227 protein-coding genes, 2 tRNA genes, 1 pseudogene and 2 riboswitches (2 of these 232 only partly in view) are annotated in these 224,892 nt (G+C 64.4%); of the genes and pseudogenes, 121 read left to right on the top strand and 109 right to left on the bottom strand.

The window, feature by feature from the left end; translation table 11 throughout:
- Window positions 1-124, top strand: partial view of a TSUP family transporter gene (locus JI749_RS16390; RefSeq protein WP_201656406.1) — the final stretch only. The gene continues 623 nt to the left of window position 1, outside the view; 124 of the gene's 747 nt are visible here — the last part of the coding sequence; the start codon falls outside the window, past its left edge; its stop codon occupies window positions 122-124.
- Here the strand turns inward: JI749_RS16390 and JI749_RS16385 are convergent.
- The 4 genes from JI749_RS16385 to JI749_RS16370 form a co-directional block, all read right to left on the bottom strand.
- Window positions 121-993 (bottom strand): SEL1-like repeat protein, encoded by an 873-nt coding sequence (locus JI749_RS16385; protein WP_201656403.1) that lies wholly within the window; start codon window positions 991-993, stop codon window positions 121-123. The genes JI749_RS16390 and JI749_RS16385 overlap by 4 nt on opposite strands.
- 88 nt (window positions 994-1,081) lie before the next feature.
- Window positions 1,082-1,309 carry a BrnA antitoxin family protein gene (locus JI749_RS16380; RefSeq protein WP_201656400.1) on the bottom strand — a complete coding sequence of 76 codons (228 nt, stop codon included), beginning with the start codon at window positions 1,307-1,309 and terminating at the stop codon, window positions 1,082-1,084.
- A 238-nt stretch (window positions 1,310-1,547) separates the two neighbouring features.
- The gene (groL, locus tag JI749_RS16375; protein ID WP_201656398.1) at window positions 1,548-3,188 is read right to left on the bottom strand and encodes a chaperonin GroEL; all 1,641 of its coding nucleotides are present in this window, start codon (window positions 3,186-3,188) and stop codon (window positions 1,548-1,550) included.
- 49 nt (window positions 3,189-3,237) lie between these two features.
- A complete protein-coding gene (locus JI749_RS16370) occupies window positions 3,238-3,528 on the bottom strand; it encodes a co-chaperone GroES (RefSeq protein WP_201656395.1) in 291 nt (96 codons plus the stop codon).
- A 180-nt stretch (window positions 3,529-3,708) separates the two neighbouring features.
- On the opposite strand from JI749_RS16370, the gene JI749_RS16365 reads away from it, so the two are divergent.
- The 3 genes from JI749_RS16365 to JI749_RS16355 all read left to right on the top strand — a co-directional run bounded on the left by JI749_RS16365 (window position 3,709) and on the right by JI749_RS16355 (window position 5,444).
- The gene (locus tag JI749_RS16365) at window positions 3,709-4,071 is read left to right on the top strand and encodes a DUF427 domain-containing protein (protein WP_201656392.1); all 363 of its coding nucleotides are present in this window, start codon (window positions 3,709-3,711) and stop codon (window positions 4,069-4,071) included.
- Between the two features lie 188 nt (window positions 4,072-4,259).
- A complete protein-coding gene (locus tag JI749_RS16360; RefSeq protein WP_201656389.1) occupies window positions 4,260-4,454 on the top strand; it encodes a hypothetical protein in 195 nt (64 codons plus the stop codon).
- A gap of 24 nt (window positions 4,455-4,478) precedes the next feature.
- On the top strand, window positions 4,479-5,444 hold the full coding sequence (locus JI749_RS16355; RefSeq protein WP_233280795.1) for a DMT family transporter: 966 nt from the start codon (window positions 4,479-4,481) through the stop codon (window positions 5,442-5,444).
- 7 nt (window positions 5,445-5,451) lie between these two features.
- Here the strand turns inward: JI749_RS16355 and JI749_RS16350 are convergent, their stop codons facing one another.
- The gene (locus JI749_RS16350) at window positions 5,452-6,879 is read right to left on the bottom strand and encodes a sigma-54-dependent transcriptional regulator (protein WP_233280794.1); all 1,428 of its coding nucleotides are present in this window, start codon (window positions 6,877-6,879) and stop codon (window positions 5,452-5,454) included.
- A gap of 189 nt (window positions 6,880-7,068) precedes the next feature.
- Between JI749_RS16350 and JI749_RS16345 the strand changes: the two genes are divergently transcribed.
- From JI749_RS16345 to JI749_RS16300, 10 genes are all read left to right on the top strand, one after another.
- Complete coding sequence (locus tag JI749_RS16345; RefSeq protein WP_201656386.1) at window positions 7,069-8,268, top strand: ROK family transcriptional regulator; 1,200 nt, start codon at window positions 7,069-7,071, stop codon at window positions 8,266-8,268.
- A 108-nt stretch (window positions 8,269-8,376) separates the two neighbouring features.
- Window positions 8,377-9,603: an EAL domain-containing protein gene (locus tag JI749_RS16340; protein ID WP_201656383.1), complete on the top strand. Its 1,227-nt coding sequence runs from the start codon at window positions 8,377-8,379 to the stop codon at window positions 9,601-9,603.
- A gap of 103 nt (window positions 9,604-9,706) precedes the next feature.
- Complete coding sequence (locus JI749_RS16335) at window positions 9,707-10,573, top strand: TIGR01459 family HAD-type hydrolase (RefSeq protein WP_201656380.1); 867 nt, start codon at window positions 9,707-9,709, stop codon at window positions 10,571-10,573.
- Between the two features lie 4 nt (window positions 10,574-10,577).
- Entirely contained in the window at window positions 10,578-11,552 is a 975-nt protein-coding gene (locus JI749_RS16330; RefSeq protein ID WP_201656377.1) for a bifunctional riboflavin kinase/FAD synthetase, read from the top strand.
- A 111-nt stretch (window positions 11,553-11,663) separates the two neighbouring features.
- On the top strand, window positions 11,664-14,636 hold the full coding sequence (gene ileS / locus JI749_RS16325) for an isoleucine--tRNA ligase (RefSeq protein ID WP_201656374.1): 2,973 nt from the start codon (window positions 11,664-11,666) through the stop codon (window positions 14,634-14,636).
- Between the two features lie 76 nt (window positions 14,637-14,712).
- A complete protein-coding gene (gene lspA / locus JI749_RS16320; protein WP_201656371.1) occupies window positions 14,713-15,285 on the top strand; it encodes a signal peptidase II in 573 nt (190 codons plus the stop codon).
- A 155-nt stretch (window positions 15,286-15,440) separates the two neighbouring features.
- Entirely contained in the window at window positions 15,441-16,097 is a 657-nt protein-coding gene (locus JI749_RS16315; RefSeq protein WP_201656368.1) for a hypothetical protein, read from the top strand.
- Window positions 16,098-16,197: 100 nt separating this feature from the next.
- The gene (locus JI749_RS16310; RefSeq protein ID WP_201656364.1) at window positions 16,198-17,976 is read left to right on the top strand and encodes a pseudouridine synthase; all 1,779 of its coding nucleotides are present in this window, start codon (window positions 16,198-16,200) and stop codon (window positions 17,974-17,976) included.
- 112 nt (window positions 17,977-18,088) lie between these two features.
- A complete protein-coding gene (rsmD, locus tag JI749_RS16305; RefSeq protein WP_201656361.1) occupies window positions 18,089-18,655 on the top strand; it encodes a 16S rRNA (guanine(966)-N(2))-methyltransferase RsmD in 567 nt (188 codons plus the stop codon).
- A 50-nt stretch (window positions 18,656-18,705) separates the two neighbouring features.
- Window positions 18,706-19,086 (top strand): GFA family protein, encoded by a 381-nt coding sequence (locus JI749_RS16300; protein ID WP_201656358.1) that lies wholly within the window; start codon window positions 18,706-18,708, stop codon window positions 19,084-19,086.
- Here JI749_RS16300 and JI749_RS16295 read toward each other — a convergent pair.
- The 3 genes from JI749_RS16295 to JI749_RS16285 are packed head-to-tail and all read right to left on the bottom strand — an operon-like array spanning window position 19,083 to window position 21,118.
- Window positions 19,083-19,496 (bottom strand): Fur family transcriptional regulator, encoded by a 414-nt coding sequence (locus JI749_RS16295; protein WP_201656355.1) that lies wholly within the window; start codon window positions 19,494-19,496, stop codon window positions 19,083-19,085. The genes JI749_RS16300 and JI749_RS16295 overlap by 4 nt on opposite strands.
- Window positions 19,486-20,304, bottom strand: coding sequence for a metal ABC transporter permease (locus JI749_RS16290; protein WP_201662949.1), 819 nt, complete (start codon window positions 20,302-20,304; stop codon window positions 19,486-19,488). Before JI749_RS16290 ends, JI749_RS16295 begins: the two co-directional genes overlap by 11 nt.
- Window positions 20,294-21,118 carry an ATP-binding cassette domain-containing protein gene (locus JI749_RS16285; RefSeq protein WP_201656352.1) on the bottom strand — a complete coding sequence of 275 codons (825 nt, stop codon included), beginning with the start codon at window positions 21,116-21,118 and terminating at the stop codon, window positions 20,294-20,296. The genes JI749_RS16290 and JI749_RS16285 overlap by 11 nt, the downstream gene beginning before the upstream one ends.
- A 121-nt stretch (window positions 21,119-21,239) precedes the next feature.
- Between JI749_RS16285 and JI749_RS16280 the strand changes: the two genes are divergently transcribed.
- Window positions 21,240-22,181 carry a zinc ABC transporter substrate-binding protein gene (locus tag JI749_RS16280; RefSeq protein WP_201656349.1) on the top strand — a complete coding sequence of 314 codons (942 nt, stop codon included), beginning with the start codon at window positions 21,240-21,242 and terminating at the stop codon, window positions 22,179-22,181.
- A gap of 22 nt (window positions 22,182-22,203) precedes the next feature.
- On the opposite strand, the gene JI749_RS16275 is transcribed toward JI749_RS16280, so the two are convergent.
- Together JI749_RS16275 and JI749_RS16270 are read right to left on the bottom strand one after the other, a co-directional pair.
- Window positions 22,204-22,560 (bottom strand): DMT family protein, encoded by a 357-nt coding sequence (locus JI749_RS16275; protein WP_267911651.1) that lies wholly within the window; start codon window positions 22,558-22,560, stop codon window positions 22,204-22,206.
- A gap of 9 nt (window positions 22,561-22,569) precedes the next feature.
- Entirely contained in the window at window positions 22,570-22,824 is a 255-nt protein-coding gene (locus tag JI749_RS16270; RefSeq protein ID WP_201656346.1) for a DUF2164 domain-containing protein, read from the bottom strand.
- Window positions 22,825-22,914: 90 nt separating this feature from the next.
- Between JI749_RS16270 and JI749_RS16265 the strand changes: the two genes are divergently transcribed.
- The 9 genes from JI749_RS16265 to cobO all read left to right on the top strand — a co-directional run bounded on the left by JI749_RS16265 (window position 22,915) and on the right by cobO (window position 31,978).
- The gene (locus JI749_RS16265; RefSeq protein WP_201656343.1) at window positions 22,915-23,514 is read left to right on the top strand and encodes a hypothetical protein; all 600 of its coding nucleotides are present in this window, start codon (window positions 22,915-22,917) and stop codon (window positions 23,512-23,514) included.
- 21 nt (window positions 23,515-23,535) lie between these two features.
- Complete coding sequence (locus JI749_RS16260) at window positions 23,536-24,171, top strand: hypothetical protein (protein ID WP_201656340.1); 636 nt, start codon at window positions 23,536-23,538, stop codon at window positions 24,169-24,171.
- A gap of 87 nt (window positions 24,172-24,258) precedes the next feature.
- Window positions 24,259-24,447: riboswitch (cobalamin riboswitch) on the top strand.
- A 35-nt stretch (window positions 24,448-24,482) separates the two neighbouring features.
- On the top strand, window positions 24,483-24,683 hold the full coding sequence (locus JI749_RS16255) for a CbtB domain-containing protein (protein WP_201656338.1): 201 nt from the start codon (window positions 24,483-24,485) through the stop codon (window positions 24,681-24,683).
- Window positions 24,684-24,772: 89 nt separating this feature from the next.
- On the top strand, window positions 24,773-25,525 hold the full coding sequence (locus JI749_RS16250; protein WP_201656335.1) for a CbtA family protein: 753 nt from the start codon (window positions 24,773-24,775) through the stop codon (window positions 25,523-25,525).
- Window positions 25,522-26,577 (top strand): cobalamin biosynthesis protein CobW, encoded by a 1,056-nt coding sequence (gene cobW / locus JI749_RS16245; protein WP_201656332.1) that lies wholly within the window; start codon window positions 25,522-25,524, stop codon window positions 26,575-26,577. The genes JI749_RS16250 and cobW overlap by 4 nt, the downstream gene beginning before the upstream one ends.
- Window position 26,578: 1 nt before the next feature.
- A complete protein-coding gene (locus JI749_RS16240; RefSeq protein ID WP_201656329.1) occupies window positions 26,579-27,025 on the top strand; it encodes a hypothetical protein in 447 nt (148 codons plus the stop codon).
- Window positions 27,025-30,777: a cobaltochelatase subunit CobN gene (cobN, locus tag JI749_RS16235; protein WP_201656326.1), complete on the top strand. Its 3,753-nt coding sequence runs from the start codon at window positions 27,025-27,027 to the stop codon at window positions 30,775-30,777. Before JI749_RS16240 ends, cobN begins: the two co-directional genes overlap by 1 nt.
- Entirely contained in the window at window positions 30,774-31,340 is a 567-nt protein-coding gene (locus JI749_RS16230) for a hypothetical protein (protein ID WP_201656323.1), read from the top strand. Before cobN ends, JI749_RS16230 begins: the two co-directional genes overlap by 4 nt.
- Window positions 31,341-31,369: 29 nt before the next feature.
- On the top strand, window positions 31,370-31,978 hold the full coding sequence (gene cobO / locus JI749_RS16225; protein WP_201662943.1) for a cob(I)yrinic acid a,c-diamide adenosyltransferase: 609 nt from the start codon (window positions 31,370-31,372) through the stop codon (window positions 31,976-31,978).
- A gap of 46 nt (window positions 31,979-32,024) precedes the next feature.
- Here cobO and JI749_RS16220 read toward each other — a convergent pair whose 3' ends face one another.
- Both JI749_RS16220 and JI749_RS16215 read right to left on the bottom strand, forming a co-directional pair.
- Window positions 32,025-32,492: a hypothetical protein gene (locus tag JI749_RS16220; RefSeq protein WP_201656320.1), complete on the bottom strand. Its 468-nt coding sequence runs from the start codon at window positions 32,490-32,492 to the stop codon at window positions 32,025-32,027.
- Between the two features lie 44 nt (window positions 32,493-32,536).
- Window positions 32,537-33,436: a cation diffusion facilitator family transporter gene (locus tag JI749_RS16215; RefSeq protein ID WP_233280792.1), complete on the bottom strand. Its 900-nt coding sequence runs from the start codon at window positions 33,434-33,436 to the stop codon at window positions 32,537-32,539.
- Between the two features lie 278 nt (window positions 33,437-33,714).
- Here JI749_RS16215 and JI749_RS16210 point away from each other — a divergent pair, with 278 nt between their 5' ends.
- Window positions 33,715-34,146 carry a cobalamin biosynthesis protein gene (locus JI749_RS16210; protein ID WP_201656314.1) on the top strand — a complete coding sequence of 144 codons (432 nt, stop codon included), beginning with the start codon at window positions 33,715-33,717 and terminating at the stop codon, window positions 34,144-34,146.
- On the opposite strand, the gene JI749_RS16205 is transcribed toward JI749_RS16210, so the two are convergent.
- Window positions 34,080-34,808 carry a cobalt-precorrin-6A reductase gene (locus JI749_RS16205; RefSeq protein ID WP_201656311.1) on the bottom strand — a complete coding sequence of 243 codons (729 nt, stop codon included), beginning with the start codon at window positions 34,806-34,808 and terminating at the stop codon, window positions 34,080-34,082. The genes JI749_RS16210 and JI749_RS16205 overlap by 67 nt on opposite strands.
- Before the next feature lie 196 nt (window positions 34,809-35,004).
- On the opposite strand from JI749_RS16205, the gene cobA reads away from it, so the two are divergent.
- The 4 genes from cobA (at window position 35,005) to cbiB (ending at window position 39,616) form a co-directional block, all read left to right on the top strand.
- Window positions 35,005-35,841, top strand: coding sequence for a uroporphyrinogen-III C-methyltransferase (cobA, locus tag JI749_RS16200; RefSeq protein ID WP_201656308.1), 837 nt, complete (start codon window positions 35,005-35,007; stop codon window positions 35,839-35,841).
- Window positions 35,834-37,123 carry a cobyrinate a,c-diamide synthase gene (locus JI749_RS16195; RefSeq protein ID WP_233280791.1) on the top strand — a complete coding sequence of 430 codons (1,290 nt, stop codon included), beginning with the start codon at window positions 35,834-35,836 and terminating at the stop codon, window positions 37,121-37,123. Before cobA ends, JI749_RS16195 begins: the two co-directional genes overlap by 8 nt.
- Window positions 37,124-37,131: 8 nt before the next feature.
- The gene (locus JI749_RS16190) at window positions 37,132-38,592 is read left to right on the top strand and encodes a cobyric acid synthase (RefSeq protein WP_233280790.1); all 1,461 of its coding nucleotides are present in this window, start codon (window positions 37,132-37,134) and stop codon (window positions 38,590-38,592) included.
- Between the two features lie 61 nt (window positions 38,593-38,653).
- On the top strand, window positions 38,654-39,616 hold the full coding sequence (gene cbiB, locus JI749_RS16185) for an adenosylcobinamide-phosphate synthase CbiB (RefSeq protein WP_201656301.1): 963 nt from the start codon (window positions 38,654-38,656) through the stop codon (window positions 39,614-39,616).
- A gap of 141 nt (window positions 39,617-39,757) precedes the next feature.
- Here the strand turns inward: cbiB and cobU are convergent, their stop codons facing one another.
- Window positions 39,758-40,312: a bifunctional adenosylcobinamide kinase/adenosylcobinamide-phosphate guanylyltransferase gene (cobU, locus tag JI749_RS16180; protein WP_201656298.1), complete on the bottom strand. Its 555-nt coding sequence runs from the start codon at window positions 40,310-40,312 to the stop codon at window positions 39,758-39,760.
- A gap of 215 nt (window positions 40,313-40,527) precedes the next feature.
- On the opposite strand from cobU, the gene JI749_RS16175 reads away from it, so the two are divergent.
- From JI749_RS16175 to edd, 4 genes are all read left to right on the top strand, one after another.
- Complete coding sequence (locus JI749_RS16175; RefSeq protein ID WP_201656295.1) at window positions 40,528-41,466, top strand: BadF/BadG/BcrA/BcrD ATPase family protein; 939 nt, start codon at window positions 40,528-40,530, stop codon at window positions 41,464-41,466.
- 27 nt (window positions 41,467-41,493) lie between these two features.
- Window positions 41,494-42,975 (top strand): glucose-6-phosphate dehydrogenase, encoded by a 1,482-nt coding sequence (gene zwf / locus JI749_RS16170; RefSeq protein WP_201656291.1) that lies wholly within the window; start codon window positions 41,494-41,496, stop codon window positions 42,973-42,975.
- A gap of 208 nt (window positions 42,976-43,183) precedes the next feature.
- Window positions 43,184-43,879 (top strand): 6-phosphogluconolactonase, encoded by a 696-nt coding sequence (gene pgl / locus JI749_RS16165; RefSeq protein ID WP_201656288.1) that lies wholly within the window; start codon window positions 43,184-43,186, stop codon window positions 43,877-43,879.
- A 123-nt stretch (window positions 43,880-44,002) separates the two neighbouring features.
- Window positions 44,003-45,817, top strand: coding sequence for a phosphogluconate dehydratase (gene edd, locus JI749_RS16160; RefSeq protein WP_201656285.1), 1,815 nt, complete (start codon window positions 44,003-44,005; stop codon window positions 45,815-45,817).
- A 17-nt stretch (window positions 45,818-45,834) separates the two neighbouring features.
- Here edd and mutL read toward each other — a convergent pair whose 3' ends face one another.
- Window positions 45,835-47,634, bottom strand: coding sequence for a DNA mismatch repair endonuclease MutL (gene mutL, locus JI749_RS16155; RefSeq protein WP_201656283.1), 1,800 nt, complete (start codon window positions 47,632-47,634; stop codon window positions 45,835-45,837).
- Between the two features lie 154 nt (window positions 47,635-47,788).
- Between mutL and fabV the strand changes: the two genes are divergently transcribed.
- Window positions 47,789-48,964, top strand: coding sequence for an enoyl-ACP reductase FabV (gene fabV, locus JI749_RS16150; protein WP_201656280.1), 1,176 nt, complete (start codon window positions 47,789-47,791; stop codon window positions 48,962-48,964).
- A 4-nt stretch (window positions 48,965-48,968) separates the two neighbouring features.
- A complete protein-coding gene (locus tag JI749_RS16145) occupies window positions 48,969-49,418 on the top strand; it encodes a nucleoside deaminase (RefSeq protein ID WP_233280789.1) in 450 nt (149 codons plus the stop codon).
- Here JI749_RS16145 and JI749_RS16140 read toward each other — a convergent pair.
- From JI749_RS16140 to JI749_RS16125, 4 genes are all read right to left on the bottom strand, one after another.
- Window positions 49,415-50,296: a patatin-like phospholipase family protein gene (locus JI749_RS16140; RefSeq protein ID WP_201656277.1), complete on the bottom strand. Its 882-nt coding sequence runs from the start codon at window positions 50,294-50,296 to the stop codon at window positions 49,415-49,417. The genes JI749_RS16145 and JI749_RS16140 overlap by 4 nt on opposite strands.
- A 142-nt stretch (window positions 50,297-50,438) precedes the next feature.
- Window positions 50,439-51,713: a phosphoribosylamine--glycine ligase gene (gene purD / locus JI749_RS16135; protein WP_201656274.1), complete on the bottom strand. Its 1,275-nt coding sequence runs from the start codon at window positions 51,711-51,713 to the stop codon at window positions 50,439-50,441.
- 94 nt (window positions 51,714-51,807) lie between these two features.
- On the bottom strand, window positions 51,808-53,178 hold the full coding sequence (locus JI749_RS16130; protein WP_201656271.1) for a glutamate--cysteine ligase: 1,371 nt from the start codon (window positions 53,176-53,178) through the stop codon (window positions 51,808-51,810).
- Window positions 53,179-53,252: 74 nt separating this feature from the next.
- On the bottom strand, window positions 53,253-53,993 hold the full coding sequence (locus JI749_RS16125; RefSeq protein WP_201656268.1) for a 16S rRNA (uracil(1498)-N(3))-methyltransferase: 741 nt from the start codon (window positions 53,991-53,993) through the stop codon (window positions 53,253-53,255).
- 128 nt (window positions 53,994-54,121) lie between these two features.
- Here JI749_RS16125 and ubiA point away from each other — a divergent pair, with 128 nt between their 5' ends.
- Window positions 54,122-55,051 carry a 4-hydroxybenzoate octaprenyltransferase gene (gene ubiA / locus JI749_RS16120; protein WP_201656265.1) on the top strand — a complete coding sequence of 310 codons (930 nt, stop codon included), beginning with the start codon at window positions 54,122-54,124 and terminating at the stop codon, window positions 55,049-55,051.
- 78 nt (window positions 55,052-55,129) lie between these two features.
- Here the strand turns inward: ubiA and JI749_RS16115 are convergent, their stop codons facing one another.
- The gene (locus JI749_RS16115; protein WP_201656262.1) at window positions 55,130-55,645 is read right to left on the bottom strand and encodes a DUF6101 family protein; all 516 of its coding nucleotides are present in this window, start codon (window positions 55,643-55,645) and stop codon (window positions 55,130-55,132) included.
- 267 nt (window positions 55,646-55,912) lie between these two features.
- Between JI749_RS16115 and JI749_RS16110 the strand changes: the two genes are divergently transcribed.
- The gene (locus JI749_RS16110; RefSeq protein WP_201656259.1) at window positions 55,913-56,773 is read left to right on the top strand and encodes a 3'(2'),5'-bisphosphate nucleotidase CysQ; all 861 of its coding nucleotides are present in this window, start codon (window positions 55,913-55,915) and stop codon (window positions 56,771-56,773) included.
- Window positions 56,766-57,008 (top strand): DUF4170 domain-containing protein, encoded by a 243-nt coding sequence (locus JI749_RS16105; protein WP_201656256.1) that lies wholly within the window; start codon window positions 56,766-56,768, stop codon window positions 57,006-57,008. The genes JI749_RS16110 and JI749_RS16105 overlap by 8 nt, the downstream gene beginning before the upstream one ends.
- Window positions 57,009-57,154: 146 nt before the next feature.
- On the opposite strand, the gene JI749_RS16100 is transcribed toward JI749_RS16105, so the two are convergent.
- From JI749_RS16100 to JI749_RS16085, 4 genes are read right to left on the bottom strand one after another with little or no spacing between them, the layout of a single operon-like run.
- Window positions 57,155-58,303 (bottom strand): glycosyltransferase family protein, encoded by a 1,149-nt coding sequence (locus tag JI749_RS16100; protein ID WP_201656253.1) that lies wholly within the window; start codon window positions 58,301-58,303, stop codon window positions 57,155-57,157.
- A 2-nt stretch (window positions 58,304-58,305) separates the two neighbouring features.
- Window positions 58,306-58,527, bottom strand: a complete 222-nt coding sequence (locus tag JI749_RS16095) for a DUF2093 domain-containing protein (RefSeq protein ID WP_201656251.1) — start codon at window positions 58,525-58,527, stop codon at window positions 58,306-58,308.
- 49 nt (window positions 58,528-58,576) lie between these two features.
- Complete coding sequence (gene xseA, locus JI749_RS16090) at window positions 58,577-60,190, bottom strand: exodeoxyribonuclease VII large subunit (RefSeq protein WP_201656249.1); 1,614 nt, start codon at window positions 60,188-60,190, stop codon at window positions 58,577-58,579.
- Window positions 60,191-60,232: 42 nt separating this feature from the next.
- Window positions 60,233-61,120: a LysR family transcriptional regulator gene (locus JI749_RS16085; protein WP_201656247.1), complete on the bottom strand. Its 888-nt coding sequence runs from the start codon at window positions 61,118-61,120 to the stop codon at window positions 60,233-60,235.
- A gap of 152 nt (window positions 61,121-61,272) precedes the next feature.
- Here JI749_RS16085 and JI749_RS16080 point away from each other — a divergent pair, with 152 nt between their 5' ends.
- Window positions 61,273-61,530, top strand: coding sequence for a hypothetical protein (locus tag JI749_RS16080; RefSeq protein ID WP_201656245.1), 258 nt, complete (start codon window positions 61,273-61,275; stop codon window positions 61,528-61,530).
- 207 nt (window positions 61,531-61,737) lie between these two features.
- Here JI749_RS16080 and JI749_RS16075 read toward each other — a convergent pair whose 3' ends face one another.
- Window positions 61,738-61,983, bottom strand: coding sequence for a PilZ domain-containing protein (locus JI749_RS16075; RefSeq protein ID WP_201656243.1), 246 nt, complete (start codon window positions 61,981-61,983; stop codon window positions 61,738-61,740).
- A 14-nt stretch (window positions 61,984-61,997) separates the two neighbouring features.
- Entirely contained in the window at window positions 61,998-62,498 is a 501-nt protein-coding gene (locus tag JI749_RS16070) for an invasion associated locus B family protein (protein ID WP_407644890.1), read from the bottom strand.
- Between the two features lie 387 nt (window positions 62,499-62,885).
- Here JI749_RS16070 and coxB point away from each other — a divergent pair, with 387 nt between their 5' ends.
- From coxB to JI749_RS16010, 12 genes are all read left to right on the top strand, one after another.
- Complete coding sequence (gene coxB, locus JI749_RS16065; protein ID WP_233280950.1) at window positions 62,886-63,761, top strand: cytochrome c oxidase subunit II; 876 nt, start codon at window positions 62,886-62,888, stop codon at window positions 63,759-63,761.
- 25 nt (window positions 63,762-63,786) lie between these two features.
- Complete coding sequence (gene ctaD, locus JI749_RS16060) at window positions 63,787-65,484, top strand: cytochrome c oxidase subunit I (RefSeq protein WP_201656241.1); 1,698 nt, start codon at window positions 63,787-63,789, stop codon at window positions 65,482-65,484.
- Window positions 65,485-65,537: 53 nt separating this feature from the next.
- Window positions 65,538-66,473 (top strand): heme o synthase, encoded by a 936-nt coding sequence (locus JI749_RS16055; protein ID WP_407644889.1) that lies wholly within the window; start codon window positions 65,538-65,540, stop codon window positions 66,471-66,473.
- Window positions 66,470-66,652, top strand: a complete 183-nt coding sequence (locus JI749_RS16050) for a hypothetical protein (protein WP_201656237.1) — start codon at window positions 66,470-66,472, stop codon at window positions 66,650-66,652. Before JI749_RS16055 ends, JI749_RS16050 begins: the two co-directional genes overlap by 4 nt.
- The gene (locus JI749_RS16045; protein WP_201656235.1) at window positions 66,652-67,218 is read left to right on the top strand and encodes a cytochrome c oxidase assembly protein; all 567 of its coding nucleotides are present in this window, start codon (window positions 66,652-66,654) and stop codon (window positions 67,216-67,218) included. Before JI749_RS16050 ends, JI749_RS16045 begins: the two co-directional genes overlap by 1 nt.
- A gap of 2 nt (window positions 67,219-67,220) precedes the next feature.
- The gene (locus tag JI749_RS16040) at window positions 67,221-68,054 is read left to right on the top strand and encodes a cytochrome c oxidase subunit 3 (RefSeq protein WP_201656232.1); all 834 of its coding nucleotides are present in this window, start codon (window positions 67,221-67,223) and stop codon (window positions 68,052-68,054) included.
- Between the two features lie 65 nt (window positions 68,055-68,119).
- Entirely contained in the window at window positions 68,120-68,470 is a 351-nt protein-coding gene (locus tag JI749_RS16035) for a DUF983 domain-containing protein (RefSeq protein ID WP_201656228.1), read from the top strand.
- A complete protein-coding gene (locus tag JI749_RS16030; protein ID WP_201656225.1) occupies window positions 68,467-69,228 on the top strand; it encodes an SURF1 family protein in 762 nt (253 codons plus the stop codon). Before JI749_RS16035 ends, JI749_RS16030 begins: the two co-directional genes overlap by 4 nt.
- 70 nt (window positions 69,229-69,298) lie before the next feature.
- Window positions 69,299-70,690, top strand: a complete 1,392-nt coding sequence (gene thrC, locus JI749_RS16025; RefSeq protein WP_201656222.1) for a threonine synthase — start codon at window positions 69,299-69,301, stop codon at window positions 70,688-70,690.
- A 55-nt stretch (window positions 70,691-70,745) separates the two neighbouring features.
- Window positions 70,746-72,008 carry a M16 family metallopeptidase gene (locus JI749_RS16020; protein ID WP_201656219.1) on the top strand — a complete coding sequence of 421 codons (1,263 nt, stop codon included), beginning with the start codon at window positions 70,746-70,748 and terminating at the stop codon, window positions 72,006-72,008.
- A gap of 11 nt (window positions 72,009-72,019) precedes the next feature.
- Window positions 72,020-72,628, top strand: a complete 609-nt coding sequence (locus JI749_RS16015; protein ID WP_201656216.1) for a GNAT family N-acetyltransferase — start codon at window positions 72,020-72,022, stop codon at window positions 72,626-72,628.
- A gap of 180 nt (window positions 72,629-72,808) precedes the next feature.
- Window positions 72,809-75,688: an EAL domain-containing protein gene (locus JI749_RS16010; protein ID WP_201656213.1), complete on the top strand. Its 2,880-nt coding sequence runs from the start codon at window positions 72,809-72,811 to the stop codon at window positions 75,686-75,688.
- A gap of 6 nt (window positions 75,689-75,694) precedes the next feature.
- Here the strand turns inward: JI749_RS16010 and JI749_RS16005 are convergent, their stop codons facing one another.
- Window positions 75,695-76,270, bottom strand: coding sequence for a YqgE/AlgH family protein (locus tag JI749_RS16005; protein WP_201656210.1), 576 nt, complete (start codon window positions 76,268-76,270; stop codon window positions 75,695-75,697).
- A 120-nt stretch (window positions 76,271-76,390) separates the two neighbouring features.
- Between JI749_RS16005 and JI749_RS16000 the strand changes: the two genes are divergently transcribed.
- The 3 genes from JI749_RS16000 to JI749_RS15990 all read left to right on the top strand — a co-directional run bounded on the left by JI749_RS16000 (window position 76,391) and on the right by JI749_RS15990 (window position 78,435).
- Window positions 76,391-77,206, top strand: coding sequence for a protein-disulfide reductase DsbD domain-containing protein (locus JI749_RS16000; protein WP_201656207.1), 816 nt, complete (start codon window positions 76,391-76,393; stop codon window positions 77,204-77,206).
- A gap of 123 nt (window positions 77,207-77,329) precedes the next feature.
- Window positions 77,330-77,824, top strand: a complete 495-nt coding sequence (locus JI749_RS15995) for a peroxiredoxin (RefSeq protein WP_201656204.1) — start codon at window positions 77,330-77,332, stop codon at window positions 77,822-77,824.
- A gap of 23 nt (window positions 77,825-77,847) precedes the next feature.
- Window positions 77,848-78,435 (top strand): hypothetical protein, encoded by a 588-nt coding sequence (locus tag JI749_RS15990; RefSeq protein ID WP_201656201.1) that lies wholly within the window; start codon window positions 77,848-77,850, stop codon window positions 78,433-78,435.
- A gap of 186 nt (window positions 78,436-78,621) precedes the next feature.
- On the opposite strand, the gene gcvPB is transcribed toward JI749_RS15990, so the two are convergent.
- The 14 genes and pseudogenes from gcvPB to JI749_RS15920 form a co-directional block, all read right to left on the bottom strand.
- The gene (gcvPB, locus tag JI749_RS15985; RefSeq protein WP_201656199.1) at window positions 78,622-80,172 is read right to left on the bottom strand and encodes an aminomethyl-transferring glycine dehydrogenase subunit GcvPB; all 1,551 of its coding nucleotides are present in this window, start codon (window positions 80,170-80,172) and stop codon (window positions 78,622-78,624) included.
- 338 nt (window positions 80,173-80,510) lie between these two features.
- Window positions 80,511-81,836, bottom strand: a pseudogene (gene gcvPA / locus JI749_RS15980) (aminomethyl-transferring glycine dehydrogenase subunit GcvPA); the annotation flags it as partial.
- A gap of 9 nt (window positions 81,837-81,845) precedes the next feature.
- Complete coding sequence (gene gcvH, locus JI749_RS15975) at window positions 81,846-82,211, bottom strand: glycine cleavage system protein GcvH (protein WP_201656193.1); 366 nt, start codon at window positions 82,209-82,211, stop codon at window positions 81,846-81,848.
- A gap of 10 nt (window positions 82,212-82,221) precedes the next feature.
- Window positions 82,222-83,385, bottom strand: coding sequence for a glycine cleavage system aminomethyltransferase GcvT (gene gcvT / locus JI749_RS15970; protein WP_201656190.1), 1,164 nt, complete (start codon window positions 83,383-83,385; stop codon window positions 82,222-82,224).
- A 147-nt stretch (window positions 83,386-83,532) separates the two neighbouring features.
- A riboswitch (glycine riboswitch) is annotated at window positions 83,533-83,620 on the bottom strand.
- Between the two features lie 189 nt (window positions 83,621-83,809).
- Entirely contained in the window at window positions 83,810-84,295 is a 486-nt protein-coding gene (locus tag JI749_RS15965) for a F0F1 ATP synthase subunit B family protein (protein ID WP_201656187.1), read from the bottom strand.
- A 5-nt stretch (window positions 84,296-84,300) separates the two neighbouring features.
- Window positions 84,301-84,939, bottom strand: coding sequence for a F0F1 ATP synthase subunit B (locus JI749_RS15960; protein ID WP_407644911.1), 639 nt, complete (start codon window positions 84,937-84,939; stop codon window positions 84,301-84,303).
- Between the two features lie 97 nt (window positions 84,940-85,036).
- Window positions 85,037-85,264, bottom strand: a complete 228-nt coding sequence (locus JI749_RS15955) for a F0F1 ATP synthase subunit C (protein ID WP_035087599.1) — start codon at window positions 85,262-85,264, stop codon at window positions 85,037-85,039.
- A gap of 65 nt (window positions 85,265-85,329) precedes the next feature.
- The gene (locus JI749_RS15950; RefSeq protein WP_267911650.1) at window positions 85,330-86,106 is read right to left on the bottom strand and encodes a F0F1 ATP synthase subunit A; all 777 of its coding nucleotides are present in this window, start codon (window positions 86,104-86,106) and stop codon (window positions 85,330-85,332) included.
- Window positions 86,107-86,127: 21 nt separating this feature from the next.
- Window positions 86,128-86,523, bottom strand: a complete 396-nt coding sequence (locus tag JI749_RS15945) for an AtpZ/AtpI family protein (RefSeq protein ID WP_201656181.1) — start codon at window positions 86,521-86,523, stop codon at window positions 86,128-86,130.
- A gap of 656 nt (window positions 86,524-87,179) precedes the next feature.
- Complete coding sequence (locus JI749_RS15940) at window positions 87,180-87,872, bottom strand: RES family NAD+ phosphorylase (protein ID WP_201656178.1); 693 nt, start codon at window positions 87,870-87,872, stop codon at window positions 87,180-87,182.
- Between the two features lie 2 nt (window positions 87,873-87,874).
- Entirely contained in the window at window positions 87,875-88,315 is a 441-nt protein-coding gene (locus tag JI749_RS15935) for an antitoxin Xre-like helix-turn-helix domain-containing protein (protein WP_233280788.1), read from the bottom strand.
- A gap of 61 nt (window positions 88,316-88,376) precedes the next feature.
- Complete coding sequence (gene smc / locus JI749_RS15930) at window positions 88,377-91,832, bottom strand: chromosome segregation protein SMC (protein ID WP_201656174.1); 3,456 nt, start codon at window positions 91,830-91,832, stop codon at window positions 88,377-88,379.
- 36 nt (window positions 91,833-91,868) lie between these two features.
- Window positions 91,869-92,651, bottom strand: a complete 783-nt coding sequence (locus JI749_RS15925; protein WP_201656171.1) for a thioredoxin domain-containing protein — start codon at window positions 92,649-92,651, stop codon at window positions 91,869-91,871.
- Window positions 92,652-92,768: 117 nt separating this feature from the next.
- Window positions 92,769-93,278: a DUF721 domain-containing protein gene (locus JI749_RS15920; protein WP_201656168.1), complete on the bottom strand. Its 510-nt coding sequence runs from the start codon at window positions 93,276-93,278 to the stop codon at window positions 92,769-92,771.
- Between the two features lie 162 nt (window positions 93,279-93,440).
- Between JI749_RS15920 and JI749_RS15915 the strand changes: the two genes are divergently transcribed.
- The gene (locus JI749_RS15915) at window positions 93,441-94,493 is read left to right on the top strand and encodes an A/G-specific adenine glycosylase (protein WP_201662923.1); all 1,053 of its coding nucleotides are present in this window, start codon (window positions 93,441-93,443) and stop codon (window positions 94,491-94,493) included.
- A 6-nt stretch (window positions 94,494-94,499) separates the two neighbouring features.
- On the opposite strand, the gene JI749_RS15910 is transcribed toward JI749_RS15915, so the two are convergent.
- The gene (locus JI749_RS15910; protein ID WP_201656165.1) at window positions 94,500-95,663 is read right to left on the bottom strand and encodes a GGDEF domain-containing protein; all 1,164 of its coding nucleotides are present in this window, start codon (window positions 95,661-95,663) and stop codon (window positions 94,500-94,502) included.
- A gap of 309 nt (window positions 95,664-95,972) precedes the next feature.
- Here JI749_RS15910 and dapA point away from each other — a divergent pair, with 309 nt between their 5' ends.
- A complete protein-coding gene (dapA, locus tag JI749_RS15905) occupies window positions 95,973-96,872 on the top strand; it encodes a 4-hydroxy-tetrahydrodipicolinate synthase (protein ID WP_201656162.1) in 900 nt (299 codons plus the stop codon).
- Here the strand turns inward: dapA and JI749_RS15900 are convergent.
- From JI749_RS15900 to JI749_RS15885, 4 genes are all read right to left on the bottom strand, one after another.
- On the bottom strand, window positions 96,863-97,051 hold the full coding sequence (locus JI749_RS15900) for a hypothetical protein (protein ID WP_201656159.1): 189 nt from the start codon (window positions 97,049-97,051) through the stop codon (window positions 96,863-96,865). The genes dapA and JI749_RS15900 overlap by 10 nt on opposite strands.
- A gap of 169 nt (window positions 97,052-97,220) precedes the next feature.
- The gene (locus tag JI749_RS15895) at window positions 97,221-98,354 is read right to left on the bottom strand and encodes a site-specific DNA-methyltransferase (RefSeq protein WP_201656156.1); all 1,134 of its coding nucleotides are present in this window, start codon (window positions 98,352-98,354) and stop codon (window positions 97,221-97,223) included.
- Window positions 98,355-98,618: 264 nt separating this feature from the next.
- Window positions 98,619-99,281 (bottom strand): ribonuclease HII, encoded by a 663-nt coding sequence (locus tag JI749_RS15890; RefSeq protein WP_201656153.1) that lies wholly within the window; start codon window positions 99,279-99,281, stop codon window positions 98,619-98,621.
- A 45-nt stretch (window positions 99,282-99,326) separates the two neighbouring features.
- On the bottom strand, window positions 99,327-99,680 hold the full coding sequence (locus JI749_RS15885) for a DUF4180 domain-containing protein (protein WP_201656150.1): 354 nt from the start codon (window positions 99,678-99,680) through the stop codon (window positions 99,327-99,329).
- A 91-nt stretch (window positions 99,681-99,771) separates the two neighbouring features.
- Between JI749_RS15885 and JI749_RS15880 the strand changes: the two genes are divergently transcribed.
- The gene (locus JI749_RS15880) at window positions 99,772-100,362 is read left to right on the top strand and encodes a hypothetical protein (RefSeq protein ID WP_201656147.1); all 591 of its coding nucleotides are present in this window, start codon (window positions 99,772-99,774) and stop codon (window positions 100,360-100,362) included.
- On the opposite strand, the gene JI749_RS15875 is transcribed toward JI749_RS15880, so the two are convergent.
- Window positions 100,359-100,793 carry an Lrp/AsnC family transcriptional regulator gene (locus JI749_RS15875; protein WP_201656144.1) on the bottom strand — a complete coding sequence of 145 codons (435 nt, stop codon included), beginning with the start codon at window positions 100,791-100,793 and terminating at the stop codon, window positions 100,359-100,361. The genes JI749_RS15880 and JI749_RS15875 overlap by 4 nt on opposite strands.
- A gap of 125 nt (window positions 100,794-100,918) precedes the next feature.
- Here JI749_RS15875 and JI749_RS15870 point away from each other — a divergent pair, with 125 nt between their 5' ends.
- Both JI749_RS15870 and JI749_RS15865 read left to right on the top strand, forming a co-directional pair.
- Window positions 100,919-101,815 carry a DMT family transporter gene (locus JI749_RS15870; protein WP_233280787.1) on the top strand — a complete coding sequence of 299 codons (897 nt, stop codon included), beginning with the start codon at window positions 100,919-100,921 and terminating at the stop codon, window positions 101,813-101,815.
- Between the two features lie 129 nt (window positions 101,816-101,944).
- Complete coding sequence (locus JI749_RS15865; RefSeq protein ID WP_201656141.1) at window positions 101,945-102,655, top strand: HAD family hydrolase; 711 nt, start codon at window positions 101,945-101,947, stop codon at window positions 102,653-102,655.
- Here the strand turns inward: JI749_RS15865 and JI749_RS15860 are convergent.
- Window positions 102,652-103,800: a PA0069 family radical SAM protein gene (locus tag JI749_RS15860; RefSeq protein WP_201656138.1), complete on the bottom strand. Its 1,149-nt coding sequence runs from the start codon at window positions 103,798-103,800 to the stop codon at window positions 102,652-102,654. The genes JI749_RS15865 and JI749_RS15860 overlap by 4 nt on opposite strands.
- A gap of 437 nt (window positions 103,801-104,237) precedes the next feature.
- On the opposite strand from JI749_RS15860, the gene JI749_RS15855 reads away from it, so the two are divergent.
- Window positions 104,238-105,728 carry an MDR family MFS transporter gene (locus tag JI749_RS15855; protein WP_201656135.1) on the top strand — a complete coding sequence of 497 codons (1,491 nt, stop codon included), beginning with the start codon at window positions 104,238-104,240 and terminating at the stop codon, window positions 105,726-105,728.
- Between the two features lie 169 nt (window positions 105,729-105,897).
- Window positions 105,898-107,664 (top strand): sensor domain-containing diguanylate cyclase, encoded by a 1,767-nt coding sequence (locus JI749_RS15850; RefSeq protein ID WP_201656132.1) that lies wholly within the window; start codon window positions 105,898-105,900, stop codon window positions 107,662-107,664.
- A gap of 4 nt (window positions 107,665-107,668) precedes the next feature.
- Here JI749_RS15850 and moaB read toward each other — a convergent pair whose 3' ends face one another.
- The 3 genes from moaB to JI749_RS15835 all read right to left on the bottom strand — a co-directional run bounded on the left by moaB (window position 107,669) and on the right by JI749_RS15835 (window position 110,450).
- On the bottom strand, window positions 107,669-108,205 hold the full coding sequence (moaB, locus tag JI749_RS15845; protein WP_201656129.1) for a molybdenum cofactor biosynthesis protein B: 537 nt from the start codon (window positions 108,203-108,205) through the stop codon (window positions 107,669-107,671).
- Window positions 108,183-109,514, bottom strand: coding sequence for an MFS transporter (locus JI749_RS15840; RefSeq protein WP_201656126.1), 1,332 nt, complete (start codon window positions 109,512-109,514; stop codon window positions 108,183-108,185). The genes moaB and JI749_RS15840 overlap by 23 nt, the downstream gene beginning before the upstream one ends.
- Window positions 109,515-109,640: 126 nt before the next feature.
- Entirely contained in the window at window positions 109,641-110,450 is an 810-nt protein-coding gene (locus JI749_RS15835; RefSeq protein ID WP_201656123.1) for a uracil-DNA glycosylase, read from the bottom strand.
- 287 nt (window positions 110,451-110,737) lie between these two features.
- Between JI749_RS15835 and JI749_RS15830 the strand changes: the two genes are divergently transcribed.
- On the top strand, window positions 110,738-112,480 hold the full coding sequence (locus tag JI749_RS15830; protein ID WP_201656120.1) for a tetratricopeptide repeat protein: 1,743 nt from the start codon (window positions 110,738-110,740) through the stop codon (window positions 112,478-112,480).
- Window positions 112,481-112,484: 4 nt separating this feature from the next.
- On the top strand, window positions 112,485-113,360 hold the full coding sequence (locus JI749_RS15825) for a 4-(cytidine 5'-diphospho)-2-C-methyl-D-erythritol kinase (RefSeq protein ID WP_201656117.1): 876 nt from the start codon (window positions 112,485-112,487) through the stop codon (window positions 113,358-113,360).
- A 23-nt stretch (window positions 113,361-113,383) separates the two neighbouring features.
- Here JI749_RS15825 and JI749_RS15820 read toward each other — a convergent pair whose 3' ends face one another.
- Entirely contained in the window at window positions 113,384-114,397 is a 1,014-nt protein-coding gene (locus JI749_RS15820; RefSeq protein ID WP_325166748.1) for a polyprenyl synthetase family protein, read from the bottom strand.
- Window positions 114,398-114,495: 98 nt separating this feature from the next.
- Between JI749_RS15820 and JI749_RS15815 the strand changes: the two genes are divergently transcribed.
- The 7 genes from JI749_RS15815 to glyS all read left to right on the top strand — a co-directional run bounded on the left by JI749_RS15815 (window position 114,496) and on the right by glyS (window position 122,151).
- Window positions 114,496-115,275 carry a tRNA1(Val) (adenine(37)-N6)-methyltransferase gene (locus tag JI749_RS15815; protein WP_267911649.1) on the top strand — a complete coding sequence of 260 codons (780 nt, stop codon included), beginning with the start codon at window positions 114,496-114,498 and terminating at the stop codon, window positions 115,273-115,275.
- A 48-nt stretch (window positions 115,276-115,323) separates the two neighbouring features.
- Window positions 115,324-116,166, top strand: a complete 843-nt coding sequence (locus JI749_RS15810) for a S49 family peptidase (protein ID WP_201656111.1) — start codon at window positions 115,324-115,326, stop codon at window positions 116,164-116,166.
- Window positions 116,163-116,396 (top strand): hypothetical protein, encoded by a 234-nt coding sequence (locus tag JI749_RS15805; protein WP_201656108.1) that lies wholly within the window; start codon window positions 116,163-116,165, stop codon window positions 116,394-116,396. Before JI749_RS15810 ends, JI749_RS15805 begins: the two co-directional genes overlap by 4 nt.
- A gap of 72 nt (window positions 116,397-116,468) precedes the next feature.
- Complete coding sequence (locus JI749_RS15800; RefSeq protein ID WP_201662914.1) at window positions 116,469-117,371, top strand: glycine--tRNA ligase subunit alpha; 903 nt, start codon at window positions 116,469-116,471, stop codon at window positions 117,369-117,371.
- A gap of 80 nt (window positions 117,372-117,451) precedes the next feature.
- Window positions 117,452-118,012, top strand: coding sequence for a LemA family protein (locus JI749_RS15795; protein WP_201656105.1), 561 nt, complete (start codon window positions 117,452-117,454; stop codon window positions 118,010-118,012).
- Between the two features lie 98 nt (window positions 118,013-118,110).
- Window positions 118,111-120,060, top strand: coding sequence for a DUF2207 domain-containing protein (locus JI749_RS15790; protein WP_201656102.1), 1,950 nt, complete (start codon window positions 118,111-118,113; stop codon window positions 120,058-120,060).
- Window positions 120,061-120,126: 66 nt separating this feature from the next.
- Window positions 120,127-122,151 (top strand): glycine--tRNA ligase subunit beta, encoded by a 2,025-nt coding sequence (gene glyS, locus JI749_RS15785; RefSeq protein ID WP_201656099.1) that lies wholly within the window; start codon window positions 120,127-120,129, stop codon window positions 122,149-122,151.
- Here glyS and JI749_RS15780 read toward each other — a convergent pair.
- The gene (locus JI749_RS15780; protein WP_201656096.1) at window positions 122,148-122,507 is read right to left on the bottom strand and encodes a hypothetical protein; all 360 of its coding nucleotides are present in this window, start codon (window positions 122,505-122,507) and stop codon (window positions 122,148-122,150) included. The genes glyS and JI749_RS15780 overlap by 4 nt on opposite strands.
- Before the next feature lie 46 nt (window positions 122,508-122,553).
- On the opposite strand from JI749_RS15780, the gene JI749_RS15775 reads away from it, so the two are divergent.
- Window positions 122,554-123,540, top strand: a complete 987-nt coding sequence (locus JI749_RS15775) for a DUF808 domain-containing protein (RefSeq protein ID WP_201656093.1) — start codon at window positions 122,554-122,556, stop codon at window positions 123,538-123,540.
- On the opposite strand, the gene rnhA is transcribed toward JI749_RS15775, so the two are convergent.
- The 3 genes from rnhA to ispH are packed head-to-tail and all read right to left on the bottom strand — an operon-like array spanning window position 123,537 to window position 125,502.
- A complete protein-coding gene (gene rnhA, locus JI749_RS15770) occupies window positions 123,537-124,010 on the bottom strand; it encodes a ribonuclease HI (RefSeq protein WP_201656089.1) in 474 nt (157 codons plus the stop codon). The genes JI749_RS15775 and rnhA overlap by 4 nt on opposite strands.
- Window positions 124,007-124,534, bottom strand: coding sequence for a GNAT family N-acetyltransferase (locus JI749_RS15765; RefSeq protein WP_201656086.1), 528 nt, complete (start codon window positions 124,532-124,534; stop codon window positions 124,007-124,009). Before JI749_RS15765 ends, rnhA begins: the two co-directional genes overlap by 4 nt.
- Window positions 124,531-125,502: a 4-hydroxy-3-methylbut-2-enyl diphosphate reductase gene (gene ispH, locus JI749_RS15760; protein WP_201656083.1), complete on the bottom strand. Its 972-nt coding sequence runs from the start codon at window positions 125,500-125,502 to the stop codon at window positions 124,531-124,533. The genes JI749_RS15765 and ispH overlap by 4 nt, the downstream gene beginning before the upstream one ends.
- Before the next feature lie 100 nt (window positions 125,503-125,602).
- Between ispH and JI749_RS15755 the strand changes: the two genes are divergently transcribed.
- The 3 genes from JI749_RS15755 (at window position 125,603) to JI749_RS15745 (ending at window position 129,746) form a co-directional block, all read left to right on the top strand.
- Window positions 125,603-127,885: a putative PEP-binding protein gene (locus JI749_RS15755; protein WP_201656080.1), complete on the top strand. Its 2,283-nt coding sequence runs from the start codon at window positions 125,603-125,605 to the stop codon at window positions 127,883-127,885.
- 72 nt (window positions 127,886-127,957) lie between these two features.
- On the top strand, window positions 127,958-128,506 hold the full coding sequence (locus JI749_RS15750; protein ID WP_201656077.1) for a hypothetical protein: 549 nt from the start codon (window positions 127,958-127,960) through the stop codon (window positions 128,504-128,506).
- A gap of 199 nt (window positions 128,507-128,705) precedes the next feature.
- The gene (locus JI749_RS15745; RefSeq protein ID WP_201656074.1) at window positions 128,706-129,746 is read left to right on the top strand and encodes a cell wall hydrolase; all 1,041 of its coding nucleotides are present in this window, start codon (window positions 128,706-128,708) and stop codon (window positions 129,744-129,746) included.
- On the opposite strand, the gene JI749_RS15740 is transcribed toward JI749_RS15745, so the two are convergent.
- The 3 genes from JI749_RS15740 to ygfZ form a co-directional block, all read right to left on the bottom strand.
- The gene (locus tag JI749_RS15740; RefSeq protein WP_201656070.1) at window positions 129,747-130,256 is read right to left on the bottom strand and encodes a hypothetical protein; all 510 of its coding nucleotides are present in this window, start codon (window positions 130,254-130,256) and stop codon (window positions 129,747-129,749) included.
- Between the two features lie 113 nt (window positions 130,257-130,369).
- Complete coding sequence (locus tag JI749_RS15735; protein ID WP_201656067.1) at window positions 130,370-130,972, bottom strand: HD domain-containing protein; 603 nt, start codon at window positions 130,970-130,972, stop codon at window positions 130,370-130,372.
- Window positions 130,973-131,178: 206 nt separating this feature from the next.
- Window positions 131,179-132,018, bottom strand: a complete 840-nt coding sequence (gene ygfZ / locus JI749_RS15730) for a CAF17-like 4Fe-4S cluster assembly/insertion protein YgfZ (RefSeq protein ID WP_201656064.1) — start codon at window positions 132,016-132,018, stop codon at window positions 131,179-131,181.
- Between the two features lie 66 nt (window positions 132,019-132,084).
- Between ygfZ and JI749_RS15725 the strand changes: the two genes are divergently transcribed.
- On the top strand, window positions 132,085-133,404 hold the full coding sequence (locus JI749_RS15725) for a dihydroorotase (protein ID WP_201656061.1): 1,320 nt from the start codon (window positions 132,085-132,087) through the stop codon (window positions 133,402-133,404).
- Window positions 133,405-133,418: 14 nt separating this feature from the next.
- On the opposite strand, the gene JI749_RS15720 is transcribed toward JI749_RS15725, so the two are convergent.
- The 6 genes from JI749_RS15720 to JI749_RS15695 all read right to left on the bottom strand — a co-directional run bounded on the left by JI749_RS15720 (window position 133,419) and on the right by JI749_RS15695 (window position 135,919).
- Window positions 133,419-133,805 (bottom strand): type II toxin-antitoxin system VapC family toxin, encoded by a 387-nt coding sequence (locus JI749_RS15720; RefSeq protein ID WP_201656058.1) that lies wholly within the window; start codon window positions 133,803-133,805, stop codon window positions 133,419-133,421.
- Window positions 133,802-134,044, bottom strand: a complete 243-nt coding sequence (locus JI749_RS15715) for a type II toxin-antitoxin system Phd/YefM family antitoxin (RefSeq protein ID WP_201656055.1) — start codon at window positions 134,042-134,044, stop codon at window positions 133,802-133,804. Before JI749_RS15715 ends, JI749_RS15720 begins: the two co-directional genes overlap by 4 nt.
- A gap of 95 nt (window positions 134,045-134,139) precedes the next feature.
- Window positions 134,140-134,685 (bottom strand): hypothetical protein, encoded by a 546-nt coding sequence (locus tag JI749_RS15710; protein WP_201656052.1) that lies wholly within the window; start codon window positions 134,683-134,685, stop codon window positions 134,140-134,142.
- Window positions 134,686-134,739: 54 nt separating this feature from the next.
- Entirely contained in the window at window positions 134,740-135,000 is a 261-nt protein-coding gene (locus JI749_RS15705; RefSeq protein WP_201656049.1) for a hypothetical protein, read from the bottom strand.
- A gap of 119 nt (window positions 135,001-135,119) precedes the next feature.
- Window positions 135,120-135,485, bottom strand: a complete 366-nt coding sequence (locus JI749_RS15700) for a TIGR02301 family protein (protein WP_201656047.1) — start codon at window positions 135,483-135,485, stop codon at window positions 135,120-135,122.
- 32 nt (window positions 135,486-135,517) lie between these two features.
- Window positions 135,518-135,919: an NUDIX hydrolase gene (locus JI749_RS15695; RefSeq protein ID WP_201656044.1), complete on the bottom strand. Its 402-nt coding sequence runs from the start codon at window positions 135,917-135,919 to the stop codon at window positions 135,518-135,520.
- A 67-nt stretch (window positions 135,920-135,986) separates the two neighbouring features.
- Here JI749_RS15695 and JI749_RS15690 point away from each other — a divergent pair, with 67 nt between their 5' ends.
- Window positions 135,987-136,715: an SOS response-associated peptidase gene (locus JI749_RS15690; RefSeq protein ID WP_201656041.1), complete on the top strand. Its 729-nt coding sequence runs from the start codon at window positions 135,987-135,989 to the stop codon at window positions 136,713-136,715.
- Between the two features lie 8 nt (window positions 136,716-136,723).
- Here JI749_RS15690 and JI749_RS15685 read toward each other — a convergent pair whose 3' ends face one another.
- Window positions 136,724-137,281, bottom strand: a complete 558-nt coding sequence (locus JI749_RS15685) for a hemerythrin domain-containing protein (protein WP_201656038.1) — start codon at window positions 137,279-137,281, stop codon at window positions 136,724-136,726.
- A 75-nt stretch (window positions 137,282-137,356) separates the two neighbouring features.
- Window positions 137,357-138,775: an FAD-binding oxidoreductase gene (locus JI749_RS15680; protein ID WP_201656035.1), complete on the bottom strand. Its 1,419-nt coding sequence runs from the start codon at window positions 138,773-138,775 to the stop codon at window positions 137,357-137,359.
- A gap of 233 nt (window positions 138,776-139,008) precedes the next feature.
- Here JI749_RS15680 and JI749_RS15675 point away from each other — a divergent pair, with 233 nt between their 5' ends.
- The gene (locus JI749_RS15675; protein WP_201656032.1) at window positions 139,009-139,629 is read left to right on the top strand and encodes a histidine phosphatase family protein; all 621 of its coding nucleotides are present in this window, start codon (window positions 139,009-139,011) and stop codon (window positions 139,627-139,629) included.
- 47 nt (window positions 139,630-139,676) lie between these two features.
- Entirely contained in the window at window positions 139,677-140,792 is a 1,116-nt protein-coding gene (gene aroC / locus JI749_RS15670; RefSeq protein WP_201656029.1) for a chorismate synthase, read from the top strand.
- Between the two features lie 141 nt (window positions 140,793-140,933).
- Here aroC and JI749_RS15665 read toward each other — a convergent pair whose 3' ends face one another.
- From JI749_RS15665 to JI749_RS15650, 4 genes are all read right to left on the bottom strand, one after another.
- Entirely contained in the window at window positions 140,934-141,668 is a 735-nt protein-coding gene (locus JI749_RS15665) for a TlyA family RNA methyltransferase (protein ID WP_201656026.1), read from the bottom strand.
- Window positions 141,665-142,270, bottom strand: coding sequence for an SCO family protein (locus JI749_RS15660; RefSeq protein ID WP_201656023.1), 606 nt, complete (start codon window positions 142,268-142,270; stop codon window positions 141,665-141,667). Before JI749_RS15660 ends, JI749_RS15665 begins: the two co-directional genes overlap by 4 nt.
- Window positions 142,271-142,385: 115 nt before the next feature.
- Window positions 142,386-142,628 carry an exodeoxyribonuclease VII small subunit gene (locus JI749_RS15655; protein WP_201656020.1) on the bottom strand — a complete coding sequence of 81 codons (243 nt, stop codon included), beginning with the start codon at window positions 142,626-142,628 and terminating at the stop codon, window positions 142,386-142,388.
- Between the two features lie 9 nt (window positions 142,629-142,637).
- Window positions 142,638-143,585, bottom strand: a complete 948-nt coding sequence (locus tag JI749_RS15650; protein WP_201656017.1) for a histone deacetylase family protein — start codon at window positions 143,583-143,585, stop codon at window positions 142,638-142,640.
- 92 nt (window positions 143,586-143,677) lie between these two features.
- On the opposite strand from JI749_RS15650, the gene JI749_RS15645 reads away from it, so the two are divergent.
- Window positions 143,678-144,610 (top strand): L-threonylcarbamoyladenylate synthase, encoded by a 933-nt coding sequence (locus tag JI749_RS15645; RefSeq protein ID WP_233280786.1) that lies wholly within the window; start codon window positions 143,678-143,680, stop codon window positions 144,608-144,610.
- Window positions 144,611-144,806: 196 nt separating this feature from the next.
- On the opposite strand, the gene JI749_RS15640 is transcribed toward JI749_RS15645, so the two are convergent.
- Window positions 144,807-145,754: a DnaJ C-terminal domain-containing protein gene (locus JI749_RS15640; RefSeq protein ID WP_201656009.1), complete on the bottom strand. Its 948-nt coding sequence runs from the start codon at window positions 145,752-145,754 to the stop codon at window positions 144,807-144,809.
- Between the two features lie 106 nt (window positions 145,755-145,860).
- On the opposite strand from JI749_RS15640, the gene pdxH reads away from it, so the two are divergent.
- The 4 genes from pdxH (at window position 145,861) to JI749_RS15620 (ending at window position 149,988) form a co-directional block, all read left to right on the top strand.
- Window positions 145,861-146,484, top strand: a complete 624-nt coding sequence (gene pdxH / locus JI749_RS15635) for a pyridoxamine 5'-phosphate oxidase (protein WP_201656006.1) — start codon at window positions 145,861-145,863, stop codon at window positions 146,482-146,484.
- A gap of 244 nt (window positions 146,485-146,728) precedes the next feature.
- Window positions 146,729-147,931: a DUF898 family protein gene (locus JI749_RS15630; RefSeq protein WP_201656003.1), complete on the top strand. Its 1,203-nt coding sequence runs from the start codon at window positions 146,729-146,731 to the stop codon at window positions 147,929-147,931.
- Window positions 147,931-149,106: a M48 family metallopeptidase gene (locus JI749_RS15625; RefSeq protein WP_201656000.1), complete on the top strand. Its 1,176-nt coding sequence runs from the start codon at window positions 147,931-147,933 to the stop codon at window positions 149,104-149,106. The genes JI749_RS15630 and JI749_RS15625 overlap by 1 nt, the downstream gene beginning before the upstream one ends.
- A gap of 48 nt (window positions 149,107-149,154) precedes the next feature.
- Entirely contained in the window at window positions 149,155-149,988 is an 834-nt protein-coding gene (locus tag JI749_RS15620) for a DUF1499 domain-containing protein (RefSeq protein ID WP_201655997.1), read from the top strand.
- Window positions 149,989-150,029: 41 nt separating this feature from the next.
- On the opposite strand, the gene JI749_RS15615 is transcribed toward JI749_RS15620, so the two are convergent.
- On the bottom strand, window positions 150,030-150,938 hold the full coding sequence (locus JI749_RS15615; protein ID WP_201655994.1) for an MBL fold metallo-hydrolase: 909 nt from the start codon (window positions 150,936-150,938) through the stop codon (window positions 150,030-150,032).
- A gap of 96 nt (window positions 150,939-151,034) precedes the next feature.
- Here JI749_RS15615 and JI749_RS15610 point away from each other — a divergent pair, with 96 nt between their 5' ends.
- Window positions 151,035-151,649: a biotin transporter BioY gene (locus JI749_RS15610; protein ID WP_201655991.1), complete on the top strand. Its 615-nt coding sequence runs from the start codon at window positions 151,035-151,037 to the stop codon at window positions 151,647-151,649.
- 78 nt (window positions 151,650-151,727) lie between these two features.
- On the opposite strand, the gene JI749_RS15605 is transcribed toward JI749_RS15610, so the two are convergent.
- Both JI749_RS15605 and JI749_RS15600 read right to left on the bottom strand, forming a co-directional pair.
- Window positions 151,728-152,144, bottom strand: coding sequence for a MarR family winged helix-turn-helix transcriptional regulator (locus tag JI749_RS15605; protein ID WP_201655988.1), 417 nt, complete (start codon window positions 152,142-152,144; stop codon window positions 151,728-151,730).
- A gap of 222 nt (window positions 152,145-152,366) precedes the next feature.
- A tRNA-Pro gene (locus JI749_RS15600) sits at window positions 152,367-152,443 on the bottom strand.
- A gap of 178 nt (window positions 152,444-152,621) precedes the next feature.
- On the opposite strand from JI749_RS15600, the gene JI749_RS15595 reads away from it, so the two are divergent.
- A tRNA-Gln gene (locus JI749_RS15595) sits at window positions 152,622-152,696 on the top strand.
- A 131-nt stretch (window positions 152,697-152,827) separates the two neighbouring features.
- Window positions 152,828-153,574 carry an SDR family NAD(P)-dependent oxidoreductase gene (locus JI749_RS15590; RefSeq protein WP_201655985.1) on the top strand — a complete coding sequence of 249 codons (747 nt, stop codon included), beginning with the start codon at window positions 152,828-152,830 and terminating at the stop codon, window positions 153,572-153,574.
- A 25-nt stretch (window positions 153,575-153,599) separates the two neighbouring features.
- Here JI749_RS15590 and JI749_RS15585 read toward each other — a convergent pair whose 3' ends face one another.
- Window positions 153,600-154,373, bottom strand: coding sequence for an SDR family NAD(P)-dependent oxidoreductase (locus JI749_RS15585; protein WP_201655982.1), 774 nt, complete (start codon window positions 154,371-154,373; stop codon window positions 153,600-153,602).
- Window positions 154,374-154,442: 69 nt separating this feature from the next.
- On the opposite strand from JI749_RS15585, the gene JI749_RS15580 reads away from it, so the two are divergent.
- Window positions 154,443-155,459 (top strand): LacI family DNA-binding transcriptional regulator, encoded by a 1,017-nt coding sequence (locus JI749_RS15580; protein ID WP_201655979.1) that lies wholly within the window; start codon window positions 154,443-154,445, stop codon window positions 155,457-155,459.
- On the opposite strand, the gene cobM is transcribed toward JI749_RS15580, so the two are convergent.
- From cobM to cobF, 7 genes are all read right to left on the bottom strand, one after another.
- Complete coding sequence (gene cobM / locus JI749_RS15575) at window positions 155,456-156,214, bottom strand: precorrin-4 C(11)-methyltransferase (protein WP_201655977.1); 759 nt, start codon at window positions 156,212-156,214, stop codon at window positions 155,456-155,458. The two genes, JI749_RS15580 and cobM, sit on opposite strands and share 4 nt — an antisense overlap.
- 160 nt (window positions 156,215-156,374) lie before the next feature.
- Window positions 156,375-157,580 (bottom strand): precorrin-6y C5,15-methyltransferase (decarboxylating) subunit CbiE, encoded by a 1,206-nt coding sequence (gene cbiE, locus JI749_RS15570; protein WP_233280785.1) that lies wholly within the window; start codon window positions 157,578-157,580, stop codon window positions 156,375-156,377.
- Complete coding sequence (locus JI749_RS15565; protein ID WP_201655974.1) at window positions 157,577-158,338, bottom strand: precorrin-3B C(17)-methyltransferase; 762 nt, start codon at window positions 158,336-158,338, stop codon at window positions 157,577-157,579. The genes cbiE and JI749_RS15565 overlap by 4 nt, the downstream gene beginning before the upstream one ends.
- A complete protein-coding gene (locus JI749_RS15560; RefSeq protein WP_201655971.1) occupies window positions 158,335-159,057 on the bottom strand; it encodes a precorrin-2 C(20)-methyltransferase in 723 nt (240 codons plus the stop codon). The genes JI749_RS15565 and JI749_RS15560 overlap by 4 nt, the downstream gene beginning before the upstream one ends.
- Window positions 159,054-159,686: a precorrin-8X methylmutase gene (locus tag JI749_RS15555; protein WP_201655968.1), complete on the bottom strand. Its 633-nt coding sequence runs from the start codon at window positions 159,684-159,686 to the stop codon at window positions 159,054-159,056. The genes JI749_RS15560 and JI749_RS15555 overlap by 4 nt, the downstream gene beginning before the upstream one ends.
- Before the next feature lie 2 nt (window positions 159,687-159,688).
- Window positions 159,689-160,876, bottom strand: a complete 1,188-nt coding sequence (gene cobG / locus JI749_RS15550) for a precorrin-3B synthase (RefSeq protein ID WP_201655965.1) — start codon at window positions 160,874-160,876, stop codon at window positions 159,689-159,691.
- 46 nt (window positions 160,877-160,922) lie between these two features.
- Window positions 160,923-161,651 (bottom strand): precorrin-6A synthase (deacetylating), encoded by a 729-nt coding sequence (cobF, locus tag JI749_RS15545; RefSeq protein ID WP_201655962.1) that lies wholly within the window; start codon window positions 161,649-161,651, stop codon window positions 160,923-160,925.
- A 91-nt stretch (window positions 161,652-161,742) separates the two neighbouring features.
- On the opposite strand from cobF, the gene JI749_RS15540 reads away from it, so the two are divergent.
- Window positions 161,743-162,084 carry an ArsR/SmtB family transcription factor gene (locus JI749_RS15540; RefSeq protein WP_201655960.1) on the top strand — a complete coding sequence of 114 codons (342 nt, stop codon included), beginning with the start codon at window positions 161,743-161,745 and terminating at the stop codon, window positions 162,082-162,084.
- Window positions 162,085-162,098: 14 nt separating this feature from the next.
- Window positions 162,099-162,602: an SRPBCC domain-containing protein gene (locus tag JI749_RS15535; protein ID WP_201655957.1), complete on the top strand. Its 504-nt coding sequence runs from the start codon at window positions 162,099-162,101 to the stop codon at window positions 162,600-162,602.
- Between the two features lie 144 nt (window positions 162,603-162,746).
- Here the strand turns inward: JI749_RS15535 and JI749_RS15530 are convergent, their stop codons facing one another.
- Together JI749_RS15530 and JI749_RS15525 are read right to left on the bottom strand one after the other, a co-directional pair.
- The gene (locus JI749_RS15530; protein ID WP_233280947.1) at window positions 162,747-163,217 is read right to left on the bottom strand and encodes an SRPBCC family protein; all 471 of its coding nucleotides are present in this window, start codon (window positions 163,215-163,217) and stop codon (window positions 162,747-162,749) included.
- Window positions 163,218-163,219: 2 nt separating this feature from the next.
- On the bottom strand, window positions 163,220-163,561 hold the full coding sequence (locus tag JI749_RS15525) for an ArsR/SmtB family transcription factor (RefSeq protein ID WP_201655951.1): 342 nt from the start codon (window positions 163,559-163,561) through the stop codon (window positions 163,220-163,222).
- A gap of 102 nt (window positions 163,562-163,663) precedes the next feature.
- Between JI749_RS15525 and copM the strand changes: the two genes are divergently transcribed.
- On the top strand, window positions 163,664-164,017 hold the full coding sequence (gene copM / locus JI749_RS15520; RefSeq protein WP_201655948.1) for a CopM family metallochaperone: 354 nt from the start codon (window positions 163,664-163,666) through the stop codon (window positions 164,015-164,017).
- Window positions 164,018-164,070: 53 nt separating this feature from the next.
- Here the strand turns inward: copM and JI749_RS15515 are convergent, their stop codons facing one another.
- Both JI749_RS15515 and JI749_RS15510 read right to left on the bottom strand, forming a co-directional pair.
- Window positions 164,071-164,418 (bottom strand): gamma-glutamylcyclotransferase family protein, encoded by a 348-nt coding sequence (locus JI749_RS15515; protein ID WP_201655945.1) that lies wholly within the window; start codon window positions 164,416-164,418, stop codon window positions 164,071-164,073.
- Entirely contained in the window at window positions 164,402-165,445 is a 1,044-nt protein-coding gene (locus JI749_RS15510; RefSeq protein WP_201655942.1) for a LacI family DNA-binding transcriptional regulator, read from the bottom strand. The genes JI749_RS15515 and JI749_RS15510 overlap by 17 nt, the downstream gene beginning before the upstream one ends.
- Before the next feature lie 204 nt (window positions 165,446-165,649).
- Between JI749_RS15510 and JI749_RS15505 the strand changes: the two genes are divergently transcribed.
- Genes JI749_RS15505 through JI749_RS15495 form a run of 3 tightly spaced genes read left to right on the top strand, consistent with a single transcriptional unit; the run spans window position 165,650 to window position 169,179 of the window.
- Window positions 165,650-167,191 carry a sugar ABC transporter ATP-binding protein gene (locus JI749_RS15505; protein WP_201655939.1) on the top strand — a complete coding sequence of 514 codons (1,542 nt, stop codon included), beginning with the start codon at window positions 165,650-165,652 and terminating at the stop codon, window positions 167,189-167,191.
- Window positions 167,172-168,176, top strand: a complete 1,005-nt coding sequence (locus tag JI749_RS15500) for an ABC transporter permease (RefSeq protein WP_201655936.1) — start codon at window positions 167,172-167,174, stop codon at window positions 168,174-168,176. The genes JI749_RS15505 and JI749_RS15500 overlap by 20 nt, the downstream gene beginning before the upstream one ends.
- A 52-nt stretch (window positions 168,177-168,228) precedes the next feature.
- Entirely contained in the window at window positions 168,229-169,179 is a 951-nt protein-coding gene (locus tag JI749_RS15495; RefSeq protein WP_201655933.1) for a substrate-binding domain-containing protein, read from the top strand.
- Between the two features lie 193 nt (window positions 169,180-169,372).
- Here the strand turns inward: JI749_RS15495 and JI749_RS15490 are convergent, their stop codons facing one another.
- Genes JI749_RS15490 through JI749_RS15480 form a run of 3 tightly spaced genes read right to left on the bottom strand, consistent with a single transcriptional unit; the run spans window position 169,373 to window position 172,232 of the window.
- On the bottom strand, window positions 169,373-169,573 hold the full coding sequence (locus JI749_RS15490; protein WP_201655930.1) for a heavy-metal-associated domain-containing protein: 201 nt from the start codon (window positions 169,571-169,573) through the stop codon (window positions 169,373-169,375).
- 2 nt (window positions 169,574-169,575) lie between these two features.
- The gene (cueR, locus tag JI749_RS15485) at window positions 169,576-169,986 is read right to left on the bottom strand and encodes a Cu(I)-responsive transcriptional regulator (protein WP_201655927.1); all 411 of its coding nucleotides are present in this window, start codon (window positions 169,984-169,986) and stop codon (window positions 169,576-169,578) included.
- Window positions 169,983-172,232: a heavy metal translocating P-type ATPase gene (locus JI749_RS15480; RefSeq protein ID WP_201655924.1), complete on the bottom strand. Its 2,250-nt coding sequence runs from the start codon at window positions 172,230-172,232 to the stop codon at window positions 169,983-169,985. The genes cueR and JI749_RS15480 overlap by 4 nt, the downstream gene beginning before the upstream one ends.
- Before the next feature lie 220 nt (window positions 172,233-172,452).
- Between JI749_RS15480 and JI749_RS15475 the strand changes: the two genes are divergently transcribed.
- Window positions 172,453-173,169, top strand: a complete 717-nt coding sequence (locus tag JI749_RS15475) for a Crp/Fnr family transcriptional regulator (RefSeq protein WP_201655922.1) — start codon at window positions 172,453-172,455, stop codon at window positions 173,167-173,169.
- Between the two features lie 138 nt (window positions 173,170-173,307).
- Here JI749_RS15475 and cydC read toward each other — a convergent pair whose 3' ends face one another.
- Window positions 173,308-174,957 (bottom strand): thiol reductant ABC exporter subunit CydC, encoded by a 1,650-nt coding sequence (cydC, locus tag JI749_RS15470; protein WP_201655920.1) that lies wholly within the window; start codon window positions 174,955-174,957, stop codon window positions 173,308-173,310.
- Window positions 174,954-176,765, bottom strand: coding sequence for a thiol reductant ABC exporter subunit CydD (gene cydD, locus JI749_RS15465; protein ID WP_201655918.1), 1,812 nt, complete (start codon window positions 176,763-176,765; stop codon window positions 174,954-174,956). The genes cydC and cydD overlap by 4 nt, the downstream gene beginning before the upstream one ends.
- 130 nt (window positions 176,766-176,895) lie before the next feature.
- Here cydD and JI749_RS15460 point away from each other — a divergent pair, with 130 nt between their 5' ends.
- From JI749_RS15460 to JI749_RS15445, 4 genes are all read left to right on the top strand, one after another.
- Window positions 176,896-178,497, top strand: a complete 1,602-nt coding sequence (locus tag JI749_RS15460) for a cytochrome ubiquinol oxidase subunit I (RefSeq protein ID WP_201655916.1) — start codon at window positions 176,896-176,898, stop codon at window positions 178,495-178,497.
- The gene (cydB, locus tag JI749_RS15455) at window positions 178,494-179,642 is read left to right on the top strand and encodes a cytochrome d ubiquinol oxidase subunit II (protein WP_201655914.1); all 1,149 of its coding nucleotides are present in this window, start codon (window positions 178,494-178,496) and stop codon (window positions 179,640-179,642) included. Before JI749_RS15460 ends, cydB begins: the two co-directional genes overlap by 4 nt.
- 9 nt (window positions 179,643-179,651) lie before the next feature.
- On the top strand, window positions 179,652-179,795 hold the full coding sequence (cydX, locus tag JI749_RS15450) for a cytochrome bd-I oxidase subunit CydX (RefSeq protein WP_201655912.1): 144 nt from the start codon (window positions 179,652-179,654) through the stop codon (window positions 179,793-179,795).
- Window positions 179,796-180,044: 249 nt separating this feature from the next.
- Complete coding sequence (locus JI749_RS15445) at window positions 180,045-180,191, top strand: DUF1127 domain-containing protein (RefSeq protein WP_201655909.1); 147 nt, start codon at window positions 180,045-180,047, stop codon at window positions 180,189-180,191.
- A 91-nt stretch (window positions 180,192-180,282) separates the two neighbouring features.
- Here JI749_RS15445 and JI749_RS15440 read toward each other — a convergent pair whose 3' ends face one another.
- From JI749_RS15440 to JI749_RS15430, 3 genes are all read right to left on the bottom strand, one after another.
- Complete coding sequence (locus JI749_RS15440; protein ID WP_201655906.1) at window positions 180,283-180,630, bottom strand: hypothetical protein; 348 nt, start codon at window positions 180,628-180,630, stop codon at window positions 180,283-180,285.
- Between the two features lie 69 nt (window positions 180,631-180,699).
- On the bottom strand, window positions 180,700-181,173 hold the full coding sequence (gene ybaK / locus JI749_RS15435; RefSeq protein WP_201655903.1) for a Cys-tRNA(Pro) deacylase: 474 nt from the start codon (window positions 181,171-181,173) through the stop codon (window positions 180,700-180,702).
- 173 nt (window positions 181,174-181,346) lie between these two features.
- On the bottom strand, window positions 181,347-181,523 hold the full coding sequence (locus tag JI749_RS15430; protein ID WP_201655900.1) for a hypothetical protein: 177 nt from the start codon (window positions 181,521-181,523) through the stop codon (window positions 181,347-181,349).
- 118 nt (window positions 181,524-181,641) lie between these two features.
- Between JI749_RS15430 and JI749_RS15425 the strand changes: the two genes are divergently transcribed.
- Window positions 181,642-182,541 (top strand): LysR substrate-binding domain-containing protein, encoded by a 900-nt coding sequence (locus JI749_RS15425; protein WP_201655897.1) that lies wholly within the window; start codon window positions 181,642-181,644, stop codon window positions 182,539-182,541.
- Window positions 182,542-182,602: 61 nt separating this feature from the next.
- Here JI749_RS15425 and rhaI read toward each other — a convergent pair whose 3' ends face one another.
- Window positions 182,603-183,892: an L-rhamnose catabolism isomerase gene (gene rhaI / locus JI749_RS15420; RefSeq protein WP_201655894.1), complete on the bottom strand. Its 1,290-nt coding sequence runs from the start codon at window positions 183,890-183,892 to the stop codon at window positions 182,603-182,605.
- Between the two features lie 10 nt (window positions 183,893-183,902).
- On the bottom strand, window positions 183,903-186,002 hold the full coding sequence (locus tag JI749_RS15415) for a bifunctional rhamnulose-1-phosphate aldolase/short-chain dehydrogenase (RefSeq protein WP_201655891.1): 2,100 nt from the start codon (window positions 186,000-186,002) through the stop codon (window positions 183,903-183,905).
- A gap of 167 nt (window positions 186,003-186,169) precedes the next feature.
- Between JI749_RS15415 and JI749_RS15410 the strand changes: the two genes are divergently transcribed.
- The 16 genes from JI749_RS15410 (at window position 186,170) to JI749_RS15335 (ending at window position 203,670) form a co-directional block, all read left to right on the top strand.
- Window positions 186,170-186,976 carry a DeoR/GlpR family DNA-binding transcription regulator gene (locus JI749_RS15410; protein WP_201655888.1) on the top strand — a complete coding sequence of 269 codons (807 nt, stop codon included), beginning with the start codon at window positions 186,170-186,172 and terminating at the stop codon, window positions 186,974-186,976.
- A 48-nt stretch (window positions 186,977-187,024) separates the two neighbouring features.
- Window positions 187,025-188,011, top strand: coding sequence for a rhamnose ABC transporter substrate-binding protein (gene rhaS / locus JI749_RS15405; RefSeq protein ID WP_201655885.1), 987 nt, complete (start codon window positions 187,025-187,027; stop codon window positions 188,009-188,011).
- 223 nt (window positions 188,012-188,234) lie between these two features.
- Window positions 188,235-189,740 carry a sugar ABC transporter ATP-binding protein gene (locus tag JI749_RS15400; protein ID WP_233280784.1) on the top strand — a complete coding sequence of 502 codons (1,506 nt, stop codon included), beginning with the start codon at window positions 188,235-188,237 and terminating at the stop codon, window positions 189,738-189,740.
- Window positions 189,737-190,714, top strand: a complete 978-nt coding sequence (locus tag JI749_RS15395; RefSeq protein ID WP_201655879.1) for an ABC transporter permease — start codon at window positions 189,737-189,739, stop codon at window positions 190,712-190,714. The genes JI749_RS15400 and JI749_RS15395 overlap by 4 nt, the downstream gene beginning before the upstream one ends.
- Before the next feature lie 160 nt (window positions 190,715-190,874).
- Window positions 190,875-191,870, top strand: a complete 996-nt coding sequence (locus JI749_RS15390; protein ID WP_201655876.1) for an ABC transporter permease — start codon at window positions 190,875-190,877, stop codon at window positions 191,868-191,870.
- A complete protein-coding gene (gene rhaM, locus JI749_RS15385; protein ID WP_201655872.1) occupies window positions 191,867-192,199 on the top strand; it encodes an L-rhamnose mutarotase in 333 nt (110 codons plus the stop codon). The genes JI749_RS15390 and rhaM overlap by 4 nt, the downstream gene beginning before the upstream one ends.
- Before the next feature lie 58 nt (window positions 192,200-192,257).
- On the top strand, window positions 192,258-193,817 hold the full coding sequence (locus JI749_RS15380) for an aromatic amino acid lyase (RefSeq protein WP_233280783.1): 1,560 nt from the start codon (window positions 192,258-192,260) through the stop codon (window positions 193,815-193,817).
- Between the two features lie 131 nt (window positions 193,818-193,948).
- Window positions 193,949-194,860 carry a glycine betaine ABC transporter substrate-binding protein OsmF gene (osmF, locus tag JI749_RS15375; protein WP_201655869.1) on the top strand — a complete coding sequence of 304 codons (912 nt, stop codon included), beginning with the start codon at window positions 193,949-193,951 and terminating at the stop codon, window positions 194,858-194,860.
- Window positions 194,861-195,045: 185 nt separating this feature from the next.
- Entirely contained in the window at window positions 195,046-196,239 is a 1,194-nt protein-coding gene (locus JI749_RS15370) for an ABC transporter permease (protein WP_201655866.1), read from the top strand.
- A complete protein-coding gene (locus JI749_RS15365) occupies window positions 196,236-197,171 on the top strand; it encodes an ABC transporter ATP-binding protein (RefSeq protein WP_201655863.1) in 936 nt (311 codons plus the stop codon). The genes JI749_RS15370 and JI749_RS15365 overlap by 4 nt, the downstream gene beginning before the upstream one ends.
- A complete protein-coding gene (locus JI749_RS15360; protein WP_201655860.1) occupies window positions 197,168-197,920 on the top strand; it encodes an ABC transporter permease in 753 nt (250 codons plus the stop codon). Before JI749_RS15365 ends, JI749_RS15360 begins: the two co-directional genes overlap by 4 nt.
- A 48-nt stretch (window positions 197,921-197,968) precedes the next feature.
- Window positions 197,969-199,327, top strand: a complete 1,359-nt coding sequence (locus JI749_RS15355; RefSeq protein WP_201655857.1) for a dihydroorotase — start codon at window positions 197,969-197,971, stop codon at window positions 199,325-199,327.
- Window positions 199,324-200,577 carry a Zn-dependent hydrolase gene (locus tag JI749_RS15350; protein WP_201655854.1) on the top strand — a complete coding sequence of 418 codons (1,254 nt, stop codon included), beginning with the start codon at window positions 199,324-199,326 and terminating at the stop codon, window positions 200,575-200,577. Before JI749_RS15355 ends, JI749_RS15350 begins: the two co-directional genes overlap by 4 nt.
- The gene (locus JI749_RS15345; RefSeq protein ID WP_201655851.1) at window positions 200,578-201,675 is read left to right on the top strand and encodes a DUF917 domain-containing protein; all 1,098 of its coding nucleotides are present in this window, start codon (window positions 200,578-200,580) and stop codon (window positions 201,673-201,675) included.
- The gene (locus tag JI749_RS15340) at window positions 201,672-202,001 is read left to right on the top strand and encodes a TfoX/Sxy family protein (RefSeq protein ID WP_201662905.1); all 330 of its coding nucleotides are present in this window, start codon (window positions 201,672-201,674) and stop codon (window positions 201,999-202,001) included. The genes JI749_RS15345 and JI749_RS15340 overlap by 4 nt, the downstream gene beginning before the upstream one ends.
- 7 nt (window positions 202,002-202,008) lie before the next feature.
- On the top strand, window positions 202,009-203,670 hold the full coding sequence (locus tag JI749_RS15335; RefSeq protein ID WP_201655848.1) for a urocanate hydratase: 1,662 nt from the start codon (window positions 202,009-202,011) through the stop codon (window positions 203,668-203,670).
- A 127-nt stretch (window positions 203,671-203,797) separates the two neighbouring features.
- Here JI749_RS15335 and cysG read toward each other — a convergent pair whose 3' ends face one another.
- The 8 genes from cysG to JI749_RS15295 form a co-directional block, all read right to left on the bottom strand.
- Window positions 203,798-205,240, bottom strand: a complete 1,443-nt coding sequence (gene cysG / locus JI749_RS15330) for a siroheme synthase CysG (RefSeq protein WP_201655845.1) — start codon at window positions 205,238-205,240, stop codon at window positions 203,798-203,800.
- Entirely contained in the window at window positions 205,212-207,851 is a 2,640-nt protein-coding gene (locus JI749_RS15325; protein ID WP_201655842.1) for a nitrate reductase, read from the bottom strand. The genes cysG and JI749_RS15325 overlap by 29 nt, the downstream gene beginning before the upstream one ends.
- Window positions 207,848-209,599 (bottom strand): ABC transporter ATP-binding protein, encoded by a 1,752-nt coding sequence (locus JI749_RS15320; protein ID WP_201655839.1) that lies wholly within the window; start codon window positions 209,597-209,599, stop codon window positions 207,848-207,850. The genes JI749_RS15325 and JI749_RS15320 overlap by 4 nt, the downstream gene beginning before the upstream one ends.
- Before the next feature lie 9 nt (window positions 209,600-209,608).
- Window positions 209,609-210,688 carry an ABC transporter permease gene (locus tag JI749_RS15315; RefSeq protein WP_201655836.1) on the bottom strand — a complete coding sequence of 360 codons (1,080 nt, stop codon included), beginning with the start codon at window positions 210,686-210,688 and terminating at the stop codon, window positions 209,609-209,611.
- 67 nt (window positions 210,689-210,755) lie between these two features.
- A complete protein-coding gene (locus tag JI749_RS15310; protein WP_233280946.1) occupies window positions 210,756-212,060 on the bottom strand; it encodes a CmpA/NrtA family ABC transporter substrate-binding protein in 1,305 nt (434 codons plus the stop codon).
- 439 nt (window positions 212,061-212,499) lie between these two features.
- Window positions 212,500-213,708 carry a CmpA/NrtA family ABC transporter substrate-binding protein gene (locus JI749_RS15305; RefSeq protein ID WP_201655833.1) on the bottom strand — a complete coding sequence of 403 codons (1,209 nt, stop codon included), beginning with the start codon at window positions 213,706-213,708 and terminating at the stop codon, window positions 212,500-212,502.
- Window positions 213,709-213,717: 9 nt separating this feature from the next.
- Window positions 213,718-214,308, bottom strand: a complete 591-nt coding sequence (locus JI749_RS15300; RefSeq protein ID WP_201655830.1) for an ANTAR domain-containing response regulator — start codon at window positions 214,306-214,308, stop codon at window positions 213,718-213,720.
- 83 nt (window positions 214,309-214,391) lie between these two features.
- On the bottom strand, window positions 214,392-215,261 hold the full coding sequence (locus JI749_RS15295; RefSeq protein WP_201655827.1) for an NAD-dependent epimerase/dehydratase family protein: 870 nt from the start codon (window positions 215,259-215,261) through the stop codon (window positions 214,392-214,394).
- A gap of 220 nt (window positions 215,262-215,481) precedes the next feature.
- Between JI749_RS15295 and JI749_RS15290 the strand changes: the two genes are divergently transcribed.
- The 4 genes from JI749_RS15290 to JI749_RS15275 all read left to right on the top strand — a co-directional run bounded on the left by JI749_RS15290 (window position 215,482) and on the right by JI749_RS15275 (window position 218,185).
- Complete coding sequence (locus tag JI749_RS15290) at window positions 215,482-215,901, top strand: hypothetical protein (RefSeq protein ID WP_201655824.1); 420 nt, start codon at window positions 215,482-215,484, stop codon at window positions 215,899-215,901.
- A 154-nt stretch (window positions 215,902-216,055) separates the two neighbouring features.
- Window positions 216,056-216,460 (top strand): hypothetical protein, encoded by a 405-nt coding sequence (locus tag JI749_RS15285; protein WP_201655821.1) that lies wholly within the window; start codon window positions 216,056-216,058, stop codon window positions 216,458-216,460.
- Between the two features lie 115 nt (window positions 216,461-216,575).
- Window positions 216,576-216,914, top strand: coding sequence for an SH3 domain-containing protein (locus JI749_RS15280; RefSeq protein ID WP_201655818.1), 339 nt, complete (start codon window positions 216,576-216,578; stop codon window positions 216,912-216,914).
- 272 nt (window positions 216,915-217,186) lie between these two features.
- Entirely contained in the window at window positions 217,187-218,185 is a 999-nt protein-coding gene (locus JI749_RS15275) for an asparaginase (protein ID WP_201655815.1), read from the top strand.
- Here the strand turns inward: JI749_RS15275 and JI749_RS15270 are convergent.
- Entirely contained in the window at window positions 218,182-219,453 is a 1,272-nt protein-coding gene (locus JI749_RS15270; protein ID WP_201655813.1) for a TIGR03808 family TAT-translocated repetitive protein, read from the bottom strand. The genes JI749_RS15275 and JI749_RS15270 overlap by 4 nt on opposite strands.
- Before the next feature lie 155 nt (window positions 219,454-219,608).
- Here JI749_RS15270 and JI749_RS15265 point away from each other — a divergent pair, with 155 nt between their 5' ends.
- Together JI749_RS15265 and JI749_RS15260 are read left to right on the top strand one after the other, a co-directional pair.
- On the top strand, window positions 219,609-221,096 hold the full coding sequence (locus tag JI749_RS15265; protein WP_201655811.1) for a helicase HerA-like domain-containing protein: 1,488 nt from the start codon (window positions 219,609-219,611) through the stop codon (window positions 221,094-221,096).
- 2 nt (window positions 221,097-221,098) lie between these two features.
- The gene (locus JI749_RS15260) at window positions 221,099-221,662 is read left to right on the top strand and encodes a hypothetical protein (protein ID WP_201655809.1); all 564 of its coding nucleotides are present in this window, start codon (window positions 221,099-221,101) and stop codon (window positions 221,660-221,662) included.
- Between the two features lie 8 nt (window positions 221,663-221,670).
- Here JI749_RS15260 and JI749_RS15255 read toward each other — a convergent pair whose 3' ends face one another.
- From JI749_RS15255 to JI749_RS15245, 3 genes are all read right to left on the bottom strand, one after another.
- Complete coding sequence (locus JI749_RS15255; protein ID WP_201655807.1) at window positions 221,671-222,216, bottom strand: response regulator; 546 nt, start codon at window positions 222,214-222,216, stop codon at window positions 221,671-221,673.
- Window positions 222,217-222,380: 164 nt separating this feature from the next.
- Window positions 222,381-222,989 (bottom strand): superoxide dismutase, encoded by a 609-nt coding sequence (locus tag JI749_RS15250; protein WP_201655804.1) that lies wholly within the window; start codon window positions 222,987-222,989, stop codon window positions 222,381-222,383.
- 70 nt (window positions 222,990-223,059) lie between these two features.
- Window positions 223,060-224,892, bottom strand: partial view of a S9 family peptidase gene (locus JI749_RS15245; RefSeq protein WP_201655801.1) — the 3' portion only. It continues 264 nt past the right edge of the window; only the last 1,833 of its 2,097 coding nucleotides appear in the window; its start codon lies off the right edge, out of view; it ends in the stop codon at window positions 223,060-223,062.

Raw genomic sequence — 224,892 nt, 5'->3', positions numbered from 1 at the left:
CAGCGGGCAGTTGGCCGGCGGCTATATCGGGGCGCGCACCGGCATCCGCTACGGCGCGCGCATCATCCGACCGTTGGTCGTCGTTGTCTCGATCGCCCTGGCTTTGCGCCTATTGTTCTTCTAGAGCGCCGAGCCGAAGGCCGCAGCGATGGCGCGCTGCGTCGCCGGGCCAAAACTGCCGTCGATCGTGCCGTTGTAGAAACCGTCGCGCTTGAGCATTTCCTGGATGGCGCGCCGATAGTTGGGCGAGGTATCGGCGTTGCGGATGTCCTTGAACTCGTCGAGCGCCACCTGCAGCCCATTGGTCAGCGCCAGATAGGCGAGTTCGGCGGCGCGCTGCGTGTCCTTGCCCACGCCATCGCCATAGAGATAGCGCAGCGATAGCGACCAGTGACCGTTGGCGTCCCCGCCATCGGACGCTTTCTGGTACCAGGCGGTGGCCTCTTCGGCATCCTTGGCTACGCCATTGCCGGCCAGGTACATGTCGCCCAATGCGTACATGGCATAGGCATAGCCATTGTCGGCAGCCATGCGGAACCAGCGCAGCGCCTCTGCATAGTCCTGCCGCACGCCGTCACCGGCATTGTACATGCTGCCCACATTGCTCTGTGCCGCCGGCAGGCCGGCCTCGGCAGCCTTGAGATACCAGTCGAAGGCTTCGTCGAAGTCCTGGGCTACATATTCGCCCCGGTCATACATCAATCCGATGCGGTTCATCGCATAGGCATCGTTTGCCTCGGCGGCCAGTGAATACATTTCGAAGGCATAGGCATAGTCCGGCGTCTTACCCTCTTCGACGAAGTAGGCGGCATCGCCCTGGTCGAGGATCGTTTCGAGATCGTCCGGATCGTTGGGGTCGAGCCTGCTGCTCTGGGGCTGAGTGACCTGGGGTGCGTTACCCTTGGTCTTGGTCTTTTGCGCGAAGGCATCGCCAGTGGCGGCAAAATTCAGCGACACGAGAAAAACCGCGGCCACAACAAAACGCATGGACATCATAAGCCCCCTCACTCCAGTTCCCGGAAAATGAAACGTCGGCACCTTGCTGTCAAATGGGCAAAAGGGCACCCCCGGTAACGGGGGACTAATCGAGCCCGGCGGCGACCCTGAGGGCCGCATTGATCCTGTCCTGCCAGCCTGGACCGTCCTCCTGGAAATGGTCGAGCACGGAGCGGTCGAGCCGCAGGCTGACAATTTCCTTGCCTTCTGGTGGCGTGGCCGATTTGGCCGGCGCCGAAACCGGCTTGGTTGTTGCCGCCTTGAAAGCGGCCTCGGCATTGTCGATTGCGCTGCCGCGTCGGGGTGTCCGCATGGAGTCCTCATTGAACGAATGGTGACAGCGTATTCGTGTGCGGGGACAAGAAAAAGCCCCGGTGTCTCCACCGGGGCTTTCCGCGACGTTCGTGACTGGGAAGAAACGAACCTCGAAGCTCTCTTCAGGCGGCAAGGCCGCCCGGCCGTCGCCCGCCTCGCAGAGGGCCAGCGGTCGGCACTTATGCCGACCGCGATACGGCCTGTGAGCGAAGGAAGACCTAGTTCGCTTTCGCGAACTAGAAGTCCATGCCGCCCATGCCGCCCATGCCGCCGCCGCCCGGCATTGCCGGAGCTGCTTCCTTGGGGGCCTCGACGATGAGGGCTTCGGTGGTGATCAGCAGAGAGGCAACCGAAGCAGCGTCCTGAAGAGCAGTGCGAACCACCTTCACCGGGTCGATGACGCCGAGCGAAACGAGGTCGCCGTACTCACCGGTGGCAGCGTTGTAGCCAAAGGTCTTCGAGGAGTTCTCGAGGATCTTGCCCACGACCACCGAGCCTTCGGCACCGGCATTGTTGGCGATCTGACGCACCGGCTCCTGCAGAGCGCGGCGAACGATGGCGATACCGGCGTCCTGGTCGGCATTGGCACCCTTGACGGTGATGGCATGGGAGGCGCGCAGCAGCGCAACGCCGCCGCCGGGGACGATGCCTTCTTCAACCGCAGCGCGGGTGGCGTTCAGCGCGTCGTCGACGCGGTCCTTGCGCTCCTTGACTTCGACTTCGGTCGAGCCGCCGACCTTGATCACGGCAACGCCACCGGCCAACTTGGCCAGACGTTCCTGCAGCTTTTCCTTGTCGTAGTCCGAGGTAGTTTCCTCGATCTGCGCCTTGATCTGGCCAACGCGGCCCTGGATGTCTTCGGCCGTGCCGGCACCGTCGACGATCGTGGTGTTTTCCTTGGTGATCTCGACGCGCTTGGCAGTGCCGAGCATGTCGATGGTCACGTTCTCGAGCTTGATGCCGAGTTCTTCGGAAATGACCTGGCCACCGGTGAGGATAGCAATGTCTTCCAGCATGGCCTTGCGGCGATCGCCGAAGCCCGGGGCCTTGACTGCAGCGACCTTGAGGCCGGCGCGCAGGCGGTTGACGACGAGGGTCGCAAGAGCCTCGCCTTCGATGTCTTCGGCAATGATCAGCAGCGGGCGCTGCGACTGCACAACCGATTCCAGCAGCGGCAGGATGGTCTGCAGGTTGCTGAGCTTCTTTTCGTGCAGCAGGATAACCGGATCCTCGAGGACGGCAGTCATCTTCTCGGCATTGGTCACGAAGTAGGGGCTGAGGTAGCCACGGTCGAACTGCATGCCTTCAACGACGTCAAGTTCGGTCTCGGCGGTCTTGGCTTCCTCGACGGTGATGACACCCTCGTTGCCGACCTTCTGCATCGCCTCGGCGATCATGTCGCCGATTTCCTTCTCGCCATTGGCCGAGATGGTGCCCACCTGAGCGACTTCAGACGAGTTCTGGATCTTGGACGAAGCGGCCTTCAGCGACTCCACGACTTCGGCAACGGCCAGGTCGATACCGCGCTTGAGATCCATCGGGTTGAATCCGGCGGCGACGGCCTTGACGCCTTCGACGACGATGGCCTGGCCCAGAACGGTCGCGGTGGTGGTGCCGTCACCGGCAATGTCGTTGGTCTTGGAGGCGACCGAACGCAGCAGCTGGGCGCCCAGGTTCTCGAACTTGTCTTCCAGTTCGATTTCCTTGGCGACGGTCACACCGTCCTTGGTGATGCGCGGGGCGCCGAACGACTTTTCGATCACGACGTTGCGGCCCTTGGGACCCAGGGTGACCTTCACTGCATTGGCGAGAATGTTGACGCCGCGCAGCATCTTGTCGCGGGCATCGGTCGAGAACTTTACTTCTTTAGCGGCCATGTGAGGCGCTCCTTAAAGAGTGAGTTGAGACAACGGGGCAGGGGAGGACTTAGCCCTCGACGATGCCCATGATGTCGGATTCCTTCATGATCAGCAGGTCTTCGCCGTTGAGCTTGACCTCGGTGCCGCTCCACTTGCCGAACAGCACGCGATCGCCAGCCTTCACGTCCAGGGCGTTGACCTTGCCCGATTCGTCGCGGGCGCCGGGGCCCACCGAAACGATCACGCCTTCACTCGGCTTTTCCTTGGCGGTGTCCGGGATGATGATCCCGCCCTTGGTCTTTTCTTCGCTGTCGAGGCGACGGACGACCACGCGGTCGTGCAGAGGACGAAAGCCCATGATTTGCTCCTATGGCAGCAATTTCGAATGCAATTTCTGTGCTGTTAGCACTCACCTTTATAGAGTGCCAACAGGTGAGCGGGGATATATGGCTGGCCCAATGGGGAGTCAAGGTCGGGTGAACCGCCTTTCTTCTCGTGCGTTGAAGCTCATAGCGTTTTCCCTACATGGCAGGACAACATGACGCGTCAATGTCTGGACAAGGATATCAAGATCAGGCCCGCCAAGGGCCGGGTGCATGTGCTGTTCGACGATGCCGAGATCGGCTCGTCGCTCAACGCGCTGGAACTGGACGAGCCTGGTGCACCCCTGCGCATCTATCTGCCACGCGCGGACGTACGCGAGGATGTGCTCGAAATGTCCGAGTACCGGACCACCTGCCCGTACAAGGGCGAGGCGCACTATTACAACCTCAAGACCCTTACCGCCGACGGACCCAACCAGGTGTGGTACTACCCCGATCCATGTCCGCTGGTTGAGCCGATCCGGGACTACCTGGCTTTCTGGGGGGACAGGATCGAGTACCTTCATTCGGAGGTTTAGGCGTGCCGAAGCGCCGCCTGGAGGGATATTGCCTGCGGCCGGCTCGAAGCCTGCAGGCCGCCCGCGCGGGATGATGGGGAAAGATACGTTGGTTTCCGACGAGGGGGATAAGCGCTTGGTCCGGGCGCGGACCAACTTTTCCCGCCATCCCCCTTTCCCCACGCGTCAACCTGGGCCATAACGCCCCCATGACCCAGGACAATACCCTTCAGATCAAACTGCGCCTCAAGGGCGGCAGCGGCCCGAACGCCAACTGGCATTGGGAAATCCTCGATACCGCCGGCAAGGTGGTCAAGTCGGGCTCGGCCGTCGGGCCCGAGCACAAGGCATTCGCCACCGCGCGCATCGCCAAGGAAAAGCTGGAGCAAGCCTCCGGCCGCTGATTGCGGCTACACCACGAGACTGCCGTGACCACTCCCGCACCAGAAGCCGGCCCTGGCTCCGAACGACATCGGGGCGGACCGCTGCGTGGCATTACGCTCAAGGTGGTGTCGGTCTGCTTCTTTGTGATCATGGCGACCCTGCTCAAGGCGACCGAAACCATCCCTGCCGGCGAACTGGTGTTTTTCCGCTGCTTCTTTGCCATCCTGCCTGTCGTGGCCTGGCTCTTCTGGCGTCGGCAGCTTGGCAAGGCGCTTCATACCAAGCGCCCCTTCGGACATATCCTGCGTGCATTGGTCGGGGCGACCTCGATGGGTCTTGGCTTTTTCGCCCTGACGCGGCTTCCGCTGCCTGAAGCCACGGCCATCGGTTACGCGGCGCCGCTGCTGATCGTGGTGTTCAGCGCCATCCTGCTCAAGGAACGGGTCCATGTTTTCCGCTGGACCGCCGTCATCGTCGGCCTGGTCGGTGTTCTGATCATCCTGTGGCCGCGCCTGACCCTATTCACCAGCGGCCAGCCGCTCGGCAACAGCGAAGCGATCGGGGCGATCGCCGCTTTCGGCGGCGCCGTGGTGACGGCCTTTGCCCTGATGCAGGTGCGCAACCTAACGCGGACCGAACGCACGGAGTCCATCGTCCTCTATTTCTTCATCAGCGCCAGCCTGATGTCGCTGCTGACCATTCCCTTCGGCTGGGCTGTGCCCACCCCCGAACAGGCGGCGCTGCTGATCGGCGCAGGCTTTGCCGGCGGCCTCGGTCAATTGCTGATGACCTCGTCCTATCGCTATGCCGACATGTCGGTCATTGCGCCCTTTGAATATGTCTCGTTGCTGCTTACCCTGATCATCGGTTTCGCCGTGTTCGGCGATGTGCCCACCATGACGATGATCGTGGGGGCCGTGATCATCGTGCTGTCAGGCATCGCGGTGATCCTGCGCGAGCATTATCTGGGGCTCGATCGGACCAAGGCCCGCGAGGCCAATACGCCGTAGCCTGAGCCTACCCGGCCGCCGCCATTTCCGACCAGCCCTGGCGCTTGCGGTAGATAGTCGAGGGGCTGATCTCCAGCGCCGCGGCGGCCAGCGAGACATTGCCGCCAAAGCTGGCGATAGCGTCTTCGATGATGCGCTGCTCCTGCTGCCACATCGGCAGGATCGCCTGGCGGCGCTCGCCGCGCGCAACCGGCTCCGCCGGGGTCGCCACGCCGCGCGATTCTATATCGGCGGCCAGCAGCATCGGCATGGTGATTTCCCCGCCATCGCACATGACCACGAGTCGACGCACCAGGTTCTGCAGCTGGCGCACATTGCCCGGCCATTCCGCTGATGTCAGGAGGCCTGCAACATCGGGGGCGAAGCCCGAGAAATGCTTGTGCTCCTCGGCTGCGTAGCGCGCCAGGAAGTGTCGGGCCAGCACCATCACATCGGTGGGCCGCTGCCGGAGTGGCGGCAGGTGGATCGGCAGCACATGCAAGCGGTAGAACAGGTCCTCGCGGAAACGCTTCTCCGAAATCAGTTGCATCGGATTGCGGTTGGTGGCGCAGATGACCCGCACATCGACCTGCCGCACCCCTGATTCGCCGACGCGGCTCAGTGTCCCGGTCTGCAGGAACCGCAGCAGCTTGGACTGGAGCGACAGGTCCATCTCGCCGATTTCGTCGAGGAAGAGCGTGCCACCATCGGCCAGTTCTGCCGCGCCCTTGCGATCGTCATGCGCGCCGGTGAAGGCGCCGCGCGCCACCCCGAACAGCTCGCTTTCCATCAGGTCGCGCGGAATGGCGGCGCAATTGATCGCCACCAGGCGCTTGCCGAAACGCGGGCCGGTTGCGTGCAGGGCTTCTGCGCAGACATCCTTGCCGGTGCCGCTTTCGCCGGTGATGAAAACCGGCGCCGAGGACGCCGCGATGCGTCCGATCTGCTCATAGACGAATTGCATGGCGCTGGAGGCGCCGATGAACCCGGCAAAGTCCGACCGGCGTTCGACGCGCGGCGCGATACTGAGCGCACGGCTCTTGCCATGGCGCTGTGCCAGTTCGCCTATGCGGCCGGCCATGGCCGGGCCGTTGACGGGCTTGACCACATAGTCATGGGCGCCGGCGCGCATGGCGCCAACCGCTGCCGAAACCGAGGCGCCATCGGATACGGCAACAAACAGTGCGCCGTCCGACAGGCGTACCAGGCGGGCCACCGCATCGTCGCTGCGCTCGCTGAGGTCGCCCAGGCAGGAGAGATCGGCCAGGATGATGTCGAAGCTCGCGTCGCGCAGCAGCTCGGCTGCCTGCTTTCCGCCGGCCGCGACAGTGATGCGTACGCCCTCGCCCAGGCTCTGGACCAGCGTTTCGGCAACCAGCGGGGCATGCTTGTCGTCGCCATCGATCAGCAGTAGCCGTCCAAGCGGCTCGCCATCGTGTCGGTTGTGCATCGCCATGCCGCCCGGTCCCTCGTGTTCTGATAACGCATTCTGCCGGTTGTCCGGCATTGCCGCCGCGTCGTTCCGGTGTTTCCCGATTGTTTCCCAACAGGGTAAACAAACCGTTCAGCCCGCCTCGCATTTTGCTCTTCCGGCAGTGGACTTGGCGCTTGCCTGACTGCCGCTCTCAAGTTTAAGTCTGCCGCCATGCAGAAGAAATCCGGAGACGAAGCGGTAGCGCGGGGGTTCGCGCAGTCCGGGGTACGCATCGCCAATGAACGGGCGGTGATGACGCTTATCGCGCTCAATCCGGGCTCGTCCAACGCCGACCTGGCCCGCCTGTCCGGCCTGGGACCGCAGACCACCTCGCGGATAGTTTCCGATCTCGAAGCCCGTGAACTGGTGCTGCGGGGCGATGTGCTGCGCGGTCGCCGGGGCCAGCCGGCGACCCCGCTTTTCCTCAACGCGGACGGAGCCTTCGGTATCGGCATCGAAATCGGCTGGCGTCATTTCGAAGTGCTGCTGCTGAGCATGGCGGGAGTGACCCTGGCCAGCATCCGCCGGAGCTATCGCTGGCCGGATTTCCGCACGGTATTTGCTGCGGTTGGTGCGGAAGTCGCCACCATACGCGCCGGCATGACCGTGCAGCAGCGGGAGCGGCTGGTCGGCATCGGCGTGGCCAGTCCCGCCCGTTTCGAGCGGCACCTGCATCGGCTCGGCGCGCCGCCAGAACAGGCCACGCTCTGGCAGGGCGCCGACATCGCTGCCGAACTCGAGCGCGTCCTCGGTACGCCCGTCGCCTGGTTCAACGATGGCAATGCCGCTTGCTGGTCCGAATTCATTGCCCATCCGGAGCCTCGACCCCGCGCACTGGGCTATTTCCAGGTGGGAACGCTGGTGGGCGCCGGCATCGCCATAGATGGGCAGATCTGGGAAGGGCGCACCGGCAATGCCGCCAATCTGGGTGCCATCCTCGTGCCCGATGCCCAAGGCGGGGCCAGCTATGTCCACGCCATCGCCTCCATCCTTGCGCTCGAGCAGCGGCTGGAAGCGCGCGGACACAAACTGCCGCAGGGCGATCCGGCAAACTGGAACTGGGAACGGCTGGAGCCGGTGGCCAGCGATTGGCTGGACGATGCCGGCCGGGCGTTGGCCAATGCCATGGTCAGTACCCGGGCCGTGATGGAACTCGATGCCGTTGTTGTCGGCGGCGTCATGCCCAAGGCCGTGGTCAAACGGTTGGTCGAGCGCGTCGAGCATCACCTGACGGCCTTTCCGCCGCATGGCGATGAGCGTTCACACCTGACCATGGGCCAGAAGGGAGGCTCGGCCGGGGCCACCGGTGCCGCCCAGCTTGTGCTGTTCCACCGCTTCTTCTCGCGCGGCTGGAGCATCTTCGTCACCTGAGCCAGCAAATAGCCTTGGGCAGCCGCCCCTCCGCGCTTTTGCCGCCTCTTGCGCGATGCTAAGAGAAAGGGCCGAATCCCGGCATTGAGAGGGTTCCGAGGTCCGCCCGTGCAGGCATTGGTCTACACGTTCATCGCCCTTGCCGCTGCCGCCATTGGCGCAGCCGCCTATTTCGGCCTGACCTTCACGCCGGCAGAAGCGATCCTGGCCGCAGTGGTGTTCGGCTGCGTCTGCGTCGTGCTGCTGGAGCGCACCTTGCGGCAACGCGCCGAAAACCGGCTGGAACGGGCTATCGAGGATCTGTCCAGGCTGCTGGCTACCGACGCCCAGGCCGGCGCAGTGCTCGGCCAGCGCATCAACGCCATGGCCGACCTCAATGCCGGTTCGCGCCTGGAGGGCGTGGAAGCCGATATTTCCGTGCTCGGCACCGTCATTCGCCAGGTGGCCGAGGCCGTCGCCGAGATCGAAGACCGCGTGGCCAAGCCCGCTGCGGCCGGTCGGGACCGCATGATCGCCGCGCCGCCACCGGTGGTGCGCGAGCCCGAGCCGACGATACCGCTAGAATTGTTGCGCCAGGCTGTCGCCGAAAACCGCCTGATCTACCATATCCAGCCGGTGGTCACCCTGCCGCAGCGCCGCCCGCAGGGTTACGACCTGGTGCCGCGCCTGATGCTGGAGGACGGCGACCTGGCCGATCGCGCCGATTTCATGCCACGGCGCGGGGGCGAGGATGTGGTGCGCCAGATCGAAGGCATCGGTCTGGTCGAGGCCATCACCATCTGCCGCCGCGCCCGCACCGGTGGTCAGCCGATCACCCTCTACATTCCCTTGTCCCGGGCCACGCTGGGCGATTCGGCTGCTTCCGAACAACTGATCGTCTCGCTCGAAGCCAACCGGGCCATCGCGCCGGGCCTCATCTTCGTCATCGGCGAAGCCGACTGGCAGTCGCTCACCACGGGCGAACGGGCGATTGCCGATGCCGTCGCCAAGAAGGGCGCCGGCTTTTCCATCGCCAATGTCAAATCCCTGCGCGTCGACGTGGCGGAACTGGCGGCGCAGGGCGTGCGCTCGCTGCGTATCGATGCAGCCCGCTTCATCGACGAGCCCGAAGCCTTCACCGACTTCCATGCCTCCGACATCGCCAACTATGTGGCCCGCTTCGAGGTCAAGCTGCTGGGCACGGGCATCGCCAACGAAACCCAGATTGTCGAACTGCTCGAAGATGGCATTATCCTGGTGCAGGGGCCATATATCGGCACCGCCGGCCCGGTGCGCCCCGACCTCGTGACCGAACCGCTCCGCCAGCCCCCGCAACTGCGCCGGGTCGAATTCTAGGGCTACGCCCGCGGTGATACCAAAGCACAAATCGGTTTCCGCTTGATCCGGCGGGCAAAGCTGCCACATAGAACGCCTGTCCTGTCCGCATCGGAATAGCGCGATGACCAGCCCCCTGCCTTCCATCTCCGGCCTCTCCGACCTGGCCGGCCGCTATGACGCGGTGCTGAGCGACGTGTGGGGCGTCGTCCACAATGGCGTCGAAGCCTTCCCGAGCGCCGTCGAAGCGCTGGCCGAGTTTCGCCAGGCCGGTGGCAAGGTCGTTTTCATCACCAACGCACCCCGCCCATCCGACCCGATTATCGAGATGCTGGATCGGCTGGGCGTGCATCGCCAGGCCTATGATGCGATTGTTTCGTCGGGCGACGCGACCCGCGTGATGATCGCGAAGTATCGGGGCAGGGCCATCCACCATGTCGGCCCCGCGACCGAGGACGACCTGCTTTATGAGGGTCTCGACGTTCGCCGCACCGGCGCCGACGAGGCCGAGGTCGTTGTCGTCACCGATCTCGACACCGATGATGACACGCCCGAAATGTATCGCGAGCGCGCCAAGCTCTGGCTGAGCCGCAAGCTGCCCATGATCTGCGCCAATCCCGATCGCGTGGTCGAGCATGGCGACAAGATCATCTATTGCGGCGGGGCGCTGGGCGACCTCTATGCCGCCATGGGCGGCATGGTGCTGATGGCCGGCAAGCCCTATCAACCCATCTACGAGGAAGCCTTCCGCCTCGCCGAACAGGCTGCCGGGCACCCGCTCGACAAGTCGCGTGTCCTGGCCATCGGCGACAGCGTCCGCACCGACGCCACCGGCGCCGCCAAGTTCGGCATCGACCTGCTGTTCGTCACCGGCTCTATTCACGCAGCCGAACTCGACGCTTTCGGCAAGCCCGATCCGCAGGCCATTGCCGACCTGGTGGCCCCCAGCCGGGCGCACATGGCCGGCTTCCTGCCGCGCCTGAGCTGGTGACGCAGTGACCGGTTTCGTCCGCCTCAACAGCCTGGACGCGGTTCCGGCCGCGCTGCGGGGTGCCTATGTCGCTATCGGCAATTTCGACGGTATGCATCGCGGCCATCAGTCGGTGCTGACCACCCTCAAGGCGCGCGCCGCCCAGGCTGGCGTGCCGGCCATGGTGCTGACCTTCGAGCCGCATCCGCGTGATGTCTTCGCGCCCGCACCCTTCATGTTCCGCCTTACCGATGGCAACGCCAAGGCTCGCCTTGCCGAGGCCTTTGGCCTCGACGCCATTGCGGTGCTGAACTTCGACCGCGCTTTCTCCCAGATCGAGGCCGAGGACTTCGTGTCCCGCTTCCTCGTCGATGCCCTCGGCGTCACCGGCGTCATCGTCGGCGCCGATTTCCACTTTGGTCGCCAGCGCCGCGGCACGCCGACCTTTCTCAAGGCATCTGGCGAAGCGCGGGGCTTTGCCGTCGAAACGCTCGACTTGATGGACGAGGGCGACGAGGTCATCTCGTCCTCGCGCATTCGCGCCGCCTTGTCGGAGGGCGCCGTCACGGCTGCCAACCGTCTACTGGGCTATCACTGGTTTTTCGATGGCTGCGTGGTCAAGGGCGACCAGCGGGGCAGGGAGCTGGGCTACCCCACAGCCAACACCATGACCCATGCCAATTTCCAGCTCGCGCAGGGCGTCTATGCCGTCCGCGCGCGCCTGGGCAATCGGTTGCTCGACGGCGTGGCGGCCTTCGGCAAGCCCATGTTCAACAACCAGCGCCCGCCGTTTGAAACCCATCTGTTCGATTTCGACGAAGACATCTACGGCCAGACCATTTCGGTGGCGCTGGTGTCCCACATCCGTGGGCAGGAGGTGTTTTCCGGCCTGGACGAACTGATAACGGCAATGGACCGCGACAGCCGGAGGGCCCGGGAAGCGTTGAGCAAGGCCAAGCCGCTGAGCGAGCTGGATGCCAAGCTGGGATTCGTGGGGTAGCGCCTCTTCACCTCTGCCCCAGAGGGAGAGGTGAAGGCCAAATCACCCTTTGCCCCATCCGCCCCGCCTTGCTAAAAGGCGGCCCAAATCCTCCTTACCGATTGCGTTCCCATGACCGATACCGCCACGGGCGCCGCCGAGACCGACTATTCGGCCACGCTGTTCCTGCCCGAAACCGAATTCCCCATGCGTGCCGGCTTGCCCGAGCGCGAGCCGGGCTGGCTCAAGCGCTGGGAGGAGATGGACATCTACGCGCTGCAGCGCGAACAGGCCAAGGATCGGCCGCTGTTCACGATCCATGACGGCCCGCCCTACGCCAATGGCAACATCCATATCGGCCACGCGCTCAACAAGACGCTCAAGGACCTCGTGTCCCGGTCCATGCAGATGCTGGGCTACAATTCCGCCTATGTGCCGGGCTGGGACTGCCACGGCCTGCCCATCGAATGGAAGATCGAGGAGCAGTACCGCGCCAAGGGCAAGGACAAAAACGAGGTTCCGGTCGTCGAATTCCGCCAGGAATGCCGCACCTTTGCCGAGCAGTGGGTCGACATCCAGCGCGAAGAGTTCAAGCGCCTGGGCGTGCTCGGCGAGTGGGACAATCCCTACCTGACCATGAGCTTCGACGCCGAGGCTCAGATCGCCCGCGAACTGATGAAGGTGGCAACCTCGGGCCAGCTCTATCGCGGCAGTAAGCCGGTGATGTGGTCGGTGGTCGAGCGCACGGCCTTGGCCGAAGCCGAGATCGAATATCAGGATTATGAGAGCGACACGATCTGGGTCAAGTTCCCCACCGTCCGCATCGCAACGGTCGATGGCGCCGACACTGACGAGGTAATCGCCCACCGCGAGCACCTGACTGGTGCATCGGTCGTCATCTGGACCACCACGCCCTGGACCATTCCTGCCAACCGGGCGATCAGCTTTTCGTCGAAGGTTGGCTATGGCCTCTACGAGGTCACCAAGGCACCCGAGGGCAATTGGGCCTCGACCGGTGAGAAGTACGTGCTGGCCGATAAGCTGGCCGCCGAGACTTTCGCCAAGGCCAAGGTAGAGGCGTTCGTTCGCCTGCAGGATGTGCCGCCCGCCGTCATGTCCGGACTGCTGTGCCACCATCCCCTGCGCGGTTTCGGCGGCGGCTACGATTTCGACGTGCCCTTGCTCGATGGGGAGCACGTCACGGACGATGCCGGTACCGGCTTCGTCCACACGGCCCCCAGCCATGGTCTGGACGACTTCGAGATCTGGATGAACTCCACGCGCTTCCTGCAGGATCGCGGCATCGACCCCACGATCCCGTTTGCCGTGGGCGATGACGGTTTCTACACCAAGGACGCCCCCGGCTTTGAAGGCGCCCGCGTCATCGACGATAACGGCAAGAAAGGCGATGCCAACCAGCGTGTCATCACCGCCCTGGCCGAACGCAACGCCATGGTCGCCCGCGGCCGCGTCAAGCACCAGTATCCCCATTCCTGGCGCTCCAAGAAGCCGGTGATCTTCCGCAACACGCCGCAGTGGTTCGTCTATATGGACCGCGACATCGACGGCGCTGCCGGCGATACCCTGCGCCACCGCGCTCTCAACGCCATCGACGCCACCAGGTTCTATCCCGCTGCCGGGCAGAACCGCCTGCGTGCCATGATCGCCGATCGCCCCGACTGGGTGCTGAGCCGCCAGCGCGCCTGGGGCGTGCCGATCACCGTATTCGTCCATCGTGAGACAGGCGAGATCCTCAAGGACGATACGGTCAACCACCGCATCGCCCAGAGCTTCGAGGAAGAAGGCGCCGACGCCTGGTACAAGCCGGGCGCCGCCCAGCGCTATCTCGGCGATGCCTACAAGACAGATGACTACGAGATGGTCATGGACGTGCTCGATGTGTGGTTCGACTCCGGCTCGACCCATGCCTTCGTGCTGCGCAACAAGCAGAAGTGGCCGCATCTGAAATTCCCGGCCTCCATGTATCTCGAGGGCTCGGACCAGCATCGCGGCTGGTTCCATTCCTCGCTGCTCGAATCGTGCGCCACCAATGGCCACGCGCCCTATGAAAGCGTGCTGACGCACGGCTTCACAATGGACGGCGAAGGTCGCAAGATGAGCAAGTCGCTGGGCAACACCGTCGCCCCGCAGGACGTCATCAAGCAGTATGGCGCCGACATCCTCAGGCTCTGGGTCGCCTCGTCCGACTATGCGGAAGACCTGCGCCTGGGCAAGGAGATCATCCAGACCACGGTCGACAGCTATCGCAAGCTGCGCAACACGCTGCGCTGGCTGCTGGGCAACCTGGCGCATTACCAAGCCAGCGACGTCGTCGACTTCCGCGACATGCCGGAGCTCGAACAGCTGATCCTGCATCGGCTGGCCCAGCTCGATGAGCAGGTGCGCGGCGCCTATAAGGAATATGACTACCGCAAGATCGTCACCTTGCTGACGAACTTCATGAACATCGAGCTTTCGGCCTTCTACTTCGACATCCGCAAGGACACGCTCTATTGCGACCCGATCAGCTCGATCAAACGCAAGGCTTCGCTCACGGTGCTCAACCACCTGTTCGATTGCCTGACGGCATGGCTCGCGCCGATCCTGGTCTTCACCATGGAAGAGGTCTGGCTGGAGCGTCATCCGGAAGCCGGTTCGTCCGTGCATCTGCGGCTCTTCCCCGAAGTGCCGGCCGAGTGGCTCAACGACGGTCTGGCCAGCAAGTGGACGCTGATCCGCGCGGTGCGGCGCGTGGTCACCGGCGCGCTCGAAATCGAGCGCCGCGAGAAACGCATCGGCTCCTCGCTCGAGGCCGCGCCCAAGGTGTTCATCACCGACGAGCGCTACCTCACCGCCCTGGCCGGCGAGGATCTGGCCGAAATCGCCATCACCTCGGGCATCCAGATCGGCAATGCTGAGGCACCGCCCGAAGCGTTCACCCTGGACGATGTCCCGGGCGTCGCGGTGGTGCCTGCTCTCGCCCAGGGCACGCGCTGCGCCCGCTCGTGGAAGGTGCTGCCCGAGGTGGGCACCGACCCGGACTATCCGGACGTGTCCCTCCGCGACGCCCAGGCCCTGCGCGAACGCGCGGCGGCGGGGCTTTGATGTTACGGGCGACCACCCTCGCCAGCCCTTCGGGCACCTTCTCCCTCAAGGGGAGAAGGGAAGGAGGGCAACCCCTATGAACGTCCGCGACGTCACCAACCCCTCGGTCTACCTCTCCCTGACCATGGCCATCCTCGCCTTCGGCCTCGACCGGGCCCACAAGGCATTCCAGGTCTCGGCCGATTGCATTGCCATCGGGGCTGCGACCTGCGTCGAGGTTTTCGCCAGCTACGTGCCATTTGCCATGACGGGCTGGCGTGGCGGAGAGATCGTGCGAGTCACCGATTTCTTCGACTACGTGCTGGTCTGGAATACCGGCATCTCCTATGGCCTGCTCGACGGCCTGCCGGTATGGACCCTTGGGGTCATTATGCTGGCCGCAATCGTCGCGCTCGGCATCTGGTGGCTACGCGCCACTTCGGCGCTGATCCGCCTCGGCCTTGCTTTCTGCATTGGCGGTGCCCTCTCCAATGCCGTGGATCGGCTGATCTATGGTGCAGTCGCGGACTTCTTCCACCTGCACTGGGGCACCTGGTCGTTCTACATCTTCAACATCGCCGACGTGGCCATCACGATCGGCGTCATCCTGTTGATCGCAGATCTGCTTGGCCTGGGTCGACCGCGCCGGCCGGCCGCTGAAACCGGCTGACGGCAAGCCGGAGAACATGCCAGACACGTTGCCGCCAGAATCTGGTCTTAGCTGGTATTATGCGCTATAAGCGCCGCCGACATCTTGAAGGACGTTTCATGCGTATTGGTTTGACCGGGCAGCATTCTGCTCTCCGAGCGGTAACCCGGACCGGAATGGCGTCGCTCGGCCTGTTGCTGGCCGTGGCGCTCAGTGCCTGCACCACCGTGGAAGGCACCAATGCCTTGACCGATTTCGGGACCTTTGAGCGCGAGGTCATGATGACCACGGCGCGGGGCGTTGGCCTGGTGCCCGGCGAGACGCCCAAGGAAGACCTGACCAATGCGCGTGCCCCACTGGTGCTGCCGGCCAACGGCCAGGCCGCCCCGGCGCCGACGACCGAGGCCGCCGCCACCCAGTTGCCGGTCAACAGTGACAGCGTGCAGATCGACACCACCAACCTGACCGAAGCCGACCTGGCTCGCCTGCGCAACGCCAAGGTCGTGGACCTGCGCTCGGTGGCCGGTCGCCCGCTGACCGAGCAGGAAACCCGTACGCTGGTCGCCCGCATGCAGGCCGCCAACATGGATGTGTCGACCAACGGCGGCAAGCGCCCGCTCTATCTGCCGCCCGAGGAATATTTCACCCGCGTCGGCGACGCCGACTTGGTTTGCTCGGTCAATGGCGAACTGGTGTCGATCAACGATCCGAAATGCCCGGAATCGGTGCGCAAGGCGATCCGCGCTGCCTATACGCCCCAGAACACCTCGACGGGCATCAGCTCGGGTCCTGGCGTCAAGTTGAGCGAAAAAGAGACCACGCTGGGCAACTGACGGTTTAGCCGTCCGAATTTTAAAGCGGCCGGACCATCCGGCCGCTTCGCCTTTTCCGCGCCGCCCGCATTGGGTCCCGCATGACATGAAAGACCGTCCGATGAGCGACACCCCAGCCCAACCCGATACCGGCGATCGCCTCGCCAAGGTCATTGCCCGCTCCGGGCTCTGCTCGCGCCGGGATGCCGAGGTCTGGATCACCGAGGGCCGTGTGGTGGTCAATGGCAAGAAGGTGCTGACGCCGGCCTTCAACGTCACCGACCGCGACAAGATCATGGTTGATGGTGCGCCGCTGGCTGCACGCCAGGGTACGCGGGTATGGCTGTATCACAAGCCGGCGGGGCTCGTTGTCACCGAGAAGGACCCCGAGGGTCGCGACACCATTTTCCAGCATCTGGAAACCCACGGCCTGCCGCGCGTCGTCAGCGTCGGCCGGCTCGACATCAATACCGAAGGCTTGCTGCTGCTGACCAATGATGGTGGCCTCAAGCGCGTGCTCGAACTGCCCGCCACGGGCTGGTTGCGTCGCTATCGCGTACGCGCCCACGGCAAGGTGACACAGGCCGCGCTCGACAAGCTCAAGGACGGCATCGAGATCGACGGCATCAAATACGGTTCGATCGAAGCCACGCTCGAGCGGGAGCAGGGCGCCAATGTTTGGCTGGTGCTGGCCCTGCGCGAAGGCAAGAACCGCGAAGTCAAGAATGTGCTGGGCGCCCTGGGCCTCGAGGTCAATCGCCTGATCCGCATCAGCTATGGTCCGTTCCAGCTTGGCGATATCCCGGTGGGTGGCATCGAGACCGTCAAGGCCAGGATGTTGCGTGACCAGCTCGGCAAGAAGCTGGCCGATGCTGCCGACGTCGATTTCGACAGCGAAATGCCCGAAGCCAATGCCCTTGAGGGCAAGCCGACGCGCGATCGCCTGACCGGCCGCGGCACCAATACCGTGGAAATTGCACGCCAGCGCTTCCGCTTCACCGATGGCGCCGAAAAGACCGAGGAAGAGTGGCGCGCCGAGCGTCCCCGCCAGGATCGTCCCGGCCGCTTCGACAGCCGCAAGCCGATGCCCAGGCGCGAAGAGGCCCGCGACGACGATTATACGCCGCCGCCCCGCAAGGTGCATTTCGACGAGGATGGCCGCGCGCCGGAAGATTTCGTCGCCAAGCGCAACACCCGCATCGTCAAGCGCCCCGATCGCGATGACCAGTCGGCGAAGAATTTCGGCAAGGCTGCGCCCCGTCCGGGCGGCAAGTCGTTTGGTGACAAAAAGCCGTTCGGCGACAAAAAGAGCTTTGGCGACAAGAAGCCATTCGAGAAGAAGCCCTTTGGCGACAAGCCGCGAGGCCCGCGTCGCGAAGAGGGCGATCGCCCCCGTGGCGCGCGCCCCGAGGGTGGCCGCCCGCCGCAGGGCCGCGAATTCACCGGCACGCCGCGCGGGCCGCGTCGCGGTGATGCTGCGGCAGCCGCCCCGCGCGAATATACGCCGCGCCTGCGCCCCGACAGCGAAAAGGGTGAGGGCGCGGCCTTCAAGGGTGAGGCCAAGCGCCCGGGCCGCAATTTTGCCGACAAGCCGGCGCGTTTCCGGGCGGAAGGTGGGCGCACGGGTGCGGAGCGCGCCGAGCGTCCAGCCCGCGGGGTTCGTGCACCGCGTGCGGGACGCGACGAACTGGGTTCGGAGGCCAAGACCTACGGCAAGCCGCGCATGCGTGCTGACGGCAAACCCATGCCCAAGCGCGACGGTGCCGCTCCGGCGCGCGGCCCGCGCCCAGGCGGCAAGCCGGGCGGTCGTCCCGGCGGTGGTGCTGGTCGTCCCGCGGGCGGAGCTGGCCGTACCGGCGGCGGCGGGCGTCCATCAACACCGCGTCGTCCCAAGGCTTAATGGCTCAACAGACCTCATCCTGAGCTTGTCGAAGGACGAGGTCGTGGCACCATCTCGCTACGCCCTCGTGATTCGACAAGCTCACCATGAGGGCTACTGAAAAGGTTCGTCCATGCGCATCGTCGCCGGCAAATTCCGCGGCAAGCAGCTCAACTCTCCGTCGGACGATTCCATCCGCCCGACAGCAGACCGCGTCCGCGAGTCGATGTTCAACATCCTTGCTTCCAGACTCGGCCCCGTCTTTTCCGGCATCCGCGTGCTCGACCTGTTCGCCGGCACCGGCGCGCTCGGCCTCGAAGCGCTGTCTCGCGGCGCCAGCCACGTCACCTTCGTCGATACCGGCGCCGAAGCGCGCGGTTTGATCCGCGATCACATCGAGGCCTTTGGGGCAGGGGGCATCACCAAGTTGCTGCGCCGCGATGCCACCGACCTGGGCAAGCCTGGGACCTTCGGCCAGTTCAACCTGATCTTCCTTGACCCGCCCTATGGCAAGGGCCTGGGCGAACAGGCGCTGGCCCATGTCGCCGCCAATGGCTGGCTGGCGCCGGGCGCGACTATTGTCTTCGAAGAGAGCGTTGAGGCCGAGGTGGAAATCCCCGAGGGCTTCACCTTGGACGATCGGCGGGAATATGGCGCGGCAGCAGTGCATTTCCTGACCTTCGGCCAGGCCGGTGACTGAACTCTTCGAGCGCAGCGGTGTTTCCTTCACCACAGACGGAGGAATCGAACATGTCGGACATGGTACGAACGGGCGGCTGCCTATGCGGTGCGGTGCGCTACGAGGTCGTGGGTGAACCCTTTAAGTCAGGCATCTGCCACTGCCGGGACTGCAAGAAGGTTACTGGTTCCTCGTTCCTCGCCTATGCCGATTGGGCGCCCGACAAGTTCAGCCATACCGGTGACGTCGGGACCTATAACGGACGCTCCTTCTGCCCCGCCTGCGGTTCACGGGTGTTCAGCTTGAGCGAAGATCAGTGCGAGATCTACCTGGGCACTCTGGACGACGCGCCCAGCGAGATTTCGCCGCAGGTCGAAGGCTGGACCATAAGGCGTGAATACTGGCTGCCGGCATTGGCCGCACTGCCGCAATACGAGCGGGATATTCCCTAGGCCGCCTTGAGGCAGGCCTCACATTTGCCGCGGATTTCCATCGTCGTCCGCTCGACCTTGAAGCCCTTCGCTCCTGCCCAGTTGGCCAGCCGCTCCTCGATCACCGGATCGGCGAATTCGTCGACCTTGCCGCAGCCCTCGCAGATGGCAAAGGCGATCAGCCCCTTGCGATGGCAATGCTCGTCGGCGCAGGCGACGAAGGCGTTAAGCGATTCCAGCCGATGGGCAAGGCCACGTTCCACCAGCTTGTCGAGCGCGCGGTAGATCTGCAGCGGCGCCCGCAGCCCGTCGGCGCGTAGCTTGTCCAGGATATCATAGGCGCTGAGCGGCGCTTCGGAATGGTTGAGTGCGCCCAGCACCAGGCCCTGGTTGCGCGTCAGGTCCGCGGGAAGGTCGTGACTATGCGCCATGGGGCACTCTCCTGCCGAACAGCCGCGTGACGGGAACCGCCAGCGACACAAGGAATACTATCAGAGCCATCACCACAATCGAGGGACCGGAAGCCGTGTCCCAGGTTCGCGAGCCGAACAGCCCGCCAACCACCGCGACTGCCCCCAGGACCGCGGCCACGACAGCCATCATTTCAGGCGTGGCGCTCAGGCGCCGCGCCGTCGCTGCCGGGATGATCAGCAGCGAGGTGATCAGCAGCACGCCCACCAGCTTCATGGCGATGGCGATGACCGATGCCATCAGGATCATCAGCACCAGCCGGCTCGCCTCCGGCCGCAGGCCTTCGGCTTCGGCCAGTTCCGGGCTCACCGTCGCCGCCAGCAGCGGCCGCCAGGCCAGGACGAGGATGGCGAGGATCGCCAGCCCGCCGCCATAGATGATGGCGATATCCTCGACCGATACTGCGAGAATATCGCCAAACAGGAATCCCATCAGGTCGATGCGCACCGTGGTGAGGAACCCCACCAGCACCAGCCCCACGGCCAGCGTCGAATGGCTTAAAATGCCCAGCAGCGCGTCGATCGACAGCGTCGCCTGCCGCTGCAATACGATCAACGCGCCGGCCACTAGGGCTGCCACGGCAAACACGCCGAGCGTCATGTTGATCGACAGCAGGATGGAGAGCGCCACGCCCAGCAGCGCCGAATGCGCCATGGTGTCGCCGAAATAGGCCATGCGCCGCCACACGACGAAACAGCCCAGCGGTCCGGTAACGAGGGCAAGGCCAATGCCGGCGACCAGCGCGCGGGAGAAGTAATCAGTGAGCATGGCCGTGCCCCGCATGATCGTGGTGGTCGTGCTCATGATCGCCGTGGTCATGCGCATGCCCGTCGGGCACCACGCAGCCGTCGTCTTGATGCTCGTGGTCGTGATGGTGCTGGTAGATGGCCAGCGTGCTCGCGGCGCGTTCGCCGAAGAGCTTGAGATATTCGGGGCTCCGCTTCACCGCCGAAGGCGTGCCGCGGCAGCAGACATGACCATTGAGACAGATCACCGTGTCTGTCTCGGCCATGACCACATGCAGGTCATGGCTGATCATCAATATGCCGCTACGCGTGGTATCGCGTATCTGTCGGACCAGCTCATAGAGGGCCACCTCGCCAGAGAAGTCGACGCCCTGCACGGGCTCGTCGAGCACCAGCAGGTCGGGCTTGCGGATCATGGCCCGCGCGAACAGCACACGCTGGAATTCGCCGCCTGACAATTCCTGCACTGCCGCCTTGAGCAGGCGCCGCGCGCCGACGGCCTCGAGCGCCTCGTCGATATCGCCAGCGGCGTGCCGGCCAGTCAGCGTCATCAGGCGTTCCACCGTCAGCGGCAGGGTCCAGTCGATGGTCAGCTTCTGCGGCACGTAGCCGATCTTGAGCCCCGGCTTGCGGGTTACGCTGCCCATCGTGGGTCGTAACACGCCCGTCGCCAGCTTGGCGGTGGTTGATTTGCCCGAACCATTGGGCCCGATCAGCGTCACGATCTCGCCGCGCGATATGGTCAGGTCCACGCCACTGACCAGTGTGCGGGCGCCACGTTGCACGCCGGCATTGCTCAGGGTGATCAGTGTTTCCTTGGGTGCCAGCGCATCCATGCTCGTATCGGCTCCGTGCTCCCGCGGCGCGATTTCCCAAAACCGCCCTTGACGTCTTCAAATACGTTATAGCATAACACCGCGGCAAGTGTAATAACATAACATATCACGAGGTTGCCCCATGAAGCTGTTTGCCCACGCCGCCCTTCTCGCCACGGCGCTGCTCACCAGCACCGCCATGGCGGCGCCCAATGTGGTTGCCTCGATCAAGCCGGTGCATTCGCTGGTTTCGGCAGTCATGGCCGGCGTGGGTCAGCCAACCCTGATCGTCAAGGGCGCGGCCTCGCCGCATACCTACGCGCTCAAGCCATCGGACGCAGGTGCTCTGGAATCGGCCGACATCGTCTTCTGGACCGGGCACGGCATGGAACTGTTCCTGGGCAATGCGCTGGAGACCCTGGCCGGCGGCGCTACGGTCGTGGAACTGGCTGACTCGCCGGGAATTGCCCTGTTGCCCGTGCGCGAAGGCGGTGCCTTCGAAGCGCACGAGCACGAGGGTGAAGCGCATGAGCATGAACATGAGCACGACCATGACGATCATGCCCATGGCGAAGGCGACATGCATTTCTGGCTCGACCCCGAAAATGCCAAGCTGATGGTCACGCAGATTGCCACGACCCTGTCAGAAGCCGACCCGGAAAACGCCACCACCTACCAGGCCAATGCCGAAGCCGAACTCGGCAAACTCGACATGCTCGAGGCCGAACTGGCGGAAATGCTTGAACCGGTCGCGGACAAGCCCTTCGTCGTCTTCCACGACGCCCACCAGTATTTCGAGGCTCGTTTCGGCCTGACCCTGGCCGGCTCTGTGACAGTTACCCCCGATGTCATGCCCGGCGCGGCCCGCATCGATGAACTCAAGGCCAGGGTCGCCGAACTGGGCGCCACCTGCATCTTTGCCGAACCCAATTTCGAGCCCACCATCATCACCGCCATCAGCGAAGGCACGGCCGCCAAGGCGGGCGTACTCGACCCCGAAGGCGGCGCGCTTGCCGAGGGACCGGAGCTCTATCCCGAGCTGTTGCGCGGGTTGGCCAAGAGCCTGGTCGACTGCCTGGAATAGGGATGTCCGCTCAGGACATGCCTTACTTTATCGGCCCCTTGAAAATGAAGAACGCGCCAAGTGCGATCATGGCGAAACCCACGCCATGGTTCAGCGTCAGCTTTTCACCGAAATAGAACACCGTGAAGACGGCAAAGACCGAGAGGGAGATGACCTCCTGGATGGTCTTGAGTTCGGACGGCGAATAGACCGCCTCGCCAATCCGGTTGGCGGGTACGGCTAGCCAGTATTCAAAGAAAGCAATGCCCCAGCTGATCAACACCGCGGCCCAGAGCGCCGAGGTGGGCCACTTGAGGTGCCCATACCAGGCAAAGGTCATGAAGATGTTGGAGGCAAGCAGGAGCCCGATCGGGGCAAGGGTAGCAAAATTAAGGCCCAAAGGCGCCTCCTAGCGCAGGTGATTGGTGGGCTGTTCGAGCCCGAATATATCGTCGGTCAGGCTGTCCATCCGCTCGCGGATCAGCGCCTGCGCGTCGTAAAGGCCGCGGTTGTAGAAATAGGCGCCCATCTTGTCCACGAAGAACATCATCAGCATTTCGGCCGGAATGGCGCCGATCTGCTGGTCAAGTTCTTCCCGGAAGTAATCCTGGATCTCCCCGACAATGGCCTTGGTCTCTTCCTTGCTGAACTTGATCGGCTTCATTGAACTCTCCTTCAGCCTACGTTCATAGCGCGAGTCGTTGATTGCGAACGGCAGTCCGTCAGCGCAATCTGCGTCATCCGAGGAGAAACCATGCTTGTTCGCACCACCCTGGTCATAGCCCTTGCCTTGGCTGGCCCAGCGCTGGGCCAGGAGATCGCCTGCGAAGGCGCGTTCGCAATCGACAGCTCGGAGGCGCGCCTGATCGAAATCTACGGTGCCGACAACGTTGTTACCGGCATGGTCTCGGGTCCCGAGGGCAGCGAAATGCTGGCCACCACCGTCTTTCCCGACAATCCCAAGAAGGTCCTGCAATTCGTCTGGTGGGATGAACAGTCGCTGAGCGATCCCAGCTATATCGAGCTGCCGGACAAGGCCGTGGCCCCGGGCGGCCTGCGCACCGGCATGTCGCTGGCGGAAGTCGAAGCCATCAACGGCGAGCCGTTTACGCTGCTGGGCTTCGGGTGGGACTATGGCGGCGCTGCCAGCTTCGAATCCGGCGCCCTGTCGAACCTGCCCGGTGAGTGCATGCTGAGCGTGAATTTCTACGACTACGGCACGGCGCCCGAGGGCGTCGACACGCTTCCGGCCATGGGCGACAAGGAGCTTTCGTCCGACGATCCGCTGCTGGCCCAGATGCAGATCGAGCTCGACGCCATCTCGGTCGGCTATCCCCACCCCGATTTCCGCTAATCACCGTTCCAAGGACACCTCATGCTCATCCGCCTGTCACTGATTGCCCTCTGCACCGCACTGGTGCTGTCCTCCCCCATGGCCAAGGAGAAGCCTGCCGCCGCCACGTCCGCCGATCAGGTCGCCTGCGAAGGCGTCTTCGGGCCGCAGAGTTCCGAGCAACTGCTGATCGACACCTTTGGCGCCGGCAATGTGGTGACCGGCACGGTGCCCGGTCCCGAGGGCTCCGAGCTGTTCGCAACAACTGTGTTTCCGGACGATCCGGAAAAGGCGATGGAGTTCGGCTGGTGGGACGAAGACAAGCGCGAGGGCCTGTCCTATGTCCAGCTGTCACCTTCCCAGGTTGGCCCGCTGGGCATCCATATCGGCATGACGCCCGCCGAAGTAGAGGCCATCAACGGCGAGCGCTTCCTGATCGGCGGCTTCTGGTGGGACTATGGTGGCTACGCGATGATTGAGACGGGCAAACTCACCGATATCCCAGGTGGCTGCTACATGTCCCTGCGCTTCGCGCCGGCCGACGAATATTCGCCCGCAATCGACGTGACCCCGGTATCTGGCGAGGTTCAGGTGCTCAGCGATGAGGGGCTGCTGGAAATTCTCGATACCCGGCTGCAGGTCCTGACCCTAAGCTATGACAGCGCCATGGGCGATTGACCGCCGGCGGCCAGCGGCGTAACAGTCATTCCGTGTTGGTTCCCGAAGGCCGTTGTGCCGGAGGGATACCCAGCCTGAAGCACAAGCCATCACGGTTTGTGCGACAGGCTGCAAAGGGAACACGGTGCGACGTACCCATCAGGGCGCAAAACCGTGGCTGCCCCCGCAACTGTAAGCGGTGCGCTTCCCTCTCATGCCACTGATCGAAAGGTCGGGAAGGCGAGGGGAGCGGCTATCACCGCGAGCCAGGAGACCTGCCAACGCACGAACCGGGCACAGTGCCCAAGTCTATTCCGTGCACGGAGGGTGCCATGAATACCGCGACCAATACCGCGACCAATACCGTCTCGACTGGCCTCCAGTCGCTCTCGATTTCCCAGCGTATCATTGCCGGTTCGCTGGCGCTCATGCTCGGGCTGACCCTGCTGGTCGGCACTGGCTTTGCCGGCGATTTCCGCCTGCATAACGGCGCCCACGACACCCGCCACGCCATGGGCTTCCCCTGCCACTAAGGCAGCGGTTCGGAGCGCTTCCAGCAAAAGTGGGAACCGGTTTTGCGGTTCGGAAGCGCGACCAGAAGAACGAGAGAAAGACAAAAGACATGATCCGCAATCTGTTTGCCGCTGCGCTTCTCGCAGCGCTTGCTGCTGGCCTTTTGACGGCCGCCATCCAGCATTTCCGCGTCACCCCGTTGATCCTTCACGCCGAAACCTTCGAGGGTGAAGGCGGCCACAGCCATGGTACCGAGGCCGTCGCGGCCGAGCACGAGCATGCCGAGGGTACCCCGGCGCACACGCATGACGCGGCTGCAATCGAGGAATGGGCTCCACAGGACGGCTTCGAGCGCACAGCCTATACGACGCTCGCCACAGTGCTCGCCGCCGCCGGCTTCGCGCTGGTGATGGGCGCCATCTCGATGTTCGCCAATATCCCGATCACCTTCGCCAATGGCTTCCTCTGGGGCATTGCGGGCTTCGTCACCTTCTCGCTGGCCCCGGCCTATGGCCTGCCGCCCGAACTGCCTGGCATGCCGGCCGCCGATCTCGTCGCCCGCCAGGTCTGGTGGACCGGCACGGCGCTGGCCACCGGTGCTGCCTGCCTGCTGCTCGCCAAGACCCGTGCCAGCTGGGCCTTCGCGGTGGCCATCGCCCTGGTCGTTGTCCCCCATATCGTCGGTGCGCCGGTGGCGCCGGACGAACCGAGCGCTGTGCCCGCTCACCTTGCCACTGAATTCGCCGCCATAACCCTAGGCACGGCGCTGGTCTTCTGGCTGGTGCTGGGCACAGTCTTCGGCAAGCTCAATGACGTCTTCGCGGCGCGCAGCGCCACCGTCCCCACGGGAGCCATCGCATGACCAAGATCCCGACCACCGTCATCACCGGCTTCCTCGGTGCCGGCAAAACCACGCTCGTCCGCCACCTCCTCGCGCATGCCCCCAAGGGCAAGCGCATCGCGCTCATCATCAATGAGTTCGGCGACCTCGGCGTCGACAAGGATATCCTCGCCGGCTGCGGGGACGAAACCTGCCGCGAAGAGGATATGGTCGAGCTCTCCAACGGCTGCATCTGCTGCACGGTGGCCGATGAGTTCATCCCCACCATGCAGGCGCTGCTCGCCCGTCCGGAAAAATTCGATCACATCGTCATCGAAACCTCGGGTCTCGCGCTGCCACAGCCGCTCATCCGCGCCTTCAACTGGCCGGAAATCAAGGCCCAGGTCACTATCGACGGCGTCGTGACGGTCGCCGACGCCGCCGCGCTGGCTGAAGGTCGCTTCGCCAGCGACGAAGCCGCGGTCGATGCATTGCGCCGCCAAGATGAAATGCTTGACCACGAGACACCGCTGGGCGAACTGTTCGAGGACCAACTGTCCTCGGCCGACCTTGTGGTCATCAACAAGGCCGACCTCGTCGATGCGGCGACCCTCGCCAAGGTCGAAGCCAATATCCGCGCCGAACTTCGCCCCGGCGTCGGCGTGGTGCATGCCCACAATGGCCATGTTGATATCGCCGCTTTGCTTGGCATGGGCATGGGCAGCGAGGACGACATCGCCAACCGCCCCAGCCATCATGAACTCGAGCATGGCGGGGAAACGCACGAGCACGATGACTTCGACAGCTTCTCGCTGCGCATGCCCGCCGTTGGCAGCAAGGACGAGTTGCTCGCTGTCATCGAGCAGACCATCCGCGACCACGACGTGCTGCGCCTCAAGGGTTTCGCCGCCATTCCCGGGGCGGCCGCCCGCCTGGCCATCCAGGCCGTCGGCCCCCGGGTGACCGCCTATTTCGACCGCCCCTGGAAAGAAGGCGAAACCCGCGACACGGCTTTGGTCGTGATTGGCGAATCCCCGCTCGACCGCGCGTCGATCTCGGCAAGCCTGCAGCGCGCGGCGAAGGCCGCTGCGTGAGATGACCCGGCGCAATGTGTGGTTGGGCCTTGTATCGGTAGTGATCGGGCCGCTGGTCGGCAGCCTGACTTTCATTGCCATCACGCTGATCACTGACGTTGTGTTCTTCGGCACGCAACCCTCATCCAACCTGTTGCTGCGAGAGTGGCCGGTCGTGCTAACGGCCGGCTACGTTTTCGGTTTTGCGCCCGGCCTTGGCTTTGCAGCCGCTATGGCCCTGGTGTCACGAAAGTTGCCGACCCTTGCACAGCGGCTCGTCGCAGCGCCCGTTGTCGGCGCCTTGCTGAGCATCGCAATCCTGAGTGTGATCCTGTTTGGCCAGTCTCTCGGCGGCCTCGACCTCGATATGCTGCTCATCCTGGCCATAACCGGTGCCGTGGCAGGCCTGGTTAGCCTGGCCATCGTGGAGCTCTTCCACCCCCTGCCCACGCCTGCGCCGGAACCTTGATGCACCTGCTCTCCGCCCAGGCCGGCGCCATCCAGCAGGAAGGCGAGGCGATCGATCTCAACCAGCGCCCCGGGGCGCTGGTCTTTGCCAGTTCTGCCGACAGCGAATTGGCCATGCTGGCCGGCGCCGCCGACCGGGCTGGGGATAGCGAACTCCGCCTCGCCAGCACGCTGCGCCTCTCCAACAACCTTTCGGTCGATCTCTGGCTGGAAAAGACCGTTGCCCATGCGCGCCTCGTCGTGCTCCGGCTTATCGGCGGTGCTGCCTATTTCCAATACGGCGTGGACGAGCTGACCGCGCTTTGCGCCAACCGCGGGATACCCCTGGTCCTGCTGCCGGGCGATGCCAACCCTGACCCAATCCTGCAGTCACGCTCGACCGTGCACCCCGACGACTGGTCCCGCCTCCATGGGCTGTTCATTGCCGGCGGGCCCGAGAATGCCGACACGATTCTTCAGGCGTTCAACCTTCTCTCGGCCTCAACGCGGCCAGGTGAGGAGGCTTTCCTGTCTTCATTATCGCCCCATCCCTTCGCCCGGTTCGGCCTCTGGCACCCCCGCGCAGGAATGACCGACGAAGCCGGCCTGGGCGCGCTCCACCAAGCCGGCGCGGCCCATGTCCCCATCCTCTTCTATCGCGCCGCCCTCGAGGGCGCGGGCACCGCAACGATCGAGGCGCTGATCGCCGAGCTCGAATGCCAAGGCCTTGCCCCGGTGCCGTTGCTTGTCTCTTCGCTCAAGGAAGGGCCGTGCATCCGCTTCGTCCAGGACGCATTGGCTGTCTTCCCGCCATCAGCCATCTTCAACCTCACCGGCTTTGCCCTAGGCATCGATGGTCTCGAAGACAAGGCCAACCCCTTCTCCGGGACCGACGCACCCGTCATCCAGCTCATCCAGTCGGGCCGCTCGGAAGCCCAATGGCTGGCAGACAACCAGGGCCTATCCTCCAAGGACATGGCGATGTTCCTGGTCATGCCGGAGGTCGACGGACGCCTGGGCGGTCTCATCGTCGGCCACAAGTCTGACGCCGTCTGGCACGAGCGCTGCCAGGTCCCTCTGACCGCCTACGCGCCCGACAATTCCGGCATTCGACGCGCAGTTGCCCTCGCCAAAAACTGGTCCAATCTGCGCGCCACCCCCCGCGCCGACCGCAAGGTTGCAATTGTTCTCGCCAACTACCCTATCCGGGACGGACGCCTGGCCAATGGCGTCGGCTATGACGCGCCGGAATCGACGCTGCGCATGCTACGGGCGCTTGAGAGGGCTGGGTATACACTGAACCAGCCCCCATCGCCTCCCTCCCCCTTGAGGGGAGGGACCGAGGGTGGGGGTGCTGCATTTTCTGCGTATCCGACGTCTTCAAACGACCTCATCCACCTCCTCCTGTCCGGCCCCACTAACGCCCACCCCGCGCGTGGCTCGTCCCCCGCCACGCTCACGCTCGCCCGCTATGCCCAACTCTTCGCCACGCTTCCGACGCGCATCCAGCAGGAAGTCACCACGCGCTGGGGTGATCCGGCGACAGACCCATTCGTGCGCGAGAACGCTTTCCACCTTCCCGCGCTCGTCTTCGGCAACGTCGCGGTCCTGCTCCAGCCATCGCGTGGCTACCAACTCGACGAGACGGCGTCCTACCACGACCCGGCCCTTGTCCCGCCGCATGCCTATCTTGCCGCCTATCTCTGGCTGCGCCACGACTTCGGCGCCCACGCTCTGATCCACAACGGCAAGCATGGCACGCTCGAATGGCTGCCGGGCAAGGCCGCGGCGCTCGATGACGCGAGCTATCCCGACGCGCTCTGGGGCCAACTGCCACATCTCTATCCTTTCATCGTCAATGATCCGGGTGAGGGTACGCAGGCCAAGCGCCGCGCCGGCGCCGTGATCATCGATCACCTCGTGCCACCGCTCACCCGCGCCGAAACCTATGGGCCGCTGAAAGATTTGGAGGCCCTGCTCGACGAATACTACGCCGCCTCCGGCATGGATCGCCGGCGCCTGGCCGACCTGCGCCGCCGCATCCTCGATTTTGTCAGTGACACGAGGCTCGATCGCGATATCGGCCTGCCCGAGGACGAGACGCAGGCGCTGATCAAGATCGACAATTTCCTCTGCGACCTCAAGGAAGCCCAGATCCGCGACGGCCTCCACATCTTCGGCCAGTCGCCACAGGGTAACCTGCAGCGCGACCTGGTCGTGGCACTCGCCCGCGTGCCGCGCGGCGAAGGTCCCGGCGAAGGCTCACTGATCCGCGCCTTGGCCGACGATCTCAAGCTTGGCTTCGATCCGCTGACGGCCAAGCTCGGGACGATGTGGACCGGGCCCCATATCGGACAATCGGGGCCAAGTCTTCGCACCGTCGGCGATGTCGTCGAATGTCTTGAGTCAATTGCCGCCGATCTGGTCGACAGTGCTCGGATGGTCGATCCTACCTGGACCGCCACCCGTGCCGTCCTCGATACCGTACAAACCCTCATCCGCCCGCGCCTCGCCGCCTCGGGCCCGGCTGAAATGCAGGCACTTCTTGACGGTCTCGACGGAAAGTTCATCCGGCCCGGTCCGTCCGGCGCCCCATCGCGCGGGCGGCTCGACGTGTTGCCCACCGGGCGCAACTTCTATTCGGTGGACAGCCGAGCCGTCCCCACGCCCACGGCCTGGGAGTTGGGCCGCAAATCGGCTGAGAGCCTGGTCCTCCGTCACCTGCAGGATCATGGTCACCACCTGCGCTCGGTCGCCCTTTCGGTCTGGGGCACGGCCAATATGCGCACGGGCGGAGACGACATCGCCCAGGCCCTGGCGCTGATTGGAGCCCGGCCCACCTGGGACCCCGGCTCGCTCCGCGTATCCGGCTACGAAATCATTCCGCTGGCAAAACTCGGCCGGCCGCGTGTCGACGTGACCCTGCGCATATCGGGCTTCTTCCGCGATGCCTTCCCCGCCCAGATTGCTCTTTTCGATCGTGCCATCCGAGCCATTGGCGCTCTCGACGAACCGGTCGAGGACAATCCGATCGCGGCTTCCATGCGCGCCGATGCCGCCAGCGCCGACGATCATGCTGCCGGGCACCGCATCTTTGGCAGCAAGCCTGGCACCTATGGTGCGGGGCTCAATGCCCTGGTCGATTCCGGCGCCTGGTCTAGCAAGGTCGACCTCGCCAACCGTGCACTCGACTGGGGCCAGTATGCCTATGGCGCCAAGGATGCCGGCACGCCGCAGCGCAGCCGCTTCGCGGCACGGCTCGGCGACATCGACGCCGTCATCCACAACCAGGACAATCGCGAGCACGACCTGCTCGACAGCGACAACTACTACCAGTTCGAGGGTGGGCTTTCGGCCGCCGCCGAAACGCTGACCGGCCGCAAGCCAGCGGTCTACCACAATGACCATTCCCGCCCCGAACGTCCGCTGATCCGCACGCTGGAGGAGGAAATCTCCCACGTCATGCGCTCGCGCGTGGTCAATCCCAAATGGATATCGGGCATGCAGCGCCACGGCTATCGCGGCGCCTTCGAGATCATTGCCACTGTCGATTTCATGTTCGCCTTCGCCGCCACCACGGGCGCGGTCAAGACGCATCATTTCGACCTGGCCTTCGAGGCCTTTGTCGAGGACGACAGCGTGCGCGACTGGCTGAAATCGGCCAACCGGCACGGCTATGACGAACTGCTCGCCAAGTTCAACGAGGCGCGCCAGCGCGGCCTGTGGACCCCTCGCTCCAACGCCGCCTATGCTCTGCTCGCGGGGGAAGCATGAACAACACTATCGTCTATCTCATTGGCCATTATGGCGTGGGCAAGCTGACGGTCGCCAAGGCCATCTGCGCGGCCACCGGCGCGCGCCTGTTCGACAACCACTTGGCGAACAATGTCATTTTCTCGCTCATCCGCGCTGATAGCCGAACGCCGCTGCCAGAGCGGGTCTGGGACATGATTGGTGTGATTCGCGAACAGGCCTTACAGGCCATGGAGGACCTGGCACCAGCCGATGCCAGCTTCGTTCTTACCAATTGCCTGCTGGAGAGCGACCCGGGTGACCGGGCCGCCTATGACCGGGTGATGGAGACGGCGCGACGCCGGGATGGCACGTTCGTGCCGGTTCTGCTGGCGGCCTCCGACGCTGCCCATGCCGCGCGGGTCGGCTCGCCGGAGCGGGCCGAGCGGCTCAAGCATACCGATGTCGCGAGCGCGGAGCACAAGCGCCGCACGACGGAGTTGCTACGCGTCGATCATCCCAACCGGCTCGACCTCGATACCACACATCTGCCGCCCGAGCAGGCAGCCCGTCTCATCATCGCCCACGCGGAGCGCCTCGCATGACCGACAAGCCAGTCAAGAAGACCGATCTGATGAGCGAGGCCGAGCGCGACGCTTATCACGCCGAGAAGATGAGGAAGAAGCGCGAGGCGCGGAACAAGATCCTCGCCACCAAGACCCAGGAAAAGGGCCTGCTGATCGTTCACACCGGCAAGGGCAAGGGCAAGTCGACCGCCGCCTTCGGCATGGTGTTCCGGGCGCTGGGACATGGCTTCAAGGTTGGCGTGGTGCAGTTCGTCAAGGGTGTGTGGGAGACCGGCGAGCGCGACGTGCTGCTGAAGTTCCCGGACCTTGTTACCATCAACGCCATGGGCGAGGGCTTCACCTGGGATGTTGCCGATCGCCAGCGCGACCTCGCCGCGGCCCGCAAGGCCTGGGACCAGGCCAAGGCGCTGATAGCCGACCCCAGCTACAAACTGGTGCTGCTCGACGAACTCAACATCGTGCTGCGCTATGACTACCTGCCGATCGAGGAAGTGGTCGAATTCCTGCGCAACAAGCCGGAGGATACCCACGTCATCGTCACCGGCCGCAACGCCAAGGACGAACTGATCGAAATCGCCGACCTCGTGACGGAAATGACCGAAATCAAGCATCACTTCCGCTCGGGCGTGAAGGCCCAGAAGGGAATCGAGTTTTAAGCGGCTGGTCCGTTCACCAATCTAGTGCTGTTACTAGGATTGCTCGTCAGCACTGCCCCTTGAGCGACTGCACCAGTCGCTCGATGACCGCGTTCATTTCTCCGACGTCCCGCTTGCCATACTCGACGCGAAACGCTGCCCAGCTCTGGCCGTCGCAGAGAAGCTGCATGCGCTGGTACATTACCTTGCCATTGGCCAAGCCCGAAAAGCTGGTCCATTGCGGCGTTGTCGCCTGATAGGTCAGGTTATAGCCCTGCTCGGTAGCAAAGGCCTGCGCCTGCTCGGCCTCGCTGGCAAAGTCCTCCACCAGGTGGGCGCCCCAGACGTAGAGGTCCATCGCCCCCGCCTCGCTGTAGAACGTGGCGCCATCGCCATTGTCGGCCTCGCTCGCCACCTCGAAACCGGGTGGAATGTCGAGCGAGAAGCCAAAGCGGGCGTTGTCATACCGGCTCCAGTCCTGGGCCAGGGCAGGGGCGGCAAGCAAAACGAAGATGCTGATCAGGAAAGTGCGCATGGCCACGATTCTGCCTGCGCTGCATGCCGGCCGCAAGCCTCTGCCTAAAGAACCACTATGCCGGAATGCTTGGCCTTCTCTTCGGGTTCGACATGGATGGTGATCAGCACGTCCTTGACCACCTCGCGCAGGCGCGCCTCAATCCGGTCGCAGATGGCATGGGCAGCATCCACCGTCATCGCACCGGGAACGACCAGGTGGAAATCGATGAATGTCATCTTCCCCGCCTGGCGGGTGCGGATGTCATGGGCCTCGATCGCCCCTTCAGCTTTGCTGGCAATGATCTCGCGGATGAGCTTCTGCGTCTGCGGAGGCACCGCAACATCCATCAGTCCACCGACACTCTGGCGGATCACACCCCAGCCGGACCACAGGATGTTGAGCGCAACCAGGCCTGCGAGGATGGCGTCGAGGGGGGCCCAGCCGGTGAGAAAGACAAGTCCGAGGCCAATCAGTACGCCAAGGGTGGAGATCACATCGGTCAGCAGGTGCTGCCCATCCGCCTCCAGGGCTGGCGACCGCACTGCGCGTCCATGCCGGATCAGGACCAAGGCCCAAAGGACGTTGATGACCGTTGCGACGCCACTGATCGCCAGCCCCTGAATCGGTGCATCGGGCAGGCGCGGCGACATGAAGCCGAACGCCGCCTCGCGGGCAATCAGGATGGCAGCGACAATGATCATCACGCCCACCAGCACCGCCGAGAAGTACTCGGCCTTGTGGTAGCCATAGGGCAGGGCGGCATCGGCCGGCTTCTGCGCCAGCCGCACTGCGATCAGGGCGACGATCGCCGTTACCACGTTGACGATCGATTCCAGCGCATCCGAATAGAGCGCGATCGAGCCCGTCAGGTACCAGGCGAGGAATTTAAGCCCGAGCACGATCAGCCCGACGAGCAGGCTGGCGGCAGCAATGGCCAGTGTCCTGTTGGCGGTGATGCTCACGGTGGCTCTTTCAAGGGGGATGCTCAGCAGGCCATAGCGCCTCGTTCTGTCCCCGACAAGTCCTTGAATTTGCAAATCATTTTCAGAAGCATTCCGATCTGCGGCCCATCCTTGGCAAGCCATTGATTGACCACGCGCTTCCGCGCGCCTAGAACAAAAATGCGCAGCGTTCCCACGACGGAACTGAAACAGATTTCGGTGCGGTCGACCCAAACAGGGGACCAATTCCGGACTGCAACGGTCTAGGCGAACCTGCCTCTTGTTCGAAAGAGGCGACAATGACGACTATCGAGGGCCGGGCCCCGCTGATCATCGGATTGGGCTGCTCGACAGCGGCCAATGCCGGCGAAATCATTTCACTTATCGCCGCCTGCCTTGCCGAAATTCAACGTGAGCCGTGCGATGTTGTTGCGCTGGCCACCCATGTCCGCAAGCACGGCGATCCCGCGCTGGCCGACGCTGCGGCGCACTACGAGCTGCCACTGCATTTCCTCGATGACGACGATTTAGCGTCCGATGCGCCTGGCACCTGCGAGGCCGTCGCCGCAGCCGCCGGCCCGCTGCTGCTCGGCAAGCGCAAATCGCGCTACGCGACATGCGCCATCGCTTCATGCCGTCCCGGCTTCAGCCTGGCTGCGTTTGGTCAGTGCGGAAGGTCGAGCGCGGCAATGGCCTCCTCGACGCCGGCTACCTCATTGGCTGGGCCATAGACCGGTCGCGCGATCATGATGACCTTGACCCCCAGCCGCTGGGCCGCCTCAAGCTTGGCCGCGGTCTGTTCCCCGCCCGAATTCTTGGTGACCAGATGAGTGATTTCCTCGCGCTCCATCAGCGCTATCTCGTCGCTGACACTGTAGGGCGGCCTGGTACGCAGCAGGGTGGCATGGCGCGGCAGGCTATCGAGCGGCGCTTCAATGGTACGCACGACGAACTGGCAATCGTCGCGTTCCATGAACTGTTCGATACCCGTATGCCCCGTGGTCAGCAGCACATCGGCATTGGGCGGCAAGGCCGCGGCCGCCTCGGCGGCAGTCTCCACCGTCAACCACTGCTCGCCGACCTTCTGCTCCCAGGCCGGCCGCATGTAACGCACCAGCGGGATACCCGTCTGCTGCGCGGCCGCGACGGCGTTGACGGAAATCAGCCCGGCATAGGGGTGGGTGGCGTCGACCAATCGCTCGATGCCGGCGGCCCGCAGATAGGCGGCGAGGCCCGGTATGCCGCCAAACTTGCCCATGCGCAGCTTGCCCTCCGGCAGCTTGGGGTCTTGCGTGCGACCCGCCAGCGAGGTGGTGACGTCATGCCCCATCGTGACCAGCCGGTTCGCCAGCTCGCGCGCCTCCGCCGTGCCGCCCAGGATCAGAATCTTCATCTTGGTCACAAGTCTCCTCACGGCCACTGTGCCTATTCCTCCGCTCTCTCTCAAGCCTGCCGTGAACATGTGGCGATCGCCCCGTCCCCCTTGAGGGGAGGGCCGGGGAGGGGGTCGCTCAGTGGACCACCGGCCGACCCCCACGCCCAGCCCCTCCCCTCAAGGGGGAGGGGAGTCGTGCATCGAGTTCGTCGTCATGTTTGACTGGATCCGCCGCCCTGCGCGCCGGGGTCACTTCGCTGCGCTCGATCACGCCGATTTTCCGGCCTTCGAGCCTGGCAGTGTGTGGCTGGTAGGCGCCGGTCCGGGTGGGCCGGGTCTTGTTTCGCTGCTCGCCTACCATGCCCTGGGCCAGGCCGATGTCATCGTGCACGACGCCCTCGTCGCCCCCGACCTCCTGGCCATGGCACCACGGCGTGCCCAAAAGCTTTTCGCCGGTAAGCGCGGTGGCAAGCCGTCGCCCAAACAGGCGGACATCTCTTTGCAACTGATCGACCTCGCCCGGTCGGGCAAGCGGGTCCTCCGCCTCAAGGGGGGCGACCCCTTCATGTTCGGCCGCGGCGGTGAGGAAGCCGGCGCCCTGGCTCGATTGGGTATTCCCTTCCGCATCGTGCCCGGCATCTCCTCGGGCCTGGGTGGCCTGGCCTATGCCGGCATCCCCATCACCCATCGGGACACCAACCAGGCGGTCATCTTCCTGACCGGGCATGACGAGAGCGGCGCCGTTCCTGGTGGCGTCGACTGGAACGCCGTTGCCCATGCAGCACCCGTGATCGTCATGTTCATGGCGGTCAAGCATCTGGGCTCGATCACCCAGAAGCTGCTTGCCGCCGGGCGGGACGGCGCCGATCGGCTGGCCATCGTTTCCCATGCCGCGACGCCGGATCAGTCGATCATCGAGACCACGCTGGCCCAGGCGCATGTGCTAAGCGAAGTACCCACTCCAGCCATCGTGGTGCTAGGGCCAGTCAGCGCCTACCGGCAATCTCTCGACTGGTATGTCGGCGAGGCCAGGAGGCATGTTTTTGGCTAGAGGCCTCGTCATCGCTGCGCCGCGCTCCGGCTCGGGCAAAACGGTCATCACGCTGGGCCTGCTGGCAGCCCTGCGGCGCCGAGGCGTCGTGGTGGCCCCCGCCAAGACCGGGCCTGATTATATCGATCCGGCCTTCCTCAGCCGCGCCGCCCTCCGTGACGCCGTCAATCTCGACCCCTGGTCGATGTCCGCTCCCCGCCTCAAGTCTATCGCGGCCATCCAGTCCACCGGTGCCGACCTGCTGCTGGTCGAAGGCGTCATGGGCCTGTTTGACGGCGCCGCCGACAATACCGGCTCTACCGCCGACCTCGCCGAACTGCTCGAATTACCAGTGGTTCTGGTGGTCGATGCCGACCGGCAGAGCCAGTCGGTGGCGCCGCTGGTCGCCGGTTTCGCCAATTGGCGGCCCGGCGTACGGATTGCCGGCACGATCCTCAACCGCGTCGCCTCCATGAAGCACGAGCGCATGCTGACCGAGGCCGTGGCCGCCACCGGTATACCCTGTCTCGGCGCCATCCCGCGCGATACGGCCCTCGTCGTGCCCGAACGCCATCTCGGCCTCGTGCTGCCCGGCGAAGTGGCCGCCTTCGAGACCTTCCTCGATGCCGCAGCGCAGACCATCGCCAACTACATCGATCTGGCCCGCCTGCAGACTTTGGCTGCTCCAATCGCCAATGGCCAAACGCCACCCACGCCCTTGCCTCCACTGGGCCAGCGCATCGCCATCGCTCGCGACGACGCCTTTGCCTTCCTCTATCCGCATTTGATCGATGGCTGGCGCGCCCAGGGCGCCGAACTGAGCTTCTTCTCGCCCCTGGCCGACGAAGCACCGTCGCCAGATGCCGACGCGGTCTACCTGCCCGGTGGTTATCCCGAACTGCACGGCGCTGCCCTCGCCACTGCCGCGACCTTCAAGGCCGGGCTCACCGCCGCCCGAGACCGTGGTGCGCTGCTCTATGGTGAGTGCGGCGGCTTCATGGTGCTGGGCGAAACCCTGGTCGACAAGGCAGGGCACGGGTATCAGATGACCGGCCTGCTGCCGGTCACTACGCGGATCGATCGACCCAAGCGCATCCTGGGCTACCGTCGGCTGATCCAGTCGGGCGGCCTTCCATGGCCGGGCCATCTCAACGGCCACGAATTCCACTATTCCTCGGCCAAACAGTCCCGGCTGACGCCCCTCTTCGCCGCCACCGACGCCCGCGGCGACGCGCTGCCGCCCATGGGCGCCGTCATCGGTCGCGTCATGGGCTCTTACGCCCATGTCGTGGATGCGGCATAAGTCGCGCCATGGCCAAGTCACTGATGTTCATGGGCACCGGCTCCGATGTCGGCAAATCGCTGCTGGTCGCCGGCCTCTGTCGCGCCCTGGCCAATCGTGGCCTGCGCGTGGCCCCGTTCAAGCCGCAGAACATGAGCAACAATGCCGCCGTCACGACTGATGGCGGTGAAATCGGCCGGGCCCAGGCGCTGCAGGCGCGGGCGGCGCGGCGTGATCCCATCACGGCGATGAACCCGGTCCTGCTCAAGCCCGAGGTGGAAACCGGCTCGCAAGTGGTCGTACGGGGCCAGCGGCGAGCGTCGATGTCGGCTCGCGCCTATTGGCAAGAACGCAGCAAGCTTCTTCCCGAAGTGCTGCAAGCATTCTTCGAGCTTGCTGGTACTGTCGACGTAGTCATCGTCGAAGGCGCCGGCAGCGCTTCCGAGGTCAATCTGCGCGCTAACGACATCGCCAATTTCGGCTTTGCCCAAGCCGCTCAAGTGCCGGTCGTGCTGGTCGGCGATATCCAGCGCGGCGGTGTCATCGCCTCCATCATCGGCACTTTTGGTGTGATCGACCCTGCCGATGCGGCATTGATCCGAGCGACCCTTGTCAACAAATTCCAGGGCGATCCGACCCTTTTTGCCGATGGCGTCAGCTTCATCGCCGAACGCACCGGCGTCCCTTGCCTTGGACCCGTGCCTTGGTTTGCTGATGCGGGAAAACTACCCGCAGAAGATGTGTTGGCGCTCGAGGGCTACACGGCCAGCAGGGCAGGTGGATTTACGATTGCCGTGCCACGCCTGCCGCGCATCGCCAACTTCGACGATCTCGATCCGCTCCGCGCCGAGCCCGGCGTCATGGTCATGCTGGTCGAGCCCGGACAGCCACTGCCGCGCGAGGCTGATCTGGTGATTCTGGCCGGATCGAAAGCGACGCGGGGCGATCTGGCCGCTTTAAGGGCCAATGGCTGGGACATCGACATCGCGGCGCATCACCGCGCCGGCGGCAAAGTGCTGGGCATTTGTGGCGGCTACCAGATGCTGGGCCGCAGCATTGCCGATCCCGATGGCATCGAAGGCGCCCCCGGCACCAGCCCGGGCCTGGGCCTGCTCGATGTCGAAACCGTGCTGACGCCGGTCAAGCAATTGCGGGTCGAACAGGCGACGCACACCGCCTCGGGCGCCGCCATCAGCGGGTATCACATGCATATGGGCGTGACCGAGGGTAGCGATCGTAGCCGTCCCTTCGCCCAGGTTTCCGGCACGCCGGAAGGAGCCATCAGCGCCGATGGCCGCGTCGCCGGCACCTACCTCCACGGCCTGTTCGCGGCAGACCCGTTCCGCCGTGCCTTTCTCGGCAATGCCGCCAGCCCCGACCTTGCCTACGAAGCGGGCATCGAACTGAGCCTTGACGATCTTGCTGCCCATCTCGAAAAGCACCTCAATATCGATGCGCTGTTGCGGCTGGCCAAGCCGGTCGTCACTTGAGAATGGACCCTGGCTTCGGGCGCATGGCATCGCGGGTTAGGACGAGCAAAAGGAACAGTCCATGTATGCCTTCCTTCCCCCACTCGCGCTCCTCGTCGAGCGATGGGTCGGATACCCAGCGCGCCTGACCGCTGCCATTGGCCATCCGGTCATGTGGTTCGGTTTCGTCATCAACTATCTCGAGGCACGCCTGAACACCGAAAAACGCAATGCCGAGCAGCGCCGGCTCGCGGGCCTGGTGGCGCTGGCGGTTCTGCTGGTGCTGGTGCTGGTCGTGGCGGTTGCTGCCCAGCAGGCGGTGCGGGCCATTCCCGGCGGATTCGTCTTTGAAATCCTGGTCGCCACGCCCTTTCTCGCGCAAAAGGAGCTAGGTCGCGCCGTCGAGGCCGTGGCGACCGCCTTGGGCGTTTCGCTCGAAGCCGGCCGCGAGGCAGTCAGCCACATTGTCGGCCGCGATCCTCAAGCCCTCGACGAGGCCGGCGTGTCTCGCGCTGCCATCGAAACGCTTGCCGAAAGCACCTCGGACGGCGTCGTAGCGCCCTGGTTCTGGCTGGTCCTTCTCGGGCTGCCGGGGATCGCGCTCTACAAGGCGATCAACACGGCCGATTCCATGATCGGTCACCTGAACGAGCGCTATCGGGACTATGGCTGGGCCGCAGCCAAGCTGGACGACCTCGTCAACTTGCTGCCCGCGCGCCTGACCGCGGTGCTGATCACCGCCGCTTGCTTCCTCACCCAACATGCCAGACCAGGCGGCGCCTGGGCCATCGCCACAAGAGATGCGCGCAAGCATGCCTCGCCCAATTCGGGCTGGCCCGAGGCCGCCTTTGCCGGTGCCCTGGGCTTCCGGCTCGGCGGCCCGCGCAGCTATGCGGGCGAATTGGTCGACTTGCCCAGTTTCGGCGATGGAAAATCAGAGCTGGTGGGCAGCGATATATTGCGGGCGCTGGTGCTTTATCGAGCGACGCTCAACGTGCTGCTGGGTGTCAGTGTTGTAGCTGGGCTCCTGATCTGGGCGGCGTGAGAGCTGGCGCGGCGGCTCCTTCGCCTCCCTCCCCCTTGATGGGAGGGAGGCGAAGGTGGGGGTCACTGTGTGGTCCACCGATGGACCCCCACCCCCGCCCCTCCCCTCAAGGGGGAGGGGAGTCCGACATCGGGGCTCCCCTCAAGCCTCGTGTATGCGCACTTCCGATTGTACCGGTGCTTCGCCCTTGAGCGTCATGGGCAGACCGGCGACGATGAAATGCACGTCGTCGCAGATTTCGGCCAGCCGCTGATGCGCCGCGCCAGCCAGGTCGCGGAATGTGCGGGCCATGGCGTTGTCCGGCACGATCCCGAGGCCGACCTCGTTGCTGACCAGGATCACCTTGCTGGTCTTGAGCTGCACCAGGGTCGCGCCCAGTTCGCTGACGGCGAGCGCGACATCTTCATTGGCCACCAGCAGGTTGGTGATCCACAGGGTCAGGCAATCGACCAGGATCACGTCGTGGTCAGCCGCTGCCCGCAGCAGTGTTTCGGGCAGCGCCAGGGGTTCTTCGATCGTGGTGAAACGTGCCGCCCGGCCGGCCTTGTGGCTCTCGACGCGGTCGCGCATTTCGGCGTCGAGTGCTTCGGCGGTTGCCAGGTAGGCAGGTCGAGTGCCACTGCGGATTGCCAGTTGTTCGGCAAAAGCCGTCTTGCCCGACCGGGCTCCGCCCAGAACCAGCACATGTCGCGTCATTGTCTGCCTCCCTAACCGTCCGCCGCTGCGGTCAATGTTGCAAAAGGCGCGAAGCCGCAACCGGGTTGCGCCACGCACACAGCCAGGCCATGCAGAACATGCGCTTTGCCGGTGCTTTTTGTGGCTTATTCTACTTTCGTCTTAGCAGCTTTCGCATTATGGTCCGCGCCGAAACGACACCCTAGAATCCCTCCAGACTGATGGAGAATCCCCGCGTGCCCAGGTACTATCTTGGCGTTGATGGCGGCGGCACCAATTGCCGCGTTCGCCTGGCCGACGAGAATCTCGTGACCCTCGCCGAAGTCAAGAACGGCCGCTCCAACCTGCAGATCGATTCTGGCGAACCCGCCTACAAGGCGATCAGCGACGGGACGCGCGATGTGTTCCAGGCTGCCGGCCTCGACTATTCCGAAACCGCCAATACCTATGCCTGCTTTGGCATGGCCGGCGGCCGCATGGATTCCGCTCGGGCCGAATTTGCCGCGCGCCCATGGCCGTTTGCCGGCGTCAAAGTCTATGACGATATCGACATTGCCCATGCTGGTGCCCTGGGCGGCGGGGAGGGCGGCGTTATCATCGTCGGCACCGGCTCGGCCGCCATGTCCATCGTCGATGGCAAGCGCCACCAGGCTGGTGGCTGGGGCTTCCAGATCGGCGACCAGATGAGCGGCGCCATTTTAGGCCGCGAACTGGCCCGCTATGCCGTTGAAGCCGAAGACGGCCTGGTCGAGAGGTCGCCACTGACCAAGGCCGTGATATCGGCACTGGGCGGCGACAATCAGGCGGCCATGACCTGGTCGTTTGCCACCGCCATGGACCTCACCATCATCAGCCGCGACGGTTCGGAGGGCTGCGACGACGCCCTGATCGGTCGCGCGCCCGCCGAATACGGCAAGTTGATGCCGCTGTTTTTCGACCACTACGACAAGGGCGACCCCGTTGCTCACAAGATGATGGAAATCGAGCTGGGTTACATCGACACCTACGTGCGCTGGTTCCAGGCCCACAATGCCCATGTGATGGCCATCGTCGGCGGCTTCGGCGCGCGCCTGTTCCCCATCCTGCAAAAGCGCTATGGCAACTTCGTTGCGCTGCCACAATTCGAGCCCCTGCATGGCGCCGTCATCCTCGCCAAGCAGAACTTTTCCGCCTGAACCTCGCCTCAACCAGGGACTAGCCCAGTGTCCAGCCGTATCATCCCCGTCCAGCCTTTCGACTATGTGGTGTTCGGCGCCACGGGCGATCTGACCAAGCGCAAGCTGATCCCGGCGCTGTACCATCGCTTCAAGGACGGCCAGTTCGACGACAATAGCCGTATCATCGGTGCCTCGCGTTCCAAGCTCAGCGATGACGATTTCCGCAAGGCGGCGCGCGACGCTATCAGCCAGTTCGTCGAAAAGCAGTACCAGGATGAAAAGGTCATCGATCGCTTCATCAAGATCTGCTCCTACGTGCCGGTCGACGCCAGCAACCCGGACGGTTCGGGCGACCTCGGCAAGGCCTTGCGTGACGACCCCAAGATTGTCCGCGCCTTCTACCTTGCCGTGGCGCCCGATCTGTTCGAGCCCATTGCCGAATATCTGCAGAAGAAGAAGCTCTATCGCCGTGACGCGCGCGTCGTGATCGAAAAGCCGCTGGGCCACGACCTCGTCTCCTCCATGGAGATCAACGATGGCGTCGCCAAGATCTTCAAGGAAGATCAGGTCTATCGCATCGACCATTACCTCGGCAAAGAGACGGTGCAGAACCTGCTGGCTTTGCGCTTCGCCAATACGCTGTTCGAGCCGATCTGGAACTCGGCTCATATCGATCACGTCCAGCTCACCGTAGCCGAGTCGGTCGGTGCCGGTACGCGCGGCTACTATGACGAGAGCGGCGCCCTGCGCGACATGATCCAGAACCACATGCTGCAGCTGCTCTGCCTCGTGGCCATGGAGCCGCCCGCCTCCGACGACGCCAATGCGCTGCGCGACGAGAAGCTCAAGGTCCTTCGTGCCCTCAAGCCCATCGTCAATGGCGACGTGGCCAAGAACACCGTGCGTGGCCAATACAAGGGCGTCAAATCCGAGACGACCTCGGTTGCCGGCTACCAGGATGAGCTGCCGGATGAAAAGAAGGGCAGCCGCACAGAGACCTTCGTGGCGCTTAAGGCTGAGGTCGAGAACTGGCGCTGGGCCGGCGTGCCCTTCTACTTCCGCACCGGCAAGCGCATGGCCAGCCGCGCGTCGGAAATCTGCATCCAATTCAAGCCGATACCGCACTCGATCTTCGACCACGCCGAAGGCGCGCCCAAGGCCAACAAGCTCATCATCCGTCTACAGCCCGACGAGGGCGTCAAGCTCATGATGATGATCAAGGATCCGGGTCCGGGCGGTATGCGCCTGCGTGAGGTGCCCCTCAATCTGAGCTTTGCCGCGACTTTCACCGAGCGCACCCCCGAGGCCTACGAGCGCCTGCTGATGGACGTGATCCGCGGCAACCAGACCCTCTTCATGCGGCGCGACGAACTCGAAGCGGCCTGGAAGTGGGTCGATCCGATCCGCGAAGCCTGGGACCGCTCCACCGAGCCGCCGCAATCCTATGTCGCGGGCACCTGGGGTCCCTCAGGCTCCATCGCGCTGATCGAGCGCGACGGCCGCACCTGGCATGAGGACGAGGTCTGATGGGTATAGCCTTGCACCTTCTCACCTCGCCCCTCCGGGGAGAGGTCGGCGCGTCAGCGCCGGGTGAGGGGTGCGATGCCGGGGCGGTGCGCCACGCAGTAGAAGCTCACCCCTCACCCCAGCTTTGCCATGTCGCTGCGCTCCTGGCGTCGCTACCCTCTCCCCAGAGGGGCGAGGGGGTGCTGGGCTCGTCCACCGGAGTTTCCCAATGACCATCGACCGCCGCAGCTTTGCCGATAAGCCCACCCTCGCCAAGGAACTGGCCGAGGCCGTGGCCGATCGCATTCGCACGGCCATTGCCGAGCGCGGCACGGCGGCGATCGCGGTCAGCGGTGGCTCGACGCCGGCACGCTTCTTCCAGGCTTTGGGCAAGACCAAGGATATCGACTGGGACAAGGTCATCGTCACTCTGGTGGACGAACGTTGGGTCGACGAAACCAATGACCGCTCCAATGCGCTGCTGGTGAATGAACGCATGCTGCAAGGCCCAGCAGCCACGGCGCGCTTTTTTCCGCTTTATTCGGGCGGCGATGCACCCGATGCCGCCGCTGTGGCCAAGACCAATGCCTTGCTCGCCCAGCTTCCCGGGCCTTTCGCTGCGGTCGTGCTGGGCATGGGCAGCGATGGACATACGGCCAGCTTCTTTCCGGGCGGTGACACGCTCGCCGAGGCACTGACTGCCGAGGGGCCAGCCATAGCCATCCGCGCTCCGGGTGCCGGCGAGCCCCGCATCACTTTTACCCTTCCGCGACTCCTCCGCACGGATGGGCTGTACCTTCACATCGAAGGGGAGGAAAAGGCCGACGTTCTCGACACGGCTCTGGGTGATGGTCCCATCGAGGACATGCCCATTCGTGCCGTCTTGCGGTCCGGCCACGCCGTCACTGTCTACTGGTGCCCCTAAGTCCCCTTCGCGGTCCCCAATCGACCACCTAGGCCACTTTTGGCGCCAGACGGCACGTTGTCAGGAAAAGTGCGTCCACTTTTCCGAAGCGAGAACGTGCCCACCAAGGAGTAGGAGCTCGCCATGTCTGTCCGCCAGGCCATCCAGGATGTCACCGATCGCATCGCCGCGCGCAGTCGCGACACCCGTCGCGACTATCTCGGCCGTCTCGATGCCGCGCGCGAAGCCGGCGTCCACCGCGCCGTCCTCAGCTGCGGCAATCTTGCCCATGCATTCGCGGCCTGCACCCCCGCGGAAAAGGCGGCTCTGGCCGGCAACAAGACGCTGAACCTGGGCATCGTCACCAGCTATAACGACATGCTGAGCGCCCATCAGCCCTATCAATTCTACCCCGACATCATCAAGGAGGCCGCCCGCGCCATCGGCGCCACGGCTCAGGTCGCCGGGGGCGTGCCGGCCATGTGCGACGGCGTGACCCAGGGCCAGCCTGGCATGGACCTGTCGCTGTTCTCGCGCGACGTCATCGCCATGTCGACGGCCATCGCCCTCAGCCACAACATGTTCGACGCGGCGGTCTATCTGGGCATCTGCGACAAGATCGTGCCCGGACTGTTGATCGGTGCACTGACATTTGGGCACCTTCCCGCTGTTTTCGTGCCGGCGGGGCCAATGCCATCGGGCATTCCCAACGACGAGAAGAGCAAAGTCCGCCAGCTCTACATGGAGGGCAAGGTCGGCCGCGCCGAACTGCTCGAGGCCGAGAGCAAGTCCTACCATTCGGCCGGCACCTGCACCTTCTACGGCACCGCCAATTCCAACCAGATGCTGATGGAGATCATGGGCCTGCACCTGCCGGGCGCCAGCTTCGTCAATCCGGGCACGCCGCTGCGCGACGCGCTCACCCGCGAAGCCACCGTCCGCGCCCTGTCGCTGACGGCGCTCGGCAACAACTATACTCCCGTCGGTCACATCATCGACGAAAAGGCCATCGTCAACGGCCTGGTGGGTCTGCATGCCACCGGTGGATCGACCAACCACACCATGCACCTGATTGCCATCGCTGCCGCAGCGGGCCTGCAGGTGACCTGGGACGACATGAGCGACCTCAGCGACGCGACGCCGCTTTTGGCCCGCGTCTACCCCAATGGCGTCGCCGACGTGAATCACTTCCACGCCGCGGGCGGCATGGGCTTCCTGATCCAGGAATTGCTCGAATCCGGCCACCTGCACGAAGACGTCAAGACCGTCTGGGGCGATGGTCTCTCCGGCTACAAGGTCGAGGCCAAGCTGATCGAGGACAAGCTGACCTTCGAAGCCGCTCCCAAGGAATCGGCTTTGCCCAAGGTCCTCACCAAGGTGGAAACGGCCTTCCAGCAGACCGGCGGTCTGAAGCTGCTTACCGGCAACCTCGGTCGCTCTGTCATCAAGGTCTCGGCCGTCAAGCCCGAGCACCGCGTCGTCGAAGCCCCGGCCCGCGTCTTCCACGGGCAGGAGGGGCTTCAGGCTGCCTTCAAGGCGGGGGAACTCAATGGCGACATGATCGCCGTGGTGCGCTTCTCCGGCCCCAGGGCGCTCGGCATGCCCGAGCTGCACAAGCTCACGCCCTCGCTCGGCATCCTGCAGGACCGCGGCTTCAAGGTCGCCCTGCTGACTGACGGCCGCATGTCGGGCGCCTCGGGCAAGGTGCCCGCCGCAATCCACATGACGCCTGAAGCCGTGGATGGTGGCCCAATCAGCAAGATCCGCGACGGGGACATGATCCGGCTCGACGCCAATGAGGGCACGCTGACCTTCCTGGGCGACGAGAAGGAGTTCTTCTCCCGCACCCCCGCCACCGAAGACCTGCGCAGCCAGCATTACGGCATGGGCCGCGAGCTGTTTGCCGGGTTCCGGAGCCTGGTCGGCGTCGCCGATCGCGGGGCAAGCGTATTCCAGTAGCCGTCAGGCGGCGGGCTCTACCTGCTTCGTCCAAATAGCCGCTCGATGTCTTTCTGCTTGAGCTCGACATAGGTGGGCCGGCCGTGGATGCATTGGCCGGAATGGGGCGTCGCTTCCATGTCGCGCAGCAGCGCGTTCATTTCGTCGACGCGCAGGCGCCGTCCCGAGCGGACTGAGCCGTGGCAGGCCATGCGGGCGATGATGGCTTCCATGCGATCTGAAACGGCGGCGATGGAATCCCATTCCGCCAGCCCATCGGCAACGTCTCGGACCAGGCCCTCGATGTCGGAATTGCCGAGCAAAGCAGGCGTTTCGCGCACTGCAATGGCACGGGCGCCGAAGCGCTCGAGATAGAGCCCGAAGCGCTCAAGCTCCGACGCGGCGTCTTCGAGCCGGGCGCAATCCTCTTCGGGTAGCTCAACGACCAGGGGGATGAGCTGCGCCTGGCTTGGCACCGGCCCGGCAGCGAGTTGCGCCTTGAACCGCTCATAGACCAGTCGCTCATGCGCCGCATGCTGGTCCACCAACAACAGGCCCTCCCCGTTCTGGGCGATGATGAAATTGTCGAACATCTGTGCCCGGGCCGTGCCCAGCGGGAATTCCACAAAGGCGGGCGACGGCTCCACCTCTACCCGCGCACTGGGCTCGGTAAAGCCATCGAGCCGCGGCGATGACCAGGCCGGCGCAGAGGCCGGCCGCGCGGGCGTCGGGCCCCAGACCCGCGGCGGTTCCGGCGCGTTGAAGGATGGCGCCTCTGCCGCTTGATAGGCCGGCGCCGTGAACGCCCCGAGCACGTCCTCCGCGACGCTCGTCGATGCTTTGAATCCGGCCGCCGCGAGGGCCTCGCCTATGGCGCGGATCACCGCACTGCGGACGGCGCCGGCATCGCGGAAGCGCAGTTCGGCCTTGGCCGGGTGGACGTTGACGTCCACCTCGCCCGGGTCGATGGCGATATAGAGCGCGACCACGGGGAAGCGGTCACGGAACGTGTAGTCGGCATAAGCTGCGCGCACTGCCCCCACCAGCACCTTGTCGCGCACCGAGCGGCCATTGACGAAGTAGAATTGGCTGAGCGAGTTCGCCCGCGTATAGGTGGGCAGGCCCGCCAGGCCTGCCACCACGACGCCATGGCGGCTGGTGGCCAGCGTCGCAGCATTCAGTGCGAAATCGTCGCCGATCACCTGCGCCAGCCGCGCCTGCAACGCTCCCGATCCCGTGATGGCGGGCCAGTTGCTGGGCGAGCGGTCGGTACCATTGAGTACGAAATGCACTGATGGGTTGGCCATGGCGAGGCGCTTGACCACATCTGATATCGCAGCCGCCTCGGCTCGGTCAGTCTTGAGGAACTTAAGACGGGCCGGGACATTGGCGAAGAGATTCCTCACCTCGACAATAGTCCCCCGGTTCATGGCTTGCGGCAGCGGGCCGGAGCGTATGCCATTCCGCACGTCGATCCGCAGCCCGCTCTCGGCCTTGGCGGTGCGCGACGACACCGATAGCTCCGCCACCGAGCCGATCGAGGCCAGCGCCTCGCCGCGAAAGCCCAGCGTACGGATATCGTCCAGGTCGTCGACACTCAGCTTGGAAGTGGCATGCCGCTCCACCGAGAGAACCAGGTCCGCCCGGTCCATGCCGTGACCGTCATCCTCGATGCGGATCAGCGCCTTGCCGCCACCGGCCGTGGTGATGACGATCCGGCTGGAGCCGGCGTCGATGGCATTTTCCACCAGTTCCTTGACCACGCTGGCAGGCCGCTCCACCACTTCGCCGGCAGCGATGCGATTGATGAGGTCTGCGGGCAACTGGCGGATGGGCAAGGGCGATTCTCCTGGCGAAGAATATAGGGCAGGGCGGCCAGCTTTCCGACCCGCTTTGCGTTGAGCGCACAGGCGAACGCGGTTGTTGCCCCTGTGACAGCCCCGCATCCGTCTGCTATTGCGGTGCGCAAGAACTCTTCAGAGGAGCGCAGCCTTGATCATCGAACCCAAAATCCGCGGCTTCATCTGCACCACGGCCCACCCGGTCGGTTGCGCCACCAACGTCCAGCGCCAGATCGACCATGTCGTGATCAAGGGCGCCATTCCCTCGCCCCGCAACCGCGTCCTGGTCCTGGGCTGCTCGACGGGCTACGGCCTTGCTTCGCGCATCGTTACCACCTTCGGCAGCGATGCCGATACGGTGGGCGTGTCATTCGAGCGCGCGCCGACCCCGGACAAGACGGCCAGCGCCGGCTGGTACAATAACCGGGCCTTCGAATATCGCGCCAAAGCCGCAGGCCGCGTTGCCGTGACCATCGAGGGCGACGCTTTCTCGGACGCCATAAAGGCCGAGGCGATCGAAGCTATCCGCTCCCATCTCGGCCAGGTTGACCTGGTCGTTTATTCGGTGGCCTCGCCTGTCCGTACCGATCCCAAGGACGGCGTCAGCTATCGCTCGGCCATCAAACCCTACGGTGCGCCGGTCACCTCCAAGACGCTCAATACCGGCACCGGCGAAGTGTCTGAAATCTCGGTCGAGCCCGCTTCCGAAGAAGAAGCCGCCGCCACCGTCAAGGTCATGGGTGGTGAGGATTGGGAGCTCTGGATTGCCGCCCTGTCGGATGCCGGCGTACTGGCCGATGGCTTCCAGTCTCTGAACTATACCTATCTGGGCAGCGAACTGACCTGGCCGATCTATCACAAGGGAACTCTGGGCAAGGCAAAGGCCGATCTCGACCGCGCCGCGGCGGCCATCCGCGCCAAGCATGGCGAGCATGCCGCCCATGTGGTGGCGCTCAAGGCGGTGGTCACCCAGGCCAGTTCGGCCATTCCGGTCGTGCCGCTCTATGGTACGCTGCTGATCAAGGTCGAGGACGAAATGGGACTGGGCGAAGGTCCGATCCAGCAGATCGACCGGCTGTTCCGCGACAAGCTGCAGGGCGAACTTCATCTCGATGATGCCGGCCGCATTCGCGTCGACGACTGGGAACTGTCCGACACCATGCAGAAGGAACTGGCCAGGCGCTGGGCCATGCTCGACACCGATAACCTGGCCGAGCTGGCCGACCTGCCCAAGTACCGCCAGGAGTTCCTCAAGCTTTTCGGCTTCGGGCTCGGCGGCGTCGATTATGGCGCCGATGTCGACCCGCAGGTAGTCCCGGCAAAGTAAAGCCGTGGCAGCCGCTTCGCCCATGGACCTCGCCCTGACGCTGGCCGAAGAGGCCGGCGCCAATGGCGAGGCCCCAGTCGGCGCCGTGGTGATGGAGGGCGAAATCGTCCTTGCCGCCGAGCGCAACCGCATGAAGGCGCTGGGCGACCCAACGGCCCATGCCGAAATGCTGGCCATCCGCACGGCGCTCGCCAAACGCGGCACCGGGCGGCTCGATGGTTGCGACCTCTATGTAACGCTCGAACCCTGCGCCATGTGCGCGGGAGCGATTGCCCATGCCCGGCTGCGCCGTGTCTATTTTGCCGCCGAGGACATCAAGGCGGGGGCGGTCGAAAACGGCGTCCGCTTGTTCGAGCAGCCGACCTGCCACCACAGCCCCGAAGTCATTGGCGGCGTCGGCGCGTCCCGCTCGGAAGCGTTGCTGCGCGAATTCTTCCGGGCGTTGCGTGCCTAGCTGCCCGGATTGCTGTCGATCACAGGCACCTTGCCGGCGATATAGGCCTCGACCTTATCCGCCAGGATGCGCTTGAAGCGCTCCTTCTCCATCTCGGCATGGGCCACGATTTCACGCACCCGCCAGAATTCGAGCGCACCGAAGTGGGTGACATGTGGGCGGATATAGATGTCCGGCGGATAGGCGGCCATCATGTGCGCCGTCAGCGAGTGCATCATGATCTGCGCCGAGCCGAACCAGATGTCGAGCGCCTTGTGGTCGGTCTTGGCGATACCTTCGGACGGATCTCCATTGACGTCGATACCAACAAGGAAATCGGTATCGATATCGGCCTGGTCCAGCGGCAAAGGATTGACCACCCCGCCATCGACCAGGATGTGGTTGGCATAGACCACGGGCTTGAACAGGCTCGGAATGGCGATGGAGCCGGCGATTGCCGGCCGCAACAGGCCCGAATTGAAGACCACCTGGTGCCAGGACTGGAAATCGGTCGCCACGACGTAGAGCGGGATTTTCAGGTCCTTGAATTCAAGCGGAAAGTTCGATGGGGTAAAGGCATCCACGATGCTGGTGGCGTCCAGCTGCATCGAGATGCCGTTCTTGAGGATGCCCCCGATGCCACGGATCTGCGTCGCCCAGAGCTTGGTGGCGATGGTGCGCATCGTGCCCAGCACCTGATAGGAATGCTCGCGGAGCTCCTTGCCGGTCATGCCAGCGGCCCAACCGGCGCCGATCAGCGCGCCGATGGAAGTGCCCGATATGACCGAAGGCTTCAGCCCCAGCTCGTCCATCGCTTCGATATAGGGGATATGCGTCAGGCCGCGCGCCGAGCCGCCGCCCAGCGCAATGCCGATCCGAGGTCCAGAGATCGTCTGCATGCTACCCCGCTCCTCGCCCCTGTGGCGCAGCCGCTGTGCCAATGCGAGGCCGCGCTGTTGCAGCGGCGTGAGCGGGCGTTGCGGCGGCGTCTCGTCAAAGACGGTCTTGAGGTAGGCTACGCCCCCGAAGTTTAGGAAGGGTTCAAGGCGCGGAGCGGGCGAGTTCCCGCCAGCCGATGTCTCGGCGGCAAAAGCCCTCTGGCCAAACAATCTGGTCCACGCCTGCGTAAGCACGGCTTTGCGCCTCTTTCAGGTCCTTGCCCAAGGCAGTGACGTTGAGAACGCGGCCGCCGGCAGCAAATAAACGTTCACCATCACGGTGCGTTCCGGCGTGAAAGACGTGAAGATTCTCGCTGTCGAGGACATCGGCGCCAACGATCTCCGAGCCCTTGCCGTAGCCGCCCGGATAGCCCTTGGTGGCCATGCAGACCGTCATGGCGAACTGGTCCTTCCACTGCACCTCGTGGCCTGCCAAAGTGCCGGTTGCGGTGGCGTGGAGCAGCGGCAGCAGGTCGCTTTCCATGCGCATCATCATGACCTGCGTTTCGGGGTCGCCGAAGCGGGCATTGTATTCCACCAGCTTGGGGCCAGCCTCGGTCAGCATCAGGCCGGCAAAAAACACGCCTTGATACGGCATACCGCGCGCGGCGAGGCCACGCACCGTCGGCCAGATCATCCGCTCGATGACCTCGTCGAAGACCTCACGGGTCATCACCGGGGCCGGGGAATAGGCACCCATGCCGCCGGTATTGGGACCGGTATCGCCGTCGAAGGCGCGCTTGTGGTCCTGCGCGGTGGTGAGGGGGAGGATGTCCTTGCCATCACAGAGCACGAAGAGGCTGACTTCCTCGCCTTCCATGAATTCCTCGATCACCACCTCGGCGCCCGAAGCCCCGAATGCTCCGGCGAAGCAGTCGATGATGGCCTCCTCGGCCTCCTCGACGCTCATGGCCACCGTCACGCCCTTGCCGGCAGCGAGGCCATCGGCCTTGATCACGATCGGGGCGCCCTGGGTGTAGAGATAGGCCAGGGCAGCGGCCTCGTTGTCGAAGCGACCATAGGCGGCGGTGGGAATGCCCATCTCGTCGCACAGCGCCTTGGTAAAGCCCTTGGAGCCTTCGAGCTGGCCGGCCGCCTTGCTCGGGCAGAAACAGGTGAACCCGGCGGCGCGAACGTCATCGCCCAGGCCGGCGACCACAGCCGCATCGGGTCCAACGACAACGAAATCGATCTCGTGCTCATGGCACAGAGCGATCACGGCCGCATGGTCGGAGATGTCGACGGGCAGGTTCTCGGCCACGGCGCCGGTGCCACCATTGCCCGGGGCGATGAACAGCTTGGTAAGAAGCGGCGACTGGGCAATCTTCCACGCCAGCGCATGCTCGCGCCCACCCGATCCGATCACCAGAACCCGCATGCAAGCCTCCGTGGTTGTTGGCGGCGTGATGCACGAAGGTATGCGGAGAGGCAAGGGCTTCTTCACCTCTCCCACTTGAGGGAGAGGTGAAGAATTAGAGCTCGGCTTCCTTGAAGATGCGGGTCAGATCGCCGGCCCATTCGCCGCGGAATTTCTCAAGCCAGCGTTCGGCCGGCGACTTGGCCAGGCGGATCGTTTCCTCGAGCGGCGCCAGGTGGATGCTCTCATCCTTGCCCTGTTCATTGCGGCGGTTGCGACGGACCAGGCCTGCTTCGGCAATGCCGACGGCCTGGGCCGCGACGTCATAGAGGTTGGACCGATCATGCGGGGTCATCAGGCCCAGCCGCGGCACCTCGCGCCGCATCCGCTCGCGCTCCTCGCGGCTCCATGGCTCGATCAGCTCATAGGCCGCTTCCAGCGACACCGCGTCATAGAGGAGGCCCGTCCAGAAGGCGGACAGCGCCGTGACCGACTTTTCGTCGCCCATATCGGCGCCGCGCATCTCCAGATACTGCTTGAGGCGGACTTCGGGGAAAATCGTACCGAGATGATAGTTCCAGTCGCGCCGGGTCGGCTTTTCCCCCGGCAGTTGCGGCAGCTTGCCCTCGAGAAAATCGCGGAAGCTCTCACCGGCCACGTTGATGTATTTGCCGTCGCGGATGACGAAATACATCGGCACATCCAGCGCATAGTCGGCATATTGCTCGAAGCCGAACCCCTCTTCGAACACGAAGGGCAGCATGCCGGTGCGGCTGTCGTCGGTATTGAGCCAGATATGGCTGCGGAAGCTGAGATAACCGCTGTCCCGCCCTTCGGAGAATGGCGAATTGGCAAAGAGCGCGGTGGCAACCGGCTGTAGGGCCAGGCCGACCCGCAGCTTCTTGACCATGTCGGCTTCGCTGGAAAAATCGAGATTGGTCTGCACGGTCGCCGAACGGAACATCATCGACGTGCCCAGCGTGCCGACCGTGTCCATATAGGGGGCCATGATCCCATAGCGCGACTTGGGCATGCGCTCGATTTCGGCAACGCTCCAAAGCGGCGTTACGCCCAATCCCAGGAAGTGGATGTCGAGCGGCGCCGCGACTTCCTTGGCCACCCGCATATGCTCTTCCGTTTCGGCGGCCGCCGCATGGAGGTCCGGCTGCGGCGCACCCGACAGTTCAAACTGGCCGCCGGGTTCCAGCGAGATGCCGCCATGCTTGTCCATGTCCCACAGGCCGATCGGATTGCCCGCGTCGAAAAACGGCTCCCAGCCGGTGCGCTTGCCCATGCCATCGAGCAGGGCGCGAATGCCGTCCGGGCCCTCATAGGCCACCGGGCGCAGCGGGTTGGTGTGGAACACATGCTTTTCATGCTCGGTGCCGATGCGCCATTCGCTTTCGGGCTTGCAACCGCGCGACATGGCCTCGATCAGGTCCGCCCGCGATTCAATCGGGGGCGAGATGGATTCGGCACCAGCCATAAGTTGTCCTCGGACGGTGAAGGTTCAATGCTGGCCGGGAACATAGCGTTGCACGGGCCGAAAGCAATCGCCTTTTATCGCCAATCACCGATGATAGCTTGAATCACGGCTAGTGCGGCCACCGCGGCCGTATCGGCGCGCAGGATGCGGGGCCCCAGGCTGATGGGCACCACATAGGGCAGGGTGCGCAGCCTGGCGCGTTCCTCGTCGGAAAATCCGCCTTCGGGGCCAATAAGCAGGCCGATTTTCTTGCCCCTGAGCTCCGTCAATGCCTCGACCGGCGACGAGGAAGCTTCGCCCTCGTCGGCAAAGACCAGCAAGCGGTCCGCCGGCCAGCCATCCAGTAGCCGCTCCAGCGTCACCTCGGCTTCAACCTTGGGAACGCTCAGCACCTCGCATTGCTCGGCCGCTTCGACGGCATTGGCGACCAGCCGCTCATGCTTGAGCCTGCTGACCTGGGTAAACCGGGACAGCACCGGCTGGATCGTGCCGGCGCCCATCTCCACCGCCTTCTGGATCACATAATCCAGCCGTTCGGTCTTGAGCGGAGCAAAGCCGTACCAGAGATCGGATTTCGGGGTCTGCGGCGCGATCTGTTCGACAAGATCGAGTGCCACGGACTTCTTTGAGTCGCTGGCCAGCCGGGCGAGCCAGGCGCCGTCGCGACCGTTGAACAGCACCACTTCGTCGCCCACGACCTTGCGCAACACCGCAGCAAGGTAGAGCGACTGCTCCTTGCCGAGGATCAGTTGGGCTCCGGCCGTGAGGTCTGGTTCGACGAAGAGGCGGGGCAGGGCGGCGTGGGTGCGGGGCATGGCAGTTCCTTGACGTGGCATTGTGCCACGACCTCGTCCTTCGACAAGCTCAGGATGAGGTCTACTGGAACGAGCAGAGTTGGAGTAGACCTCATGGTGAGCTTGTCGAACCACGAGGTCGTGGCACCATGTCCGAGTCCCATCAGCAGTCCGTCGCCGATGCCCAATCCGGCAACTGGGTCGATCGCTATGCGCCGGACTGGCTCAAGCCCTATGCGCGCCTGGCGCGATGGGATCGTCCGATCGGCTTCTGGCTGCTGTTCTGGCCGTGTGCCTGGGGTCTTGCGCTTGCAGCGGTCAATGAACCCCTGTTCGGGTTCGACTGGTGGGGCGCAGTGCTCATGCTGGTGGGCGCCATCCTCATGCGCGGCGCCGGCTGCACCTTCAACGATATCGTCGACCGCGACATCGACATGCAGGTCGCTCGCACCCGTTCGCGGCCGATTCCGTCTGGGCAGGTCACCGCGCGCGACGCGCTGGCCTTCCTTGTCGCCCAGGCATTGCTCGGGTCGGTCGTGCTGTTCCAGTTCAACCGCTTCACCGTCTGGGCCGGCGTCGCCTCGCTGGTACTGGTGGCCATCTATCCGTTCATGAAGCGCATCACCTGGTGGCCGCAGGCTTTCCTGGGCCTCGCCTTCTCTTACGGCGCGCTGGTCGGCTGGAGCTCGCAAACCGGCGGCCTGGGCTGGGCGCCGGTGCTGCTCTATGCCGGAACGATCCTCTGGGTCATCGGCTATGATACGATCTATGCGCTGCAGGATATCGAGGACGATGCTCTTGTAGGGGTCAAATCCACGGCGCGGCTCTTCGGCGAACATGTGAAGCCCGCCGTCGCTACGCTTTACGCCGGAGCCTTCGTACTGTGGAATGCGGCGGCTTTGCTGGCCGGCAGCAGCATCGTCTTTGCCGCACTGTCGCTCCTGGCGGCCGCGCTCATGGCCTGGCAGGTCTGGACGGTCGATGCGAGCGCGCCAGACAACCCGCGATCCCGCTTCTATTCCAACCACTATGTCGGGATCATCCTGGCTCTGGCGCTGCTGGCGGAGTGGGTCTGGTAGCCACCGCTTGCCAGAACGCCAAAAGGGCCGCCCGCACCACCGGGTCGACCCTTCCGACGTGCTTTGGAGGGCAGGAACTTATACGTCGGGCTGCATGCCCGGCTTACGGCGGTTGAGGAAGTTCGGGCGGCGTCCGGCCTCGGCGGCCAGCTTGCGGCGCGCCTGGTTATTACCCACCATCACGCCATCGACCTGCTGGCTATAGGGCATGTAGGCGCCATCGCCAGCCTTGATGAACAGCGGCAAACGGAGCTTCTTGCCCCAGTTCTGCCACTCGGCGACGACGTTGTGATTGCCCTCTTCCTCGAACACGCGATAGTTCAGCGCGTCGTCTGAATGAACGAGCTCGATCGAGCTGGTCAGCACGCCTTCTTCGGAGATCCGCGTCGCCACGGCGACGCCGATGAACTCGGTGACCGGCACCTTGATCTTGATGGCCACGCCGCTCTGTTCGAGCATGCGGCGTACGGTTACGGTCTTGACGGGGTCCCGCGGGCCATTGTCGTTCGCCGCCACGAAGCGGCGCTCAACCAGCGAGGGGCGGCCGAATGCGAGAACGACCGAAGTCCCTTCCAACGCAACACCATGAACCATTTGAATTCGCCTTCCTGTCAACTTCGAGAGCTGTTTTTTGGCGCTCCCTTTTGTAGCCCCAACATACCCCGCCCCCTTACCCGCCCCCTTAATCGGTTCGGTTAAGTTTATCTTGTTTTCCGAGAGGGTTAGCGGGGTCTTGCACCGAGTAGGGAGCAGTTAACCGCGCCGCGTGGTGGGGTGTTAACCGTGCCATATTCGACCCCGCGATCACGGCCGGCGGCGCGGCCCTTGCTCCGGGCCTGCAGCCAGCCTAAAAGGCCGGCAATGCCTGCTCCTACCACCACTTACAATGATGATCTGGAACTGCTCCGCTCTTCCGCGGTTGCAGCGGGCATCATCGCCAGCGGCTTTTTCCGCCGCGACGTCAAAAGCTGGACCAAGGAAAATTCCTCCCCCGTCAGCGAGGCCGACATCCTGGTCGATCGCTACCTGGCCGCCTCGCTGCTGCAGGCGCGACCGGACTACGGCTGGTTGAGCGAAGAGACGGTGGACAATCCCAGCCGGCTCAATTGCGAGCGGGTGTTTGTGGTCGATCCCATAGACGGCACCAGCGGTTTTCTCCGCGGCGAGGATAGCTGGACGGTATCGCTGGCAGTTGTCGAGAACGGCGTACCGGTTGCCGGCGTCGTCTATGCGCCGGTGCGCGATGAAATGTATTATGCGGCAAGGGGCGAGGGCGCGCGCCTCAACGGCCAACCCATCCGGCGCAACCGCCGTGCCGGCGCCGCCCCCATCATCCCGGCGGCCGGCGCCGTGCATCAGGAGATGCAGGCGGGTGGGCTCCTCTATACGCGAGGGCCGTATTACCCTTCGCTGGCCTACCGGCTGGTCCAGGTAGCAACCGGCAAGCTCGATGCAGTGGCGACCCGGCGGGGCAGCCAGGATTGGGATATCGCCGCTGCGGCGCTGATCCTCGATGAATGCGGCGCCCATTTTGCCGATGTTTGCACGGGCTACCCCCAATTCAACAAACGAGATGTGCGCCATGGGGCGCTTGCGGCGCTCAGCGACATGAGCCTAAAACCGCACGTTCACGCAGCGCTGATCAAGGTCTATGGCTGCCCAGCCGAGACAGGCGCAGCGGAGCAGTCCATTCCTTCACATACGGACCTCACCGATGGCTAACCAAGACCCCCCCAAGCAGCTGCTGCACCTCGTGATCGGCGGTGAGCTTTCGAGCCTCGAAGGCGTTACCTTTGCCGACCTCGACAAGGTCGACATCGTCGGGCTCTACCCCAACTATGCCGCCGCCTATGCCGTTTGGAAGCAGAAGGCCCAGTTGACGGTCGACAGCGCCCAGACGCGCTACTTCATCGTGCACCTGCACCGGCTGCTGGAGCCCGAGACGCACAAGGGGTAGGCGGACTTCGCCCTTACCCCGGAGGGGCGAGGTCGGCGGCGAAGCCGCCGGGTGAGGGGCTTTTTCTTGGTGCGGCGCTTGCGGAAGCACCCCTCACCCGATCCTGACGGACCGACCTCTCCCCGGAGGGGCGAGGTGAGAAAGTCCTACCCCATCAATGCATCGATGATCGCATGCATGGCGCCGGGGCCGCCGATACGTTGGCGGCCGATATTGGCGAGGCGCCGGCGCTCTTCTTCATTGGTCAACAAGGCCCGCAGGGCGGCACCGATGGCCGGTGCGTCTGCCGTCACCACCGTGCGGGCTTCGCCGAACAGCATCTGCTCATCGGTGAAGCGGGAGCGCCGGTCGCGCGCGTTGACAAAGGTGATGGCCGGCTTGCCCAAGCCCAAGGCCTGCACCGTGGCCGTGCCGGCCTGCGACAAGACCATGTCGGATGCGGCGAGCAGGTTGCCCATGGCGCTGCCGCGGGCCATGTGGATGGTCAGCTCCCCATCGGACAACTCCCCCAGGTCGGCGGGTTCCACGCTGAGCATGGGCGTGCGCTTGAGGCCCGCCTCTCGTGCCAGCTCGTCCACGTTGACGCTGCCGGCAACGGCCAGGAACACGTCGGGGCGCAGTTCCGCCGGCAGGCTGCGCAGGGCATCGACCTGCAGCGCAAAGCTCTCCGAGGTCAGCGCGCGGCTCCCGGGCAACAGCGTTACCGCGAGGGGGCGGCTGCGGCGGGCCCGTGCATCATAGTCGCCATAGGGAATGGCATCCATCATCACGTTGCCGGCCGACCGCGCGTCCACGCCGATGCGCTCGAGCGACTGCGCCAGGTTGTCGGCGCGACAGAAGACGGTCTTGCAGGCCTGTTTGATCGTCCAGCGCTCCGGTCCGGAATAGAGCCGCGCCGAGCCGGTCTTGTAGACATCGAGATAGGTGAGGCCGCGATGGCCGGTGAAATAGCAGGCCAGTACGCCCACCATGTCGCCAACCACGACCACGCGATCATATTTGCCGTTGACCTTGCGCAGGAAATTGAGCGCGGGTGGCACGGTGCCCAACCCGCCCGTGGCAATGTCGCGCCGCAGTGAGCCTTTTACATTGCGCCAGCCTTCCGAAGCCAGGGTGGCGCGCGGACCCACGATGGGGCAGATGCCGGCATAGGCATTGCCCGACCCGATCATCGGATAGGCTTCCACCGAAACGGTCTTGGGCAGCCGTGCCACGATGGCGGCGGCGATGGCATCCTCGCCATGGCCGTTGGAAATGAAGAGAAACCGGTTTCGGCCCGACGCTTCGGCCTCCACCGTCAGGCTCCGCGGCCGAAGCGCTCGAAGGCGGTATTGGCGGCCACGGCGTCGGCATAGGGCTCCTGCCGATCGACGCTCCAGTAGAACAGCTCGTCGAGCGGAATGGGCTTCTGCGTGATGGCGCAACGTACGAAGCTGCCGGGCTTGAGCACGACATAGTCGCCATCGATATAGCGAATGACCGCTTCCGTGGGCGCAAAGCCCTTGTCGAAGATGTTCATGCTGGCAATCCTTCAACGCTCGCCCCGATATAGCGAGCTATGTCGTCGATCAAAAGAGGCTTTCCTGACGATCAGGGTCAGATTGAGGGCGTGATTTCTTCTTTATGACCGGACTGCCCGCAATCGTGGCGCCGATGGCGCCGTCAGCAAATTCGATAGCCACAGCGTCACCGGGCTTGAGGCCATCGCGCTGATGCACGAGGTTACCCTCTTCGTCCTTGATGACGGCATAGCCACGCGCCAGCACACTCTTGTAGCTGAGCGAAGTCAGGAGCTTGCCGGCCTGGGCCAGAGCCGCGCCGCGCTGGGTCAGCCCCTGCAGCATGCCGGCGTAAAGCCGGGTTGCCAGCGGGCTTAGCTGCGCCTGGCCGTGGCGAATTTCGGCCCGCAGGGCGGTGGGCGACAGCTTGGGCCCGACAGCGGCCAGTTGTGCCCGCTTGCGTTCGAGGAGCCGCGCCGTGGCGGCGGCCAGCCGTTGCGCCTGCGGATCATAGGTGAACCGAGCGCGGTCGGCAGTCTTGCGCAACCCAGCCTCGGTTCGCAGCGCCAGGTTACCCAGCCGCTCGCCCAGTTCGATCTGGCGCCGGTGCAAAAGCTGTGGCGTCAGGCGCGGTTCGACGCGCGCTAGGTGGACACGCCGATCCTGCACCGAATGCCGCAGGCAGGCGAGCAGATTGCTCGCAGCGTGGTCGAGGCGCTGGCGCTGGCCCGCGACAAGGTCGCCTGGCCGAGGCAGGCCGGCCGCGGCGGCGCGCAGGCGGTCGCGGGCGCTGCCGGCGATCCGCCGCGTGGCCTGGCGCTGCCGGGCGCCAAGGTCATCGACATAGCCGACCAGTTCCGCCCGCACCGGCACCGCGGCTTCCGCCGCAGCGGTCGGGGTCGGCGCGCGCATGTCGGCGGCATAGTCGACCAGTGTGGTATCGGTCTCATGGCCCACGGCCGAGATGACGGGGATGCCGCTGGCGGCGACGGCCCGCACCACGGCTTCCTCGTTGAACCCCCAAAGGTCCTCGATCGAGCCGCCACCGCGGGCGACGATCAGCAGGTCCGGTCGCGGAATCGTGCCGCCGGGCTGCAGCGCGTTGAAGCCCTCGATGGCATTGACGACTTCCGGGGCGCAGGTCTCGCCTTGCACGCGCACCGGCCACACCAGCACGTGGCTGGGGAAGCGGTCGTCCAGGCGGTGAAGAATATCGCGGATGACGGCGCCGGTGGGCGAGGTGATGACGCCGATGACCCGCGGCAGGTAGGGCAGGGGCCGCTTGCGCTCGCGGGCGAACAGCCCTTCGGCTTGCAGCTTGCGCCGCCGCTCTTCCAGCAGTGCCATCAGCGCCCCGGCACCCGCCGGCTCGATATTGTCGATGACGATCTGGTATTTGCTGGAACGCGGGAATGTCGTCAGCCGGCCCGTGGCGATCACCTCCAGCCCCTCCTGGGGCTTGAAGGTCAGGCGGGCATAGCTGGTTTTCCAGATCACGGCGTCGATTGCCGCATTCTCGTCCTTGAGCGTGAAATAGGCATGGCCCGAGGCATGCTGGCCGCGGAAACCGGAAATTTCCCCGCGCACGCGCACATGGCCGAACTCGTCCTCGACGGCACGCTTGACCGCCTGGGACAGTTCCGAAACCGAGAACTCGGCAGCATTGGTCAGGACTTGAGCCATGTCCTCTGGTGCGACATCGGGTGAGTCAGGTCAAGCCCGCCCCTATTCCGCGGCTTCGGCCGTGCGCGGTGTTGGCAGGTTGCCCATCGACTGTACGATATGGTTGGCCAATGCATCATAGATGCCGCCATAGGCGTGGCTGGCCCGCATCAGGGCAATCTGGGCGTCGCCCAGGCGAGGCAGGCCGTGTTCGTCATTGATGACACGCATGCCAGGCTGCAGCGCACTTTCCGGTAGGAAGCCCACCGCCAGGTCGGAGAGGACAGCGCTGGAGATGGCCGTGGCGTTCGATGAGGTATAGGCAATGCGGAAGTCCTTGCCGCTGCGTTCCAGCGCCTGCTGTGCATCCTTGCGCCAGATGCAGCATTGCGGGCCGCAGGCAATGGCAAGCGGTTCGCTCGCCAGCGCGCGTCCTCCATGCGAGGCCACCCAGAACATCCGCTCGGTACGGAACAGCTCGCCGAAATTCTGGTCGGTGCCCTGGGTGAAAACGATCAGGTCATAGCGCCCGCCGCGCATGCCGCTGAGTAGCTCTTCCGATGCCATGCAGGCGACATCGACGGCGATCTTGGGGTGGGTGCGCTGGAAGCTGGAGAGGATCACCGGCAGAAGGCGCACCGCATAATCGTCCGGCACGCCGAAGCGGATCGACCCGGCCAGATCTCCATCGGAGAAATGATCGAGGATTTCAGCATTGGTGCGCAGCATCTTGCGAGCCCGGGCATAGAGCGCCTCGCCATGCAGCGTCAGCGTGACGCTGCGGCCGTCCCTTGTCAGCAGGCTTTGCCCCAGCCGCTCTTCAAGCCGCTTGATCTGCATGGAGACGGCGGATTGCGTCTTGTTCACCCGTCGCGCCGCCTCCGTAAAGCTGCCGCAATCGGCAATGGCGCAGAAGCTTTGCAGTTGGTCGAGATCGAGGGGAGCGGTCATCGCGATATTCCATCACCCGAATTGATAGAGCGAATGAAATCTATTTGTTGGACGAATGGAAGTCCAGCGCGCTATTTCAGTACTATCGCCGCAACGGACCTCGCGTCGAATTCGCCGGCTCCCTCGGCAAAACCACATGTTTGGAGACTACCATGGCTCTCTCGCTTCCCGGCGAGCGGTCACTTGCGGCCGCCACGCCAGCCAATCCGTTCGTCGCATTCGCGCGCTGGATCGCCAAGGCGCAGGCCGCTCGTACCCGCCGGGTGGCGCTGTCGGCCCTGCTGGAACTGGATCACAACCGGCTGAGCGACCTGGGCATTTCGCGCAGTGACATCACTGCCGCCCTCGCCGCCAAGAGCCAATCCGGCCCGATCCTCAACGCCGCCCGCGCGCGCAATTCGCGCGCCTGATGGATCACTGAATTCGGACTTGCGCCGGCACGACCTCCAGCCGGCGCCTTTCTGTTGGTACGGACATTCGTTTTACGAGCGATCGTGCCATCTCCAGGGCTGGTCCTCTGGACCAGCCCACCCGGGCCGGTTTTGCCTCCGGTCCCGTTTCCTGATGACTTGCCGGACCGGCGCCCTGGCGCTTGTCCGGCTTTTTTATAATGGCGATCAGGCGAAATGCACGCCGATTTCGAATTCGGTTTTCCACGCGACGGTACAGGCGAATTTTCGCCCGTCATCCATGACAAGATCGAAGCTGTCGGGAATGCCTATGATACCGGCGACTTTCAAGCGCGCACCAGTCGCAGACAGGTTGCGCACCGTGCATTGGAAGGTCGAGAAACCGTCGTTGATCACGATGCGGCCGCCCTTGAGGACACGCTGGCGCGGTGCGCTACGGTGATCGTCGGTCATCGCGAACCCTCCAACTAGGGGAGCTGGGCAAAGCCATCCTTGAAACCATTCAGCGATACCGGGATGCCGATGCCTTCTTCGGGCGTCTTAAACACGACAAAGATGGCATCCTTGCCGTTCGACAGGGTGTCGATCAGGCTGTCGTCCAGAACCACCTCGGCGACGCAACCATTGGGCAGGCAGCGCACGAAGGCCACGCGGCCCATGTCCTTGCCGTCGACATTGAGCCCGAGCCCATTGGGCAGCAGCACGCCGAGCGGTGCCAGGACGCGCAGCAGGCGGGCTTCGCGGTCGGCGGTGCGCAGCACGATGACCGACAGGCCGACATTGGGCTGGTCCTCGGCCATGACGTTCTGGATGATGGCGCATTGCTCGAAGCTGGCACCCGGTGGCGTGTCGCAGCTCATCTGCCAATCGCCGTATTGTGCGCGCACCACGCCCTGGCCGAACCCGGCGCCGGTGACAGCCACCAGGGCGGCCACGGCAAGACCCAGCCCGGCCAAACGACGCTTCACAATCCGCTTCACTCTGTCAATTCTCCCGACCGAATCGTGCGTTGGCACGAGGCTTTTCCTGTTTCCGACAGGCAGAGGGCCAAGTCAACCAAGGCCCGGAAATGCTGGGGATATGGGGTGGAACTGCGGCGGTGTTGAGGCGCCCCCACGCCGACCCGGCGCACAATATGACGCAGTTGCGGCGCCGCTTGCCGCAATGGACTTGGCCTTTGCGATGTGATTTAGGTCAAGGCAGAGTTTTGCGCTCCGAGGTTGAGTCGGGGCGGCGTTTGCTATGCCGCTGTTTTCGCCCCTCAATCCCGGTGTGGACACACCAATTGAAGTCGACAGGGGGTTTAGGTGACCGGGCAGTTCTTGAAAAAGATGGGGGCGCTTTCGGCAGCTGCAATGGCGCTGATCCCGACCCTGGCCACCGCGCAGGAAGAAGCCGGTTATACGGCCGGTCATCCGCTGCCGGGGCAGTTCCACCTCCAGCGTTCCGTGACCCCGATCATGGACTCCATCACCACGTTCCATGACGGCATCCTGATGTGGACCATCAGCCTGATCGTGGCTTTCGTGCTGGCGCTGCTGCTGTGGATCGTCTTCCGCTACAATGCCAGGCGCAACCCGGTGCCCGCCGGCTTCACCCACAATACGCTGGTCGAGATTGTCTGGACGGTCCTGCCGGTCGTCATTCTCATCATCATCGCCATTCCCTCGTTCGGCGTGCTGAGCGACCAGCTGACCACCCCCGACGGCGAACGCAAGTATCTGGGTGCCAATATCTTCTCGTTCGGCGAGGTCGAGGTTCCGGCGCCCGAACTCACCATCAAGGCGACAGGCGTGCAATGGTCGTGGTCCTACGAATATGTGGATCAGGAGCTGTTCGTCGATTCCGTCATGCTGACGGAAGAAGAGCGTACCGCGCAAAAGCCGAACCAGCCGCGCCTGCTGGCCGTCGACAACGAACTGGTCGTTCCGGTCGATACCACGGTTCGCGTCCAGGTCACGGCCGATCCGACGGGCGTCATTCACGCCTTCGCAGTGCCGTCCTTCGGCATCAAGATCGACGCGGTCCCGGGGCGCCTCAACGAGACCTGGTTCAATGCGCGCGAGACCGGCATCTACTACGGCCAGTGCTCCGAACTGTGCGGCAAGGACCACGCCTTCATGCCCATCGCAGTTCGCGTGGTCACCAAGGAAGAATTCGCGGCCTTCATCGAAGCGTTCAAGGGTGGCGACTACGCTGCCGGTGTCGCTACGCTTGCGGCCTTACAGTAAGAACACGGGTCAGGGGACACGATAAATGGCTGATACAACCGCCCACCTCGAAGCCCACGCGACCGGCCATGATGCCGCCTCGCATCACGAGCCGACCGGCTGGCGCCGGTGGGTCTATTCGACCAACCACAAGGACATCGGCATCATGTACCTGGTCTTCGCGATCTTCGCGGGGATCATCGGTGGCCTGTTGTCCGGTGTGATGCGCATGGAGCTCCAGGAGCCCGGCATCCAGATTTTCCATGGCCTGGCCTCCATGGTCTATGGCCTGAACGGATCCGAGGCACTCGACGCCGGCAAGAACATGTACAACGTGTTCACCACCGCCCACGCGCTCATCATGGTGTTCTTCGTGGTCATGCCAGCCACTATGGGCGGCTTTGCCAACTACTTCGCCCCGCTGATGATCGGCGCGCCCGACACGGCATTCCCGCGCATCAACAACATCGCCTTCTGGCTCCTGCCGCCGGCCTTCATCCTGCTGCTGATGAGCCTGTTCTTCGAAGGTGCCGGTGGTCCTGGTGGCCTCGGCTTCGGCGGTGGCTGGACCATCTATCCGCCGCTCTCGACCGTTGGCCACCCTGGCCCGGCCATGGACTTCGCCATCCTGTCGCTGCACGTCGCCGGCGTCAGCTCGATCCTGGGCGCGATCAACCTGATCACCACGATCTTCAACATGCGCGCCCCGGGCATGACGCTCCACAAGATGCCGCTCTTTGCCTGGTCCGTGCTGGTGACCGCTTTCCTCCTGCTCCTGGCCCTGCCGGTGCTTGCTGGCGCCATCACCATGCTGCTGACCGATCGCAACTTCGACACCGCCTTCTTCGCCCCGGCCAAGGGCGGCGATCCGATCCTGTTCCAGCATCTGTTCTGGTTCTTCGGCCACCCCGAAGTGTACATCATGATCCTGCCGGGCTTCGGCATCATCAGCCATATCGTCTCGACCTTCAGTCGCAAGCCGGTCTTCGGCTACATGGCGATGGCCTATGCCATGGTCGCCATCGGCTTTGTCGGTTTCGTCGTGTGGGCCCACCACATGTACACCACCGGCATGAGCCTGGACGTGCAGCGCTACTTCGTCGCCGCCACCATGGTCATCGCGGTGCCGACCGGCGTGAAGATCTTCAGCTGGATCGCCACCATGTGGGGCGGCTCGATCACCTTCAAGTCGCCCATGCTCTGGGCCATCGGCTTCATCTTCCTGTTCACCGTTGGCGGTGTGACGGGCGTGGTGCTGGCCAATGCCGGCGCTGACCGTGCCCTGCATGACACCTACTATGTGGTTGCCCACTTCCACTACGTGCTGTCGCTGGGTGCCGTGTTCTCGATCTTCGCGGCCTGGTACTACTGGTACCCCAAGATGTTCGGCTACATGTACAACGAGTTCCTGGCTCAGCTGCACTTCTGGGTCATGTTCGTCGGCGTGAACCTGATCTTCTTCCCGCAGCATTTCCTCGGCCTCGCCGGCATGCCGCGCCGCTACATCGACTATCCGGATGCGTTCGGTTTCTTCAACCGCATCTCCTCGTTCGGCTACTACGTCACCTTCGTTGCCATGCTGATTTTCTTCTATGCGACCTGGGAAGCCAGCCGTAAGAAGCGCCCAGCCGGTGACAATCCGTGGGGTGTTGGTGCAACCACGCTGGAATGGACACTGTCCTCCCCGCCGCCGTTCCACCAGTTCACCACGCTGCCGAAGATCGACTCGACCAACGCACACTAAGAACATCCGGGCCGCGTCCACGCGGCCCGAACTCCACTGATAAGGCTAGGCCCTTGGCTCTGATCGACGACAGCAGGAACTTGCCCGGCATGACCGGCGAAGCGCGCGTGGAGGATTACCTCGCGCTGCTGAAGCCGTCCGTCATGCAACTGGTCGTGTTCACCGCCATCGTCGGGCTGATCGTTGCGCCCGGCGGCATCAATCCGGTCATCGCCGTCATCGCGATTGCCTGCATTGCCATCGGGGCGGGGGCCTCGGGCGCTTTGAACATGTGGTATGATAGCGATATCGACGCCATCATGAGCCGTACGCAGAACCGGCCGATCCCCGCCGGTCGCATGCCACGCGAGCACGCGCTGGTTTTCGGCCTGGTCTTGTCAGGTTTTTCGGTGGCGCTGCTGGGGCTCGCGACGAACTGGGTCGCGGCGGGCCTGCTGGCCTTCACCATCTTCTTTTACGCCGTCATTTACACGATGTGGCTCAAGCGCTCGACGCCGCAGAACATCGTCATCGGCGGCGCTGCTGGCGCCTTCCCGCCCATCGTCGGCTGGGCCGCCGTCACCGGCACGGTGTCGTTTGAAAGCGTCGTGCTGTTCCTGATCATCTTCCTGTGGACCCCGCCGCATTTCTGGGCGCTGGCGCTCTACAAGCAGTCCGACTACGGCGCCGCCGGGGTGCCGATGATGCCCAACGTGGTGGGTAATGATTCCACCAAGTTCCAGATCTTCGTTTACACGCTGATCCTGGCTGCATCCGCCATGCTGCCGACCTGGTTTGGCTTTGCCGGCTGGGTCTATAGCTCGGTGGCCGTCATCACTGGCGTGTCGTTCATTCTGCTGGCATGGCGCCTGCTGCGGACGCGTGAAGACGTCACCATGCGCAAGGCTGCCCGCACGCTGTTCAATTATTCACTGAGCTATCTGTTCATCGTGTTCTTCGCCTTCATGACCGACAATCTCCTGACCCGCTTCGGAGGCCTAGGCGCATGAGTGCTCCCGATGAGATCCGCAACGTCGAGGTCGAACCGCCCGAGGTTGCAGCCGCACGTGCCCGGGTCCGGCGCCGCCGGTCCATCGCCCTTGGCCTTGCCCTGGCGTTGTTCGCCGTCACCTTCTACGTGCTGACCATCGCCAAGATGGGTCCGGCCCTGTTCGATCGGTCGCTGTGATGGCCGAGATCAATCTCCCTGGCATCGATCCCAGCCTCGCCCGCCGCAACAAGCGCGTGGCCATGGCCGGCCTGTTCTTTGCAGCAGGCATGGTCGGCCTGGCCTACGCTTCCGTGCCGCTCTACCAGCTCTTCTGCCAGATCACCGGCTTTGGTGGCACGACCCAGGTGGCCGGCGACGCGCCCAAGGGCGCCATCGCGCGTGAGATGACCGTGCGCTTCGATTCCAATGTTGCCGGCGACCTGAACTGGACGGTCAGCCCGGCGGCCTCGATCACCGACAGGATCGGCATGGTCGACACCGTCAACTACGTGGCGACCAACCACTCCGACCAGCCTATTACGGGCATGGCCGTGTTCAACGTGTCGCCCGAAAAGGCCGGCGTCTATTTCAACAAGATCGAGTGCTTCTGCTTCACCGAGCAGACGCTGCAGCCCGGCGAGACCGTGGACATGCCGATCGTGTTCTTCGTCGATCCAGATCTCGCCGACAATCCCGAGCTCGACACCATCAAAGAGATCACGCTCTCTTACACTTTCTACGCTTCAGACAACGAGGGAAGCTGACCATGTCCGCCATAGCCAAGAACCACGACTACCACATGGTCGAGCCCAGCCCGTGGCCGTTCGTTATGTCCGCCGCCGTGCTGATCATGGCCATGGGCGCCATCTTCTGGATGCATGAATGGACGCCGTTCGTCTTCTTCATCGGTCTGGCTGGCGTGCTTTACACCATGTATGCGTGGTGGAGCGACGTGATCAAGGAAGCCAATACCGGCTTCCATACCCCCGTCGTCCAGATGCACCATCGCTACGGCATGATGCTGTTCATCGCCTCCGAGGTGATGGTGTTCTTCGGCTTCTTCTGGGCCTATTTCGACGGTTTCTTCCGCTGGGACGACGTCGAGCAGTATGCCCGCCTGGCCGCGAGCGGCGGCGCCTGGCCGCCGGTTGGTGTCGAACTGTTCGACCCGTTCCACCTGCCCCTGTTCAACACCCTGTTGCTGCTGACCTCGGGCACCACCGTCACCTGGGCTCACCATGCGCTGCTGGAAGGCGATCGTGAGGGCCTCAAGTGGGGTCTGGTTCTGACGGTGCTGCTCGGCGCTGTGTTCACCATGGTGCAGGCGATCGAATACAGCGAAGCCGGCTTCGCCTTTAGCGGCCACATGTATGGCGCCACCTTCTTCATGGCCACGGGCCTGCATGGCTTCCACGTGCTTGTGGGCACCATCTTCCTGCTGGTCTGCCTGGTCCGCGCCCTGCGTGGCGACTTCACCCCCGAGCGTCACCTCGGCTTCGAATTCGCTGCCTGGTACTGGCACTTCGTGGACGTGGTCTGGCTGTTCCTGTTCGCCTCGATCTATGTGTGGGGCAGCTGGGGCGTGGCGATCCATCACTAGTTTGTCCGACGAGAATTCACGGGGCGCAGCCGGAAGCTGCGCCCCGATTTGTTTGGGAGCCAAGCTTGGCCCAATCCCCGATCCTGACCGGCCTGCTCTGCCGCTGTCCGCGCTGCGGTGAAGGCAAGCTCTTCGCCGGTTATCTCAAGGTGGCGCCGGCCTGCGCGGTGTGCGGTCTCGATCTCAAGTTTGCCGATAGCGGCGATGGTCCGGCAATTTTCGTGATCTTCCTTGTCGCCCCCATCGTCATTTGCCTGGCCCTGCTTGTCGGCGCGCTATTCAACCCGCCACCCTATGTGCATCTGATCCTCTGGATTCCGACCACGCTCCTCCTGTCGCTGCTTCTGTTGCCGCCGTTCAAAGGCGTATTGGTGGCCCAGCAGTATCGCCACGATGCCCACGAGGGCCACCAATGAGCCAGCGCCGAGCCTCCAACCCAGTCATGACCTGGACCTTCGTGGTCTTGATGCTGGCGCTTGCCGCCGTCTGCGCCTGGCTGGGCACCTGGCAGCTGCAACGGCTCGCCGAAAAGGAGGCGCTCATCGCTACGGTCGACGCCAGGCTGGGTGCCGACCCGATCCCGGTGCCACCGTCCGACCAGTGGACCGATCTCGATGTCGATGCGCTCAACTACCAGCCCGTCTCGTTGACCGGCGCCTTCCGCTACAATCAGACCGTGACGGTCTTCACGAGCCTCGCCAATGCCCGTGGTCCTGCTTCGGGGCCGGGCTATTGGGTTGTGACCCCATTCGTGCTGGCGGGGGGCGGCACGGTCTTTGTCAACCGCGGATTTGTGCCCCAGGACTTCCAGGAAGCGGCCGTTACCGATGGGGAAGGCGAGGACCTGCCGGTAACGATAACCGGCCTGCTTCGGCCCGCTGAGGCGCCGGGTATGATGACGCCGGGGCCAGATACCTCCAACCGCATCGAGTGGGTTCGCGATCCCGCCCGACTGGCCGCCATGGTCGATCCGGCCCTGGCGCCTTTCGCGCCGTTCTATGTCGACATGCCGGCCGGCACGCCCGGGCAGCTACCCCAGGGCGGCGAGACAGTGGTCGAGTTTCCCAACAACCACCTGGGCTATGCCTATACCTGGTACGGCTTCGCCATCGTCGCCGTGGTCATGCTCGGCTTCTGGTTCTGGCGCGAACGGCGGGCGCCGGACGAGGGCTGAGCCAGCAAACTTGCGGTTCACCCCCTGTTTGACTAGGTTGCAACAATTCTAAAGGGGCGCTTCCTCCCAAATGCAGTTTGTCTCTACGCGTGGCCAGGCGCCCGTGCTCGGCTTCTCTGACGCGGTCCTGGCCGGCCTGGCTTCCGATGGCGGGCTCTACGTGCCCCAGACCTGGCCCCAGGTTGGTGCCGCTGAAATCGCCGCCTTCGCCGGCAAGCCCTATGCCGAGGTGGCCTATGCCATCATCAGCCGCTTCACTGGCGATGAAGTCGCGCCGCAGAAGCTCAAGGCGATCCTGGACGAGGCCTACGCTTCGTTTCGCCACCCGTCGGTGACACCGCTGCTCGAACTCGAGCCGAACCATTTCGTGCTGGAGCTTTTCCACGGCCCCACGCTGGCGTTCAAGGACGTCGCCATGCAGTTCCTGAGCCGGATGATGGATCACATCCTCGCCGAGCGCGGACTCAAGGCGACGATCGTGGGCGCGACATCCGGCGATACCGGCTCGGCAGCCATCGAAGCCTTCCGTGGCCGGGACACGACCGACATTTTCATCCTCCATCCCCAGGGCCGCACCTCGCCGGTGCAGCGCCTGCAGATGACGACGGTGCTCGATCACAATGTGCACAATATCGCGCTCGAAGGAACGTTCGACGACTGCCAGAACATCGTCAAGGCGATGTTCAACAACCATCGCTTCCGCGATCGGGTGCGCCTTAGCGGCGTCAACTCCATCAACTGGGGCCGCATCGTCGCGCAGATCGTCTATTACTTCACCGCAGCGGTTTCGATGGGTTCTCCCCACCGCAAGGTGAGCTTCACCGTGCCAACCGGGAATTTTGGCGACATCTTTGCGGGCTATTGCGCCAAGGCGATGGGGCTGCCGATCGATCGGCTGGTTATCGCCACCAATGCCAATGACATCCTGCGACGGACGATGGACACCGGCCGCTACGAGATGGACGGTGTCGCTCCGACCATCAGCCCGTCGATGGACATCCAGATTTCATCCAATTTCGAGCGGCTGCTGTTTGAGGGGGCGGGTCGCGATGCGGGGGCCGTTGTCCGCATGATGGACGGTCTCAAGCAGTCTGGCGGCTTCGCCCTGCCGGAAAACGCACTGGCCACCATCCGCCGCGATTTCGCCGCCGGCACCACGGGCGAGGCCGAGACCAAAGCCACGATAGCCACCACGCTGAAGGCATCGGGCTATCTTCTCGACCCCCATACGGCTGTCGGCGTTCACGTGGCACGGGCGCATCTGGGGGCGACCCCGATGGTCACGCTGGGTACCGCCCATCCGGCCAAGTTCCCGGCCGCCGTCAAGGAGGCTTCGGGCGTCGATGCGGCGCTGCCGGCCTGGTTGGCTGACCTGCATAGCCGGGAAGAACGGCTTGCCGTCCTTGCCAACGACCAGCATGCGGTCGAAGAGTTCATTTCGGCGCGTACGCGCGCTGCCTGACGATACGGGAGGCCACGCGGTCGCTCGACCGCCAGGCCTCGTGAAGGAGCCCTGCGTGAGCGTACAATCGACGACCCTCGATAATGGCATGGTTGTGCTGTCCGACGACATGCCGCATCTCGAGAGCGCCTCCCTGGGAGTCTGGGTGAAGGCAGGCGCGCGCAGTGAGCGCAAGGCCGAGCACGGCATCTCCCATCTGCTTGAGCATATGGCTTTCAAGGGTACCACCTCGCGCTCCGCCTTGCAGATCGCCGAAGCCATCGAGAATGTCGGTGGCGACCTCAATGCCGCCACCTCCATCGAACATACCGGCTACTTCGCCCGCGTGCTCAAGGAAGACGTGGTGCTCGCCGCTGACATCCTCAGCGACATTCTGCAGAATTCGCTCTTCGAGGAAGAAGAGCTGACGCGCGAAAAGCAGGTCATCGTCCAGGAGATCGGTGCCGCCCGCGACAATCCGGACGATCACGTCTTCGACCTGTTCCAGCAGGCGGCCTTTCCTTCCCAGCCAATCGGCCGCACCATCCTGGGTACGGTAGATTCGGTGCGGGAGTTCACGCCCGACACCGTCCGCAAATATATGAGCCGCAACTATGTCGGCGACCACATGGTGATGGCGGCCGCCGGCAATGTCGACCATGACCAGTTGGTCGACGTCGCCCGCCAGCGCTTCGCCGACCTCAAGCCCAATGGCGCACCGGCACCGCAACGCGCAGAATATCACGGTGGGGAGGAACGGCTGATCTCCGACCACGAGCAGGCCCATATCGTGATCGGCTTCGAGGGGCGGGCCTACAATGCCGACGGCTTCTACGCCGCACAGGTCTTGGCCTCAATCTTGGGCGGTGGCATGAGCTCCCGCCTGTTCCAGGAAGTGCGCGAGAAGCGCGGCCTTTGCTATTCGGTATATTCGTTTCACTGGGCTTTCGCCGATAGTGGCGTGTTTGGCGTTGCCGCGGCGACCGGCGAGGCCGAGGTTGCCGAACTGGTTCCGGTCGTGCTCGACGAGCTCAAGCGCGCTACCGAGAGCATCACCGATGACGAAGTGATCCGCGTCCGCAACCAGATACGCGCCGGGCTGTTGATGTCGCTCGAGAGCCCGTCTGCCCGCGCGGGACAGCTGGCACGCCAGCAAATCCTATGGGGCAGGCCCATTCCGATGCAGGAAACGGTGGATCGCATCAATGCCATCACGGCCAAGCGCGTGCAGGATGTCGCCGCCCAGATATTTTCCGGCAGCGCCCCAACGCTGGCGGGCATCGGTCCCATCGGCAATCTTGCCAATGTCGGCGCGATTGGTGACCACCTCAAGCGCTGAACCGTGACACCATGCTGTGGCCCTGGTCATCTCCCGTTCCACTGATCACCCTGCATGGCCCGCGCGTGTCGCTTCGCCTGCCGCAGATGGACGATTACGACGCCTGGTATGCTCTGCGCCACGCCAGCCGCGACTTCCTCAGGCCATTCGAGCCGCGCTGGACCGAAGCTGACCTGGGCCGCAGGGTTTTCACCAGCCGGGTCAAGCGCGCCCGTGAGGAAGCCGAGCAGGGGACCGACTTCTCCTTCTTCATCATTCTGACTGGCGGCCGTGAGGACACCCTGGTCGGCGGCATCACGCTCTCCAATGTGCGGCGCCGCGCCGCGCAATTCGTGAATCTGGGCTACTGGATGGGCCAGCAGTTTGCCGGAAAGGGCCTGATGAGCGAAGCAGTGGGCCTGAGCCTGCCCTTTGTCTTCGATACGCTCGACCTGCACCGCATCCACGCCGCCTTCCTGCCGGGCAACATGCCGTCGCGGCGCGTGCTGGAAAAGAACGGCTTTGTCGAAGAAGGCTTTGCCGAGAAGTACCTGCAGATCAATGGCCGTTGGGAAGACCATGTGTTGATGGGCCTGACCAAGGAACGCTACGAAATGGCGCGATACACGCGCCGGACCTAGGCCGTCTCCGGCACAAGCGTTGCTAATTGGCAACAGGCCGCTAACCTTGTCGTAAGCGTCAATCCCCGCTACCAAAGGGCGCTCCCGCCAAGAGGATGCCGTTCCTGCACTCGGTACGCTGATGCGCGCTGGCCGGGACGCTGCCACAATGAAGCCTACCGCAGGATATAATCGGCCCCGATGCGTCACCTCTTTGCACTCGCGATGTGTCTTGCGTTCGCGCTGGCCGCCCTTGCCCCCGTGGCTGCGTTCGAAGTCATTTCGGTTCCCGAAGACGTCAACGCCGTCAATCTCAGCGATGTGGTCGAAGTCCAGCCCGGCACTGAGGGGCGCGTGCAGCTTTCGACCGCGCCGGGTGAGGACGGCATCATCCGCCGCATCGAGGTTCTGGCCACCGAGCAGGGGACGAACCCGAATTTCGCGCTGTTCGCGCTGCGCAACGAGAGTGACCAGCAGATCGAGCGCCTGCTTGTCGCGCCCTTTTTCCGCCTGCCGGGCTCGGGCATTTTCCAGCCCGATCTGGGCGACGACCGCCTCACCGCCCTGACACCAAGCGCCGGCATCCGCCCGGTTCGGCTGGCCGACAGCGAAGCCGATGTGTTCGAGGTGACGCTCGACCCCGGCGCCACGGTTACCTTCGTGGCCGAGCTGTCGGGCGGACAACTGCCCGAGCTCTATCTATGGCAACCGAACGCCTACCGCGACTATGTGAACTCCTTCACCCTGTTCCGTGGCGTGGTGCTCGGCGTTGCGTCGCTGGCGGCGGTGTTCCTCACTATCATGTTCGTAGTCAAGGGCCGGGGCATCTTCCCCGCCACCGCCGCCTTTGCCTGGGCGGTGCTGATCTACCTGCTGATCGATTTTGGCGTGCTCGGTCGTGTGCTGGGTGTGCCCGCTGGGGGCATGCAACCGCTGCGCGCCGCGGCCGAGGCCGGCATAGCCACCACTCTGGCCGGTTTCCTCTTCATCTACCTAAACCTTCATCGCTGGCATCTGCGCTTCATTCACCTGGCGCTTGGTCTGGCCGCGCTGTTCCTGGCCCTGTTCGCCTTCGCCTTCTTCCAGCCGGCCATTGCCGCAACTATCGCGCGCCTGGTGCTGGCCCTGCTGGGCGGATCGGGCTTCTTCCTCATCCTGTTGCTGGCGCTTCGCGGCTATGACCGTGCCGTGCTGCTGGTGCCGACCTGGATCATCCTGATTTCCTGGCTGTTCTATTCGTGGCTCGTGGTGACAGGGCAGGTGTCCAACGACGTGGCGCAACCCGCCGTGGGCGGCGGGCTGGTGCTGATCGTCATGCTGCTCGGTTTCACCGCAGTGCAGCACGCCTTTTCCGAGGGGCAGGTGTCGATCGGTACCCTTTCCGAGGTCGAGCGTCGGGCCCTGGCCCTGACGGGCTCTGGCGACTTCGTCTTCGACTGGAATATCGAGCGCGACCGCGTCGCTGTCAGCGACGAACTCGCCACGCGCCTGGGCGAGAAGCGCGGTGCGCTGCGCGGCGCTATCAAGCGTTGGCTCGATCGTGTCCACCCCGATGATCGCGATCGCTTCCGCACCGCCTTCGACACGCTGGTGGAACTGCGCCGCGGTAAGGTTTCGGCCGATATGCGCATCGCCGGCCACGACGGCAGCTATCGCAGCTTCCGCATGCGCGTTAAGCCCGTGCTCGGAGGCGACGGACAGGTCAACCGTATCGTCGGCACGCTGCAGGATGTGACGGAAGACCGGGCCGCCCGCGAGCGCCTGCTGCATGATGCGGTCCACGATAGTCTCACCGGCCTGCCCAATCGGCAGCTCTTCCTTGATCGCCTCGAGCGCGCTTTGGTCCGCGCCCGCACCCCGGGCGGCACCAAGCCGGCGGTGTTCCTCATCGATATCGACCGCTTCATGGAGCTCGAGGAGCGCATCGGCCATTCGGCCGCCGACTCCGTGCTACTCGCCATCTCCCGCCGCATCGCGCGCATCATGCGGCCGCTCGACACCGTGGCCCGAGTGACCGGCGACCAGTTTGCGGTGATCCTGGCGTCCGAACAGGCCGCCGGCAAGATTGCCGAGACGGCCGAGCAGATCCGCAAGGCGCTCAAGGCGCCGTTCAATTTCGGCGACCGGGACCTGTCACTCTCGGCCTCGATCGGCGTCACCATTTACGACAGCAACCCCGCTTCGGCTGCCGACGTGCTGCGCGATGCCGAACTGGCCATGTACTACGCCAAGCGCCTGGGCGGCGACCGCATCGAGGCTTACCGCGCCTCGGCCCGCTCCATCGCCGCCTATAATCGCGCCAGCGAGGAGGATCTCGAGCGCGGCATGAAGCAGGGCGAACTGCATGTGCAGTTCCAGCCCGTCACCGATATCCAGACCGGCCAGATCGCCGGCGCCGAAGCACTGATGCGCTGGATCCACCCGACCCGCGGCGTCGTCAGTCCCGATGAGTTCGTGCCCCTGGCTGAGCGCTCGGGTCAGATCGAGAAGCTGGGCCGGCTCGCCTTCGAGCAATCCGCCGCCCAGGCCAAGGATTGGATGACGGCATTCGGCCTGCCCGAAGAGTTCTTCATTTCGGTCAACCTCTCCCCCACGCAGCTGGCCACCGAGACGCTGCTCAACGACATGCGCAGCCTTGTCAGCCAGGACAAGGAATTGGCCAGCCACCTCAAGCTCGAGATTACCGAGGGTCAGGTGATGACCAATCCCGAGCATTCGGCCTACATGCTGCAGGCCCTGCGCAGCCTGGGCCTTGGCTTGGCCCTGGACGATTTTGGCACCGGTCACTCATCGTTGAGTTACCTGCATCGCTTTCCATTCGACACGATCAAGATACCGGCTGCCTTCGTAAAGATGGGCGAGGCCAATGGCATGGCGCACACCCAAAGCCCGATCATCCGTGCGGTGGTATCGCTCGCAGTCGATCTGGACTTGATGGTAATTGCCGAAGGCGTCGAAACGCTCGATGAGATCGAGCGCCTGCGCCAGCTCAATTGCCGCTATGCCCAGGGCTTCGCCTTTGGCGCGGCGATGACCGGCGCCGAGCTGGGCAAGAAACTGGCCGCCCAGATGGGCCGCTAGCAGCCGTCAGGCATGCCCGGCATCGGGGCTCAACGTGGCCCTGGTGATATGCAGGCTAGCCAGCGCGGCCTCGTATCGATCTTGCACGGGCGTTTCGAACACCAGCTCCCGGCTGAACGGCGCGGTGAGCCAGCCATTGTTCCCGATCTCGTTTTCCAACTGGCCGGCGCTCCAACCGCAGCAGCCCAGCGCGAACAGCGATGAGCGCGGCGCCGGTCCGAAGGCCATCGCCTTGAGCACGTCCACGGTGGCCGTCAGCGACACGCCCGATGTCACCGGATAGGTATTGCCGCTGTGATAGTCCGAAGAATGCAGCACGAAGCCGCGCCCCTTCTCCACCGGACCGCCGCGCATGACGGCGCGCTGCCGGATCGAATCGGGCAGGCGGATCACCGCATCCGGGTCGCCCAGATCGAGTTCATCCAGGACATCGGCAAAGCGCAGATTGGCCAGTTCATGATTGACCACCAGCCCCATGGCACCCTCCTGGCCGTGGCCGACGAGCAGGATGACGCTTTCAGCAAATCGCTCGTCGCCCATATCGGGCATCGCGACCAGGAATTGTCCTTCAAGTGAGTTCATGCCGGCGATTGTAGGCGTCGCTGGGTGGTATGCCAAGTTACGGTGCCCGACCATGCTTCACGAAGGCATGATGGGTCATCAGCTATTTCTAAACCCGATCCTGCGCTAATGCCTTTCCTCATGCGTCCCCTCGTTGTCACCGCCCTCAGCCTTGCTCTGATTGCCGCCCCCGTCCAGGCGGGCGAAACGGCCTGGCAAGAGGTTGCGCCCGGCGTGAAGCTGCGGTTGATCAGCACCGGTCAGGTCAAGGCCAACGGCACTACGCTTGTTGGTATCGAGATCGACATGCCCGAGACCAGCAAGACCTACTGGCGTGTTCCCGGCGACACCGGCTTCGTGACCGAACTGGATTTCACCGGTTCGACCGGCGTACTCGGCCACCAGATCCTGTGGCCCTATCCCAGCAGACACGAGACGGCGGACTATCTCGACTATGCCTATTTCGGGCCCACCGTGCTGCCCGTGGAACTGACCGTCGAGCCGGGCTCGCCGCAGGCGGAGCTCAGCGCCGTCCTCGGTATCTGCTCCGATATCTGCATCCCCGCCCAGGCCCATTTCTCCCTGCCGCTTGCCGACACGCAGCCCGATCGGCCCAATGGCCTACGTATTCGTCAGGCCCTCGCCACCACCCCGATGGAATGGCAGGGCGACCCCCAGCCGATCGGCGATGTGGACCTGTTGCCCGAAAGCGGCGTGCTGGCCGTTCATGTGGGCGATCCCGAACTCGATCCGGCCTCGCTCATCGCCGCGACCGATAGCGGCGAGCCACTCTTTGGCACGCCGCAAAAAAGCCCGGAACCGAACCTAGTGCTCATCCCGATCCTGGGCAAAGCCGATGAATTGGCCTTGGAAAATCAGCCTGTTCGGCTCACATTCCTCACGGGCATGGGGGCCTTCGAGGTCGAGCGCACCGTCAAGGTGCCGCAGACCGATTGAGCGGTGCGAGGGGGAAACGGCCTTTAGGCCTTGTCGGCGGCGCCAAAGCCGCTTATCCCGATTGCACCTGAGACCGAAGACTGGCCTCCCCCGGGGGACCGAATGCATGGGGCATATCCGTCTATGATCGATCGCGGCAGTCCGGTCCCGTCCGTGCGGGTCAAGCTCATCGGCGCCGACGGCGCCACGGACACAACCAGCGACGCGGTCCTTGGCAGCGGCCTTGTGGTGCTGTTCGCCGTACCTGGCGCTTTCACGCCCACCTGCCACGTCAATCACCTGCCGGGTTTTCTGGCCAATGAGGCCAAGCTCAAGGCCGCCGGTGTCAGCCGCATTGTCTGCGTCTCGGTCAACGACCATCACGTGATGAAGGCCTGGGCGGAGACGTCGGGCGCCCTTGGCCACATCGACTTTATCGCCGACGGCAATGCCGAGCTCGCTGAAGCGCTTGGGCTTGCCAAGGACATGTCCGGGTTCGGCATGGGTAAGCGGTTCGCCCGCTCGGCGGTGCTGATCCGCGACGGCATCGTCGATGCTGTGTTCGTCGAGGATGGACCTGGGGTCAATGCCAGCGGTGCTCCCGCCATCCTCATGGCGCTCGAAGCCGCCAGAAGCTAGTGTTTGCGTCAGGAGATCGCCCAATGAACCAGCCCCTTTCCCTGATGCTGCGCCTGTCGGCCGCCTGCGCCACCGCGACGCTGCTCGGGGCCTGCTCGATGGGCAGCATGTTCGGCGGAGGCAATGCCGCGCAGAACCAGCAGTTGCAGAATGCCACCGCGACGCCCGCTGCAGTCGCCCAGGCCCAGACCAGTGCCTTGCCGGCGATCGCCACTGAATGCCCGCCGATCCGCGTGCGCCCGGGCAGCGAGGCAATGTTCTACTACGGCAATGGCCGCACCGGCGACGCCAAGGCCCTGCAATACCAGGGCGTCATCGACGAAACGTCGCGCAATTGCGTGGTGTCCAATGGCCTGATCACGGTCAATATGGGCGTGGTCGGCCGCGTCCTGCTTGGGCCCGCCGGCAACCAGACCAGCGTCAACGCGCCGATCCGCTTCGCCGTGGAGCGTGATGGCCAGGCGGTTTTCTCCGAGAAATACACGTTGCCGGTCGCGATTGCAGCTCCGGCCCGCTCGGCCGAATTCGTCAAGGTCATCGAAAACGTCGCCATTCCCTATCTGGGTGGCGAGGAAATCACCATCTGGGTGGGCTTCGACACCCGCGGCTGACATGGCGTCAGTATCGGTGAGGAATACGGCCCGCGGACAAGTCCGCGGGCTTGTTTAAGCGGATACCCCCACCCAACCTCCCCCCGATAGGGGGAGGAGCTCAGCTGTGGGCTGGGCAAAATCGTGGAAAGCCACGATGGGGTTCCTCCCCATTTTCAGGGGGAGGCTAGGAGGGGGTACTCTTCCTTACTCCGCCGCCTTCAGCGTCTCGGCGGGGCGTTCCCATTTGAGGATCGGCTGGCGGGCGGCGCGAGTCTCGTCGAGACGGCGGCGCGGCGCCTTGAGGGGAGCGGAGGTGAAGCGTTCCCTGTTGCCCGCCTTGGCGTCGGCGGCCAGCTCTTCCATCACGTCACAGAAATGGTCGAGCGTCTGCTTGCTCTCGCTTTCGGTCGGCTCGATCAGCATGGCGCCATGCACCACCAGGGGGAAATACATGGTCATGGGGTGGAAGCCCTCGTCGATAAGCGCCTTGGCGAAATCGAGCGTGGTAATGCCCGTACCGGCGAGGAAGCTGTCGTCGAACAACGCCTCATGCATGGTGGGATAATCGCCGAACGGCACGGAGAAGGCGTGGGTGAGGCGTGCCTTGATATAGTTGGCGTTGAGCACCGCATCCTGCGCTGCCTGCGCCAGACCGTCGCCGCCATGGCTGAGCATGTAGGTCAGGGCACGCACATACATGCCCATCTGGCCCTGGAAGGCGGTGACGCGACCAAGCGCCTCGCCCTCCATATGCTCGACCAACTCCAGCCCGTTGTCGCCTTTGCGCACGAATGGCACCGGCGCGAACGGCGCCAGCGCTTCCGACAGCACCACCGGACCGGCACCGGGACCACCGCCGCCATGCGGCGTCGAGAATGTCTTGTGCAGGTTGATATGCATGGCGTCGATGCCGAGGTCGCCCGGCCGCACCACGCCCATGATGGCGTTGAAATTTGCGCCATCGCAGTAGAAGAACGCTCCGGCCGCATGCACGGCCTCGGCAATCTCGATGACCTGGGGCTCGAAGAGACCGCAGGTATTGGGATTGGTCAGCATGATCGCCGCCACGTCAGGCGACAGCGCATCCTTCACGGCTTGCACGTCGACCGTGCCGTCCGCGCGCGCCGGGATCGGCTTGACGGTATAGCCCAGGAAGGCCGCGGTGGCCGGATTGGTGCCATGGGCGCTTTCGGGCACCAGCACCACCTTGCGGTGGCTCTGGCCGGCTGCGTCCTGCGCCGCCTTGATGGCCATCATGCCCAGCAGCTCGCCATGGGCGCCGGCCTTGGGCGTCAGCGCCACGGCGGCGGTATTGGTCAGCGTCATCAGCCAGTGCGACAGCTGCTCCATCAGCTCCAGCGCGCCCTGCACCGTCGACACCGGCTGCAGGGGATGGATGTCGGCGAAGCCGGGCAGGCGGGCCATCTTCTCGTTGAGGCGCGGATTGTGCTTCATCGTGCACGAGCCCAGCGGATACATGCCGCTGTCGATCGAGTGGTTGAGCCGGCTGAGGCGCACATAGTGGCGCATCGCTTCGGGCTCGGTGAGCCCTGCCAGGTCGAGCGGCAGCTTTCGCTCGAAGCCGCCGAGGCGGCTGGTCGAAATCTCGACATCGGGCAGGTCGACGCCCGAATGTTCGGTATCGCCGATTTCGAATAGCAGCGGTTCGTTCGGCAGCAATGCCGAGCCGGAGGTGAAGGCAAAGCCCGACGACGTGCCCACGCCGGTGGGGCGGCCCTGGTTGTTCAGCGCCATCAGCGGTCTCCCTCATCATTGTAATTCGTGAAGAGCCAGACCGAGGTGTAGTCGGGGTTTTCCACCACCTCGCCTGTCGTCGTTAGGGAATGAGCGCCTGGCCCGGCCGCAACGAACGCGCCCGGATCGGGCGGAAGAAGGAAGCTGTCTCCGGCTCGCTGGCCCTCAAGGGCCAATTCTATGCCCCGATTTGGGCGGACGGCTACGACGCGTCCGTGGATTTCCCGGCGCGCTACAACCGCACCGTCTCGATCCTGCTCCGTGATCCTTGCAATCACCAGCTTGCCGTGCGCTGCACGTGCAAAAGCGATCCACTTCTCATCACCAATTTCTGCAGCGAGGGCAGCGCAGAGCGCGGCGATATCGGTATCGGTGGTGAGTTCAGTGGCGGCCAGCACGATCAGGTTGGCGACATCTGGATTATCAGGCTCCAGCCGGCTGACCGGCACGCCACCCAGAATGCCGCGCTTGGCCAGCCGCTCGATGAGATCTGCGGCCGGTTGCGACGTGCGGATCGTCATTTCGTTGAAGAACGTCTTGTTGAGCACCTCAACGCCCGGCACCGCGGCCAGCGCATCGGCCAGCTTGCAGGCATTGGCGTGGTTCAGCCGCGCCAGGCGGGTGAACCCGGCTTCGCCCAACAGGCCCATATGGATCGAGAAGGCCAGGGCGCAGAGTCCCGAATTGGTGCAAATGTTGCTGGTCGCCTTCTCGCGGCGGATATGCTGTTCGCGGGTCGACAGCGTCAGCACGAACCCGCGCTGGCCCTCGGCATCGACGGTTTCCCCGCAGATGCGACCCGGCATCTGCCGGATGAATTCCTTGCGCGTCGCCAGGAGGCCCAGATAGGGCCCGCCGAAATTGAGCGCATTGCCGATCGACTGGCCCTCGGCCACCACGATATCGGCGCCCAGTGCGCCCGGTGCTTCAAGCAGGCCGAGGGACACGACTTCAGTAATGAGGACGATCAGCAGCGCGCCCTTGGCATGGGCGGCATCGGCCGCAGCCTTCATGTTGCGCAAGTGGCCATAGAAATCCGGCGTCTGGATAACGATGGCTGCGGTGGTTTCGTCGATATGGTCGAGAATATCGCCCTGGCCTTCGGGCGAGGCCGAGAGGCATTCAAGATCGGCGTCGTCCTTGAGATAGGCTTTCACCACATCGCGATAATGCGGGTGAAGGCCGCCCGACAGCACCACCTTGTTGCGGCGAGTCAGGCGCCGCGCCATCAGCACGGCTTCGGCAGTGCCGGTCGAGCCATCGTAAAGCGACGCGTTGGCCACATCCATGCCGGTGAGCTTGGCCACCTGCGTCTGAAATTCGAACAGCATCTGCAGGGTGCCCTGCGAGATTTCCGGCTGGTAGGGCGTATAGGCGGTGAGCCATTCCGAACGCTGGATCAGGTGATCGACCGTCGCGGGCACATGATGGCGATAGGCGCCCGCGCCGACGAAGAACGGGCCATCGGCGCCCGCACGGTTCTTGCCAGCCAGGGCTCGCATGTGGGCTTCGACCAGGAATTCGGGGCTATGGGCGGGCAGGCCGAGATCGAAGTTCTTGAGGGCCTTGGCGGGCACGGCACTGAACAGGGCATCGATGTTAGCGGCGCCGATAGTGCCGAGCATCTCGGCGCGTTCGTGTTCGGAATGGGGAAGATAGCGCATGTTTGTCCGTTACTTGGTCAGGTCGGAATAGGCCGCGTCATCGAGGAGGCCATCGATCTCGCCGGCATCGGATATGGCGATCTTGTAGATCCAGCCGCCCGCCGTCGGGTCGGAATTGATCAGGCCTGGCTCGCCCGAAAGCGCATCGTTGACTTCGGTCACGGTGCCCGAGACCGGGGCGTAGATTTCCGAGGCGGCCTTGACGGATTCGACCACGGCGGCCTCGTCGCCTTTCTTCAGCACTTTGCCGACGGCGGGCAGTTCGACGAAGACGATGTCGCCCAAAGCTTCCTGGGCATAGGGCGTGATGCCGACAATGCCGGTCGAGCCCTCGACGCGGATATATTCGTGGTCAGGGGTGAACTTGGTGGTCATGGCTGGCCTCTCAACTGGCTTTGGCTTTGCGGAAATAACGATGCGGCACGAAGGGTGTGCTGGTGACTTCGGCGGGTTGCAGGCGCCCGCGCACCGACACCTGCAATTTCGTGCCTGGGTTGGCATAGGCCGGCGGCACGAAGCCCAGGGCGATGGCACGGGCCAGGCTCGGCGCAAAGCCGCCGCTCGTCACCCGGCCGATCACGGCGCCGCTGCCATCTAGGATTTCGGCGCCCTCGCGCGCCGGAGCGCCTTCGACGAAGAGGCCCACGCGAATGCGCTTAAGGTCACCAGCAAATTCCTTGATGATGCGCGCCGCGCCGGGAAAGTTGGCGGCCTCGCGGCGCCGCTTGGAGAGGGCGAAGTTGAGCCCGGCTTCGATGGGCGAAACGGTTTCGTCGAGGTCATGGCCATAGAGCGGCAATCCGGCCTCGAGACGCAGCGAGTCGCGGGCGCCAAGGCCGATTGGCTTGACGCGCTCGTCGGCAAGCAGGGCGTCCCAGAGCTGCACGGCCTTTTCGACCGAGCAGAGAATTTCGCAGCCATCTTCGCCGGTATAGCCCGAGCGGGCGATGATGAGCTTGCTGCCGTTCCAGTCGAACGGCCCATAGTGCATGAAGCTTAGCTCGCTGACGCCCGGGACGATGGTTTCGAGCACCGCGACTGCTTCCGGGCCCTGCAGGGCCAGCAGCGCGCCGTCATCGGCGCGGGTCAGCTTGGCCTTGTCACCGGCGGCCTTGGCGATGATGGCGAAATCATTGTCCTTGGTTCCGGCATTGACCACGATGTAGAGCGAGCCGGGAAACAACGGCGAACGGCCGATCATCAGGTCATCGATGGCCCCGCCGTTTTCGTTCAGCAGCAGCGTGTAGCGCACCTGGCCGGGCTTGAGCCCCTTGATGTCGCCGCAGACCAGCGGTTCGATCAGCGCCGCGACGGCTGCGTGATCGGCCTCGGCATCGCCGGTGGGATTGGTGAGCGTCAGGAAGCTTGGGCCCATGTGGGAGACGTCGAACAGGCCGGCATGCTCGCGCGTCCATTTGTGCTCGGCGATGATGCCGGCGGGGTACTGCACCGGCAGCGAATAGCCGCCGAACGGCACCATGCGCCCGCCGAGTGCGACGTGACCCGCATCGAGCGGAACGGTCTTGAGGGATGTTTCAGGCTCTGACACGCGGACTCTCCGACAAAAGGGCACGATGAGCGTCCATCGGGACGCCGTCCATGCCCCCTCTGTCCCGCGAACCTGAGAGATTCCCGACCGCCTATGGATCGGTTGCTCCTTCGGTGAGGCGTTCTAAGCCTGCTTTCCAGAGTTGTCGGCTGACACGCGGTCCTTTTGCCTGAGAGTTTCCGGGGCGGTTGCTCCTTCGGCGCTGGAGGGAACCAGTCTCTCCCGCAGTCGAGGTCACCATGGTGGAGATTCCGGGGGGCGTCAATCGCGAGAAATGCGCCCGTACAGGAATTACGCGACGATCTCGCAGTAAGTTTGGCACTTCGGCGGATCATGAGGACAAGTTTTGGTCGGGGCGGCGATGGCCCGCAAAAGATAAGGGCAGGCCTTGCGACCCGCCCTCAAAATCCCGATGCCGTAGCGCTTAGTTCAGGCGGTTGCCGACGTCGGCGATCGCCTTGTTGACGACGTCGCCGCCCTTGCGGTTCATCTCGTCGGTCAGCACCAGGCGAGCCGCCTCGATGGCGACGTCGGCCGAGCGGGCACGCACTTCGGCGACGGCCTGGGCCTCGGCCTGGGCGATCTTGTCTTCCACGGCCTTGGTGCGGCGGGTGACGAGGTCGTTGAGCGACACCTGGGCCTCGGCGGTGAGGCGGGTGGCTTCTTCCTTGGCCGCAGCAATGATGCCTTCGGCCTCCGCTTCGGCGGCAACGCGCTTCTGCTCATATTCGACGAGCAGGGCAGCAGCCTCTTCGCGGAGCTTCTTGGCTTCTGCGAGGTCGGAAGCGATCTTGGCGATCTGCTTGTCGAGCATGTTGCCGATGATGGCAGGGATGCCGAAATAGAGCGCGATCGCGACAAAGATGACCAGCGCGACGGTGGCGTAGAAAGTGTTATCGAGCCATTCCATCGGGCTTACTCCTTGGCCTTGGCGACCGCGGCGCGGACGCTGTCGGCGGACACGTCACCCACGAGCTGGGTCACGACGGTCTGGGCCGTTTCCGTGGCGATCTCGTCGACATGGGTTAGGGCTTCCGCCTTGGTCGCCTGGATGCGGGTCTCGGCGGCTGTCACCTTGGCGGTGAGGTCGGCCTCCACGGCGCTGCGCTTGGCAGCCAGGTCAGCCTGAATAGCCTCGCGGGTCTCATTGGCAATGCCCTGAGCCTTGGACTTGGCCGCGGCGAGCGCCGCTTCGTAGGCAGCAATGGCAGCGTCGGTCTTCTGGCGCGAGGCATCGGCCGCCGCGAGGTCGGCATCGATGATGCCCTTGCGGTTGGCCAGGATGCCGCCGATGCGAGGCAGGGCCACGCGGCTCATCAGCAGGTAAAGCGCGCCAAAGGTGATGGCGAGCCACAATAGCTGCGAGGGGAATGTCGCCGGATCGAAGGGCGGGAACACGCCTGAGCCATGTTCCTCACCGCCATGGGCTTCGGTCGTGGCATGGGTATCGGCGGTCGGATCGGCATGAGTGGCGTCGGTGGCGTGTTCGGCGCCTTCGACGTGCTCTTCGGCCGGTGCAGCCGCTTCTTGGGCGTAGGCTTGCGTTACCATCAGGTGAGGTCCCGTTAAATCCGGTCAGCCGGCCAGGGGCCGGTGAAGTGCGCGCAGCCGGAACTGGTCCCGGCTGCGGAAGATCGTCATCGAGCCTGAATTAGGCGACGAACAGCAGGATCAGGGCAACCAGGAACGAGAAGATGCCCAGAGCTTCGGTCACGGCGAAGCCGAAGATCAGGTTCGAGAACTGGCTGGGGGCGGCCGACGGGTTGCGCAGGGCGCCCGACAGGAAGTTGCCGAAGATGTTGGCCACGCCGATGGCGGCGCCAGCCATACCGAAACAAGCAATACCGGCACCGATGAACTTTGCGGCTTCAGCTTCCATTTTTTAGTCCTTTCAAGCGACTTTTAGCGGGGGTTCTGGCGGAACAGCCCGCCGTGACTGGTAGATTAGTGAGACGGGTGGATCGCGTCGTTGAGATACATGCAGGTCAGGACGGCGAAGACATAGGCCTGAACGGCACCGACGAGAAATTCCAGGCCAGTGAGCGCAATGGCCATGATCAGCGGCAGCGCCGAACCAAGAATGCCGAGGAAACCCAGGCTGCTCATGGTGACGATGAAACCGGTGAAGACTTTCAGTGTGATGTGGCCGGCCAGGATATTGCCGAACAGACGCACGGAGAGCGAGATCGGGCGGCTCATGAACGAGATGAACTCGATCGGCGCCACGATGGGAAGGATATAGCCGGGCACGCCGGACGGCACGAACAGCTTGAGGAACTTCGGGCCGTTCTTGACGAAGCCGTAGATCACCACGGTCAGGAAGACCAGCATCGACAGCGCGAAGGTGACGATGATGTGACTGGTGACGGTGAAGAAGTAGGGCACCATGCCCAGCATGTTGGCCACGAAGATGAAGGTGAACAGGCAGAAGACCAGCGGGAAGAACTTCATGCCGGCGGTGCCGGCAGCACTTCTGACCATATTAGCCACGAACTCGTACATGAGTTCCGACAGCAGCTGGGCGCGGCCCGGAACCAGGCTCTTCGAACCGGTGCTGAGGATCAGGTAAAGCGAGATGATCGCCACGGTGGCGACCATGAACAGCGAGGAGTTGGTGAAGGCGAAGGTGACGCCCGAACCTTCGGTGCCGTCACCACCCAGGGTGAACAGCTTGAAGATGTCCTGGATGACGAATTGGTGGATCGGATCAGTACCGGCCAAGTTGGAACCCTCTAAACGTCATCATTTGTCTTCTTCTTCGTCTTCCACGTCCGGACCCATATCGGATCCCGGCGGCGGGGGAGGCGAAGCGGCATTCATCTGCGCCACCACACGGGTGACATTGAGTATTCCAGCGGCGAAGCCCACCAGGAACATGATGAGCAAGCCCCAGGGGCTGGTTCCCAGACCAAGATCGATGAGATAGCCGAGTACGCTACCCACCAGAATCGCGGCGATGAACTCGGTGCCGATGCGCAAACCGCGCGCCAGTCCCGTCATCTCCGGGGAGGCGTCTCTCGAGGCTCTATTGTCCTCGATCTCGCGTTCCCGCTTGGCCGAGGCGATGCGTGATGCAAGATCGCGCGTCACCCCTTTGGCGCTGTCCGGCTGACCTTCGGTATCTTGCGGTTTTGCCATCCGCTCGCTCCCCTTGGCCGGCTGTTTTCCCGGAATTCCGGGTACGCCCTTTTAGTCGCGCGCAACATAGTGGTGGGGTTTCCGAGTGTCAAGACAACCTCACCGGCCATAAGCCATTGATCTATAATAGGAAATCGGCTTGTCGCAGGGGTGCGGCATGCTGTCCACAGGCGATCGTGGCGAAGTCGGGGCAGGGATCGGGGGATTCTGCCGGCCCTCACGCATGACTTGGCGCCGCCACGGCGTGGACCGGGCGGTTGTTGCGACTGGGCCGTATGCCCAAGAGGGCAACGGGCGAACCCCGAGACGGCTTTCGCCTCTTAGGAATAAAAAAGTGAGACGCAAGCCGTCTCGGGGTGCCGGTTTTTGGAGCACCACCGGGCCGGTCGCGCACACGCTCCCGTCCGAGCTAGAAGCTGTGGGACAGGCAAAACCCCCACCCGGCCCACCCCGCCACTGTTCCCGCCGTCCGGGCGTAGCCCGAATGGCCTTCTCACCTAAAATCGCTCTACTGGAGCGATTTTGCCTGCGGCCGGCTCGAAGCCTGCAGGCCGCCGTGTGGGGTGATGGGGAGAGAATACGGGAGGAGTTCGGGGCGGGAATAAGTTATCTTCCCATCCAGGAAGGACCCAGCGTGTGTTCCGCCCGCGGGGCGTTCAAAGCGGTCCGTGGACGGACGGGTCGGGCTTGCCCTGCCACACCAGGCGGTAAACGGCGCCTTGCCGCACCGACTGCACCGCGGCCGGTCGCAGGGCGGCAATACAGGTGCCGCTGACATGGCGCACCGAGGGATAAATGATGCCATTGAGGCCTTGTGCCCGTGCGCCATCGGCCAGCGCATTGCCCACGGGGTAGGCCGTTGCTGCCTCGCCGCCCAGAGCGGGATGATGCGGTCGCTGGCGCAGGTCGAGGAATTCACCCGCCAGGCTGCAGAACATTTCCGCATATTCGACGACGGCGTTGAAGTCGCCGGCATCGGCCAGCGCATTGGTGAGGTGATAGCTCACTTCGCGCAGGCAGGTTTCCACGCTCAGCGCAGCATACCAGGCGCCACGGTTGGCCCCGTTGAAGCGATTGGGTTGGCGCGGCTTGGCGTATGCGAACGAGGCATTGATGAAGCGGGCGTGGGGAACGTCATAGACCAGTTCATTGGCCGCGAGGCCGGAAATGCCCCGGTCCTCGGCCATCAGCCGCGCGCTGGTTGCTCCCTCGATCTCGCCGAGCAGTGCCAGTTCATCGTCGTTGTCGACCAGTGGCCGCAAGACGGCTTCGCGCAGGCGGGCCGTGGTCACGAGCCGGACAGTACGCGGGAACGCCTCGGTGACGACGGGAACGTCGTCGACCGCCAAAGTCACATTCCCCCACGCACGGCATCGACGTGGCGGCGCACATCGAGCATCTGCGGGATGCCACCTCGGATCATGGAGTCCACCGGGGTCAATTGGCCAAACAGCGGTCCCTTGTTGGCAAGGCTAGGCCAGCGATCTGCCATACCGTCTGCGAACAGCAGGTGCAGCCCCTTATAGACCCCGACCAGCGCCGAAATGCGCGTCATCTGGTCTTGGCTGAGCGTCTTGTCCTTGCCGTCCTGCTTGAGCCGCTCCCAAGTGCTTGTCGACACATCCAGCAAGGCCGCCGCCTGCTGACCGGTCAGGCCCCACTGTTCAACGAGGCGGCGATAGGCCTTGAGCGCCACTTTCGACAGTCGGGCCCGATCCGCATCACGCGAAAAGTCTTGTCGCTCGGCAAGTTCGGGGAGGGTTTGGGCAAGGGCGGGCATGTCGGCGTCCATCAAATGATAATGGTTATATATATCAAATGATGGGGGATGTCGAGTGTTCAAGCGCCGGGGCTCAGCTCGCTTCCCGGAAGCTCTCGGCGGTGGTGAGGTCTACCGATACCAGCTGGCTCACCCCACGCTCGGCCATGGTCACGCCGAAGAGGCGATCGACCCGGCTCATGGTGATGGGATTGTGGGTAATGACCATAAAGCGCGTATTGGTGCGCTGGCGCATGCTGTCGAGCAGGTTGCAGAAGCGCTCGACATTGGCGTCGTCGAGCGGGGCATCGACTTCGTCCAAGACGCAGATCGGCGCCGGATTGGTGAGGAACACCGCAAAGATCAGGCTCATGGCCGTCAGCGCCTGTTCGCCGCCCGACAGCAGGGTCATAGTCTGCGGCTTCTTACCGGGCGGGCGGGCTATGATCTCCAGGCCCGCTTCGAGCGGGTCGTCGCTTTCGACAAAGCTCAGTTCCGCGGTCCCGCCGCCGAAAAGGCTGGTGAACAGCTCCTGGAAATGCGCATTGACCTTTACGAACGCGTCGTTGAGCCGGGCCCGGCCTTCGCGGTTGAGCGACTGAATGCCGGTGCGCAGCTTGGCGATGGCCTCGATCAGGTCGTTCTTGTCCTTGACCATCACGTCCAGCTTTTCCTGGACCTCGACGGCTTCCTTCTCGGCAGACAGGTTCACCCCGCCCAGCCGCTCACGCTCAGCCTTGAGCCGCTCGACCTTTTGCTCGGTCGCCGATTCCGAGGGAAGGGCCTCCTCGGCCCGGATACCGGACGCTTCAAGGGTCTTGCTGGCCGGGATATCGAGCGTTTCCTCGATCTGCCGTTCGATCTGCTGGCGCTGCGCGGCAAATCCCTTCATGCGCTCCTCGATGCGGGTGAGCTCGATCCGCGCATTGCCCAACAGGTCACTGGCGGCCTTGAGCGCCTTGTCGGCTTCGCGATAACCCGATTGCGCGACATTGAGATTGTCGCCAGCGGTGCGGTGCTCAGCCTTGGCGACCTCGATCTGGTCTTCAAGCTGGGCGCGCCGGGCGGCAAAGCCATCGGGCGTTTCGGTGACGCTGGCAAGCTGCGCGCTGACTTCGGCGCTACGTTGATCGAGCGTGGAAAGCTGGGCGAGAGCGCCGTCGCGGCGGCGCTGCCAACTTTGCGCATCGCGATCGAGCTGGGCGAGGCGGCTTTCGCGCATGCGAGCGGCAGTCTCGAAGCTGCCGAGCCTGAGCCGGGCCTGGTCGGACCGGTCGCGCGCGGATGACAGCACCGACTGAAGCGCGTCCGCGGCGCGCGCGGACTCGTCCTCGCTGCCCGCGTCGACCAGCGCCTGCTCGGCATCGGCGCGGATGGCTTCGGCTTCCTGAAGGCTGGACGCCAGGCGTATCCGGGCTTCCTCGAGCGCCGACTGGCGAGTGGTGAGGTCGCCGATGGCGCGCTGCGCCTTGTCGACGTCCGACTGCGCGGCGCCAATGGCATGCTGGGCCGCGCGCCAGGCTTCACGCTTGCTGCGTTCGTCCTGCCGAGCCGCGTCGAGGTCGGCGGCTAGGGCATCGACATCGCGCTTCCAGGCATTGCGCTCGCCCTTGCTGCGCGCAATCTCCTCATCAAGATCGGCCAGACGATTGCGCTGGGCCAGACGCTGCGCAGCTGGGCTCGGCGCATCGGCGGCGGAAACAAAACCATCCCAGCGCCACAGTGCGCCGTCCAGCGTCACCAGGCGCTGGCCGGGCTTGAGCGCATGCATCAGGCTGGGGCCGTCGGCGGCGTCGATGAGCCCGATCTGGTCCAGCCGGCGCTTGAGCAGTGGGCTGCCGGTGACGTAGCGCGACAGCGGCTCGGCAGCCTGGGGCAGGGCCGCGTCATCGGTGTGATCCACCGGCACCGACCAATGCATCGGCGCGCCAGCATCGGAACTGGCTTCCAGGTCGTCCCCCAGCGCGGCGCCAAGCGCAGTTTCGTAGCCTGGGGCAACCTTGAGCTGATCGACAATGGCCGGCCAAAGGCTCGTTCCGACATTGAGCATCTTGCCCAAGGTGGCCGCTTCGGCCTCCAGGCGATTGAGCGCCGCCTCGATTTCCGCCAGGCGCGGCCGCGCGGCATCGAGCTTGCTTTGTGCGGCGGCGGTCGCTTCCTCGGCTGTCGTGGCCAGCTGCTCGGCTTCGACAGTGCGCGCCTGCGCCGCGACCAGCGCCGCGCGCTTGAGCGTGAGCGTCCCGTCGGCATCGAGGCTGGCCGCGACGGTTTGCGCCTCGCGCTCCACCTCGGCGACCTGGCTCGTCAGCCGCTGAATGCGGGTGGCGGCGTCCTGCGCGGACCGCTGGGCCTGCGCCCGACGGGCCCGCACCTGCGCCAGTGTGTCCGATGCGGCACGCGCCTCGGTTTCGGCAGCGGTTACGGCCATGCGTGCCGTGTCGGCCTCGGCACGGGCGAGGTCGAAGTCGGCCTGCGCCGCTTCACCTTCCGCTGCAAGGCGAGCCTGCTCCTCGGCATAGGCGGCAAGCGTGCTTTCGGCTTCCGCTACCAGTTCGCGTTCGCGCACGCCGTCGGCGGCCAGTTGGCGGATGCGGTCTTCCAGCTCGGCCCGGCGCTGGTCGGCACGGCGCGCCTCTTCGGCAAGTTGCTCGGCAAGTATCGTGTAGCGCTGCAAAACGGCCCCGGTCACCGCTTCCCGTTCCCGCAGCGGCTGCAAGGCCGCCTCGGCGGCGGCCAGCTTGTTCTGTGCCTGCAGTTCGAGATGGGTCGCATCCGCGAGTTCGCGGATCAGCACGGCATGCTGGGCCTCGGTTTCCTTCTCGGCGAAGCGGGCCGCGACCCAGCGGATATGAAACAGCGTCGCCTCGGCGCGGCGGATGTCGCCCGACAGCGAGCGGTAGCGGGTGGCCAGCCGCGCCTGGCGCTTGAGGGTTTCGAGCTGGGTCTCGACCTGTGCGATGATGTCGTCGACCCGCTCGAGATTGGCTTCGGCGGCGCGCAGGCGCAGTTCGGCCTCGTGGCGGCGTGAATGGAGACCCGAAATGCCCGCGGCTTCTTCGAGCAGGGCCCGGCGTGCGGTGGGCTTGGCAGCGATCAGTTCGCCGATCTGGCCCTGCCGCACCATGGCGGGGGAGTGCGCCCCGGTCGAAGCATCGGCAAACAGCAGTTGCACGTCTCGCGCACGCACTTCCTTGCCGTTGACACGATAGACCGAGCCGGCCTCGCGTTCGATGCGGCGCGTGACTTCGAGCACGTCGGCCGTATTGAGGGCGGCGGGCGCCGTGCGGTCGGAATTGTCGAGGATCAGCGTGACTTCGGCGGAATTGCGGGCCGGGCGGTTGCCGGAGCCCGAAAAGATCACGTCATCCATGCCCGAGGCGCGCATGGCCTTGTACGAGCTCTCGCCCATCACCCAGCGCATGGCTTCGACGAGGTTGGACTTGCCGCAGCCATTGGGGCCGACGATGCCGGTCAGCCCCGGCTCCATCACGAGCGTGGTTTCGTCCGAGAAGGACTTGAACCCATGCAGCTTGAGGCGGGAAAATTTCATGGCAGCGCCACCGGGGCGGCGCTGCCGAAAGGCAGGTTACTGCGCAGGGGTAACGGGCGTTGCAGTCGGCTCGGCCGGCGCCATTGCATCGGCTGCCGGTGCCATGGCGTCGGTAGCGGCCGGAGCAGGCGCTGCCGCAGCAGGGGCGGCAGGCGTCGTGGCCACGAAGTCGGCAGGAACCAGCGGGTCGATCTCGGCAGCGAGCTGCTCGAGCGTCTTGTCACCAGTAAGCGTCTTGCCGTTGACATAGAATGTCGGGGTGCCTGAAAGACCGAATTCACTGAGCGCCTGTTCGCGCAAGGCTTCCATCCCCGTGAATAGGGCCTGATTCGTCAATGCGGCGTCGAAAGTTTCTTGGGTAAAGCCGAGCTGCTTGGCGATTTCGAGAATGGCGTCGCGTGGCGTCTGCGAGGTGGCCCAGGTGTTCTGGGTCTTGAAATAGGTCGCCAGCACGTTGTGGTAGTTGGTGGGGCCGCCGGCCTCGGCCAGCATGAACACGGCGGCGTCGAGCACGTTGCGGACGAACGGGCGGGTGATGAACCTGACCTTGCCGGTATTCACATAGGCTTCGATGAAGGACGGCAGCACATCATTGGAGAAGGCCGCGCAGTGGGGGCAGGTCGGCGAAGCATATTCGATGACGGTGACGGGCGCGGTTTCGCTGCCCTGTACATGGTCCGCGACGTCGCCGGCCGGCGCCATCAGCTTGGCCATATCGATCATGTCGCCTTCTTCAGCGTTGGCGGTGGCGACCCCGCAAAGGCTCAGAGCCGATGCGGCAGCGGCCAGGATGAGGGTGTCACGGCGGGTAAAGTTCACAGCTAACGCTCCTGGTTTGATGTGCGCGACACTACACGGGGCAAATGTGTGGGCAAGTGGGCACATTCATCAACCCGCCGTGAACAGTGCGGTTGCATTGTCGCATGTAATGGCAGGCTACTTCCGCCCCGATCTGCTGGATAGCGCGTGACCCAGTGTCCGCAACGCTTCCCTCAGATCATCATCTGCAACTTCGGCCACCTGGGCCCCGACCTTTGCGATAACGCTCTGGCTCGGTTGAGTGGGGTTTTGCGCCTTCTGCCCTGAACCGGGGGTGAACGGCTCTGCCGACAACTTGACGGCGCTGACCAGCAGAAACCCGAAGTAGCGGTTGATAGCCGCGGCAATCTTTGGACCCTCATGGGCAATGGCCAGGGCATGCCCCGGAACGCAGCGCAGCAACAGGGTCGCGCCCTCGGCGCTGCGCTCGCCCCGCGGCCAGGTTAGCTTGTCGGGAATGGCGACCTGGTCATAGGGCTTTGGCGCCATCACCGCCCAGTGGGTGATGATGTCCCTGCTGGCAAAGCCGCGCTTTTTCAGCACCGGGTCGAGCGCGCCGCTGAGCACGTCGGCGATGTTCAACGTCCGATTGCGACGTTTGGGTTCGGGCAGGTCGTCCTTGGCCATATCGGTGAAGTACGCCCTCGCTATAGATCAGGCAAGGTGCCACGCCCTCGTGGTTCGACAGGCTCACCATGAGGGCTACTACGAGTTTTCAATAGACCTCCTCCGGCGCTGGTCGTGCCTGCGACCTTGTTTGGTGGCCTGGGCGAAGCTATTTGCTTGCCCATGCATCTCCCCAACCCCGCTCCCATCGATGCCCAGGCCGTGCTCGCCTGGTACGACCGCCATGCGCGCGACCTGCCCTGGCGGGTGTCGCCGGCCGACCGGGCGCGCGGCATCCGTCCCGATCCCTACCGGGTGTGGCTGAGCGAGGTGATGCTGCAGCAGACTACCGTGGCGGCGGTGAAGAACTACTTCCTGCGCTTCACCAGCCTCTGGCCGAGCGTCTTCGATCTCGCGGCTGCGCCGCTCGATAGCGTGCTCAAGCAATGGGCCGGGCTGGGCTACTACGCCCGCGCTCGCAACCTGCATGCCTGCGCCCAGGCCGTTGTCCGCGATCATGGCGGAGTGTTTCCCATGACCTCAGCCGGCCTGCAGACCCTGCCCGGCGTCGGCGCTTATACCAGCGCGGCGATAGCCGCGATCTGCTTTGAGGAGCCAATTGCCGTACTCGACGGCAATCTCGACCGCGTGCTGGCGCGCTACTACGCGCTGCCGGTGCCGGTGCGCGTGGCCAAGGACGAGTTGCGCGCGGCATTGCAGGCCGCAGTGCCGCGGAGGGCAGGGGACTTCGCCCAGGCTATGATGGATCTGGGCGCCACCATCTGCGCACCGCGTACCGCCGCCTGTATGCTCTGTCCCATCCAGCCCGGATGCCTGGCCACGAGAACCCTCGATCCGACGATTTATCCGCTCAAGCCGGCCAAGGCCGATCGCCCGGTACGCAAGGGCCACGCCTATGTGATGGTCGATGCGGATGGCGATGTGTATCTGCAGAGCCGCCCGGCCAACGGCCTGCTTGGCGGGATGACCGAAGTGCCGGGCTCGGCCTGGTCGCCTGAATTGGGCGAAGTCGCCTATCCGGTCGCCGGCGATTGGAAACATCGCGGCCAGGTCGTGCACGTCTTCACCCATTTCCGCCTCGAGCTTGAAGTGTGGTCCGCCTTGGTCGACCCCGACGGCCTCGAAGACGGCTGGTGGGCAGGGCGCAGCGCGCTGGCGGATGAGGCCCTGCCAACGCTGTTTCGCAAGGTCCTGGCAATTGCGGGCGTCGACTGACGACGCTCAGGCAGCCTGTTCACGCGCGCCGGATGGTTCCGGCTGCTCGGCGGAGGGGTCCGCCTCGACCCGGTTTCGTCCCGCGGCCTTGGCGCGATAGAGCGCGTTGTCGGCCCGAATGAAGGCGCTGGCGGGTGGCTGGCTCGGCTGGTACGCGCCGATGCCGAAGCTGGCGCTGAGCCGCTCGGTGGCCCCAAGCACCGGATGGGCCAGTTCGTTGAAGCGCCGACGGATCATTTCCGCCACATCCCGGGCATCCGCAGCGCTGGCGCCTGGCAGAAGCAGTGCGAATTCCTCGCCGCCAATCCGTCCCGCCTGATGTCCGGTGCGCTCGATCAGTGCGGCGAAAGCCTTGATCACGGCGTCGCCGATCTGATGGCCGTATCGATCATTGACCAGCTTGAAGTGGTCGAGGTCGCAGAAGATCACCGCGCCACCGGCCGGACCGGCCTGACCCGCCATCGCGTCGATCGCACGGCGGTTCAACAAGCCCGTAAGCCCATCGCGTTCCGACTGCTGCTGGTAGGTGGCGATGGTGTCGGCGATGATCGAGGAAATCACCAATGCAATGATGCCCAGTGTTACCAGGCTCTCGACGGCAAGAAGGGTCAACTCCACTACCGAGCCGTTGTAGTCCGAAAACCCAACGTCCGGCCCGAAGTAAAAGGCAATCAGCGGCAACCGCGCCGCCCGCAGCAGGGTCAGTGCCCCCACGACCAGCAGCAGCGAAACGTCAAGCATGCGCCACTTGATGCCGCTCAGGATGCGAAGGGCCGCATCGGTCATCGCCAAGGTGCAGGCAAGCTGGACGACGATGACCTGGAAGAAGAAGGGGGCGCCCGCCACAAAAAGCCCCACGGCAACCGCACACAGAGCGGAGAATGCCGCAAGATATGCCTGCCGCAGCCGTTTGTCGGGCATCAAGCAGTAGATCGTGTTGTTCGCCAGCCAGAAGCCGAATGGCGCCAGCACCATGGCGGAGACGAATTCGAGCGGTGTTCCGGCGGCGAAGGTGAGCAGCAGCGTTTGCGTGGTCCCGACAGCCAGTGCTGCGGCCACCCAGGCCAAAGGCACGTTTCGCTGCAGTGCCAGGCTGGCAACGGCGCAAAGCAGGGCCAGCAGGCCCAGCACGCCGGCAATGACAATATTGAGGCCCACGGTGGCAGTCACGGCAGCGTCCCTTGCGCACGACGCGCGCATGGTGGGGCCAGGCGGTTAACAACGCACTTCGAGCCGGCACAATTCCGAAATGCGGCCAGCTGAATTGTCTCGACGCAGGCGTTGACAAGCAGGGGGCTATGCCTGACCCTAGCGCCATGACCTGCCGCACCGCCAAGCTCAACGCATCGAAAAAAGCCCCCTTCCGGGGCTGATGGTCGTCGCGCGCAGGTTTTAGCAAGCACCGAGATCAGATTGACCCCGCCGGTTTCGACGGGGCTTATTCGTGCGCGCTCCGTCTCCGGCCCTGAGGAGACACATATGGAACGCCAGCATTCCCTTTCCGGCCTTTGGCTGCCGCTCATCACCCCGTTTCGCGATGGGCAACTCGACACGCCTTCGCTGCGCCGGCTGGTTGCCCACTATGCCGCACAGCCGATCGACGGTTTCATCCTGGGTGCGACGACCGGGGAAGGCATGTCGCTCGACGATGACGAAATCCGCGCCTTGCTGGCTATTACCCGCGCGGTCCTCGCCGATGCAGGTCGGCCAATCCCGATCTATCTGGGACTTTCGGGAAGCGATACGCGCAAGCTGATCAAGACGTTGCAGCATGTCCAGGACTGGGGGGCGGATGGCTACCTGGTCGCCTGCCCCTACTACACGCGACCGTCCCAGCGGGGCCTGTTGGAGCACTTCTCGGCGCTGGCAGATAGTGCAGATCGGCCGATCCTGATCTACAACATCCCCTACCGCACAGGCGTCAACCTGGGGAACGAGACCATGTTGCGCCTGGCGGAGCGCACCAACATCGTCGGGGTCAAGGATTGCTGCGCCGACCCGGCCCAGACCTTCGACCTCATCCGCCACAAGCCATCGGGTTTTGCCGTGCTGACCGGCGAGGACCCGCATTTCTATAGCGCCCTGAGCAGCGGCGCCGACGGCGCCATTCTGGCCTCGGCCCATGTTTATACTTCAGGCTTTGCCGGCATTGGCGACAAGCTCTCCGCAGGCGATCAACCCGGCGCGCTGGCCGACTGGCGGCGGCTTGCCGACATCCCCCGCCTGCTGTTTTCCGAACCCAGCCCCGGTGCGATCAAGCACTGGCTCTGGCGCACCGGCCTGATCGACAGCCCGGAAATGCGGTTGCCGATGGTGCCTGTCAGTGCGGAACTGGCGCGGAAGATCGAAGCCGCAATGGCCGTCGCCGATCAGCCTTGAGCGAGGTGCCAATGGGGCAGCGTAGCGATGATGAGCAATAGACCGAGCGCGGCGGCGAGCGGAATGACGACGCTGGCCTGGTTCCAGGGTTCGGGCAGAAAGCGCTTGCCCAGGAGGAAGACCGCCCATCCCACCACGACGGACACAAACATATGCACGGCAAAGGCGATCCAGATCATGCGCCCAATCTACCTGCATCGGTTTGATACGGCCAATCCCGGGCCCCGATGGCGTTAAGAAATCCGCAAGCGGCGGCCCAGCGGGCGCCCGGCGTTATTTGGCAAACAAAAAGGCCGCTGGGGCAAACCAGCGGCCGTTAGTAGAGCCTGAGACGATTGGAGGTCAGGATCAGGCAGAAAGCAAATCAAGTTTTGCACGGACGCCCGTGCGGAGCTCGTCGATCGGGCTGATCTGCCCGTTTTGTTCGTGGTGCCAGAAGGTCCAGCCGTTGCATGCTTCGGCGCCTTGTACCAACGCGCCAACCTTGTGGATGGAGCCTTGATGGGAGCCGGAGACGAGCGAGCCGTCTGCACGAACCATGGCAGAGTAACGTTTCGTTAAGTCGAAGAGTTGCGTGCCAGGATCAATAAGCCCCTGCTCGACCAGCGAACCGAAGGGGATGCGCGCTTCCTTGCGCTTGGGCGTGACTGACTGCAGCGCCTCGAACACGCCCGGCCGGATGCCGGCAATGCGCTTGAGGGCGGCGTTGATATAGTTCTGCTCGCGCTCGATGCCGATGAAGTGGCGACCCAGTTTGCGGGCAACGGCTCCGGTCGTGCCGGTGCCGAAGAAGGGGTCGAGCACGACGTCGCCCGGCTTGGTGGTGGCATTGAGAATGCGGAACAGCAGGGCTTCCGGCTTCTGGGTCGGATGGACCTTCTCGTCGTCCTCGCTCTTGAGCCGCTCTGCGCCGGTGCAGATGGGGAACAGCCAGTCGCTGCGCATCTGCGTGTCGTCATTGGCCAGCTTCATGGCTTCGTAGTTGAAGGTGACGCGGCTCTTCTGGCTCCGGGCGGCCCAGATCAGCGTTTCATGCGCATTGGTGAACCGCGTGCCGCGGAAGTTCGGCATGGGGTTGGCCTTGCGCCAGATCACGTCGTTGAGCATCCAGAAATCGAGATCCTGGAGCGCGGTGCCGACGCGGAAGATGTTGTGGTAGCTGCCGATGACCCAGAGGGCGCCATCAGGCTTGAGCACGCGGCGCGCCGCCTTGAGCCAGGCGCGCGTGAAGGCGTCGTAATGGGCAAAGCTGTCGAACTTGTCCCAGTCGTCGTCCACCGCATCGACCTTGCTCTGGTCGGGGCGGGTGAGGCCCTGGTCCAGCTGCAGGTTATACGGAGGGTCAGCAAAGATCAGATCGACTGAGCCGGCCGGCAAAGCATTCATGTGGTCGATGCAATCGCCCACAAGGATGGTATCGATCGGGAGGCGCGATGCCTCCTCCGCAGCGGCCTTTTCGGCCGTACGCGCGGTACGCAACATACACTTAACCCTAACGCAGTACTAACGAGACGGTTATAGCCTGCCAGAGTTAATGGAGCGTTCGTAAGGGGTTAGCGGGAGGTTAAGGGAGGTCGCTTGCACGGTCGATGGAACGGCTTTCGTGGCCCCACCCCCTCCCGGCCTCCCCCATCAAGGGGAGGTGCCGCTCTGTGGGTTGGTCTCGATTGTGCAACGAGAGCGGAGAGAAACCTCCCCCCTTTATGGGGGAGGTAGGAGGGGGTGGAGTCATACGCTCCATGCGCCTCAAGCTACCGCGGCCACGCCCCGCAGGCGCTCCCATGCCTCCGCCACCGGGGCGAATTCCTCGCGATGGTGGCGACAGGGGCCATGCTGCACCAGTGCGCGCATATGCTGGGGTGTCGAGTAGCCCTTGTGGCCGGCAAAGCCGAAATGGGGCGCGTCGCAATCCATGATCTTGCACATCCGGTCGCGCGTCACCTTAGCGACGACCGAGGCGGCGGCAATGGAAACGCTGCGCCCGTCCCCGCCGATCAGCGCCAGGCCCTCGCAGGGCAAGCCCATCGGCACGTCGCGGCCGTCGATCAGCACGCGGTCGGGCCGCAGGCTGAGGCTCGAGGCGGCCTGCGCCATGCCCCAGAGGGTCGCGCCGCGAATATTGTGGCTGAGGATGATCGAGGGCGGCGCCACCACGACCGAGACTGCCAGCGCCGTGGCCATTACCTGTTCGAACAGCAATTCGCGCTGCTCTTCGGTCAGCTTCTTGGAATCGTTGAGCCCGGGCGGAATGGCGCGCGCATCCAAGACCACGGCAGAAACCACGACCGGGCCGGCCAGCGGACCGCGACCGGCTTCGTCGACGCCGGCGATGATGCGGGCGCCACGCGCCATGAGCTGGCGCTCATGGATGTAGTCAGGCTCGGTCTGAACAGGCGAATCGAACAGCATGCCGCCAGCATCGTCCTCGCGCCGGCCAAGTCAACGCCACGGCGATCACAGCCGCGCCAGCATGGTCTCGCGATCGGGCGCGAACAGGTGGTGGCCCACGCGGTTCGTTTCATAGACGAAGTCGTGCAGCGACTTGCTCGCCGCCACCTCGGCGGCGATATCGCCGAGCACCACCAGCCGCTTCTGGTAGTTCTGCAATTTCTGGATGAATCCACCGGCGAGGCCGTTGCGCAATTCGAAGAACTGCGGATCGAGCCGGGCCACCGGCACCACGATGATGTCGGCGTCGGTGCCATAGGTGGCTCCGACGAGGTCGAGCGCGTCCTGTTCGGTGGCCAGCAGCGCACCCGTGGCGGCGACTTCGAACAGTGCCTTCCCGTTTTCCGTCGTGATGGTCATCTTGTTGTCCTTTCGACACGCTCTGCACTGTAATGTCCGAGACGGACTGCTATATACGAGGCTGCTGGGGGCAGCACACGAAAGCATCTCGATGATCGCCAAAATCGGCAGCGCCTTAATTGCTTTGGTCGCCGCGTCCCTGCCAGTCGCCGCAGCGCCCTTCCACCATCCCTTTGGTGAATGGCGGGAATATCACCGGGACTGGCTGGCCGCCTGCCCCGACGTCATCGACGAAGATGCCAGCGACTACTATGGCTTTTCCTGCTTTGCCAGCACCGGCAGCCAGGAGCTGAACAGCGCCGGCCTGCCGGCTTACAAGCTCACCATCTTCCGCAATCGCCTCAACGGCGAGCTCGACCTAGCCATCACCGTGGCAGCCGATGGCGTGGAGGCCGATACGAGCGGGGTGCTGAAGCTCTCCTTTGGCGGCGGAGTCGCCGAGAGCTTCGATTTCGGCCGTGATCTCGAAACGCGCTACAATACGGTCAACCAGTTCTTCATCGTCGATCCAGCGCGCAAGGCGGCTTTGCTGGACCAGTTGAAGGAGCGTGCCTCCCTGGTCCTGACCGTGCCGCTCAAGGGCGGTGCCCAGCCCAGCAAGGATGTGTGGCTATCGCTGCGGGGCGTGACCGCCTCGATCGACTTCATGGCCGCCTATGCGCGCCGGGTCGCGCAGTACTAGAGCGGCGGCAGGCGCCGCTTGACCGGCTGCGTCTTGATGATGGCCGTGCTCGTCTCGGCCTTGTCGGCGATGCGGTCGAGGATCTCGTCGAGCTGCTCGATCGACCGCATATGCAGGCGTGCGACGAAGCAGTCGTCGCCGGTCACCTTGTCGCATTCGGTGATCTGCGGAATGTCCTCGATCAGCCGCTGCACGATGTGCAGCTTGCCGGGCAGCGGCCGTATCCGCACGATGGCCTGTAGCGGATAGCCTATGGCTCTGAGGTCGAGATCGACCGTGAAGCGCGCGACCACGCCTCGCTCCTCGAGTCGCCGCAGGCGCTCCGAGGCGCTGGGCGACGACAGGCCCACCTGTTGCGCCAACTCCTTGATCGACAGCCGGGCATTGTCGGCCAGGGCTTCGATGATTTTCTGGTCGATCTCATCAATCATGGAGATTCCTTAGGCGGTTATCCGAATTTTTGGCAAATTGTAAGGTGAAGCGCCCGATTTGCCTATGCCTTATCATAGAAGTCGACCGCTATAGGGGCGTAATCTGGCCCAATATGGAGGCGGCCATGAGCACCACGCGCGGAACGATCGAGATGACTGTGGCCATGGCCATATCCGGCACCATCGGCGTCTTCGTGGTGTTCTCCGGCCAGCCCATCGTCGATATCGTGCTGTGGCGCTGCGTGTTCGGCGCTGTGCCGCTGCTTGTTGCCTGCGCGGCGCTCGGCCTGTTCCGGCCTGGCATCATCACGTGGCGCCAGTTCACCCTTGCCGTGCTTGGAGGCGTCGCTATTGTGGCCAATTGGCTGCTGCTGTTTGCTGCCTATCCGCTCGCATCCATTTCCATGGCCACCGCCGTCTACAACACCCAGCCTTTCATGCTGGTCGGGTTCGGCGCGCTGTTCCTGGGCGAGCGGCTCACCGGCCACAAGCTGGCCTGGCTCGCCATCGCCTTTGCTGGCGTGGTCCTGATCGCCAATGCCAAGGCGGGGCCGGGCGGAACCGACTATCTTGCCGGGATCGCCCTGTCGCTGGGCGCAGCCTTTTGCTACGCGGTGGCCGCCTTTATCACCAAGCGGCTGAAGGGCGTCCCGCCGCATCTGATCGCGCTGATCCAGGTCGGTGTCGGCATGCTGATGGCGGCGCCTTTCGCCAACCTAACGCAACTGCCCACGGCGCACGATACCTGGCTCAGTCTGGCCGCGATCGGCGCCGTGCATACCGGCCTGGTCTATATCCTGCTCTACGGCGCCATCCAGAAGCTGCCAACGCACCTTACCGGCGCGCTGTCGTTCATCTATCCGGTCGTGGCGATCGTGGCCGATTTCGTCGTCTTCGGACATTGGCTGGGCCTGTCGCAACTGGTGGGCGCGGCCGCAATTCTGGTGGCGGCAGCCGGCATGACGCTGGGCTGGCGGCCCTTCAGGGGTCCATGGCGGAGAACGCGACTTGCGGGCGATTAGCCGGTTACCCGAACATTTTCCCCCGTCAGGTGCCGCGCAGCTCACCTGCGCATTGACCTCTCTCCACATTTGTTGTTCCACACGGACCGGTCGCTGATCCAGCGGCCCCTGTCTTGACTGGACGTCCCCATGAAGCCTGTTCCCGGCGCCGCGCTGCTGTTCGACATCGACGGCACCCTGGCCGACACCGACCCGATCCACCTGGAGGCTTTCAACCGCGCCTTCGCGCCCTATGGTCATGTCTTCGACAAGCCGCGTTTCTCGCGGGAGCTGCAGGGGCTTGCCAATTCGGCCATTGCTGCGCGTTTCGTGCCGCATCTGTCGCCGGCAGAAGGCATGGCGGTGCTTGACGGCAAGGAAGCGGTATTCCGCGAACTGGCGCGTTCGGCGATCCACCCGGTACCAGGTCTCTTCGATTTGCTGAATCTGGCCGGTGCAGTTGGCCTGCCGATGGCGGCGGTGACCAACGCGCCGCGCGCCAATGCCGACCTGATACTGGATGGCCTGGGCATCCGCCATCGCTTCCGCGCCGTGGTAATCGGCGCCGAGCTTGAGCATGGCAAGCCCCACCCGCTGCCCTATCTGGAGGGGCTGCGACTGCTTGGGGCGCGCGCCGAACTGTCGGTGGCCTTCGAGGATTCCCGCACGGGCATCGCTTCGGCGACGGCGGCTGGACTGGCGACCGTGGGTATCAGGACATCACTGCTGCACGACGACCTGACGGCGGCTGGGGCGGTCCTATCGGCAGACGGCTACGATGATCCCGATGTCCTGGCCTTCATTGCCGAGCGGGTCGGGAGCGCATATCCCCAGCCCGGCCATCAGGGGTCGCGTTCCTAAAACAGGCTCATCTGCCTTTCCTCGAGCCGCGGCGCCACGAACAGGTCGGTGCGCAGGCCGGGCAGCTTTGTCTCGAGGCCATAGCGTTCGCGCGCCTTGTCGAAGCGCTGGCGCAGCAGGATGGCATAGGGGCCTTCGCCGGTCATCCGCGTGCCCCAGCGGGAGTCGTAGTCCTTGCCGCCACGTGTATCGCGCACCAGCGCCAGCACATGCCGCACGCGATCCGGGAAATGCCGCAGCAACCATTCGCGGAACACCTCGCGCACTTCGCCGGGCAGGCGCAGCAGGATCATCGAGGCGCTCACCGCTCCCTGGGCCGCCGCGGCGTCGAGGATGCGCTCCAGCTCCATGTCGTTGATCGCCGGGATCATCGGCGACGCGAACACCGCAGTGGGTACGCCCGCCTCGCTGAGCAGGCGAATTGCCTCGAGCCGGCGGGCAGGGGACGAAGCGCGCGGCTCCATCTTGCGGCTGAGCTTGTGGTCCATCGAAGTCATCGACACAGCGACCTTGACCAGTCCCAGCTTGGACAGTTCGGTCAGGATGTCGAGGTCGCGAATGATCAGCGCCGATTTGGTGGTGATCATGACCGGGTGGCGCGTCTCGAGCATGACTTCGAGGATGCCGCGCGTCAGCTTGTGCTTGCGCTCGGCAGGCTGGTAGGGGTCGGTATTGGTGCCCATGGCGATGGGCTTGACCTTGTAGCCCTTGGCTCCGAGCTCGGTACGCAGCGCCTCGACGGCGTTCACCTTCACATAGATGTCGCGTTCGAATTCGATGCCGGCCGAATGGCCGAGAAATGCATGGGTTGGCCGGGCAAAGCAGTAGGAGCAGCCATGCTCGCAGCCGCGATAGGCGTTGATCGAACGCTCGAAGCCGATATCGGGGCTGTCATTGCTGGTGATGATTGTCTTGGCGCGTTCGACATGCTCGACCGTCTGGAAGATGGACAGCGGCTCTACATTGTCCCAGCCGTCATCGAATCCCTCGCGCTTCTGCTTCTCGAAGCGACCGGTATGGTTGGACTGCGCGCCGCGCCCGCGGATGCGGTCGGGATCCAGCAGCTCACGCCGGGCCAGGTCGGCATCGCGGCTGCGGCTGAGTTTTTCCAACGCTTCGAATGACGGGGCCTGATAGAGGGCCATGAGACATCTCCTGTCGGCGCGTCGCAGTCGAATCTGCAGCGCGGATCAAGATGTAACACCTGGACCGGAACAAAACAAGAACGTTACCCAGATTGCGGGACGGGGTGCCGCCTTGCCGTGTCACATATGGGAAGCGCCTGCGGGAAATTGAAGGGCCGAAAACCGCCATTTGCAGGGCAGAATTGCATTTCTGCGGATGGACGGCGCGCGGGCAGAAGCCTAAACAGGCCGACCGCTCGGGCGGCTGCATATCGGCCGATATTGCTTAAGCGAAAAATTCACTATTGACCTGTGACCAGGCGCTAATTACTGAAGCGGACACTTAACAAAGTGCTGCTGACACAGCCTGTCGCAGAATCTTTCCAGAGTGGCGTCGAAATCATCGGACGCCGCTCGTCGTCTCGGTGACACGCAAATTCAAAGGTTGAGGGACCATCATGAGTACCGACGCAACGACATTTGACGCCGATCTGGCCGGCACACCGCAAGTGAGCCAGACCGACGCAGCTCGCAACAAGCTGGTCATCGCCCTGCTGCTGGTTTCCACCTTCGTGGTGTTTCTGAACGAAACCATCATGAGCGTGGCCATTCCACATCTGATGAAGGATCTGGGCGTCGCCGCAAGTGCCGCGCAGTGGCTGACCACCGCATTTCTTCTGACCATGGCAGTCGTCATTCCGGTGACGGGCTTCCTGCTGCAGCGCTTGAACACGCGCCCGATCTTCATCCTCTCGATGTCGATCTTCTCGGTCGGCACCCTGCTATGCGCGGTGTCGCCAGGCCTTGAACTGCTGGTCCTGGGTCGCGTGGTGCAGGCGGTCGGCACGGCCATCATGATGCCGCTGCTGATGACCACCGTCATGACCCTGGTGCCACCCGAGGCCCGTGGCAAGACCATGGGCAACATCTCTATCGTCATGTCGGTGGCCCCGGCCATCGGCCCGACCATTGGCGGCTTCATCCTCGCAAACTTTCACTGGCGCTGGATGTTCATCCTGGTTCTGCCGATCGCCATTGCGGCGCTCGCACTCGGCTTCCGCAAGATTCAGAATGTCTCGACGCCCCGCTATGCCCCGCTTGACGTGGTGTCGGTGATCGTGTCCGCCATTGCCTTTGGCGGCCTGATCTATGGCCTGTCCAGCTTCGGCGAAAGCTTTGCCCATCCCGATGAAGCAACGCTCGTGCCGCTCTGGCTTCCCATCGTCGTCGGTGTCGTCGCCATGGCGGCCTTCGTCTGGCGTCAGCTCGGTCTCCAGCGTGACAACAAGGCGCTGCTCGACCTGCGGGTCTTCCAATCGCGCAACTACACCGTTTCGGTCAGCATGATGCTCATCGCCATGATGACGCTGTTCGGCACGGTCATCCTGCTGCCCATCTACACCCAGAACGTTGTGGGCCTGAATACGCTCGAAACCGGCCTGCTGTTGCTGCCCGGCGGCCTCATCATGGGCCTGATGGGTCCTGTTGTCGGCCGTCTCTATGACAAGGTGGGTCCCACGGTCCTGGCCGTGCCCGGCGCCATCCTCGTCTCGGCCGTGATGTGGGCGCTCACCCTGGTGGGGCAGGACACCCCGGTCTGGAACCTGCTGGCCGGTCACATCGTGATCAGCATCGGCCTGGCGCTGATCTTCACGCCGGTCTTCACCTCGTCGATGGCCTCGGTGCGCATGGAGCTCTACTCCCACGCTTCGGCAGTCCTCGGCTCGGTGCAGCAACTGGCCGGTGCGGCAGGCATTGCGCTGTTCATCGCGCTGATGACCATCCGCACGGCCAGCCTGACGGCCGAGGGCCTGCCTCCGGTCGATGCCCTGGCGGGCGGTATCCGCCTGGCGTTCCTCACGGGCGCGATCATCTCGCTGTTCGCGGTGGTTGCCGCCTTCTTCATCCGCAAGCCGGAAGGCGGCGCGGGCATGAGCCACGGCCACTGACATCCCGGCTAAACTGCAAAGCGGCGCCCACACGGGCGCCGTTTCTGTTTCAGTTTACCGATCGGACCAACCAGCCGTTAAGGCTCACCGCAATCTGTCCTGTTCGCTAAACAATCCAGACACTTGGCCTTGCCACTATGCGCGCAATTCGCAACCAGCGGGCCTGCCGATGCCAAGAACAATCGTCACCAAGTTCCTCAAACTGCGCGATCGCACCACGCTTGGCCAACAGGTGGCCGTCGTTACAGCGATCCTCTGTCTGGCACTGGCGCTCACCGTCGCCGCCACCGCCGCCTTCGTCGCCCGCCAGCAGGCGACGGCTCGCGCCGAGGCGGAGATCATCGGCATTGCGTCTAATATGGCTGAAAGGCTCGACGCCCGCATGTTCGAGCGCTTCCGCGAGGTCCGCAACCTGGCCGAACTCGAACCCCTGCGTGCAGTCTGGGATGGCGACGAGGCGACCATCCGCAGCATCCTGGAACAGTTGCAGGCCAGCCTGCCCGAATATGCCTGGATCGGCTTTGCCCTGCCCGATGGCACCGTCAAGGCGGCCACCGGTAGCATGCTCGAAGGAGTGTCCGTTGCCGAACGCCCCTGGTTCATGGACGGCATCAACGGCCTGACCGTGAAGGACGTGCACGACGCCAAGCTGCTGGCGGAACTCCTGGGCTCGCAGGCCAATGGCGAGCCCTTCCGCTTTGTCGACGTCGCCGTCCCGGTCAAGAACGCTGCCGGCGCCACCATCGGTGTCCTGGGCGCGCATATGAGCTGGACCTGGGCCAGCGTCGTCCGGGACACCGTGCTGCAGACGACGGACCGCGCGCTCGATACCCAAATCTGGGTGCTCAGGAGCGACGGAACGGCCTTGCTGGGCCCCGAATACGGTTCGGCGCCATTCGGGCAATCGACCATCGAAGCCATTGCGGCTACCGGACGCCTGTCATTCAGCGACATGGCGGGTGCCGTCGATCATCTCAACGCCGCTGTGACCACCAAGGGCTATCTCGATTATCCCGGCCTTGGCTGGACGGTCGTCGCGCGCCGGCCACTCGACCTGGCCCTGGCGCAGGCCAACCAGTTGGCCCTGGCGATCGTCATGATCGGCATCGCCTTCGCCCTCGCCGGTGCGGTTATTGCCAGCCTGCTGGCGCGGGGCCTCACGCGACCCCTGTCCGAGCTGGCGGACGGCATTGACAGCATCGGTCGCGACCCCGGCGCGACCATGATTGCTCGCGACCATTCTTCGCGCGACGTATCGCAACTGACCGTTGCCATCCGCTCCCTGCTGCGACGCCTGGGCGTGGCCGAGACCGCTCAGGAGGCGGCGCAGCGCGAGGCGGCGGCCAGCCGGCAGCAGCTTGTCGAACGGACCGAGCGCCTCGGCGAGGATATCAATGCGTTGCAAATTCTGGCCGATACCGACCCGCTGACCGGCCTGCTGAACCGCCGCGCCTTCCACGTTTTCGGCGTCGACGCCATGAACTACTTCAAGCGCCACAAGCGCGATGTGGGTGTCCTGGTGATCGACATCGACTTCTTCAAACGCATCAACGACACCTATGGCCATAGCGTCGGCGATGACGTGATCCGGGCCGTCGGTGGGGTCGTGCAGGCCGAGGCGCGAACCATCGACAAGGTGGCGCGCTTTGGCGGCGAGGAATTTGTCGTCCTGATGCGCGAGACCGAAAAGGAAGGGCCGGCCGTTCTTGCCGAGCGCATCCGTCAGACCATTGCCGGCAAGCTCGTCGACCACCCCGAACATGGCACCATCCACGTCACCGTATCGATCGGGGCCGCCATGGCGGTTGCGAGCGACCGCGACATCGAGGACGTCATCGAGCGGGCCGATCGCGCGCTCTACGAGGCCAAGGCTACCGGCCGCAACCGGGTCGTATCGGGCGAAGCCGAACCATCGCAGAACCGCAGCGCCGCCTGACGCCTCAGCGCTCGTCCAGCCGCGGCATTAGTTCGACGAAGTTGCAGGGCTTGTGGCGGTAGTCGAGCTGGTGGGTGAGAATACCCTCCCAGGCATCCCGGCACGCGCCGCGCGAGCCGGGCAGGCAGAAGACGAAGGTGGTGCCGATCAGGCCCGCCGTGGCGCGTGACTGCAGCGAACTGGTGCCCACGGTGGTGGCCGAATATTGGTGGAAAAGCACCGAAAAGCCCTCCATCCGCTTGTCGAACAGCGGCTCGACGGCCTCGGGGGTTACGTCGCGACCGGAAAAACCAGTGCCCCCTGTCGTCAAGACCACGTCGACACCGGGGTCCGCGACAAAGCCCTGCACGGCCTGCCGGATGAGTTGGATATCGTCGCGCACCACCACCCGGTCGGCGCAGCGATGCCCATCGGTCTCCAGCAGCGACTTGAGCAGCGCGCCGCCGGTATCGGTTTCGAGCGTGCGCGTGTCCGATACGGCGATGACGGCGATGGATAGGGGCTTGAATGCCCGGTCTTCAAACCGTGCCGTCTTGAACATCGCGCTTCTCCTCTGGCGACTCGATCAGTTCCTCGGGCACGGGAGGCTCGTGTGCCACCGGACCTTCAGCGGCGCTATCACTATCAGCCCGTGGATCGAGCACAATGGTTTCCGGCGTCACCTGGCGATCGCCGCCCATGGGTTGGAACGGCGCGCGCTCGGACGCATCCTTGCCCCGGCGGACGCGCATGCGCAGGAATGCCGTGATCGCCAGAGCGCCATGAAACGAGGCCGTGACGATGAACAGGCCGACCGGCGACCACGCGCCCATGATCAGCGAGGCTACCGCCGGCCCGATGGCCAAGCCCACTCCCAGGATCAGCAGCATGCCACCGGCAATCTTGGCGAAATCACCATCCTTGGCAAAGTCATTCGCATGCGCCACCGCCACCGCATAGATCGGGTTGGCGGCAAAGCCATAGGCGGCAAAGAGCACGAACATCATCCAGTTCGGCCCCGGATTGATGATCGCCGTCAGCGCGCCGACAATGGCGGCAAAGCCGGAAAGCCCGATCAGCACCAGCCGGCGGTCGATGCGATCCGAGAGCCGGCCAAACGGGATCTGTGCCGCCGCACCAAGAATGGCGGCCACGGCAAAAAGGAGGGCAATCCCGCCCGGATCGAGGCCCTGCTCATAGCCGTAGACGGGCGCCAGCGTACCGAAGGCGCCATTGGCCATGCCGACCGAGAAGGCGGCGATCGCCGCCACTGGCGAGGTCCGATACAGCAGGCCTACATCGATCTTGGCCGAAGACAGCGGCCGCGGCTGCGGGCTCGAGGTGAGGGCAGTGGGCAGCACGGCGCAGATGAAGCTGATGGCACCCAGAACGAACGGCACATAGCCCGCCGTGCCGGTGAGCGACATGGCCATCTGGCCCAGCGTCGAGGCGGCCATGTTGATGGTGACATAAACCGAGAAGATCGTGCCGCGGCTCTTGTTCTCGGCCACCTCGTTGAGCCAGCTCTCCACGATCATCGCGGCGCCGGCAAAGCAGAAGCCGGAAAGCGCCCGCAGCAGGATCCAGCTGATGTCGTTGATCAGCAGCAGGTTGAGCAGGATGGTGACGGTGCCGATTGCCGCCATCACCGAAAAGGCACGGATATGGCCGACATTGCGCACGACCAGCGGCACGGTGATCGAACCCGCCACGAACCCCACCGACCACCCGGTGCCGATCAGGCCCAGAGCCAGCAGCGAGAAATTCTCCTCGGCGCCGCGCACCGACAGCAGAAGTCCCTGCAGCCCGCCACCGAACATGAGAAGAGCGGAGCCCAGGAACAGGGCATAGATCTTGATTACGGAGGCCATGACGCTTTCGGCTCGGCTGGATCAGGTGAAGATGGCAAATCACGCAATGGCGACGATAGCGCGGCAGGGCGGAATTGGCAGTGCGTAAATCGGGCGGCGCGCAAGAATGTCCGCGCATCGGCGCGCCTAGCCCAGCCCCAGCGCCGCCATCTTCATCTTGAGGCTCAGCATGTCGCGCCAGGCTTGTTGCTTGGCTGCAGGGTTGCGCAGCAGATAGGCCGGATGCAGCGTGGGGATGGCATCGGTCTGGTGATTGCCGATCGTGACTTCCGACCACTTGCCGCGCATCTTGATGATGCCGTTGGTGGTCGAGAACACCGTCTGCATGGCCGGGCCGCCCAGCGTCATCACCAGCCTGGGGGCCACCAGTTCGACCTGCCGATGCAGGAATGGCAGGCACAGCGCCATTTCCTCGGGCGTCGGCGTGCGATTGCCCGGCGGCCGCCACGGCACGGTGTTGGCGATATAGACCTTGCTGCGGTTCAGCCCGATGGCACCAAGCATGCGGTCCAGCAACTGACCTGACTTGCCGACGAATGGCTTGCCCTGGCGGTCTTCCTCCGCTCCTGGGGCTTCCCCGATCAGCATGATGTCCGCCTCGGGATTGCCGTCGGCAAAGACCAGCTGGGTGGCGCGCAGCTTGAGCCCGCAACCATCATACGCATCCAGGATTGCCTGCAGCTCTTCGAGCGACTTTGCCGAAGCAGCCAGGCTGCGCGCTTCCGATGGATCGCCGCCAAGCAGCGGCGTTTCAGCCGCGGGCCGCTCGGGCGTAGCTTGCCCGGTTACTGGCGGCGGCGGTGTGACCCGCTGCGGCGGGCGCTGGGCGAAGCGGTCGACTGGCTCTTCGCCCACGGCAATATCCACGCCCGCTGCCCGATACCAATCGAGCACGGCGAGCATTTCGTCGTGATTTAGCGGTCGATCTTGAGCCATGTTCTCTGTTATGTCACAGCCCGTTTGGCGCGGCCAGCCGCGCGGGGCCAAGGTTGAGGCATTCCTATATGGCAGAGGCCGGCTCACGCGAAACGCTTTCGACGGACCTGCCTGGTCGGCGTGGATTCGTCCGATTTCGCCGCGGCAATCCACCTTCCCCAACAACCCTATCTTACCGGACCGGCGGCCATTATCACGCTATGGCGCGCGCCCTTGCGGCGCAGTCCCAAAACGGACAATCTTCGCCGCCAGAACCGGCACCGACCGGCCAAGGAGTAACCAGCCTCGTGACATCGCTTCTGACCCGCATCGCGCGCCCGGCCCTTCTGGCCATGTTGCTTTCGGCAACGGCCGTTCCGGCGACGCATTCGGCCCAATCGGCGCAGACGGCCCAGGCCGATCCGCTGGCTGCCTTCGACCTGCTGCCCATATTCCGCTCCAGCGTCACCGGGTCCTACATGGCTGGCCAGCAGGCGCTGCACGATCTGCGCACCGACGAGGCCGCGCGTTATTTTGCCCAGGCCGCGCAATCCGACTGGGACAATGCGGTGCTGGTCGAGCGCTCCTTCATCGCCTATGCCGCCGATGGCCAGATCGGCCAGGCGGCATCGACCGCCAAGCATCTGCTGGAACTCGACCGCGCCAACGAGCTGGCCGAGCTGGTCGTAGCCACCGAGGCGCTCAAGGAGCGTCGTTATGGCGCCGCCGAACAGATGCTGAGCCAGATCGGCCAGGACAGCTTTACCGGCATCACCGCCGGCATCCTGCGCGCCTGGGCCCTGGTGGGCGACAACAGAATGGACGAAGCCGAGGCCGTGCTCGACGAACTCGGCCAGTCCGGTCTCGAGGATTTCCTGGTGTTCCATCGCGCCCTGATGGCCGAGGCCTCGGGCGACAACGAAAAAGCCATTGAATTGGCAGGCCGCGCTTTCGAAGCCGAGCCCTATGTAGCGCGCATCGTCGAGGTCTATGCCCGCGCCCTCGCCAATGCCGGCCGCTTCGACGAGGCCAAGGACGTCATCGCCCAGTTCGAGGAGCAGGGCCTCAGCCATCCCATCGTCACCATCGTCAAGGAGCAGATCGAGGGCGGCCAGCGTCCGGGCATCTTCGCCGCCAACGTGCAGGTTGGCGCGGCCGAGATGTTCCATGGCATTGGCGTTGCCCTCTCGCGCGATGGCAGCCTGGACCTGTCGCTGGTCTTCCTGCGGATGGGGCTCTATCTCGACCCGTCGGCCGACGTCATTTCGGTGGCACTGGGCCAGTTGCTCGACGCCGCCGGCCAGCATGACGCGGCCAATGTGATCTACGAGGCCGTCCCCACCACCTCGCCGATGAAGCCCACCGCCGTCGTGCGCGTGGCACAAAATCTCGATGTCGCCGGCGATCGCGAGGAAGCCCTGCGTCGCCTCACCAATATCGTCGCCAGCCGCCCCGACGACCTCGACGCTATCTCGGTATTGGGTGACCTCCAGCGCTACGACGAGCAATATGTCGAGGCGGCGGCGACATACACCAAGGCGCTCGGGCTGACCGGCGGCGAAAGCCCCTCCGACTGGCGCTTCTATTACGTGCGCGGCATTGCCTATGAGCGTGCCAAGGAGTGGCCCAAGGCCGAAGCAGATTTCCTCAAGGCACTAGAACTCAACCCCGAGCAACCGGCCGTGCTGAACTATCTGGGCTATAGCTGGATCGACCAGGACATGAACCTAGAACCGGCCCTGGAGATGATCGAGAAGGCCGTCGCGGCGCAGCCTCAGGATGGCTACATCGTCGACTCGCTGGGCTGGGCCTTCTACAAGCTCGGCCGCATCGACGAGGCCGTGACCACGCTCGAGCAGGCCGTGCTACTGCGTCCCAACGATGCCGAGATCAACGACCACCTGGGTGACGCCTACTGGCGCGCCGGGCGCAAGCTCGAGGCCAAGTTCCAGTGGAATGTTGCCGCCTCGGTCGATGAAGTCGGCAATGTAAAGGAACGGGTGGCGCCCAAGCTGGCCGACGGATTGACCGAAGCCAACGCGACCCAGTAGCGACATGGTTGAGCCGACCGTTCAGCTCGCCCCGGCAAAGGTCAACCTGGCGCTGCATGTCACGCGCCGGCGCGAGGACGGCTACCACGATCTCGAAAGCCTGGTCGTCTTCGCCGATGTCGCCGACGAACTGGCAGCGAGCCCGGCCGAAATCGATTCGCTGACCATAAGCGGACCCTTCGCGCGGGCCCTGGGTGCTGGGGAAACCAACCTGGTGTCGCGCGCGATCACGGCCTTTCGCGCCCGCTGGCCCGAGGCGGTGCAAACAGGGTTGGCGCTTCACCTGACGAAAAACCTGCCGGTAGCGGCTGGTATCGGCGGCGGCTCAGCCGATGCGGCAGCTGCCTTGCGGCTGATGGCGGGTTACGCGGACCGCACCATCGCTGTCTCGGACCTCGCCGACATGGCCGCCGGGCTCGGTGCGGACGTTCCGGCCTGCCTTGTGTCGATGCCATTGGTGGCGCGCGGGGTGGGAGAGGTGCTGGCGCCGTTGCCCGAGTTCCCCGCGCTTCACATCGTGCTGGTCAATCCCATGATTCCGCTGGTTACGGCAGACGTGTTCCGCCGCCTGCGCGCCCACGACAACTACCCGCTGCCCGAGCTGCCATCGCCGTTGACCCGACCGGCGCAACTGGGCCTGTGGCTGGCCGAAACCCGCAACGACCTGCAGCCGCCGGCGGTCAAGCTCGTGCCTGTGATTGGCGATATCGTCGCGCAATTGGCCGAAACCCAGGGCTGCATATTGGCCCGCATGTCGGGCTCGGGCGCAACGGTATTCGGCCTTTTCGGATCGGGCGGCCAGGCGCACCAGGCCGCCCAGGTCATGCGCGCGGCGAACCCCGATCACTGGGTGGCCGCGGCGCCGCTGATTGTGCCCTAGGGTGTCTGGGCCTCGGTAGAAGCCTAATAGGCCCGCAGCACGCTGAATTCGACCACGTCGGCCAGCAGCGACCGCATGTCCGACGGGGGCAGGGCGTCGAGCGCCTGCCGGGCAGCGCTTGCATGGGCGTGCGCCTGCTGCAGAGTGCGCTGCAGGGCCTGGTGGCGCTCCAGGATGGCGACCACTTCGGCGACCTGTTCGGCCGTCGCCTTTGCGTCGCCGAGGGCGGTCGTGATCGTGGTGCGCTCGGCCTCGTCGCCGTCGGCAAGCGCCAGGATGATGGGGAGGGTCATCTTGCCCTCGCGCAGGTCATCGCCGGTATTCTTGCCCAGCGTACCGGCCTGTCCGCCATAGTCGAGCGCATCGTCGACCAGCTGGAAGGCATTGCCCAGTTCCAGCCCGTATCGGGCGAGGGCAACCCGGCCAGCGGCATCGGCCCCGCCAGACATGGCACCCACCTCGCAGGCCGCCTGGAAAAGCACGGCCGTCTTGGCGCGGATGACTTCGGCATAGTCGGCCGGCGTCGTTGTCAGGTCGCCCGTCTTTGCCAGTTGGAACACCTCGCCCTCGGCCATCACGGCCGAAGCCGCGGACAGCACGCCCAAGGCGGCGATGTCGCCGGTTTCCACCATCATCATGAACGCCTGGCCGAGCAGGAAATCGCCGACCAGAATGGAGGCCTTGTTTCCCCACACCATGCGGGCGGCAGGCTTGCCGCGGCGCATGTCGCTCTCGTCGACGACGTCGTCGTGGAGCAGGGTCGCGTTGTGCATGAATTCGACGGCGGCAGCGAAATTGATCGCGCTGCCCTTGCCGCGACCGAACAGTTGGGCAGCGGCGACCGTAAGCATGGGCCGCAGCCGCTTGCCGCCGCTCTCGATCAGATAGCGGGCAAGCTCGGGCACCATTTCGACATGAGAATCGGCGCGACTCAGAATCAGCGCGTTGACCTTGGCCATGTCAGCCGCGGTCGCCTCAAGCAGCCGCTCGATCGGGTTGGCCGCGGGCGCTTCTTTCATCTGCGTCAAAACTGACACTGCTGTTTCCGTCCTCGTTTGCCGTCCGTGGGCAAATCTGGTTGAGCCTGCGGCACGACGCCATGTAAGGTCGTGCCGAACCGGCCTTTCGGGGTGCGATGTCCCTAGACCAGCCAAAAGCCTTTGTAAAACACCAATCGGTTACGCGCGATGCCTTTTTAGGCGGGCGGCTCACTCTGTCGCAGCCGGCCAGAGGATTTCGCGCCGGGCTCGATAGCGTACTGCTTGGTGCCGCGGTGGGCGAGGCCCGGAAATCCCTGCTGGATATGGGTTCTGGTGTGGGAACGGCGGCACTCGTCGCCCTGATCCACAATCCCGGCCTCGTCGCCACCCTGGCCGAGCAGAATGCAGACATTGTGGCGCTGGCGCAGGCCAACATCGTCGATAACGGCCTGGTCGACCGGGCGGAGGTCGTCACGGCCGATGTCATTGGCCCAGCGGCCAACAGGCGTGCAGCCGGCATTCTCGATAACGGCTATGAGAGTGTCATCGCCAACCCGCCCTATTTTGCCGATGGCACCCTGGCCGCGGATGCGGGCCGGGCCGGCGCACGACATATGGATGCCGCGGCGCTCGACTTGTGGATCAAGTCGGCCGCGGCGGCGGCCGCCGCGGGCGGCGAGGTCGTCTTCGTCTATCCGACGCCCAGCCTCGCGGTGCTTTTGGCGGGTTTCACGCGGCGTTTCGGCGCTGTCACCGTCCTGCCGCTGACGCCACGGGCGGGGGAGCCGGCCGGCCGCGTTCTGGTGCGGGGGATCAAGGGTTCGCGCGCGCCGCTGACGCTGCTGGCCAGCCGTGCCCTGCACGAGCCCGAGGGGCGCGCCTTCGCGCCCGAGTTCGAGGCAATCTTTCGTGGTACCGCCCGGCTTGTCTGGTAATCGGCGACGGCACGCCCTAAATCTGGCGGCGAACAACAAGGATCTGGTATGGCCGACCTGACCACGCCGAAGCGAACCTGGCTGCAGCGCCTGACCGGCCGGGGCAGGGTGACCATTCCCGTCGTGCGCCTCCATGGCGTCATCGCCGCCGAGCAGCGCCAGGGCCGGCTCAACATCGCGACCGTCGCTCCGCTCCTGCAGCGGGCCTTCGCCATCAAGTCCGCGCCCGCAGTCGCCATCATCGTCAATTCGCCCGGTGGCTCTCCCGTGCAGAGCCGGCTGATCGCCAAGCGCATCCGCGACCTGGCCGAAGAGCACGACAAGCCGGTGGTGGTCTTCGTCGAGGATGCGGCAGCCTCGGGCGGCTACTTCATCGCCGTGGCTGGCGATGAGATCATCGTCGACCCCAGTTCCATCGTCGGCTCCATCGGCGTCATCATGGCCGGCTTCGGTTTCGTCGGCGCGCTCGAAAAGCTCGGCATCGAGCGCCGGGTTCATACCGCGGGCAACAACAAATCGACCCTCGACCCCTTCCTTCCCGAAAAGCAGAGCGACATCGAGCGCATCAAGCAGTTCGAAATCGACATCCATAACGTATTCATCGACGTGGTGAAAAAGCGCCGCGGCGCGCGCCTCAAGGCGGCTGACGAGGTGTTGTTCACCGGCGAATGGTGGACCGGACTCCGGGGCGTCGAACTCGGCCTGGTCGACGCGATCGGCGATATTCACGAGACGCTGCGAACCCGCTACGGCCCGCATCTAAACCTCAAGGTGATCGAGCCCAAGCGCCCGTGGTTCGGGATTCCACGCATCGGCTTTGCCGCCGGACTTAGCGGCGATCTGGCCGCAACGATCGAGGATCGCGCGCTCTGGGCGAGGTTGGGGCTGTGACCGGCATGCTACTGCGCGTCATCATTTTCGTCATCATCGCCCTCGCCATCTGGCTGGGCCTGCGCAAGATCTGGCGGGACTGGAGCGGCCAGTTCAAAGCCGAGGACGAAGAGGCCCGACGCCTCCGCCGCGAGCGCGACCTGCGTGAACGCGCCCAGCCCGGGGTTATCGACCTCAAGCGCGACAAGGACGGCACCTACCGGCCCGGCGACGACGACAAACGCCGTTGACCCCACGGGGCGGTCAAACTAGAGGTTTGTCCCGAAATCAGGGACCGCCAGATGACCAACCGCCCCGCCTATATGGACCCGAAGAACTCCTTCCAGGGTCTGATCCTGACGCTGCAGCATTTCTGGGCGGAGCAAGGTTGTGTCGTCCTGCAGCCCTATGACATGCAGATGGGTGCCGGCACCTTTCACACGGCCACGACCCTGCGGGCGCTCGGGCCGAGGCCGTGGAAGGCCGCCTATGTGCAACCCAGCCGCCGGCCCAAGGACGGCCGCTACGGGGAGAACCCCAACCGCCTTCAGCACTATTACCAGTTCCAGGTGATCCTCAAGCCCTCGCCCGACAACATCCAGGAGCTCTACCTGCAGTCGTTGGCCGCGATCGGCCTCGATGCCAGCCTGCACGATATCCGCTTCGTCGAGGACGATTGGGAAAGCCCGACACTGGGCGCCTGGGGCCTGGGCTGGGAATGCTGGTGCGACGGCATGGAGGTGAGCCAGTTCACCTACTTCCAGCAGGTGGCCGGCTTTGAATGCTCGCCCGTGCCCGGCGAAATCACCTATGGCCTGGAGCGCCTCGCCATGTATGTGCAGGGCGTGGAGAACGTCTACGATCTCAACTTCAATGGCGGCATCGGCGACGACAAGGTCACCTATGGCGATGTGTTCCTGCAGAACGAGCAGGAGCAGTCTAAGTACAATTTCGAAGTCGCCGACACCGAAATCCTGTTCCGGCACTTTGCCGACGCGGAAAAGGAATGCCGGGCCATCCTGGCCAAGGGCGCCGAGGCCAACCGCCAGACCATGGCCATTCCGGCCTATGAACAGGTCGTCAAGGCCAGCCATAACTTCAACCTGCTCGACGCCCGCGGCGTCATCTCGGTGACCGAGCGGCAGAGCTACATCCTGCGCATTCGCGAGCTGGCCAAAAGCTGCGGCGAAGCCTGGCTGCAAACGGCAGGCGGCGGCGCCGAGTAAACCGCCAATGCCCATTGCGCCGGTGCGGTCACAGTGCCAATGTCCGCCCCATTCTTCGTGCGCTTGAGGGAGCTACGCACATGATCGGTTGGATCATCCTTGGCATCGTCGTCCTGGCCGCTTTTTACGCCATCACCATCTACAACGGGCTGGTCAAGAACCGGCAGATGGTGGAGGAGGGCTGGTCTGGCATCGACGTCCAGCTCAAGCGCCGCACCGACCTCATCCCCAACCTCATGGAAACCGTGAAGGGCTATATGAGCCACGAGCGGGAGACGCTCGAAGCGGTGACCAATGCGCGTGCCGCAGCCACTGCCGCCGCCAATGGTACGCCCGAACAGCGCGCCGCGGCCGAAGGCCAGCTCACGACGGCCCTGGGCCGGCTGATCGCCACCGCCGAGGCCTATCCCGATCTCAAGGCCAACACCACTTTCCTTGAATTCCAGGACGCCCTGCGGACGGTGGAAGACGAAATCCAGATGTCGCGCCGCTACTACAACGGCGCTGTGCGCAATCTCAACGTGATGGTCGAATCCGTTCCGTCCAACTTCATCGCCGGCCCGTTCGGCTTCAAGAAGGCCGAGTATTTCGAGCTGGAAAACGAAGCCGACCGCGCCGTGCCGAGCGTCAAGTTCAACTAGTCAGGAAACACAGGGTCATTCCCGCGAAAGCGGGAACCCCTGTTTGCTTGCCGACAGAGTGAAACGGAGGTTCCCGCTTTCGCGGGAATGACCCTGTGATGAGAACGCACACCGCAAATCGCCCACAGGTCGTCGCGCTGCTTGCTGCCGCGCTTCTGGGCCTTATCCTCGCTCTCCCCGCCTTGGCGCGCGAGGAAATCCGCTCCTTCACCTCGGACGTCATCCTCAACACCGACGGTTCTGTCGACGTGACCGAAACCATCGAGGTCAACGCCGAGGGTAGCGAAATCCGTCGTGGCATCTATCGCGATATACCGGTGGTCATGCTGGGCAGCGATGGCGGAAAGGTGCGGCCGGGGATCGAAGTCATGGGCGTCACGCGGGACGGCGACCAGGAAATGTACCGCATCGAGCGCATGGGCAATTTCCAGCGCATATGGATCGGCAACCCGGATTATTTCCTCGACTACGGCGTCCATAGCTACGTCATCCGCTACACCATGACGCGCATGGCCCGGCAGTTCGAAGATCATGACGAAATCTATTGGAATGCGACGGGCAATTACTGGGTCTTCCCGATCCTCGCTGCTCGGGCCACCGTCAGGCTGCCTGACGGAGCGGTGATCTCAAACCTGGCGTGCTATACCGGTGAGGTTGGCTCCACCGAGCAGGCGGTATCGACCAAGCGGACGTCGGACACGACCGCCGTGTTCCGCGCCAGCCGCGCCCTGGGGGCAGGGGAGGGCATGACCATTGCCGTTGCCTTCAACAAGGGCGTCATTGCCTTTCCGACCGGCTTTGCCGCGTTTCAGCAGCGCCTCACCGATCTGCGCGAAGTTATCCTGCCGCTCCTCGCCGCGCTTATCGCCATTGCCTACAACGCGCTGGCCTGGTTCCGCGTCGGTCGCGATCCGGCCAAGGGTACGATCATCCCGCTTTTCCATCCTCCCAAAGGGTTTTCGCCGCCGCTTGTCCACTACGTCCACAAGTGGGGCTTCGACAATTCCGGCTGGCCGGCGCTGACCTCCGCGATTTTCGACCTGGGCGTGAAGGGGCTGGTGACCATCGATAATACGGTGGGCAAGCTCAAGATCACCGTGACGGGCAAGCAGCCGGAGGAGGCTTTGCCGAGTGGCGAGAAACTGCTGTTCGACTATCTGGCCGGTAACAGCCCGCTGGTCATCAACAAGACCTCGGGCCCCGAGATCGCCAAGAAGCTTGGAGAATTCACCAGGGCCATAACCATCGAAAACCGGTCCCGTTGGTTCCGCAACAATACCGGCTACATCGTGCTCGGCCTTTTGCTTGGCGTGGCTCTGCTGGCGGGCATGGTGATGTTCGAGGTGCTCGAGCCCGAATGGCTTATCGGCTCGGTCGTGCTCGGCATAGTTGGCGGCATCGGCATCGGGGTCATCGGCAACCTGCGGCATGGGGTGCAGATTTTCCGTTTCGTCGGCTTCATCTGGGTGGCGATCGTCGTCTTCAACTTCGGCGGCATGCTGCTGGACAGCCTGAGCAGCCTGACCGTCAATACCGGCGCCATCTCCGCTATTTCCATCGTGGTGGTCACCATCGTCTTCGCGGTGCTCATGCGCGCCCCCACTATCCAGGGGCGCAAGGTCATGGACGAGATCGACGGGCTCAAGCTCTACATCGAGACCGCCGAAAAGGAGCGGATGAACATCCAGGGCGAGCCGCCGATGACGGTGAGCCGCTTCGAGCGCATCCTGCCCTATGCCATCGCGCTGGGCGTGGAGAAGCCGTGGAGCAGCCATTTCGAGGCCGAACTGGCCCGCAATGCCGTTGCCGATGCGACCGGTGGCTATACTCCGCATTGGTATAGCAGCCGCAATGGTTTCGGCTCCGCCGGCAGCCTGACCGGCAACATGTCCAACGCGGTCAGCGCTGCGGCCGCCAGCATGACCGCGGCGATGGTAGCCGCCCAGCCGGTGCAGGCCAGTTCGTCCGGCTTTTCGTCCGGAGGCGGCGGCGGTGGCGGTGGTTCGTCGGGCGGCGGTGGTGGCGGCGGTGGCGGCGGCGGCTGGTAATCGCCAATAGACATCGCTGCCTGCCCAAGCTAAGCAACCCCGCGCTTTCCAACACCGGTATCCGCCATGCCCGAACTGCTGCTCGAACTCTTTTCCGAGGAAATCCCGGCTCGCTTCCAGCGACGCGCCGCCGATGACCTCAAGAAGGCCGTGACCAACGCACTTGTCGATGCCGGTCTGGTCTATGAGGGCGCCAAGGCATTCGTGACCCCGCGCCGCCTGGCGCTGACCGTAACCGGCCTGCCGGCCCGTTCGCCCGACACACGCGAGGAAAAGAAGGGCCCCAAGGTCGGCGCTCCGCAGCCGGCGATCGATGGCTTCCTGCGATCAGCAGGACTGAGCTCGCTTGACCAGGCCAAGGTCGAGAGCGATCCCAAGAAGGGCGACTTCTATGTCGCCCATATCAACAAGCCCGGCGCCGAGGCGATAGCGCTGCTGTCCGGGATCCTGCCCAAGATCCTTTCCGAATTTCCCTGGGCCAAGTCGATGCGCTGGGGTACTGGGAGCTTCAACTGGGTGCGCCCGCTGCGCGCCATCACTGCGACCTTCGGCGCCGAAAACGAAGAGCCGGTGGTCATCCCCTTCGCCTCCAACGCCATAGCATCGGGCCAGACGACCTTTGGTCACCGTTTCCTGGCACCGGAAGCCATCAAGGTTCGCCGCTTCGACGACTATGTCGAAGCGCTGGAGCGCGCCAAGGTCGTGCTCGATATCGACCGCCGCAAGGACATCATTCGCAATGACGCCGAGCAACTCGCCTTCGCCCAGGGCCTGACCGTCATTGCCGATGAGGGCCTGCTCGAAGAGGTAGCCGGACTGGTCGAATGGCCCGTGGTGATGATGGGGTCGTTCGACCCCGAATTCCTCAAGCTGCCCGAGGAAGTCATCATCGCCACCATCCGCGCCAATCAGAAGTGCTTCTGCCTGCGCGACGCCTCGGGCAAGCTGGCGCCCAATTTCATCATCACCGCCAATACCACTGCGACCGATGGCGGCGCGGTGATCACGGCGGGCAATGAGCGCGTCATTCGCGCCCGTCTCAGCGATGCGGCCTTCTTCTACCAGGGCGACCTGGCGATGCCGCTGGAGCATGGCCTGCCCAAGCTGGAAGAAACTGTCTTCCACGCCAAGCTGGGGTCGCAGTTCGCTCGCGTCGAACGCCTGGTAAAGCTGGCCGGCGAAATCGCCCCGCAAGTTGGTGCCGATCCGGAGCGCGCCAAGCGCGCCGCCATGCTGGCCAAGGCCGATCTCACCACGGGCATGGTCGGGGAGTTCCCGGAATTGCAGGGCCTGATGGGCCGATACTACGCGACCGCGCAGGGCGAGCCAGCGGACATCGCGACCGCGGTCGAAATGCATTACAAGCCGCTCGGCCCGACCGACAAGGTGCCGACTGAGCCGGTTTCGATTGCCGTCGCCCTGGCCGACAAGCTGGACCTCCTCACCGGTTTCTGGGCCATCGACGAAAAGCCCACCGGTTCGCGCGATCCGTTTGCGCTGCGCCGCGCGGCGCTGGGCGTCATTCGCATCATCTCGGAAAACGGCCTGCGCTTCCCGCTCAAGGTCGAGGCCGATCTGCTGGCCTTCTTCCACGACCGCCTCAAGGTGTCGCTACGCGATTCAGGCGCCCGCCACGACTTGGTCGATGCCGTGATCTCCGCCGACAGCAACGACATTCTGCAGATCACCCAGCGCGCCGAAGCGCTCTCGGCCCTGCTGTCATCCGCCGACGGGCAGAACCTGCTGGCCGGCTACAAGCGCGGCGCCAACATCCTGGCCGCCGAAGAGAAAAAGGACGGCAAGTCCTATGCCGGCGTCGTGTCCCAGGACGCTCTGAAGCTGCCAGAGGAAACCGCCCTGGCCTTTGCTGTCGACGCCGTCCACTCGGCCGTAAGCAACCATGTCGCCAGGGATGACTACCGTGGCGCGATGGCCGAACTGGCGACGTTGCGGGCTCCGGTCGACGCCTTCTTCACGGCGGTGCTGGTGAACGACGCCGATCCTGCCGTGCGCGCCAACCGCCTGAATCTGCTGGCCAGGCTGCGCGACACCATGCACCTGGTGGCGGATTTCGGCAAAGTTGCCGGCTAGCGTGCCGGCAACGCGCACAACACGCTGCCCAGCGTGGTGGAAAACATGAACGAGGCTTCGCCCTGATCGTCGGTGGTGAAGCTGCCGTTGAGGTCTATGTCGGCCAGCGGCCCGGTCAGTGCGTGGACGCTGTTGCCAGACGAGGCGACCTGGCCGCTGCCGCCGACCGTGGCGCTGGAGGTGAAGTCGTAGTCACCCGCGACCATCAGCGTCAGTGTACCGAAGGCGGCGCCGTTCATGTCGACGCACTGATAGACGCCGGGCGGTGGGAACTGTGCAAAAGCTGGTGCCGTTGTGAGCACGAGCATGGCGGCGGTGATTGCAATCGGGCGAAACATCACCAGATGATGCGCCATGCCGTCGCCGATGCCAATTCAAACCGGCGCTACTGGGGATAGTTCAATGAGTGTTGGTTTGCTGGCCCTGCTGGACGACGTTGCGGGCCTCGTCAAGGTCGCCGCGGCATCGCTCGACGACGTTGCGGGTCAGGCGGCAAAGGCCGGCGCCAAGGCAGCCGGCGCGGTCATCGATGATGCGGCCGTGACACCCAACTATTTGCATGGCTTCACTGCCGACCGCGAACTGCCCATTGTCGGCCGCATCGCCTGGGGCTCGATCAAGAACAAGCTGCTGTTCCTGTTGCCCGCTGCGTTGCTCCTGAGCCTCTTCGCGCCCTGGCTGATAACGCCCCTCCTGATGATCGGGGGCGCCTATCTGTGCTACGAAGGTGCCGAGAAAGTCTTCCACGCCCTGGCGCCGCACAATGCCGAAGCCCATGAAGCCTCGCTCGAGCCAATCGCCGCTGATGCCGACACGCTGGAGGAGCAGAAGGTCGCCGGGGCAATCCAGACCGATTTCATCCTCTCCGCCGAAATCATGACCATCATCCTGGCAGCCATCGAGGTCCCCGATTTCTGGACCCGAGCCGCCATCCTGGCCGTGGCCGGCATAGGCATCACCGTGGCGGTCTATGGCGTTGTGGCGCTCATCGTAAAAGGCGACGACTTCGGCGTCTGGACGGCCCGCAACGCGCGTACCGGAGTGGCCCGCGCCTTTGGCCGCGGCCTCGTGGTCGCCATGCCCGTCTTCATGCAGATCCTGAGCGTCATCGGCACGGCTGCCATGACCTGGGTCGGCGGCAGCATCATCGTGCACGGACTCTACGAGTTCGGCTTTGCCGGCCCCGAGCATATCGTGGAGGGTGCGGCGCACTGGGCCGAACACACTCTGCCAGCCATTGCCGGCGTCGCCGGGTGGTTCGCCACGGCCGTCGTGGACTTCTTCTTCGGGCTGGCGCTCGGGGCCGTCATGATCCCGCTTGTCGGCTACGTCATCACGCCAGCCTGGAAGGCCATCAAGCGCCTGCTGCCAAGACGGGCCAGGGCCTAGACGGGCGGCATCGGCCGCTCGTCCCGCCGCTTGGGTTTGAACGGCGCCATGCCTTCATTGGCAAGCTGATCCGCCCGTTCGTTCAGTTCATGCCCGGCATGCCCCTTCACCCATTTCCAGGTGATAGTGTGGCGCTTCTGCGCCTCGTCGAGCGCCTGCCAGAGTTCGGCATTCTTGACCGGCTTCTTGTCGGCCGTGCGCCACCCGTTGCGCTTCCAGCCGTGGATCCAGCTCTGAACGCCGTTCTTCACATACTGGCTGTCGGTGTGGATTTCGACCGTACAGGGGCGCTTGAGGGCATTGAGCGCCTCGATAGCGGCGGTCAGCTCCATCTTGTTATTGGTGGTCAGCGCCTCTCCACCCTTCAATTCCTTGGTATGGCCGCCATATTCAAGGATCGCGCCCCAGCCGCCCGGCCCCGGATTGCCTGAACAGGCGCCATCGGTGTGAATGACAACCGTGTCGCTCATGCTTCAAGCTGTCCCTTGTGCATGATGTGAAACTGCGCCGCCTGGCCGTCGAGCAGGCCGACATGGGTCGGCACCATGCCGATCCTGGCTAGCACGGCCAGTGACGGCGCGTTGCGCACGTCGGCAAAGCCAAGGAAGTACATCCAGTCGGTTTCGCGGAACAGCCAGTCGCGCAGGGCCGTCGCCGCCTCGGTGGCATAGCCATTGCCGTGGAATTCCGGGTACATGGCATAGCCGATTTCCGGCTCCCCGCGCGCGCCATGGAGGCCAAAGCCGGCCCGACCCACCAGCACACCATCGCTCTTACGCCGCACGCGCAGCTTGCCCATGCGATGGTTGGCGAAATTATCGCGCCATAGCGCTACGCGCGCCTCGCATTTGGCCCGGTCCCAGGGCTTGCCATCCGCATCGAGATAGCGGGCAACGCGCTCGTCGCCATGCAGGCGGACCAGGTCATCCACCTGGTCCATATGCCAGCCAGACAGCACCAGCCGTTCGGTTTCAAGCAGATCGAGTCCGCTCATCGTGCAACGGCAGCTTCGATTGCCCGCAGTTCGCGCGGGATGTTGAAGGCGATGTTTTCCTTGGCGGTGACGCGCGCCTCGACCTTGATGTCGTAGCGCTGTGCGAAGGCCTCGATCACCTCGTCCACCAGCTTTTCGGGAGCAGATGCGCCAGCTGAAACCCCCAGGCTCCGGATGCCTTCGAGGCGTGCCCAGTCGATCTCCGATGCCCGGTCGACCAGCATCGAGACCTTGCAGCCGGCTCGCTCCGCCACCTCTACCAGGCGCAGCGAGTTGGACGAATTGGGCGAACCCACCACGATCATCGCATCCACTTCGGGGGCGACCGCCTTGATGGCTTCCTGCCGGTTGGTGGTGGCGTAGCAGATGTCTTCCTTGTGCGGTCCATTGATCGCGGGGAAGCGGGCCTTGAGCGCAGCCACGATCTCCCTCGTGTCGTCCACCGACAGCGTCGTTTGCGTAACGAAAGCCAGCGTCTGTGGATCGCGCGGCTCAAAAACCATGGCGTCGGCCACAGTCTCGACCAGTGTAATGGCGCCATCGGGCAACTGGCCCATCGTGCCCACCACTTCGGGGTGCCCCTTGTGGCCGATCAGCACGATCTCGTGGCCCTCGGCAAAGTGCCGCTGCGCCTCGACATGCACCTTGCTGACCAGCGGGCAGGTGGCATCGAGGAAGAACATGTTGCGGCTTTTGGCGTCTGCGGGCACCGACTTGGGCACGCCATGCGCCGAGAACACCACTGGGGCGTCCGTTTCCGGGATCTCGCTCAGTTCCTCAACGAAGACCGCGCCTTTGTCGCGCAATCCATCGACCACGTATTTGTTGTGCACGATGGCGTGGCGCACATAGACCGGCGCACCGTATTTCTCGAGCGCGAGCTCGACGATCTGGATTGCCCGATCGACCCCGGCGCAAAAACCGCGGGGGGCGCAGAGCAAAATGTCTAGTTGTGGCCGCTTTTCCATAAGAGATCAGATGCTTTCGTGGTCCGCCCAAGTCAAGTCTTGTTGCGGTCGCAGGGGCGCAAGGGCATTATGCGCCCCTAATTAGGACAAGGACTTACCAGTGAGTTTGGCGCAGGAAATGTTCGCGATCGCCCCGGCCATGGGGAAGGCGAACCTGTCTGCCAGCCAGCTCAAGCTTCTCAGCGGCAAGGCCCGCTGGATTTTCCGCGTCGGCGAAGCCGGCTTTCCCACCGTGCCGACCATTGCGCTCACCCGTGCCGCCTGGGAGGCACTTCAAAGCGAGCGCACCCGCCGAGAGTCCAAGCTGCGCACCCATTGGGTGGCCTGTCTGTTCAAGCTGGTGGGCAAGGACGCCTTGCCGCCGACGCTGGTCGTGCGCACCTCGGCAGCGAGCCACAATGGCGGTCTGATGCCCGCCAAGATAGGTATCGCCGCCCCGGAGAATCCCGAGGATTCCGTCGATCCGATGCGGCCGCTGGCCAAGGCCGTCAAGGCGGCATTCGACAGCTATGGCTTCGGTCCGGGTTGGACCGGGCGCGCCGATGAAGACCGCGGCAGGCAGATCGTGCTGGTGCAGGCGGCTGCGCAAGGCGAGGTCGAGCAATTCCTGACGCGCAACGCCACGACGGGGGCCATGGGTCCGGCACCGGTACAAGGCGCCCCGCTACCGCGCCTGCCCGAATCGGTGGATGCGCTGGTGGCGCTGGTGGACGCCAAGGCGGGGCGGCATATGTGCTGCACCGTGGCGATCACCCGAGGGCAGGTGGTGTTTCTCTCGGCGCGCCCCAGCCAGGTCTCCGCCGCTGCCGAACTGGAAGCCGCCGTTGACCGGGTCAATCGCAAGATCTGGTCGGCCCAGAACGCGGTCAGCCGTGTCGACCCCAACCGGCTTGCCCAATTGTTGCATCCTCGGCTGCGCTCGACCGAGGGCGCTGCGCCCATCGCCGTCGGCTTGGGCGTTTCACCAGGTGCCGCAAGCGGCATTGTCGTGTTCAACCCCGATGACGCCGCGCGCATGCGAGCCCGCGGCAAGCACTGCATTCTTGTGGTCACCGAGACCGGGCCCGCCGACATCGAGGGCATGAAGGCCGCAACCGGCATCCTGACGGCGCGCGGCGGCATGTCGAGCCATGCCGGCGTGATCGCCCGCATAACCGGCAAGCCCTGTGTCGCTGGTGTGCGGACCTTGTCGGTCGATGCGGTTGAAATGGTGTGCCGTATTGGCGACCGCGAATTCCGCACCGGGGATCGCCTGACCATCGATGGCAGCGACGGGCACGTCTATGCCGGCCAGCTGTCATTGGCCCAGCCCCATATCGGCGGCGCTATCGGCACCCTGCTCGACTGGTCGGACGCCAGTCGCTCCATTGCCGTTCGCACCAATGTCGAGACGGTGGAGTCGGCCAAGACGGCCCTCAGCTTCGGCGCCGAGGGCATTGGCCTGGCCCGGTCCGAGCACATGTTCTTCTCACCCGAGCGCATGGTTGCGCTGCGCCGTGTCATCCTGAGCGAAGACGAAAACGACCGCAGCCGCGCCATCAACGGCCTGGTGGATTACCAGACGGGCGACTATTCGGCGCTGTTTTCGACCATGCAGGGGCTGCCGGTCACGGTTCGCCTGTTCGATCCGCCGCTGCATGAATTCCTGCCGCGCAGCGAGGAGGAAATCGAGGAAACCGCCGCGTCCCTGGGGCTCGCCGTGCGCGCGCTGCGCATCAATCTGGAGCGGATCGCCGAGGTGAATCCCATGCTGGGTCACCGCGGCGTGCGCCTCGCCATCACCTATCCCGAAATGCTGCAGATGCAGATGCAGGCGCTGATGGCCGGTGCCCGTGCTGCCAGCGAAACCCAGAGCGATCCTGTGGCGGTCGAGGTCATGGTGCCTTTCGTTTCCACCGCCAGCGAGGTGGCTTGGGTGCGGGACCGGGTCAACGCCATAGCCGCCAATTCCGGACTACTGCGGAATGACCGGGTTCGTTTTGCCTTCGGCACCATGATCGAACTGCCGCGCACCTGCCTTCGCGCCGGGGATATCGCGCAAATGGTCGATTTTTTCTCGTTCGGCACCAACGACTTGACCCAGACCACTTTCGGCATTTCCCGCGACGATGCGCCGACTTTCCTCGCGGCCTATCAGCGCAAGGGCATCTACGAGCGCGATCCCTTCGTCACCATCGACGAAAAGGGCGTGGGCGAGATGATTGCCATCGCGATCCAGCGGGGCAAGGCCGCCAATCCCAAGCTCAAGATTGGCATTTGCGGCGAGCATGCTGGCGATCCTGCCTCGCTCAAGTTCTTTGCCGGCCTGGGCGTCGACTATGTCAGTTGCTCACCCTATCGTGTGCCGGTAGCCCGGCTGACGCTGGCGCAGGCTTCTGCTTAAATAGCCGGAGATAATCCCCATATGAAGGGGACAGGTCCAGCTTGTCGGCCTGGGGATGGGGACGATACTGCCGTGAAAGTGTTGCCGGTTCTGGCGCTTCTACCCTTGCTGAACGTGTCCGTGCCAATCGTCCTGGCCCAGCCGATCGGGTCGCAATGCACGACGATTGCCGCTGATTCCGAGCGCCTGGCCTGCTTTGATGCTGCCTTTGCCGCGCCGGTCTCCGCCGCTGACAGTATCGTCTTCGAGTCCGAACAACTGGTGCCCGCCCGCCCCAGCGGCCGCCGCCCCGCTACAATCACTGTCGCCTGTGACGCAGGCAACCTGACGATCGCCTTCGCCTTTGCCGGCAATACCATGTCGGCTTTGGGCAATGACGCCGGCATCACCATGCAGTTCGACCTGCAGGCGGCGCGCAGCCGCACGTTGCCGGTGGACGCCGACAATACCGCCATCTTGCTCGACAACAGTCGCGATGCCTTGGCCTTCATCAACAGCACCGAAGGCGCCACCAACCTTACGGTGCGGGTTACGCCGGTCAGTTCCCGTTCGCTGACCGTGCGCTACCGGGTCGAGGAGTTCGTGGAACAGGTGGCGCCGGTGGTGGCGGCCTGCAGCTAAGGCCGCCAAGCGGCCCGCACGAGCATCACAAGTCCGCTATCCACATTTCTGCCGGGCGCTCGCCATGGTTAACCCATTGCTGCGCCTCAAAGCCCGTTTACCGAGCGCTAACCCTAATCAGACATCATTACGGACGTCGGCATTTTAGCGTCACTTTCGCCGATCAGTAGTTTTGTTGCGTAGCGTTGAGTAGCGTTTGATGGCTTCTTCCCACCGGCCGGTGCAATCGCGCCCGGTCAGAGCGGTTCGCCGACATCCCTTCACCAGGCTTCTGGTTGTCGGGATTTTTTGTGGCCTCGGCTATGTCGGGTTGACCAATGGCGCTTTTGGTCCCGGCAGCGATCTGGCCGAAGCCCTGCCGCCCGACGTTGACCTGGTCACGGCCAGCATTTCCTACGCAGGCGTCGACCCGGTGATCACCGGATCGGTCGATCACCTGTTCGAAACATCAAGCTTTACCGGGCCCAATCGAGCCGAAAAGACCGATCGCGTTCGTCCCCCGGTCGACGTGCTCGCCATTTCGCGCAGCTTCGCCGAAGTCCGCATCCAGCTGGCCGCTTTGCGCGGCACGCCGATCGACCCCGCAGAACTCGGTCAGTCGCGCCTCGCCGCCATCAATGCGCCGGCCACCGGCGACGACGAAATCGGCCCGCGCATGTCCGTGGCGGCGATCGATCCGGCAACGGCCTCGGCGCTCCAGGCCATTGCGGGCATCGCCCCGGCATCGGCCACGCCCATGCCCGCCATGGCTTCCGAGCAGTTGGCCTATGCCCGCGCCAATGCGCCAGTCATGGGCGGCTTTTCGGCCGGCACTGCAGTTGCGGTAAATGACAAGGAACTCTGGTGCCTGGCGACGGCCATTTATTTCGAAGCCCGCGGCGAAAGCTATCGCGGCCAGGTTGCCGTGGCGCAGGTCGTGCTCAATCGCGTCAAGGACTACCGCTATCCCGATACTATCTGCGGCGTGGTTTACCAGAACCAGAGCCGCCGCAATTCCTGCCAGTTCTCGTTCGCCTGCGACGGAATCCCGGAATCGATCAACGACGAGCGGGCATGGGCGCAGGCCCAGGACATCGCCAAGCGCTTCACCAATGGCGAGCTGTACCTGACCGAGGTCGCGAACGCGACGCACTACCACGCGACCTATGTGCGCCCAGCCTGGGCACCACGCATGACCAAGCTTACCCAGATCGGGCTTCATGTGTTCTATAAGTTCAGGAGCGGCTGGCTGTTCGGCTGATCAGCAGACGCGGAAGCCCTTGCCTGAAACACAGCTTGTGTCCCCGTGGCGGGACACCCCGACATTGCGGTCGTGGTAGTAGAAGAACGAGTCGCCATGGGCGGTGCCGAAGCTGAACCACTTGCCCCGGCTCCAGTAGGAAAAGCGATTGTAGATATCGCTGGGATCGGGCTCGACGCTGATCCCCGGATACTGCACGTGGTTGGAAAACATGGCGTCGGTCGAATAGGTGCCGGTCGCGGTGGTGGTGATGGTCACGTAGCTGACCTTGCCCGCCTCGACCTTCGTTACACGCGCAGTCGTGAGCGGGTCGGTGGCGACCCAATCCTCATAATCCACGACGTAGTCGCGGTCCTCGAACTTCACCAGGCTGGCAGCATCGATGCCGGTGGGCGCGAACTCGTCGGCCAAGGCCTCGAAAACCATGCCCGGACCGATAGCGGCGATGGCCGTAGCGCAGACAGCGCCAAGGCCCATGCCCAGCAACACGCGGCGATCTGGCAGATACATGGCTTTCCGTCCTGAAATGAAGCGATTGGGTATATCGCCTTAACACTTCAGAAACCATACGGCCCCTTCAAGGGCAAAGTTCATTCTTTGTTAGGGTTAATGTCCACAGCCGGCTAGACTTCTATGGCCTCGAAAGCGGCGATGAAGCGGTCATGCGCCTCGCGCGTCGGCCAGGGACGGATGAGCCGGTCGAAAGCGTCCACATCGAATGCCGGCATGTTCGGTTCGCCGAAGAACTTGCGGGCCTCGGCTTCATCGAAGCCGGCCAGGTGGATGGCTTCGAAAAAGGCGGCCTCGCGATCGGCTTTCTTGACCTGCTTGGCAAGAGCGGCGGGCATGGCGGCCGGCAGCGAGAAGCGCAGGTAAACCGCCGAGAGCAGGCGGTTTTCCACGTCCTTGTAATTGCCGCCCATCGCCGCCTTGAAGGGGGAGATGATGTCACCCATCACGTATTCGGGGGCGTCGTGCAGCAGCGCCTGCGCCTGGGAAACGGCGTCGCAATCGGGATTGTGGGCGCGAAACAGTTCGAGCACCAGGACCGAATGCTGGGCCACCGAGAAGGGATAGTCGCCATGGGTCTGCCCGTTCCAGCGGGCCACCCGGGCGAGGCCATGGGCAATGTCTGATAGTTCGACATCCATCGGCGAGGGGTCGAGAATATCGAGCCGGCGCCCGGACAACATGCGTTGCCAGGCGCGAGTGCTAGCGCGTGCCATGTTGCCCCAAAAGCTAAGACGGTCGCCGCGAACCGTAGCAGTCGGGCTCGATTCGGAGAACGCGCGGGCAGCTCTTACCTCTCCCTTTGGGGGAGAGGTCGGCGCGCAGCGCCGGGTGGGGGGCCTTTACTGGGTGGGGTGTTGGGGAAGGCCCCCTCACCCGACCTTCGGTCGACCTCTCCCCCAAGGGAGAGGTGCAGAGGCTCCTACTCTTCAGCCACAACGTCCCCAAACTGATACGTCGCCCAAACGGGGAGCTGTACCGTCACTGGCTTGCCATCCACTGTGACCGCAGCGGGGTCGGTGATCCGGTCGAGGCGGAGGATGGCGACAGCGTTGCCATCGACTACCTGGCCGATCACCCCGGCCTCGCGGCCCCCAGCGACAACGGCAGTACCCGCTGGCGCATCGATACCCGACACGATGACCGGGCGACGGCGCGCGGTGCCGCGATGCTTCATGCGGCTGACAACCTCCTGGCCGACATAGCAGCCTTTGGCAAAGTCGATGCCATCGAGGATGTCGAGGCCGATATCGTGGGCGAAGGCATCGCTGGTGGGAAAGTCATTGCCCTGGTGGGCGATGCCCGCGCCAATGCGCTCGGTGTGATAAAAGGCGTCGTCCTGGACCCAGTCGGCAGTGTGCTCGACAGGGGCGATGGTGCGCCAGCCCATATCGATCGGACCGAGCCGGTCCGTGTGGCGAAGCCCGGAGGGCTCGCTGTCCTGGGCGAAGCCGACACGGTGGGTTTCACGCAGGTCGTCAATCACCACCTGAGCGCGCAGTCGGTACATTTTCATGCGTTTGAAGAAGTCGTCGGCGACGGACTGGTGAACATCGACCCAGATCCCATCGTCGGCATGTCCCGCCAGACCCTCGGCCAAAATCTTGCCTTGCGGCGACAGCAGCGCCCAAGCGGCGGCAACTTCGCCAACGCCGCTGCCGCTGGCCGGTATCTCGCCGGTAATGACATCGTTGAGCAGCTTGTGTGCATCGGGACCGGAAAAGCGGAACACGGCGCGGTCGGCGCGCAGATAGATCGTCATGCTGACTTGCCTCTCGGACGGGGCGTCCGTTACACCGGCCCTGTGCAGGCAGGGTGGGATCAAGACATGGCGCAGTACGATACGATTTTCAAGAACGCGACCGTGGTGAACCAGGATGGCGAGGGGCTGGCCGATATCGCGGTCCGCGCGGGGCGCATCGTGGCGCTGGGCAGCGTCGGCGACGATGCCGCCGAGGTCGTCGACTGCAAGGGGTTGCACATCCTGCCCGGCGTCATCGACACCCAGGTGCATTTCCGCGAGCCGGGCCTGACCCACAAGGAAGACCTTGAATCGGGTTCGCTGTCGGCTGTGATGGGCGGCGTTACGGGCGTGTTCGAAATGCCCAATACCAACCCGCTGACCACCACGCGCGAAACGTTCGAGGCCAAGATCGCCGCTGGCACCAATCGCATGCATTGCGACTTCGCTTTTTACATCGGCGGCACCCACGAGAATGTCGGCCAGCTGGCCGAGCTGGAGCGGCTGCCGGGCTGCGCCGGCGTGAAGGTTTTCATGGGTTCGTCCACCGGCTCGCTCCTGGTGCAGGACGATGCGGGTGTGGAAGCCATCCTGCGCGCCATCTCCCGCCGCGCCGCCTTCCATTCCGAAGACGAATACATGCTCGAAGAGCGCAAGCATCTGCGCGTGCCGGGCGAACCGTCGAGCCACCCGGTCTGGCGCTCGCCCGAGGTGGCAATGAGCTGCACGACGCGTCTGGTCAACCTGGCCCGCAAGACCGGCAAGCGCATCCATGTGCTGCACATCTCGACTAGGGAAGAGATCGTCTATCTCGCCGACCACAAGGATGTGGCGAGCGTCGAGGTAACGCCCCACCACCTCACGCTCGACGAGACGGCCTATACCCGTCTCGGCACCTATGCGCAGATGAACCCGCCCGTGCGCGACAAGGCGCATCGCGAGGGCATCTGGAAGGGGGTCGAGAACGGCGTTGCCGATATCCTGGGCTCCGATCATGCGCCCCATACGCGCGAGGAAAAGGACCATGCCTATCCCGCCAGCCATTCCGGCATGACGGGCGTGCAGACGCTGGTTCCCATCATGCTGGACAATGTGAATGCGGGCAAACTGAGCCTACAGCGCTTTATCGACATGACCAGCCACGGCCCCAACCGCCTGTTCGGTATCGCCAACAAGGGCCGCATCGCGGTTGGCTACGACGCTGATTTTACCGTGGTGGACCTGAAGCGCCGCGAGACCATCACCAATGGCTGGGTGAAGTCACGGGTCGGCTGGACGCCCTATGACGGCGTGACTGTCACCGGCTGGCCGGTCGGCACCATCGTGCGCGGCAATACGGTAATGTGGCAGGGTGAACTGGTGACGCCGAGCGTGGGCCAGCCGATGCGGTTCCTTGAGGCGCTGTAGGCTTCTCGCCAGCGCTATACATGCCGGATTGGTCCGGCATATTGCGCCACGGCGCCGTCTGCCGTGAGCAGCTCGATGCCTGATGCGATCGCTTGCGCGATCAGCATGCGATCGAACGGGTCCTTGTGGATCGGTGGCAATTCGAACACCGCGATGGCATGCTCGCCGGTGATGGCCAGCTCGATATAGCCGTTGTCGATCAGGCCACGACGCAAGAGCCGGGGATCAACCTGGAAATCAGAACGATCGAGCGCGCGCTTGATAGTAATTTCCCAAATACTGGCCGCACTGAAGACCGGCTCGACATCCGATCGCTCCAATAGCTCCCGGGCTGCCCGCGGGAGCCGATCCGGCTCCGCCGCAGCCCAAAGCAGCAGGTGCGTGTCGAGAAGGACTTTCACGGATCGAGGCCAAACATGGCTTCGATCTCGGCCTGTCCCATTCTGTCGAAGTCATTGGGCACCGTGAAAGCGCCGCTCATGAAACCCAGGCGCTTGACTGCCGCCGGCTGGTCGATCGGGACTACTTTCACCAGCGGTTTCCCGGCCTTGGCAATGATGAAGGGTTCGCCCTTCACAGCCTGGTCGACCAGGCGCGACAGGTTGGTCTTGGCATCGTGGATATTGACCATGCGAACCATGCAAGCACCTTAGCTTAGTCAACAGAACTTAGTTCACTTGCCACTATGTTGCAAGACGCATAAGGCGGAACGGAGTGCTGTGTATGGACTGGCCGCTAGTCTCCCGCGACAAACGCCTGCCACTCGCCGTCCTTGCCGATATAGATGCGCCAGTAGTACCAGGCTTCGAGGTCCACCAGTTCCTGGAACTGCTCGGCCGTCAGGATACGGTAGGCGTCGAGCTTTTGCTTGGGTGTCAGCGCGGACAGGTCTTCAACGACGGCCAGGTAGGGCCAGACATAGCTTGGGTCGTCGCTGGCGCTGTCGAACACCGCATAAGGTGCATTGAGCAGTTCGAGCATGATGGCGAGGTTCTCGATGCCCTGCCCGTCGGCCGAATAGGTCTTGAGATAGTCCACCGCATCATCGGGGCCGCCATAGCTTACCGTGGGAGGATGCTGCTGTGCCTTGACGATCGGCCGCAGGGCTTCGATGTCGCCTGATAGTGCAGCGGCGATCAGTGCGTCACGCGTCTTGCGCACCGGCTCGGGCAAGGCCGATAGATCATTGCTGACGGTGTATTCGGGCCAGGCCGGTTCGTCCTGGGCCGTCACCGGCAGCGTCAATGACAGGGCAAGCGTGACGGCGGCAAGCAGACGCATGATGATCCTCCCAAGGCTGGAAGCGATCATGCCGATTGGGCAGCGTCTGGCAAGCTACTGCAGGATGCGTTCGAGATTGTATTCGCCCGAGCGGATACGGTCGGGGAGCAGGGCGATGAGATCGGCGGTCGCTTCGTCGCCATGCATCTTGACGAAGGTGGCAAGGGCCGCGAACAGCGAGGCATGCGCCAGGGCGGCACTCTGCACCCCATCATCCTCGGCGACATTCCATGCCTCGGCGAGATATTCGAGCGCCAGCTGGCGCTCGCCATTGTCGCGGTCGAAAACGCCATGCCCGGAGGCCGGCGCAAACATGGATTTGCTCGTGGTCATGGCATCGGGGTACCACGATGGCGCGGCGCAGGCCCGCAGGAAGTAACCCGAAGGTTAACGGCCGGTAGTCGATTGTATCGAGCAGAGACCGAGCCGGCTGTCTATTCGGCAAAACGCGTATGAATATCACGCGCCGTTTTTTCGGCCTCGGTCAGCAACCGTGTCATTGCCGCACGCGCAGCCGGCGTGCAGGCGCGATGGAACCGCGAATAGGCCGTGTAGCCGACATTGAACGCACCGGCGAGGCGTTGGCGCCGGTCCTCGTCGGGTTCGTCCAGCGCGATCAGCTCGGCCATTTGCGCCCGCCAGTCCTCGGGCGCCGGGCTGCACAAAGGCTGCAGGAAATAGAGGCTGCCCATGATTTCCGCCAGCCGCTCCATCTGCCGCTGGTAGGGCGGGTCGATAGCAAGGGCGGGCGAAATGCCGATAGTGAAAAGCACGGCGATGGCGATGAGGCGAAGTTTCAAAGTGGCGATCCGCAGCGGCATGCCCTTCTTTATCAGCTTTGGCCGAGGACTGCGAAGGCCCTCGCAAGCACGTCATCCAGGCGGCTGGTGGTGCGCAGGGCGGGGAGGGCGGCCGGGTCCATCCACTTGTGGTCGGCAACTTCGTCGGAGGGACGAATCTGCCCCGAGAAATCGCGGGTGACGAAGACTGCCAACAAGAAGGTGCCATCCCGCCCCAGCGGCTGTACGAGCACCGGACGGGGGTTGCGGATGGCGAGCCCAACCTCCTCGGCAATCTCTCGCGTGGCGCATTGTTCGATGGTTTCGCCAGGCTCGATCCGGCCGCCGGGCAGCGTCCACAGATGCTGGTAGGGGGCGTAGGCACGCTTGATCAGCAACACCTTGCCGTCTCGCACGATGGCGACGCTGGCGGCGTTCGGAGCTTCGTCGGTCACATCAGGCTCATTTGCGATTCGTGCTCATCCACCTTACCTGTTGATTGCTGATTCAGGAGTAACCCAGATGTGCGGACGCTACGCTTCCACGCTTCCGCCCGAGATGATGGTCGAGCTGTTCAAGCTGATCAAAGGGCTCGACATCATCCCGCGCTACAACATCGCGCCGACCCAACCCGTGGCAGCGATCTGGGAGGCGCATGGCCGGCGCGAGGCGCATTTTGCGCGCTGGGGCCTGGTGCCGGGATGGGTCAAGGACCCCCGTGATTTCCCGCTGCTGGTCAATGCGCGGGTGGAGACAATGGCCGAGAAGCCCGCATTTCGCGATGCGCTCAAGCATGGCCGCTGCATCATCCCGGCCAGCGGCTATTACGAGTGGCACACCAATCCCGACAAGACCAAGCAGCCCTATTACATCACCATGGAAGACGGACGGCCCATGGCCCTGGCCGGGCTCTATGCCAGCTGGATGGGCCCCAATGGCGAGGAGATCGACAGCGTCGCTACCATCACGGTGGCGGCCAATGCGCAATTGTCGGAAATCCACGACCGCATGCCGGCGATCCTGGAAGGGCAGGCCATCGACGACTGGCTCAACGTGCGCGAAGTCCGGGCCCATCAAGCCGGCCAGCTCGCACTGCCGCTGGCCGACGGCGCGCTGAAGTTCCACCCGGTCTCGACGCGGGTCAATTCCGCGCGGGACGACGATCCGGGGCTGATCGAGCCCGCTGAGATCGTGCGTCCGGAGCCGAAGCTGAAGAAGATGGCAGGCGGCGGGCAGATGAGTTTATTCTAGGGATATCCCTAGAACATCCCGAAATAACCCAGTGCGTCGCCCATCGCATCCTCTTCCCAGCCGAGGTGACTGAGCAGCACGCGTTCAAGGGCATGGTAGACTGTCTTGGCATCCTCGAACCGTGCCGGGCTGGGCTCGGCGGCAAGCGCGTTCAGGGCGTCTACAAGGCGTTCGAGCAATTCGTGTACAACGACATGCTCGGCAGTCAGCCGGTCGGCGATGGCCTTGAAGCCGGGGCTCTGCATGGCGAGCACGGGGAAGATATGCGCATCCTCGATGGAGTGGTGCGCATTGACGATCTGGCAGTGCTGCCCGCAGAGGTTGCCGAAGCGGCGATAGTTGGCGACCATGGCCAGATCGCTGGTTTCGGTGGCGATCTCCGTGCTGGTGACCGAGCCGGAATTGGCCCGCTCGATAAGCTTGCCGAGCGTCTTCATGTTGTCGCGCAGATGGTCATGCACCATCCGCAGGTGCTGGCCGGCGCCGCGCTGTTCCTCGGTCAGGCCTTCGAGCGGTGGGATGGGTGGACGCGTAGCGTCGTCCAGAAAACTGATATTGAGAAGCATTGGCCATAGATGGCCTCAAGCAGGGCCCGCCGCAAGACGGCACCGGAAAGTGACGCGGTGTCGTCGAGGTAACTGCTAGCGCGGCAACATCTTGCCGGGATTGAGGATGCCGTTTGGGTCCAGCGCGGACTTGATGGCCCGCATCATGTCCAGTGCCACCGGATCCTTGACCTGCTCGAGCAGGTCGATCTTGAGCTGGCCGATCCCGTGTTCGGCCGAAACCGACCCGCCCAGTCGCAGCACGATCTCGTAGATCGCTTCGTGCAGCTTTTCGTCGAATTCTGCCATGAATGCCTTGGGTTCGGCGCCCACTGGCTGGCTGAAATTGAAGTGGATGTTGCCGTCGCCCATGTGGCCGAAGGGCACCGGGCGAATGCCGGGAGCCAGTCGCTCGGCCGCGGCGATGCCTTCGGCAATCAGTTGCGGCACGGCGGCGATGGGCACCGAAACATCGTGCTTGATCGAGGCGCCTTCCTTGGACTGGACCTCGCTCATCTGCTCGCGGAAGGCCCACATGCGCGTGCGGTCGGCCAGCGACTCGGCAAAGACCGCGTTGTCGATCAGGCTGTCCGTGAAGGCGGCCTCGATGGCGGCCATCAGGGCACCCGGCGTCCCGCCTCGCATGCGGGAAACCTCGATCAGTGCATACCAGGGCGAAGTCCCGGCACTGGGGTCGCGATCGAGCATGCCCTGTCGCAGTTGCATGTCCAGCCCGATGCGCGGCACGATCTCGAAGGCGTTGAGCCGGCTGCCGATGCGCTCGCGCAGCAGCTGGAACAGGGTAAGGGCCGCCTCCGGCCCGGCAATGCTGACCAGCGCCGTTTCATGATCCTCGGGCTTGGGGAAGATCTTGAGCGTGGCGGCGGTGATGATGCCCAGCGTGCCCTCGGCCCCGACCAGCAGATCCTTGAGGTCGTAGCCGGTATTGTCCTTCTTGAGCGAATTGAGCCCCCGGTAGAGCCGGCCATCGGCCATCACGGCCTCGACGCCCATGGTGAGCTCGCGGGCATTGCCATAGGCGAGCACGTTGACCCCGCCGGCATTGGAGGACAGCAGTCCACCGACACGGGCCGAGCCCTGCGAGCCCAGCCAGAGCGGGAAGATGGTGTCCTCGGCTTCGGCGGCCTTGTGGGCATTTTCGAGAATGACGCCGGCTTCGGCCGTCATCGTGCCTGCCGCCACGTCGATGCTCCGGATGCGGTCCAGCCTGGCAAGGCTGACGATGACCTCGTCGCCGCGCAACGGCACCTGGGCACCCACCAGGCCCGTGTTGCCGCCTTGGGGGATGATGCCGACACGGTTTTCGGACGCCCAGCGGACGATCGCCTGCACCTGCTCCACCGAAGCGGGCAGGGTGACTGCCGACGCCGGCTGGTGGAAGCGCTTGCGCGGCTCGGTGAGATAGCCCGCCATTTGCCCGGCCTCGCCAATGACCCCATTGGCGCCGAGGAGCGCGGTGAGCTGGGCAATGATATCGGCGGCGGAAAGAGGCATGGCAAACCAGGCTTTGGCAGTGGGACGCCCGGCATGCCACAGCCGGCGGACGCCTACAATGGCCGGACCGGCGCAGACTGACAAGCGGCGGAGCCGGGTGGCTGCCGCGCAATCTCGGCTGTGGCGTGACCGAGGGAATCCACTATGGTGCGTTCAGGGGCGAAGCCGTGCTTGCCCCGCAGTCAAACTCTAGCCTTGTAGGACGCGGCCGGCGAGAGCGGCGCGGGATTAGCATGACAGCCCTGGTCTGGCCGGAAATCTACTTCATCCGGCATGGTGAAACGCCCTGGAACGCCGAGCGCCGCTATCAGGGGCGCAAGGACATACCGCTCAATGACAAGGGACGCGGCCAGGCCAGCCAGAACGGCAAGACACTGGCTGCCCTGTTCGCCGCGCGCGGGCTCGATCCGATGTCGTTCGAATGGCATGCAAGCCCGCTGGGCCGCACGCGCGAAACCATGGACCGGGTGCGCGCCGGCTTCGACCGGCACTTGCCCGAAGTGAAGTATGACGTGCGCCTGATGGAGATTTCGTTCGGCGTGCTCGAGGGAGAGCTGTTCGAGCAGCTGCCGGCCAACATGGCCATTGCGCCGGGCGATCGCACCGAGGACTACTGGGACTTTCGACCCGAAAATGGCGAGAATTACCGCGACGTCGAAGCTCGCCTCAGCGAGTTCTCGACGGTGCTCAAGGGGCCATCGGTGGTCGTGGCCCATGGCGGCATCGCGCGCACCTTGCGCGTGCTGATCGAGCATGCGCCGATCGTGGAAGTCATCAACTGGGCGCCGCCCCAGGACGCGGTCATGCATTTCACGCCGGGCCGGATGGAACTGCTGCGGGCAGGCGCTGATTGACCTGACGCGCCCCGCTGCCTAGAAAGCGGCCAACACGGGGCTGCGCCATGTCTTTCAATACGTTCGGACATCTCTTCCGCTTCACGACCTGGGGCGAGAGCCATGGGCCGGCGCTCGGCGTGGTCGTGGACGGCTGCCCGCCGGGCCTGACCCTGACGTCCGAAATGATCCAGCGCGACCTGGACCGCCGCAAACCCGGGCAGAGCAAGTATACGACCCAGCGCCGCGAGGCCGATGAGGTCAAGATTCTGTCCGGCGTGTTCGAGGACGAGCGCACCGACGGCCCGCGCACGACGGGTACGCCGATTTCGCTGCTGATCGAGAATACCGACCAGCGTTCCAAGGACTATGCCGATATTCGCGACAAATACCGGCCGGGGCACGCCGACTACACCTATGACCAGAAATACGGCATCCGCGACTATCGCGGCGGGGGCCGCACCTCGGCGCGCGAGACAGCCGCGCGTGTCGCGGCGGGCGCCGTGGCCCGACAGGTGCTCGATGGCGTGACGGTCCGCGCCAGCCTCGTGCAGGTTGGGCCGCACAAGATCGATTACGGCAATTTCGACTGGAGCCAGGTCGACCAGAACCCATTCTTCTGCGCCGATGCCAAGGCGGCCGAACTCTGGGCCGACTATCTCGACGGTATCCGCAAGGAGGGCAACTCGGTCGGCGCGGTTATCGAGGTCGTCGCCGAGGGCGTACCGGCGGGGTGGGGCGCCCCGATTTACGGCAAGCTGAGTGCGGACCTGGCCTCGGCCATGATGAGCATCAATGCCGTCAAGGGCGTCGAGATCGGCGCTGGTTTCGAGGCGGCGAGCCTCACCGGCGTCGAGAATGCCGACCAGATGCGGGCCGGCCCGGACAGGCCGTATTTCCTCGACAACCATGCTGGCGGCATACTCGGCGGCATCTCCAATGGCGATCCCATTGTCTGCCGCTTCGCCGTCAAGCCGACATCGTCCATCATCACCCCGCGCCAGACGGTGACGACCAGGAACGAGGATACCGACATCATCACCAAGGGCCGCCACGACCCTTGCGTCGGCATCCGCGCCGTGCCGGTGGGCGAGGCGATGATGGCGCTCGTGCTGGCCGATCATGCCCTGCGCCATCGCGGCCAGACCGGACGCGAAGGCGCGGTAGGATTCGAGCGGAACTGAGCCTTTTCTTACCTCGCCCCTCCGGGGAGAGGTCGGCGCGCAGCGCCGGGTGAGGGGTCTTTACTGGGTGAGGTGCTTGCGGGGCCACCCCTCACCCGCCCCTTCGGGTCGACCTCTCCCCAGAGGGGCGAGGTAAGAGGCTCAGCGCCCAAACACCAGGACCGTCTCCACATTCCCATCGCCGCCGGCAATGGGCGACGTCACCGAGGTGCGGTGCGTGAAGCCCTGCTCAGCCATGAAGGCGATCACCTCGGCGCGGGCGGCTTCGATGGCGGTTTGGTCGGTCACAATGCCACCCTTGCCGACATTCTGCCGGCCGACTTCGAATTGCGGCTTGAACAGCACCACCGCCTGGGCTGATGGCGTGCAGAGCGCCAGCGGCGCGGCGAGTACCTTGGTGACCGACACGAAGCTGATATCGGAAACCAGGAGATCGATGGGCTCAGGGATCATCTCGCGGTCCAGCTCCCGGGCATTGACGCCTTCCATGCTGACCACCCGGTCGCTCCCCCTGAGTCGCTCGTGCAACTGGTCGTGGCCCACATCAACGGCATAGATGCGCCGGGCGCCGCGCTCCATCAGCACCTGGGTGAAGCCGCCGGTCGAGGCGCCGACATCAAGGCAGGTCAGGCCGCTGGGATCGATCCCGCCTGCCTCAAGACCAGCTACGAGCTTGAGCGCGGCGCGTGACACGTAGTTCGCTGCCGGATCGCTCAATGCGAGTTTGTCATCATGCCCGACCATCCTGTTAGGCTTGTCGGCGGTGACCCCATTGATGGTCACGGTGCCACGCAGGATGGCGTCACGGGCGCGAGCCCTGGACGGCACGAGCCCACGTTGTTCCAGCGCCAGGTCGAGCCGGATGCGCTCGCTCATCCCTCGACCAGGCGCTTGACCTTTGCCACCGCAGTATCGGTGGCTTCTTCATAGGCCACCGTACCCTCGAAGGCGCCGTCGGCTCCGATCAGGAAGGTCAGCGCGGTGTGGTCGACCAGGTAATAGGGATCGTCCGCGGCGAAGCCATCGGCCCGCTCGCCTACCACGCCGAAGGCCCTCTTGACGGCTTCGGTCTGGGCCTCGTCACCGACAAGACCGATGATGGATGGATCGAAGCCTTCGACATAGCCTTTGACGGTGTCCAGCGTATCGCGAGCCGGATCGACAGTGACGAAGATGATGCGGAGCTGCTCGGGCGTGAGCCCGAGCTGCGCGCGCCAGGCCGTAGTCTCGGCCAGGGTGGTCGGGCATACATCGGGGCAGAAGGTGTAGCCGAAGAAGATGAGGCTTGGCGTACCCTTGAGACTATCCTGCGTGAAGGTGCCGCCCTGGGTCGAAGCCAGCTCGAACGATTGCCCGGTAACGCCGAGCGGCCGTGCCGGCGGGCGAAAAATTAACAGCGCCGTCGCGCCAATCGCGACGATGGCGACGAGCGCCCAGAGCACGATGCGGAAATTGCGGAGGGATCTTGGAGTGGTCATGCCGGCCTTCGTGCCACGACCTTGTGGTTCGACAAGCTCACCATGAGGTCTACTTAAGGCTCGGTATTCCCGAAGACCTCATCCTGAGCCTGTCGAAGGAGGAGGTCGGGCGCACTTACGCGTCCAGCGGCTCTGTGCCGGTGGCGCGACCATCGCGCGACAGGGTAATCTTCTCGATGCGGGCTTCTGCCGCGCGCAGCAGTGTTTCGCAATGAGCCTTGAGCGCCTCGCCGCGCTCGTAAATGGCAATGGATTCCGCCAAGGGCGCGCGACCTGATTCGAGCTTGCCGACGATTTCCTCGAGTTGGGACAGCGCGGCTTCGAAGCTCAATGTCTTGACGTCGTCATTGTCGGCCATGGGCTAATCCTAGTCTTCCAGGCGCCCGGTGGCGCCATCCATCAGCATGGCCACGTGATGCGAAACACCGCCGGCCAGGCCCTTGAGGTCATAGCCACCTTCGAGGAGGGACACAATGCGATTGCCGCAGCTGCGCTCGGCGGCATCCATCAACTTTCCCGTGACCCAGCCAAAGTCCCCGGATTGCCAGTTGAGCTGCGCCAGCGGATCGCGTTCATGCGCGTCGAAGCCGGCTGAAATCAGCAGGAGATCAGGCGAGAAATCGAGCAGCGCCGGGATGATGCGGCTGACGTAGGCGTCGCGCATGCTCTCGCCATCGCTATTGGGATCGAGCGGCACATTGGCGATGTTGCCGACCCCGGTTTCGCTGGCCTTGCCGGTGCCCGGATAGAGCGGCATCTGGTGACTCGATGCGTAGAAGACGCTCGGATCGGCCTTGAAGATATCCTGCGTGCCGTTGCCGTGATGCACATCGAAATCGACGATGGCGATGCGCTCGGCCCCGTATTTGCGCTGCGCTTCGCGGGCGACAATGGCGACCGTGTTGATGAGACAAAAGCCCATCGGCGTAGCGATTTCGGCGTGATGCCCGGGCGGCCGGATGGCGCAGAAAGCGTTGTCGACTTCACCCAGCAGCACCGCATCGAGAGCGGCGAGCGCCCCGCCCAGGCCGGTGGCGGCGGCTGACAGCGAGTCGGCGGAAATGAAAGTGTCGGCGTCGAGCTGACCGATGCCTTCGGCCGGTCGCCCCTGGCGCAGATGCGCCAGATACCTGGAATCGTGCACCAATTCGGCCAGCATCAGGTCGCCCGTAGGCGCGTTGCGACGAACCAATTTATCGAACCGCGGGCGGCTCAGTGCATCTTCCACCGCCCGGATGCGATCGGCGCGCTCGGGGTGGCCCTGCGGCGTGACATGATCGGCAAAATTCGGCTGGCTGACGAGCAGCGTGGTCACGGGCGGTCACGGCTCCAGATGATTGCTCACTTCGTCTTGACGCGCGGGAGCCGTGTTGTCAAACAACCGCCACCAGGATGAGCGAACCCTCAATGTCATATGAACCGAAATCGGTGGCGGCAGCCGCGGCATTGCTGCGCGAGGGCAAGCTCTGCGCCTTTCCTACCGAGACGGTCTATGGTTTGGGCGCCGATGCGACCGATGCCGATGCGGTGCTGTCGATCTATGAAACCAAGGGGCGGCCGCGCTTCAACCCGCTGATCATCCATTGCGCCGACCTGGCCATGGCCGAAACGCTGGCGGAATTCTCCCCTCTGGCGCGGCGCGTGGCCGCGCTGTGGCCGGGCTCGCTGACGCTGGTGCTGCCGGCCCGACCGGACAATGGGCTGGCCGATGTGGCGACCGCCGGGCTTGATACTGTGGCGATCCGTATCCCCGATCACAAGTTGGCATTGGAGCTGATCGCGGCGGTGGGCCACCCCCTGGCAGCGCCTTCGGCGAACCCTTCGGGGCGGCTGTCGCCAACCACGGCAGAGCAGGTGCGGCGCGGCTTCGGCGGCAAGGTGCCGGTGCTCGATGGCGGACCGTGCCGGGCGGGCGTGGAATCGATGATCATCCGCGTCGAAGGCGAGCGACTGGTGCAGTTGCGGGCCGGAGCGGTGGCGCGCGAGGAGATCGAGCGGAAGCTGGGCGTGGTGGTTGCGGTCGCCGCCAAGGATGCGGCGGTGGCTGCGCCGGGCATGCTGGCGAGCCATTATGCCCCTAACGCATTGATGCGGCTCAATGCCGAGCCGCAAGCCGGCGAGGCTTTCCTGGCGTTTGGGAACGCGCCGGAATTTGCCGGACCGATGCGCAATTTGTCAGCGGCGGGCGACCTGCATGAGGCGGCGCGCAACCTGTTTTCGATGCTGCATGAGCTCGATGCTGCTGGGGCTGAGGTGATCGCGGTGGCGCCGATCCCGGAGGCCGGGCTGGGCGAGGCGATCAATGACCGGCTGGTGAGGGCGGCGGCGCCGCGGGGGTAGGCAAGCGGGTGCCATACACACCGCACGTCACCCTCGGGCTTGACCCGAGGGCTCTCCACTTGCTGAGCGTAGGTAAGTACAGCGCCCTCGGGTCAAGCCCGAGGGTGACGGTCAGTGTTTGGGGTGCCATTCGGGCATAGCCTTATGGCCTTCTTCGCTCAGACCGCGCGGCTGGGCGATCTGCCCTGCGGGACACTCAGAAGTCCCTGACCTTGTACGGCTTCTGATCGCGCATGAACCGCGCCAGCGCTTCGAGGTCCGGGTCGCCGCCGGGTGGCAGGACCACGCGCAGGTTCACATACAAGTCACCGTCGCCGTAAAGGCCCTTGCCCTTGAGGCGGAGGGCCTTGCCGGTGTCGACGCCGGGCGGCAGGTTGAGTTCGACCGAACCATCGAGCGTGGGCACGCGCACCTTGGCGCCGAGCACGGCCTCGTAGAGGGTCAGCGAAACATCGGTCCGCAGGTCCGCGCCATCGCGGCGGAATTGCTTGGACTTCTCGAACCGCACCGTGACGAGGGCATCGCCAGGCTCCCCAAGTCCAGGCGAACCCTGGCCCTTGAGACGGATCTGCTGGCCTTCCTCGACCTTGGCCGGGATCTTGACCGACAGCACCTTGCCCGAAGGCATGCGCACATCAATCGGCTTAGCCTGATGGGCATCCTCGAGCGAAACGGTGGCGTTGACCACGATGTCCTCGCCCTTGAGGCTGCGAGGGCCGCCGCCTGTGGCCGTACCGGCAAAGGGGTCCCATTGCGGACCACCGGCGGGGCCGCGACCGCCGCCCATGCCGCCACGAGGCTGCCCGCCAAAGCCACTCATGAATTCCTTGAGGATGTCCTCTGCCGAAAAGCCACCCGCTGCGCCTGGTCGGGCGCCGCGTGTCCCGCCAAAGCCGCCGGGATTGAAGCCGGCGAATTTGGGGTTGCCGTCCGCGTCGATTTCGCCGCGGTCGAACTGCCCGCGCTTTTCGGCGTCCGTGAGCAGATCATAGGCGTTGGTCGCCTCGGCAAACTTGCCGTGCGCCGTTGGATCATCCGGATTCTGGTCGGGGTGATACTTCTTGGCCAGCTTGCGATAGGCGGACTTGATGTCCTTCTCGCTGGCCGATCGTGGCACCCCAAGCACGGTATAGGGATCGCGCATTTGGTCCATTCAATGAGTCGGGCGTTGCTTCGCCCACAGTTGGAGTCCTATATGGCGACGGCTCCCCGCCTTGTCCAGTTTCCCGCGACGAAGGGATGATATCCAAATGCTGCAGACCCTCACCGAGCGCCTGTTCGAGGACAGCGACCGTACCGATCTCGATCCATTCGCCGTGTTCGAGGAGTGGTTCGCCCTCGCTAGGGAAGCCGAGCCCAACGATCCGCATGCAATGGCCCTGGCGACGGTGGATGGCGATGGCTTGCCCGATGTCCGCATGGTGCTGCTCAACGCACGGGACGATCGTGGGTTCTGTTTTTTCACCAATTTCGAGAGCGACAAGGGCCGGCAGCTGCATGCCCATCCCAAGGCGGCAATGGTGATGCACTGGAAATCGCTGCGGCGGCAGGTGCGCATGCGCGGCCCGGTGGAGGTTGTGACGCCCGAGGAAGCCGACGCCTACTTTGCCAGCCGGCCCAAAGGCAGTCAGATCGCGTCTTCGGCATCCGATCAATCCCGCGTCCTCGACAGCAAGACGACTCTGCTCGACCGCGTCAGCCGGCTTGCGAGCAGCGTCGACGACGGTCCGGTGCCGCGACCGCCGCACTGGTCGGGCTTCCGGATCGTGCCGACAAGCATCGAATTCTGGAAGGATGGCGAATTCCGCCTGCATGACCGGGTGCGGTTCGAGCGGGCGGGCGACGGCTGGGTGAGCAACAGGCTCTATCCATAACAGGTACCTCTTCCGAACCTCCCCTGATATGCCGGGAGCAGATCGAGGGTGGGGCGAAAATCCAACCAGACTCACCGCACGTCACCCTCGGGCTTGACCCGAGGGCTCTGTACTGACCGGACGCTCAGCAAGTGAAGAGCCCTCGGGTCAAGCCCGAGGGTGACGATCGTGGTTGCGGTGGGTCCCCGCCTTCCAAATCTCCTCTACCTCGCCTAAAACCAATGCGGTTTGGGGATTTTTGGTCATGGTGCAGGAGCAGCCGGTGCCGGTGGTTTTCACCGGGACGCGCAGGGAACTGGGCGGCATGCTGCTGCGCGGCTATGCGCTGCTCGTTCCCACGATCGGGCTCTACCGCTTCTGGCTGACGACGTGGAAGCGGCGCTTCTACTGGGCCAACACCGAGATCGGCGGCGATCCGCTCGAATATACCGGCAGTGCCTTCCAGCTGCTGCTCGGTTTCCTCATGGCGCTGGCCGTGTTCATTCCCCTCTATGGGCTGTTTTTCTATTTGTCGACGCAATCGTCGGAGGCGGCGGTCGCCGGCTATGGCTTTGTCGGCATCTTGCTTTGGTTCCTGATGGGCTATGCCAGCTATCGGGCGCGCGATTTCCGGCTGTCGCGGACCCTGTGGCGCGGGATTCGCTGCGACCAGGGCGGCAGTGCCTGGGGCTATGCGCTCAGGCGCTTCTTTTGGTCGCTGCTGGTCATGGTCACGGCGGGCCTTGCCTACCCGTTCATGGCAGCCAGTCTCTGGAGCTACAGGTATCGCCACAGCTGGTATGGCGACCGCCAGTTTGCATTTGTCGGCAACTGGAAGCAGCTGGCGCGGCCATTTTACCTCGCCTATGTCGGCGTCGCGGTCGTTGGGGGTGTTGGGCTGGGCATGGGAACGGCCATGGGTGGCCTTCCCACCGGTGGTACGCCGACCGTCGAAGGTGTCCTGGTTTTGCTGGCGGCGGCCGCCCTTATCGGGGTGCTGTGGCTCTACTACCGATCGCGCGAGTTGACCCGCATGTTTTCAGCCGTGCGGCTGGGCACTGCGGCGCTGACCGTAACTATCCGGACGAGGAGCCTGCTGGGCCAATATCTGTTGTTCGGCCTGGCGCTGACGGCCAGCTATCTGGTGCTGGCGATTGGGGGCATTATCGTCCTGGGCGCGGCCGCCAGCGACGCCTTTGCCGGCGGCGAGTTCGATCCACAGATCTTCATGCAGTCCCTGCAGGGCAGCATGACGGTGCTGTTGGCCATCGTGTTCGGCTACCTGCTGCTGCTGGGCGCCTTCAGCCTGATGGTGGAATTGTTTCTCGGCCTGGGCTTCTGGAAAATGGTCGCAAATGGCGCCGCGATCACCGGTATAGACAGCTTGCGGAGCGTGCGGGCGCGGGGCGAGGACACGTCCCTGGCCGGCGAAGGTCTGGCCGATGCGCTCAACGTGGGAGCCTATTGATGGCGATTGCCGGGCGCTTCCATGATGGCCTCGTGGCCGATGTGCACAAAGTGGGGCTCGAATACGAGCATGCCGGCTCGGCGGGCACGCTGGTGATCCGCGCCGAGGATCGCAGCGAGCTGGCGCGCTGGCCGGCCGCCGATCTTTACGCTGTGCCCAGCCGCAAGGATGAGTTGCGGCTCGGTGCCAATGGCCAGCGCACCGGCGCGCGCGTGGCGGTGCGGGGCCGCGAAGACGTGGCGCGCGTGCTGGCGACGCTTCCCGTGCTCACCGAAAAGCGCCGGCAGCAGACCGGCCGGGAAGTGCGCCTTGCCGTGACCGCCACCCTGGCGCTGGCCGCGGTGATCGGCGCCTATCTCTACGGCGTGCCGCTGCTGGCAGGCCGCATCGTGGGTCTTGTACCCCCAGCCTGGGAGCGCAGCCTGGGCGAGACGGTGGCGACGCAGATGGAATCCAGCCTCAACGAGAGCGGCGGGTTTGAGGTCTGCGACCCTGATCCCGATAGCGTCGCGAACCACGCCATCGCGCGCTTCGGCGCCGCGGCGCTGGAGGGGACCGGCTCGCCATTCGCGATCGACATCAAGGTCGTCAAGTCCGACATCCCCAACGCCTTCGCGCTGCCGGGTGGCCAGGTGTTCTTCTTTTCAGCGTTGCTGGAGCAGGCTGAGACGCAGGATGAATTCGCCGGCGTGCTGGCGCATGAAGTCGGCCACGTCGCGCATCGGCATGGCATGGAGCAGTTGATTTCGACCGCCGGTACTGGCGCGTTGATCGGTTTCATCCTGGGCGACATGACAGGCATTTCGGTGGCGGCAGGCCTAGGGTCGATGATCATCGATGCGCGCTTTTCGCGCGATGCCGAACGACAGGCCGATGCCTTCGCGGCCCACACCGCCGAGCGCATGGACTTCAACCCGGCGGGCCTCGCCGACCTGATCAACCGCGTCGGCGCCGATGACGAGTTCGCCCGGGCGCTTGCGCTCCTCAGCACCCACCCGCTCACCGACGACCGCAAGGCGGCGCTGGAAATCCTGAGCCAGCAGCGGCCGACCGGGCTGGAACCGCCTTTCACCGCCGCAGAATGGACTGCCATCCGATCGATGTGCGAGCAGCCCGGGGCGCTGCCTCAGGCAAAGACCAACGCAAATGACCGGACCGGGAAATCTTCAAATTAACTCAACACCTTGCTTATATCGTGCAGTCGGTGAATTGACGGCGGTACGGTGCGCATACTGATCCGGACATCGCGATGGGCCACCTGGGCGCGCCGACTTGGCAGCGTCGCGGTCCCGCTCGTCATTACCTCGGTGGGTCTGCATTGGCTGCGGCTCATCACCAGCGACCTTTTCGTGGTCGTCGCATTGGTGGCCGGCGCAGTGGCATTGCTTGCCGTGCTGGCCGCGCTGATCGCGCTGGCGCGCCTGTGGCAAACGGGAGACCAGGGGTGGGGCAGGGCTCTGGCCGGTCTCTCACTGGGCGCCCTCAGCCTCTTCCCCTTTGCCTGGTATGGCAACCTGCTGCTGCGCTACCCCGCCGTAACCGACATCGCCACGACCGATCGCGGGCTGATGCCGCTGATCTTCGAGCCGGGCACCCAGGCCATGCCACCGCCCAAAATGCTGTCGGCATTGGAGATGGCGGCGACGTTTCCCAACGTCGAAACGCGCAATTACCCGTTGGGCCTGGTGCCTACCTTCGGCCTGATCCGGGCTATGGTGGACGATCGCGGTTGGGATGTAAAACTGGTAAGGGAGCCCGCGCCCGAGGCGGAATTCGGGCAGCTCAACGCGCAGATCGTGACCATTCCTGGCTGGCGCGAAGAGGCCGTGATCCGGGTGACGGGCAACCTGACCACCTCGGTGGTCGACATGCGCTCGGCCTCGCTCAATGCGCAGCATGATTTTGGATCCAATGGCACGCGCATCGAGGAATTTCTGACCGCACTCGACGAGGCGGTGACCACCTTGCTGCGCGACAATCCCAACGCCAACCAGCCCATCGAAGCAGAGCCGGAAGCAGCGCCGGTGGCGACCGGGGATGAGGCGGATACCGAATAGGGCATAGACGCGCGTCCGCCGAAGCGGCGGGGGAAGAGCCGCTACGGCGACAGACGCATCCCGAACAGTCCGCGCGAGACGTGGATTTCCCCCAGACCTTCCAGATTTTCGACATGCGCTGTGATCGTCATCCGCGCCGCCATGCGGACGGACAGCGACTGGGCGGGATAAATGGCGGCCACGACGGCTGCCACGGTGCGGGCGCCGGCGCGGACAGCCTCCACGACCTGCGCGTTGCGCATTTGGCGATGCGCGCGCAGCGCCGTCGCATAGGCTGGACCCTCGGCAATGGGGCCGCCATGCGCAGGGAGGTATTGCCGGCAGGGCAGGGCGATGACCTTGTCCAGCGAGGCCAGATACTCGGCCATTGAACCATCCGGGACCGATACCAACGTCGAGTTCCAACCCATTACATGGTCGCCACTGAGCAGGATATTGCCGCTGCTGAAGGCGAGGTGGTTGGCACAGTGCCCGGGTGTCGCATGGACGGTCAGCGCGAGGTCACCGGCCAGTATGATTTCGCCGTCGGTCAGTGTGCGGTCCGGCACCAGGTCCCAGTCGCATGACCCGCGGATCGGGTTGCGTTCGAATCGGCGCAGCGGCCGCGACAGCCGATGCGGCCCGCCGAACCACAGGGGCGCGCCCAGGTCTCGCGCCAGCCGGCCGGCCGATGCGCTGTGGTCGCGGTGGGTATGCGTGAGGATGATGGCGTCGACCTCGCGCCCGCCGATCGCATCCATCAATGCGGCCAGGTGCCTCACATCGTCGGGACCCGGGTCGAGCACGGCAAGTCGCTCGCGGCCAAGCAGAAAGCTGTTGGTGCCGGTAAAGGTATAGGCGCTGGCATTGGGGGCGGTGACCCGGGTGATCCCATCGGCGACGACGATGGCCCGGCCGGCCTGGGGATCGAACTCCCGATCGAAGGACAAAGCGGGGGCAGGTGACGCCATTGCACTCACTTTACCGAGAGATTAAACAGTCATCACTTGAACGACAGTGCGGCCCGGGACGGGGCGCCGGTTCAGCTTAAGCATGGAAGGTATGAAATGGCCGTGACTTTGACCACGCCCAATACGCTGCTCGGTGTATTCCAGCCCAAGGGCGATGCCGCCCGTCTCGCCTCGAATCTTGTGACGGTCGTGCTTGGGACGCTGCTCATCACCATCTGCGCCAAGATCAACGTTCCGGTCTGGCCGGTGCCGGTGACGCTCCAGGGCTTTGCCATCGCAGCGCTGGCCGCCGCCTTTGGCCTGCGCATCGGCGTTGCCACCGTCGCCCTCTACCTCATCGAAGGCGCGGCTGGCCTGCCCGTCTTTGCCGGTGCCACCGCTGGCATCCCCTACCTGATGGGCCCGACCGGCGGCTTCCTCATCGGCTTCCTGCTGATGGCCGCCATCATCGGCTACGCAGCCGATCGTGGCGCCTCGGGCAAGCCGCTCGCCCTGTTCGCCGCCATGCTCGCCGGCGACGCCGTGCTTTTCGTGCTCGGCTTTGCCTGGCTGCTGTTCATGGCCGGCCAGGCGCAGTGGATCGACCAGACCAATGTCGTCGCTTCGGCCTTCGCCAAGGCCGTGCAGCCCTTCATCGTCTGGGACATCCTCAAGATGGCCCTGGCGGCGCTGACCGTGACTGGCGCCTGGAACCTGCTGTCCAGGCGCTAAGCCCGCGGCATGATTTCTCGGGAGGCCGGCCTGGTGCCGGCCTCTTGTTTGCTGGGATATTGCTCATTGAGCAGAACGTCACCTTGCGGAAAGCCGGCGCATGATGAGCTCGAGCGAGCGGGCGAAGCACTCTCGATCGCTCGCCGCGAGCTCGTTGATCGCCGTCTCCACCGCCTGCGTGGGATCCTGCTCGAGCATGCTGCGGCCGCGCTCGGTCAATTCGAGCAGTTCGGCGCGCCCCCTTGGCTGCTCCGCGGCCTTGGCCAGCAAGCCCTTCTGCACCAGCGTTCGCACCGTGCGGCTGACCGGCCCATTGGCCAGGCCCTGGAAGCGCGCCAGCTCGCTGGCGGTGCACTGGGCGCGGGGCGCGCGCGAGAAATAACGAAGCGCCGCCCATTGCGCCGGAAACAGGTCCGCCGCATAGCCGCGCGAATGCAACATGCGTGCCGTAAGCTCGAGCAGTTCGGCGAGCGACGATGTCGATTGGGACCGCAAAGCCAACTCCGCAGGCGCGCGGCGGTCTCGGCGCTCAGGCGTCAAGAGCCGACCGTGGTCACTCTTCCCCTCCCATATCGACCCAATCATACCACGAACAACGCCGCGCCACAGCCATCGTTAAAAGGTCGCTTTGCCCGGCGAGCAAATTGCGATCTCTTGGTGGTGCCTGGTTCGGATGGATCATGAAAAAGCCCGGCCTCGCGAGAGGCCGGGCTTGATTGGTCGGAGTAGAGTGATTCGAACACTCGACCCCCTGCTCCCGAAGCAGGTGCGCTACCAGGCTGCGCTATACTCCGTCAGAAAGCGACACGGGATTTGTGCGGTGGGGCAGCCATTTCGGGCTGCCACCGGCTGTCGCGATGGGCCGGGTTATAGCTGCGCTTGCCCTGCCGTTCAAGCGCCTAACACAGGCTTTTTATGGTGGCGTCGCCGTGTTGCGAAGCCCTGCCAAACCGTGTAGGAACCGCGCCACGTTGGGGTGTCGCCAAGTGGTAAGGCATCGGTTTTTGGTACCGACATTCCTAGGTTCGAATCCTAGCACCCCAGCCAATTCCCCCTCGAATGGCACCCTTGTTTCAGGCGCTGCCGGCAGTATTGTCTGAGCAGCAGGTTAGCTGAATCGGGGAGTTCCGCGTGCCACGCCCTGGCGCCAGGATGAGCTCCATGACTGTGAGCGCATCATGAACGCTATCGACCTTCACAACCAGATTGCCGTCGTCACCGGCGGCGCGCAGGGGATCGGCTTTGCCATCGCCCAGCGGCTGATCGCCTCGGGGGCGCGCGTGAGCCTGTGGGACATGAATGCCGAAGTGCTGGCATTGGCCGTCGCCAACCTCGGACCGGAGGCCTCCAGCAAGCTGGTCGACATCACCGACCTGGCCGGCCTCGAGCGTGTCCACGCCGAGGTCGAGGCCGAGCTTGGTCCCGTTTCCATCCTGGTCAATTCGGCCGGCATAGCTGGGCAGAATGCGACGCTTGAGGACTATGACCCCGAAGAATGGCGGCGCGTCGTCGAGATCAATCTCAACGGCACCTTCTATGTCAACAAGGTGGTGATCCCCTCGATGAAGGCGCGCAACTATGGGCGCATCGTCAACATCTCCTCGGTGGCCGGCAAGGAGGGGAACCCGAACCTCTCGGCCTATTCCGCGGCCAAGGCGGGCGTCATCGGGCTGACCAAGTCGCTGGGCAAGGAACTGGCCAAGCACGACATCGCCGTCAACGCCATCACGCCGGCAACCGCCAAGACGCGCATTCTCGATACGCTGACCAAGGAATTCATCGACTACATGCTGGTGCGTATCCCCCGCGGGCGCTTTCTCGAGGTCGACGAGGCGGCAGCCATGGTCGCCTGGCTGGTCAGCAAGGAAAACAGCTTCACCACCGCGAGCGTGTTCGACCTCTCGGGCGGGCGCACCACCTATTGAACCATGAGGCTTCCAGCCGATGCGATCAGGGCATCAGCTGGCCGCCATTGACCTCAATGACCTGGCCGATGATGTAGCCGGAGAGGCTTTCGGAGGCGAGGAAGAGGTAGGCGCCGACGCATTCCTCGGGCGTGCCCATGCGGCCCTGCGGCACGGTGGCGATGTTGGCCTTGAGCTGGGCTTCGGTCGAGTAGCGCTCGTGAAACGGCGTATCGATCACCCCGGGCGCCACCGCATTGACGCGGATGCCGAAGCCGATCAACTCCTTGGCCATCCCGCGGGTGATGTTGCTGACCAACGCTTTGGACGAGCCATAGAGCCCGGCGCCATTGCTGGCGCCATTGCGCGCGGCGATGGAGCTGGTGTTGATGATAAAGCCCCCCTGGCGCTTGAGGTGGGGGATGGCGGCGCGTGATGCCGCGATCACCGAGCGGCCGTTGAGGTCCATGACCTTGTCGTAATAGGCATCGTCCATATCGGCATAGGCCATTCGACCGACCATGCCGCCGGCATTGTTGACCAGGCCATCGAGCCGGCCGAAGGCCGTGGCGGTATCCTCGACGGCGCGGGCGATCTCGGTGGAGCGCGAGGCATCGGCGCGCACGAGGAAGGCGCTGCCGCCGGCATCCTTGACCGCATTGGCGACCGCCTCGGCAGCATCCTTGCTTGAATTATAGTGCACGCCGACCAGCGCGCCCTGGGCGCCGAGCGCCTTGGCGAGGGCGGCGCCGATGCCGGTCGAGGCACCGGTGACGAGCACGGCCTTGCCGGCAAGATCGGGGATTGTGAGCTGCGTCATGCTGGCCTCGGCTTGGTGATGGGATGCCGAAGTGATAGGAGGCTGTTAGCGCTAATACAAGGGACAGGCATGGGCAGACCGATCGTTCGGCTGAAGGACATTGCGGACAGGACCGGCTTTTCGGTGAATACCGTGTCGCTCGCCTTGCGCGACAGTCCGCGCATTCCCGCCGATACGCGGCAGCTGATCCGCGACGCGGCCGAGGCGCTGAACTACCTGCCCAACCATATTGCCAAGTCACTCGTGAGCCGGGAGACCAGGACGATCGGCCTGGTGCTGACCTCGATCACCAATCCCATCCTGACGCGGGTGGCGCAGGCCATCGAACTGCGATTGGCGGAGAAGGGTTACCTGACGCTGTTCGCCACCTCGAACGGCGATGCCCAGGAGGAAAAGAAAGTTATCGAGATGTTCCGCTCGCGCCAGGTGGACGGCATGCTGATCTATCCGCGCAGCCATCGCGAGCTCGACCATATCCGGCGCGTGCGGCTGGCGGGTCATCGGGTTGTGCTGCTGGCCGGCGACCCCGACGCCGATGTGGATGTGGTGAGCATGGACACGCGGCAGGGCAGCTACAAGGCGGCGCGCCACCTGATCGAGCGCGGTCACCGTCGCATTGGACTGATCGATGGCGGCCAGCAGCGCGGCAATCTCGAGAAGCGAGAAGGCTATCTGAGGGCGCTGGCCGAGGCCGGCATTGCCGATGACGCGGTTCTCCATGCGGAGCCCGGAACGCATTCGGTGATGGCGGGCCACGCGGCGATGGCCGAGCTGATGGCGCGTGGCAACCGCATGACGGCCGTGTTGGCGGCGACCGATTCCATGGCGCTGGGAGCGCTGCGCTGGGCAAAGGAAAATGGCCTGCAGGTGCCTGGCGACATGGCTATCGTGGGCTTCGACAACATCGAATTTGCCGAACATGCCGCGACGCCGATCACCAGTGTGGACTACGCGGTGGACACGGTGACCGAGCTGGCGGTTGACCGGCTGATCGAATTGATCCAGGCGGGCGATGGCCTGCCCGGGGCCCGGGTTACGCTGATCGAGCCGGATCTGGTCGTGCGCGAGAGTTCCAGCGGCAGCTAGGAGCGATCGCGAAAGCGCCGCTGGTATTCCGGATCGTAGAGCGAACTCTCGCGGAAATCCTCGGTGCCCAGGCCCTTGCCGACGAAGATAATGGCGGTGCGCTCGACCGGGTCGGCGGCAAAGCGCGCTTCGATATCGCCGAGGGCTCCGCGGATGATCTTTTCGTCGGGCCAGCTGGCGTGGAACACCACTGCCACCGGGCAATCGGCGCCATAGAGCGGTGTGAGTTCGGCCACCACGCGGTCGAGCGCATGGATGGCCAGGTGAATGGCCAGCGTCGCGCCCGTCGCGCCGAAGGCGGCCAGGTTTTCGCCCTCTGGCATGGGCGAGGCGCGGCCGGAGACGCGGGTGAGTACGAGGCTCTGTGCGGCGGCAGGGATGGTTAGCTCGCGGCCCATGGCGGCAGCCGCGGCAGCGAAAGCCGGAACGCCGGGGGTGAGCGAATAGGGGATGCCGAGGCGGTCCAGCCGCCGCATCTGCTCGGCAACGGCGCTCCAGACGGAGAGATCGCCCGAATGGAGGCGCGCCACATCTTGTCCAGCTTCGTGGGCGCGGAGGTACTCGGCCTCGATCTCGTTGAGCGACATGGGTGCCGTGTCGACGATGCGCGTACCGGGGCCGCACCAGGCGAGCATTTCAGGGGGCACGATGGAGCCGGCATAGAGGCAAACCGGACAGCGGGCGAGCAGGTCGCGCCCGCGCACCGTGATGAGATCTGCCGCGCCGGGCCCGGCACCGATGAAATGGATGGTCATGGGTGGTGCCCTTTCTCACCTCTCCCTTCGGGGGAGAGGTCGACCCTCTTGGGTCGGGTGAGGGGGCCTTTCCCGCGCTCGGTACGAGGAGAAGGCCCCCTCACCCGGCGCTGCGCGCCGACCTCTCCTCCGGGGGGAGAGGTGAAAAAAGAATGCGCGGTCATGACTTGCTCCATGCCCATTGCACGATCGGCATGGCGGGGCGCCAGGCGGTCATGCTGCCGATGGTGTCGGCGCGGTCGACCGCGAGGCGGGTTAGGCTACCACCCAGGTCTGCATGGCGGGCCAGCAGCATGGCCTCCAGTTCCAACGTCACCGCATTGGCGACGAGGCGTCCGCCGGGCCGCAGGGCCGCGATGGCAGCATCAAGCACGCCGGGATCGGAGCCACCGCCCCCGATGAAGATGGCGTGGGGCGGTTCGAGCCCGGCCAGGGCCCCCGGTGCAGTGCCGGCGATGACGGCAAGGTCAGGCACACCGAAGCTGGTGGCATTGCGGGCAATGCGGGCGGCGCGCTCGGCATCGGCCTCGATAGCAATCGCTTTAAGGCTGGGATCGGCGAGCATCCATTCGATGGCTATCGAGCCCGAACCAGCGCCAATGTCCCAGAGTGTTTCGCCACGCCGCGGTGCGAGGGTCGCCAGGGTCAGCGCGCGGATTTCGCGCTTAGTGATCTGCCCGTCATGCTCGAAGAGGGCGTCGTCGAGGCCCGGTGTCAGCGGTAGTACGCGGGCGCCGGGCAGGGCGACGACGCTGATGGCGCAGATGTTGAGCGGGTTAATGCCATCGAGCGCAAAGCGCATGGCGACATGCGAGCGCACGGTTTCCTCGGGGCCGCCAAGGGCTTCGAGGACGGTAATGATGGAAATGCCGAAGCCGGCTTCGGTAAGAAGGGCCGCCAATTGCGCCGGGCCATGCTCGTCCGAGGTCAGGGCCAGGATGCGGGCACCGGGATGGAGGTGCGGCCGGACGAGGTCGAGGGGACGGCCGTGCAGGGAAAGCGAGACAACCTCCTGCAGCGGCCAGCCAAGCCTGGCGGCTGCCAGGCTGAACGAGGACGGATGCGGATAGACCTGCAACTGGCTGGCATCGACGTGGCGCGCCAGGGTGGCGCCGACGCCGTAGTGGAACGGATCGCCCGAAGCGAGTACGCAGACCGCATGGCCGCGCAAGGCAAGGACGGCATCAATCGAAGCAGAGAATGGCGACTGCCACGGGTGCGGCTCACCCTTGATGGCCGACGCAGCGAGTTCGAGGTGGCGCGCGCCGCCGAAGACGTGTGTGGCACCGGAAATGGCGGCCTTGGCGGCGTCGCCCAGGCCGGCAAGACCGTCCTCGCCGATCCCAACGATGCTCAGCCAGCTCACGTGCCACCGCCCGTTGAGCGTGGCGACAGCACCAGCGGGGACATGCCGTCGCGCTCGATGATGCGGGTTTCGGGGGAGCCAATGATGACGCACGTGGCCATGTCAGCTCGACCAGGGTCTGCTTCGGCCAGCGTCATGATCGTGATGGCTTCGTCGGGCCGGCCGGCGGCCCGGCCGAAGATGACCGGGGTCGACCAGGGCAGCGCTTCGCGCAGGATGGCGAAAGCGGTGCCCAGCTGCCACGGGCGGGCCTTGCTGATGGGGTTGTAGAGCGCAATCACGAGGCCTGCGGTGGCCACGGCACGCAAGCGGGCCTCGATGACCGTCCACGGCTTGAGATTGTCCGAGAGCGAAATGGCGCAGAAATCATGGCCGAGCGGCGCGCCGGCGCGGGCGGCGACCGCCAGCATGGCGGTGACGCCGGGAACGATCTGCAGATCCACGGCGCGCCAGGCCGGCGGCCCGGCTTCGATGGATTCGAGCACGGCGGCGGCCATGGCGAAGACGCCGGGGTCGCCGCCCGAGACGACGCAGACCCTTTCACCGGAGGCGGCGGTGTGCAGCGCATCCTTGGCGCGGGCCAGTTCCTCGCGGTTGTCGGAGGCGACGCGGCGCTGATCCGGGCGAAGGGTCAGGCGATCAAGATAGGGGCCGTAGCCGAAGAAAACATGGGAGGCCTCGATGGCCGCCAGCGCTTCCGGCGTGGTCTGGTCGGGATTGCCGGGGCCGGTGCCGACCACGAACAGCTTGCCACTCATGGCCTTGTGCTCCAACCGGGCACGAGCACGAGGGCGAAATAGGGCGCAACATCGTCAGCCTTGTCGATCAGGCGCATATGCAGGCCATTGGCCATGGTGCCGCGTTCGACATAGACGGCGGTGTCAAGCCGGCCGGCCAGTTCCAGGGCGCGGCGGATCTTTGGCAGGTTGCGCCCCACTTTCATAATCACGGCGCCATCGGTGCCCTCGAGCCGGGTGCGGAGATCGACCTCGTCCAGCGTGCCGGGAAGCACCGACAGAATGTCGTCGCCCTGCACCAGCGGCAGGCCGGAGGCCGACCAGCAGCCCGACATGGCGGTGATACCGGGGATGACCTCGGTGGTGTAGAGCGGGGCCAGACGCACATGGATATGCATGTAGCTGCCATAGAACAGCGGGTCGCCCTCGCTGAGGACGGCCACGCTACGACCGGCATCGAGATGAGCGGCGATGCGCGCGGCGGCCTCGGTGTAGAAGGCCGAAGTGGCGGCCTTGTAGTCGTCGTGGCGACGATCGATCTCGGTGGTGACCGGGTAGCCGAGCTGCTCTTCGACCTTGCCGTCGAGCAGATCGGCGACGATAGCGCGGGCATTGCTGGCATTGCCCTGCTTGGCGAAATAGGCCACCACGTCGGCGCCCTCGATGGCCCGCACGGCCTTGAGGGTGAGCAGGTCCGGATCGCCAGGACCGGTGCCAACGCCAATCAGCTTGCCGGTCATATGCCTGATCTCGCCAGGCCATTGAGCGCGGCTGCCGTCATGGCCGAACCACCCAGGCGGCCGCGCACGATGGCATAGGGCACGCCATAGGAATTCTCGGCCAGGGCGGCCTTGGATTCGGCGGCGCCGACGAAACCGACCGGCATGCCGATGATGGCGGCGGGCTTTGGTGCGCCGTCGCGCAGCAGTTCGAGGAGGAAAAACAGGGCGGTGGGGGCGTTGCCGATGGCGACGATCGAACCGGCAAGCCGCGGCAGCCACAGGCGCAAGGCCGCGGCGGAGCGGGTATTGCCGATTTCGGCGGCTATAGTGGGCGTCTGCGGATCTCGCAGGGTGCAGATCACGTCGTTACCGGCCGGCAGGCGCGCAGCGGTAACGCCGCGGGCCACCATTTCGGCATCGCAGAAGATCGGCGCGCCGGCAGCCAGCGCAGTGCGCGCATCGCTGACGAAACCCGGGCCGAATTCGAAATACTGCGCGGCCTCGACCGAGCCGGCGGCATGGATCATGCGGACGGCGATATCGGCCTCATCGGCGGAAAAACGCGCAAGGTCGGCCTCGCCACGGATGATCGCGAAGGAATGGCGGTAAATCTCGTCGCCATCCTTGATGTAGTCGTATTTGGGCATCGTCATCCTTGCGCAGCGGGACCGAGCGCGGTCGCGAGCTGGTCGGCGCGGAGCACCGTCACGGGCGTATCGCCCGCCACTCCGTCGATGACAAGGCCGTATCCGTCCGGCCGGCCCACCAGCGTCAATGCGGCGCGGCGTGGATGGGCACAGCCCTTGGCGCAGCCGGCCACATGCAGGTCAGCGTGGTGCTCCATGATGCCGGCCAGGCGGTCGGCAACCTGGCGGGCCGGGATATGCCCGGAGGCACAGCCATCGGTGCCGATGCAGGCGCTGATGCGCCGGCGCGGATCGGCCGGATCGACGATGAAATCGGTTTCGTCCAGCTCGTCGACGAATCCGTCCTCGGCGCCGATGGCCAGCAGCGCATGGTGCGGCGCCAGTCGAAATTCGGTGACGCCATGGGTCTCCGCCAGGGCCGCAAGGTCGACCAGCGCCTGCCACGGACTGGCCCCGAAGGGAAGGCCCAGGCCGATGACTGTCACCGCCCGGAGGCTGCGCGGCCCGATCGGCGTAGTGCCTGGCTGCAGCGGCATGGCTGCATCGATGCAGAGATGCCCAAGGGCGGCCAGCAACTGGATATGTGCCAGGTCGCTGGCGCGCGTGTCTGGTCCATGGCTTGCCAGCAGCGACAGCACCGCGAGCGCCGCCTGTGCCGGCTGCGCCGTGGCGCCGAAATATTGCTTGCCGGCAGTGATGGTCCAGCTTCCGTCCGGCGTAGCGACCAGGCGAATATCGGCCTTGAGGTTGGCCAGGTTGAGCTGGCCATTGCCATCGACGATGACAGTCACCTTGGGGCCAAGGCGCGATGCCAGCGCTGTGGAACCATCACGGATTTGCCGAGCCACCGGGCGCGGGTCAAGGATCTCATAGGGGTCGTTGCCGGCCAATGGTGGTGTTTCGACGACCAGACCACGCTCGATGCCCACCACCGCCTCTACCGCGCGGGCAAAGGGGCCAGCGCCGGCAGCGCGCAGCCCTCGAACCTGGAGGTTGCCGCGCGCCGTGATCTCGACCGCGCCATTGCCGAAGCTGCCGGCGATATTGGCCAGCTTGCCCAGCGCTGCGGGCGTCAACCGGCCACCGGCGATACGCAGGCGGGCCAGGAGGCCGTCTCCAGTCTGCATGGGCGCATCGAGCGACGGACAGGCGCCGCGGCGTGCGCCGGCAATAGGCAGGGCAATAGACATGGCAAGGGTGTAGCGGATTGGTGGCGCGGGGCCAAGCGAACGATGACTAATCTCGCTTGCGCAGCAGATAGGTGTCCATGATCCAGCCGTGACGTTCCCGTGCAGCCTTGCGGGTGGCAACGATCTCATCGCGGACATCGCCCAGCCGGCCGGCAATGGTGATCTGGTCCGGCGTGCCCAGATAAGCACCCCAGAAGATGTCGAGATCGGGGTCGGCGTTCAGGAAGGCAGTCTGGCCGTCCAGCATGACCACGGTGTCATCGTGTACGGGGCCAAGGCGGCGGCCGGTGGTGATGTGCACGGGCTCGCCGATGCGGTTGAGCGCGATGCCGTGGGCGGCGGTCAGCGCCTGGATGGCGGTAATGCCGGGAATTATCTCGACCGCGAAGCGGGTCCCCAGCCGCTCGATGATACGGATGGTGGAGTCGTAGAGGCCCGGATCGCCCCAGACCAGGAAGGCGCAGGCGCCACCGTCCGGCACGTCGGCCAGTAGCGCCTCGAAGCGGCCCGCCAGCGCTGCGTGCCAGTCATCGACGCCGGCGCCATAATCGGGATTGGCGGCGTCGCGTTTGGGGACGCCGTACTCGACCGTCCGGCCGGCCGGGTTGGTGACATAACGGGCGACGATTTCGCGGCGCAGCTCGGCGAGGTCACCCTTGCCGGCGCCCTTGTCGGGAATGAACAGCACATCGGCGCGGTTGAGCGCGTTGATGGCCTGCACCGTCAGATGCTCGGGATTTCCGGTGCCGATGCCCACGATGAGAATGGTCTTCATGGCTTCTCCTTGCCCCAGGGCAGGAGTGTTGACAAGGCAACTCAGCCGCAGTATTCAACCAATCAGTATTATACAAAACGGTTGAATTTAGATGGCCGACCCCCTGAGCACCACGCTCGCTGCCCTCGCCGACCCCACCCGCCGCGCCATCCTGGCCCGGCTGGCTTTGGGCGAGGCCAGCGTCAACGAGCTGGCCAAACCCTTCGACATGACGCTGGCCGCCGTCTCCAAGCACATCAAGGTGCTCGAAGGCGCGGGCCTCGTCAGTCGCGGCAGGCAGGCGCAATGGCGCCCCTGCAAGCTGGAGGCCGCGCCGATGCGCGACGTGGCCGCCCTGGTCGAGTTCTACCGCAAGTTCTGGGAGCAGAACCTCGACCAACTCGATGCCTACCTCACCAAACTGCAGACCCCCGAAACGAAAACGAAGAACTGACAAGGAGACACGACATGAACGCCCAGACCTTCCCCAATCCCTTCAAGACCGAATTGCCCGCCGACGAACCCCTGATCATCATGTCGCGCACCTTCGACGCGCCGCTCGACCTGGTGTGGACGGTGTGGACCCAGAAGGAGCACGTCGCCTACTGGTTCGGCCCGCGCGAGGACAATGAAGTCGTCGAATATGACGTCCGCGCCGGCGGCAAGTGGCGCATCGTCTCGACCATGAGCGATGGCTCGGAAGTGGTCTTCTTCGGCACCTATCTCGCCGTCGAGCCCAAGACCATGATCCGCAACACTTTCGTCGTCGAGGGCCAGTTCGAGGAAGACAGCCGGTTCTATGAAGAGCACCGCTTCGAGGAGCGCGACGGCAAGACCTATTACCGCTCGGTCAGCAAGGTCGATTCCATCGAAGCGCGCGACGCCATCGTCGCCACCGGCATGGAATGGGGCGCCAATGCCAGCATGGTCAAGGTCGACGAGATTTTGCAGCGGCTGAAGACGGGGGCCTGAGCCCGGAAGCTTCCGCACCCGCCGGACAGCACCTCCCCCTCGATGGGCTGGGAGGGGGTGTCGGTTGGCCCGAATATTCGGGCCAAACACCCCCCACCCTTGATCCCCCCGCAAGGGGGAGGGTGTCGACTGAAAAATCGAGGCTCAATTCGCCCCTTCGCGCGCCAGAAACGCCCCCAGCTGATCGAGCAGCTGCGAGGTGCCTTGGCGGCGAATGTCATTGCCGTCGCCGGCAAAGCCGTCAAGGAACGCGCCGTGTTCGGTCATGACCAGGGTGGTGTGGTCACCATCGTGCCTGATCTCGAAACTCGTCAGCGACACCGAGATGCGCACATCGTCCAGGTGCATGTCATAGCTGTAGATGATACGCTCGTTGGGCACGATATCCTGGTAGATCGCCCGAAACTTGTGCACCGCGCCACCGGGCGGACCGCCGACGCTGGTCTCGATGCCGCCCACGCGGAAATCCATGTGGTGCTCGTCCTTGCCCCAAGCCTCAGGCGGGTTGAACCACTTCTGCTTGGTCGCCTCGTCGCTCAACGCCTTGAACAGGCGCGCCGGCGTAGTCTTCCAGCGGCGCTCCAGGGTGAAGCTGCCATGGGTGATGGTGCGCATGGTCACGTCTTGCTGTCCTCGTCTTCGGCAGCAAGCAGGTCGCCCAGCCGGTCGAGCCGCTTGACCCACATGGTGCGGCGATCGTTGAGCCATTGTTCTGCCAGGCTCAGCGCCTCGGGCTGGATCTGCACGGTGCGCACACGCCCAACTTTCTGCGAGCTGACCAGCCCCGAATGTTCCAGCGCCTGCAGATGCTGCACGACCGCGGGCAGGGACATGGCAAAGGGCTTGGCCAATTCGCTGACCGATGCCGGGCCGCGGCTCAGCCGGTCGATCATCGCCCGGCGCGTCGGGTCGGCCAGCGCCTGGAACATCAGGTCGAGATTGGATTGTTGGTTAAGCATAATATTAAGTAACAAATGAGAGGTAGCGATGTCAACGCGCTTGACCTTCCCATTGGGGAAAGCTGCACAAGCCTGCATCAGCCTCGATACTGGAGTTCCGACATGAAGACCTTGCTGCTCACATCTGCCCTTGCACTCGCTCTGGTCGCCCCGGCCTGGTCACAGGATCATGCCGGACACGGCATGGCCGCTGGGACAGGGAGCGCGGCCACGGAGGGCTACAAGGCTGCCAATGCCAAGATGCACACCGATATGGATATCGAATATTCCGGCGATGCCGATGTGGACTTTATCCGCGGCATGATCCCCCATCACCAGGGTGCGGTAGACATGGCGCGGGTCGTGCTGGAACACGGCACCGACCCCGAGGTCAAGGCGCTGGCCGAAGGTGTGATCAAGGCGCAGGAAGAAGAAATCGCCTGGATGCAGGCCTGGTTGGCCAAGCATGGGATGTGAGGGCTACCACCTCTCGCCCAAAACGGAGAGATGAAGACCGGCCACGCTCGTTCCTAAGCCTTCACATACACCCACGCAGCCCGGCCGGAGGCGAGCGTCACCAGTTCGCGCTTGTAGTCGGAAACTTCGTATTCATCCGCCGCATCAAGTTCGGCCGGAGTAACGGCGAAGACCTTGCCGGCGACGCTGTCGGCGGGGTCGCCGGTCCTGATGACGATGGGGTGGAAGCGCTGGCCGCTCTTGCGCAACACTTCGGGGTCGGTGATCTCGACCATTGATTGGCCAAAGCCGGGCATGGCGTCGTCCTCGCCCTCAAGTAGGCGTTTGAACTGCGCCAGTTGCACCTCGGGCAGTTGCAGCGTGCCATAAGAGAACAGTAACTCGCTACGATCGTCTGGCATGGTCGCTCCCTTCCGGCCGGCTGACCGAATTCCGCACGATGAGTTCGGCGCGCAGCAACACTTCGGACCGGCGTGGCTTCTTGCCTTCCAGCAAAGCCAGCAGCAGGTCCATCGCTTCCTCGCCGATCTTGAGGCGTGGCTGCTTCATGGTGGTCAGCGACGGCGTGACGAAGCTGGCAAAGGAAATGTCGTCAAAGCCCATCACCGAAAACTGGCGCGGCAGGTCGTATTTGCGGGCATTGAGCGAGATGATGACGCCCAGCGCGGTCGCATCGTTGACGCATAGAAATGCGGTGGGCAGCAGGTCGCGCACGAACATCTGCTCGGCGGCGGCGCGCCCAGACTCGGTGGTGCCGTCGCCATCCAGGATCAGCCGCGTATCGACGGTGATGCCTGCGCCCAGCAAGGCGGCGCGATAGCCCTGCTCGCGTAACTGGTTGACGGCCTTGCTGGTGGAGTGGCCGATAAAGGCGATGCGACGGTGCCCCTGCGAGATCAGGTGCTCGGCTGCCACGCGGGCGCCCTCGAAATTGTCGACGCCTACAAACGGCACGTCGCTATTGGGCACCGGCTCGTTGACCGCGACGATAGGCGGCAGGCGCGTTTCCCCGCCCTCGCTGCCGAAGCCATAGGGCAGGTGGCCGGTAAACAGGATCAGGCCATCGGCCTGGTTGGAACTGATGAAGCGCAGATAATCGGTTTCGCGGGTGGCATCGTTCTGCGTGTTGCCGATCAGGACGCCATAGCCGCGCTTGCTGGCCTCCGTCTCGAGCCCGACCAGGATGTTGGAAAAGTTCGGGTCGCCCACATCGGGCGCCAGGATCAGAATCATGTTGGAGCGCCGCATGCGCAGCGAGCGCGCCATGGCATTGGTGGTGTAGCCGGTGCGGGCGATGGCTTCGTTGACGCGCCGTCGCGTTTCGTCGGCCACCTTGGTCGGCTCGTTGATGGCGCGGCTGACCGTGGCGATGGATACGCCGGCGATCGCCGCAACGTCCTCGATGGTGGCCAGCTTCTGATGCTGCAATTGGCGCTCCGCCCCGCGCGAACCGGCTCGGCGTCCCGCTTTTGTTGCCTTAGCAGAAGGCGCGGGTTGCGCCAGACCTACGGCACACGGTTATACAGATTTCGAATTGTGTAAACCTTTACATCATTCATGAAAACCTTTACATCACTCGCTCAAGGACGAAGAAGCGGGTCAGCCGCCAGCGTCCGGGGGAGGGGTTCAGCTATGTCCAGCGCCGAAGGCACGCCCGCGCCGATCATCCTGTCAGCCAACAGGATATCGAAGTCGTTCGGCGAGATTCCGGTGCTGTTCAGCGTCGACTTCGACATCCGCCCCGGCGAAGTCCACGCCATCATCGGCGAGAACGGCGCGGGCAAATCGACCCTCATCAAGATTCTCAGCGGCATCGAGCAGCCAACCTCAGGCTCCATCAGCTTCGATGGTCAGACGGTTGTCCTGCCGCCCAACGGCGCCGCAGAGTCCCTGGGCATCGTGCTCATCCACCAGGAGCAGAACCTGGCCGAGCACCTGACGGTTGCCGAGTCGATTTTCCTGGGCCGCGAGCTCAAGCGCTTCGGCTTCCTGGACATCGGCGAGATGCGCAGGCGCGCCCATGCCGTAATGGAAATGCTGCATGTGCATGTCGATCCCGATGCACGCATCAACACGCTCTCGGTCGCCGACAAGCAGATGGTCGAGATCGCCAAGGCGATCAGCCGCGACGCCCGTGTGCTGATCATGGACGAGCCGACCGCCGTTTTGTCGGTAGGAGAAACCGAGACCCTGTTCGAGCAGATCCGCCGCCTAACGGCGCGCGGCGTGGCGGTGATCTTCATTTCCCACAAGCTCGACGAGATCATGGCGCTGGCAAACCGCGTCACCGTACTGCGCGACGGCCAGCTGATCGCCACTGTCGGCACCGAGGCGCTGACGCCCGATTCCATCGCCCAGATGATGGTGGGCCGCGAACTTTCCAACCTCTACCCACCCAAGCACGAGCCCGACGTCGACGCGCCGGTGGTACTGGGCGTGCGCAATCTGGTCGCCAAGGGCGTCAAGGATATCTCGTTCGACCTGCGCAAGGGCGAAATCCTGGGCTTTGCCGGGCTCATCGGCTCAGGCCGCACCGCCGTTGCCGAGGCCGTGGTTGGCCTCACCCATCGCAGCGGCGGCGACATCACCCTCAACGGCAAGCCGGCCAACTTCTCGCGCGTCGCGCAGTCGGTCGATGCCGGCCTCGCCTATATGACCAAGGACCGCAAGGGCAAGGGTCTGCTGCTCAACATGGGACTGCGGCCGAACCTCACCCTGCTGACGCTGAAAAAGCATATCAAGGCCGGGTTCCTTGATGGTTCCAGTGAGACCCGGGCGCTCGAGCGCGCGGTGCGCCGCTTCGACATCCGGGCGCGCGACGCTGCGGTCGCCGTGGGCCGCCTGTCAGGCGGCAACCAGCAGAAGCTGATGCTCGGCAAGACCATGGAAAGCGAGCCGGACATCATCATCATGGATGAACCGACGCGCGGCATCGACGTGGGCACCAAGCAGCAGATCTATCACATCATCGCCGCCCTGGCCGCCGAGGGCAAATCGATCATCCTCATCTCCTCGGAAATGCAGGAGGTGATCGGCCTCAGCCATCGCGTGGTGGTGATGCGCGAGGGGCGCCTGGCCGGCGTGCTCGAAGGCGCCGAAATCACGGAATCGGAAATCATGCGGTACGCCGCAGGCATCAAACAGAGTGAGCATCATGACCGCATCAGCGCCTGATACGGCCGCAAAACCCTCGCGCGGCTTCCGCGTCGACCTCAAGACCGTCGGCCCGCTGCTGGCGCTGGCCATGCTCATCCTGCTGGGCATCACGCTCAACGAGAACTTCCTGACCTACAACAACCTGACCAACGTCCTGGCGCGCTCGAGCTTCATCGGCATCATCGCCATCGGCGCGACATTCGTCATCACCTCTGGCGGGCTCGACCTGTCGGTGGGTTCGATGGCCGCGGTCATTGCCGGCGTCATGATCATGGTGATGAACTGGCTCATCCCCAGCATGGGCATCGGCTGGAGCGTCGTGCTGGCGGGCATGGCGGCGGGCATCCTGCTCGGTGGCGTGGCCGGCGTGTTCAACGGCGTGATGATCACCCGCGGCCGCATCGAAGCGTTCATCGTGACCTTGGGCACCATGGGCATCTTCCGCTCGCTGGTGACGTTCCTCGCCAATGGCGGCACGCTGTCGCTGAACTTCGAAGTCGCCGACGTCTATCGCCCGGTCTACTACGATGGCCTGCTCGGCGTGCCATGGCCGATCATCGTCTTCGCGCTGGTCGCGATCGGCGGCGAGCTGGTCATGCGCTACACCGCCTTCGGCCGCTACTGCGCCGCCATCGGCTCCAACGAGCAGGTCGCCCGCTACTCCTCGATCAATGTCGATAATGTGCGGCTGATGACCTACATCCTCCAGGGCATCCTGGTGGGCGTCGCCGTGCTGCTCTATGTCCCGCGCCTCGGCTCGGCCTCCAGCACCACGGGCGTGCTCTGGGAACTCGAAGCCATTGCCGGCGTGATCATCGGCGGCACGACCCTCAAGGGTGGCTATGGCCGCATCTGGGGCACCGTGGTCGGCGTCGTGATCCTCGGGCTCATCGGCAACATCCTCAACCTGCAAAGCCTCATCAGCCCCTATCTCAACGGGGCCTTCCAGGGCGTCATCATCATTCTGGCAGTGCTGCTGCAACGCGGCCGTCGCACGGCCTGACCAGACAACCATTTACATCGCCCAACCAAGGGCACTTTCGGGAGGACTACGAATGAAACTAGCTAAATCCCTCATGGCAGCGACGGTTCTCGTCGGCGGCCTGACCGGGGCGGCTGTCGCCCAGGACAAGGTGACCATCGGCGTTTCCGTGCCGGCGGCCGACCATGGCTGGACCGGTGGCGTCAACTACTTCGCCCAGCAGGCTATCGAACGCCTAGGCACCACCTATCCGGACGTCGAGTTCGTCTTTGCCTCGGCGCCCGACGCTCCCAAGCAGATCGCCGATATCGAAGACATGGTCGCCACCCGCGGCATCGATGCCCTGGTGATCCTGCCCGGCGACCCGGACGCGATGACCTCGGCCATCAAGCAGGTCAAGGATGCCGGCAAGTTCGTCACCGTGGTGGACCGCCAGCTGTCGATCGACGGCGTGGAGAACCTCTACGTGGCCGGCGACAATCCGGGCCTGGGCGCCAACTCGGCTGAATACTTCAAGGAAGTCATGCCCGACGGCGGCAACATCGTCATCCTGCGCGGCCTGCCGATCCCGATCGACGCGCAGCGCTTCGACGCCTTCATGGCCGGCATCGAAGGCACCAACATCAAGGTGCTCGACGACGAATTCGCCAACTGGAACCGCGATGACGGCTTCAAGGTGATGCAGGACTTCCTGACCCGCTTCCCCGACATCAAGGGTGTCTGGGCACAGGACGACGACATCGCCCTGGGCGCCATCGAAGCCATCAAGCAGGCTGGCCGTGAAGACGAGATGTTCATCGTCGGCGGCGCCGGCATGCAGCAGATCCTGCAGGCCGTTGCCGATGGCAGCGCCCTGACCCCGATCGACGTCAGCTACAGCCCGGCCATGATCGCCACGGCCATCGAGCTGACCACCTCGCACTTCACCGGCGGCATCCAGGTTGCCGGTCGCTATATCCTGGACTCGACCGTCATCACCAAGGACAACGCTGCCGAGTTCCTCGATCCGGAAAGCCCGTTCTGATCTCCCAACGCGGAACGGAAATGCGAAGGGCGCCCACTGGGCGCCCTTTGTTTTTGGGGATCACCGGTGACCCAGGTTCGGTGTTGCGGTGGGACACCTGCACAACTTGTCGCAGGAACCCGGTGGCCCTCCGAGCATTGGGGGACGGGCCTCGGGCGACGCCGGACGATTTGGTGCCGCTGAGGCCCACCAATCACACAGCTTCGGGCGTATACCCCGCCTCGCGAATGGCTTCCTCGCCCTTGGCGCGGTCGCCGGTGAAGCTCACCTTGTGGGTGTCCAGGTCCACCGAGATCTCGGCACCCGGCAGCGCTTCCTCCAGCGCCTTGCGTACCGTGCCGACACAGTGGCCGCAGGTCATGTCGTTGACAGTGAAAATGGTCTTGTCGGTCATATCTAGTGTCCTTTCGAGATCGGGTGTTCGCCCGCCAGGTCGTCGAGAATGGGGCAATCGGGGCGATTGTCGCCGGTGCAGCAATGGGCCAGGTGCTTGAGGGTTTTGACCATGCCCTGCAGCTCGGCAATCTTGTTTTCAAGCGCCACGATGTGGCCGGTCGCCACCTCCTTGACCTCGGCGCTGGCCCGGGTCTTGTCCCGCCACAGCCCGAGCAGCGTGGCGGTTTCCTCGACCGAAAAGCCGAGCGTCCGGGCGCGCTTGACGAAACGCAGCACATGTACCTCGTCCTCGCCATAGACCCGGTAGTTGCTGTCGGTCCGCAGCGGCGCGCGGATCAGGCCGATGGATTCGTAGTAGCGGATCATCTTGGCCGAAACGCCCGTGGCGCTGGAGGCTTCGCCGATATTCATGGGGTTACTCCTTTCACTGCCCGCAGGCGCTGCGCATTGCCGACAACGAAGACCGAGCTGAGCGCCATGGCACCGGCGCCGATCATCGGGTTGAGCAGGATGCCGAAGGCGGGGAACAGCGCGCCCGCTGCGACCGGGATCAGCAACACGTTGTAGCCGAAGGCCCAGAACAGGTTCTGCCATATGTTGCCCATCGTGGCGCGGCTGACCGTGAGTGCGTTGAGCACCCCCTTGAGGTCACCGCCCAGCATCACCACGTCGGCGCTCTCGATGGCGGCATCGGTGCCGGTACCGACAGCGATGCCGATGTCGGCCTCTGCCAAGGCCGGCGCATCATTGATACCGTCGCCGACATAGGCGACCGGGCCGAGTTGGCGCAGGCCCTTGAGCGTCGCCACCTTGTCAGCCGGCAGCACTTCGGCGCGGACTTCGTCGATGCCGAGCTGCCTCGCGATGGCCTGGGCAGTGCGCCGGTTGTCGCCCGAGATCATTGCCGTCTTGAGGCCCATGGCATGGAGAGCCGCAATCACCGCCTTGCTCGAGGGCTTGACCGTGTCTGCCACCACGATGGCGGCGGCCAGCTTGTCGTCGATGGCGGCAAAAACCGGCGTCTTGCCTTCATCGGCCAGCCTGTCGATGGCTTCCGCGAAGTCGGAGAAATCGAGATGGCCCAGATGGCGCTGCGAACCGATGCTGACCAGCCGGCTATCGACGCGGGCGGTGACGCCATGGCCCGAAACCGCCTGGAAGTCGGTAACGGCACCGAGGGTCAGCCCGGCCTTCTCGGCGGCAGCCACAATGGCGTCGCCGATCGGATGCTCCGATTTCGCCTCGACCGCGGCCACCAGCGCCAGCACCTCGTCATGCTCGAAATCATCATCGAGGATGAGGTCGGTCAGCGTGGGCTTGCCCTGGGTCAGCGTCCCGGTCTTGTCGAAGGCCACCACCTTGACGTCGCGCAGCTGCTGCAGTGCTTCGCTCTTGCGGAACAGAACGCCCAGTTCGGCGGCGCGGCCGGTACCGACCATGATCGAGGTCGGCGTGGCCAGGCCCATCGCACAGGGGCAGGCGATGATCAAAACCGCCACCGCGTTCACCAACCCGAACGTATAGGCAGGGTCGGGGCCCCAGATGGCCCACACCGCGAAAGTGGCGACGGCCAGCGCAATCACCGCAGGCACGAACCAGGCGGTGATCTGGTCGACGACGCCCTGGATCGGCAGCTTGCCGCCCTGGGCTTCCTCGACCATGCGGATGATCTGCGCCAGCATCGTGTCGCCGCCCACCTTGGTGGCACGGAAGCTGAAGCTGCCCGAGGTGTTGAGCGTGCCGCCAATGACATCGGCGCCAACTGATTTGGAGACGGGCAGGGGCTCGCCTGAAATCATCGACTCGTCGATATGGCTGGCCCCGTCGACAATCTCGCCATCGACAGCGATCTTCTCGCCGGGGCGGACCAGGATGATATCGCCGGCCACCACCTGCTCGATCGCCACTTCCACCGCCTTGCCGTCGCGCTGCACACGGGCCGTCTTGGCCTGTTCGCGCACCAGCCGCTGGATGGCTTCGCCGGTACGGCCCTTGGCCAGGGCCTCGAGCCAGCGACCGACGAGGATCAGCGTCACGATGACCGCGGCGGCCTCGTAGTAGATGTAGCGCGTGCCTTCGGGCAACAGCTGCGGCGCGAAGGTGGCGACCACCGAATAGAGGTAAGCGGCGCCCGAACCGAGTGCGACCAGCGAGTTCATCTCCGGCGCGCCGCGGATCAGGGCGGGAATGCCGATCTTGAAGAAGCGCCAGCCGGGCACGAACAGTACGATGCTGGCGGCGATGAAATAGGCCGTCCACAGCACGTCCATCGAAACGACGGACATCAGCCACATGTGGAACGGCATATAGAGATGGCCGAGCATTTCGAGCACGAAAAGCGGCAGGGTCAGTACGCCGGCGATCAGGGTATCGCGCCGCAGGATGGCCGCATCCTCGTCGTGATGCTGATGCCCGCCATGGGCGTGATGGTGCATCTCGGGCGTCTTGCTGCCCTTGTAGCCGGCCTTGGCAATGGCCGCGAGCAGCGCGGCGTCGTCGCCGCCGCTGACCGTGGCGCGCTCGGTCGCCAGGTTGACCGACGCCGATGTGACGCCAGGTACCTTGAGCAGCGACTTCTCAACCCGCGCTACGCAGGAGGCGCAGGTCATGCCTTCGATATCGATGGAAACGGGCTTGGTATGGACGTGTTCATTCATGGTGTTTCACCTCGTCCTCAGGCATATAGACCTTCCAATCATGGGAAGGTCAAGAGGGTGCCTGCGGCAGGTTGGCGCTGCGACAGTTGCGCGGCTTAAACGCTTGACGGGGGAGGCCTATATCGAGGCTGTCAGGAGACGAGATGCCCGCGGCGAGAACAGCCCGCCGCACTCATCCGCACACGGCGGGCCTGTCTCCGACAGTTCAGGAGACGACGCCATGCAGCACGTCCGCAGTGACATCCACAACTCGGCTACCCCCGTGCTATGCCAGAGCTGCCAGTCCCGTCACCAGGGCATTTGCAGCGCGCTGTCTCCCGAGCAGCTGCTGGCACTGTCGCGCCATACCCGACGCGTCCACCACGACGCTGGCGACGAACTATTGGCCGATGCCGAGCCGATTACCAGCTACGGCAATGTGCTGCGCGGCGTGGTCAAACTTTCCAAGGTACTGGAGGACGGCCGTCATCAGGTCGTCGGACTGCAGTTTGCCCCCGATCTGGTCGGCCGACTTTTCGCGCAGGAAAGCCGCGTCACGGCTGAGGCTGCCTCCGATGTCGACCTCTGCCTGGTGTCCAAGGAGGCCATGGAAGCGCTGGTGCGGGAAAATCCGGCGCTGGAACATCGGCTCATGCTGCAGACCCTGCGCGAGCTCGACGAAGCGCGCGATTGGATGGTGACGCTGGGCCGCAAGACCGCCGCCGAGAAAGTGGCCAGCTTCCTCTATCTCATCGCCAGCCATATCGACCCCACCGGCGAGGTGACGACCTTCGACCTGCCGCTGAGCCGCGCCGATATCGGCGATTTCCTCGGATTGACCATCGAGACGGTGAGCCGCCAGATGAGCAGGCTCAAGGCAGATGGGGTAATCGAGATCGAGAATTACCGGCACGTATCCGTGCCCGATCTGGCGCGGCTGCGGCTGCGCTGCGGGTAGGGGACTACGCCCCCACCCCCACCGGACGTCACCCTCGGGCTTGACCCGAGGGCTCTTCACTGGCGGCGCTTTGGCTAAGTACAGTGCCCTCGGGTCAAGCCCGAGGGTGACGATCGAGAGTGGGAAAGGTGACGGGGCTCACTCCAGCCTGCCACCCCGCATTACCAGTTCCCGATCCACGCTCCCCTCCGGGATCGCCGCATGGGTGACCACGATCACCGTGCGGCCTCGCGCTGCCACATGCAACGTCTCGAAGAAGGCCACTTCCGCAGCGCGGTCGAGGCCGGTGGTCGGCTCATCGAGCAGCAGGATTTTCGCCGTCGACAGCAGCGTGCGGGCCAGGCATAGCCGCCGCGCCTGGCCGACCGAGACCGTGCGCCCACCCTCACCGACGAGCGTGTCGAGGCCGAGGGGCAGGGCGCGGACGAAGCTCTCGATGCCGGCCGCAGCGAGTGCCGACCATAAGGCGGCATCGTCGCCATCCGGACGAGCGATGAGCAGGTTGGCGCGGATCGTGTCGTGGAACAGCGGGCTGTCCTGGCTGAGCAGGGCCGTGCTGGCATGGATATCGGCCTGGGCAAGCGATGGCAGGCCCGTGCCGCCAAGCGTGACCGTGCCGGCTTGCGGATCGGCGAGGCGGAGCAGTAGTGCCAGAAGGCTCGATTTGCCGCTGCCGCTCGGTCCCGTGATGGCGACATGCTCGCCCGGCGCCACGGATAGATCGAGCCCGGCCAGAACCGGCGGGCCGCCATAGCCGAAGGTGACATCGGTCAGGGCCAGGCTGGTTTCGACCGGCAAGGCGGCCGGTGCCGGTGGGTCCAGCACGGTAGGCGGCGCTTCGGCGATGGCTGTCAGGCGTTCGGCGGCGGCCATGGCGGTGGTCAGCTTGCTCACGCTGCGGACAATGACGGCGGTAGCCTCGAAGCTGCCTGCCACGGCCAGCAGCAGACCGGCCAGCACCGGGCCGTCGATCGCGCCCGTCGTAAAGGCGCGGAGGCCCAGCCAGAGCGTGCCGACCAGCGCCAGGGCCGCGAGGACCTGCACGGCCAGGCTTGCGACGGCGGCGAGACGTGCCAGGTGACGCTTTGCTTTCGCGAGGCGGCGGGCGGTGTCGGTGAACCCGGCCTCTGCCGTATCCCGAATGCCGAAGACGGTAAGGTCCGTATGCCCGTCGATGCCGTCGAGCACCGCGGCGCGTGCCTCGGCTGCGCGCGTCACCACGTCACGACCGGCCCTTCGGCTGACGAAAACGAGACCGGCGGGTAACGCCACGACGGCCAGGGCAAAACAGATGCCATGGAGCAGGGCGGCCGGCGGCAGCAGCCAGATGAGTATGCCAGTCAATGTGCCGCCAATCACCAGCGCCGCGATGACCGGACCGATAGCGACGAGGAACGCCGTATCCAGCGCGTCGACATCCGATGTCAGGCGGCTGACGAGATCGCCATGGCGCAGGCTGCGATCGGTTAGCGGCAGGCGCGGAAACAGGCGGGCAAACAGCCAGCCGCGCAACTCGGCGAGCAGGCGCAGCGTCGCATCGTGGCCGCTGAGACGCTCGCCATAGCGGGCAAGAATGCGGATGAACGAGAAGCCGCGCACCAGTGCCGATGGCGCAAAGAGATTGAAGGCGAGCCCGGCGCTGGTGAGCGCCGCGGCGGTGATGAACCAGCCAGAAGTGCCGAGCAGGGCAACGCCTGCCGCTAATGCCACCAGTGACAGCAGCAGCGCCAGGCCGAACCCCTTGGCCTGGCTCAGAAACAAGCTGCGGAAGGCGAGAAGCGACTTCATGCGACGCTCCTGCCGCTGTGCTTGGGGAGCGGCGTCGGCAGCAGGCGCTCCCCGGCCATGCGCCAGGCCTTGTCCATGCGTGCCGCCACCGCGAGGGAATGGGTGGCAATCACCAGTGTGCGGCCGCGGGCATAGTGCTTGAGCGCGTCCAGCACCGCCTGTTCGAGCTCGGAATCGAGATGGGCCGTGGGTTCGTCGAGCAGGATCAGCCCGGCATCGCGCAGGTAGATGCGCGCCAGGGCGACGCGCTGCGCCTGGCCGCCGGAGAGCCCCAGCCCACCTTCGCCGAGCCTTGTATCAAGACCCTCGGGCAGCGCATCGGCGAAGCCTGCGACCTGGGCGAGTTCCGCTGCGCGCGTGATATCGGCGATCGATGCACCGGGCCGCGCCAGGCCAATATTATGCGCCATCGAACCGGCAAAGATGCGCGGCTTCTGCCCCAGCATGGTGACGCGGCGGCGCAAATCAACCTCCGGCCAGTCGGCCAGCGGGCGCTGGTCGAGCACGATCGAGCCTTCATAAGTGCGCAGCCGGGCGATGGCCTCCAACAGCGTCGACTTACCGATTCCGCTTGGGCCGAGGATGGCGACATGCTCCCCGGGGGTGATGGTGAGGTCGGTGTCGACGAGGATGACGCGCGCACTGTCGGGTGTGCGTAGCGTGAGATTGGCAAGGGTGAGGCCAAGTGGCCCGCTTCCTTCACCTCTCCCTTTGGGGGAGAGGTCGGCCCGCAGGGCCGGGTGAGGGGGCCTGTCCTGCTCATTGAACGAAGCGAAGGCCCCCTCACCCGCCGGCTTCGCCGTCGACCTCTCCCCCAGAGGGAGAGGTGAAGAAAGCTGCGTCTCGATCTCGCCTATTGCAGCCTTGGCAGCGGCGCGGTCGTGATAATGCGCGGCAAGCAGGCGTAGCGGGTTGTAGACCTCGGGCGCCATCAGGAGCAGGAAGAGGCCCAGTTCGAGGCTCATCGGCGTCGACCGCAGGTGGAGATAGTCGATGAAGGTCAGCCCGACATAGAGCGCCACCCCGGCAACACCCAGCGCGGCAAAGAATTCGAGCACCGCCGATGAGAGGAAGGCGATGCGCAGCACGCGCAGGGTGCGGCGGCGCAACTCGTCGCTGGCCGCGACGATGCCTGATGTTTCCGCCGCCGCCCGGCCGAACAGCTTGAGCGTTAGCAGGCCGCGCAGCCGATCGGCAAAGCGGCCGCTGAGTAGGCTGAGCGCGCGGGCCTGCTTGTTGGTGGCATGCTGCGCGCCCCAGCCGGCTAGCGCCATGAAGACCGGGATCAGCGGCGCCGTCACCAGAAACAGCAATCCGGCCAGCCAATCGAGCGGCAGGATGATAGCGCCGAAGGCGATCGGCAAGACGCTGGCCTGGATCATGGCCGGCAGGTAGCGAGCGAAGAACCCATCGAGCGCCTCGACCTGGTCGACAATGGCCGCCGAGGCTGCGCCTGACTGCGGCTGGTCGGCACTGCGCGGCGAGCGGGCCAGCAACTGCGCGAACAATGTCGTGCGGAGCTGGAGCTTGATCGCTTCCGCCGCGCTGGTCCCCGCTTGCTCGCCAATGGCGCCCAATACTGCGCGCATCACCAGCAGGCCCAGGATCAGTGCTGCGCCGGGGGCCAAGGTGTCGAGCTTCGCCCCGCCCTCGATGGCGCCCCCCAGCACATCGGCCAGGCTCCAGGCCTGCCACACCAGCAATGCACCACCGACCAACGGGGCAAGGACGGCCACCCACAGCGCGACGCCCCCGTAGCGACGGAGGCTGGTGAGGGTCTTGCCGTTCTGGCGATCCTGATCGGTCATGGCTCAACACTATAGCGAATGCCGGAACAGCCCTTGATCTGAATCAAGGCATCGGCAAGTCTGGTGGCGCATAGAGTGCGCAGTGACGGCGCCGACTCGGGGCGCTGCCAGCCAAAAGGGCAGTATCGCCATGATCGACATGACTGTTGTCGAACTCTCGCGGTGGCAATTCGCGGCCACCGCCATGTACCATTTCATCTTCGTGCCGCTGACCATTGGCCTCTCCGTGATGATGGCCATCATGGAAAGCACCTATGTGATGACGGGGCGCGAGGTGTGGCGCAAGGCCACCCTGTTCTGGGGCACGCTGTTCGGCGTCAATTTCGCCATGGGTGTCGCCACCGGCATCGTCATGGAATTCCAGTTCGGCATGAACTGGAGCTATTACAGCCATTATGTCGGCGACGTGTTCGGCGCGCCGCTCGCCATCGAAGGGCTGATGGCATTCTTCCTCGAGGCGACGTTCATTGGCCTGTTTTTCTTCGGCTGGGACCGGCTGAGCAAGGTCGGGCACCTGGTCGTGACCTGGCTGGTGGCGCTTGGCGCCAATTTTTCGGCGCTGTGGATCCTGATCGCCAATGGCTGGATGCAGAACCCGGTCGGCGCCAAGTTCAACCCCGACACCATGCGCATGGAAGTCACCGACTTCGTGGCGGTGATCTTCAACCAGGTGGCCCAGGCCAAGTTCGTCCACACCGTGAGCGCCGGCTACCTGTGCGGCGCGGTATTCATCTTCGCCATTTCGAGCCTCTTCCTGCTGCAGCAGCGCCACGTCGAACTGGCCAAGCGCTCCATGGTGGTCGCCGCCAGCTTTGGCCTTGCCTCCGCGCTCTCGGTCGTCGTGCTGGGCGACGAGAGCGGCTATGTCGCCACCGAACATCAGAAGATGAAGATCGCCGCCATCGAGGCGAGCTACCACACCGAACCCGCGCCGGCCCCCTGGACGGTTATTGCCATTCCCGGGCCCGATGGGGGTGCACCCAGCTTCTCCATCCAGGTCCCCTGGATGGGCGGCTTGATCACCACGCGCTCGCTGACCCAGGAGCTACCGGGCATCGAGGAACTGGTGGGCCGCGCCGAGGACCGCATCCGCGAGGGCATGGTCGCTTATGACACCCTGCAGGAGATCCGCACCAATCCAGACAATGCCGCGGCGCGTGCCCGGTTCGAGGAGGTCTGGCCCGACCTCGGCTACGGCCTGCTGCTCAAGAAGTATCGCGACGATGTCGGCAACGCCACGGACGAGGAAATCCGGATGGCCGCCGAAGACACGGTGCCCGACGTCTGGCCGCTGTTCTGGACCTTCCGCATCATGATGGGGCTGGGCTTCTTCTTCATCGCCTTCTTCGCGCTGTGGTTCTACCGGGCCTCGCGGGGCTGGCTCACCACCAACAGGCCGTTGCTGTGGCTTGGTTTTGCCGTGCTGCCGCTGCCCTGGGTCGCCATTGAGAGCGGCTGGTTTATCGCCGAGTTCGGCCGTCAGCCCTGGGTGGTGGAAGGCGTGCTGCCCACCTTCTATGCCGCCTCCGGTCTCCACTTCTGGGATCTCGTCATTTCACTGAGCTTCTTCGTCACGCTCTATTCGATCCTCTTCGTCATCATGATCATGCTGATGGTCAAGATCATCAAGGCGGGGCCGCAGGACAAGCTGTTTGCCGCCGAGGCCGATGACCAGGATTTCGTCATCGCAGCCCTCCCGGTCACACCAGCCACCAAGGAGCTCGGATCATGAGCACTATCCCGCTCGACTATGAAACCTTGCGTCTGATCTGGTGGGTCCTGCTCGGCGTCCTGTTGATCGGCTTCGCCATCATGGGCGGACGCGATCTCGGCGTCGGCGCGTTGCTGCCCTTTGCCGCCCGTACCGATGAGGAACGCCGCGTGCTGCTCAACCTGGTCGGCCCGACCTGGGAGGGCAATCAGGTCTGGCTGATCCTTGGGGGCGGCGCCATTTTCGCAGCCTTCCCCCCGCTCTATGCGGTGAGCTTTTCCGGCTTCTACCTGGCCATGATCGTGATTCTCCTGGCCTTCATCCTGCGGCCGGTCGGCTTCAAGTTTCGCGGCAAGATCAAGGATGTCAGGTGGCGGGCGGCCTGGGATTGGGCCCTGTTCATCGGCGGCGTCGTGCCGTCGCTGATCCTGGGTGTCGCGGTGGGCAATGTGTTACTCGGCGCGCCGTTCCACCTCGATGACACCATGCGTGCCTTCTATACCGGCAACTTCTTCATGCTGCTGATGCCCTTTGCACTGCTCAGCGGGCTTGTCAGCCTGGGCATGATCGTGACCCAGGGCGCGGCGGTCATTGCCGGCCGTACCACCGGGCCGCTGGCAGAGCGGGCGCGGACCTACGGCACGCTGGCCGGCATCCTGACCATTGCCCTGTTTGCGCTGGGCGGTCTGTGGGTGGCCCTTGGAGTTGACGGCTACGCCATCACGAGCGCCGTGGACGGCAATGCCGCGATCAACCCGCTGGCAAAGGCGGTGGCACTGACCCGCGGCGGCTGGCTGGCCAACTACAGTCACTATCCATGGATGGTGGCGGCGCCGGTGTTGGGTTTTGTTGGCCTGATCGGCGCCGTGCTTGGTCTCCTGGCTCGCCTGCGATTGCCCACCCTGCTTGCGTCGAGCCTGGGCATCTTCGGCATCGTCTCGACGGCGGGGCTATCGCTGTTCCCCTTCCTGCTGCCGTCCTCGACCGTGCCGGAATCTAGCCTCACCCTGTGGGATGCCTCCTCGAGCCACCTCACGCTCTTCATCATGCTTCTGGTGACCTGCTTCTTCCTGCCCATCATCCTGGCCTATACGGCCTGGGTGTTCCGGGTAATGCGCGGCACGGTCAGCACCCAGTCGCTCGAAAAGAACCCCAACGCCTATTAGGAGCCCGCCATGTGGTATTTTTCCTGGATTCTCGGCGTGGGCCTGGCCTGCAGCTTCGCCATTCTCAACGCCATGTGGTTCGAGCTGCGTGAGGATCGGCGGGTCTCGGAACAAAACGTGGATTCGTCCAGGCGCCCGCCGCATGGCTCGTGACCAAATGGTCAAAAATCCCTTAACGCGGGCGCCAGCTTAGCTAGCGCTCGTTTTCTTTTTTATGTCAAGAACTTAGCAGCAAGAAGTCGCGGCAGCCTGCTGGTGTGGGGCCGGATTTGTCTGAAGCCAGTATGAACGTTTTGCCTCTTTTGCTTGCACCAGCTGCATAACGGATGTGCAGAGAGTCCATCTTCTAATCACGACTGGCTGGCTATAGATATTGGCCATCGAAAACGAAGGGGAACCAAAATGAACATCCGCCAGAAAATCGCACAGTTTGCCCAATACCAGCGCACGATGCGCGAGCTCAACGCTCTCGACGCCCGTCAGCTGAACGATCTGGGCATCACCAAGGGCGACATCAAGAACATCGCTCGCGGCGGCGCCGTTCGCTAATCGCGAATAGCCGACCAATCAGACTTGAGATGAAGGCGTCCATCCGGGCGCCTTTTGTCTTTTCTGCACCTCGACGTTGGCGAGGTGGAGCTCAGTAGAGCGTGTAGCGCATCACATCGCCGGCGCTGAGCGTCATGCGCTCGTAGGCTTCTCCTGCCACGAACGAGCCGCCACCCACATCCCAGCATCCGGCCGAAAGCGTGAAGCTCCGTGCTTCCCCGGGTGCGATATAGTCTCCGGACGCGAGGCGATTAAAACCGTAGGTGAAGTTGTCGCAGTCGGAAATGACAATCGCATTGAGGTTGTTGGCGCTGCCATTGATGATGATCAACGTTGCCGTCGGCTCGCCCGGTCGGATGAGATCGCCACCCGTCACGCTGCACCCCGCCATGACAGCAGCAAGAGCTGTGACACCCGCCATCTTGTAAAACTGATTCATGCTGTTCTCCCCAAATTGGAACCAGCATGCTGGCGGCAGTCGGCTCCGCCTATCCCTGAACAGGGGGTATCAGCGGATAAGGTCGGCTGCCTTGGCGCCAAGGGCGGTAATCAGATCATCGGGCTTCATGCGGATCTGCAGGCCGCGCTGCCCGCCATTGAGGAAGATTTCGTCTTCCAGCGTCGCCAGTTCCTCCACCGCTGTGGGCACTTGTTTCCTTTGGCCGAACGGGCTGATGCCTCCCACCTTATAGCCCGTCAGGCGCTCCGCATCGGCGGGCTTCATCATGTGCGCCGACTTGCCGCCAAAGGCCGCGGCGAGCTTCTTCATGTTCACTTCCTCGTCCGAGGGCACGACCACGCAAACCGGCTTGCCATCGACCTCGGCCATCAGGGTCTTGAGGACGATGGAGGGCGACACCCCCATGGCTTCGGCAGCCTGCAGCCCCACGCGGTCGGCGTCGGGATCGTAGTCATAAGTCGCAGTGGCGAAGGGGATGCCGGCCTTGGTGAGGGCCAGCGTGGCGGGCGTGGTCTTGGACATTGGGCGAGTTTTAGCGCGGCAATGACGCTATGCAAGGGGCGAGGCACCCTCGCGACCGCACCCACCGCGTCACCCTCGGGCTTGACCCGAGGGGCCTGTACTTACCGGATGTTCCCCAAGTGAAGTGCCCTCGGGTCAAGCCCGAGGGTGACGGCTGGTGGGATCTGCGTTGTCTACCGATGCCCGTCGAAATGGTCCGCCGTGGCGCCGATGTCGCGCAGCAGGTGCGGCGAAGAATGGATCAGGTCCACGGTCGTCTGCCGACGCTGGCGTTCGACATTGACCAGGCGGGGCATGACCCAGCGGGTCAGGTGAAACAGGGCAGAAACGGGCTTGGCGATGGCAATCATGGCTATGACCGTCCTTATGGGGCGGCTCCTTGCTGTGTTCTCCATTGTTTGAGAATGACTGGCGCTTGGCCTCATTTCCAACTAAAGCTCGATAGGCATGCATAAGGAGATTTGATCCATGTCTGCGTTGCCGCCCTTGACCGCGGTGCGCGCCTTCGAAGCGGTGGCGCGCCACCTCAGCTTCACCAAGGCCGCAGACGAGCTGGGCATGACCCAGGCCGCCGTGAGCTACCAGATCAGGATCCTGGAAGAGCGGGTCGGCGCGCCCCTGTTCCTGCGCCGCCCCCGTCAGATCGCGCTGAGTGAGACCGGGGCACGGCTGGCGCCGGATGTCAGCGAGGCGTTCGACAAGTTGCGCCATGCCTTTGCCGAGACTCGCGAGCGCACCGAGGGCACCCTGGCCGTCACGGTCGTGCCCACCTTTGCCAGCCGTTGGCTGGCCGCCAATATCGGTCTGTTTCAGCTCGCGCATCAGGATATCGCGGTCCGGGTCGACAGCAGCCCCGACATTGTCGATTTTGCCCAGCAGGATTTTGACGTCGCCATTCGCGCGACCAATCGCATTGGTCCGGGACTGATCGGGCACGAACTGCTCAAGGTCGAGTTCGCGCCCATGGTCCATCCGGCGTTGCTCGATCAATATCAGGTTCGCGAGCCCGTCGACCTGCTGCGCCTGCCACAGATCACCCCCGATGACCCCTGGCTGCCGGCTTGGCTGCAATTGTTCGGCGTTCCCAATACGGTCCTCGAGCCGCGGCCCTTTGCCCGGCTGGGCACGCAGATGATGGAAGCCGCGGCCGTGCTTGCCGGCCGGGGCGTGGCCATGCTCACCCCGCCATTCTATGCCGACGAAATCGCCGTCGGCCGCATCGCGCAGCCGTTCAAGCCATCGGGCTGGGATGGCCACTACTACTACCTCGTCTATCCCGAGGCGCGGCGAAACTGGCCCAAGATCAAGGCATTTCGCGACTGGATCATTCCGGCCACCGCCCCGTTGCGCGCGCTCGAGCAGACCTGAACGACAAGAGCCCCGCGCAGCGCTGCATGGGGCCCTTGTCTATATGCGATGGCGTGGGGGCTCAGACGATGCCGCTCGACCCGGCGGCCACTTCGGGGCGGATTTCGGCCACCTTGGCCCTATAGCCCGCCGCGCGGTAGGTCGCCAGCAGGTCGATGGCGCCGCCCTGTTCGTGCCGGGACATGGCCAGGATCGGCTCGACATCGGTGCGATAGGCCAGGCGCAGCGCCTGCGTGGCGGCAAGCGCGTCATTGGCCTCCTGGGCCGCCTTCAGCGCGTTGCGATCCACCAGCAGAGCCTGCGCATAAGCCCGTTGCACATCGGCAGCCGAGAGCATCAGCGACTCGATCGGGTCGGTGACATTATGCGACTGGTCAAGCATATGGGCCGGGTGGAAATCCTTGTCGCGGCTTTCCGCATCCACCAGCTCGTTGAATACCAGGAACAGGCGGTAGGGGTCGATCGAGCCGGCATCGAGGTCGTCGTCGCCATACTTGCTGTCGTTGAAGTGGAAGCCGCCGAGCTTGCCGAACTGGGCCAGGCGGGCGACGATCATCTCGATATTGACGTTGGGCGCGTGGTGGCCGAGATCGACCAGGCAATAGGCCTTGTCGCCCAGTTCCTTGGCGATCAGGTAGTTGGTGCCCCAATCCTGCACGACCGTGGAATAGAAGGCCGGCTCATACATCTTGTGTTCGGTATAGAGGCGCCAGTCGTCGGGCAGGGCGGCGTAGATGCCCTTCATGGAGTCCAGGTAATGCTCGAACTGGCGGGTGAAGTTCACCTGCCCCGGGAAGTTCGAGCCATCTCCGATCCACACCGTCAGCGCCTTGGAGCCGATAGTCTTGCCGATCTCGATGCACTCCAGATTATGCTCGATGGCCTGGTCCCGCGTCGCCTTGTCTGCGGCTGACAACGAGCCGAACTTGTAGCTCTGCAACTGCCCCTTGGCATCGGCAAAGGTGTTCGAATTCATCGCGTCGAAGCCGAGATTGAAGCGGCTCGCCGCTTGCTTGAGCCGGTTCGGATCGGCCTTGTCCCAGGGAATATGCAGTGAAACCGTCTTGGTCGCCTGCGTCAGCTGGGCGATGACGGCACAGTCCTCGATCTTGTCGAAGATATCGCGCGGCTCGCCCTTGCCAGGAAAGCGGGCAAAGCGGGTGCCGCCGGTGCCAACACCCCATGACGGCACAGCCACGGAGAAGCCCGCGACCTTGTCCTTGATCGCGTCGATGCTGATCCCGCGGCGGTCGAGGCGTTCGCCCAGCGTGTCGTAGTCGACCTTGAGGTCGGCAATCCGCTTGGCGTTCTCGGCTTCGACGACGGATGGGTCGATGATGTGTTCGGTCATCTCTCGATCCTCAGCGCGTGAACGACTGGGCATTGCCCGCATCGACATTGATGATGTTGCCGGTCGATTTGGCCGAGGCTTCCGAGGCGAAGAAGTAGATCGCTTCGGCGATGTCCTCGGGGAACACGCTCCGCTTGAGCATGGAGCGCTCCCGATACATTTCCTCGAGGCCGTCCTTGTCGGTCTTGTAGGTCGAGGCGCGCTGTTCCAGCCATTCGCCCGCCCAGATCTTCGAGCCGCGCAGCACCGCATCGGGATTGACCACGTTGACGCGGATCTGCTCGGCCGCGCCCTCAAGGGCGAGGCACCGGGCCAGGTGGATTTCCGCCGCCTTGGCGGTGCAATAGGCCGAGGCGTTGGGCGAGGCCGCGAGGCCGTTCTTGGAGGCCACGAACACCACATTGCCGCCGATCTTCTGTTGGCGGAACAGGCGGAATGCCTCGCGCGACACGAGGAAATAGCCGGTCGAGAGGATATCCATGTTCTTGTTCCACAGCTCGAGCGAGGTCTCCTCGATCGGGGCGGAAGAGGCGATGCCGGCATTGGACACCAGAATATCGAGGCCGCCAAATTCGACCACCGCCTCGGCAAAGCCCGCGATGACCACCGCTTCCTGCGTCACGTTGAGCTTCACCGGCCGCACGAAATCGGCGCCGAACACCTTGCCCAACTCGGCCGTGGCCTCACCCAGCGCACTCTCGTCGATATCGGCCAGCACCACGCAGGCACCCTCGCGCAGCAGGCGGACGGCCGTTGCCTTGCCGATGCCACCGGCGCCACCGGTCACCAGCGCGATCTTGCCAGCCAGCGACTTGGGCTTGGGCATGCGCTGCAGCTTGGCTTCCTCGAGCAACCAGTATTCGATATCGAAGGCCTCCTGCTCGGGCAGGCCCTGATATTCCGACACCGTCGACGAACCGCGCATCACGTTGATGGCGTTGACATAAAACTCGCCGGAAATGCGCGCGGTCGCCTTGTCCTTGGCGAAGGTCAACATACCGACGCCCGGCATCAGGTAGACCACCGCGTTGGGGTCGCGCACTGCAGGCGAATTGGGGTGTTTGCAGCGGTCGTAATAGGCCTGGTAGTCGACGCGGTAGGCTGCGATCTGGTCACCCAGGCCCGCAATCACCTTGTCCACATCCGGGTTGGCCGGATCGAAATCGATCACCAGCGGGCGGATCTTGGTGCGGAGGAAGTGATCGGGGCAGGAAGTCCCCAGCGCTGCCAGCGGGCGCAGATCGTTGGAATTCACGAATTCCAGCACGGCCGCCGAGTCATCGAAGTGCCCCAGCTTGTGGCTGTCTTCGGAGATGAAGCCACGGATTTTCGGCATCAGCCGCGCGGCAATGGCCCGACGCTGGTCCGCCGGCAGGGACTGCACGGCGGCGCCACCGAAAATCGTCTTGCCCTCGGTCTGCTGCTCGAACCACTCGATGGCCTGGTTGATAATGCCGATGGTGGTTTCGTAACACTCCTTGGGGGTATCTCCCCAGGTGAAGAGGCCGTGGGACTCGAGGATCAGGCCCTTGGCATTGGGATTTTCCTCGCAGAACTTGCCCAGCCACAGGCCGAGTTCGAAGCCTGGCTTCTTCCACGGCAGCCAGCCGATGGTATCGCCGAAAATCTGCCTGGTCAGTTCCTTGGAGTTCTTCGAAGCGGCGATGGCGATGATGGCATCAGGATGCATGTGGTCGACGAATGGCCGGTTTACATACGCATGGAGCGGCGTATCGATCGAGGCGGCGCGTGGATTGAGGTTGAAGGTGGCGTGCGGCAGGTAGCCCACCATCTCGTCCTCGAATTCGACGCCGCGATAGAGGCCCTTCAGCGCCCGCAGCTTGTCCATGTAGAGCGTCGAAAAGCCATCGAGCTTGATCGATGCATTGTCGCCGCCCGAACCCTTGACCCACAGAACCTCGACATCCTCACCGGTCAGCGGATCCTTTTGCCAGATCTTGGAGGAGGTGTTGCCGCCGCCATAATTGGTGACGCGTTTGTCCGATCCGAGGAGGTTGGAGCGATAGACGAGGCGCTCGGGCTCGCTCATCGCCGCCGCCCTGGCGTCGTCCCAGAGGTTCGCGAGGCGCTTGGGCGCGGTTGTGGACATTGGACTCCTCCCAGAGGGTAGTTCGCGGATTGGCCGGACATGGCCATGATCGACAACACCTGTCAATCAGAAACAATCAACAACGCTCACTTCGCTCAAATAATGACGGAGGATGATTGACACTGATCGAAATGGGTGGGAAGGAATGCCCCAGGGAGATAGCAGCCTTGCACGAAACAGAGCGTCAGAGAGTGATCATTGCCGCCGTCCAGACCCGGCCGGTCGTGACGGTGGCCGAGCTTTGTGAGATCACCGGCTCGTCGGAAGCCACTATTCGTCGGGACATTTCGGCGCTGCACGTCCAGGGGAAGCTGCGCCGGGTGCGCGGTGGCGCCGAGGCGCTCACGCCGCCGGAGCAGGGCGGGCTGATGGGGCGCCCGTTTTCCGTCAACGAAACGATCAACATCGCGCAGAAACGGGCAATCGCCCGCGCCGCAGCCGAACTGTGCAAGGACGGCGAGCCCATCATCATCAATGGCGGCACCACCACCTACCAGATGGTGCATTACCTGACCGGCCGCCGGCTCTCGGTCTTCACCAACAGCTTCGGCATCGCCGAATTCCTGATCCACAACTCGCGCAACTCGGTCGTCATCCCCGGCGGCACGGTCTATCGCGAGCAGAATGTCATCCTCTCGCCCTTTGGCGGCGTGGTGGCATCGCATTTCTACGCCAAGCGCATGTTCATCGGCTGCCAGGGGATCGGCGCGCACGGGCTGATGGAGGCCGACCCCATGGTCGTCCAGTCCGAGATGGGCCTGATCGGCCAGGCCGACGAACTGATCGTCTTGGCTGACTCATCGAAGTTTTCGGGGAGATCGAGCCTCATCCTGTGTGGGCTCGACCGGATATCCGCCGTCATAACTGACAGCGGCATTCGCGACGAAGACCGCCAGATGCTGGAAACGGCAGGTGTGCGGCTCATCGTGGCGGAAACAAGTGCTCTGGGCGACCGTCAAGCGACGGTTGCCTGAGATCAAGACGACCACAAGACCAGAACGTCCCAGGGAGGGATCCAACAAATGAAATTCTTGAAGCTCCTGGCGGCCACCACCGCCGTCGCAGCCCTGCTGGCCAGCCCGGCCTTTGCCCAGACCCGCATCGCGCTGGTCGTCAAGTCGCTCGGCAACGGCTTCTTTGATGCCGCCAACAAGGGCGCCCAGGAAGCCGCCGCCGAACTGGGTGACGTTGAAGTCATCTATACCGGCCCGACCGCTGCCACCGCAGAGGCCCAGATCGAAGTCATCAACTCGCTGATCGCCCAGCAGGTCGACGCCATCGCCATCTCGGCCAACGATCCGGACGCTCTCGTCCCGGCCCTGCAGAAGGCCATGGAACGCGGCATCAAAGTGATCAGCTGGGATTCGGGCGTTGCCCCTGAAGGCCGCCAGCTCCACCTGAACCCGTCGGAAACTGCCCTGATCGGCGAAACCATCATCAAGCTTGCTGCCGACTACCTGCCCGATGGTGGCGACGTCGCCATCCTTTCGGCCTCCTCGACCGCGACCAACCAGAATGCCTGGATCGAAGCCGCCAAGGCCGTGCTGCCCGAGAAGTTCCCCAATATCAACCTCGTCTCGGTCGTCTATGGCGACGACGACTCGGTGAAGTCGACCGACGAAGCCAAGGGCCTGATCGCCTCTTATCCCGACCTCAAGGCCATCATTGCGCCGACCACCGTCGGCGTCGTGGCTGCTGCCCAGGTCGTCACCGACCAGAACCTGATCGGCAAGATCAACGTGACCGGTCTGGCCCTGCCGTCCGAGTTCAAGCAGTTCATCGACAATGGCGCTTCGCAGGCCGTGGCTTTGTGGAACCCGATCGACCTGGGTTACGCCGCCGTCATGCTGGCCAATGACCTGGTCAAGGGCGGCGAAGCCAAGCCGGGTGCCGTGCTGTCGATGGGCCGCATGGGTGAACTGACCCTCGACGACACCAACTCGGGCGCCATGGCCGCCCCCTTCACCTTCGACAAGTCCAACATCGAAGAATTCTCGAAGATCTACTGATCTGTCTTCGGCTCGGCGCTTCGGCGCCGAGCCAGCTGAATGAGCTACGATCTAACCCGACCACCGGACGGCACCTCCCCCTTGACGGGGGAGGTTGGGAGGGGGTGTTGAGAGCCCCGATCTACATCGTGGCCAAACATCCCCCACCCTTGATCCCTCCCCGCAAGGGGGAGGGTGTCGACTGCACTATCGCGCCCGGCGGTGAAGGATGAAACCGAAGACTATGACCGACCCCATCCTCACGCTGTCAGGCATATCCAAGAGCTTTCCCGGCGTGCGGGCGCTGCATGATGTGTCGCTGGAGCTTTATGCCGGTGAGGTCACCGCGCTGATCGGCGAAAATGGGGCCGGTAAGTCGACCTTGGTCAAGACCCTGACCGGCATCTACCAGCCTGACGCCGGCGAAATCCGCGTCGGTGGACAACGCGTCACCCTGCCAACTGCCCATTCTGCTTCGGCCCTGGGCATCACGGCCATCCATCAGGAAACCGTGCTGTTCGACGAGATGACGGTCGCCGAAAACATCTATCTGGGCCACGCGCCGCGCGGCCGTTTCGGATTGATCGATTGGCGCACCATGCGCGCCGAAGCGCAGGAAACGCTGGATTCCATGGCCGCAGGTATCGATGCCGGCATCAAGCTTAGGGAACTCGGCATTGCCAAGAAGCACCTGGTGGCCGTGGCGCGGGCGCTCAGTATCGACGCGCAGGTCGTCATCATGGATGAGCCCACTGCCGCGCTGAGCCAGAAGGAGATTGAGGACCTCTATGTCCTGATCGAACTGCTCAAGCAGGACGGCAAGGCGATCCTGTTCATCTCGCACAAATTCGACGAAATCTACCGCATCGCCGACCGCTTCACCGTGTTCCGCGATGGCGAGCAGGTGGGCAAGGGCTTCATCAGGGACACCAGCCAGGGCCAGATCGTCCAGATGATGGTCGGACGCGCCGTCGACCAGATCTTCCCCGAACGCACTGCTGTCATCGGGCAGACGGTGCTGGAGGCCAAGGGCCTCAGCCACCCCACCGAGTTCGAGGACATTTCCTTCTTCGTCCGCGAGGGCGAAATCCTTGGCTTCTACGGGTTGGTCGGGGCGGGGCGCTCCGAAGTGATGCAGGCCGTCTTCGGCCTGACCCGGACTTCAGCGGGCACGTTGAGCCTCGACGGCGCCGCCATTGCACCCAGGTCCCCGGCCGATGCCGTCGATGCCGGCATCGTCTATGTGCCTGAGGAGCGCGGCAAGCAGGGCGTCATTACCGGCGAGCCCATCTTCAAGAATGTCTCGTTGCCCTCGCTGGGCAAGACCAGCAAGAGCGGCTTCCTGCGCATGGCAGAGGAGTTTGCACTGGCGCGCACCTACACCGAGCGGCTGGACCTGCGCGCCTCCTCGCTCAGCCAGAACGTCTCGACTCTCTCGGGCGGCAACCAGCAGAAGGTGGTGATCGCCAAGTGGCTGGCCACGCTGCCCAAGGTCATCATTCTGGACGAACCCACCAAAGGCATCGACATCGGCTCGAAAGCCGCAGTGCATGGCTTCATGGCCGAGCTGGTGGCGCAGGGCCTCAGCGTCATCATGGTGTCGTCCGAACTGCCCGAAGTGCTGGGCATGAGCGACCGCATCGTCGTCATGCGCGAGGGCAGGGTCATCGACACGCTCGACAACAAGGGCCTAAAGCCGGAAACGCTGGTGCGGCTGGCTGCCGGCATTGCCGAGGAGCAGGCAGCATGAGCCGTCTCCTCAAGCATCGCGAAGTCTTCCTCTTTCTGGCGATCCTGCTCGTTCTCGTGCTGGTGACGGCGCGCTTCCCGCGCTTCGCCCAGCCGGGCAACCTGCTGACCATCTTCAACGACACCTCCATCCTGATGATGCTGGCGCTGGGCCAGATGGCCGTCATTCTGACGCGCTCCATCGATCTCTCCATGGCCGCCAACCTGGCCCTGACGGGCATGATCGTCGCCATGACCAATGCGGCCTTTCCTGGCGTGCCGGTGCCCTTGCTGATGGCCATGTGCGTTGTGGTTGGGGCAGGCCTCGGCGCCTTCAACGGCGTCCTGGTGTGGAAGCTCAATATTCCGCCCATCGTGGTGACCCTGGGCACGCTCACTATCTACCGCGGTCTCGTCTTCGTCATTTCCGGCGGCGCTTGGGTCAACGCGGCGCAGATGAGCCCCGATTTCATCAACCTGCAGCGCGCCGTGTTCCTCGGTCTGCCGCTGCTGAGCTGGTTCGCGATCGTAACCGCGCTGCTGTTCTGGGTGGTGATGACGCGCACCCCACTGGGACGCTCGCTCTACGCCATCGGCGTCAACCCGACGGCCTCGGTCTATACCGGCATCAATGTGGGCCGCACCAAGTTCTACGCCTTCGTCATTTCGGGCGCGGTCGCGGGCCTTTGCGGCTACCTCTGGATTTCCCGCTACGTCATCGCCTCGGTGGAAGTCGCCGGTGGCTATGAGCTCACCATCATCGCCGCCTGCGTCATCGGCGGCGTCTCGATCGCCGGCGGCATCGGCAGCGTCGCCGGCGTCTTGCTCGGCGCCATCTTCCTGGGCGTCATCAACAACGCCCTGCCGGTCATCAACATCTCGCCCTTCTGGCAGATGGCCATCTCCGGTACGGCCATCCTGCTGGCTGTCGTCCTCAACGCGCGCGGCGAACGCCGTCAGGGCCGGGTTATTTTAAAGAAGGCGGAGGCGGTGTGATGTCAAATACGCTGAGCGCAAGGCTCCCCTCCCCCTTGAGGGGAGGGGTTGGGGGTGGGGGTCCATCAGTGGATCACCGAACGACCCCCACCCTCATTCCCTCCCCTCAAGGGGGAGGGAGGCCCGCACCGTGGCTCTCGATCATCGGGCACGTGTACAAATGACCGACACATCCCTCCACCGCTCGCTCCCCAACCGCCTCGACAACCCGCTCAAGTCCGCCGTGCTGAGCTGGGAATCGCTGCTCGTCGTCGTGGTCGTAGCGATCTTCATCCTCAATTCCTTCGCCTCGCCCTATTTCCTCAACGCCTGGAGCCTTTCCGACCTCACCTTCAACTTCACCGAGAAGGCGCTGATCGCGCTGGCCATGGCGCTGCTCATCATCGCAGGCGAGATCGATCTGTCGGTGGCTGCGATCATCGCGCTGGCCTCGACCATGATGGGCCTGGCGCTGCAATACGGCGCCGACACGCCAACACTGGTTGCCGTCGGCGTCGGTATCGGCATCCTCTGCGGCGCCTTCAATGGCTTCCTGGTGACCGGTCTCAAGCTGCCATCCATCGTGGTCACCATCGGTACCATGAGCCTCTTCCGCGGCATCGCCTTCATCATCCTTGGCGACCAGAGCTTCAAGGGTTATCCGGCGACCTTCTCCTGGTTCGGACAGGGCTATGTCTGGTGGGTGATCTCGTTCGAGCTGGTGCTGTTCCTCGTCTGTGCGCTCATCTACTGGGTGCTGCTGCATCGCACCAATTTCGGCCGCCGTATCTTCGCCATCGGCAATAACGACGTCGCTGCGAAATTCTCCGGCGTCCGCGTCGACCGCATCAAGTTCATCCTGTTCTGCCTCACGGGCCTGATGAGCGGCATTGCCGCCGTGCTGCTAACGGCCCGGCTCGGCTCGACCCGCCCGTCGATCGCCGAAGGCTTCGAGCTCGAGGCCATCACCATGGTAGTATTGGGCGGCGTATCCATCCTGGGCGGCGCCGGCTCCATCCTGGGCGTGGTGCTGGCGGCGCTGATCGTCGGCCTCGTCACCTTCGGCCTGGGCTTGCTCAACGTGCCCGGCATCGTCATGACCATTTTCACCGGCACGCTGCTGATCGTCGTGATCGCGCTGCCGATCCTGTTCCGCATGTGGAGGCAGCGCGCATGATCGAGGATGGCGGCTACGAGAAACACGCCTTCAAGATGCAGCTCAATCCGGGCATGGCCGCCGAATACCGGAAGCGCCATGACGAGATTTTCCCCGAGCTGGTCGACCTGCTGCATGAGGCCGGCGTGAAGGACTATTCGATCCACCTCGATGAAGAGACCAACATCCTCTTTGGCGTATTGTGGCGCCGCAAGGACCACGGCATGGCCGACCTGCCGAATACCGCCGTCATGCAGCGCTGGTGGGCCCATATGGCAGACGTGATGGCGACCAACGACAAGAACGAGCCGATCGCCGTCGACCTCGTGCCCATGTTCTGGATGAAGTGACGGGCGCCCGGCACCGACTCCAATTGCTTGCGGACAACAGGGCCGCTAGCTTGGCGTCATGAACGATCTGACCATGACCATGCGTGGCGCGCCCATCACCCTCAGCGGCAAGCCGCTGAGCTTCGCCGACATCGCCCGCATCGGCGCGCGCAAGGCGCGTCTGGTCGCCGATGCCGATGCATTGGTGCGCGTGGCCCAGGCGCGCGGTGTGGTCGAGGACGCCATCGCCCATCACCAGCCGGTCTACGGCTCGACCACCGGCGTTGGCGCCATGAAGGACATCGAATGGACCGATGACCAGCTCGATGCCTTCAATATGGGCCTGGTGCGGGCGCATCATTTCGGTACGGGCGACGCTTTTTCCAGCGAGATCGTGCGCATTGCCATGGCCATCCGGGTCAACATGGCGCTGACCGGTCGCGTCGGCTGCACCACCGATCTGGTGGATGCCTACCTTGCGCTGCTCTCGGCCGACGTCGTGCCCGTCGTGCGCCGCACGGGCTCCATCGGCTGCGCCGATATCGGCCTGATGGGGCAGATCGGCGCCGTATTGACCGGGGCAGGGGAGGCCATGTTCGATGGCCGACGCCAACCGGCCGGCGATGCCCTGGCCGCCGCCGGGCTCAAGGCATTCCGCCTGGCTCCGCGCGACAGCCTGGCCTCGATTTCGACCAATGCGGTGGGTTACGCCGCCGCCGCCAATGCAATCCGCGACGCCGCTGGCGCGGTCAGGGTCATGCTGGCGACCGGCCTCACCACGGCAGGCGCCCTGGGCGCGTCGCGCGATCCGTGGAAGGCCGTAGCCCATGTCGGCACCGAACGCGAAGCAGGGATCGGCGCCTGGCTCTATTTCAACGCCAAGGGTTGGGACTGGCCCAACGCCACCCATATCCAGGATCCGCTCAGCCTGCGCATGATGAGCCAGGTCTTTGCCACCGGTTTCGAAACCCTGGTCGCGGCGGGAAAAATCCTGCTGGCCGCCACCGGGCGGACCGATGACAATCCCGTCGTTGCCGGCGGGCAGGTGCTGACCTCGGGCGGTTCGCTGCCGCTCGATGTCACGGTGTTCTTGCAGACCGCGCAACTGGGGCTGGCCCACATCGCGCGAAATTCGTTCAACCGTTGCGTCCTTCTGGGCAACGGGGGCCGCCGCGACCTGCCGGTCAACCTGGTCAAGCCCGGCGCCATCGCCACCGGCTTCGGGCCGATCATCAAGCTGGCCGGCGAGCTTTTCGCCCGCGTATTGACCATGACCAATCCCATCTCGGCCAATTCCATGGTCGTGGCGGATGGCCTCGAGGACGAGGCCGCCTTCCTGCCCCTGGTCGTGGAGCGGCTGGAGCGCCAGGTGCTTGCCCTGCGGCGCCTGGCGGCCCTCGAAGCCATGCTGGCCGCGCAGGCCATGGATATATCGGGCGATACGCCGGGCAATGTCCCGGCCATCATCTACCGGCTGGTACGCCAGCATGCTGACACATACTGGCAGGACCGCCCGCTATCGGCCGAGGTGGAAGCCGTCGAACAGGCACTGGCCGCCGATGCACTTATGAACGAACTAATTTCTCACTCGACGATTATGGAGTTGGACGAGTTTTTCGCGCTGGGCCCGGTCGCCTAGCAACCAGAGCCTCGCCCAATTCTGCCAAAGGGTTACGCTAGGGCATGATCGGAAAAGCGGGTTCCGGGTTTCACGATCATGCGCCCAACAGGGACAGCCGGGCTTGGAGCCCGGAGAAAACGGAGAAATCAATGCGCCTCACTTCCACGCTGCTGACTGCCGTTGCGGCACTCGCCATCACCATGACCGCGGCGAGCGCCCAGGTCGTCGTCTCCTCCAAGATCGACACCGAAGGCGGTGTGCTGGGCAACATCATCAAGCAGGTGCTCGAAGCCAACGACATCCCGGTCGAAGACCGCATCCAGCTCGGTGGCACGCCCATCGTGCGCGAGGCCATCACCGCTGGCGAAATCGACATCTACCCCGAATATACCGGCAATGCGGCCTTCTTCTTCGAAAAGGCGGACGACCCGCTGTGGAACAATGCTGAATCGGCCTACGCCGAAGCCGCCAAGCTCGACTTCGATGCCAACAAGATCGTCTGGCTGACCCCGTCCCCGGCCAACAACACCTGGGCCGTCGCCATCCGCAACGATGTGGCCGAGGCCAACAAGCTCAATACCTTCACCGAATTCGGTGCCTGGGTTGCCGGCGGGGGCGAGGTGAAGCTGGCGGCTTCCGCCGAGTTCGTGAACTCGCCGGCGGCCTTGCCCAAGTTCCAGGAAGTCTATGGCTTCACCCTCAAGCCAGACCAGCTCGTGACTCTGAGCGGCGGTGACACGGCCGCGACGATCGCTGCTGCTGCCCAGCAGACCAACGGCGTTAACGCCGCCATGGTCTATGGCACCGATGGCGGCATCGCGCCTTCGGGCCTCAAGGTGCTCGAAGACGACAAGGGCGTGCAGCCGGTCTATCAGCCCGCCCCGATCATCCGCGAGGAAGTGCTGGCCGAATACCCGCAGATCGAAGAGCTGCTCAAGCCGGTGTTTGAAGGCCTGACCCTCGAAGTGCTGCAGGACCTCAATGGCCGCGTCCAGGTCGGCGGCGAAGCTGCAGCCGCCGTGGCAACCGACTACCTGACCAAGGGCGGCTTTTTGAAGTAAGCTGACGGGGTGGGGGTAGACCCCTCACCCCAACCCTCTCCCCGGAGGGGCGAGGGAGCCTGCGCAGCGCTTGTGGCGAAATATTGCCACAAGCACGGATCTGAAACCCTCGCCCCTCCGGGGAGAGGGTAGGGTGAGGGGTCCATCCTCCTCCAGCGATGCCAGTGACCAAACCCGGAGCCAGCATGAGCATCGCCGATACGACGACCTCGGCAGACCGTCCCGGCTGGCTCGCCCTCGACAAGCTCGGCGTGTTGATCGCACTTATCGCTGCCGCGGGGGCCGCGCTGCCCTTTGCCTTGTTCCGCGCCAATCGCATCGTGCTGGGAGAGCCTCGCTCGCTGCTCGACGCACTCCCCGGCTTCGCCTCCGGCCTCATGATCGGCGTGCTAGTGGTAGGCTTCGTCACCGCGCTGCTGCGCTTCCCGGTCGTGGCAAAGCTCGTTTCCGGCTTCCTGGTGCTGGCAGTGCTCTTCGTTTCCGTCGGCTGGGCCGGCTTCTATCTCACCCCCGAGGGCGATACCTTTGCCCGCGTCTCCCCCGGAGCTGGGTTTTGGCTGCTGGTCTTCGCCTTTGCCCTCCTGGTGACCGATGCCCTGACCCGCCTGCATCTGGCGCCGCTGATCCGCATCGGTATCCTGCTCGCCGTCGGCATTGCCGCCGGTATCCTGCTGTGGAGCGGCAACTGGAACGACCTTTCGATCCTCAAGGAATATGCCACCCGCGCGCCCGCCTTCTGGGCCGAAGCGCGCACCCATCTGGCATTGGCCTTCGGCTCGGTGGCGATCGCCACCGTCGTCGGCGTGCCCCTGGGCATCGTGTGCTACAAGGTAAGGCCATTGCGCGCCGCCGTCCTGAACGTGCTCAATATCGTCCAGACCATCCCCTCCATCGCGCTGTTCGGCCTCCTCATAGCTCCTCTCGCCTGGGTCGCGGCCAACGTGCCGGGCGCTTCGGCCATCGGTATTTCGGGGATCGGCGCGGCACCGGCCATGGTCGCCCTCTTTGCCTATTCGCTGCTGCCGATCGTGTCCAACACGGTCGTGGGTCTCCAAAGCGTTTCGCCCGCGGCAGTGGACGCCGCCAGGGGCATGGGCATGACCGGCACGCAGCGGCTGGCTCAGGTTGAACTGCCGCTGGCCTTTCCCGTCATCCTCACCGGCATCCGCATCGTCCTGGTGCAGAATATCGGCCTCGCCACCATTGCCGCGCTGATCGGCGGCGGTGGCTTTGGTGTCTTCGTGTTCCAGGGCATCGGCCAGACGGCCATGGACCTGGTGCTGCTGGGCGCGGTCCCGACCGTGGCCCTGGCCTTTGCTGCCGCCGTGGTGCTCGATGCCTTGGTGGAGATGACTTCGCGCGGGGGGCGCAGCCCATGATCGAGATCGACGACATCACCAAGACTTACAACGGCACGGCCGTAGTCGATCGCGTGACCCTGACCATCGAACCCCGCACGATCTGCGTGATTGTCGGCACGTCGGGCTCGGGCAAGACCACGCTGATGCGCATGATCAACAAGCTGGTGGAGCCGACTTCGGGCCATATCCGCATCGACGGCGAGGACATTGCGGGCATCCCTGCCTATGAGCTGCGCCGCCGCATCGGCTATGCCATTCAGGGCCACGGCCTGTTTCCCCATCGCAGCGTCGGGCAGAATATCGCAACGGTGCCCAAGCTGCTCGGCTGGGACAAGGCCAAAATCGCCGCCCGCGTCGACGAACTGCTGAGCCTGTTCCAGCTCGATCCGGGCCAGTTCCGTGATCGACTGCCACATGAGCTCTCGGGCGGCCAGCAGCAGCGCGTCGGTGTGGCGCGCGCCCTGGCGGCATCGCCAAATATCCTGCTGATGGACGAGCCCTATGGCGCGCTCGATCCGGTGATCCGCGCCAAGGCGCAGGAGGACCTGCTGGCCATCCAGTGCAAGATGGGCACGACGATCGTGCTGGTGACCCACGACATGGAAGAGGCCATTCACCTGGGCGACAAGATCGCCGTGATGGACAAGGGCAAGCTGCTGCAATTTGCCAAGCCGGCCGAGATCATCGCCAATCCGGCGACGCCCTTCGTGGCTGAACTGATCGGCAGCAGCGAGCGCCCGTTCCGGCTCTTGTCGCTGGCCAAGGTCGCTGATCACATTGAAGCTGGTGAGGTGTCCGGCGAGCCTATCGAAGCCAGCGCCTCGCTGCGCGATGCCTACGCCGAACTGCTCTGGTCGGGCCGGCCGGCGCTTCCGGTGCGGCGCGATGGCCAGATCATCGGCCAGGTGACGCTCGACGCCCTCAGCCGGCTGGCGGCGCGACCGCAATGACCGCGGGCAATCTCATCAGGCTGGCGGCACTCGTCATCCTCATGCTGTTCCTGGTCAACCCGGAGCTGTTTGCCGGGTTCTTCGGTATCTTCACCAAGAACGGGCAGCCTGCAATCTACAACCAGGGCAGCCTGCTCGACATCACGCTCAACCATCTGGCCATCGTCCTGGCCGCGACCTTGGCTTCGACGGTGATTGCCGTCGGCCTGGCCATTATCGTCACCCGACCGTTCGGCGCCGAGTTCCTGCTGCTCTCGCGCTCGCTGGCCAATGTGGGCCAGACTTTTCCACCCGTGGCGGTCCTGGCTCTAGCTGTGCCAATGCTTGGCTTCGGTACGGCGCCAACGCTGGTCGCGCTGTTCCTCTATGGCCTCCTGCCCATTTTCGAAAACACGCTGACCGGCCTCGGCAATCTGCCGCCGGCGGTCACCGATGCGGCCAAGGGCGTCGGCATGACCGGCTGGCAGCGGCTGGTCAAGGTGGAGCTGCCGCTGGCGCTGCCGGTCATCCTGGCCGGCATCAGGCTGTCGGTAGTCATCTCGCTGGCCACCGCCACCATTGGCTCGACGGTAGCGGCCCGCACGCTGGGCGAGGTCATCATTGCCGGCCTGCTCTCAAGCAATACCGCCTTCGTTCTCCAGGGCGGCCTTATTGTCGGCGTTCTGGCCGTGCTGATCTATGATGCCCTCTCGGCCCTGGAGCGCTGGCTGATGGCTCGCACCGGGCAATTGGGGAGAGCAGCGGGGTGAGGAGCCGGCCTTCGCCGGAATGACACTGCGTATGTTGAGAGTCTTATGATGTCCGATTTCGATCTCGTTCTCTCCGGCACCGTCGTGCTGCCAGACCGCATCGTCGAAAACGGCTACCTTGCCGTTCGCGAGGGCAAGATAGATCACGTCGGCGAAGGCACCGCCCCATCTGCCCGCGGCCGCCACGCCCTCGGCAATGCCCTGATCCTCCCCGGCGCCATCGATGCCCAGACCCATTCGCTCAGCCAGAAGAATCAGGAAGATTTCATCTGGTCGACCCGCTCGGCCGCGGCAGGTGGCGTCACCACCATCGTCGACATGCCCTATGACGAGGGCAACCTCGTCTGCTCGGCCGAGGCTGTTCGCATCAAGGTCGCCCATGCGGAGCCACAAGCCCGCGTCGATTTCGCCCTTTATGGCACCATCAACCCCCAGGAAGGCGCCGCCCGCATTGCCGAGCAGGCCGAGGCCGGTGTCGCCGCCTTCAAGTTCTCGACGTTCGGTACCGACCCGATCCGCTTTCCGCGCATCCCGCCCGCTTTGCTGGAAGAGTGCTTCGCCGCGGTCGCCAGGACCGGGCTGACCGCCGGCGTCCACAACGAGGACGACGAGATGGTTCGCGCCGCCATGGCCAAGGTCGAGGCCGCTGGCATCACCGACTACCGCGCCCATGCCCTGAGCCGCCCCCCGCTGACCGAACTGCTGGCCTCGCTGCAAATCTACGAAACCGGCGCCCAGACCGGCTGCCCCGCCCATGTCGTCCATTGCTCGCTCGGCCGCGGCTACGAAATCGCCCGCACCTATCGTGACCAGGGCTACGCCGCCACCATCGAGTGCTGCATCCACTACCTGACGCTGGACGAGGAAAACGACGTCGCCCGGCTCGGCGGCAAGGCCAAGATCAACCCGCCGATCCGCCCGCGTGCCGAAGTCGAAAAGCTCTGGGAGCATGTCCGGGCCGGCAATGTGACGATGGTCAGCACCGATCACGTCAGCTGGTCAGAAAACCGCAAGAATTCTCCAAGCATGCTTGCCAATGCTTCCGGCGTTCCCGGCCTCGAAGTCATGGTGCCGCTCTTCGTGATGGGTGCGCTTCAGCGCGATATTCCGCTCACCTGGGCCGCCAGGCTGATGGCGGAAAATCCGGCCCGCCATTTCCGCCTCGATCACAGCAAGGGCGCGCTTACCGCAGGCAAAGATGCTGATATCACAGTGCTTTTCTCCCGCCCTGTCCGGTACGACGCGGCCGCCAGCGGCCATAACGTCGTGGACTGGTCGCCCTACAATGGCATCGAACTGCCCTGGACCGTGGGCCTGACCTACCTCCGCGGCCAGCAGGTGTTCGACGGCACCAATGTCGCCGAACCCGGCACCGGAAGGTTCATCAGGCCGGAGCTAAGGCCTTGATTCCCAACACGCCTATCCGCCCCGATCGCATTGCCGCCGATATCGACGCCCTGGCGGCCATCACCGAGCCGGGGCGGCCATGGACGCGTCGTGCCTTCACCCCGATGTTCCTTGAGGGTCGCCAATGGCTTGAAAAGGCTATGCAAAATGCCGGGGCCGTCACCCGCATCGACGCTGCCGGCAACCTGATCGGCACTATTCCCGGCACGCGCCCTGAACTGGGCACCATCATGCTGGGCAGCCATTCTGATACCGTCCCTGATGGCGGACGGTTCGATGGCATTGCCGGAGTCGTGGCCGCGCTGGAGGTCGCCAGGGCCATGCGCGACCGCGGCATGGTGCTGGAGCATACACTGGAAGTGGTTGATTTCCTTGCCGAAGAAGTCTCGATCTTCGGCGTCTCCTGTATCGGCAGCCGGGGGATGACCGGCACGCGGCCGGCGGAGTGGCTGGACCGGACCAGCGACGGGCTGACACTGGAAACCGGCATCACCCAGGTCGGCGGTGACCCCCGGCTATCGGCCCGCCGCGACGATATCAAGGCGTTCCTCGAACTGCATATCGAGCAGGGCCCCGTGCTGCAGAACGACAAGCTCGACATCGGCGTCGTGACCGCCATAGCCGGTATCACGCGCATCGAAGTGATCGTCGAGGGCAGGGCGGACCATGCCGGGACGACGCCCATGGGCTCGCGCAAGGATGCCCTGACCACCGCCGCCTGGATCGCCCTTGGGGTGGAGGAACTGGCCCGGGCCCTGGCCAGCGGCGACGCCCATTTCGCTGCCACCGTGGGCGAGTTCGAGATGACGCCCAATGCTGCCAACGTCGTCCCCGCCCGGGTGCGTATGCTGATCGACGCTCGCGCCGAGCAACGTGAGGACATGGACCGTTTCATCGATGAGCTCGACCGCGGCGCAGCTGCCATTGCCGAAAAGACCGGTGTGACCGTCTCGGTGCCGCGCATCGTCTCGGACAACCCGCCGACCCCCTGCAACGCCGACCTTCTCGAGGTGCTGGACGCGGCCTGCGAAACGGCGGGCGCCAGCCATCGGCGCATGGCATCGGGTGCCGGGCATGACACGGCCTGGATGGCCCGGATCACCCGCGCTGCGATGATTTTCGTGCCCTGCGTCGATGGCCGCAGCCACGCGCCGGACGAGTTCGCGGCGACAGACGACATTGCGCTGGGCGCGGCCGTTCTGCTGGACGCTGTGCTGGCGCTCGACAGCAAATTGCAAGGAAACACCTGAATGGGCCGCATCCTCACTGAAAAGGACGTCGAAGCCGCCGTGCGTGGCGGCTCGGTCTATGCGGCGGGCGGTGGCGGTTGGGCCGACCACGGCCGCATGCTCGGCACGGCTGCCGTCCGGGCCGGGCAGCCGGAATTGGTCAGCATCGAGGAACTCGACCCCGACGACTGGGTCGCCACGGCCGCGGCTATCGGTGCGCCGGCATCGACAACGCCTTGGGAGATGCGCGGCGTCGACTACATCAAGGCCGTGCAGTTGCTGCAGGATGCTCTGGGCGAAAAGCTCAGCGGCCTCATGGTTGGACAGAACGGAAAATCCTCGACCCTCAACGGCTGGCTACCCTCGGCGATCCTGGGCACCAAGGTCGTCGATGCGGTCGGCGACATCCGGGCCCACCCGACCGGCGACATGGGCTCGATCGGCATGGCCGGATCGCCCGAGCAGATGATCCAGACCGCCGTCGGCGGCAACCGCGCCGAAAACCGCTACATCGAACTGGTCACGCGCGGTGCCACCGCCAAGGTGTCGCCCATCCTGCGCACGGCGGCGGATATGTCGGGCGGCTTCATCGCTTCATGCCGCAATCCCCTGCGCGCCAGCTATGTGCAGAAGCACGCAGCCCTGGGCGGCATTTCGCTGGCGCTGAAGCTGGGTGAGGCAATGATCGCGGCCGAGGGCAAGGGACCGGGTTCGGTCATCGACGCCATCGTCAAGACGACCGGTGGCGCGATCCTCGTCAAGGGCTACATAACCGCCATCGACGTGACCTACACCAAGGAAGCCTTCGATATCGGCAAGGTAACGATCGGCGAAGGGGACAAGGCAACGACCCTCCATATCATGAACGAATATATGGCGGTGGAGGATGCCGGGGGCACGCGGCTCGCGACCTTCCCCGACGTCATCACAACGCTCGACGCGGCCGGGCAGGCACTGTCCGTCGGCCAGCTCGGACGAGGCATGTATGTCTTCGTGCTCCACGTGCCCAAGACCATCATTCCGCTGAGCTCGAGCGTGCTCGATCCGGCGGTTTACCCCTTTGTCGAGGACCGCATGGGCATCGACCTGGCAAGTTACGCGCTGGATGGAGCCACCTGATGCGCGACGCAGGGCTGGAGGAACTGGTTCTGGAACGTATTGGCGGGCTGCCGGGCTTGACGGAAAAGGCTATGTTCGGCGGGCGCACCTGGCTGCTGGACGGCCATCTGCTCTGCGGCGCCAGCGACCGTGGCCTGATGGTGCGGCTCGGCAAGGGCAACGATGGTTGGGCACTGGCTCTGCCCGATATCCACCAGCTCGATGGCAGCCGGCCCTATCCCGGCTGGGTCGTGGCCGGGCCGGAGGCCTATGCCGACGATGCCCTGCGGCTTCGCTTGCTCGATGCAGCGCTGGCCTTCGTCCGCGCCCAACCTGCAAAGCTCTGAGATCACCATGCCGACAGCCAATCCCCGTCATCCCAACTTCCCTATTCCGAGCGGCCCGGAGCTGCGCGCCAAGGGCTGGCGGCAGGAAGCGCTGTTGCGGTTGTTGGAGAACGTGCTCTCGGTTGGCGAGAACCCGGATGAGCTGATCGTCTATGCCGCCTTGGGCAAGGCGGCGCGCAACTGGGCCAGCCACAAGGCAATCGTCGACACCCTGCTTGCCATGGACGAGGACCAGACCCTGATCATCCAGTCGGGCAAGCCGATCGGACTGCTCAAGACCCACGCCAAGGCGCCGCTGGTCATCATGGCCAACTGCAACATCGTCGGGCAATGGGCCAAGGCGGAGGTGTTTTATGAGCTGGAGAAGAAGGGCCTGATCTGCTGGGGCGGGCTCACCGCCGGCGCGTGGCAATATATCGGCAGCCAAGGCGTTATCCAGGGCACCTATGAAATCTTCATGCGCATCGCCGAAAACCGCTTCGGCGGGGACCTGGCGGGGCGCTTCATCCTCACCGCTGGTCTCGGCGGCATGGGCGGTGCGCAACCCCTGGCCGGCCGCATGGCGGGGGCGGCCATCCTCTGCGTCGATATCGACCCTGAACGCGCCCGCAAGCGCAAGGAGATCGGCTACCTCGAAGCGATCGCTCCCGATCTCGATACTGCGTTGGCGATGATCGACAGAGCCGTCGCCGAGAAACGGGCGACCTCGATCGGGCTGGTCGGCAATGCGGCCGAAATCTATCCGGAAATCGCCCGCCGCGGCATCGTTCCGGACATCGTCACCGACCAGACCAGTGCGCATGACCTCGTCTATGGCTATGTGCCCAAGGGCATGTCGCTTGACGAGGTTCGTCGCCTGCGCGTCGAGGGGCCCGGTCAGTTGATGGCGGCAAGCCGGGCGTCGATCGTCGACCATGTCCGCGCCATGCTGGCTTTTCAGCAGGCGGGTAGCGAAGTGTTCGACAATGGCAACCTGATCCGCACCCATGCCAAGGCAGGGGGCGTCGAGAACGCCTTCGACATCAAGATTTTCACCGAGGCCTATCTGCGGCCGCTATTCGCCCGCGCCATTGGCCCGTTCCGCTGGATGGCGCTGTCGGGCGATCCGGAGGACATCCGCAAGATCGACGACAAACTGCTGGAGATGTTTCCGGACAACAGGATCGTCACCAACTGGATTTCGCTGGCGCGGCAGCATGTGCCGTTCGAAGGCCTGCCGGCGCGGATCGCCTGGCTGGGCCATGGCGAGCGCACGGCGTTGGCGCGCGCGGTCAATGCCATGGTCGCCGACGGAACGCTGGCCGGCCCGGTCGCCTTCAGCCGCGATCACCTCGATGCCGGGGCCATGGCACACCCCAACATCATGACGGAACGCATGCAGGACGGCTCGGACGCCATCGCGGACTGGCCCATCCTGGACGCCATGCTGCTCTGTTCGTCCATGGCCGATCTGGTCGTGGTTCATTCCGGCGGTGGAGGCTATGCCGGCTACATGACTTCCGCGGGCGTCACCGTGGTGGCCGATGGTACCGCTGGCGGCGACGAGCGGCTCGCCCACGCGCTGACCAACGACACGGCGCTCGGTGTGATGCGCTATGCCGATGCGGGCTATGAGGAAAGCCTGGAAGAGATCGCGGCGAAGGGCATTGGGCATATCAGGGTGGGCTGATCCTACCGGGGCAGTTAGCACTCGATCGTCACCCTCGGGCCTGACCCGAGGGCGTTACACTTTCTGAACGCGGCAAGTGAAGAGCCCTCGGGTCAAGCCCGAGGGTGACGCGCGGTGCGTAAGACCGTCAGGCGCTGACCGCGATTGCCGCGGCAGATGTCCGCTGCCTCAGCGCGTCGCCCACTGCGAAGATCGTCGGCGCCGAGAGGGGGAACGCCTCCACCGCTGCGACCGCTTCGCCAATCGTGCCGCGCCAGACCTGCTCGTCGGCGCGGCCGACATTGCCGGCAATGATGGCGGGCGTGCCAAGACCCATGCCCTGGGCCCGCAGCTGGCTGACGATCTCGGGCAGGGTGCGGCGAGACATGTAATAGACGCTGGTGGTCGCGGGGTCGGCGAGCCCGACCCAGTTCAGCGTATCGGGCAGCACGCCCTTACGGGAATGCCCGGTGACGAAGCGCACCGATTGCGCATGGTCGCGGTGGGTCAATGAAATGCCCAGCCGGCTGGCCAGCGCCAGCGCGGCAGTGACGCCCGGCACGACGCCGACAGCAATGCCGTGGCCCTCGAGCATGTCGATCTCTTCGCCGGCCCGGCCGAAGATCATCGGGTCGCCGGACTTGAGCCGGACCACGTGCTTGCCCTGGCGGGCCAGGGTCAGCATCATCTCGTTGATGTCCTCCTGGCGGCAGCTTTCGCGGGCGGCGCGCTTGCCGACCAGCATGCGCTTGGCTTCCCGGCGGGCGAGTTCGAGGACGTCCGGGGAGACGAGGTCATCGAACAGGATGACGTCGGCCGATTGCAGTGCGCGCACCGCCTTGATGGTGAGCAGGTCTGCGTCACCCGGCCCGGCCCCGACCAGCGTCACGCGACCAAGAGGCGGCGCAGCCGCAATGGCGTCGATGTCGCCATCCATGGGTGTCGGCGCGGCGTCGCCGAAGGCGCGGTCGACCAGTCGCTCCCAAAAGGCGCGGCGTTGCGGGCCGGCTTCGAGCCGGTCCATCACACTGGCGCGCACCTGCCGGGCCAGTTGCGCCCAGGCGCTGAGCGTTGCCGGCAGCAGGGTCTCGATGCGGCGGCGGACGGCCTGGCCCAGGATCGGCGCGGCGCCGGCGGTGGAAATACCCACGACGACAGGAGAGCGGTTGACGATGGTGCCGAACTGAAACTGGCAAAATTCGGGCCGGTCGATGACATTGTAGGGCACCGCTGCGTCCCGCGCGGCCTCGACGAAGGCCAGAGCCTCGGCGTCACCCTCGATATCGGCCACCGCCAGGGCCGCGCCTGACAAGTCCGACGGTGACCATTGGCAGTCCACCAGGCTGATCGTACCGGCGGAAGCACCACTTTCCGCGAGCGCGATCAGGTCGTCGCACCACTGGTCGATCGGCGCCAGCACCTGCACATGCGCGCCGGCCGCGGCAAGTAGTTCGATCTTCCACGTTGCGGCTTCCGACCCGCCTATGGCGATGACCCGCTTGCCGGTCAGATCGAAGAATACCGGCAGCACCGCCAGCGGTGCGACCCGGTCGGGACGGGACTTATTCTGCTGCCTGGAGACCACGTGCATGGATGATTCCTCTGATTTCGGCACGGCAGGAACCGCAATTGGTCCCGGCCTTGGTGCAGGCGCCCACGGCCTCGACCGTGCTGCAGCCCTGCTGGGTAATGGCGGACGTGATGGTGTTGATGCCCACTGAAAAGCATGAGCAGACTATGGCGCCGCTATCTGGCATGTCCGCCCCTGGACGGCCCGCCAGCACGGCCACGGCGCTGAGATCGTCGGCTTCGAGCAGGCCGGACGCCCATTGGCGGGATACCAGCACCGGATCGGGCGCGGCGTAGAGCGCCACCACCAACCGCCCATCCTTGATGACGGCAAAGCTGCTGCGGCCCGAACGCGCATCGCGCACGGATTGGACAGCGGCCGTATCGGGCAGGGCAAAGGCGGTCCGGAGCCATGCGGCCAGATCGGCCGGTTCCTCGAACCAGGCGAGTTCGCCACGTAGGCCGCCGATAGCTTCGGCAATGGCCCAGTAGCCCGCGTCGAGTGTCGGGCGGCTGGCCGCGACGAAGAAGCCATAGAGCCTGACATTGACAGGTTCGGCGTGGACTTCCGCCATCTTCAAGGCCGGCTGGGACGACACGGGATCGACCTTGGCGGTCACCAGCGCATCGACGCGTCCGCTCGAGGCGAACTGATCCGTCCAATGCATGGGGGCAAAGAGGTGTCCAGGCCGCTGCCGGTCGGTCACCAGCGCACGGACCACGGCGCTGCCGTGGCGATTGCTGAGCCGGACCAGCGTGGCGCGCCGGATATTGAGCCGCTCGGCATCGGCCGGATGAAGCTCGACGAAGGGTTCGGCATAGTGGGCCGACAGGCGCGCGGCTTTACCGGTGCGCGTCATGGTATGCCAGTGATCGCGCACGCGACCGGTATTGAGGATGAAACTGCCCGGCGGCGGCGCAAACGGTGGCGGCGGCAATACTGGAACGAAACGGGCCTTGCCATCGGGGGTCAGGAAGCGGCCGTCGCCGAACATGCGCGCGGTCGGCTTGCGGCGGACAGGCCACTGCGTGGGCGCCAGGGTGGCATAATCGGCGCCGCCCAGGCCGGTGAGATCGAGCGAGCGGCTGCCCTCATTCTCGAATGCGGTCAGCGCCACATGCTCGGCAAAGATCTGCGCCGGGCTCTCATAGTCGAAGCTCTGACCAAAGCCCATGCGGCGGGCGACTTCCTTGACGATCCACCAGTCGGGGCGCGCTTCGCCCGGCAAAGCCAGGAAGGGCCGCTGACGGGAAATCCGGCGCTCCGAATTGGTGACCGTGCCATCCTTCTCGCCCCAGCCGGCCGCCGGCAGGCGCACATGGGCGGTGATCCCGGTATCGGTACGGGCCGACATGTCGGAGACGACGACGAAGGGGCAGGCGACCAGGGCGGCGCGCACGGCGTCGGCCTCGGGCATGGAATCCACCGGATTGGTGGCCATGATCCAGACGGCCTTGATCTCGCCGCGCGCCATGGCCGCGAACATGTCGACGGCCTTGAGGCCGGGTGCCTTGGCGACAGTATTGCTGCCCCAGAAGCGACCGACCCGGTCGATGGTCTCGGGGGTGAAATCCATATGGGCCGCGAGCATGTTGGCGAGGCCGCCGACTTCCCGCCCGCCCATGGCATTGGGCTGGCCGGTGACCGAAAACGGCCCCATGCCGGCCCGCCCGATGCGGCCGGTCGCCAGGTGGCAGTTGATGATCGCGTTGACCTTGTCGGTGCCCGAGGCGGACTGGTTGACGCCCTGCGAATAGACGGTCACGACCTTCTCGGTCTGCGCGAACCAGCTGTAGAAGATTTCGACGGCCTTGGGCGGAACGCCGGCTGCTTCGGCAACGCGCTCCAATGGCCAGTCCTCAGCCACCATCAGGGCCGCGCTGTAGCCGCTGGTATGGTCGGCAATGAAGTCGGGCGCCGTCAGGCCGTGTTGCGCCAGGTGCGCGAGCAGCCCGACGAACAGGGCGCTGTCGCCATCCGATTGCACCGCCAGGTGAAGGTCGGCGATGTCGGCAGTAACCGTGCGTCGAGGGTCGATGAGCACGACGCGCATGTCGGGACGCTCGGCCTTGGCCTTGACGATGCGCTGGTAAAGCACCGGATGGCACCAGCCCAGATTGCTGCCCACCAGCACGATGAGGTCGGCCAGTTCGAGGTCTTCGTAATTGCCCGGCACCGTGTCGGAGCCGAAGGCGCGCTTGTGGCCGGCCACCGACGAGGCCATGCACAGGCGCGAATTGGTGTCCATATTGCCCGAGCCGATGAAGCCCTTCATCAGCTTGTTGGCGACGTAATAGTCCTCGGTCAGCAACTGGCCGGAACCGAAGATGGCGACGGAGTCCGGACCGAATTGGTCGATGGTCTGCCTGAAGGTGCCGGCGACGCGATCGAGCGCTTCGTCCCAGCTGGCGCGGTCCCCCGCGATTTCCGGATAGAGCAGGCGGCCATCGAGCGACAGCGTCTCGCCCAGCGCCGAGCCCTTCGAGCAGAGGCGACCGAAATTGGCGGGATGGTCCGGATCGCCCGCAATGGCGACTGAACCATCGGCCTGCGGCGTGGCCAGCACACCGCAGCCCACCCCGCAATAAGGGCAGGTGGTGCGGACCGTGGGGCTGGCGACCTGCTGGTTCATTCAGCCGCCTCGATCTGCCCTTCGAGGCGTCCCGCGCGCTTGTTGCGGATGCGGTCGAGCGTTTCCTGGTCTGGATTGGCGCCACCCTCATAGGCTTCCAGGAACCCGAGCAGCTCTTCGCGATAGGCGTAGTAGTCCTTGTGGGCGAGCAGCGCCTTGCGCGAGCGGGGGCGCGGCAGGTTCACTTCCATCACATTGCCGATGCGGGCATTGGGGCCGTTCGACATCATGACGACCCGGTCGGCCAGGAGGATTGCCTCGTCCACGTCGTGGGTGACGCAGATGGCGGTGACCTGCGTCTTGGCCCACACATCCATCAACACGTCCTGCAGCTCCCAGCGCGTGATGCTGTCGAGCATGCCGAAAGGCTCGTCGAGCAGCAGCAGCTTGGGGGAGAGGGCAAAGGCGCGCGCAATGCCGACGCGCTGCTTCATGCCATTGGACAATTCGGCGGCCGGGCGATGCATGGCATCGCCGAGGCCAACGCGCGCCAGATAATATTCCACCACGTCGCGCCGTTCGGCGGGGCTGGCATTGGGATAGACCCGGTCGACGCCGAGCGCGACATTCTCGCGCGCCGTCAGCCAGGGCATCAGCGACGGCGCCTGGAACACCACGGCCCGATCCGGACCGGCGCCGACGACTTCGCGATTGTCGAGCACGATGCCGCCCGCCGAGATGGGGTTGAGGCCCGCGACCATGGACAGGACAGTGGATTTGCCGCAGCCCGAATGGCCGATCAGGGTGACGAACTCGCCCTTCTTCATCTTGAAATCGAAGCGGTCGACCACCGTCAGCGGGCCCTTGGGAGTCGGATAGACCTTGGACACCTGCGAGAATTCGACATAACCCGCTTTGGTCGGCGAGGCCGCGGCCTTGGCATAGGCCTCCGGCATCCTGGCGGATTTGCCCCGCTCGATCGGCACGACATTGGGCAGCGACACTTCGCGCTCGCCCGCCGCATTGCGCCCGGCGCCCACGTCCATCAGGTATTCGGTGATTTCCCGGCGCAGGGCGATGAACCGGTCATCGCCATTGAGCGCAGCGCGATCCCGAGGCCGTTCGATGCCGACCGAAAAGTTTGGCCCCAAGGTGGCGGCCGGTCCGGGCGTCAGCGGAATGACGCGGTCGGCCAACAGGATGGCCTCATCCACGTCATTGGTGATCAGGATGATGGTCTTCTTTTCGGCTTCCGAGATCAGGGCAAATTCGTCCTGCAGCTTGGAGCGCGTCAGCGCGTCGAGCGCCGAAAGCGGCTCGTCCATGAGCAGCACTTCGGGCTGCATGGCCAGCGCCCGGGCAACCGCCACGCGCTGCCGCATGCCGCCGGACAGTTCCGACGGGCGGCGGTCGACGGCATGGGCCAGCCCGACCATGTCGATATAACGCTTGCGCAGAGCCAGGCGGTCGGCGCGGCTCATCGATTTGTGCACGGCGTTGATTGCCAGGTCGACATTGCCGCCCACCGACAGCCAGGGCATCAGCGAATAGGACTGGAACACGACACCGCGTTCCGGCCCGGGGCCGTCGATTTCGCGGCCCCGGAAGAGGACGCCACCCTGGTCCGGCCCGATCAGCCCGGCCAGCAGGGAGATCAGCGTGGTCTTGCCGGCGCCCGAAAAGCCCAGGATGGCGACGGATTCGCCTTCCTCGACATCGAGGTTGAGACCGGAAAGCACATCCGTGCGCTTGGCGCCTTCGCCATAGTGCTTGGAGACATCGGAAAGCTGCAGAATGGTCCTGGTCATCGAACCCTCCTAGCGATTGGAGGAGAAGGTGAAGGCGGTCTGCAGGGTGAACATCACCCGGTCGAGCATGAAGCCGATGGTGCCGATGGTCAGCACGGCCACCATGATGCGCGCCAGGGAGTTGGACGACCCGTTCTGGAACTCGTCCCAGACGAATTTGCCCAGGCCCGGATTCTGCGCCAGCATTTCGGCAGCGATCAGCACCATCCAGCCCACACCCAGCGACAGGCGCAGACCCGTGAAGATCAGCGGCAGCGCCGAGGGCAGTACCAGCTTGCTGATGGTGGTGAGGGTCGAGAGCTGCAGCACCTTGCCGACATTGACCAGGTCCTTGTCGATCGAGGCCACGCCCAGTGCCGTATTGATCAGTGTCGGCCACAGCGAGCACAGCGTCACGGTAACCGCGGAAATGACCAACGCCTTGGGGAAGGCTTCGTTGACGTCGACATAGACCGCCGAAACGATCATGGTGACGATCGGCAGCCAGGCCAGCGGCGACACCGGCTTGAACAACTGCACCAGCGGGTTGAGGGCGCCGTTGAACGGGCGGCTGAGGCCCGAGGCAATGCCCAGGGGAACGGCAACCGCGGTAGCGATCAGGAATCCGAGCCCCACTGTCTTAAGCGAGGTGAGGATCTGGTCGAGAAAGGTCGGCTTGCCGGTATAGGCGCGCAACTTGACGTCTTCCGGACGGCCTTCGGCAACCGCCTCGGCATTGCGCTCGTCCTGGCGCGCATAGAAGGAAGCTTCCTTCTCCCGCTCGGCGACGTGATCCTGCCAGAGGGCGCCGGCCTGTTCCCAGACCTGGGCGGGCCCCGGAATGGCGCCCAGCGAGGTCTGTACCTGCGGCGCCAGCATGGCCCAGGCCGTCAGGAATAGGACAATGCCCATCAGCGGGAAGACCAGGCTGTCCCGCAACTCGCCCAGCTGTTCGCGCGGATCGTCGCCGGCGGCGATCTTCAGCAACGGGGTGAGCCAGCCCAGTCCGAGGGCACTCAGCCAGGCCGATGCCCGGTTAATGGCGGCAAACAGCTTCTGGCGCCTTTGATCGGAACGGCTCCTGCCGGAAACGTCGCTGACAATGCTCATGTCTTGATCCTGTTTTCGTCGCGATCCGGTGGTCGGACCGCTTGGCCCGACCACCCATCTGGTTGTGTCAGGGGGTTTCGCCGGTCTTCAGACCGATAGCGAAGCTGTCGATGTAGGCATTGGGCGTCCGGCCGTCATAGGACACGCCGTCGATGAAGTCGGCCGTGGCCGGCCGGTAGCCATCGCTGTCCCATGGCACGTCGGCTTCGTCGATCAGGCCCTCGTCGACCAGCATGCGAGCGGCCTTGAGGTAGATGTCGGGGCGATAAACGGACTTGGCGACGTCTGCATACCAGTCGTCCGGCTTGTCCTCGGCGATCTGGCCCCAGCGGCGCATCTGCGTGAGGTACCAGACGGCATCCGAATAGTAGGGATAGGTCGCGAAGTGCCGGTAGAACACGTTGAAGTCGGGTACCTCGCGCTTGTCGCCCTGCTCGTATTCAAACGTGCCGGTCATCGAATTGGCGATGACGGCCGCATCGGCGCCCACATAGTCGGGGCGGGCGAGGATATCCACGGCTTCGCCGCGGTTGGCATTGTCGTTCTCGTCAAGCCACTTGGCAGCGCGGATCAGCGCCTTGGTCACGGCAATGGCGGTATTGGGATTTTGTTCGACGAAGTCGGCGGTCATCCCGAACACCTTCTCGGGATTGTTCTTCCAGATCTCGTAGTCGGTGATGACGGGCACACCGATCTTCTTGAACACCGCCGCCTGGTTCCACGGCTCGCCGACCGCGTAGCCATCAATGGTGCCGGCTTCCAGTGTGGCCGGCATCTGCGGTGGTGGCGTCACGGAGAGGTAAACGTCGGCGCCGATTTGGCCGGACACATCCTCGGGCGAATAAAATCCCGGATTGATTCCGCCCGCCGCCAGCCAGTAGCGCAGTTCGTAATTGTGCGTTGATACCGGGAAAACCATGCCCAGGTTGAACGGGCGGCCCTCGGCGGCGAAGGACTCAATCGCAGGCTTCAGCGCTTCGGCGCTGATGGGATGCTGCGGCAGGCCCTGCGCATCGGTCGCCAGGCTGGGCTTCATCAATTCCCAGACGGCGTTGGACACGGTGATCGCATTGCCGTTGAGGTCCATCGAGAACGGCGTGACGATATGGGCTTGCGTGCCATAGCCGATCGTCGCGGCCAGCGGCTGACCAGCCAACATGTGGGCACCGTCCAGCTCGCCGGTAATTACGCCGTCGAGCAGCACCTTCCAGTTGGCCTGTGGTTCCAGCGTGACGAACAGGCCTTCGTCCTCGAAGTAGCCAAGCTCGTAGGCGACAGCCAGGGGCGCCATGTCCGTGAGCTTGATGAAGCCGAACTTCAGTTCGTCCTTTTCGACATCGAGCATTTCGGCCTGCGCGCCCAGTGGCGCCATCACACAGGCGGCCAGGAAGCCGGCTGCCAGGGCCGCGATAGGACTCCGGAGCTTCGGCGTCAGTCGCCCGTTGGTCGTCGTCTGCGTCATGTAGTTCTCCATCTGCACCGATAGGAAAAACAAAAAGCTGCCAACGGGATCGACGCAGCCGGTCCGTTGACCGTTTTGCGGGAACCTGTTGGCAGCTTTGCCTGGAGACGCCCCATCTTTGGAACGTCGACTGAAGAGCGTCTTGGGAGGAGCTCCTTCGCCAGGAGCATTGCATGAAGCGTGCCAACTTGGCCGGACGGTGGATTATCGTGAGCGGTCAGGGATTTGCGGAGATGGCCGAGTTAATGAGGGTAGAGCCATCGCCGACAAGGTTGGCCCAAAACCTCGCCAAACTGCCTATTATTCTGGCAGGCGAACCACGTTGCTCAACATTGCAGCGTGGGCCTGATCAGTCTCTTTGGCTGTCGATATAGGCGTCGATCAGCGTGGGGTCGAACACCTTCCCGTCAAAAAACAGATCGGGACCGGCAATCAGCGTACCGCCGATCGCCGTGATGGGAGCGGCCGCCGCTCTTGTGCCGTCGGTCTTATAGTCATCGGCGGGCATGACGGCGCCGATGGATGCGAGTGCGGCGCGATAAAGATCTGGGCGGAAGCAGGCGGCGGCCAGCGTGGCGTGTTCCGCACTCGCCGCGACTTCGCCCCAGCGCACCATTTGCGAGTAATACCAGAGGGCATGGCTCTTCCAGGGGAAGTTGGCCCCATAGGCATGCGGCACGAAGTGATCCGGCACGTGGCGGACCACACCCGCCCCGATATCGAGCATTCCCGTAAGCGCCCGGGCGACGATCTCGGTGCTGGTGTCGAGATAGGCCGCGCCGGACATGATGCGCGCGGCCTCGGCATGATTTTCCGGAACGCCGCACCAGATGCCGGCTCGATAGATGGCGCGAACCAGGGCGGCAACCTGGTCGGGATGCGCCTCCGCCCACGCAGTCCGCATGCCGATCACCTTGTCGGGGCTGGATTGCCAGATCGAGGCCTTGACCGTGGCGATACGGGCGCCCTTTGTAGCTACCCCGATGCTGTTCCAGGGTTCGCCCACGCAATAGCCATCGATGCCGCCCGTACCCAGCGCATCGGGCAGCAGGGGCGGGGGAAGCACGACGATCTCCACGTCCCGGTCGGGCTTGATGCCGCTCGCCGCCAGCCAATAGCGCAACTCGTAGTTGTGCGACGAGGTCTGGTGCACCACGCCGAAGCGCAGTTTGCGCGACGAGGCTGCGACGACCCGCGCCAATGCAGCCCCAGTGGGGCCGGCGGCCAGATCGTCCCGTGCTCCCTCATCGGCCATTGCCTTCCAGAGTTCTGAGCTGACGGTGATGGCATTGTTGCCCAGGCCAAGAACAATGGGCGTAATCATCGGCGTAGCGATCGGGGTCAGGCCCAGGCTTGCCGCCAGCGGCATCGGCGCGAGCATCTGGGCAATGTCGAAATGGCCGATCGCTGCCCGATCGCGAATATTGGCCCAACTCGTCTCCCGCACCAGGCGGAGGTCCAGCCCCTCTGCTGCCGCGAATCCCTTCTCCTGCGCCAGCACCAGAAGGACGCTGTCGAGCAGGGGAAGAAAGCCGGCGGTGAGGCGGGTAAGGGACATTGCGTTTTCCTATGGTCCCAGAAGGTCGGCAGCGGTCACAAGGCTCTGGGCGATGTCGACCATGCGCCGGTTCTGGTTCATGGCGGTGGAGCGGAGCAGGGCATAGGCATCGGCTTCGCTGAGATTGCGGGTGCGCATGAGAATGCCCTTGGCCTGTTCGATCAGCTTGCGATCCTCGAGTTCGCTGCGCGCCTGCTCCAGTTCCCGCGTCAGGCGCGAGAAGGCATTGAAGCGCGAAATGGCCATGTCGAGGATCGGCTTGACGCGCTCCTTCTTGAGCCCGTCAACCACATAGGCGGAGACGCCCGCCTCGACGGCCTTTTCGATCATCCCGTGATCCGAGCGGTCCACGAACATGGCGATGGGCCGCTGGATGGCGCGTGACAGCGAGAAGAAGTGCTCAAGCGTGTCGCGCTTGGGATTCTCGAGATCGATGACGATCACGTCGGGTTTGGTGGCCTGGATGGTGCGGCCCACCTCGTTGACGTCATGGATGACAGCAACGCGCGAATGTCCGGCCTCCCGCAGCCCGTCCTCGATGATTGAGGAACGGATGCGGTTCTCGTCAATGATCAGGACGGAGAGGTCGGGGCTGGGCATCGGCGGCAGTTATGCCGGTGCCCAGAAAAAGCACAAGAGGTCGTCATGCACAATTCGTATGCAATTTTGACGCCGCTGGCACTCTAGCCTTTTTGTCCGACTTCGTTGCGCCAGCTGTACTGGGGCGAATAACCCAGCATCCGCTTGGCCTTCTCGATCGAAAGCAGCGTTCCGTTGGTGCTGAGGTTCCCCTTGGTCGGAACGTCGGGAAATACCTCCGCCATCAACGACATGTTGGAGCGGCTCATGACCGTGTCGGCATTGGCGATGATAAACGCTTCAAAGCCGGTAAAATCGGCCTGGATGGAGCGGCGCACGGCCTGGGCGCCGTCGCGCGCGTCGATATAGCCCCACAGGTTCCACTTGCGGCTGCGCGGATCGGCATCGAAGCGCGGGAAGGCCGCATAGTCCTCCGGATACATCACGTTGGAGAATCGCAGGCCCACCATGCGCAGGGTCGGATCCCAGCGGCAGAATTGGGCCGCCATGGTTTCATCGAGCAGCTTGCCGAGTGAATAGGCTGTTTCGGGACGCGGATAATATTCTTCGTCCACCGGCGCATAGGGCGGTGGCGTGTCGAAGGGCAGGCCGAGCACGGTCTCGCTGGACGCAAAGACGACGTTCTTGATGCCGGCCAGGCGGCAAGCCTCGAACACGTTGTAGGTGGTCGGAACATTGTTGGCGAAGGTGCGCGCATTGGCCGCCAGGCCCGGGGCGGGAATCGCGGCCAGATGCACCACCGCATCGAACGGCCCCTTATGTTCGTCGACGCCACCAAGGATCGCCGACGCCACTTCGCCGAAATTGGTCAGGTCGATCCGCACGCTGCGGCAGATCGGTTCGGGCAGCGCCTGCTGGTCGATGTTGAGCACGTCATAGCCATGCGTGACCAGGTCGCGCAGCACCGCGCGCCCCAGCTTGCCGCTCCCACCCGTCACCAGAACCTTGGCCATGCGAACCTCCTCTTTTTCCATGCGATTTTTCGTTGTGGCTGGCCGCAAGCCTATGCCGGAACGGCGCCGATGCCAACGGTTCCAACGCGCGTCCAGCGGGTAAACAAATGATGAATGGCCGTCTCAGCGCCGGTTCAAGCGTACCGGAGCATATCTGGTCCCAAGGTCGATCACAGGCATCGACATGGCCGCACGCAGCGGCCCAACCAGGAGATTGGAAATGTTGAAGACCACTGTTCTCACCCTGCTCGCCGGCATCGCCACCGCTGCCACCATCATGCCCAGCAATGCCCAGTTCATTGCGGGTGTGCCGCAGAACAAGCCGGCCCCCACGGTCTCGGAAGACGAATGCGCCTATCAGCTCAACTACATGCCGCGCATGACCCGGACACTGATCGAATCCATTCATAGCCAGCCGGTCTATCTGATCCCGGTCTGCGAAACCGGCCTGGGTCGCGACGACTACGGCTGGCTGTTCACCACAGGCAATGTCGGCACGCTCCGCCTGCCCATCGCCAACAACCGCACGCTGATGGCCGCGCTGACTGCCCAGGGCTACGACCACCAGGACGTCATCTCGCTGCGCTTCGGCGGCAACGGCGACGTCGTCCTCTACGTCCACCAGCGCGACTTGCGCTGAGGCGAGCCAGCAGAACCGCCCTTGTCGGACCAGGTAAACGAAACCTGAATGTCCGCCTCAGGGGCGGTTCAAAGGCGATCGTGCAAAACCCGCATCAAGGTCGATGACGAACATCGATAGCGCCACATGGCCGCTCAACTCACCGGAGACTGAAATGATCAAGACCACCGTTCTCGCCGCCCTCGTCGGCATTCTCACCGCCACCGCCGTTCTGCCCAGCAACGCGGCCGTCCTCGTGCCCAAGCCCAAGGCGTCCTCGACCGACAATTGCGGCTACCAGCTCGACTACATGGCCCGCGTGACCCGCGCGACCATCGAGGGGATCAATGACCAGTCTGTCTACCTCATCCCCGTCTGCGAAACCGGCAACCCGAACGACGACTACGGCTCGCTCTTCATCTCGGGCAACGTGAGCACGCTGCGCCAGCCGATCGCCCAGAATTCGACGCTGATGGCTGCCCTCCAGGCCCAGGGTTACGACCACCAGGACGTGATCTCGCTGCGCGTCGGCGGCGGCAACAGCATCATGCTCTATGTCCATCAGCGCAACATGCGCTGAGGCAAGGGCCATCCCGATCCTGCCCAGATGAACGGTTTCTGAACGTCGCTCTCACGATCAGTTCAAGCCGCATCGGGCAGGGTGATCTCAACAAACGAACTGTCCCGAGGACAACATGAACAAGCAGCAGGAAAAAGTTCTGGTCGCCGCCCTCTGTGGCCTGGTGATCGCCGCCGCTGGTGCTTTTGCCGTACAGCCCGCGATGGCCGCCGGCTACCAGGTCGACCAGGTGGCTCAGGTTACCGGCGTCGCCCAGTGGGACAAGCTCAATGTCCGCAAGTGGCCGGCCTCCTATTCGCAGAAGATTGCTGCGTTTGCACCCGGCAGCCATGTCTGGGTCGAGCGCTGCATCGAAGCCCAGACTGGTTCGGACTGGTGCCTGGTTGGCCAGCATCACGTCACAGGCTGGGTCAATTCGCGCTACCTGAGCGCCGTTCCCGACTGGGGCCATTGATCCCAGTCGGAGCCAAGGGGCGCTGAAGATGCGCCCCGGTATCGGCGATGGCGGAGACCCGGCTGGCTTGTGGCTCAACATCGCCGCAGATCACCGTTGCAGGCCTTCCGGGTCTCCACCCTCGCTGATACCCGGGGCGCCCCTTGGCGCTCCCGCCAGAGGCGCTTCTCAGCGCCTCCCCCAAGTTTTCGTGCCTACCTCCTTCCCATGCTCTGTTGACTTTTCCGGTCCTGCGCTGTTCGTGAGAACGGCCTGGACCGGAGTTTTTTCTGATGGAAGCCAATCCCATTCTTGCCGAAGCCGTTCGCGGCAACTGGGTCGAAAACCGCCACCGTGGCGCCTATGTGGTCGTCGATGCCGATGGCACGATCATCGCCTCGGGCGGCGATATCGAGCGTGCGGTCTTTCCGCGGTCCGCCATCAAGTCCATGCAGGCTTTGCCGATCTTCGCGCGCCAGGCCGAGGGCAAGTTCCATCACACCGAAGAGGAGCTGGCGCTGGCCTGCGCCAGCCATCACGGCGAGGAGGTCCACGTCGCCACCGCCAACGGATTGCTGACCCGGATCGGGCTCTCCGCCGCCGATCTCGAATGTGGCGCCCATGCCCCAACCAATGCCGCGTCGCGCGAGGCACTGCGGGCCGCCGGCGCGGAGCCGAGCCCCTTGCACAACAATTGCTCGGGCAAGCATTCCGGCATGCTGAGCGTGGCCCTGGCCATGGGCGTACCCACCGCGGGCTATGTCAGCCGGGAGCACGAAGTACAGAAGGTGGTTCGCGCCGCCGTCGAAGCGGTCATCGGCGAGAGCCTGACCGATGGCAAGTGCGGCACCGATGGCTGTTCGATCCCCACTTTCGCCGCGCCCCTGCGCGCCTTTGCCTATGGTTTCGCCCGCATGTCGACCGGCAAGGGGTTGCCCGCGGATCTGGCCGCGGCCGCACAGCGGCTGTTTAACGCGGCCACCACCCACCCGCACCTGGTGGCTGGCACCGGCCACCCCGATACGCTGCTGATGCAGGCATTCAAGGGCCGGTTGATGCAGAAGGGCGGCGCCGAAGGCGTGCAGTGCGGCGCCATCAGGGACAAGGGCTGGGGCTATGCCCTCAAATGCGACGACGGCAACATGGCGGCATCCCATGCCATGCTCGCTGGCGTGCTGCGTAGATTTGCCGATCCGGATGCAAACCAGCTGGCGCTGATCGAAACGCTCGCCCACCAGCCCATCAAGAATGTGCGCGGCGCCGAAGTGGGCGAGATGCGGTCGGTCGACTAGAAGCTGATGGTCACATTCGGATAGCGCCCGGCATTGGCGGCGAGGTCGGTTTCGACCACGTCTGTCCAGGCGAGGCCGACCATGGCATGCTGGAGCGCCGCGATCGCATTGCTGCCGATCTGGACCGGCCCGGCTTCATCCACCACGCTGACCCCGATGCCGATATCGCTTTCGCTGACGACGTTGCCCGAGATCAGCACATTGCGCAGGAAGGTGCCGTAGCCGGCGGCGATGGCGATGCCAGGCACACCTTGAACCGTGTTGCCCGTTATGGCGGTTTCCGCCTCGGCAAAGATGCCGATCGGGATCGTGTCGGGATTTACCGCCGAAGCCGGGGCGATGTTGCGCACGATATTGCCCTGGCACACGGCCAGTTGTCCGCCACTGTCCAGGTTGGTGATGGAAATGCCCGTTGCGGCACCGTCGACAATGTTGCTGGCGATGACCGAGCCGGAGAATTCGAACTCCGAAAAAATCGCCACCTCGCCCGAGCGCAGGCAGGTATTGCCGCTCACCTGCGTATTTTTGGTCGCGTTCAGCCGAATGGCGGTGAAGGCGCAATCGGCGATATGGTTGTCGGCGATGATGACTTCGTCCGCCTTGTAGATATTGATGCCATTGCCGTTCTGCCCGTTCCCGCCACCCTTCCAGTCGATGTCGGAGATGCGGTTGCCTGTGATGATCGAGGCATCCGGACCACTCTCGCCGCGCCAGATACGGATGCCCGCATTGCCGCACCGCGCGATGCGATTGCCCGCAATCGTGTGTCCCCGCCCATCCATGGAGTGAATGGCGGCGTCGCCGATATCGCTGAACTCGCAGTCCCGGACGATCAGGCCTGCATCATAGCTGGTGATCGCGCTGCCCGACACCTCGCGGAAGCTGCAGCGCTCGAACACCACGTCGTCGGTATATTCAAAGCTGAACAGGCTCGCCGGCTCGCCGCCACTTGCCGCGTTGCCATAGAAGGTGATGTCGCGAAACAGCACCGAGCCCCGCTCATAGATGCTGGCAATGGCGAAATTGCCTTTGTCCGGATGCGGGGTGATCGACGACAGCGTCGGCACGCCTTCCATGACCAGCCCCCAGGGCAGGTTCAGTCCCTGGGCCCGGATATTGCCCGGCGGCAGGCGCAGCGGTTGGCCGGAACCGACTGCATGGTCGATTGCGTCCTGCAGGATCTGGCTTTGATCGGCCTCGGAGTCCGGCACCAGGCCCGCCATGATGGAATCGAGGCTGCCCTGGGCGCGCGCGGGGACGGCTGCCATGGCGGCCAGTCCGGCAAGGAGATGTCGGCGTTTGATCATGGCGCCATGATGCCTTGCGCGCGGGCACTCCGCCATCGGCAATGGAAAACAGAGTTACGAGTTGTCCCGCTCCGATGGCGGCGGCTATAAGAACGAACTCACAGGGGTAGCGGCGCATGCTCGTTGACGACAAGATTTTTCTCGGGACCAGCACCCACCCCGAATATCTGGCGCTCAAATACGGCAACCGGCACGGGCTCATCACCGGCGCCACCGGCACCGGCAAGACCGTGACCTTGCAGGTGCTGGCCGAAGGCTTTTCGGCCGCTGGCGTGCCCGTGTTCGCGGCCGACATCAAGGGCGACCTCAGCGGCGTCGGCAAGATGGGCGCGGCCCAGGGCTGGCAGACGCAACGGGCCGCCGACATCGGCTTCGCTGACTTCAAGGACGACGTGTTCCCGGTGGTCTTCTGGGACCTGTTCGGCCGGCAAGGACACCCGATTCGTGCCACCGTTTCCGAAATGGGCGCCTTGCTGCTCAGCCGCATGCTCGAGCTCAACGATACCCAGGAAGGCGTGCTGAACATCGCCTTCAAGCTGGCCGATGACGAGGGCCTGCTGCTGCTCGATCTCAAGGACCTGCGCGCGTTGCTGGTCAATATCGGCGAGCGGGCCAAGGAGATCTCGACCCGCTACGGCAACGTCACCACCGCCTCCATCGGCTCCATCCAGCGCGCTCTGCTGGTGCTCGAACAGCAGGGCGCCGAATCGTTCTTCGGTGAACGGGCGCTGGAGATTGCCGACCTGATGCGGACGGATCGCGACGGGCGCGGGTTCATCTCCATTCTCGCGGCTGACGAGCTGATGCGGGCGCCGCGGCTCTATGCGACTTTCCTGCTGTGGATGCTGAGCGAGCTGTTCGAGGAGCTTCCCGAGGTTGGTGACCCGGACAAGCCAAAGCTGGTCTTCTTCTTCGACGAAGCGCACCTGCTGTTCGATGATGCGCCCAAGGTGTTGATAGACAAGGTCGAGCAGGTCGTGCGCCTGGTGCGCTCCAAGGGCGTCGGCGTCTATTTCGTCACCCAGAACCCCGTCGACATCCCCGAGACCGTATTGGCGCAGCTCTCCAACCGGGTGCAGCATGCCCTGCGCGCCTACACGCCGCGGGAACAGAAGGCAGTGCGGGTTGCAGCGGAGACCTTCCGGCCCAATCCCGATTTCTCCACCGAAGAGGTCATCACCCAGCTGGGCATCGGCGAGGCACTGGTTTCGGTGCTCGAAGCCAAGGGCATTCCGTCCGTCGTCGGTCGCACGCTGATCCGTCCGCCATCGGCGCAGGTGGGGCCGCTCAGCCCGGCCGAGCGCGAATCAATCATTGCCAGTTCGCCGGTGGCCGGGCTTTACGACAATCCGACCGATCGCGAGTCGGCCTTTGAGATCCTGACCAGGCGCGCCCGCGACCGCCAGCTCGCAGAAGAACGGCAGCGGCAGGACGACGAGCTGCGCAAGGCCGAGCGGACCTACCAGGACGACCGCCCGCGCCGGACGTCGAGCCGACAGACACCGGCCGAGGCGGCGATGAACTCGCTGGCTCGCACGGTAGCCAATCGGCTTGGAAGCGCGCTGGTGCGGGGCATTCTCGGCGGTCTGAAGCGGGGGCGATGAGCATGATGGAGCCCACCGTGACCGGCCCGGTTATCGCTGTCTTCGCGTCGGACAAGGGGCCGGGCGATCCCGAAAGGGCCTCCATCATGAGCCAGGCGGGCACTTATTTTGCCAAGCGCGGCGCCCGGATCGTGTGCCTGGCGGAGAACGGCATCATTCCCGTGCCCTTGATTACCGCTGCGCGCACGGCGGGCGGCAGCGTCGAGATTATCGCCGACACCTCGATCACCCTGCCTCCCGCGCTGGCCGGTGTGACGATGGAGGTGCTGGCCGAAAAGGCCGAGCGACTGACCCGCATCGCGCAGCGGGTCGAGGCCTATGTGGCGCTGCCCGGGTCGCTGGCCTCGGCCTCCTCCCTGTTCGGTGCCTGGGCCGCCGCAAAGGCACAGGGGCGCACCCCGCCGGTGGTGATGCTCAACCGGCACCGGGCCTATGAAGTCATGCGTGGCTATGCTGCCGACGTGCTGTCGCCGGGCCTGCCTGGCTACGATCGCGCCGTGCAGTTTGCCGACACGATCGAGGACTTGTGGGCGCGGCTGATGCGGCTGGTGGGCGAGGGGCGGTAGGCCCGCAGTTACGCGTCCAACCCCGGCTGGCGCGGCTTGCGCCGATCCGGAAACAGCGGCACCACATTGTCGCTGCTGCGGCGGGTCGGCACCGGATGGGGTGTGGGCAACGGCATGCGGTTGCGCCGCTCCGGCCCGCGATAGCCACCGAGCACGCCAACGACGCTGCGTGTCCGCAGCCGCGTCTGGATGCGCTGCAGCAGGTGGCGCGGCGACATCGGCTTGATGATGACTTCGTCAATGCCGGCGCTGATGGCCTGGTGGCGCATCGGTGGAGTAATGGTGCGCGTCAGGGCGATGACCGGCACTTCCTGGCTGAGCAGGGCATTGTTGAGGCGAATGGCTTCCACCATCTCATAGGCCGGACGCCCCTCACGGTCGAAATCGCACACCAGCATGTCGATCGGCGCGATGCGCATATAGGCCATCAGGTCGATATCGCTATCGAACTGCCTGACCCGCAGGCGCGAGTCCCCAGCCACCACCATCGCCAGCAAGGACGATAGTGCGGTGTTCGCCGCAATGATGGCAACGACCTTGGTCGGCTCTGACACTGATTTCCCCCAATGGTAAACAGACCGTTACCATGTGGCGGCGGGGCATTGAAGTGTCGGGTTTGTGACATGGCTAACGGCTGGGGAAAAGCCCGGCGGCGGCGCAGCAAAAAGCCCGCCGGCGCAGGGCGCGGCGGGCTGATTGCCATGGCTGTTGCTGGCGCTTAGCCGCGGGCCTCCTCGAACATGTGCTCGACATGCTCCCAGTTCACCAGGTTGTCGAACCAGGCCTCAAGATACTTCGGCCGGGCATTGCGGTAGTCGATGTAATAGGAGTGTTCCCATACGTCGACGCCCAGGATCGGCTTGCCGCCATGGACCAGCGGCGACTCGCCGTTCGGGGTCTTGGTGACTTCGAGCTTGCCGTTCTTGAACGACAGCCAGGCCCAGCCCGAACCGAACTGGGTGGTGCCGGCGGCGATGAAATCGGCGCGGAACTTGTCAAAGCCGCCCAGGTCGGAATCGATGGCCGCCTGCAGCTTGGCCGGCAGGCTCTTGCCGCCGCCATTGGGCTTCATCCAGTTCCAGAAATGCACGTGATTGTAGTGCTGGCCGGCATTGTTGAAGAGGCCGGCATTCTTGCCGTAGCTCTCCTTGACGATGTCCTCCAGCGGCAGGATTTCGAGGCCCGAGCCTTCCAGCAGCTTCTCGCCATTGGTCACATAGGCCTGGTGGTGTTTGTCGTGGTGGAATTCGAGCGTTTCCGCCGACATGTAGGGGCCCAGTGCATCATAGGCATAGGGCAGGGGCGGCAGGGTGAACTTGGTGGACATTGTGGCCTCCGGTTGGAATAGACGCTGAGGGGAGTGGCCCTGGTATAGGCCGATTATGACGCTGCAACAATCAGTTGGACGGGAACGATCCTTCCAAACCAACCGCGTTCAGCGCAAAGGCGTAGCATTCGGCAGTTTCCTTCAGCCGGTCGAACCGCCCCGAGGCGCCGCCGTGGCCGGCGCCCATATTGGTCTTGAGATACAATGGCGCCGTGCCGGTCTTGGTTGCCCGCAACCGGGCCACCCACTTGGCCGGCTCCCAGTAGGTGACGCGCGGATCGGTCAGCCCCGCCAGCGCAAAGATGGGCGGATAGTCCTTGGCCGCCACCTGCTCGTATGGCGCATAGGCGGCGATACGGGCATAGTCTTCCGCCGAAGCCAGGGGATTGCCCCATTCAGGCCATTCGGGCGGCGTCAGCGGCAGGGTCTCGTCCAGCATCGTGTTGAGCACGTCGACGAACGGCACTTGCGCGATGATGCCGCCCCACAGGTCCGGCCGCAGATTGGCAATGGCACCCATCAGCATGCCGCCTGCCGAGCCGCCCTGGGCGACGATACGCCCCTTGGCCGTGTAGCCGCGATCGACCAGCATTTCGGCGGCGGCGATGAAATCGGTGAAGGTGTTGGTCTTGTTCTCGCGCCGGCCCTGCACATACCAGCGATAGCCCTTCTCCATGCCGCCGCGGATATGCGCCGTGGCGTGGATGAAGCCGCGATCGACGAGCGACAGCGCCGAAATCGAGAAGGACGACGGCATGGACATGCCATAGGCGCCATAGCCGTAGAGCAAAGCTGGGGCAGAACCATCGAGCCTAGTGCCCTTGCGGTAGAGCACGGTGACCGGCACCAGTTCGCCATCAGGAGCGGGTGCGAACAGACGGCGCGTCTCGTAGTCATCGGAATTGTGGCCCGAGGGCACTTCCTGCTCCTTGAGCAAGGTCCGCGTGCCGGTTTCGAGATCGACGTCATAGGTCCGCGACGGCGTCGTGGGCGACGAATAGGTGAGGCGGAACACCGAGGTGTCGAACTCGTAACCGACCGACATACCCAGCGAATAGGCTTCCTCGTCGAACTTGACCGTCTCTTCCCTGTTGGTCCTGAGGTCGCGGACGACGATGCGCGGCAGGCCATCATGCCGCTCGAGGCGCAGCAAATGGTTGCGGATGACAATGGTATCAAGGATCAGCACGCCCTGGTTATGCGGCACCAGGTCCGTCCAGTTCTCGGCGCCCGGATTGTCCACCGGCGCGGTAACGACCTTGAAGTCCTCTGCGCCATCGGCATTGGTCCGGATAAAGAGCATGCCATCGCGCTCATCGATGTCGTATTCGCGGTCGGTGACCCGGGGCGCCACAAGCCGCGGCTCGCCACCGTGCTCGGCATCGATAAGCCAGCATTCCGATGTCTGGTGGTCATGCGCATCGATGACGATGAACTTGTCGCTGAGCGTGCGGCCCACGCCGACGAAGAAGCCCGGATCCTGCTCTTCGAAGACGATGGGATCGTTGGCCTGGTCGGTGCCGATGACATGCAGGCGCACCCTGTAGGGGCGGTGGTTGTCATCATATTCGGTATAGTAGATTGCCTTGCTGTCATTGCTCCAAACATAGGAGCCGGCGGTTTCCTTGATGACCTCGGCGCTGTCGACGCCGGTCTCGATATCGCGGATGACGATGTCATAATATTCCGAGCCGGCGCGGTCGGCCGCCCAGGCGAGGAAGCGGTGCGAACGATCGTGTTCGGCGCCGGCAAAGCCGAAATAGGCGTCGTGGGCTTCCACATTGCAGTCGAGCAGCACCGTTTCGGGCCCGCCGTTGCGCGGGGTGCGCACGATCAGTGGGTACTGCTTGCCCTCGAGCATGCGCGAATTATAGGCGTAGGGGCCGTCGGGCGAGGCAATGCC

The organism is Devosia oryziradicis, assembly GCF_016698645.1.
Classification (GTDB): domain Bacteria; phylum Pseudomonadota; class Alphaproteobacteria; order Rhizobiales; family Devosiaceae; genus Devosia; species Devosia oryziradicis.
This window is presented reverse-complemented; position numbering and strand designations above follow the sequence as displayed.

Coding starts and splice junctions, on each gene's coding strand:
- JI749_RS16385 (WP_201656403.1), bottom strand. CDS start 993: ATGTCCATGCGTTTTGTTGTGGCCGCGGTTTTTCTCGTGTCGCTGAAT.
- JI749_RS16380 (WP_201656400.1), bottom strand. CDS start 1,309: ATGCGGACACCCCGACGCGGCAGCGCAATCGACAATGCCGAGGCCGCT.
- groL (WP_201656398.1), bottom strand. CDS start 3,188: ATGGCCGCTAAAGAAGTAAAGTTCTCGACCGATGCCCGCGACAAGATG.
- JI749_RS16370 (WP_201656395.1), bottom strand. CDS start 3,528: ATGGGCTTTCGTCCTCTGCACGACCGCGTGGTCGTCCGTCGCCTCGAC.
- JI749_RS16365 (WP_201656392.1), top strand. CDS start 3,709: ATGACGCGTCAATGTCTGGACAAGGATATCAAGATCAGGCCCGCCAAG.
- JI749_RS16360 (WP_201656389.1), top strand. CDS start 4,260: ATGACCCAGGACAATACCCTTCAGATCAAACTGCGCCTCAAGGGCGGC.
- JI749_RS16350 (WP_233280794.1), bottom strand. CDS start 6,879: ATGGCGATGCACAACCGACACGATGGCGAGCCGCTTGGACGGCTACTG.
- JI749_RS16345 (WP_201656386.1), top strand. CDS start 7,069: ATGCAGAAGAAATCCGGAGACGAAGCGGTAGCGCGGGGGTTCGCGCAG.
- JI749_RS16335 (WP_201656380.1), top strand. CDS start 9,707: ATGACCAGCCCCCTGCCTTCCATCTCCGGCCTCTCCGACCTGGCCGGC.
- ileS (WP_201656374.1), top strand. CDS start 11,664: ATGACCGATACCGCCACGGGCGCCGCCGAGACCGACTATTCGGCCACG.
- lspA (WP_201656371.1), top strand. CDS start 14,713: ATGAACGTCCGCGACGTCACCAACCCCTCGGTCTACCTCTCCCTGACC.
- JI749_RS16315 (WP_201656368.1), top strand. CDS start 15,441: ATGGCGTCGCTCGGCCTGTTGCTGGCCGTGGCGCTCAGTGCCTGCACC.
- JI749_RS16310 (WP_201656364.1), top strand. CDS start 16,198: ATGAGCGACACCCCAGCCCAACCCGATACCGGCGATCGCCTCGCCAAG.
- rsmD (WP_201656361.1), top strand. CDS start 18,089: ATGCGCATCGTCGCCGGCAAATTCCGCGGCAAGCAGCTCAACTCTCCG.
- JI749_RS16300 (WP_201656358.1), top strand. CDS start 18,706: ATGTCGGACATGGTACGAACGGGCGGCTGCCTATGCGGTGCGGTGCGC.
- JI749_RS16295 (WP_201656355.1), bottom strand. CDS start 19,496: ATGGCGCATAGTCACGACCTTCCCGCGGACCTGACGCGCAACCAGGGC.
- JI749_RS16290 (WP_201662949.1), bottom strand. CDS start 20,304: ATGCTCACTGATTACTTCTCCCGCGCGCTGGTCGCCGGCATTGGCCTT.
- JI749_RS16285 (WP_201656352.1), bottom strand. CDS start 21,118: ATGGATGCGCTGGCACCCAAGGAAACACTGATCACCCTGAGCAATGCC.
- JI749_RS16280 (WP_201656349.1), top strand. CDS start 21,240: ATGAAGCTGTTTGCCCACGCCGCCCTTCTCGCCACGGCGCTGCTCACC.
- JI749_RS16270 (WP_201656346.1), bottom strand. CDS start 22,824: ATGAAGCCGATCAAGTTCAGCAAGGAAGAGACCAAGGCCATTGTCGGG.
- JI749_RS16265 (WP_201656343.1), top strand. CDS start 22,915: ATGCTTGTTCGCACCACCCTGGTCATAGCCCTTGCCTTGGCTGGCCCA.
- JI749_RS16260 (WP_201656340.1), top strand. CDS start 23,536: ATGCTCATCCGCCTGTCACTGATTGCCCTCTGCACCGCACTGGTGCTG.
- JI749_RS16255 (WP_201656338.1), top strand. CDS start 24,483: ATGAATACCGCGACCAATACCGCGACCAATACCGTCTCGACTGGCCTC.
- JI749_RS16250 (WP_201656335.1), top strand. CDS start 24,773: ATGATCCGCAATCTGTTTGCCGCTGCGCTTCTCGCAGCGCTTGCTGCT.
- cobW (WP_201656332.1), top strand. CDS start 25,522: ATGACCAAGATCCCGACCACCGTCATCACCGGCTTCCTCGGTGCCGGC.
- JI749_RS16240 (WP_201656329.1), top strand. CDS start 26,579: ATGACCCGGCGCAATGTGTGGTTGGGCCTTGTATCGGTAGTGATCGGG.
- cobN (WP_201656326.1), top strand. CDS start 27,025: ATGCACCTGCTCTCCGCCCAGGCCGGCGCCATCCAGCAGGAAGGCGAG.
- JI749_RS16230 (WP_201656323.1), top strand. CDS start 30,774: ATGAACAACACTATCGTCTATCTCATTGGCCATTATGGCGTGGGCAAG.
- cobO (WP_201662943.1), top strand. CDS start 31,370: ATGAGCGAGGCCGAGCGCGACGCTTATCACGCCGAGAAGATGAGGAAG.
- JI749_RS16220 (WP_201656320.1), bottom strand. CDS start 32,492: ATGCGCACTTTCCTGATCAGCATCTTCGTTTTGCTTGCCGCCCCTGCC.
- JI749_RS16210 (WP_201656314.1), top strand. CDS start 33,715: ATGACGACTATCGAGGGCCGGGCCCCGCTGATCATCGGATTGGGCTGC.
- JI749_RS16205 (WP_201656311.1), bottom strand. CDS start 34,808: ATGAAGATTCTGATCCTGGGCGGCACGGCGGAGGCGCGCGAGCTGGCG.
- cobA (WP_201656308.1), top strand. CDS start 35,005: ATGTTTGACTGGATCCGCCGCCCTGCGCGCCGGGGTCACTTCGCTGCG.
- JI749_RS16190 (WP_233280790.1), top strand. CDS start 37,132: ATGGCCAAGTCACTGATGTTCATGGGCACCGGCTCCGATGTCGGCAAA.
- cbiB (WP_201656301.1), top strand. CDS start 38,654: ATGTATGCCTTCCTTCCCCCACTCGCGCTCCTCGTCGAGCGATGGGTC.
- cobU (WP_201656298.1), bottom strand. CDS start 40,312: ATGACGCGACATGTGCTGGTTCTGGGCGGAGCCCGGTCGGGCAAGACG.
- pgl (WP_201656288.1), top strand. CDS start 43,184: ATGACCATCGACCGCCGCAGCTTTGCCGATAAGCCCACCCTCGCCAAG.
- edd (WP_201656285.1), top strand. CDS start 44,003: ATGTCTGTCCGCCAGGCCATCCAGGATGTCACCGATCGCATCGCCGCG.
- JI749_RS16140 (WP_201656277.1), bottom strand. CDS start 50,296: ATGCAGACGATCTCTGGACCTCGGATCGGCATTGCGCTGGGCGGCGGC.
- purD (WP_201656274.1), bottom strand. CDS start 51,713: ATGCGGGTTCTGGTGATCGGATCGGGTGGGCGCGAGCATGCGCTGGCG.
- JI749_RS16130 (WP_201656271.1), bottom strand. CDS start 53,178: ATGGCTGGTGCCGAATCCATCTCGCCCCCGATTGAATCGCGGGCGGAC.
- JI749_RS16125 (WP_201656268.1), bottom strand. CDS start 53,993: ATGCCCCGCACCCACGCCGCCCTGCCCCGCCTCTTCGTCGAACCAGAC.
- ubiA (WP_201656265.1), top strand. CDS start 54,122: ATGTCCGAGTCCCATCAGCAGTCCGTCGCCGATGCCCAATCCGGCAAC.
- JI749_RS16115 (WP_201656262.1), bottom strand. CDS start 55,645: ATGGTTCATGGTGTTGCGTTGGAAGGGACTTCGGTCGTTCTCGCATTC.
- JI749_RS16110 (WP_201656259.1), top strand. CDS start 55,913: ATGCCTGCTCCTACCACCACTTACAATGATGATCTGGAACTGCTCCGC.
- JI749_RS16105 (WP_201656256.1), top strand. CDS start 56,766: ATGGCTAACCAAGACCCCCCCAAGCAGCTGCTGCACCTCGTGATCGGC.
- JI749_RS16095 (WP_201656251.1), bottom strand. CDS start 58,527: ATGAACATCTTCGACAAGGGCTTTGCGCCCACGGAAGCGGTCATTCGC.
- xseA (WP_201656249.1), bottom strand. CDS start 60,190: ATGGCTCAAGTCCTGACCAATGCTGCCGAGTTCTCGGTTTCGGAACTG.
- JI749_RS16085 (WP_201656247.1), bottom strand. CDS start 61,120: ATGACCGCTCCCCTCGATCTCGACCAACTGCAAAGCTTCTGCGCCATT.
- JI749_RS16080 (WP_201656245.1), top strand. CDS start 61,273: ATGGCTCTCTCGCTTCCCGGCGAGCGGTCACTTGCGGCCGCCACGCCA.
- JI749_RS16075 (WP_201656243.1), bottom strand. CDS start 61,983: ATGACCGACGATCACCGTAGCGCACCGCGCCAGCGTGTCCTCAAGGGC.
- coxB (WP_233280950.1), top strand. CDS start 62,886: ATGGCGCTGATCCCGACCCTGGCCACCGCGCAGGAAGAAGCCGGTTAT.
- ctaD (WP_201656241.1), top strand. CDS start 63,787: ATGGCTGATACAACCGCCCACCTCGAAGCCCACGCGACCGGCCATGAT.
- JI749_RS16050 (WP_201656237.1), top strand. CDS start 66,470: ATGAGTGCTCCCGATGAGATCCGCAACGTCGAGGTCGAACCGCCCGAG.
- JI749_RS16045 (WP_201656235.1), top strand. CDS start 66,652: ATGGCCGAGATCAATCTCCCTGGCATCGATCCCAGCCTCGCCCGCCGC.
- JI749_RS16040 (WP_201656232.1), top strand. CDS start 67,221: ATGTCCGCCATAGCCAAGAACCACGACTACCACATGGTCGAGCCCAGC.
- JI749_RS16030 (WP_201656225.1), top strand. CDS start 68,467: ATGAGCCAGCGCCGAGCCTCCAACCCAGTCATGACCTGGACCTTCGTG.
- thrC (WP_201656222.1), top strand. CDS start 69,299: ATGCAGTTTGTCTCTACGCGTGGCCAGGCGCCCGTGCTCGGCTTCTCT.
- JI749_RS16015 (WP_201656216.1), top strand. CDS start 72,020: ATGCTGTGGCCCTGGTCATCTCCCGTTCCACTGATCACCCTGCATGGC.
- JI749_RS16010 (WP_201656213.1), top strand. CDS start 72,809: ATGCGTCACCTCTTTGCACTCGCGATGTGTCTTGCGTTCGCGCTGGCC.
- JI749_RS16005 (WP_201656210.1), bottom strand. CDS start 76,270: ATGAACTCACTTGAAGGACAATTCCTGGTCGCGATGCCCGATATGGGC.
- JI749_RS16000 (WP_201656207.1), top strand. CDS start 76,391: ATGCGTCCCCTCGTTGTCACCGCCCTCAGCCTTGCTCTGATTGCCGCC.
- JI749_RS15995 (WP_201656204.1), top strand. CDS start 77,330: ATGATCGATCGCGGCAGTCCGGTCCCGTCCGTGCGGGTCAAGCTCATC.
- JI749_RS15990 (WP_201656201.1), top strand. CDS start 77,848: ATGAACCAGCCCCTTTCCCTGATGCTGCGCCTGTCGGCCGCCTGCGCC.
- gcvPB (WP_201656199.1), bottom strand. CDS start 80,172: ATGGCGCTGAACAACCAGGGCCGCCCCACCGGCGTGGGCACGTCGTCG.
- gcvH (WP_201656193.1), bottom strand. CDS start 82,211: ATGACCACCAAGTTCACCCCTGACCACGAATATATCCGCGTCGAGGGC.
- JI749_RS15965 (WP_201656187.1), bottom strand. CDS start 84,295: ATGGAATGGCTCGATAACACTTTCTACGCCACCGTCGCGCTGGTCATC.
- JI749_RS15955 (WP_035087599.1), bottom strand. CDS start 85,264: ATGGAAGCTGAAGCCGCAAAGTTCATCGGTGCCGGTATTGCTTGTTTC.
- JI749_RS15945 (WP_201656181.1), bottom strand. CDS start 86,523: ATGGCAAAACCGCAAGATACCGAAGGTCAGCCGGACAGCGCCAAAGGG.
- JI749_RS15935 (WP_233280788.1), bottom strand. CDS start 88,315: ATGGACGCCGACATGCCCGCCCTTGCCCAAACCCTCCCCGAACTTGCC.
- smc (WP_201656174.1), bottom strand. CDS start 91,832: ATGAAATTTTCCCGCCTCAAGCTGCATGGGTTCAAGTCCTTCTCGGAC.
- JI749_RS15920 (WP_201656168.1), bottom strand. CDS start 93,278: ATGGCCAAGGACGACCTGCCCGAACCCAAACGTCGCAATCGGACGTTG.
- JI749_RS15915 (WP_201662923.1), top strand. CDS start 93,441: ATGCATCTCCCCAACCCCGCTCCCATCGATGCCCAGGCCGTGCTCGCC.
- dapA (WP_201656162.1), top strand. CDS start 95,973: ATGGAACGCCAGCATTCCCTTTCCGGCCTTTGGCTGCCGCTCATCACC.
- JI749_RS15900 (WP_201656159.1), bottom strand. CDS start 97,051: ATGATCTGGATCGCCTTTGCCGTGCATATGTTTGTGTCCGTCGTGGTG.
- JI749_RS15895 (WP_201656156.1), bottom strand. CDS start 98,354: ATGTTGCGTACCGCGCGTACGGCCGAAAAGGCCGCTGCGGAGGAGGCA.
- JI749_RS15890 (WP_201656153.1), bottom strand. CDS start 99,281: ATGCTGTTCGATTCGCCTGTTCAGACCGAGCCTGACTACATCCATGAG.
- JI749_RS15885 (WP_201656150.1), bottom strand. CDS start 99,680: ATGACCATCACGACGGAAAACGGGAAGGCACTGTTCGAAGTCGCCGCC.
- JI749_RS15880 (WP_201656147.1), top strand. CDS start 99,772: ATGATCGCCAAAATCGGCAGCGCCTTAATTGCTTTGGTCGCCGCGTCC.
- JI749_RS15875 (WP_201656144.1), bottom strand. CDS start 100,793: ATGATTGATGAGATCGACCAGAAAATCATCGAAGCCCTGGCCGACAAT.
- JI749_RS15870 (WP_233280787.1), top strand. CDS start 100,919: ATGAGCACCACGCGCGGAACGATCGAGATGACTGTGGCCATGGCCATA.
- JI749_RS15865 (WP_201656141.1), top strand. CDS start 101,945: ATGAAGCCTGTTCCCGGCGCCGCGCTGCTGTTCGACATCGACGGCACC.
- JI749_RS15860 (WP_201656138.1), bottom strand. CDS start 103,800: ATGGCCCTCTATCAGGCCCCGTCATTCGAAGCGTTGGAAAAACTCAGC.
- JI749_RS15855 (WP_201656135.1), top strand. CDS start 104,238: ATGAGTACCGACGCAACGACATTTGACGCCGATCTGGCCGGCACACCG.
- JI749_RS15850 (WP_201656132.1), top strand. CDS start 105,898: ATGCCAAGAACAATCGTCACCAAGTTCCTCAAACTGCGCGATCGCACC.
- moaB (WP_201656129.1), bottom strand. CDS start 108,205: ATGTTCAAGACGGCACGGTTTGAAGACCGGGCATTCAAGCCCCTATCC.
- JI749_RS15840 (WP_201656126.1), bottom strand. CDS start 109,514: ATGGCCTCCGTAATCAAGATCTATGCCCTGTTCCTGGGCTCCGCTCTT.
- JI749_RS15835 (WP_201656123.1), bottom strand. CDS start 110,450: ATGGCTCAAGATCGACCGCTAAATCACGACGAAATGCTCGCCGTGCTC.
- JI749_RS15825 (WP_201656117.1), top strand. CDS start 112,485: ATGGTTGAGCCGACCGTTCAGCTCGCCCCGGCAAAGGTCAACCTGGCG.
- JI749_RS15815 (WP_267911649.1), top strand. CDS start 114,496: ATGTCCCTAGACCAGCCAAAAGCCTTTGTAAAACACCAATCGGTTACG.
- JI749_RS15810 (WP_201656111.1), top strand. CDS start 115,324: ATGGCCGACCTGACCACGCCGAAGCGAACCTGGCTGCAGCGCCTGACC.
- JI749_RS15800 (WP_201662914.1), top strand. CDS start 116,469: ATGGACCCGAAGAACTCCTTCCAGGGTCTGATCCTGACGCTGCAGCAT.
- JI749_RS15795 (WP_201656105.1), top strand. CDS start 117,452: ATGATCGGTTGGATCATCCTTGGCATCGTCGTCCTGGCCGCTTTTTAC.
- JI749_RS15790 (WP_201656102.1), top strand. CDS start 118,111: ATGAGAACGCACACCGCAAATCGCCCACAGGTCGTCGCGCTGCTTGCT.
- glyS (WP_201656099.1), top strand. CDS start 120,127: ATGCCCGAACTGCTGCTCGAACTCTTTTCCGAGGAAATCCCGGCTCGC.
- JI749_RS15780 (WP_201656096.1), bottom strand. CDS start 122,507: ATGGCGCATCATCTGGTGATGTTTCGCCCGATTGCAATCACCGCCGCC.
- JI749_RS15775 (WP_201656093.1), top strand. CDS start 122,554: ATGAGTGTTGGTTTGCTGGCCCTGCTGGACGACGTTGCGGGCCTCGTC.
- rnhA (WP_201656089.1), bottom strand. CDS start 124,010: ATGAGCGACACGGTTGTCATTCACACCGATGGCGCCTGTTCAGGCAAT.
- JI749_RS15765 (WP_201656086.1), bottom strand. CDS start 124,534: ATGAGCGGACTCGATCTGCTTGAAACCGAACGGCTGGTGCTGTCTGGC.
- ispH (WP_201656083.1), bottom strand. CDS start 125,502: ATGGAAAAGCGGCCACAACTAGACATTTTGCTCTGCGCCCCCCGCGGT.
- JI749_RS15745 (WP_201656074.1), top strand. CDS start 128,706: ATGGCTTCTTCCCACCGGCCGGTGCAATCGCGCCCGGTCAGAGCGGTT.
- JI749_RS15740 (WP_201656070.1), bottom strand. CDS start 130,256: ATGTATCTGCCAGATCGCCGCGTGTTGCTGGGCATGGGCCTTGGCGCT.
- JI749_RS15735 (WP_201656067.1), bottom strand. CDS start 130,972: ATGGCACGCGCTAGCACTCGCGCCTGGCAACGCATGTTGTCCGGGCGC.
- ygfZ (WP_201656064.1), bottom strand. CDS start 132,018: ATGACGATCTATCTGCGCGCCGACCGCGCCGTGTTCCGCTTTTCCGGT.
- JI749_RS15725 (WP_201656061.1), top strand. CDS start 132,085: ATGGCGCAGTACGATACGATTTTCAAGAACGCGACCGTGGTGAACCAG.
- JI749_RS15715 (WP_201656055.1), bottom strand. CDS start 134,044: ATGGTTCGCATGGTCAATATCCACGATGCCAAGACCAACCTGTCGCGC.
- JI749_RS15710 (WP_201656052.1), bottom strand. CDS start 134,685: ATGCGTCTGCTTGCCGCCGTCACGCTTGCCCTGTCATTGACGCTGCCG.
- JI749_RS15705 (WP_201656049.1), bottom strand. CDS start 135,000: ATGTTTGCGCCGGCCTCCGGGCATGGCGTTTTCGACCGCGACAATGGC.
- JI749_RS15690 (WP_201656041.1), top strand. CDS start 135,987: ATGTGCGGACGCTACGCTTCCACGCTTCCGCCCGAGATGATGGTCGAG.
- JI749_RS15685 (WP_201656038.1), bottom strand. CDS start 137,281: ATGCTTCTCAATATCAGTTTTCTGGACGACGCTACGCGTCCACCCATC.
- JI749_RS15680 (WP_201656035.1), bottom strand. CDS start 138,775: ATGCCTCTTTCCGCCGCCGATATCATTGCCCAGCTCACCGCGCTCCTC.
- JI749_RS15675 (WP_201656032.1), top strand. CDS start 139,009: ATGACAGCCCTGGTCTGGCCGGAAATCTACTTCATCCGGCATGGTGAA.
- aroC (WP_201656029.1), top strand. CDS start 139,677: ATGTCTTTCAATACGTTCGGACATCTCTTCCGCTTCACGACCTGGGGC.
- JI749_RS15665 (WP_201656026.1), bottom strand. CDS start 141,668: ATGAGCGAGCGCATCCGGCTCGACCTGGCGCTGGAACAACGTGGGCTC.
- JI749_RS15660 (WP_201656023.1), bottom strand. CDS start 142,270: ATGACCACTCCAAGATCCCTCCGCAATTTCCGCATCGTGCTCTGGGCG.
- JI749_RS15655 (WP_201656020.1), bottom strand. CDS start 142,628: ATGGCCGACAATGACGACGTCAAGACATTGAGCTTCGAAGCCGCGCTG.
- JI749_RS15645 (WP_233280786.1), top strand. CDS start 143,678: ATGTCATATGAACCGAAATCGGTGGCGGCAGCCGCGGCATTGCTGCGC.
- JI749_RS15640 (WP_201656009.1), bottom strand. CDS start 145,754: ATGCGCGATCCCTATACCGTGCTTGGGGTGCCACGATCGGCCAGCGAG.
- pdxH (WP_201656006.1), top strand. CDS start 145,861: ATGCTGCAGACCCTCACCGAGCGCCTGTTCGAGGACAGCGACCGTACC.
- JI749_RS15630 (WP_201656003.1), top strand. CDS start 146,729: ATGGTGCAGGAGCAGCCGGTGCCGGTGGTTTTCACCGGGACGCGCAGG.
- JI749_RS15625 (WP_201656000.1), top strand. CDS start 147,931: ATGGCGATTGCCGGGCGCTTCCATGATGGCCTCGTGGCCGATGTGCAC.
- JI749_RS15615 (WP_201655994.1), bottom strand. CDS start 150,938: ATGGCGTCACCTGCCCCCGCTTTGTCCTTCGATCGGGAGTTCGATCCC.
- JI749_RS15610 (WP_201655991.1), top strand. CDS start 151,035: ATGGCCGTGACTTTGACCACGCCCAATACGCTGCTCGGTGTATTCCAG.
- JI749_RS15590 (WP_201655985.1), top strand. CDS start 152,828: ATGAACGCTATCGACCTTCACAACCAGATTGCCGTCGTCACCGGCGGC.
- JI749_RS15585 (WP_201655982.1), bottom strand. CDS start 154,373: ATGACGCAGCTCACAATCCCCGATCTTGCCGGCAAGGCCGTGCTCGTC.
- JI749_RS15580 (WP_201655979.1), top strand. CDS start 154,443: ATGGGCAGACCGATCGTTCGGCTGAAGGACATTGCGGACAGGACCGGC.
- cobM (WP_201655977.1), bottom strand. CDS start 156,214: ATGACCATCCATTTCATCGGTGCCGGGCCCGGCGCGGCAGATCTCATC.
- JI749_RS15565 (WP_201655974.1), bottom strand. CDS start 158,338: ATGAGTGGCAAGCTGTTCGTGGTCGGCACCGGCCCCGGCAATCCCGAC.
- JI749_RS15560 (WP_201655971.1), bottom strand. CDS start 159,057: ATGACCGGCAAGCTGATTGGCGTTGGCACCGGTCCTGGCGATCCGGAC.
- JI749_RS15555 (WP_201655968.1), bottom strand. CDS start 159,686: ATGCCCAAATACGACTACATCAAGGATGGCGACGAGATTTACCGCCAT.
- cobG (WP_201655965.1), bottom strand. CDS start 160,876: ATGTCTATTGCCCTGCCTATTGCCGGCGCACGCCGCGGCGCCTGTCCG.
- cobF (WP_201655962.1), bottom strand. CDS start 161,651: ATGAAGACCATTCTCATCGTGGGCATCGGCACCGGAAATCCCGAGCAT.
- JI749_RS15540 (WP_201655960.1), top strand. CDS start 161,743: ATGGCCGACCCCCTGAGCACCACGCTCGCTGCCCTCGCCGACCCCACC.
- JI749_RS15535 (WP_201655957.1), top strand. CDS start 162,099: ATGAACGCCCAGACCTTCCCCAATCCCTTCAAGACCGAATTGCCCGCC.
- JI749_RS15530 (WP_233280947.1), bottom strand. CDS start 163,217: ATGCGCACCATCACCCATGGCAGCTTCACCCTGGAGCGCCGCTGGAAG.
- JI749_RS15525 (WP_201655951.1), bottom strand. CDS start 163,561: ATGCTTAACCAACAATCCAATCTCGACCTGATGTTCCAGGCGCTGGCC.
- copM (WP_201655948.1), top strand. CDS start 163,664: ATGAAGACCTTGCTGCTCACATCTGCCCTTGCACTCGCTCTGGTCGCC.
- JI749_RS15515 (WP_201655945.1), bottom strand. CDS start 164,418: ATGCCAGACGATCGTAGCGAGTTACTGTTCTCTTATGGCACGCTGCAA.
- JI749_RS15505 (WP_201655939.1), top strand. CDS start 165,650: ATGTCCAGCGCCGAAGGCACGCCCGCGCCGATCATCCTGTCAGCCAAC.
- JI749_RS15500 (WP_201655936.1), top strand. CDS start 167,172: ATGACCGCATCAGCGCCTGATACGGCCGCAAAACCCTCGCGCGGCTTC.
- JI749_RS15495 (WP_201655933.1), top strand. CDS start 168,229: ATGAAACTAGCTAAATCCCTCATGGCAGCGACGGTTCTCGTCGGCGGC.
- JI749_RS15490 (WP_201655930.1), bottom strand. CDS start 169,573: ATGACCGACAAGACCATTTTCACTGTCAACGACATGACCTGCGGCCAC.
- cueR (WP_201655927.1), bottom strand. CDS start 169,986: ATGAATATCGGCGAAGCCTCCAGCGCCACGGGCGTTTCGGCCAAGATG.
- JI749_RS15480 (WP_201655924.1), bottom strand. CDS start 172,232: ATGAATGAACACGTCCATACCAAGCCCGTTTCCATCGATATCGAAGGC.
- JI749_RS15475 (WP_201655922.1), top strand. CDS start 172,453: ATGCAGCACGTCCGCAGTGACATCCACAACTCGGCTACCCCCGTGCTA.
- cydC (WP_201655920.1), bottom strand. CDS start 174,957: ATGAAGTCGCTTCTCGCCTTCCGCAGCTTGTTTCTGAGCCAGGCCAAG.
- cydD (WP_201655918.1), bottom strand. CDS start 176,765: ATGACCGATCAGGATCGCCAGAACGGCAAGACCCTCACCAGCCTCCGT.
- JI749_RS15460 (WP_201655916.1), top strand. CDS start 176,896: ATGATCGACATGACTGTTGTCGAACTCTCGCGGTGGCAATTCGCGGCC.
- cydB (WP_201655914.1), top strand. CDS start 178,494: ATGAGCACTATCCCGCTCGACTATGAAACCTTGCGTCTGATCTGGTGG.
- cydX (WP_201655912.1), top strand. CDS start 179,652: ATGTGGTATTTTTCCTGGATTCTCGGCGTGGGCCTGGCCTGCAGCTTC.
- JI749_RS15445 (WP_201655909.1), top strand. CDS start 180,045: ATGAACATCCGCCAGAAAATCGCACAGTTTGCCCAATACCAGCGCACG.
- JI749_RS15440 (WP_201655906.1), bottom strand. CDS start 180,630: ATGAATCAGTTTTACAAGATGGCGGGTGTCACAGCTCTTGCTGCTGTC.
- ybaK (WP_201655903.1), bottom strand. CDS start 181,173: ATGTCCAAGACCACGCCCGCCACGCTGGCCCTCACCAAGGCCGGCATC.
- JI749_RS15430 (WP_201655900.1), bottom strand. CDS start 181,523: ATGATTGCCATCGCCAAGCCCGTTTCTGCCCTGTTTCACCTGACCCGC.
- JI749_RS15425 (WP_201655897.1), top strand. CDS start 181,642: ATGTCTGCGTTGCCGCCCTTGACCGCGGTGCGCGCCTTCGAAGCGGTG.
- rhaI (WP_201655894.1), bottom strand. CDS start 183,892: ATGACCGAACACATCATCGACCCATCCGTCGTCGAAGCCGAGAACGCC.
- JI749_RS15415 (WP_201655891.1), bottom strand. CDS start 186,002: ATGTCCACAACCGCGCCCAAGCGCCTCGCGAACCTCTGGGACGACGCC.
- rhaS (WP_201655885.1), top strand. CDS start 187,025: ATGAAATTCTTGAAGCTCCTGGCGGCCACCACCGCCGTCGCAGCCCTG.
- JI749_RS15400 (WP_233280784.1), top strand. CDS start 188,235: ATGACCGACCCCATCCTCACGCTGTCAGGCATATCCAAGAGCTTTCCC.
- JI749_RS15395 (WP_201655879.1), top strand. CDS start 189,737: ATGAGCCGTCTCCTCAAGCATCGCGAAGTCTTCCTCTTTCTGGCGATC.
- JI749_RS15390 (WP_201655876.1), top strand. CDS start 190,875: ATGACCGACACATCCCTCCACCGCTCGCTCCCCAACCGCCTCGACAAC.
- rhaM (WP_201655872.1), top strand. CDS start 191,867: ATGATCGAGGATGGCGGCTACGAGAAACACGCCTTCAAGATGCAGCTC.
- JI749_RS15380 (WP_233280783.1), top strand. CDS start 192,258: ATGAACGATCTGACCATGACCATGCGTGGCGCGCCCATCACCCTCAGC.
- osmF (WP_201655869.1), top strand. CDS start 193,949: ATGCGCCTCACTTCCACGCTGCTGACTGCCGTTGCGGCACTCGCCATC.
- JI749_RS15370 (WP_201655866.1), top strand. CDS start 195,046: ATGAGCATCGCCGATACGACGACCTCGGCAGACCGTCCCGGCTGGCTC.
- JI749_RS15365 (WP_201655863.1), top strand. CDS start 196,236: ATGATCGAGATCGACGACATCACCAAGACTTACAACGGCACGGCCGTA.
- JI749_RS15360 (WP_201655860.1), top strand. CDS start 197,168: ATGACCGCGGGCAATCTCATCAGGCTGGCGGCACTCGTCATCCTCATG.
- JI749_RS15355 (WP_201655857.1), top strand. CDS start 197,969: ATGTCCGATTTCGATCTCGTTCTCTCCGGCACCGTCGTGCTGCCAGAC.
- JI749_RS15345 (WP_201655851.1), top strand. CDS start 200,578: ATGGGCCGCATCCTCACTGAAAAGGACGTCGAAGCCGCCGTGCGTGGC.
- JI749_RS15335 (WP_201655848.1), top strand. CDS start 202,009: ATGCCGACAGCCAATCCCCGTCATCCCAACTTCCCTATTCCGAGCGGC.
- cysG (WP_201655845.1), bottom strand. CDS start 205,240: ATGCACGTGGTCTCCAGGCAGCAGAATAAGTCCCGTCCCGACCGGGTC.
- JI749_RS15325 (WP_201655842.1), bottom strand. CDS start 207,851: ATGAACCAGCAGGTCGCCAGCCCCACGGTCCGCACCACCTGCCCTTAT.
- JI749_RS15320 (WP_201655839.1), bottom strand. CDS start 209,599: ATGACCAGGACCATTCTGCAGCTTTCCGATGTCTCCAAGCACTATGGC.
- JI749_RS15315 (WP_201655836.1), bottom strand. CDS start 210,688: ATGAGCATTGTCAGCGACGTTTCCGGCAGGAGCCGTTCCGATCAAAGG.
- JI749_RS15310 (WP_233280946.1), bottom strand. CDS start 212,060: ATGGCGCCACTGGGCGCGCAGGCCGAAATGCTCGATGTCGAAAAGGAC.
- JI749_RS15305 (WP_201655833.1), bottom strand. CDS start 213,708: ATGTCCCTTACCCGCCTCACCGCCGGCTTTCTTCCCCTGCTCGACAGC.
- JI749_RS15300 (WP_201655830.1), bottom strand. CDS start 214,308: ATGCCCAGCCCCGACCTCTCCGTCCTGATCATTGACGAGAACCGCATC.
- JI749_RS15295 (WP_201655827.1), bottom strand. CDS start 215,261: ATGGCCAAGGTTCTGGTGACGGGTGGGAGCGGCAAGCTGGGGCGCGCG.
- JI749_RS15290 (WP_201655824.1), top strand. CDS start 215,482: ATGTTGAAGACCACTGTTCTCACCCTGCTCGCCGGCATCGCCACCGCT.
- JI749_RS15285 (WP_201655821.1), top strand. CDS start 216,056: ATGATCAAGACCACCGTTCTCGCCGCCCTCGTCGGCATTCTCACCGCC.
- JI749_RS15280 (WP_201655818.1), top strand. CDS start 216,576: ATGAACAAGCAGCAGGAAAAAGTTCTGGTCGCCGCCCTCTGTGGCCTG.
- JI749_RS15275 (WP_201655815.1), top strand. CDS start 217,187: ATGGAAGCCAATCCCATTCTTGCCGAAGCCGTTCGCGGCAACTGGGTC.
- JI749_RS15270 (WP_201655813.1), bottom strand. CDS start 219,453: ATGGCAGCCGTCCCCGCGCGCGCCCAGGGCAGCCTCGATTCCATCATG.
- JI749_RS15265 (WP_201655811.1), top strand. CDS start 219,609: ATGCTCGTTGACGACAAGATTTTTCTCGGGACCAGCACCCACCCCGAA.
- JI749_RS15260 (WP_201655809.1), top strand. CDS start 221,099: ATGATGGAGCCCACCGTGACCGGCCCGGTTATCGCTGTCTTCGCGTCG.
- JI749_RS15250 (WP_201655804.1), bottom strand. CDS start 222,989: ATGTCCACCAAGTTCACCCTGCCGCCCCTGCCCTATGCCTATGATGCA.